Raw genomic sequence first — 230686 nt, forward strand, 5'->3', positions numbered from 1 at the left:
TTTTTTGTCACTTGGTCATTCAAGCGAAAAAGCTAATCCATCAAATAAGACTCGATTCGGATAAACTCCTTCAGACTTGTTAAAACCCGGTCTTTTGACCAATCCAGAAACTCGTGCTGCAGGTGAAATTGATTGAAACGAATGATGAGTTGATCCCATTGGTCACGATCCAATTCATAGCTTGCCATCAATTCCGTGCGGATTGAATCTGAGTCAATCACTTCCAAATAACCTTCTCTACGCTTGATCCACTCCAACTGTTGAGCATATCGTCTGAGCTGGGTGTTCCTTTTTGTAAAGTAACTAATCGCCCCATAAATGGCCACTCCGGGGCTGCCGTTTGAGGTTCCAATACCCATACTGACATTCTGTGAGAGGCTTTTTTCCTGATCGGGTTCATTTTCGGATAGATAGAGTTTTCCATCTTTAAATCTAAACCTGTACGGTTCCGCATCTACTTGAAAGGTTGGAAGTAATCTGGCGCGATCTTGAATCTGAAGCAGCATAAACCGATCAGATCCAAGAATCACCTGCTGATCATAAAATCCTGCGAAACTCAACACCAAGGTATCTCCCATCATCCCCTGAATTGAAAAATAACCTCTCGGGTTGGTCAAAACGGACTCTTTTCCCTTAATCGACACCGTCACTCCTTCCAGGTACTTTTTGTCAAAAGAGTCCAGGACATTTCCTGAATAGCTCGTCTGACAAATTGCCGAAGCTGTGAGCAAACCAAAACAAAGAAGGAGAATGAGACCTTTCATTAGTCCTGCAAATTACGACCTGATTTTTTAATGGAAAAAAGCTCCTCGTTAAAGTACCTAAAGTAATGACTTACTTCCGTGATTTGATCTCCAGCAACTGATCTATCCCGAGAAACTCAGACTTTCCTGTCCGATATCAATACCGATTTGCGGGAATTTTTATTCCTTGAAATTCGACCTCATCTTTAAGATCAATAATTTCTCCTTTTTGGTTGAGCTCATCCAGATAAAACTTAAACCCGCATAATGCATTAGGAACCGTAGTTAGAGGTTAAAATCAATGAAAATCAATTATTTAACGAATGAGGCAGAGCATCGCTTTGGTGAATGATTTAAATGCAGCGAAGCGATGGGTTTTGAAGCATTTTAGCCTCGCAATAGGAAGTCTAATGGATATTGGCGGGTTAAAGCAAACATCCGGTAATTTCCTGGATCGAAATCGAAGTATCAGATAGCTTTTTAATAGGGTACTCGGACTACCCGGTAGCTTGTTCTGTTCAGAGTTTCAGTCCTGACAGCGTCCTGGATCTGTTAATTCCATTGACCCATGGTTTTTAGGATCGTGGTATTCGATTGGCTTCAGAATAAAATCCCGACCTGTTATTTTATTGGTACTGCTTTTTCGGTCTGGCAGGAAAACAAACCCAAAAGAGCTCTGATCAGAAAAATCGGGATCCTGCTTTTTTCTTTTCAATCTAATTAATTTCGCTCTATGAATTTCAACCTGACACGCATCGCCCCTACTCCCAGTGGTTTTTTGCATTTAGGCAATGCCTATTCCTTTCTCAAAACAAAAGCACTGGCAGAAAAACACGGAGCCAAGATTTTACTTCGGATCGATGATCTGGATCGGGACAGATACCGACCCGAATATGTACAGGATATCTTCGACACCTTGGATTTCCTGGAAATTCCGATTGACCTTGGACCAAAAAATCTTCAGGAATTTGAAAACGAATGGTCACAAATTCATCGCATGAAAATGTATACGGAGGGAATGGATCGGCTGAGATCTACGGGAAAACTTTTTGCCTGTGACTGTTCAAGGAAAAAAATCCAGCAGCTTGATCCATCAGGGTATTATTTGGGACAATGTCTGGAGCGCAGACTTTCTCTCGACAAACCTGAAGTAGCATGGAGAATGGATACCTCAGAATCTGATGTGGTTCATTTCATCGAATATCCAGATCAAAAAAAAACCGCCTTCATTCCCCAGGATTCCTTGTTTTATGTAGCGCGGAAAAAAGATGGCATGCCCGCATACCAGCTTACCTCCCTGTTGGATGATCTTCATTTTGGGGTAGATTTAATCGTGAGGGGCAAGGATCTTTTTCCCTCAACCCTGGCACAGCTTGATCTGGCCCGAAATCTAGGTGAGGAAAAATTCAGGCAGATCACATTTCATCATCATTCGTTGATAAAAAGCCCGGAGCAGGTGAAGCTTTCCAAATCAGCTGGAGCTACTTCGATTCAATATTTGAGAAAAGAAGGGAAAAACCTTCAGGAAATTTTGGGAATCATTGGAAAATGGATCGGTCACGAAGTTCCAATTTCCACATTCGAGAATTTCAAATCAGTGCAAAAAAAATAGGTCCGCGCTTTTGCCCGGACCTAAATTCAAATCCCAAACTATAAATTTCAAATCCTTAATACTTTGCTGGCTTTCCAGGTGCTACAGTTGACTTTTGGATAAACTGCCGGATATCTTCATTGGAAGTCGCCAAATCCTCGGCACGTAGATACATCATGTGTCCGGATCGGTATCCTTTGAAATCAATCCTGTCCTTCATTCTTCCGGTAGGATCGATGTGCCATGTGCTGTATTTGGCATTGAAATAATCCGTCCCTCCATCAAAGTACCCCGATTGAACCATCAAGTGAAGGTATGGATTCTGCCGCATGGCAGTACCCAAATCGTATCCGGTGGTTTCATTGCTGCGATCCCAAGGATTCACCGGACCAAATAGGTTATAAGTCAAATCGGTGTCAAATTTCAGGACATTTTTTGCATAAATATTAAATGCAGGTGCAAAAGCATGATTCCAGCTCGTCAAAGCGGGATCAAAATCATAGCGCTCTCCGCCCTTCATCCGGTCAAAGCCTTTGTATCGACTATCCAATCGCCCAATGGTCATTCCATCCCGCTCTCGGAGAAGTTCCTTCCAAAAGAAACTGGTCGGCACCATCAGGTTATGCTCTAGAATTGATTCTTTACTTAAACCTGAGTAATAGGACATTTTGGTGGCAATAGCATCCCGCTCAGCGTCTGAGAGCAATCCGCCTTTGGTCATGGCCGGCAACACTTCATTCAATGCAAAAGGCTCCACAATTGCCAATAACTCATCCAAATCTTTATTTTGGAGATCATCAGGCAAGGCTTTGTGATACCATGCGGTAGCCGCATAATAGGGCCAATAATTTGCCATCTTCACAGGTCCACCCCGCTCGATTCCCATGTCTGTCGGGGACACCAAAATCACTCCGTTAAAAAACATCCAGTGAGCGTTTTGGAGTTGGGCTACCAAACCCGCTACCCGAGTGGTGCCATAGCTTTCTCCGATGAGGTATTTTGGGGAGGCCCATCGATTGACCCGAGTCACAAATGTATTTACCCAATCGGCGAGGTATTTGATATCCGAATTGATTCCAAAAAAAGTACTTCGTGGCGTATCTTCTTTCACAATTCGGGAATAACCGGAATTCACCGGATCCACGTAAACAATGTCTGCCACATCCAGAATGGAATGGGGATTTGCTTTGGTACCGTAAGGCTGCACCGGATAGCCTTCATCATCTATATTCAAGATCACGGGACCGGTGTAGGCTAGGTGCATCCAGATGGAAGCCGAACCCGGCCCTCCGTTGAAACTGATAACCAACGGCCTTGAGGCCTTATCAGAGACATCAGTTCGTTCATAGTAAGTGTAAAAAAGTGAAGCAATCGGTTCCCCGTTTTCATCCCAAACAGGCTGTGTACCAGCGGTGGCTTTGTAGGGGACTCGTTTGCCTTTTATAGTAACCTCTGCGGTTGATTCCACTTTAGATTCCAATTCTATTTTCCTGACAGACTGGCCAAACGCCGCCGACAAGCAAAGCAGGAATGCAAGGGTAAAGTATAATTTTCTCATAAGTTGAAGATGGTTTTTGAAGGAAATAACAAGTTTTCAAGTTAATCCGAGCTTAGAATTACAGGAATGGATCCAGCCTTGGAATTACTTTGATGTACCGTATCCTACTAATTTGGCAATCACGACTGCAGGATAAAGTATTCCCGTGGTGGACAGAAAAACAGAGAGCATTTTGGACATGATATTTATTGGCGTGTAATCACCGAATCCAACTGTAGTCAGGCAAACCAAACTAAAATAAATGTAAGTCGAAAAGTCCTCATCCAGCCCTTGGAGTTCTTTGACTTCTATAACCTCGGAGAATCCTGTAATAGAATCTCCCACTACGATGTGGATCACCTCAAAACCGAATGCTCCCAGAATTGCAACCAAGAGATAGACATTGATTGCTCCAATTATCCGATAAAGGTTGACCTCGCTATTCCTAAACAGCAACCGAATATTCACAAAGATAAAGACACCCATATTGATGAGTCCAAAAACCCGCTCAAGGAGGTAAAATTCAAAAGGCAAATCACTAAATCGAAGAATTCGTAAAGACAGCTGACAGAGGAATAACAAAAGCGTCAAGACAATAATAAACTTATTATCAGAGGACCAAATTCCGGTAAAAAACAGAAAAAGAAAGACTGAATTGACAAAAAACATATTAATGTGACCGTATTCAATCAAAACAGGCAAAACAAATACAGTAAAAATCAACGCAACCAACAAGGTCACGAAACTGACATCATTTAACCAATATTCATTGATGTGCTTGAAAACGCTCCGCACATTAGATTTTTTGGCGTCTTCTTTTTCCATCAATCTTTTAACTGAATAAAACCCTCTAAAACTCCTACAGCTTTTCCTTTGATCAACACCCGATCATCCTGCTTTTCCAGATAGAGCTCCCCTCCTCTTTTACTCGCCTGAAATGCCCTCAATTGAGTTTTTCCAGTCTTTTGATTCCAATAATCCATCAAAGCGCAGTGTGCAAATCCGGTAACAGGGTCTTCAGGAACACCCACGTTTGGTCCAAAAAAGCGACTTACAATATCATATTCGCCTGATCCTTCGGCGGTGACAATAAATCCCTCCTCGCTGTATTTTGCAATTTCCCCAAAATCAGGAGTCAGATTCCTTACCGCTTGGTCGTTTTCCAATTCGAAAATCCAATTCTTCTTCAATTGAGCAGCCTGAACTATTGGGAAGCCAAACAGCTCCTGACTGAAATGGGGATGAAAATCAATATAGGTAGGGATCAACGGAAAGTCCATAATCAGCCAATCCCCCTCTCTTTTCACCCTCAATTCACCACTTTTGGTGTCAAAATGCATCATCGATCCGGGTGTGGCCCAGCCTGATTGCAACATCCAAAAAGCCGAAGCCAAGGTCGCATGACCACAGAGATCAATCTCCAGTATAGGTGTAAACCACCTTAGTGAGAAAAAACCAGATGGTGCGGATTTTTGGACAAAGGCCGTTTCACTCAGGTTCATTTCCATGGCGATGGATTGCATTTGGTCTGAGGAAAGCGCTTGTTCCAGAAGGCAAACACCCGCCGGATTACCGGCGAATGCGCGATTGGTAAATGCATCGATAACTGCGATTGGAATATTCATGGATCAATAGCGTTCTTTGAGAATTTCAAAATGATGGATAAAATGTCCGGAAATAATCCAAAATAAAGCTCTGGGAGTGATTGGATTACCGTTGGCATTCCCGACCTGATCCAGTACACTTTCATCCAAGGTATTGATCAAAGTCAAAAGCGCGTTTCGTTGTGCTTCAAAATCCCGCAATAACAGTTCCGTTGAAACTGAGTTGAACTTTCCTGAAATCACATAGGGGTCCTGATCAAATCCCGGAAGTGAATTTTTCTCACCTCTGGAAAAACACAAGGCTCTGAAAGTCATAATTCGCTCTGTATCCAGCAAATGCCCTAAAACTTCTTTTGGCGACCATTTTCCTTCCTCGTAAGGCAAACTCTCCCAAACGGCATCTTTTGAAATAAAAAACTCCTTTAAGGCATTGACTTGCCTTAAGATTTGACCAGAATAATTTTCGTCAGGAATTTTAGAGATATAGGTCTCATAAAAAACGGGGTAATCACCTTTTTTGGGCAAGGAGAATGTGTTCATGTAAAATTTGGTTGGGTTAAATTCTTTAGGGATAAATTTAGCGTTTAGCATAAAAACCAAACTTACCATGTATAAAATTTTATTCACCCTTTTTATCGGACTAATTACCTCTGGACTATCCGCTCAAAACGCGGTAATCAGAAATCCCGAAATTGAACAACTCGTCAAGGAGGTATCGGCAGATTCACTTAAGAAATACATTTACGATTTGACAAGGTTTAGTACCCGGCATACACTTAGCCGGGACGAAAAGAACGGAATGCCGGCAGCTCAGCGCTATGTTTTATCCAAGTTCAATTCGTTCGCCAAAGCATCAAATGGTCGAATGTCCGCTGAAATCGAGCAATTCACCATACCATCTGATGGAAGACGAATCACAGCCGATGCACCGGGAGCCAATGTCATAGCCACACTAAAAGGTACAAATCCCGCGGATGATCGGATATTTATCATCTCTGGACATCTGGATTCCAGAAACAAGGACGTCATGGACGCCGAAGGCGGTGCACCTGGCGCAAATGACGATGGCAGCGGAGTGGCAGCCGTAATAGAGTTGGCCAGAGTAATGGCAAAAATGGAATTCTCCGCCACTATTCTATTCGTTGCATTTACCGGCGAAGAGCAAGGTCTTAAAGGAGCGACATACCTCGCTGAAAAGGCAGTAGCCGAAGGGTGGAACATCGCAGGGGTACTCAATAACGATATCATCGGCAACAGCAATTCATCGGATACCCATATCAATGACAACACAAAAATGCGGGTATTCTCCGAAACTATCCCTTTGGCAGAAGATGAGCGTCAGGCATCCATCCGTCGGTATACAAATGCGGATAATGACAGCAAATCCAGACAACTTGCTCGCTACATCAAGGAAGTTGGGGAGCGGTATGTCGATCAGATGGAAGTGAAACTGATCTATAGAAGTGATCGCTTTCTGAGAGGTGGAGACCAGACCCCCTTTCTCAGAAATGGATTCACCGCGGTCAGAATGTCGGAAATGAATGAAAACTTCTACCACCAACATGAAAATGTCCGGATCGAAAATGGAATTCAGTATGGAGACCTTCCGGAGTTTATGGATTTTGAATACCTAAGGAAAGTGTCTGCTGTAAATCTCGCAGCAGCAGCTTCACTTGCCAATTCTGCGGATATGCCGCAGGAAGTTCAGATTGATGTCAGGGGATTAAGCAATAAATCAATTTTACTTTGGAAGGCACCCGCTATCGGAACTCCAAAAGGATACTATGTATTGATGCGTGAGACATCCTCTCCTGTTTGGGAGAAAAAGTTTTTCACCACTGAGACGACCCTTACCCTCCCTTACTCCAAAGATAATTACTTCTTTGCCGTGCAGTCTGTTACCGAGAGCGGAGCCGAAAGCCTTGCTGTATTTCCATCTCCACTGACCCGATAAGGAATTAATTAAACCAATTCTAAATTCGGCCTGTAATTGGGTATCGTGGAACTTATAATCTTTCAATTAGTTAAGTTTATGTAATTAATACTAGAAACTATGAAACAGAAAGAAATTGTAACGCTACAGCGGTCACTGCTACCTGACACAGAAGCTTTGCTAAATAAACAAGTCGAAATGGAAGGTAAATCCTCTGCTTATTACCTGTCCATGGCTTCCTGGTGTCACATGATGGGTTATGCCAATGCTGCAAAATACCTCTACACCCATGCGGATGAGGAAAGAATGCACATGATGAAAATCTTTCAATACATCAACGAGGCAGGTGGACATGCGATTCAGCCTGAGATCACCGGGATCCGGCATCACTTCAATTCACTAAGAGAGGTTTTTGAATTGATTTTGGAGCATGAGATTAAGGTAACCAAATCAATCAACAGCATCGTAGATCACGCTTTCGCTGCAAAGGATTTTGCGACCTTCAGCTTTATGCAATGGTACGTGACGGAGCAAAGAGAAGAGGAAACCATGTCCAGAAGAGCGCTTGAACTCTTCGAAATAATCGGAGAAGGTGGAATTGGACTTTGGACCATTGATCAGGAGCTTGGTAAACTCCATGCTGCTGCCGCGGAATCGGGCGCATAAATTCCACATTCCTAACCCTTGAAAAAGCGACTTTTGTCGCTTTTTTTATTCCCCAGCATTCCTATTCAGTATTTTAATAAGCAGTTACAGCTGAAAGGCTACATTTTAATTTGTCAAAAACATAAAATTAAATCAGGCTACCTATCTGCTTTTGGTAAAAAATGAGACTTTTTAAAAGAAAACGGTATCCATTGATAAAATGAACTAAAAACAGGGATTAGGATAAGTAGACTCTATTCTTCATGGTGCTTTTGATGAAATAAATTCATTAAAAAAATCACCATGAAATCAACTGAAAAAAAGTACTCGCCCTCTCTTCTGTTTTCGTTTTTGAAAACAGGCCTGATCCTAACCGGAGTTTTTGCTTTAGCCATCCTCTTTAGAGGCACTCCAGGATATTTCATTTTCCTTTTCATAGGAGGCTGGATTTCCTGGACCTTTGTAGAGTACGCCGTACATCGCTTCATTCTACATGAATTGATCGTTCCTGGCAAAAAGGAATCTTTATTCCACCATCAGGAGCACCATATTAATCCACAGGATATTAAGGTGGGTTTCCTCCATCGAATCATCACCCTAGTTCTGGCAATCGGTATTTTCTGGTTGGCACTGAAGCTGAATAACACATTTACCATTTTTGCGGGCTTCTTCACGGGATTTCTTTTTTACAGTTTTCTTCATTATCTACTGCATCAGCCTTATTGCAAATTCATTTTACCAAAAATCCAAAGGGCTCACATCCATCACCACACGCGCTATCCCAACAAGGGGTTCAGTTTCAGCACTATCCTTTGGGACTGGCTATTTGACACTTTACCTCCGAAACACGCAGAGATTACTGAAAAAATGAAAGAAAACTATTTTAACTCCTTTAAAACACAAGTTCAAAAAAATGTAAAACTTAAATCCAATTTATAATAAAAAAATCGCTTAAGCCTCCTTTTTTCAGGGCAACCAACCATGCTTTTCACGCTACCTTTTACAAAAGAAAAACTGGAAGCCACAGTAGCACCAAAATACATCATTCCATTTTGTGAAGGTTGCGAAGGAAATTTCGCTACTAATTTTGGACTAGGATGCAGTTCCGATTTCAGAGCATGGGCATTGAGAGCGGAGTATGGGAGAATTTTTGAAGGTGACGGAATGGGTCAATTTAGCCTAGGCTTTTCCTTTAATGTCAATTCAAAAGAAAAGTAATACAGTGAACTAAATACTTGAAAGGGAGGCTGGTACCTCCCCTTTTTTATACCCATACTTATATTTTTTCTTCAATTCCTAATATTTTTTGATTAAATGATATTCAATTAAATTTTTTTCAAATACATATTAATATTTTGATTTATTAGTTATTTCAAAACAAATAAATCAAAATAAATCTGTATACAATAGAAAATTTTACCTACTTGTTGAATTGTATATTAACTTTCCCTACATTGAAATACACTTTTGTGAGCATAAACCTATTATTAAAAATTGTAGTATGACAATAACATCAACCAATCAGGCTCAATTTTTCGCCAGCCTTAAGTCCGCAATTCCTTCCTATGCCTCATTAGTTGACGAGGTAGCCGAAACACTAAATGTCAGTATGGACAGCGCCTATCGAAGGATAAGAGGCGAAAAACTTTTAGACTTCGAGGAGCTGAGAATTCTCTGTCAGCGATTTAATGTATCCCTCGATAAATTTTTCAGTCTAAATTCAAACTCTATCATGTTCCAAGGGAAAACCAACACCTACCAGGATGATAGTTTTATGATGTGGATGGAAGATGTCCTAGCCCAGCTCAATCTGGTCAATAGTTTTAGCCACAAGCACGTTTACTTTTTGGTCAAGGACATGCCTCCCTTCCACCATTATTATCACCCGGCATTAGCGGGTTTTAAGTTTTTCTTTTGGATGAAGTCGATTCTTTTATTCGAAAGTCTGAAATCGGTTAAGTTTTCAATCGCTGATAATCATTTTGAAAAATATCGGGAAATCACCCAAAAAACCATCAAAATCTACAACCGTGTTCCTACATCAGAAATCTGGAACGAAGAGGGTCTCAACACCACGCTGAGACAAATCGAGGTCTATCATGAAATGGGCCTGATCAAAAACCCGGAAGATACCATCACGCTGTACAATTGTGTCCTGGAAGTGATCGACCATTTGGAAAAAATGGCGGAAACGGGCAAAAAATCAATTTTGGGACATCCCCCTACAGAAGAGAGTGCTGAATACAAAATGTATTTGAATGAAATTGTCCTGGGTGACAACACCTTCATGGCTGAATTGGGAGAAACGAAGATTACCTACCTCAACCATAGTGTCATGTATTTCATTGGATCGACTGACCAGAAGTTCAATGAATCGATGTTTAAAAACCTGGAAAACTTAATGAAAAGATCCACACTAATCAGCGGAACGGGTGAAAAAAAACGAAAGCAGTTTTTCAATAAATTGAGAAAAAAAGTAGAAATAAAGCTATCAAGAGTAGATCTAAGAATTGATACTAATGATTAATCTTGGATAAAAAACACTTTTTGAATTAACTTAGGCTTATGAATCCATCCACGTTTAAGTTCATTTTCATCTTTGGGTTTCTCTCAGTGTCCTGCAATTCTCCCCAAGAATCAAAAGAGGAAAATCCGGCTGCTAGTTCTCAAATAATCTTTTCGAATCCTGAACCTCCCAAGAAGGAACCGGCAATGGTTTGGATCCCGGGGGGTAAATTTACCATGGGTACAAATGAAGCGGATGCCTATCCCGCAGAAAAACCTGCGGTCCAGGTTGAAGTCGATGGCTATTGGATCGATACCCATGAAGTGACTAATGAAGAATATTCAAAATTCGTTGAGGCGACAGGATACCTTACGCTTGCAGAACGAAAACCGGAATGGGAAGAACTTAAAAAGCAATTACCTCCAGGCACTCCTAAACCTGACGATTTGATTTTGACTCCAGGATCAATGGTCTTCGATCCCCCTTCCTACGCTGTACCAACCACTGATATTTCACTCTGGTGGAAGTGGGTAGATGGAGCAAGTTGGAAGCATCCCGAAGGCCCGGGAAGTACGATTGAGGGAAGGGAAAATCATCCCGTTGTACACATTGCCTTTGAAGATGCCGAAGCTTATGCCAAGTGGATTGGGAAACGACTTCCTACCGAGTTTGAATGGGAATTTGCTGCCCGCGGCGGAATGAACGGAAAACGATTTGCCTGGGGAGATGAACTTACGCCAAACGGTCAATACCTTGCCAACACATTTCAGGGAATTTTCCCCCACCAAAATGAAGGAAAAGACAGCTTCATAGGGACTTCACCGGTTGGTTCTTTCCCTCCCAATTCGTTTGGACTGTTTGATATGATCGGAAATGTTTGGGAGTTGACTGCTGACTGGTACGATGCACTGAAGTACGCCCGGCTGGCAGGACAAGCCCCAAAATTGGATGTGGGAATGAATCCTTGCTATAATCCGGACAATCCATTTGCCATGGAACGCGTCATGAAAGGAGGTTCTTACCTTTGCGCTGCAAATTATTGTGTCAATTATCGACCCTCTGCCAGACAGGGAACAGCTTATGATTCAGGTACTTCCAATGTTGGTTTTCGATTAGTCAAAGATCCTGATGTCAAAACGCTAAGTTTAAACCAATAAGGTTTTTTTGGTTTCACTTTGGTTATACTACTTCATCCGTTTTTTGGTTTTTGTTATGAAAAAAATCCGTTTACACCTTCTGACTCTCTTTTTTTTAAGCGCCAACCTAAGTCTTGCGCAGCTTAAACCCGGTTTTTCCCCCTCAGAATACAAAGATTTTCTCGGGATCACAGCGGGGAGTGTACAGGATTCCACCTATATCAGAGGAATACCTCAGAATCCCAAGCTCCAGCGGGTTTATGAATCTCCACTGGTAGGCTTGGAAAATAAATGGTACCTCTGGATCGATCAAACTCAAAAAATAGCCTGGATTACCATCCGTGGCACGGCAAACAATCCAACCTCCTGGCTGGCAAATTTTTATTCTGCCATGATTCCTGCACAGGGAAAAATGAAAATCACAGAAAATAACACCTTCGAATACGAGTTTAGCGATAACCCTAAAGCCGCTGTGCACGTCGGCTGGACGCTTTCCACTGGCGCACTTGCCGAGACTTTGGTTCCAAAAATGGATTCACTGTATAAATCAGGCTATCGGGATTTTATCGTGTCGGGTCACAGTCAAGGAGGGGCTATCTCCTATTTGATGACTGCCCATCTCTATCATTTAAAAGAGACCGGAAAATGGGAAGAGCCTATTCGGATAAAAACCTATGCCAGCGCAGCCCCAAAACCCGGAAATCTTTATTTCGCCTATCATTATGAATTCATCACCAGGGGTGGCTGGGCATTCAATGTGGTCAATGGAGCTGATTGGGTTCCCGAGACTCCATTTTCTGTGCAGACAGTCAATGATTTCAATGTAACCAATCCTTTTTCTGATGCGCGGAGTTTTATCAAGAAACAGAAATTCCCGAAAAATCTAGTCTTCAAAAAAGTCTACAATAACATTGACAATCCCACCCAACGGGCCAAAAACAAGTTTCAAAAGTACTTGGGAAATTATGCTGGCAAGGAAGTGATCAAAACGCTTCCTTTTTACCAATCACCCACATTTTTTGACAGTAACCATTTCACGCGGGCAGGAAATTTCATCATTTTATACCCTGATGACGCATACTATAGTCTCTATCCGAATGAAAAAGACAAAGTATTCAAACACCATGCGCTTCAGCCCTATCTCTACCTGTTAGAAAAAAACTATCCTGAATAGTTCTTTCCAAAACTCTTCGCCAGGCCCAATAATTAATATCCTTTGATCATTCTGGCGATATATTTTCCGACAATATCAAACTCAAGATTGACGCGATCACCGACTTGAAGTTGGTGAAAATTGGTGTGTTCGTAAGTGTATGGAATGATTGCTACAGAAAACCTCCCCGGCCCGGAATTGAAACAGGTTAGGCTCGTACCGTTGATGGTGATGGATCCTTTTTCTACCGTTACATTTCCAGAAGACTGGTCAAATTCAAAATCAAAAACCCAAGAACCCTCCTGATCAACGATTCTTTTCACAATTCCGGTTTGGTCCACATGCCCTTGTACAATATGTCCATCAAATCTGCCATTTGCAGGCATACATCGCTCTAGGTTTACTTTTTTTCCTACATCCCAACCGGACAAATTGGTCTTATTGATCGTCTCCTGGATTGCCGTGACCCGATAATTTGCCGGATCAACTTTCACCACAGTCAGACAAACCCCGTCATGGGCAAGAGATTGGTCTACTTTAAGCTCAGAGACAATAGGCGAATTCAGATCAAAATGAACATTGCTTCCTTCGTGTGTGATTTTTTCTATGGTACCAAAAGACTCTATGATTCCTGTAAACATGTCTAAATATTAAGCTTCAATGGATCAATTGGATAATCAAAAAATGCCTACCATGGTTCAAAGTAAGGCAAATATTCAATTATCTTCGATCAACAAACCACGACCAAATGCTAAAACTTGAAGATACTTACCTGCACAAAGGAAAACGTCGGGCGCTCGTCTCCGAACTCCGTGCAAAGGGTATCAAAAGCGAACGGGTTTTAGATGCAATTAACAGCCTTCCCCGTCATTTCTTTTTTGATTCTGCCTTGATCTCCCATGCTTACGAAGACAAGGCTTTTCCAATAGGTGAAGGGCAAACGATCTCGCAGCCCTATACAGTGGCTTTTCAGACCGAACTCTTGGATGTGAAGCATGGAGATAAAATCCTCGAAATCGGAACAGGTTCAGGGTATCAAGGGACAATTTTGCACCTCCTGGGAGCGGAAGTTTATACCATAGAATATCAAAAAAAACTATTTGAGGGTACTCAGCGATTTTTGAAACGGCTCGGAATTGACCTTCATCTATTCTATGGAGACGGAACGGGTGGACTTCCGCAACATGCTCCGTATGATAAAATCATTGTGACGGCAGGAGCCCCTGTAGTTCCCGAAGCATTAATACAGCAATTGAAAGTGGGCGGAATATTGGTGATTCCAGTAGGTGACCGAAGAAGACAGGCCATGGTCAAAATCACCAAAAAATCGGCTAAAGACCACATACGAGAGGAATATGAAGGTTTTTCTTTTGTTCCACTTTTGGGTAAAGAGGGATGGAAATAGCAGGTAAAGCAATTTATTCCATTTGGAAAAAGGGCCGCTTGAAATTCCAAACAGAACGGTGAAATCATTCCCTGTTTCATTTATGAAAAGATCAGTTAAAAAACTGAATTAAGGCAATCAAACACGGTATAAAGTTCTGAAAATCGATTTTTTATTTAGGCTGACAAAATTTTATTTCTATTTTTGTCGAAATTCAATGTTATGGTTAAGCAAAAGTCCGCGAAGGAATCCGTCACCATCATGACCGAAATGGTCCTACCCAACGATACTAACACCCTGAATAACCTCATGGGGGGTAGACTTATGCATTGGATGGATATCGTGGCTGCCATTGCCGCACAAAAACACTCCAATCGCATCGTGGTCACGGCTTCAGCGGATAGCATTTCCTTCAAACAGCCAATCAACCTCGGCAATGTCGTCACACTTCGTTCACAGGTTACCCGGGCTTTCAATTCCTCCATGGAAGTTTTTATTGAAGTGACAGCCGAGGATATCCCTGCCCGCAAGAAAATCATGACCCATCGAGCATTTTTCACTTTTGTGGCCGTAGACCAAAACGGAAGACCCATCGAAGTGCCAGAAGTAGTTGCCGAATCAGAAGAGGAAAAAGAACTCTTCGAAGGTGCTTTGAGAAGGAGACAACTAAGACTGGTGCTGGCAAAACGAATGAAACCCGAAGATGCAGTTGAATTGAAATCTATTTTCAATTTGCCTTAACCCGAAAAAGTCCCAACCCTTGGAATAATGGAATTGGCATGTAAGCTATTCGCTTTCAGGAGGTTCAACTCAAATTAAAAATCAAGCTGCTTTTATCTCTTCCAAACTTTGCCGTACGGCATTTTTTAGCCAATTTCCTCCCATGGAAAATGACAGTATCCAGGAACTTCAATACCTGATCACAGAGGAAATTTATTTACTACCGGAGGATCAGAAGGCGATTTTGAGTCAGTTGGAAGGAAATACGGCGAATACACCCGCGCTAGTCGCATCAGAACCCGAAGTGGAGCCAATTCCGGTAAATGGGAGTTTTTCCAAAGGGATTTTGATTCTCCATGAAGAAGCGGTGCTTCCCTCAGAGGTAATGGAGATGCTGGTCAATATGATCAAAGCTGTAGGACATTCGATGAGCGAAGTGGGAATGGCTTCTTCAGCAGTATTGGAGAATCGAAGTATGGAAGATTTTCAGGCGCTGAATGCCCATGTGGTTTTAAAATTCGGCAAAATCAAACATCCCGTCAACGCACTGTTTGATCAACCTTATGAAATCCACGCTGATGGGGAGACTGAATTTCTTTTTGCCGATTCTCTCAGTGCAATTTTCGAAGACAAAAAACTTAAAGTGAAACTTTGGAATTCACTTCAAATCTTATTCAACCTCAGGTCAGGAAAAAAATGAATTCAGAACAGACTAAATGGGCTAAACGATTCAAATGGATCAGCTTGATCGAAGGTGTTTCTTTTTTGGTATTGCTTTTTATTGCGATGCCTTTGAAATATATGTTTGATCAGCCACTTGCGGTCACCTATGTAGGGTGGGTTCATGGTGTTTTGTTTATCCTTTATATCTATATCGTGTTTCCCACTTCAACCAAATTGAAATGGGAGTTTGGAAGGACATTCTTTGCCCTGTTGGCATCGATTTTACCTTTTGGTCCGTTTATTTTTGACCGTAATCTGAAGAAAAGTCAGCACGTGGACCTTTGACCCATGGCTTTGATCAGCAAGAAAAAGCAAATTTATCCCATCAGTGCTGGACTCAGGCGCTATTTGATCAACTATGCCCGGGAAGTGGATATACCTATTCACTACCATGAGCTTTTGCGCTATACCAGCTCTATCGCGCTCTATGATTCCAAAGATCAGGACACCCTTTGGGAAACCGTTTTTTACGATCAAAGCGACCGCGAGGAAATTCACCTTAATGTCAAAAAAATCTATGCCTTGCTAAAAGCAGGCGGTGATATGAGCGTGATGAACCACCTCTATGTGGACCGGATTGACCTTTGTATCTATGGCAACACCCAGCCTTTTCGAGTACGAATCGTCAATCGAATCAATGATAATTTTGACTATTTCTACATCAAAAATGCCGACGCCTCCCGGGTTTACGGCCTGGAATTGGAGCATTTACTTTCTCCTAACCGCATCAGCTATCTCGTCCATCGCAATACCCTGATCGAGGAACATATTGCAGGAATCCCCGGAGATAAATTTATGAGGCAGATGATGGAAGACCCCAACCTCAACCCTATCCGTTTGTCAAAGGAATTTGTCAAATTCAATGAGCGATGCTTTGTCCGACTTTTGGGAGATATGCACAGCTCCAATTTTGTGGTAGATGTCACTCCGGACTTTGAGGAAACACACTACCGGATTCGGGCGATTGACTTTGACCAGCAGTCCTATGAGGGAAAAAAATCAATTTACCTGCCTCAATATTTCAAAGAAAACAACATCCTGATTGAGTTGGGCATGAAGTGTATCACCCCTGAGTCTATGCGGCAGTATCAGCGTGAGGAGCGTGCACTGATAGCGACTCGGTTTAAGTCATCGCACAAAGAAATCGAAGATGTCCTTCACGCTATGGAAAAAGACCGGATAGCACCTATCCAAAATGTGGAGCAACTGCGTGATGAACTAGCCAAACACTATAAAAATTTGGATTTCCTGAACTGTAAAAACATGGCGGAAATTTTACGGCTCAGTTTGGAGCAAATCATGCGATAATCGGCATTTATTTTTTTGCTTTAGCCAAAATCAGTGCCTTTTTGCTTATTTTGAGGCAAACCTTCTGAAAAATTTTTACTAACAAAAACACTTGATTTTATGGGTCAAACCCACAAAAATTGCGGCACATTTGAATGGCTCGATCTCGAAAAGCCAAAAAAGAAAGAACTCCTAGAACTGACCGCCCCCTTTCATATTGAGATCAAACTTCTGGAAGATTCCCTTCAGCACGGGCACTTACCAAAGATTGAAAAACAGGACGGGACTACTTTTGTCATTATTCGTGCTTATTCGGCTGATCCTAGCCATAATTACTCAGAAGTAACAAAACTTACCAATAAAATTGCATTTGTAGTCAGTTCAGACCGACTAATCACTATCCACCAAAAACCCTTTGAGTTTTTGGATGCGCTATTTCAGAAGGAATTTGATGATCCCGAAGACCTGATGCTGGGGATATTACAGCAGATGTTGTCGACTTACCAAGCACCGTTGGATTGGCTGAGTGATAAAATTGATGAATATGAAAAGGAAATCTTCGTAAACAGGCATGGTAAAATCTCAGTTCAGGCACTTTATTTCCAAAAATCCAAAGCGCGAATCAGTAAAAAAATACTTCAGCTCACGCAAAACGTACTGAATCAAATCCAGGTAAATGAAATTCATTTTTCGACTTTGCAGGATTTGAAAGAAACCTGTGTCAATCTGATTCTCCACTTTGATGAAGTCATTGAGGATGCTACTTCCATTTTAAACACCCACTTAAACCTTACCTCTCAGAAGAGTAACGAAGTAATGAAGCTTCTGACGATTTTTTCGGCATTCTTCCTCCCGCTTACTTTTATCGTTGGTGTCTATGGAATGAACTTCGAAAACATCCCAGAACTAAAATGGACGAACGGGTACTACCTGGCTCTGGGGCTGATGGCTCTTGTTTCAGTCCTGATTTTCATTTGGTTCAAAAGAAAGAAAATCATGTGATTACTAGGATTATGCCTGTTTTGCCACACTCATTTACCTTTCTGGGATCAGGTTATACAAAACATTTTCTTTAGGGTAAAAAACAATTTTTAATCAATCAACCTTAAATCAAACTTTTATTTCACGAAATTAACTTTATCCTAAATTTTATAAATAAAAACATATAATTTTGAAAGAAATTTTGGATTCATGAGTTTGTTTAAGGTAAAGGAAGTTTATTTGGTTGACGATGACGCAATCGTGAGAATGGTAGCCAGTAGAATCCTCAGAAGTATAGAATTTAAAAATACGATTTCAGCTTTTGAAAACGGGAAATTGGCTATTGACATGATTTCTAAAAAAATAGCCGAAAATGAGTATGATCATGTCGATGAGCATATTTTAATTCTTCTCGATATCAACATGCCAATCATGGATGCTTGGGGTTTTCTTGATGAATTCAAGAAATTCGATCAGAAAATTAAAAAACACTTTCTAATCTCCATAATTACCAGTTCAATCGATACCAGTGATAAAACCAAAGCCTTTTCCTATCCCGAAGTATCGGATTACATTACCAAGCCGCTGACTGGAAAACACATCCTGGACTTTCTGAAAAAGCACCACCTTTACGAAGATTAGTCTTTTTAAAGGCTAAAAGCGAATCTAGAATATCCTCCCAATTCTTTTTCGGTGTGCTATTCTGCCTTGATTTTTTTACCAAGAATTTGGTTACAATATACTTCTCCGGATTGAACTTGCCTTATTGAACCAACTTTCTCAAGTATCCTCCATAGCCACTTTTACCTAATTTATCCGCTGCTTTGAGCAGTTCTTCCTTGCCGATAAAACCGTTTCGAAAAGCGATTTCTTCGACACATCCAATCTTCAGACCCTGCCGCTCTTCGATCACTTCGACAAACTGAGCTGCCTGTAACAAGGACTGATGCGTGCCGGTATCAAGCCAAGCAGTACCCCGGTTCAAAATTGCCACTCTGAGCTTTCCTTTTCTCAAGTAGACATTGTTGATGTCCGTAATCTCGAGTTCACCCCGCGAACTTGGCTTGATGCTTTTTGCGATTTCAACTACCTCATTATCATAAAAATAGAGTCCGGGTACGGCATAATTTGATTTTGGATTGATGGGCTTTTCCTCGATTGAAATTGCATGCTGGTTTTCATCAAATTCCACTACCCCATAGCGCTCCGGGTCGTTGACATGATAGGCAAACACAACTCCCCCGGTAGGATCTGTATTCTCCTGAAGTGTTTGATGAAGACCGGATCCGTAGAAAATATTATCTCCCAGAACCAGAGCCACTTTGTCCTGACCGATGAACTCCTCTCCGATGATAAATGCCTGTGCCAAACCATCTGGGCTAGGTTGAATGGCATATTCAAAGCGACATCCCAACTGTGAACCATCTCCCAAGAGCCGCTGAAATGAGGCTGAGTCCTCTGGAGTGGTGATGATCAACACTTCCCTGATTCCCGCCATCATCAGCACTGAGAGCGGATAATAAATCATAGGTTTATCATAGACCGGCATCAATTGCTTGCTGACGGCGATCGTTAGAGGATAAAGTCGCGTACCGGAGCCACCGGCCAAAATAATTCCTTTCATATCTTGCTCGTTTGTTTGTTGGTAGTCAAATGAAATCTCCCGGGTTGGGTAGTTATTCCTCTTTGTGACTTTTTAGTCCAGCTCGATTCCATAATTTTTATTTTATCAAAAAAAGGTCGGGCAAAACTAAGATATATAAGTTAAAATTGACACTTATTTGTATTACACAAATCGCTCAGATACCAAAAACCCTCAAAAAAAATGTTCTTCAGACCTCGTTTATTCAGCTTTCTGATCCCTTTGGGCCTTCTGATTTGCTCCTGCAGCTCCAGACCTGAAGTTACCTTCTCTGAAACGGTAACAGAGCAATATCGCCCGGAATATCATTTTACCCCGCAAAAAGGCTGGATGAATGATCCAAATGGCATGTTTTACCTCGATGGAGAGTACCATCTTTTCTACCAATACTATCCCGATAGTACCGTTTGGGGCCCTATGCACTGGGGACATGCAGTATCCAAGGATCTTGTCCGCTGGGAGGAATTGCCAATTGCAATCTATCCAGACAGTCTTGGCTACATTTTTTCGGGAAGCGCAGTGTATGATCGTGAAAACACCTCAGGGTTGGGTACGGAAGAAACCCCTCCTATCGTTGCTGTTTTCACCTATCACGATATGGCTGGTGAAAAATCCGGAGCAACAGACTTTCAGAGTCAGGGTATTGCTTTTTCAGTAGACAAAGGAAGAACCTGGACAAAGTATGAAGGAAATCCTGTGCTTCCAAATCAAGGAATTCGCGATTTCCGTGATCCCAAAGTCACAGAGTTAATAAAAGAGGATGGTACCAAACGATGGAATATGACATTGGCTGCGCAGGATCGTATTCAGTTTTTTGAGTCAGAGGATTTGAAAACATGGAAGTTTACCGGGGAGTTTGGCCAAAGTATCGGAGCACATGGAGGTGTGTGGGAATGTCCGGACTTATTGTCCTTAACCGCACCTAATGGAGACCAAAAGTGGGTTTTGCTCGTGAGTATCAATCCCGGTGGTCCACAAAAGGGATCAGCTACTCAATATTTCATTGGGAATTTTGAAAATGGAACATTCACTCCCGATGACACCATGATCCGTTGGCTCGACTATGGGCCGGATAATTATGCCGGAGTCACCTGGTCCAATCTCCCTGAAGAAGAATCCCGAACGCTTTTTATAGGATGGATGAGTAATTGGCTATATGCTCAGGTCGTACCTACTACTTCTTGGCGATCAGCCATGACGGTAGCCCGAGAGCTCAGTTTAATTGAAATTAATGGCGTTTTGCTCCTCAAATCAGCTCCAGCCAAAGAATTGGAAAGCCTTCGAGGCGAGGAAATTACGATAGACAAGACCAGCAACCTTCCTTCCCAAGCTGTTGAAATCAAACTGGAATTGGACGGTTCGGATAATTTCGCTCTCGTATTTTCAAATGAGCTGAATGAAAAAGTAAGCATTACCAAGGAAATGGGATTGGTGTCAATCGACCGAACTTACGCAGGAAATGAAGCTTTTCACCCGGATTTTGCAGCGATGCATTCAGCACCGATGAGTTGGAAAGCGGAAGATTTGCGGATCTTTTTGGATGCCTGCTCAATCGAGGTTTTTGTAAACAATGGCGAACTGGTGATGACCTCGACATTATTTCCTTCCTCGCCATGGAAAAAAGCAGCGTTTATAAGTGGAATCGAAAATGCCTCATTTTTTGATTTGAAAAAATAGCCGTTGATCATTTGGATTTATCACCTGAATATCGACTACATTTGTCGATTAGTTGAAAGTCGAAAAAATGAAAAAAACGAAAATTGCCATGCTCTTGAGCCTCTTTTGGCTGGTAGGTTTGGCTGCTTCATTTTCATTTCCTCCTGATGCCAAAACCAGCAAGGCTTGGCAGGATAATCAATCCAGTCTAAGTGAATTATTTTCTCCTGAGCTTACCTTTCGTACTTCGGGAGAAAACCCCGGTGTTCCAGGCTTTAAAGCTGATCTGGGCTTTACTGCCTTTGTTAATTCAGGTAGCCGGATTGATTGGCTTCTACCTCATTCTCAATACCGCGCTCCGGCTTTTTTCCAAAAGTCGAGACCACTTTTTGATGTTTTGATCACCTTTTTTCACTTCTTCTACACTTGGTAGCAAAGTGTTTTAATCCTAAGCCTCAAGGCATTAAAACACATTTCTAACTTATCCTACCAAAAAATCATGTTTGATATTGATATCCCTACGCTTGTTGTGGCAAGTGTATTTATGGCCGCTGTGTCCGCCATTTTCTTTTATTATTCCCTAAAAAATAAAAAAAGCCGAAAGGAATTTTTGGACAAATTCAATGGCTTCATTTCCGAGCTCAAATTGAATCCAAACATCCGGGAAGACTGGCGAAATCGCTATATCCTGGGCATGGATGAGCAAAGCAAAACACTCGTCTATTGCAATTTTGGAGAAAAGGGTTCAAAAATAGCTGTGTCCCTACCTGAAGTAAAGAAAGCCGCTGTAACTGAAGACTTTCAGGAAAATGGAAACATCGCCGGCACCAAGAAAATTCTCGAAAACTTAGCGCTGAGAATCGAATTCAAAAGCCCTGCAAAGCCGGCTATCCAATTGCCAATTTATTCCGCAGAGGACTATTCCGATTTGCTCGGTGAGACAGTGATAGCCTCAAAATGGGCTCAACTTATTAATCAGCAATTAACAAATTAAGCAAAGAGGCTGTCTCATAAATGTCCTATGTCAAACGAAACGTAGTCGAAATGCTGTCATTTTCCCTAGAAATGGCCATTTCCTCCGCTCAGAATGATAACGGGAAACCTTGCTGAGATAGCCTCTTTTTTCTAACAATCCTATGACTACAAAAAATGAATCCTGGGGTTCACGCATCGGTCTGATCTTGGCAATGGCCGGCAATGCCGTGGGGCTTGGAAATTTCCTTCGATTCCCTGTTCAGGCTGTTCAAAATGGTGGGGGGGCTTTTATTATCCCTTATTTGATTTGCTTTCTTCTGATGGGAATTCCACTGTTATTCACCGAATGGTCCATCGGCCGCTTTGGAGGAAAGTTGGGCAATCACAGCACGCCCTACATCTTGGACTCGATGAGCAAAAAGCCCATCTGGAAATACATCGGTGTTTTTGGCATTTTCACGAATATCGCCGTAGTCGCTTATTACACCTACATCGAATCCTGGACTTTCATCTATGTGCTTCATTCTGTTTTTGGAACATTCACTGGAATGGGCAAGGAAGAGGTTAGCCTTTTCTTTGACCACTATGTAAACCTGACCGGATCGGATTTGGGAATTCCCTTTCTTCCAATCCTCGTTTACATCCTGATATTGGGAGTGAATGTATACATCCTATCCACAGGACTGGGAGGAATCGAAAAAGTAGCGAAAATCGGAATGCCACTTTTAGTAGTCTTCGGGATCATCCTGGCCTACCAAGGCTGGACCATGGGTTCCGATTTTGCAAGTGCAGAATTCCCGAATGCAAATGCCTGGGATGGGATCAATTTTCTCTGGACACCCCAATATGATTCACTGGCCGATCCCAAAGTCTGGCTGGCAGCAGCAGGACAGATTTTCTTTACACTATCGGTAGGCATGGGATCCATCCAATGCTATGCTTCCTATGTCAGAGAAAATGAAGATATCGCGCTCAACTCCCTTTCGGCAGGTTTTACCAATGAGTTTGTGGAAGTGTTGCTGGGAAGTGCCATCGTCATACCCATTGCAGCCGGTTTTCTTGGTTTGGATTGGGTCATGGAAAATGCCGGTTTTGGAATGGCTTTTCAGACTATGCCCTACTTGTTTCAGCAATGGGGAGCTGTATTTGGTGCGATAGCGGGGATTAGCTGGTTTGGACTCTTGTTTTTCGCAGGCATTACATCTTCACTCGCCATGGGTACTCCTTGGATGGGATTTATGAAAGATGAATTTGGTTGGAATAAAGTCAAGGGGGCGATTTCCTTTGGTTTAATAGCACTGGCTATGGGACTTCCTACGGTGTTATTTTATCAATATGGCTATTTCGACGAGTATGATTACTGGGCGGGCACAGTCAGTTTAGTGGTTTTTGCACTTCTGGAAATTATCCTTTTTGGTTGGGTTTTTGGGATTGATCGGGGTTGGGCAGAGCTTAACAGAGGGGCTGATATCCGGATCCCTTCCATTTATAAATTTATCATCAAGTATGTAACTCCCGTATTGCTAATCCTGGTTTTCATCGGGGCATTAGTTACACCACAGGGAAATGATTGGTCAGGAGCGCTAGCAACCCTGTTGGAAGGGAATGGATTTACTTTTGATTCCAGTTCCCTGATTTCGAAAATCACTCAAGAAGATGTCAAAGAGCAGCTTTTACTCAATCCGGATAAAGCTGATTTCTTTGAAAAGAAAATGCTGTTTACCAATTTGGCCAGAACTCAACTGCTCCTGCTTTTTCTGGGAATCACTGTGCTGGTTTGGTATTCTACACTCAATCGCAAAAGAAAAACACTATGAATACTTCTGCATTAATTCTCGCAATAATCACCCAAAGCTTGATTTTGGGGATCACTGTCTATTGCTTTTATCTGGTTTTAAGAAAGCCCAAATCGGAATAAAACGCCCTATTCAAAACTACCTGCCTTGAAATCCAAGGCAGGTTTTAATTTTTTGAGCCGAATAAGGAAATACAATCCCAATATTTTGGTATACTAGAGTTTACAAAACCTATTTTTCCATGAGCACTTCAACAAAAAAAGAATATGATAACGGGGAAGTTATCATCACTTGGCAACCGGAACGCTGTACCCATTCAGGGCGCTGTGTCCGAGGTCTTCCGGCAGTTTTTGACCCAAAGAAAAAGCCCTGGATTGCAATTGGAAACGCGACTTCCGAGGAATTGGTCAATCAAGTCAAACGATGTCCCTCCGGAGCCCTCGGTTATTATTACAAGGAAAAAGAACAAGGTTAAGCCCAAGATTTATGCGCAAAATCCTGGTACTTTTTGCCCATCCCAAATACGAACATTCAGAAGCCAATCAGGCACTTATTAATGCGGTAAGTGATTTGCAAAATTTACAAGTCAGAGACCTCTATGAACTGTACCCTGATTTCAATATAAACGTTCAGGAGGAACAGGAAGCTCTTTTTGAACATGATGTGATTATTTGGCAGCATCCGTTTTATTGGTATTCCTGCCCACCACTTTTGAAGCAGTGGATCGACTTGGTGCTGGAATTTGGGTGGGCTTATGGTCCCGGAGGGATTTTTCTGAAGAACAAGTACATATTCAATGCGATCACTTCAGGTGGTGCCTCAGAAGTCTATTCTAAGGAGGGAAGAAATAGATTTACGATTGAAGAATTTCTGCGACCTTTTGAGCAGACTGCCTATCTCTGCAATATGCGATACCTTCCTGCATTTCATGTTGGCGGAACACACAGGGTTACAGAGGCTGAGCTTGCCATAAAAGCGGCCCAATATAAAAGCCTAATCCTGGAATTGATGAATTCCGATCAGGTTACTCTGCCCTACATCCAAAAAGCATAACCTATGGATGGATTTCTTTTTAATGCTATCGTCTACATCCTGGCAGCTATCGTCTGTGTCCCAATAGCAAAACGTTTGGGAATGGGTTCGGTATTGGGCTATCTGGTTGCAGGAATTCTTGTCGGACCCTATGGATTTGAATTTATAAGAGATGAAACCCAAGGACAGGACATCATGCACAGCACCGAGTTTGGTGTAGTGATGATGCTGTTTTTGATCGGCTTGGAGCTTGAGCCTAAGAACTTATGGAAAATGCGCGACCTGATCTTAAATGTAGGTCTGACCCAAGTGATAGTAACCTCAGGATTGATTTTCGGTTTTGCTTTGGCTTTAGGAATTGACTGGAGAATCAGCCTTGCTGCAGGGCTATCCATGGCGCTGTCTTCCACTGCCATTGTACTGCAATCCCTCAAGGAAAAAAATCAAATGGACACTCCATCCGGCAAGATGTCTTTTGGGGTCTTGCTGCTTCAAGACATCGCGGTCATCCCGATTTTGGCAATTTTGCCTTTGCTGGCAGTTGCAAATGCGGATACTTTAGGCACTGACAATGGTGGGATTTTAGGGAATCAGCCGGGCTGGATTCAAACCCTAATGATAGTTGGGGCAATCGGTTTGGTAGTTTTACTGGGCCGTTTCGGATTTGGGCCCTTATTGAATTGGGTCTCCAAAACAAAGCTGCGAGAACTATTTACTGCTTCTGCCCTCTTGATCGTGGTCGGGATCGCATTTCTTATGGAACTGGTAGGTCTAAGTCCTGCTTTAGGCACATTCCTAGCCGGGGTTATTTTAGCCAACTCCCCTTATAAACATGCTCTGGAATCCGACCTTGACCCATTCAAAGGATTACTATTGGGCTTGTTTTTCATGGCCGTTGGGGCTACCATCAACTTTCAACTTATCTTTTCAGATGCATTAAGCATCCTTTCATTGACGCTTGGGGTGATTCTGGTCAAAGCTTTGGTTCTCGGAGCAATTGGGAAAGTAAAAAAATTGAGTCCCGGCGATAACCTGAGTTTTTCGATTGGGCTTGCCCAAGTCTCAGAATTTTCATTTGTGACTTATGCGTTTGCGCTTCAGTTGGGGATTTTGTCAACGACCTCCTCTGACCTTTTGATGGCAATTACGGCATTGAGCATGACCTTGACGCCCATATTCAGCCTTACTTTAGACAAAGTGATCCTTCCAAAACTTGAAAAATCAAAGGCAAAACCAAGGCAGGAAGCAGATCTAATTGATAAAAAAAACAAGGTTATTCTGGTAGGATTTTCACACTTTGGTTCGACCATGGGAAGGTTTTTAAGAGCCAATGGGATTGAAGCTACTGTTTTGGATTTCAATCCGGATCAAGTGGATTTACTGCGAAAAATGGGCTTCCGGGTTTATTTTGGAGATGCGACAAGACTCGATCTTCTCCATGCTGCCGGTGCGGAAGACGCCAAAATTCTCATATCAGCAATCAATTCTACAGAAACCAACAAGAAACTTGTTGAACTCTGTAAAGAGCATTTTCCCCATTTGGAGATTATGATTCGGACCAAAAATCGGTATGATGCGTTTGAATTTATGGAAATGGGCGTTGAAAATATTTACCGGGAGCACCTTGATACTTCCATCCGAATGGGACAGGAAGCGCTACAAAAGCTGGGCTTTCGGGCACACACTGTTCATCGATTGGCAGCTCAATTCAGAAAATACGATGAAGACTCACTTAAAGTTCTCGTCAACTACCGAAGTAATCAAGCTGAATACATCTCCAAAGTCAGAAAGCAAATCGAAATTCAGGAGGCGCTGCTTTCAGGTGAACTTTCCCGAAAGTTTTCAATGAACGACCAAGCCTGGGATAGTGACCAACTGAAAGAGGCAAAGGATTGAAATGAAAATATAACTTTTTTAAGTAGCTTAGGGTATAAAATCACCCAATACAAAGCCCGCCCGCTGGTTAAATGAACCTTGTAAAACTGATAGTTGGAGGCCCCATATCCAAATTGTCCTTATTGCTTTATCTATTTTTCAATATTTACTTAGTCAATGAAACTAATGGGCAAACCCAAAATTTTTATGATTCATTGAACTTTGCAAAGATTCAACTGAATCAAGGTAAAATAAATGAAGCTTTGCAACTTCTGGACATTCTCGAAGAATCCCATCCCGGGGATGAAAATGTAATCCGCGTCAAAGGGCAAGCCTTGTATTGGAGCAAGGATTTCCAAAGCACTAAATCATATTTCAAAAAATCAATTCAAACCTATCCTTCACTAGCATGGATCAAGCTGGACTTTGGCAGAATTCTTTATGAATTAAATGAATTTCCGGAGAGTGAAGAGCTAATCAAGGAATTTCTCACCCTCGAAGTGGACCATCCCGAAGCCCTTCAAATGCTGGCAGAGATGAATTATTGGACTGGAGGTAAGCCAAATGTATCCTATACCTACCTGGATAAAATTCTTGCTCCTTATCCTGACAACGAACCCGCCAATCGAATTAAAAAAGAAATCAAACAGAATACTGCTCCACGGATAGGATTTCAATCAGTATTCTATTCTGATACTCAGATCATGAAATACTTCGGGTTTCAGACAACGGCTGAGTTTTATCATTCTGCACTACTTCAGCCCGGGTTCCTTGCCGAATACCGAACCTATGAAAACGGTAAAACGGTTCAGATCGCACAGGCCTCACTGAAATCAGGATTTATCAAGTCGGGAACGGATCTTTACCTAAGAGCCGGAATGGCCAACTCATCCCAATGGGGAAATCAGGAATTAACCTATGGTGCAGAAGTACGCCAAAAACTACCCGCTAACCTCGTTTTAGCCGGCTCGCTTGATCAGGAATATTATTTATACACCTTGCCTAGCATTGCTCAACCGATCAGTCCAGTCACATTTAGAAGCTCTTTGGGAAGGGAAACCGGGAAAAACTGGATTGGTAAAGCACTCTACCAAAAAAGTCTTTTTGAAGATGACAACTGGGTGCAGACATTTGCTGCCTGGTTTTTGATTCCGATAGTTCAAGCCAATGCAATCCATCTTAGCCTGGGCTATTCTTTCAATTTTTCAGATTCCAAAGAAGTCCGGTTCTCCGAAAATCTACCTATCAAAAACCAAGTCGGGAATACCGGATTTGAAACCGTAATTCCCGGATCCTATACCCCCTATTTTACCCCAATCAATCAAGTAACAAACGGATTCTTAGGCAAAGTGAAATTTGATTTTACTCCGAAATTCAACCTTAGCTTAACCGGAAATGTGGGGGTTTATGCACGAATTGACAATCCAAATATGATTTATTTTGGCGCACCTCCAAGTCCGGGACCAGGGCAAAGTTCGGGATTAGGACAGGGACCAGGACTAGGACAGGGGCCTGGAAATCAACCTATTTCGCAAGAGGATATTTACCTCATTTTGATCGATCAGGAATTTTCACCTTTAGACTTTAAAGCATCCATTGATTGGAAAATCTCCCCAAAATCAACGCTAAACTCTTCTTATAACTATCAGGAAACCATTTTCTTCACTAGTCACCTTTTAAATCTTGGTTTAAAAATAAGTTTGTGGAATGAATAAAACCTCTCAGGACAACCTCTGGTCATTTCGCAGAGCGAAAAAGGATTCACGAATCCAAAAATTCTTTTTGATTTGCCTCATCATGGCCGGATCCATTTCGATCTTCCGTTTTGCAGACTGGTGGTTCAGAGCAGAGCACGTGGGAAATATATTCCTGTTCTTTCTTCTTTCCTTGATTCTCTGGTATGGGATGCTTCGGTTGATCATTATTTGGATCAATTACCTCGGAATCAAAAGACCGGTAAAAACAAATGCTCCGGCGGGTTTGAACGTGGCGATTTTCACCACAAGCTCTCCGGGAGAACCCCTGTCTATGTTTGAGAAAACACTAGAAGCTTGCTCTAAGATTACCTATCCGCACACCACGTACCTATTGGATGACACAAAGGATCCGAGGTTCAGGGAAGTGGCAGAAAAATATGGGGCAATATGGCTGGGATTGGTGGGAATCCCCGGTGCAAAAGCCGGAAAAATCAACGCTGCCCTCACCAAAACTTCAGAGGATTTCATCCTTGTCCTGGATCCGGATCACATTCCATTCCCCAACTTTTTGGATGAGGTTTTAGGTTTTTTTGAGGATCAAAAAGTTGGATTTGTGCAAGTTTCTCAGGGATATTACAATCAGTATCGCTCATTTACCGCACGGGCTGCTGCAGAGCAGACCTATACCTTCTACGGTCCCACCCAAATGGGAATGAACGGGTACAATTGCAGTGTGGCTATCGGAGCAAACTGTACGTTCCGTCGCAAAGCACTTGAGTCTGCCGGAGGACATGGGATTGGGCTTGCTGAAGACTTGGTAACTTCTATTCGCATTCATGCTGCAGGGTGGAAATCTGTCTATCATCCGGTGATGGTCGCAAGAGGACTGGTACCGGAAGATTTTGGGTCCTTCTGTAAGCAGCAGCTCAAATGGGCAAGGGGGGTACATGAAGTGCTTTTTGCAGAAGTGCCAACACTATTCAAGAAACTATCGTTTTGGCAAAAACTATCCTACATCACCATAGGAACCTATTACTTAGAGGGATTGGTCTCGCTTCTATATTTACTGATCCCTTTTCTGTTTTTTTGGACAGGACTTTTACCAGCACAGATGTATTTTATTGAATTTCTGTATTATGGTTTTCCTATTGTCTTTTTTTCGATCTGGATATACTTTCATGTCCAGCGATGGCTATGTGATCCAGCCTCCGAACAGGGCCTACATTGGCGGGGAATGATCATGAAATTCGCCTGTTGGCCGGTGTACCTGATGGGGTTTGTGCTTTCCCTGGTGGATAAGGAAATCCCTTACATTCCTACCGCTAAACAAGCAGTAATTGGGAAAATATCACCATTTGCAAAACCCCTTTTGGTACAGATTGTAGTCTTCGTTTTCACACTTGCATGGATTAGCTACGATCGATTCAATCTACTAACAGAAGTGGAGCTGATTGCAAGTTATGAAATCACCTACGGGATGCTGGCATTTGCATTTATCCCATTTCTATTGGCCTGTGCATCGATGTATGCTGTCTGGGAATCCAGTAAACTCACCTCCGAATCCCCTTGGGAGGAAGTGGATTTGAACCAAATTAAAACGGAACTTTCCCAAAAATCCGGAACTTGAAACAGGACCAGCATCATGTTTACAGGCATGAGAAAACGTCACCAATTGGTACAACATTAAATCAATTGCCTAAGCAGACCAGTGAAATCAGCTGATCTGATTACTGAGAAATAAAATACAAGACAATGAAAAAAGTAATTTATAGATTTTTGGTAGTAATCACCTCCCTTGCGGTCGGAGTGGGATTGGTCGCCAGTATTACCTATGTAGGTGATGAATCTTCAGGGCCTGTAGAGGACGCATTTTTCAAGATAGGTAGAGCTATTTCTGAGTTTGAAGAAAAACATATTCTAAAACAGCGATCCAAGAGTCGATCGGCAAAGCTTGCCTGGTTTGCGGAAGCCCAGTACAACAGAGAATCTTTGAGAGATCCAAAGAAAATATTTCTGGGTGCGTACGATAATGAAGCAACCACAAGCGTTCAACCAATCATAACGCTGGAGGATTCGCTGGATACAGAGTTTCCACTGATCCATATCTATGGAGCCTGGGGAAGCAAACGGGAACAACGGTTCCCGAAAGATCAAGTCCATTCGATTGCCACTTTAGGATCAGTACCGGTAATCACCTGGGAACCCTGGCTGAATGATTTTGGAGGTGGGGAATTTTCGGATTTGCCACCGGTGGAAGAAAGGAATAAAGAAGGAATGAAAGCCGTTGCCGAGGGAGTCTACGATTCCTATCTAATCCAGTGGGCAAAAGATGCAAAAGATGCAAAAGTGACACTGTTCTTGAGGCTCGGCCATGAAATGAATGACCCCTACCGCTATCCTTGGGGTCCCCAAAACAATGAACCGGAAGATTTTATCGCTGCTTGGCGCCATGTAGTAGATCTTTTCAAAAATGAAGAAGTCACGAATGTACTTTGGGTGTGGGCCCCTCACCTAGCCTATGGTCAATTCAAAGAATACTACCCTGGAGACACTTACGTTGATTGGGTGGCTACCGGTACGCTGAATTATGGAACGGTGGCTCCTTGGAGTCAATGGTGGTCGTTTGAGGAGATATTCTCCAAGTACTACGAAGAACTGGCTGAATTCAATAAGCCTATCATGATCGCCGAGTTTGGTTCCTTGGCTGTTGGGGGAAATCGGGCAAAATGGTATGCCGAAGCCCTGAAAGATTTTCCTATGAGATTTCCAACTGTAAGGGCGCTAATCTTTTTCCATAACAAAAGCGATGGCACCACGACCTACCAAAGTCTAAACTGGTACTTTGTGGAAGAAAACGAAATCACTGCGGCAATTAGATCGCAGATTAAAGGTTGGTTTATAGCGTCATAGAAATAAAAAAAGTAATCTAAAATTTGGATGGTTAAACAGTGTTTAAAACTGCAACAGGTAAAAGGTTTTTCTTTTCAATAAAATTGAGACTAATCTTTTTGCTGGCGACCTGCAAGACACTTGGATAGAACGATTACAGCAGTCTATATTTCAAAATAGGCCGAGAATATAAAACAAGGCAACAACCTTTTGCAGAATTTAACACGGTAATAATTGTCACCGTCTTCCTTTTCATTGCCGTGCTAATTTTGCTTTTCAAAACCTTCAAAAGCACCATTATCGTCCTGTCTGAAATCCCGCGAGGAATGGTGAGGCCTTGATAGCGATTTGGATTACAGGAAATTCACTTTCATTTGTAGCGATTATAGGATTGATAGCGTTGGCGGGTATAGAAGTAAAAACTTCCATTTCGTTAGTCGATTTCACTAATCAACTCCATTTGGAAGGAAAACCTTTGGATGCTGCAATTCGTGAAGCAGGAGAAATTCGGTTTTTGCCTATTATTTTGACAACTATTACAGCGATTGGAGGTTAAACTCCAAATGCATAGCGTACAAATCCTTTAATTTCACCGTTAGCCCTAGTATTGATTGGAGGTTTGATTAGCTCCACACCGTTATCCAGAATTGTCACTCCGGTGATGTATAAATTGTTACCTCCTAAAATTTGAAAACATGAACCAACATTTCGCACAACTCAAAAAAGCCATAGGGGTCTTTCATTCTTACGGCATCACATTGGCCGGTCCACGAAAAAACGATCATTTTATCCAGCAGCTCAACATGGATCCGGTTTTTATCAATGGGCTTATCTTCGAACTGGAATATAACCTTCAGATAGTTCTCCAAGACGAAATGCTGGGAAAGGCATGTACTCCCAAAGAAGTCATTCGGCTTTTGCTGACCATACCTCAGGATAATTAATGATGGGAATTTTGAAGCATGCAGCAAGATTATGAATGAGTTGGAATGCTGTATCTCACTACCTGAAAATTAAATTCCGAAAAACACTATCGGATAACCAGTGAAATCCAGGTATTCATTTCGAAGTTTAAAAAGTAAATCCATCCGGGGCTCATCCTCCGGATTTTTTTCTGTTGACCAAAAAGTCTACACCTTATGCCAATAATCAGCAAAATTCGGAATTCCAGAAAAGCACATCAATTTAGTCAGAAGGCATTGATTTACATTTCAAAGCAGTTTTTTTCGCTTCAAATATTCTCTTTTCATCTTTAAGGGATAATTCAATCACCCCATCGATTACCCAAACTTATTCATCGGAAATTGGAATATTTTTTTCTTCCATCAGGAAGATTGTACCAAACTGAGGGATAAACAACATGAAAAAAATGAATTTGGACTCTTCTATCCTATCAGCCCCTAGTGAACAAGCTACGACAAAAGAAATACTTCTTGAGCAATTTGAGCTGCTGACTCAATCCGGCACTTGGGAATATAACCTTACAACCAATCAGCTTATTTGGTCTGATGGAGTTTTCAGAATGTTGGGATTTCAGCCACAGGAATTTGAAGTCACTTTTGAATTGGCTTTCTCAATGATTCACCCCGAAGACCGGTCGCATGCGCATGCACAATTGGAGAAGTCGCTGGCCGGTAAAAAGAAATACGAAATCAAAAAACGGCTATTAACAAAAGATAAAAAGGTTATTTGGGTGATGTCCAAAGCCAACTTTATTCACGATAAGGTATCAGGTCACCAAAAACTCCTTGGCGTATTTCAAAACATACAGGATTTTGTTCAAACCAAAGAAAAACTTAAAAATGTTAAGCGAAAAAACCGTTCCCTGATTGAAAATCTTGATGGCATCTTTTGGGAGGCAGATGCTCAAACTTTTGAATTCACCTATATCAGTCCTCAGGTGGAGCAAATTACAGGCTACAGTGCGAAAGAATGGCTGGAAACTGCCGGTTTTTGGCAAAGCCACATCCATCCACAGGATCAAAAATATGCCTTGGATCTTTGTCACAATGAAACCCAAAAATTGAGTGATCACACATTTGATTACCGATTTTTCACCAAAACAGGAAAAACCATCTGGCTCAATGATCGGGTAAAAGTCATCTCCAAAAAAGGAAAACCCTACAAAATCCAGGGCATGATGGTAGACATTACCGCCCAAAAAGAAACCGAACAGGCCTTAAAAGATGAAATCAGTCTCAATCAGTCCATCTTGCATCAATTGCCCAGTGTTTTCTTTGTTTTTAATACCGAAGGAGAATTCCTACTCTGGAACAAGCAATTTGAAAAGATTTCAGGATACACTGCCCAAGAAATCTCCAACATGAAACCCCAGGATTTCTTTGGAAATGGGGATAAAAATTTCATTGAAGAACAAATCCAAAAGGTACTGACAGAAGGTAATACAGATCTTTATCTTGAGGTTGTTTCCAAAAGGAACCAGAAAATTCCGTTATTCCTTTCGGTGTCAAATCTTCGGTACAAAGGAAAATGTTGTCTATTTGGTACGGGTCAGGATATCACCGAATTGGTAGAAAGTCGACGGTCTACGATAGAACACATTGAGCGCTATCAGATGGTCACTCAAGCCACGAATGATGCGATTTGGGATTATGATGTTGAAAAAGACAATCTGTATTGGGGAGATGGATTTTTGACGCTATTCGGATACGATCCCAAGAAGATCAAAACCAATTTTAAATTTCTTTTGAGCCTGATTCATCCGGATGACCGAAAAAGAATCTATGGTCTGATCCAAAAATATTTTGATCCTTCCTGTACAAAAACCAAATGGCTCGAAGAATATCGATTTCTGAAAGGTGACGGTACCTTCACCCACGTGCAGGATAAGGCGCTTTTCATCCGAGATGAGAAAGGAAATATCACGAGAGTCGTCGGCGCAATGCAGGATATTTCCAAGCAAAAGGAATACGAAGAATCACTCAAATACCTAAATGAGAAACTGGAAAAGAACGTTCAGGATTTGGCATATTCAAATCACGAACTTCAGCAGTTTGCCTATGTGGTCTCTCATGATCTTCAGGAGCCGCTTCGAATGATTTCCAGTTTCATGGGCCGTTTGGAATCACGTTACAAGCATCTTTTGGATGAAAAAGCCTTGGAATACATATCGTTTGCAACCAATGGAGCAAAACAAATGCAAAGAATTATACTCGATCTGCTCGAATTGTCTCGGGTAGGAAGAGTATCCGAAGAAAAGGAAGAATTGAGGCTGGACGATATTTTGAATCAAGTTCAACAATATTTAAGAAAGCCAATTCGTGAGAAAAATGCTAAAATTTCTTATCAGGGTATTTCGATGATTAATTCCTTCAAAACCCCGCTGGTACAGATTTTCCAGAATCTCTTGGGAAATAGCATCAAATATTCCAAGCAAACCATCACCCCTGAAATTGCAATTCGCTCAAGGGAACTGGAAACTCATTATGAATTTACTGTGAAAGACAATGGGGTTGGTATCGACCCTGAGTACTTCAACAAGATCTTCGTGGTTTTTCAAAGGCTCCATTCACCGAAGGAGATAGAAGGTACGGGTATTGGATTGGCTATTGTCAAAAAGGCGGTGGAGTTCCTGGGTGGAGAAATTCAGGTAAAATCTGAGTTGGGAAAAGGTTCCGAATTCACCTTCACGATCAAAAAATAAAATCATTTCTCCCAGCTATTAAGCCTCTCAAGATAAAGCAGTTGGGGATTTTAAACCGAAAATTCGATTAAAATTCCTTGAAAAATCAGAAGCTTTAAAAAATAATTCGATTTTGATTTCGTCATAAAAGACAACCAATCGAATGCATGAAATCGAGCATGACTAAAAAGTCACACACTGGGATGATTATAATGCATGCGAGATTCTCCCGAAGAAAAATCGGGACAGGCTATCTGACCATTGAAAAATAACTTATAAACAGATGAAATCGAGCATGACGAAGATCGTCACACACTGGGATGATTATAAACCATGCGAGATTCTCCCGAAGAAAAATCGGGACAGGCTATCTGACCACTGAAAAACAAATTATAAACAGATGAAATCGAGCATGACGAAGATCGTCACACACTGGGATGATTATAATTTATGCGAGATTCCATCTGACCAATAAAAATCAAATTATAAACAGATGAAAAGAGTATTGATTTTGGGCTTTATCCTGATTTCCTGTTTTGCAAAAGCCCAATCTTGGACGAATGATTCCTATTCGCGGTACAACGAAGTCACATTTTACAAAGTTGAAGCTCTATACAATCTGATAGACTTTAAACGGGTGGATATTAAGCTCCTGCAGGCCGCCATCTTCTACGTTACGAATGAGGAGCGAAAAAAAGCCAAACTCAAGACATTTAATTACAATTCAAAAATCGAAAATATAGCCGCGGGACATGCACAGGACATGGTGAAGTATAACTTTTATTCTCATACGAGCCAAATCCGAATCAAACGAACCGTCCAGGATCGATTCCATTTGGAAGGGCTAAATCCCAAATTTTATGGGGAAAATATCTGCTCGACCTATGGACTCCAGTATCAAAATGGGAGAAAGGTAAATCCCCCCTATCGCCCAGGTGAGTTTACTTATGCGTTCACCTCAAAAAAAGAAGTGATTCCTCCGCATACGTACATTTCTTTTGCAAAGGAAGTCTTGAGGCTTTGGATGGAATCTCCCGGTCACCGTCAAAATATTCTTAATCCTAAGTTTACCTCTTTGGGATGTGGGGCTAGCATTTATTTTGACAAAAACTTCTACAATATGCCCTACCTCAAGGTGGTACAAAATTTTGGCAGTGATTGAGTAAAAGTAAAAACTACTTTTTCGATCACTACCCTACTATTTTATGAGGCTCAAAACCAGTTCAAAGGCCTACTTATACAATTTTTCGTGTGCTTTTCGCAACTCTTCCACAGCAATTTTGATTACCTGACGGTCATAGGTCATCAGCCCGTTGGTCTCCACTTCCACATCGGTAGTCTGGGTGTAAATGGCCGCGGCAAGTCCTTTCGGGATGAGTTCGACCAAATCTTCCAGCAAGATCATGTACCGAGCTTTTAGCTCTTCCTGCGTGGAAAAACTTTGATATCCCCAGTTGTCTTTTTGCTGCCAAGTATGCCCTTCAAGGGGCAATCCCAAACCCCCAAACTCACCTAAAACCAAAATATTGGCTTCTCCAAAAATCTTTGGGTCCGGCATCACCGGATCTGGATAATTGTGAAGGTCCATAATATCTCCTACCACTTTTGTCCCATCCATTTCAAAGTTTCCGCCACTTGCTGAATTTATCAGGCGGCTGGGATCCAGTTCACGGGTCATTTGAGTAATCTCGGCTGTCTTAAACTGCCCCCAAGCTTCATTGAAAGGTACCCAGGTGATGATGGAAGGAAAAAACCGGAATTCGTTGATGATTTCCTTCCACTCTGCTTTGAAAATAGCTTCCGATTCGGCTGTTCTATTTTTATACATTCCTTCTCGGATGACCCCAGGTCGTACTTCCCAACGATTTCCCATGTCCCCACTTGGCATATCCTGCCAAACTAGCATACCCAGCCGATCAGCATGATAGTACCAGCGTGCAGGTTCTATTTTTACATGCTTTCGGATCATATTGAATCCCATTTCTTTTGTCTTCTGGATGTCAAATAGCAAGGCTTCATCTGTCGGGGCAGTGTAAAGTCCATCAGGCCACCATCCTTGATCTAATGGGCCGTATTGGAAAAGAGGCTTTCCATTCAAAAACATCCGCTGATGGCCGTTTTGATCTTTTGCCATTCGGATATCACGGTAGGCAGCGTAAGACTTAACTTGATCCACTACTTTTTTTCCTTCGAAAATTTTGATGGAAACATCATACAGAAATGGATCATCAGGCGACCATGTTTTTGGGTTTTGCAGTCGGACAGGTAGCGGTTTGTTCGCTTGACCCCTGAAACTTCCGACCACAGTCCCCTTGTCCAGAATAGATACTTCTACTTCCTGCCCTTCTTTTGGACTGGTGACTTCAGGATAGAATACCTGCATGCCATTTTCCCAGTCTGTCATCGAGTAAGTAGACGAAATATATCCCGAGGGCACTTCCAACACATAGACACTTTGCCAGATTCCTGTCACCGGCGTGTACCAGATTCCTTTTGGATCTTTGACTTGTTTTCCCCTCGGCTGTGGTCCAGAGTCACTTGGATCCCAAACACGGACACGAATTTTTTGAGTTTTGCCTTTGACGAGGAAATCCGTGATATCAAAGCTGAATGAATCATATCCCCCTTGGTGTTTACCCACATTCTTGTCATTCACCCATACTTCGGCTTCCCAGTCCACCGCGCCAAACTTCAAGAGAATTCGCTTTCCTTTCGGGTTCAACTGTAAATCAAGGGACCGCTCGTACCAGAGTTCATTTTCCGGTCCAACAGGCTTTTGGACTCCTGACAGAAAAGATTCGACAGGAAAGGGAACGGTGATTTTACCGGCAAAGCCAGTTTCAGGACTACTCCCTTTTGGCAAGATGGCAAAATCCCATTGACCGTTGAGGCTTTGCCATTTTTCTCTCACCAATTGGGGTTCCGGGTATTCCGGATGGGGATTCGTGTGATCCACCATGTCAGACCAGGGTGTCTTAATTATTGTCTGGGAATAAACCCCCGAATTGATAATACAGAATAAAAGGAAAAAAAAGTTTCTCATGATTGAATAGAAAGGTGTGATTAAACTTATTGAAAATGAAACCAAAGTACAAGGGGATCAATGGACAAAAATGGTGTACCAGAGGAATGTACGGATGGAGATTGAGTGACTTTAGCTGGACTTAGGAAGGGTTGATTAAAGAGAAAAGCCAAATCAGAGGTTAATTGAGGAAGGGAGTTTTCGATGCGTTGATCTTTACCCAATCCCAAAAAAACGCCCGGGGTTTCGGTAGCAATGTCCAGTGTAATTGATTCAAATTCCAATTTTACAGTATGTATAGGTTGAAAGAAACCCTGCTGAAAATCGGACAACTCGACTTCCGGATCAGCCATCGGTAAGAAATCCGGGTTTTTCCACTGCCCAAAGCCAGTTCCGGAAGATTTCCATGAGATTTGACTTAAGGACTTATCCGGAAAGTTAAAACCAAGCCCAAGCCAAGTTGCATTTTGAAGACCTTCCGGGGTGCTCTTAGCTTCCATTTTTAACTGACCATTTTCATAGACGGTCCATACCAGGCTACTAGGCCAAGGATTGTAAGAGGATCGGATCTGAATGGAGCCATCCTTGAGTTTTTTCCAACTTACACTGGTAAAGGAATTTGGGTTAACTCCTGATTCAACATCTTGAGAAAAAGGCAATACATGCATTCCCACTTTCACCTTCTCCAAGGTTCCTTTTGCCTTGCCAAATACAAAGATCCGATCACCGACAGCGATTTGTAATTCGTGATTGGATTCTCTGACTGAAATTTTATCGGAATTATGGAAATCCGAATTTCCAATGGAAATTTCGGTGTGTGGAGAAGTGAAGAAAAGAAAGCTGAAGGGAAGAAATAGAACGAAAAGGCACGAAGCCTTTAAATTTAAAAACTGGAATGGCATACCTATCAAATCAAACAAATTGAGATTCTAAAGTAGGCTTTATCTTTTCTTTTTTGAAACCCGAGCGGGTTATTTCTGTTTTCCCGCACCCCAAGGAATAGGATTTAATCAATTTATCCCCAAAAGTGGCTTTTTTTGACATTTTATTTAACTTAGAGCCACACTGAAATTTTTAAAAAAATGAGTTCAATTGATCCGACAATCTTACGCAAAGCACAAAGCTGGCTGGATGGAAATGTGGATGCCGATACCAAGGCATCAATCAAGAAACTAATCGCTGATAATTCCACCGAACTGGTGGATTCCTTTTATCAAGACCTCGAGTTTGGTACGGGCGGATTAAGAGGCCTGATGGGTGTAGGTACGAACCGAATAAACATCTACACGATAGGAATGGCTACGCAAGGATTGGCAAATTACCTCCTGAAATCCTTCCCTGGTCAAGAAATCAAGGTGGCGATCACCCATGACTGCCGGATTAACAACACGCTTTTTGCAAAAACAACCGCTGATGTTTTTACGGCGAATGGCATAAAAGTATTGTATTTCAGAGAAATGCGTCCCACCCCCATGCTATCCTTCGCTGTCAGGCATTTTGGGTGCAAAAGTGGAGTCATGATCACCGCCTCACACAACCCCAAAGAATATAACGGTTACAAAGCCTATTGGGAAGACGGAGCCCAGGTCGTAGCACCTCATGACACCAATATCATAAAAGAGGTACAGAAGATCACCTCTTTTGATCAGGTCAACTGGAATAAAAACGATTCACTTTTTGAATACATCGAAGAAGACTTTGATGCGATTTACATGGATTTGGTAAAGGGATTGAGTTTGTCCCCCGATGCCATACGAGCACAGAAAGCTATGCCAATCGTATTTTCTCCTATTCATGGAGCCTCCGGCAAAATGGTGCCTGCAGCGCTTAAGGCCTATGGTTTTGAAAATGTACATATTGTCAAAGAACAAGGCGAGCCTGATGGTAATTTCCCAACGGTCATTTATCCTAATCCTGAAGAAGCGGAAGCGCTTACCATGGCGATCGAACTGGGTAGAAAGGTAAACGCAGAATTGGTTTTGGCCTGTGACCCGGACGGAGACCGATTTGCTGCGGTTGTGCCGGATGAAGCGGGCGAATTTGAGCTACTCAACGGGAATCAATCCGCGGCCATGCTCAGCTATTACTTGCTCAGCAAATGGAAAGAAGCCGGTAAACTGGACGGGAATCAATTTATGGTCAATACCATTGTAACCACCGAGTTGATCAATGAAATCGCCGCTGGCTTTGGGGTGAAATGTTTCAATGTTTTGACAGGATTCAAAAATATCGCTTCAGTAATACTACAGCTGGAAGGCAAGGAAACCTTCATTGGTGGCGGGGAGGAATCTTATGGTTATCTGGTTGGAGATTTTGTGAGAGACAAAGATGCAGTAAGTGCCGCAGCAATTTTTGCAGAATTGATAGCGTACTATAAAATTCAAGGTAAAAATGCATTTGATGTTTTGGCAGAGATCTACTCAAAGTTTGGTTTTTACAAGGAATCCCTAATCTCGGTAACCAAAAAAGGGAAAGACGGTGCTGAACAGATCCAAGCCTTGATGAATGATTTCAGAACAAATCCCCCTACCCAAATAAACGGGATAAAGGTGGATCGAATCGTGGATGTGAAAAATTCCACCATTACCCACCTCAAAACCGGTAAGGTAGAAAAACTGGACATGGAGAAATCCAATGTGATGCAGTTTTATCTGGCAGATGGCAGCAAAATCTCTGCAAGACCTTCAGGAACAGAACCAAAAATCAAATACTATTTCTCTGTCAGTGCGACTTTGTCTGATCCAAAGGATTACCGAAAAGTAGAAGCAGAATTGGTGTCTAGATTGGAAGGATTAAAGAATTATTTCAGCTAAAAAAACCGTAGTCAAATGTAAAAAAGCACCGGGAAATCGGTGCTTTTTTTTTGAAATCATCCCAATCGATGGAGCTGGTTTTGGCTGAAAAATTCTTGACTATTCTCTCCCGATATGAACAAGTGCATCCCCGACGTTCACTACAGGGTTATTGTTTAATCCGATGACATGACCATTGGAATTGGCCTTTACAGGCACAATCACCTGACCGTAAGGATCTGATATCCTGGCGATAATTTGACCTTTTTTTATTGATTCACCCAATTTCACGGAGGAGTAGAAAATCCCAGAAGCTTTGCCTCGTGTCCATTCGCTGTCTTTGAGTATCAAAGTAGCATGTGCAGTATGCGGGTAATCGATCATATTAAGATGATGAAGCAATCGCCTGGTTCCCAAAATCCCTTCATCAATCGCTAAATTATCCAAACGCATACTTTCCCCTCCCTCAAAAACCAAGAGATGTTTTCGGGCATTGAAGGCTGTTTTTCGGAAAGATTTTTCGATGTGTTTGGTGTTAACGACATAATAGGTCCCAAATGCCTTTGCCAGCTCCAATGCGATTTTGTCTTTGAAATCCACACGGATTTGAGGCTGGTTGGATAGCATTCGGCCGCCGGTATGAAAATCTATTCCGTAATCTATCTGGGGAATGATCTGTTCGCTCAGGATATAAGCAATACGGGAAGCAAGAGAACCTTTTTTATTTCCCGGGAAACTCCGGTTGAGATCACGCCCATCAGGAAAAGTCCGGCTATTGGATAAAAACCCATAGATATTAACCAGCGGAATCACAATCAGCGTTCCTTTGAGCAATTCCAAGCCGGAGTCAATTTCCTCCAATATCCGCTTGGCAGTAAATATCCCATTGATCTCATCTCCGTGAATTCCCCCACTGATCAGCACGACTGGTCCTTCCTCTTTTGCGGACCGGATGAAAATAGGAAGATCAATTAAGGTGTGCGTGGGAAGTTTGGCTATAGGTAATTCGATGTTGACTGATTGACCGGGGCGAATCCGGATGCCATTGATCAGAACTTCTTTCATTAAATGGTCAGGAAGATTGGTGGTTTTGTTTCACATTGGCTCAAAATCTTGCTTATTTCACACGACAAAACCAAGTGCATGAATATACAAGAAAACATTTCTCTGAGAGGTCTTAATACATTTGGTATTGCCAAAAACGCCAGATTTTTTACAGTAGTAGCCAGTATAAATGGCCTAAAGGAAGCCTTGGCTTGGGCGAAAAAACAAAATCAAAAGGTTCTGATCCTTGGAGGAGGCAGCAATATTTTATTGACGGCTGATTTTGACGGATTGGTCATCAAAATAGAAATCAAGGGAATAAAACTCATCGAGGAAAGTGAAGACTATTATTGGATTGAGGTGGGTGCAGGGGAGATTTGGCATGACTTGGTCATGTATGCCATCACTCAAAACTGGGCGGGGCTCGAAAACCTTTCCCTGATTCCGGGAACCGTAGGAGCCTCTCCCATGCAAAATATCGGAGCCTATGGAGTTGAAATTCAGGAGGTCTTTGAGAGTCTCCTTGCCTTGGATCGTGAGAAACTTACACTTAAAACCTTTTCTAAAGAGGAATGCAAATTCGGATATCGTGAAAGTGTATTCAAGCATGGGTTTAAAGATCAGTATGTCATTTGTTCCGTTCGCTTCAAACTCAGAAAAAAACCAGAGCTAAAAGTAGAATATGGAGCAATCCGGGATGTATTGAACGAAAATGGAATTCATAATCCCGGCATACGGGAAATCAGTGATGCCGTCATTGCTATTCGAAGCTCCAAACTTCCTGATCCAAAGGAAATTGGAAATGCAGGTTCATTTTTTAAAAATCCGACAATCGACCAGGCTAAATTCACTGAACTGAAGTCAAATTTCCCAGAAATACCCGGTTACCCAACCCAAGAAGGTATGAAAGTACCTGCAGGATGGCTGATCGAACAGGCAGGCTGGAAAGGAAAAAGAATCGGAGAAGTAGGAGTTCACGCCAAACAGGCCCTAGTCTTGGTTAATTATGGTGATGGTGACGGAATGGAAATCATCAGATTGTCGGAGCAAATTAGGTCTTCTGTGAAAGAAAAATTCGGGATTGAACTCCAGCCAGAAGTCAACTTCATTTAAATCAAGGGATCTGACACCGGAAGACTTTTACTGTATCGCTCCACTTCCACTCCGAATTTTTTGAGAAAATCCACTCCCTCATCTGAAGAAATCCCCTTGTACTCGGCATAGGAAAATAAGTAGATGACCTTTGAAATCCCCATGGAAAAAATAATTCTTGCACACGGCAAGCATGGCGCCAGGGTCACATAGAGTGTGGATCCTTCCACGGTTGTGTTGTTCTTCACAGCATATAGAATGGCATTTTGCTCGGCATGTAGCGCAAGAGAGCAACTCCCCTTACTGTCCCGAGCACAGCCATGCTCAGGAAATTCCAAGTCACAATTGTGGGTTCCAGCCGGCGGACCATTGTACCCGATAGAAATAATTCTCGTCTCTTTAGTCAGGACGGCACCTACATGCTTTTTGATGCAGTGGGATCTCTTGGCAAGGTTTACTGCCAATTCCATAAAAATATCGTCAAAATCAGGTCTGCTCATGAAAATTCGTTTGGCAAAAATAGTAAACCCACTCATTCTTGAGAAAAAGATTGTAAATAAAGGCTTGTGTTTTTTCGTTAAGGAAGAAAACCTAACTTTCAATATCAGCTCTCCAATATCCCAATACACAGATATGAAGTGGAAATTTCAGCATAGTATCTTATCCTTATTCCTTGTAGTCTTTTCTTCCTGCAGTTCGATTGAAGTGTTCAATGAAAACAATGAGCTGCCTCTGGTAAGACCCTATCAAACGTTCGTCATAATTAATAAGGAAGTCGGTATGAGAGGATTTTCATCTCAATTCATCGATGAATTGGTTCAAATTCAAATCCAGGAGACACTCGAGAATGCAGGAATGATCTACGATTCCAAGCAACCCGATGTAGTTATCCGCTACCATTCAAATGAAGACATAAGGCAGAGAGAGGTGATTAATAATCTAAATCCCTATCCATTTTGGGGTTACCGAGTCTATAATCCATGGATTTTCTACCCCTATCAAGACAACCGAATATCCACAAGTAATTATGAGCTTTTGCAGGTGATTGTTGATTTCATAGACCCTGTCCAGGATAAATTCCTCATGACTTTAACCGGGGTCACGGAGGTATCAAGCCCCAAGCAAAAGCAGAAACGAGTGGAAAAAACGCTGGATTCGGTATTAAGATTCTTTATAAGTCAAAACAATCAAACCCGAAATTGAAATGGAAAAAAAATATTCAACCCTTAAAGAATTCTATCCCTTTTACCTGGAAGAACACCAAAATCATACCTGTCGAATCCTTCACTTTGTAGGAACGGGCCTGGTCCTTTTGATTCTTGTAGGAGGAATTGTGTCGGGAAAGTATGGTTGGTTATTTACGATCCCGGTAGTGGGATATGGATTTGCCTGGGTAGGTCATTTTTTCTTTGAGAAAAATAAACCAGCCACCTTCAACTATCCACTCTACAGCCTTGCTTCTGACTTTCTTTTGTTTTTTGATTTATTAACTGGCAAGGAGCATTTCAAGAAAAATGCAAAAAATCTATGAATAGTGCCAAATTTTTCTGGCAAAGAATTTGTTAATATAAAAAAACGGCTGTATTTTTGTATGGTTATTAATGTATTTCAAAACCAAATTTTTGCACTTCGATGCTTACAATAGTTCTCATAGACGATGATCCGATCAGCACATTTGTGACTGAAAAATTGATCCTGAAAAATGTCAAGGAACCTTGTAAGTTCTACAAATATCAAAGTGCAAAAACTGCATTGAACGAGATTAATGAAATCAAACCCAATTACCTCTTTTTGGATCTCAATATGCCGGAAATGAATGGATGGGATTTTTTAGATCAATTTCACCCGGACAATGATGATGCCCAAATCTATATTTTGAGCAGTTCTGTAGACCAAAGGGACATCACCAAAGCCAGTCAATACCAAGTTGTAAAAGACTATTTGTCAAAGCCTCTGATAAAAAAATCGATCAAGTTGATTTTTAACTGATCGTTCATCCATCATTTTTTCAAGCCTACCCCATTTTTTCAAACCTACAATCACGTAATTGGTTATAGTAGGAAAAATTAAACTATGGCAAAGGCAAATCCTAAACTAATAAAAGCGATAGAAGATACGGCTTCCAAACTTTTGAACGGAGCCAATTACCAATGGGGACATATGGGTGCATGCAACTGCGGAAACCTTGCCCAAGAACTAACCCACCTGACCAAGGGAGAAATTCATCAATATGCTATGCAAAAACAGGGTGACTGGAATGAACAAGTCCTTGAATATTGCCCTAGCAGTGGCTATCCGATTGATCTGATGATTTCTAAAATGCTTGAGTTTGGACTCACTCTAGAAGATTTGGCAAATTTGGAAAAGCTTTCAGATCACTCCATTCTAAGTCGAATCCCAAAAGAAAGAAGAGACCAAATCAACAAAAATTCCAGAGAGGATGTAGTCTTATACATGGAAACTTGGGCCAAAATTTTAAGAGAAAATTGGATCTTAGATAATGAGACACCCATTGAACTGGAACTGAAAAAAAAATTAGAGTTACCCGTATTGGTGTAATTAAAAATTTGTCTTATTTCGCATCGGTTAAACATTAAAAGCCCTATAAAAACAGCTATGGAGGATTTTGAAGAAGATTTCGAAGAAATTGATGATTTCGAAGAAGATGATGAATTCGAAGACGATTTTGAAGACGAATATGACCTTGATGAGGAAACAGAATTCCTGGATGACAACATCGTAGATTTCGGAGAGGAGGAAGATGATTTTGAAGATGCAGATGAAATCGTAGAAGATGACTTCGAGGACGATTTGGATTAATTCTTAAATCGCAGCGGGAAAGGTTGTTTTGCTTTTGTAAAATCGGGTTCCGGCACTATCTTCGTGCATCCAAGTGAATTATAAAATTTAGCAAATGATACTATTAGACATTTTCAGTTCTCCAATCATGCCAGGTGCGCAATTATTTTTGTTGATTGTATGCATTTTAATAGGGCTTGGCGCAGGACTTTCTGCCATTGATGTTCGAAGTACTTTCAGCAAGAAAAAGAAAGCTGATCATTGATCTAAAACCAATTTAATTTTAGGAGGCTAAGCCTCCTTTTTTTTTACCCAAATTTCCAGAAAAATATTCCTTGACAAGGATTTGCGAAAGCGATCAGTATCAATCATCTTTTGCAGAAAGGCAGCCTATCTGTATTATATAAAATCAAAAACTATTCTTATGAAAGCTCAGAACTATAAAAATCACGCACGCTATTATCCATTCCATCATTTTATAATCACCCCGCTGACCTTGATCTATCTTGGAATTACGGTGTATCGATTAGATTTTACAGGCGAAGAAAATACTTACGCCAGCCTATATTCACTACTTGGAGCTATCATTCTTGTTTTACTTCCACTTCTAGCTAGAATTTATGCACTAAAAACCCAAAACAGAATAATCCTCCTAGAGATGCGTCAACGCTACTTTCATTTAACTGGTAATTCATTCTATCCTATTGAACGTCAGCTTAGACTAGGTCAAATTATTGCGTTAAGATTTGCAGGTGATGAAGAGTTGGCAAACTTAATCGAGCAAACTATCCTTAAAAAATTAAGCCCGAAGGAAATCAAACTTCAGATAAAAGACTGGCAGGGAGACTACCGAAGAGTTTAACTAAATTTTTCATCCAAAATTGCCATGCCAATTAGCCTGTCAAGATTTTGACGCGCTTTTTCTTTGTAATCTACAGATGAAAAATCCAAATCAGGAAGTTCTAATACCAAATCGAAACCAGCATTTCGTCCCCCTTGGCCAGAAGTAATCAAGGCAATCTTTTTCCCATAACTACGCGCCAAGCTTAGCAGTCCATAGCTTGCTTTTCCTTGATCACTTTGGAAATCATACTGCCCCTCACCCGTGATAATCCAGTCTGAATTGGCAATTTTTCTTTGAATCCCAACTAAGTCAAAAAAATAAGCCGCTCCAAATTTGATTTCTGTGGGAAAGAAAAAATCCAAGCCCAAAGCGATACCACCGGCGGCACCATAGCCTGAAGTATCAACCCATTCTTTCTTGGTTTTCATGATCAACAAATCAAGTACTTTTTTACAAGCTCGGTCATACCAATCAAGCTTGTCAATCGGAATACCTTTCTGAGGGCCAAAGACTTGAACAGCTCCAAACTCACCAAAAAAAGGATTGTTCACATCACAGAGACAGGTAAAATTAACTTCTGGAAGGTTGGGTGTCAGCTGAATATGTTTTATAGCTTCCAAAAATTTTGGAGAAAATACCGTCAACTCCCTTCCTTTTTCATCCAAAAACAAGACCCCCAATGCTCTTAAAATGCCGATACCAAGGTCAACGGTTGCACTCCCTCCCAGCCCAAGCACAACTTCTTTGGCTCCCCATTCAACAGCCTTTCTGATCAATAGCCCTGTTCCATAAGTTGAGGCGGAGAAAGGATCCCGTTGTGTAAACTCAAGCGATCCAATTCCCGATACGGTGGAAACGTCGATATAGGCTTTATGGAAGGCCGGAGCCCATCCAAAATAGCCCATCATTGGCTGCCCAATTGCATTTAAGGACGGGACAAAAACTTTTTCCAGGCCCAAAGAATCAATCAACAAGCTGCAAGTGCCATCTCCCCCGTCTGCAACCGGCTGGATTTGACACTCAGCGCCTTGAATCTGTTCTAATTGAGCTCCAATAATTTTCGCAGCATCAGTAGCTGAAATTGTTCCTTTAAATGCATTGGGCGCAATTAAAAACCTCATCACTAATTAGCTTTCATCCGTGCAAAATAATCTTTGGAAGCAGCCCGAACTTTAGGAGACAAATAAAGAGCGGCTATCATATTTGGAAAGGCCATCACAGCGTACATTCCATCCACCAGGCTTACCACGACCTCCAAGGAAGCTACCGCTCCTACCACGATCGTAGCCAAATAGAAATAGTTGTAATAATTCGCCTTCCCTGCCCCAAAAAGGTAATTGGTGCATTTGTGTCCATAGTACGAATAAGTAAACATGGTAGAAAGTGCGAAAACCAGGACTGAAAGCATCAGCAGGTATTTTCCGTAAACTGGAATTCCAACTTCGAAGGCTTCTAAGGTCAATCTCACTCCATCATTTTCTGAATTCTCCCAAACACCGGTAAGCAAAATCACCAGCGCCGTCAAGGTGCATACAACTATGGTGTCCACAAACGGACCCAACATAGCAATCAACCCCTCCCGGATAGGCTCGTTATTTTTAGAAGCCCCATGAACCATCGGGGCAGTACCTATACCTGCTTCATTTGAAAATGCGGCTCTTCTCGCTCCAATTACGATCACTGATCCTACAGCACCACCCATTACTGCATTTCCTGTGAAGGCATCTACTACAATCAATTTGAGCATTTCCGGTACCTGTCCCAAATATTGGAAAACGATAATCAGCACTGTGATCATGTATATTCCTACCATGAATGGGACCATTTTGGATGCAACTGATGCGATTCTTTTGATTCCGCCGAGAATCACCACAGCAGTCAAACCCATCATACCAAAACCAATGATCCAGCGGTTTCGGAGGGTTTCCTCCATGGAATCAGGTTGGATCAAAACAGCTTGAATAACAGCAGTAAGTTGATTTGCCTGAAAAATCGCCAATAGTCCGATTACACCGGCTACACAAAAAATCACGGAAAGAAACTTCCATTTTTTACCCATTCCCTCTTCGATCACATACATGGGACCACCCTGAATCTCTCCCGAACTGTCCCTTCCCCGATACATAATCGCCAAACTACAGGTGTAATATTTGGTAGCCATTCCTACAAATGCAGCTATCCACATCCAGAATAATGCACCAGGGCCACCCATATTGATAGCAATGGCTACACCTGAAATATTTCCGAGGCCCACTGTAGCTGCAATGGCAGCTGATAGCGCCTGTGCGGATGAAATTTGACCAGGAGCTGTGTCCTCATCATGCTTTCCTCTGAGTAATCTTATCGCATATCCGATTTTCAGTATGGGAACAAACCCGGAATGAATGAAAAAAAAGGTACCTCCCCCGAGCAATAAAACCAAAATCGGTGGTCCCCATATCCAGTTACTAAATTCAATGATAATGTCCCCCATGAATATTTTTTACATTAATGAAATGTCGGAATTGTATAATTGAATTCGATAATAGACCCATTTTACCCAAAATCAAAAAAGATTAAAGTTTAGAGCTAAAAAAAAAGCCTGAAACGCTAATCAGTATCAGGCCATAAAAGTGCAAAGATTTACCAAGTTATGGTTGGAGACTTATAGAAGCCTATCCCCTGAATCTCCCATTTTTTTCCATGAACAGGAATTCTTTTACTAAATCCTTCCCAATTTCTCCTGTCCTTGTGGGTCCATGCTACCTCAGCGATTGCCGCAATCCTTGGAAAGACCAAATAATCAATATCGGCCCGATTGGTCACGGTCTCGGTCCAAAGCGGAGCCTCTACCCCTAGAATATCCGCAGCAGTGATTCCTTCTGCATACTCGGATGGTTCCCATAGGTATGCAGAATCCAACTCAACATAAGCTGCCCAGTGAAGTCCAATTCTGGAAGTACTGTCGTATTGCATATCCAGATAGACTTTTTTGGCTGGAGACATCAGCACCTTATTGCCCTGGTCTTTAGCAAGTTTCGCGTTTTCCTCAAGCGCCCAGAATTGAGCGATATTACCGGGAAGTAATTTTGCCGTAGCCACTTCATCCCACCCAATGCTTGTTTTCCCATATTTGGAAACGATATCCTGTACGCGCTCCACAAAATAAACGTAGTCGTCTTTTTCTGTAACATGGGACTCATCGCCTCCTATGTGAAAGTATGGACCGGGTGTGATCGCTGTTATTTCTCTTACTACACTGTCCACAAATGCATAAGTAAGTTCCAAATCGGTGGCAAACGTACTCCAACCTACCTCAATACCGGTGTAGAGCTCTGAAGCTTGCGGATTTTTCAAAGGCATTTCAAAATCCAACGGTGCCTTATTCACTGAGTCCAGTTTCCCGTTTGGTAAATTCACTCCGGGGTTCAATTCTCCGTAAGACGCCAAAGCTGAATTGGTATGACCCGGCATATCGACTTCGGGTACTATAGTAATAAACCGATCCGCCGCATAAGCCACAATTTCTTTGTATTGCTCTTGGGTATAAAAACCGCCTTTTCCGCCTCCTACTTGAGTACTTCCACCGATTTCGGTAAGCTTGGGCCAGGATTTAATTTCAATGCGCCATCCTTGATCGTCGGTCAGATGAAGATGAAGGTGGTTTAACTTGTAGACTGCCATCTGATCGATGTAATATTTGACATCTTCAACTGAGATAAAATGCCTTGCCACATCAAGCATGGAACCACGATATTCAAATGTTGGAGAATCTTTGACCGAACCTGTTGGAATTTCCCATTCGATCGCCTGAACAGACCTATTGGCAATAAGGGGAGGAAATAGCTGTAGAAAGGTTTCCACCCCGTAAAATAGTCCCGCTTCACCTGATGAGCTGATCTTTACCTCTTCTTCCGAAATCAGAATCTCGTAACCTTCTGCACTAGCTTCTCCTGTCAATTCCAATATAATCACACCCGAATCAAAGGAAACCGGAATATCAAAACCTGTAGCTGGTCTAAGTTTCTCAGCAAGATGCTCCCCTATTTTCGATAGATAATTACCTGAGCCAACCAGCCTGATTCCTGCTTCAGGAGTCAATTCAAAGGACCCAGAACCATTGGTGATTTCTTGGGGAAGTGGAATGATGGATGAATCAGATAATTTTGCAGACTTTTCACAAGCCCCCATTGCCAATAAACCGACAAGAGCTGGGACCAAAAGATATTTTTTCATGCTGTATGATTTTGCCTAAACTTACCTGAATTTTTCGCAAATCTCTTTTTCTAAAATCAAAAAAATTTGAAATTGAAGGTTTTGGAACGAGAATTAGATTTATCAGGTAATCCTACCTAAAATTTCAACAAAACCCATACTTATCAAAAAGACAACGAGGAACTCTAATGTCTTTTTGATATTTTAGGATGTCTTAATTATAAACTCAATTACAGATTATATGAAAAATAAAGAGTCCAATCCTGAGCAGAATAGCAGGAGGAGTTTTATCAAAGGCTCTGCACTAGCTTTAGCGGGATTTTACATCGTACCCAGACATGTCCTGGGTGGTCCTGGCTTTGTTGCCCCAAGTGATCGATTGAGAGTTGCCAGTATCGGTGTTGGTGGAATGGGTGCAAATGATGTCAGTGGAGTCTTTAGAAGTGGAAAGGTGGACATTGTTGCGCTTTGTGACGTAGATGATACCCGGGCTAAAAGAAGCCGTGACGAGCACCCAAAAGCATCCTATTATAAGGATTACCGCATAATGCTCGAAAAAGAAGATAAAAACATCGATGCCGTAACAGTCTCTACTCCAGACCACATGCATGCGGTTCAAGCCATGATGGCTATGAAAATGGGAAAGCATGTCTACGTACAGAAACCCTTGTCGCACGACATATACGAGGCCAGAATGCTCACTGAAGCCGCTGAGAAATACAAAGTAGTCACCCAAATGGGAAATCAAGGCTCATCTGGAGATGGTGTGCGACAGATGGTAGAATGGTATAATGCCGGACTGATTGGTGAAGCCACGAAAGTTTACTCCTGGACAAACAGACCCGTTTGGCCTCAGGGAATAGAATGGCCCAAAACCCCAAAAACTCCTCCGACTGATTTGGATTGGGATCTCTGGCTGGGAACTGCACCATACAAAGATTACGTGGAAAATCTAGTTCCATTCAATTGGAGAGGGTGGTGGGACTATGGAACCGGAGCCTTAGGTGACATGGCCTGTCATATTATGGAGCCTCCATTCCGGGTCCTCGGCCTAGGCTATCCAAAATCCGCCGAATGTTCTGTTGGTTCTGTGTATGTCGGTGAATTCATCAGAGGCTATTTCCCTGAAAGCTGCCCTCCGTCATCTCATATCACCCTGCGATTTGATCAGCCAGGCAAACCGGATCTGGAATTCCACTGGATGGATGGAGGAATTCAGCCAACAAGACCCGAAGAGCTCGAACCAAACGAAATGATGGGAGATGGGGGTAATGGCGTAATCATCGAAGGAACAGCCGGAAAAATGATGTGCTCCACCTATGGTGCTAACCCAAAACTTCTTCCTACCAGTCGAACTTCTGAAGTAAGTGTTCCCCAGTCTGAATATAGAGTACCAGAAGGTGATCGTGGACATTATACTAACTGGGTGGAAGCCTGTATCAGTGGCCATGGTTCTGATGAATTCAAGAGATTGAGTTCTCCATTCTCCGTCGCCGGACCTTTGACTGAATCAGTTTTGATGGGAAACCTCGCTATACGAAGTTATGACTACCGAGTTCCCAGAGATGGTTCTGCCAATCAATTTGACTATCCTGGAAGAGGAATTAAGCTTTTGTGGGATGGTCCAAACATGAAAATCACCAATTTTGAACCTGCCAATCAGTTTGTCAAAAGGGAATACCGGGGAGATTATTCTCTTTGATATTAATAAGGTAAAAAAGGGCTTCCATTTATTTGAAAGCCCTTTTTTTAATTTTCAACAGCTAATTCTACTCTTCGATTCTTAGCCCTTCCAGCTTCTGTTGCATTGGAAGCAATTGGTCGGGTTCCTCCCCATCCGGAGATTCTGAGGTTTTCAAAATTTACCCCCATATCAATCAAAAAATCCCGGACACTACCTGCTCTTTCCAAGGAAAGCTGCTTGTTCAAACCAGGATCCCCTACATTATCCGTGTGCCCGTTAATTCTGATTTTGATTTGAGGATTTTCTTTAAGAAATAACGCCAGATCTGATAAGCTGGCCTCAGTAGTTTCACCTTCCAATTCGGCCGTACCTCTTTTAAAATTTACATCCTCTAATAGAACTATACTTCCGGCTTCTGCTTTGGTCAATAAGACTACCGTTTTGCCATTCGCATTCAGATTTTCCACAAAAATCTGCTTGGGAAAATATCCCGCCGAAGAAATCTTGACTTGTGTAATTCCCATTTCCTTCAACTTTGAAATCAGCGCAGTACCCTGGAAATCAACTGATTCAACACCTTTAATAAAAGTAAGTGTATAAGGTAACTCCAAGTTGTTTTTTGCATCTATTATCACCCAGGAAATCGGCTCTTCCGCTTTGACAATCTCCTCAAGGGGTGTAATAGGTGCCATAGGAAGATAAACATAGGTGGAGTCGGATAAGGGAATTGACCGAGTCTGTGTTTCGCTTTGATTAGGCAGAGAGACCCTTGTAGGTCTTCTGGGCGCTTCTATAATTGCCTCCGGAGTAACTGGAGCGACAAATTCCGAAGGTATCACTAAGGGAACCGGCGTTGAAAAAGTCATCAAATCTGCGAATCCATCACTGTTTTGAGTACTGGTCCATACTATTTCATCTTTGCTGATAAAAGTAATGGAAGCCTCAGAACCACGAGAACTGATCTGCTCCCATTTTTCAGGTTTACTCCAGCTGTCCCATGCTTCTCCCAATTTCTTGGCAATCAAAATATCTTTTCCATTTGCTCCTGGATAGGAATTGGAAGAAAAGTAAAGTTGGCTAGATTCCGGGTCATAAAAAGGACCCATTTCTTGACCAAAACCATTGATGGCAGGCCCGAGATTCTGCAATTCCGACCAATCAATCGTTCCTGTTTTTTCACTTAGATAGATATCCTCATTTCCATACCCACCGCTTCTTTTTCCGGCTAAAAAAAGCAACTTTCCCCCTGACGCTACTCTACCTGTCACCTGTCCTCCCAATGAATCCAAATCAGGAAAATTCACTTCCCTCAGGTAATTCCAGTCTTGGCCAAACTTCGAAAATTGATGCAAAGAGGTCTGATTTCCTTCTTTTCTGAGGACAAGCAATGTCAGCACATCTTCCAGTCCCAAGACTAAATCATATCCCGCTGTACTCAGATCAGGCCGATGAGTCGCAAGTCCCCATTCACCGGTTTCATCTTTTCGCGTCTCCCAAATATCACCCGGATCGGTGGGGCCGCCAAGATTTTGTGGATGAAAAGCTCGGGTAAATAGTAAGGTATTATTTCCTATCCAAACTGGATTGGTATCGTCATTTGGGCTATTGGCACCGGATAGAGAACGTAACTCCTGTGCTATGGATGGGAATTGAAAACAAAAAGCAAGTAGCACCAGGCTACTTGCTTTAGGAAAGAAATTTTTGCTGTTTTTCATAATTATTGATCCAACACGATGGCGAAAATCAGGGGCGCCACGATGGTTGCATCAGATTCGATGATGAATTTAGGGGTATCCTGGCCTAGTTTACCCCAAGTGATTTTTTCATTGGGTACTGCTCCTGAATAAGACCCGTACGAAGTAGTCGAGTCAGACACCTGACAGAAGTAGCCCCAAAGCGGTACATTAGTCCGTTGTAAGTCCTGATGCAACATCGGTACCACACAGATAGGGAAGTCTCCTGCAATTCCCCCGCCAATCTGGAAAAATCCGATTTTACTTTCTTCCGTGGCATTCTTCGTGTACCATTCGGCCAGAAACATCATGTACTCGATCCCAGTCCTGACGGTATGTACCTTTTTCACATCACCTGAAATCACGTGACCCGCAAACATATTTCCAAGAGTGGAATCTTCCCAGCCTGGCACAATAATCGGAAGGTTCTTCTTGGCTGCTTCAAGCAACCAACTATTCTTAGGGTCGATTTGAAAAGAGGCGTCTAACTTACCTGACAACAGGATTTTGTAAAAAAACTCATGCGGAAAATAGGCCTCATTTGCCTGATCAGCTTTGACCCATTCCTCCAAAATCACATTTTCAATACGACGCATGGCCTCCATTTCAGGAATACAGGTGTCAGTCACCCGATTCATATGACGCTCAAGGAGTGCTTGTTCATCAGCAGGGGTAAGCTCGCGGTAATTGGGAACACGCTCATAATAGTCGTGTGCAACAAGATTAAAAACGTCTTCTTCCAAATTTGCACCTGTGCAGGATATGATCTGAACCTTGTCCTGACGAATCATTTCCGCCAAAGAGATTCCCAACTCGGCAGTAGACATGGCACCGGCTAGGGTGACCATCATTTTGCCCCCATGGTCGAGATGAGCCTTGTATCCTTCAGCTGCATCGATTAAAGCTGCTGCATTGAAGTGGCGGTAGTTGTGTTTTAAAAATTCCGAGATTTTCATTTTGTTTTCTTTTCAATAGTGCCGCAAAAGTACCCAATTTTTAGCCACAAAAAAACCCGGACCAAGCCCGGGTTCCAAAGTTAAGATTAGCTAACTATTATTTTTTTGCTGTAGAATCGGCTGCTGCCGGAGTGGTCACGCCGGAGTTGGAAGCATATTTTTTATTTAATCCTTCCACCACTGAAGCGGTCACGTCGATTGCCTCATTGGCATACCACATCGCTCCACCGCGGGTATAGCTGAGGATGATGTCTATTCCGTTTTCGACTGCATACTCTTTAATATAAGACTGAACTTGCTCATAGATGTCGTTCATCATTTTAGCTTCATCAGCAGACAGTTCCTGCATCAGATTATTCCGATACGTCATGAGATTTTGTTCCTTTTGAACCAATTCATCCTGCTTAGCTCTTGCCTGATTGGGAGTCATATTTCCACCTGTTTGCTGAAATGTGGCAACTTCCTGTTCAAAACCTTTGGCTCTGGACTGCAGGTCCGTGTCGAATCTTTGGCCTTTGGCAGTGATCTCCTCAGACATTTTTTTGAAATAATCATACTTGTTGATTACTGAGTCGGTATATACGAAAGCCACTTTCATATCCGCAGCTTCCATTCCTTCTCCTGAGGTTTCTACTTCAGCAGTAGGGGTTGCTGTTTTTTGTTCACATGAATAAAATAGCACTGAAGCTATCGCAAGTACTCCTAAGATTCTCAATCCTTTTTTCACTTTAAATTTGTTATGGTTCACAGGCCGCAAATATATAGAAAGTATTCATTTTGCAAGAAATGCCAGCCATACGGAAAGTTAAAATCAGTTAACAGACTAGCTGTAAAGCTCTTGTGCCAAGCGAAAAACATGTGCATGTGCCTCGATAATCACCTTAATCTGCTTGGAATATCCGCCTCCCATACAGCACATGATTGGTATCTGTCGGTTTCTTGCATTTGACAAAACAAAATCATCCCGCAATTTCACCCCTTGTTGACTCAAACTTAATCTTCCCAGCTGATCACTGGAAAGTACATCCACCCCGCATTGATAGATGATAAAGTCCGGTGAAAACTTGTCTAAAACCAAGGATAAGTTGTGGTTTAATTTGTCCAAATACTCTTCATCTGCTGTGCCATCCGGAAGGCTGATGTCCAGGTGTGATTTTTCTTTTCGGTGGGGATAGTTTTTGGCTCCATGCATGCTAAAAGTAAAAACATCAGTGCTATGCTGAAAGATCTGAGCGGTTCCATTTCCCTGATGCACATCCAGATCCACCACCAATACTCGATTTGATAACTGATTTTCCAGCAGAAAATTTGCCGTGATCGCAATGTCGTTCAGCAGGCAAAACCCCTCTCCCCGATCAGTAAACGCATGATGTGTCCCACCTGCGATATTCATTCCAATGCCATGCTCCAAAGCGAATACTGCCGCCTGAACAGATCCCGACGCAATTTGGATTTCCCGTCTGACCAATCCTTCGGAAAGCGGAAAGCCCGTTGCCCGAATCTCAGATCGTGTCAGCTCAAGGTTTTTGAGTCTTTGAAAATAGTGAGCATCATGGGTATTTAGAATCCATTTTTCCTCCAGCAGATCCGGAATGAAAAAATTCTCTTGTGTCAGCGTTCCTTCATAGAGCAATTGTTCCGGCAAAAGCGAATATTTTTCCATCGGAAAGCGATGACCTTCCGGCAGAGAATGGGCGTACAAAGGGGAATGGGCAACTTTAAGCATAAAAAAAACGCTGATCATTAAACCAGCGCCGCAAAGGTATGTTTAGATTTTACCAGTCATTAGGACTCATCGTCTTCAGTTTGAAAGGAATACATCGTATCGTCCAAGACCAGCGTGTCTTCATTAAATTCCTGAACAAACTTGGAAATCACCTGCTCTGTAATTTCGTCAACGTTTAGAGCCGCATCCAAACCTATACCAAAATCATGGTGCGTATCGATATCTACAAATTCCTGGACTTTGACAGTTTCCTCCTCTTCAATTTCCATGATAATCTCGGTAATAAACCAACCGATTTCCTCCTCCTCACTGGAAAGCGGCTTCATGTTCCCATTCTCATCTTCTTCATAATTGATTCCTTTGAAGTTTGGAAACTTTTTTGCGGCTTCATGCTCTGCCAATTCATACACCTCACTGGCATGGTGAAGACGCAAAGTATAAAGGGCTGCGTCATAGATTGCTTCCTTTCCTTCGAACATTCCTAGGAAATAAAAATTTACAAATTCGTCGGAATTCTCCTCATCAGGTATAATCTTGAAGTTCTTACCTGACTTTTGAAGTTCAGACTTAAGGTTTTCAATATTCTTTGGTTCAAAACCCGGATTTTCAACTGGCATAGCTCAAAAATTGGTGTAACAAATTAAGGTTAATATTGGGGATGATGATCTATAAAAACGCTTCATCATTTAAGCGACAGAAAGTAAATGAATAAAATGAAATCAGCAAAATTTGACAATGAATTTATTAAGACTCTTTTGAAAGAAAAAGAAGGTTTAAACCTAGACTTCAAACAAAAAATAACCTCAAAAGAGAAAATCGCAAAAACACTTTCTGCCTTTGCCAATTCCGAAGGAGGATTCCTGGTCATCGGAATGTCAGATAATAAAAATATTACGGGAATTGACCCTGAGGAAGAGCGATACATGATCGAGTCTGCCAACGAAGATTTCTGTGTGCCTGGCGTGAAATTGATTTTTGATGAAGTAAAAGTATCAGACGATGAAGGGCCAGTCAGTGAAAATTCAAAGGAAAAGATCCTATTGCTGGTCAAAGTCCTAAAATCCCAAGGCACTTTGATTTATTGTAAAAATAAGGCAGGAGAACTGAAGGCATACCGCCGCTTCAATAACCAATCCTTAGCGATATGAATTCAGGCTGTTACCAAATACTCCGTTGATGAGGCTCAATACGAGGGAAAACCCAAGTGCCCACCAAAAATTCGCAACGGTAAAACCTGGAATAAAATACGCTGCCAATAAAATTACTCCCGCATTGATCACCAACAGGAAAAGGCCAAACGTTATCAATGTAATCGGCAGTGTGAGAATGATCATGATTGGCTTAAGCGTGAAATTTATCAATATGATTACTGCTGCCAAAAGGAACCCTGTTGTCCAAGTGTCAATAGTTACCCCACTCAATAAGAAATCAGCTATCAATACTGAAATTCCCCCCAAGAGTATCTTTGTCAAAACCGATCCTGCTTTATTTGTGTTTTCCATAGCTTTCAATTTAAAAATAAAATTAAAATTTGCTAAATACCGAAAATAATCCCCGTGTAAAACGTTTTGGATTTTAAGAAACCCGAAGATTGTTCTCTTCTCTACTTCAGATTTTCATAGTAATAAATGTAGCCTGCGTTATTGTCTTATTTCTCCTGCATTGGTATTTCTCCCTATTTTGCCAAAGTTTCTTTCTCCATCGCTACGCTGCCTAACAAATGTTCGTCTTGAACAAGTACTGGGAAAAGTTCCTCTACTTTTTCACTTGACTTTGGTAGGATAGCTCTAACCTCTCCCCCAGGGCCTATGCGATCCTTCACCGGATGCACCACGCCTACTCTGATACTCCGAAGGACCCACACAGTCCACATCAAAATGAAAATTATTCACGATGATGTAGAAAACTAAAAATATCTACATTGATTACTTCAGCTTCAAACTTAAGCCTGAAGCGCGTTTTTCAAAAGATATTCCTAATTGGAATAAGTAAGACATATTCGCTGACAACATGGTGGTGCGAATCGGATGAATTATCCTGTTTGTACTTATCTATATTTTGTCCATTTCAGTATTCAAACTGTCCGGAAGACACTGGTGGATGTATTTCTTATTGCCCCTTCATTTTTTAATGGGACCTGTTCATGGTGCAATTATGAATTGGAGTGGCCAAAAGTATGGCTACGCTAACTTTGACACTAATGATCAATCAAAAAAACTCGCTGGTCTCAGATGTTCTAATGCTGGGAGAGCTCTTTCCAAATAAGTACCACAAGCTTCCCAACCGTCCCAACTTTGCAGCAAAATGGTATGGATTTGATCCAAGATTCCCTATGGTGAAGCTTTTGCATGCATCAGGAATTAACCGAGTGCAATCCAATTAAGATGAAATTTCCAATTCGAAGAGCTCCCAAAGAGGGATTTTCCATTAAAGTATCTCTCTAAAAATCAACATTTTAGTAATTGTGTCAACTAAATAGTAAAAATATTTTAAAATTCTTTTGGAATTAAGAAACTAAACGAATAATTTTCTATCGAATTAAAACTTAACACCTTATGAAACCATTAACCAGAGCAGAAGAGGAGATCATGCAGATCCTCTGGGATATTGAACGAGGCTTCGTGAAAGATATCCTGACCCCTATGCCAGAGCAAAAGCCGGCATACAACACAGTTTCCACTATCGTAAGAATCCTGGAGCGAAAAGGATTTGTCAGCCACAAATCTTACGGTAAAAGTCACGAATACTTTCCAATTGTCTCCAAAGATGAATACCGAACCTTCATCATTAAGAGAATGCTGGAAGGCTATTTTGACAGCTCATTTGCTAAGCTTACTCAGTTCTTCAAAAACGATGAATCACTGAATACTAAGCAATACCAGTAAATACGCAAAGTGGATAAGCATAAAAAACCCGACCAAATGGCCGGGTTTTTTTGATTTTATTACTTGATGTCTTTTAGCAATTCCTCAACCGCCTTTTCCAATTGCTGATCGATCCCAGAGTCAATTTTTCCCGGCATATTTTTCACCTCGAATTGCGGCTTGGTTTCCTTGTTTTCCAACCATTCTCCCGCTTTGTTTTTGGCAGAGATCGGAACAGCTCCCCAGCGTGTGCCATCAGGAAGTCCTTCCCATCCGGCAAATGAACAAGTTCCCGGTGTCGGCATCCCTACTGTTTTTCCGATTTTCAAATCCGTATAACCACAGGCAAAACAATGCCCATCTGAATAATTGGCTTCATTAAAAATCGCCAAAGTCGGCTTAGTCCATCTCGCTGTAGGCTCACCCCCCACCACTTTATCCGCAGTAGCGTAGGTCAAAAATGGCTCACCGGTAAAGAACATGACCAAATCAGCGACCAAGTCTCCCCCGCCGTTGAATCGTGTGTCCACCACGACACCTTCTTTCTCGAAGTATTTTCCCATCATATCTTCATAGACATTTCGGTAAGGACCATCGCTCATGCCCGGGATATGTACGTAACCCAATTTACCACCGCTGAGCCTTTCTACCTCTTCTTGATTTCTCTTCACCCATCTCTTGTACAGCAATTGATTTTCAGCCCCCAGCGAAATCGGTTTTACAGTATATGACTTTCTGCTTTGATCCACTGGATTGATTACCTCTATCAATGTGAATTTGTCTGCTTTTCTGTTGAGAAGCTTCGCAAAATCCATCTCAGGGGTGATCATTTCTCCGTCAATTTTCTCGATGATCATCCCTACTTTCACCTCCATTTCAGCCTTGTCCAGCGGGCCTCCCTTAATGACTTCTGTTATTTTTACGCCATTTCCAGTATAGGAGTAATCGAAGAAGATCCCCAGCGAACTCGTTGCGTCAGCCAAAGGAATCGATCGGGAATATCTGGCTCCACCATGCGACACATTCAGTTCACCGATCATTTCAGAGATCATTTCTGCAAATTCATAACTGTTTCCAATATGCGGAAGGTATTTCTGATAGGCTGGTTTAATGACATTCCAGTCCACTCCATGCATATCTGGTGCGTAGAAAATGCCCTTTGTTCTCAACCAAACATGCTCAAAAAGATAGGCTGTCTCGGCTGTTTTGTCAAAAGTCATTTCTCCTGCGATTTTGATATTTTCCTTTTTCATTGTCTCAGGATTGATCTTGGAAATACTGCCACCTGATAGAAGGAAAAGGTTTTTTTGGTCTTTATCCCATTCCAACTGCCCGGAATTGGCATCCAAGGCCAATTCTTGCTTGGTGTCTTTGGTTCTCAAATTTGTGCTCCAAAGATTCATTCCTTTTTCGAAACGAGCCAGATAGAACAGCTTTTCACCATCCTTGGATAAGACCGCATCACCCATGATCGATGAATGAATCGTTAACCTTGCTTTTCGCTCCTCAAATCCATCCCAATTGAACGCAATGGGCTTCACTTCCTTAGACTCCGGTTTCTCGGTCTTTGACTTTTCAGTTGACTCAGCCGGTTTTTTGGCTTTCTCAATTTCTTTCATTAGGTCAAACTCCTCTTTGCTTAAGGAAAACTTATCCCAAGCTGCCTGATCAAAGAATAGCGCGTACACATCATTTTCATTTCTTCCACTGGTCGCATAGCTTCTCAAGCCGTCACGATTGGAAAACCAAATCATCTGCTTGCCTTCATTTACCCATTTTGCATTGGTGTCTGAATAACCACTCTGCGTCAGCTTTCGCATTTGTTCCTTTCCGGAAGCATCCAAAAGGACCACCTCTGAATTGGTCATCGTTGGCCTGTAGCTTGCCAAAAGCCATTTGCTATCCGGGCTCCAAGTATAATATTGATCACCATCCCTCATGTGAAATAATAAATCAGGCCCCATTAACGTCACAGAATTCTTGGAAGCCAAATCCAGTACTTTTAGACTCCTGCGCCCTTCGATGTAAGCCAGTTTTTTTCCATCCGGAGAAAACTTGGGCAGATAGGCATCAGCTTCAAGTGTTACCAAGGATTCTTCTTTGATCAAGGTGGAAGCAAAGAAAAAAGGCTCCTCGTCTCTAACTCTCGTACTTTGGTAAATCTGCCATTTACCCTCTCTTTCTGATGAATAGATGATGGATTTTCCGTCCGGAGCAAATTCCACAAATCGCTCCTGCTCCGGAGTATTGGTAATCCGCTTGGTCAGTGCACCGTCCACCGAAGTCACAAACACCTCTCCACGGGCGATAAAGGCAATTTCTTTTCCATCAGGAGAAAGGGACATTTCCTGTACTCCACCGTTAATCGTGATGAAATTATCAGGATTGGAGATAGACTGCGTGGCGATGGCAACTTCCAGTTTTTTCGGTTCCTCCCCCTTTTTCAAGGTGTAAAGCTCACCATCATAGCTGAAGCTCATCGTGCCATTGTCAGAAATGGAAAGAAAACGCACCGGAAATCCGGAGAAGGAAGTCAGGGCTGAAGTCTGAGCAGGATTTGCCACAGGCATGCTATGAACATTGAAAGTACCATTTGCCTCGCTCAGATAGTAGATTTCCGATTCGTCCGGAGAAAATACCGGATTACGGTCTTCGCCATAGAATTTAGTGAGCATGGTATGCTCATTTTTGGTTGCGTCATACATCCAAATATCCCTTGCGATGCCGGACTGATGATGCTTGCGCCATTCATTTTCACCGCCTTTCTTATCATGGTAAATCATTTTAGATCCATCCTTGCTCGTTTGAACATATTCTGCAGGGATTGTCCATATCTGATCGATCCGTCCGCCTGACTTTGAAACCTGATACAACTCCGGCTGCGATCCGGTCGGATATTGCCTATGGGCATCGGTATCCATTCTGGCTGCTCCAAAGATGACTTTCTGATTATCTGAACTGAAGTCAAAGGGCATTTCGTCAGCAGAATGGAACGTCAGTCGGGTGGCATTTCCTCCCGCGGCATTCATGATGAATACATCAAAGTTGCCATAGCGATCAGAAGCAAATGCAATCTGATTTCCGTCTGCACTCCATACTGGCTTAAAGTCGTGCGCTTCATGAAAGGTCAACTGAGTCGCCTTCCCTCCCACACTGGGGACGAGGTAGATATCTCCTTTATAGGTGAATGTAATTTGGCTTCCGTCAGGAGAAATTGCAGGATACCGAAGCCAATTGGGTGCTGTTTGTGCAAAAACGGAGGAAGCCAAAAGCGATCCTAAGCCTAGCATTAGAGTAAAGAATTGTTTTTTCATAGGGTGTGAAAAGATTTGACCGAAAGTAATGAAAAAATAAGTGTCACTATTCGCCATCAATGGAATAGTAATGCAACATCATTGCGTTAATTTATTTGGATGATGAATATTTTCCTTGGTTTTCATACTAGAGCCTTAGAACCTATATTTGCACGCAAATCAAACGACCCTTTTTCAAAATGATCTCATTTATCGAAGAACTCAGCTGGAGAGGTATGTTGCAAGACATGACTCCAGAAATCGAAGAACACCTCAGTAAGGGCATGGCTTCAGCTTATCTGGGTTTTGATCCGACAGCGGATTCGCTTCACATTGGTCATTTGGTGGGTGTGATGACTTTACTTCATTTTCAACGTGCGGGTCATAAGCCTTTTGCATTGGTCGGTGGGGCCACAGGCATGATTGGCGATCCCTCTTTCAAATCAGCCGAACGAAATTTACTCGACAAAGCTACTTTGGATCATAATGTCGCATGCATTCAAAGCCAGTTGTCCAAATTTTTGAATTTTTCAGGTGCCAGTTCAAACAAAGCCGAATTGGTAAACAACTACGATTGGATGTCGCAATTCTCCTTCCTGGACTTTATCCGGGATGTAGGTAAGCACATCACGGTGAACTACATGATGTCCAAAGACAGTGTAAAACGTCGCCTGGAGGATGGGAATGGACTTTCGTTTACTGAATTTACCTATCAGCTGATCCAAGGGTACGATTTCTTTCACCTTTGGAAAAATAAGAATTGCTCCATTCAGCTTGGGGGTTCGGACCAGTGGGGAAATATCGTTACCGGTACCGAACTCATTCGCAGAATGGGCGGAGGAAGTGCCTATGCACTGACTGTCCCACTCATTACCAAGGCAGACGGAACAAAATTTGGTAAAACCGAAGGGGGGTCAGTTTGGCTGGATCCTGAAAAGACCTCTCCCTATGCCTTCTACCAGTTCTGGCTGAATGTATCAGATGAAGACGCCTCGAAGTATATTCGGATTTTCACCGTGTTGGATCAGCCTACCATTGAAAATCTTGAAAAAGAACACACTCATGCCCCACACTTAAGATTACTCCAAAAGGAAATCGCGAAGCAAGTGACCACGATGGTTCATAGCGAAGCAGACTACCAAATGGCGGTGAAGGCTTCAGAGATTCTGTTTGGCAAGTCCTCAACCGAAGATTTGGCTTCCTTGGATGAGCGTACCTTTTTGGCTGTATTCGAAGGTGTCCCACAAGTACAATTGAGCAAAACTGAATATGAGTCAATTGAAAATGTCCTGGACCTTTTTGGAGAAAAAACTCAAGCCCAAATCTTCCCTTCCAAAGGGGAAGCCCGCAAAATGATCCAAGGCGGAGGAGTCAGTATCAATAAAGAAAAACTGGCTGATCCCAATGCATCCTTGAGTTTCAACTTGCTTCAAAACAAGTATCTCCTCATTCAGAAGGGAAAGAAAAACTATTACATCCTGGAAGTAAAATAATCAACTGACCACCAAGCTAAAAGGCCTCAAAAATTAATTTTCAGGCCTTTTTTATTCTCGGTGAGCTCAAATTTAACCTGAAATTTTGACCCTGATTTAATACCTTTGTCTTAGATTTTTAAATCTTGGTTTCAAAAATATGGCAGGAGAGAAAAACAAAGAAAAACTCATTTTAGATTCCGCAGTGGCTCTTTTTACCACCAAAGGCTATAATGCTACCCGAATGGAAGATATAGCCAAGCGTGTCGGAATCAGCAAAGGTCTCACTTATTTTTATTACAAAAACAAAGAAGATCTTTTCATGGCCTTGACCAAGAAGGCCTTTGATCAGTTTAAAGAAGAATTCAGAGAAGTCCTTCGGTCCAAAGGAAAAACCGGCTTGGAAATGCTGACCGATCTGACGGAAAAAATCATCAATTTCTCCAAAGAACAACCGATCTATTACTATGCTGTCGTGAATTTTTTGGAGGTGCTCAAAAAATACAATGACTCGATGAGCAGGCGCGAGATTGATCCCTTGATTTTGGATTCCATTCATTTTCACAAGCTTCTGGAAATCCACCATGAACCTGTAAAGCTTGGAATTCAAATGGTATCGCTGGGTATCAAAGATGGAAGCATACGTCCGGAGTTACAGCCTGAAATCACCTTTTACACAATTTGGAGTATGATTATCGGTTTTGAAAAAATGAGCGGACCGGTGGGATTTGAAGGAAAGGAGACCAAGGTAAGCGCTGAGGCATGGAAACTTGGCTACATCAAACTGATGCAGGAAATGCTTCGCGGAACAATTCAGGCAAGCCGGCCAGCTATAGTGCAGACCAGTCTTTTTTAAAGTATCAAGATATTAAACACAAGTATCAGGACAGGTGAAGTGAAGAACAAAGAAAAGAATACCTTAACCTAAATTCAGGACCTTAATTAAATGATTAATGTCTTTTGAATTAAAAATTCGATTTCAGAATAAAATTCTAAATAAATATTTATAACAAAATTAAATACAAGTTGTCATTGGAAGCGAAGTCAAAATGCCACTGAATTCGATGCAAATGGCCTTCGACTCCTGTCACCCTGAGCGGAGTCGAAGGGTCAGACTGACACGATCACGCCTTTTGAGACAGCAACTTGTTTCTTAATTCTTCTTTTCTTTGTCTTAATACTAACATCTAGATACTTTAACTACCTGCTTCTCCAGAGATCTTTCATTTGTTTGCCATTCATGACCAGCACAAAACGGGCAGGATTTGGGATCAAAACGATCCGTACATCGAGTTTTTCAAACTGATCTGAATCAATCGGAACCCCTACTTTCCCCTCAACTTCATAAGTCACGATTCCATTTGCATCAGGCAGCATTTCTTTGTAGATATTAGCCAAATAGGCGGAAGGAAGTAAAATATCGGTGTCCGATTTGAGTTTGGAATATATCTTTTCCAGATGAGGTTCAAGTACTTCCTCATAGGCCTCATTGAAATCATCCTCCAAGTCATGTAGTTCTTCCTCCAGGTCATCATAGCTCTCGTCGCTATAGTCCATCTGACTCAGCTGATTTCTTTTTAGTACGATTTCGGTGAGTTGCTTGTCCAGCTGTTCCCAATTCATGGAATAATCTTGTTTGGTTGAAAACACAAAGATGACCAATACTTCTTTTTTCCCCGAAAAATATCAGAGAAATTAACTCACAAGAAGTATTTTACCATTTCGACCGGGTGCATCATAGGCTTTAAACGCGTCCTTAAACTCTTCCAATTTGAATTTTCCGGCGATGTCAATTTCCGATTTATCATCCATCAAAAACCCAAATACAGATCGAAAAGCATTTGTCCGCTCAGCGGCAATCAATTCTTCCATCCAAGTCGAAAGCCAGAATCCTTCAATTTTCAAATCCTTAAAAATCAACAATCCGCTGTTCACTGGCATATTTTCCAAAGCTAAGGCTCCAAAAATCATCATTCTCCCTTTGGGTCTAAGGCATGAGAGGGCTTTTGCTCCAAGCAAACCTCCTACCGCATCAAAAATTACCTGAATGCCGCCGTCGGTTTTTTCCGGAATTACTTTCTGAATTTTCTCGGTATCGGAATTCACCACCAAATCTGCCCCCAATTTTTCCAAGACCGCTTTTTGTTCGTCATGTCGAACAGTTGCGGCTACCTTTATCCCTTTTGCTTTGGCCATTTGGATGGCAAACTTCCCAAAAGCAGATGCTCCTGCAGTGATCAAAAGCCACTCCCCTGCCTTTAGACCGGATTTTTCAATCATTCCATAGGCTGTCATGGGGTTGACAAATGCCTGACAGGCCACCTCATCCGGCATACCATCCGGTACGGGAATCGCTGTAGCAGCAGGCAGACACAGATATTCTTTCCAAGTTCCGATAGCAGTGAACATCACTCGTGTTCCGGATTTCACTTTTCCGTCTTCATCTCCTGTCTCCACTACTCCGCAGGCCTCGAATCCAGCGCTACTGGGTAGTTTAGGAGTAATTCCATACATGCCACGGACAAACATGATGTCGGAAGGATTAATATTTCGGGCAGTTATCCTTATCAGAACTTCATGTGATTTGGGTGTTGGAATTGGACTATCTACCAGTTGCAGGACCTCTTGGGGCTGGCCGGTTTTTTCAAAGCGTAATTCTTTCATTTGGGGCTTGGTAATTTGATTTAAATCAACTGTTCGAAAATGAGTCATTAAAGAGGGTTTTCTCTCCTGCAAATTTTCATATCTTAAGGTTCAATATAAACCTAAACATATGGATTTATCCACTGTTTTTTCTCTAGAGGGAAAAGTAGCCCTGATCACAGGGGCAAGTAAAGGAATCGGATTTGCTATTGCTGAAATATTTGCAGCAGCCGGGGCCAAAGTTGTCATCAGCAGCCGTAATCAAGAAGTGCTCGATGAAATGGCCAATCAACTCAAAAGCAAAGGGTATGAAGCAGCCGGGATCGCCTGCAATGTCGGAAACATGGAGGAGCTCCCACTTCTGGTCGAAAAAACCGTAGAAAAATACGGGACCATTGATATTCTGGTCAATAATGCAGCTTCAAATCCCGTGTTTGGACCTGTACACCAGACTACTTTGGAAGCTTTTGACAAAATATTGGCGGTCAATGTCAAAGCTCCATTTGAGCTTTGCCGACTTTGCTTCCCATACCTCAGAAAGTCTTCCGGAGCCTCGGTAATCAATATCAGTTCGATCGGAGGCCTTTCTCCCGAAACTGGCTTGGGCATATATTCCGTTTCCAAAGCGGCGTTGATTTCACTCACGAAGGTTTTTGCCAAAGAATGGGGTGAAGCTAAAATCCGGGTCAATGTGATTTGTCCGGGATTGATCCAAACAAAATTTTCAGAAGCCCTTTGGTCAAATGATAAAATTATGGCAATGGTCATGAAGCAACTGGCAATTAAGCGAGCCGGTACCTCGGAGGAAATTGGTGCTATGGCCCTTTTTCTTGCGGCTTCTGCTTCCTCCTACACCACGGGTGCTGTATTTACGGCTGATGGTGGCTTTACGATTTAAAATATTCTATGCATACTACCCAAAATTTTCCTGAAGAAGAGCTAAAACCACTTCTTGAGAAATACCGTGAATTTGTAAAACAGGAGCTTTTCCCGATCGATTTGAAAGTCGTCACAGGTCCATTTCGCTCCTACCTGTCTCAACTGGAATCACTCCGATCAAAGGCTAAAACTCTCGGCCTCTTTGCGCCACATCTCCCAAAAAATGAGGGAGGAGTCGGATTGAATCTTGTCCAGTTTGCGCAGGTTTCGGAGATTCTGGGGCAAAGTCCCATTGGTCATTATGTATTCAACTGCAATGCCCCAGATATTGGGAATATGGAATTGCTCCACCTCTTTGGTTCTGATGCTCAAAAAGAAACTTGGCTCAAACCCCTTCAGGAAGGAATAATTCGCAGCTGCTTTGCCATGACTGAACCTGAGCATGCCGGAAGTAATCCCATAACTATGAGTACTACTGCTGTGCGTGAAGGTGATCTTTACCGTATCAACGGGCACAAATGGTTTACCACAGCAGCAGATGGGGCCAACTTTACCATTGTGATGGCGGTGACAAATCCTGAAGCCGAGTCACCTTATCAGCGCGCCAGTATGATCATCGTACCGCTGGATAATCCAGGTTACAAGTTTATCCGAAATATTCCCATCATGGGCGAATCCGGAGAAGATTACCTATCTCATGCCGAAGTCAGATTTGAGAACTGCTTGGTTCCTGTCTCCAATCTGATCGGCTCAGAAGGTCAAGGGTTTACTTTGGCACAAGAAAGACTGGGCCCCGGGCGAATCCATCATTGCATGCGGTGGATCGGAATCTGTGAGCGGGTTTTCGACCTGATGTGCAAGCGCGCTATCTCTCGGGAATTGGATTTTGGTAAACCCCTGGCTGAGAAGCAAACTATCCAAAATTGGATAGCAGAAAGTCGGGCAGAGATCAAAGCCAGTCGCTTGATGGTACTGGATACAGCGGATAAAATGCAAAACTTGGGTGCCAAAGCTGTCCGGGAGGACATTTCCACAATCAAATTTTTTGTAGCCGATGTGCTGATGAAAGTGATTGACCGGGCCATTCAGGTGCATGGTGCACTCGGAATCACAGATGACACGATACTTTCATTTTGGTACCGGCACGAGCGCGGCGCGCGAATCTACGATGGTCCCGATGAAGTTCACAAGTCCGCTTTGGCCCGAAGTATCCTGAAAAACTACCAAACCAATGAATAAGTCTATCGATTTTTTCAATTTCAAAAACTACCTGTCCAAAACACTGGAATGTGATCCTGATAAAATAGAAATCACCCGGATATCCGGCGGATTTTCCAACCTGACTTTTCTGGTCCAAACTTCAATTGGAAAGTTTGCGATGAGAAGAGCGCCCTTTGGAGATAAAATAAGCAAAGCCCATGACATGGTCAGGGAAAGTCAGGTATTGACTGCCCTTCGAAAGGCCGGATATGAAAAAGCACCGAAACCGATCGCCCTTTATCAAGAAGATGGTGAAGAGAGCACCCCTCTTTTCGTTATGGAATACATTGACGGTCTAATCCTAAGAAATAAATCTATTCCTGAAGCTACTCTGAATGAAGACGAATTCAGGAAACTGTCAGAAAATACGCTGGACAGTTTGATTGAACTTCATTTACTGGAACTGGAGAGTTCAGGGTTAATTAATTTGGGAAAACCCGATGGCTATGTCAAGCGCCAGGTTATTGGCTGGACAGAACGGTACTTTCGATCCAAAACGAACGAACTTCCGGAGATGGAGCGTGTAGCAGTATGGCTAAAAGTCAATATGCCCCAAAAGGAAAATGTTGGCTTCATTCATAATGATTACAAATACGACAATCTTGTACTTGACCGGGAAATTAAGACTGAAATTAAAGCTGTATTGGATTGGGAAATGGCTACTGTAGGTGATCCGTTGATGGATTTGGGCACTTCGCTTGCCTATTGGGCTCAAGCTGATGATCCTGATATCCTGAAGATGTTTAACCTGACCCACCTCCCGGGAAATATGACCCGGAGTGAAGTCATTAGCTATTATGATTACAGAACTCCCTTTGATTTATCCAATATCCTGTTCTACTATGTCTTTGGATTATTTAAAGTTGGCGTCATTGCCCAGCAGATCTATAAGCGGTTTTCTCAAGGTTTTACCACCGATCCACGATTTGCAAATTTGATTCATGTGGTCGATGCAGCGGGAAATCAGGCCGAGATAAGCATTCTTAACGAAAAAATTTAAAACCATGAAGATCAAAAATATTTGCATCCTGGGGGCTGGCACCCTAGGTTCCCGAGTCGCACTACAGGCAGCAATCTCAGGCTATATCGTCACAGTCTACGATGTCGAGCAGAAATCCCTGGATTTTTCTTTGGCTACTATGCAAAAACTATTGGGTCAATTTCACAAATCCGGTCAACTGAGTAAAGGACAGGAGCGGGAAGTTCTCGGCCGAATAAAATTCACCCTTGATCCTATGGAAGCTGTGGACGATGCAGACTTTATCAACGAAAGTGTAACCGAAGAAGCGGATGTAAAAAAGAAAGTCTGGCGTCAGTTTGGGAAAATCGCTCCCAAAAAGACCATTTTCACTACCAATACTTCGTATATGTTGCCCTCTATGTTTGCGGAGGATTCCGGGCGACCGACACGGTTTTGTGCATTTCACTTTCATGATGTGTTCTATTCCCGAGTCGTAGATATCATGCCACACCCTGGCACTGACCCATCATTGATTCCACTTTTGGAGGATTTGGGCAGAAAATTAAATCAAGTTCCTGTCACTTTAAAAAAAGAGAATCCCGGCTATATTTTCAATACCATGCTCATGGCATTAATCGGTGCAGCAGGCAAATTACTGACCGGTGAAGTGGCTTCTATCGAAGATATAGATCGATCTTGGATGGTCAACTTTCATATGCCCATGGGCCCATTTGGCATTTTGGATTCAATCGGATTGGATACTGCCTGGCATGTCACCCACAAAATGCCCGACCGGGCCTCTGTAGCTTTTGCTGCTTTGCTCAAAACCTACCTTGATCAGGGAAAACTTGGAGAGAAAACCGGGGAAGGATTCTATTCCTATCCTAATCCAAAGTACAAAGCGCAGGATTTTGTAAAGTAAATCCAAAAACGGGCCTTTCACCGTAACTGAAGATGATATAGCTTCACCCTATGCTAAAAATCATCCCAACAATAGCTTTCCTCTATTGTTCTTGCTATGCTTTTTCTCAAACTGAGGAGGTAAATTCAATAGCGAGTTTCCCTCATTCCGTTCATGATCAAGCCGAAATCCTGGATATGGGACAGGATTTTATAGAACTTCAGGAAATCCAAAAAGACCCTGATTCTTTTGACTTCCGCCCCTTGGAAAATGCCAACACTAACCTAGGATTTACGGATCATCATTATTGGGTAAAATTCACTTTAAATAACGAGTCTTCAATTGAAAAAACGCTATTTCTGGAGACGGCAAGGCCTATCACTGATTTGGCCGACCTCTATTTTTTGAGTTCAGATCAACCTGTGGCAATTACAAGAAATGGGGACACTTATCCATTTCAACAGCGAAAGGTCTCCCATCGAAATTTACTTTTCCCAATTACACTCTCAGCGAATTCCACCAACACATTTTATTTGCATCTCAAAAGTGACGGTGAAGTGATCAATTTGCCTTTAACCATTCACGACAGCACATCACTCATCGAATCTACTTTTCAGGACCAGTTGGTTTTCGGTATTTTCTATGGGATTTTATTGTTGGCAGGTATCACGTATCTCTTTTTTTATTTTGGAATCAAAGAGAAAAGCTTTTTGCTGTATGTCGCTTATGTGGTCTCCATTGGACTGCTTCATTCCTCGCTGGATGGCTATTTTTTCCAGTATATACTTCAGTCTCCGGGATGGTTTGCAGACCGAAGTTTATTGATTTTTGCCACTCTTTCAGCTATACTTCTTAATCGTTACAATCAGGTATTTGTAGGAGTCCGGAGGTTTTCCAAAGGACTGGACTATGCATTCAATAGTATCAATATCAGTCTCCTGATCCTGCTCCTTTCTATTTTCATTATCGACCTAGGCAGACCTTTGTATTATCCTTTGGTGAATGGTCTGGGATTCTTGGGCGTACTTTTAATCATTACTTCCATAGCCCTGAGTTATATCAAAAGAAAACCGGTGGATATCTTCTTTGCTCTGGGTATTACCTCACTTACGATTGGGTTTATCACCTTCATTTTGAATAATTTTTCCCTGATCGAAAACTCCTTTATCACAGAAAATGCATCCAAGCTTGGGACAGGACTGGAAGTCATTTTCCTATCGCTCTCCATGGCAAACCGAATCCGGATTCTTCGCAATGAAAAGGAAAAAGCTCAAGGTCTTGCCCTTCAGCGATCCGAAGAAAGTAACGAAATCAAGTCGTTTTTCCTCGCCAATATGAGCCATGAACTTCGCACCCCATTGAATGCAATTCTGGGACTTTCCCAGTCAATCATGAAGGAAATCTCGGACGAAAGAATCAAAGAAAACCTGGAAGTGATCAAGTATTCATCCGTTTCGCTATTGTCTTCCATAGATGACATTCTGGATTATTCCAAAATCGAAAAAGGGGAGCTTAATCTGGAACAAAAACCATTTGATCTTCAAAAATCTCTTTCGGAAATAAAAGCCCTCACCTATCAGCAAGCCCGAGATAAAGGGCTCATTTTTAGCTATGAAGAAAATGTCGAGCTTCCAAAGCGGATTGTGGGAGATGCGGTCAGATTCCGCCAAATCCTAAATAATATCCTTCACAATGCCATCAAATTCACCCCTTCGGGTAAGGTGAAGCTACAGGTCAGCCAATTCGAAGAGATCGGTGAAAATCAGCAAGTGACATTCAAAATATCTGATACAGGTATCGGAATTAAGCCCGAAAAACTGGATCGCATTTTTGAATCGTTCATACAGGAACAGCTAGATGACAAACGTAAATTCGGTGGATTTGGATTGGGCCTTTGCATCGTGAAAGCGCTGACTGACTTGTATCAGGGAAGTGTTGCCATCGAGAGTAAACCGGGGGTAGGAACAACCGTAGACGTCAAACTTACTTTCCAAAAAGCACAGGAAGAACCATTTGAATCGATTAAAAAGAATGCGAAAACAATTCTGAAAGGGAAATCAATTTTGGTGGTTGAAGACAATCCTGTGAATCAACTGGTAATCAAATCCATCCTCAGAAAATGGGAAGGGATTACCTTTGACTTTGCAGGACATGGAATTGAGGCATTGGACAGGTTGAATTCCAAATCCTTTGACCTGATTCTCATGGATCTTCAAATGCCGGAAATGGACGGCTATGAAGCTACCGAAGCTATACGAAAAGGTCAGGGAGGTGACAGGCACACCAATATTCCGATCATTGCCGTCACTGCCGATACCACTGAAAAAAGCAAAATCCGGGCAAGCACCGTGGGCATGGATGACTATTTGACCAAACCGGTGGATGCGGAACTCCTGCTGGAGAAAGTGGTGAAAGCAATCTATCTCGATAAAATAGAGATCGATTTTACGAAGTCTTAAACCGAAACTTCAGGTATTTGATTTTTTCTCCCTTATCCGAAAAAAGCTTTTCGTATTTAGTCTTGATGCCATGATGGTCATCTTTCATGTCGCTCTGATAAAAATCCGAGGTGAAAGCGATTAGCTCGATGTCTTCACGGGATTGGAGTAGTTCCAAGGTATAGTTAAAAAGCCCGGTATTATCCGTCTTGAAATGTACGATTCCGGTCGATTTGATCATTGGCTTATACATGTCAAGAAATCTGGGCGAAGTCAATCGACGCTTTTCATCCCCATCTCTGGGAAAAGGATCAGGGAAAGTGATCCAAAGCTCGGAAATCTCTCCTTCTGCAAAAAACTGATCCAAATTTTGAATTTGAGTTCTGAGAAAAGCAACATTGGTAAGGCCCTCTGCAGTAGCTATGGAGCTTCCTTTCCAGATACGGCTTCCTTTTATATCTACTCCGATGAAATTCTGATCACGGTACTCCCGACCTAATCCGACAGTAAATTCCCCCCGACCGCAAGCCAATTCGACGACTATTGGATTCTCGTTTTCAAATTGCTTTTGATTCCAATGGCCTTTTATTTCTTGAAAAATTGGTTTTCCGGCCTGAATTACATTAGGGTTCACTTCGTTTTCTGCGAAGCGGACCATCTTTTTTCTACTCATTTAAAGTTCGTCGATTTCTGCGACCACAAAAGTACTACCTCCCACAAATATCAGGTCATCCACTCCTGCATTTTTCCGGGCAAAAGCTAAGGCTTCATTCACATTTGGGATGATTTCTCCCTGTAAACCAAAAAATGCTGCTTTCTCTGCCAAATGATTTGCTGCTAAAGCTCGTGGCAAATCTGCCTGGCAGAATACATAGCTCGCGTATTTGGGAAGCAAAGCCAATATTTTGGAAATATCCTTGTCCTGAACCATCCCTATCACCATCCAAAGATTCGTAAAAGAATACGTCTCAAGTTGGTCCAGGACTTCTCGAATTCCAGGCTCATTATGTCCCGTATCTGCAATAACGGTTGGCTTTTCACCTAATACCTGCCAGCGACCCTTTAAACCTGTCAAAGGCAAAACTTCAGCCAAGCCTTTGGTCCGTGCCATAGTGGAAATATCCCAGCCCTGATTACGCATTTGGTCGATCGCCATTAGGATGCCGGGAAGATTGTGACGCTGATAATTTCCAGTCAGTCCAAAATGAATGACTTCCGACTTTCCATTTTTGGTTACTTCGTACTCAGCAGCTACCGAAGGACCAAGTCGCTTTTCACCAAGTCTTTTGACGGAATAAACTGAATCAGCAAAAATGATCGAAGCATTCATTTCTTTCGCCTTCTGCTGAAAAACAGAAGTCGTCTCAGCCTGAGTTTGACTGATCACAACAGGGACACCGGATTTAATTATCCCCGCTTTTTCTCCGGCAATTTCAGGCAGGCTTTCACCCAAAAACTGCATGTGATCCATTCCAATATTTGTAATTAAGCTGAGTTCGGGAGTGATCACGTTGGTACTGTCCAGCCTACCTCCCATTCCTACTTCGATGATTGCAATATCAACTTTCTGCTGCGCGAAATACCAAAAGGCCATTGCCACTGTCATTTCAAAGAAACTGGGCTTGAGTCTGTCAAGAAGTAACTTGTTTTCTTCCACAAACAGCACGACGGATTCCTCGGTGATTTCTTTTCCATTGATCCGGATTCGCTCGGTAAAAGACTTAAGATGAGGCGATGTATAGAGCCCGGTTTTGTACCCGGCAGCCTGAAAAATGGCAGCTAGGGTATGAGAAGTACTTCCTTTTCCATTTGTCCCCGCAACGTGAATTGTTTTGAATTTTCGCTCAGGATTCCCTAAATGAGCGCATAAGGCGATGGTATTGCCAAGGTCCGCTTTGAAAGCCGATGCGCCCACCCGCTGAAACATGGGCAGCGAACTAAAAAGATACTCCAGCGTCTCCTGGTAAGTCATTTTAATCCACCTTGATGATAAAGGTGATTTTACCTGTAGAAAAATCTGCGGCTGCACCACTTTGCTTTTTGAAGCTAATCTGATTGACGACTTGACGATAATATGCCAAAACATCATTGGAAACATTGTACTCCAACGGAACGGCCTGGACTACTCTACCAGCGTCATCAATGGTGATTTTAAAAACGATCCGACCATTCCGGGTAGATACTCGGTCATTGATATTCGGTCTGGAAGCAAAATCCCAACCTGCAAGATCCAGACTATAGCCTGCCCCTGAGTTTGTTCCTTTCCCGGATCCTTCTCCCATTACCGCACGTCCATCGACTGTTCCGGTAGGTTTTCCTTCATCGCCTTTGGTGCTAGAGCTACCCTGTGCCCCACCTGATGCGGGTTGAGTCCCTTTGCCGGAAGTACCGCCTGCACCCATCACAGCACGCTGATCAATCTTTGGCTTTTCAGGAGCTTTTTGAGTAGTGGCTTCGGCTTCTGATTTAGCCGGAGTAGTTACGGTTTTTGTAGGTTCAGCTTTGGTAGGTTCCGGCTTTTTGGTTTCGGTTGCAGCTTTTTCTTCACCTTTGATCGGGGAAGGCTTGGTAGTCACCGCTTGATTTGCGGCAGGTTTTGCAGCTGCTTTTGGCTTTGCAGTTTCAGTCCGAGGACTTGGTGCCGGAGTGGCTGGTTTGGTGACGGCAGGAGCAATTTCTCCCGGTGCTGCAGCTTCAGTGACATTAGTTTGGACTTCTGAAGGTGCATTGGGACTATTTCGATCCCCGGAACCTGTCTCTGTGAAGCCAAGATTTAATTCCAGACCGAAGGTAGGAAGTGGAGGAATCGGTTGCTTCCATACCACGATAAAATAGAACGCCAGAAGCAAAAGAACATTCAATACGATCGTGATGATCGCAGATTTCCGTTTACTGTCCTTTTCGACTTCGTCTGTGTTCCAGCTTTGCATGATTAATACGGTTTAGTGGCGATAGAGACATTGGCCTCTAATCCCGCCGCAATTCCTCCGATCTCTACCAGGTATTCAACGGGAACTTCCTTGTCAATGTGCAATACCACCTGACCTTTTTTTCCTTGCAGTAACGAAGTCAATTCAGTTTTGATCTGATCTCGACCTACTATCCGGTCGTTGACAGAATATTTTAAATCCTTGGTTACAGTCACTGTCACTTCCTGCAACACGATATCCGAAGTCTCACTGGAAGGTAAATTCACCGGAAGGCCTGATGGAGTAATAAATGATGAAGTCAGCATGAAAAATATCAGCAACAGAAAGATAATATCTGTCATCGAAGACATGCTAAACGAAGCATCAACTTTATTTTTTGCCTGGAGTCCCATGATTATTTATCCTGAAGAAGATCAATAAATTCCACTGAAGTGTATTCCATATTGTGAACCAATTTGGAAACTTGAGTTACCAAATAGTTGTATCCCAAATAAGCAATAATACCTACCACCAGCCCCGCAGCGGTAGTAATCATCGCTTCATAGATACCCATGGAGAGCAATTTTGGTGAAACCATCCCCTCCTCTTGGGCAATGGCAATAAACGCCTGAATCATTCCGGTGACGGTTCCAAGAAAACCGATCATTGGCGCTGCGCCGGATACGGTAGCCAGAAGTCCAAGATTTTTTTCAAGTTTGTAAATCTCGATTTTCCCTACGTTTTCGATGGATACTTCGATATTTTTCAAAGGGGAACCGATTCGATCTACTCCTTTTGCAATCATGTTGGCAACGGGAGTATTCTCCCCCGCGCAAAGCATTTTTGCCTTTTCAGTTTGACCACTTTGCACCAGAATTTTCACCTGATCCATAAGATGGCTTGAAGTTTTAGAGGCTTTTTTTAGCGTTATCAGTTTTTCGAAGAAAATGAAAATCGCCAATACCAAAAGGATATAGAGCGGAATCATCATGTATCCCCCTTTGATCAAAAGATCCAGGAGACCGATATTTTCTTTGGTAGCATCGAGTGCCACTTCATTCAGATTGGCTAAACTGTCTGTAGAGAGGGTTTGGAGCAACATATTAATATTTCAGAATCCACAATTCTTCGGTGTATTGGGATTTGATTCGCTCGAGTTCATCAGCTGCAAGACGAAAACTTCCGAACTTTGAGAGTGCAAGACGATAATTCCTTGAACCTTCTTCTGGACTAATCAGGTAGATTTCCGGAGATTTTCCGAAATACTGATTTGCTTCTTCGATGGCCAACTTTTCATTTGGTAAACTCCCCACAATAATAAAATACTGAGGACGCTCCGCTTTGGACTCAATTCGAATCAAATTTCCTGAAGCTATATTGGCAATAGTTGTACCAGTTTCGGCAGGTTTGGAAATATTAGGATTTGAAATAGATTGATTTACTATAGAGTCGTGATTTTCAGTAATTTGATTTTGTTCAGTTGGGGTAGATTCAGGCTCAGTTGATGCAGTAGAAGTCCGCTCCTCCTCAGGTGATACTTTAGAATTTTCAGCCTGTTGGACATTTGTGGACGGAGTAGACTGAGATTGGATTTGCCAAATGATAAATCCAACAAGGGCCAAGCCCAAAACAAGAACTATCCACACCCAAGCAGCTGTCTTTTTATTTTCAGGTTTTGAAGTAGAAACAGTTTTTACAGTCTCTGCTTTATCTTCAACTGTAACCGGAGTATCGGTGGGAATCGGTTCAGGGTTTCCATCGGAAATGGCAGGAATCAAGGTTTCAACTTCCTGCTTAATTTCCATATTAACAATTGGAGAGACCTGTAATTCTTCAGCCGGAATTGACTTGGCGCGTATGGGAGTAATTTCCACAAAAGGAAGCCCATAATCCTTAGGATCAGTCCATTGTTTAATATCAGAATCTTTTGTCGCCATAGTCTTCAGAGAAAGCTACGAAACTAACCCAATTGAGTCGAAAGCCCAACCTTAAAACAAACTATCTCAGAATTTGAAACTCGCGCCACCGATCAGTTGAATACCTCGCACCGGATAATTGAGCCAACGGGTGTTTTTACCATTCAGAATGTTATTCCCTTCTGCAAAAACAGAAAAGCGGTCAGTGATCTTGAAATCAGCTTTAAGCTGGAGATCCGCGATGGTTTTCAGGTTTATCACCTCATATTCTGTTGGAAAGACAGCGGCAATACTTGGAGCCCCTCTCCCTTTCAATCCTCCCATAAAATTCACATTAGCCTGAACCAATAATTTCTCAAATGGAGTAAACTGGTTATTAACTCTCACTTCCCACAAAGGTCTGTGCCACGGTTCTGACTGCGCATTCAGATCGTATTGGTATAGGTCAAGTCTGGAACCGAGCGTATATACTTCATTAAATCTAAAACCCAATTCAGCGTTGATATTGAATACGGTGGATTTGTCATCATAGACAATTTCGAATCGTGCCGAATCGGCAAGAGAATTAACAAAGAAATGCAACTGATTGAATCTGGACACATTAATCCCTGCGCGATAATGAAACGCCTCCTGAAACTGACCTTCTATCCCACCTGCTATTTTATAATTGTTTACCGTATTTAGCAACTGCTCACTTGGACCGAGAAAAGGGTTTTCATTGACCAAACTGAAATAGGTATTTCGCTGTACATCACCGGAGAATTCACCATAAAACCCAAATTCATCAGCGAATTGATAGCTGGCTTTTAATACCGGAAAAATTCGGAAATCGCCGGTTTTACCGGCAATTGAGTCATTTTCTGAAACCAGATTCAAACCTGCAGTGAATTGAAATGCTTCATAATTATATGCTATTCGAGGTCGAATGGAAAAGTAGTTTCGGTCAACCGCGTAGCTTGCATCTTCAGGATTGGTATGAAAGTAATTCAAGTCGATCTTTCCTGACCAGTCTGAGTTGGTTCTGAATTTTAATCCGGTCTGTATCCCTATTTCATTTTCCTTGGCAACATAGCTGTCTTTGAAACTTCTGAAACTTAATTTCCCTTCGTAAGAGATCGGGCCGGTTTTTTCAATATCCCGAATACCAGCGTGAATCTGGAAGTGATTCAGGATATTGTTGGCAGTTTCGAAAGGAATATCCGGATTTTCAAACAAAGCCGGATCTACTCCATAAAATGAGTATTTGTCCTGTGCCCAATTAAATCCACCAAATACCTCAACCGGCTCAGTAAAATAGCTTCCATCCAATCCAAACACGGAATGGGATTCTGAACTTTGCGCTGCGCCTACAGGTCCTTCGCCAAAATTCTGATGCTTAAATTTCAATCCATAGTTAAATGGATCGGCCGTGGTGGACATATATCTTCCTTCCAAAAGCGGTGAGGCAAAATTGCCATACCCCACTCGGATAAATCCGTTGTACAGTTCCCTTCTGTCCTGCCGATATACTTTTTCCAATGCTGTCGGTTGTAGATTTAAGGCTGGAATAGTCAGGAAGAATGGTGTCACGGAATAATTAAACTCTCCGATTCCTTTCGGTTGAGGCAAAACGGGAAGTCGCTCAAACGATCTCGGCTGAGTCGGCACCGTCAATACTCGATCCTTTCGGATCACAAACTCTTGATCCTGCACTTCACCTCTCTGCTGAGTTTGGGCAAAAAGCGATGAATTTCCCAAGGAAAATGCACCGGCAAAAATTAGAATTACGGGTAGTTTTTGCATGGTTTAGTTCGGCGTTTTGAGTTTTGCCTCAGCTTCGGCTTTGATTTCAGCATTGGTTGATCGCTCTACGATGGATTCCAAAGTAGCTTTGGCCTGGAAGTCCTCTCCAGTCTTTTGGTAATTGTCAGCGAGTAAAAGAAACATTTTGCCATACCAATAATCATAATCTGCAAATGGTCCTGAATTATCAAAAATGGCATCATTGGATTTATTAAAGTCTCCTTTTTCCTGATGTGAAAGTGCCAATAAATACAAGCCCTCTGCCCCTTGGATAGTCTTATGATCGGCTACCAGGTTTTGTAGGGTCAGTTCTGCCTGTGATTTTTGATTTATTTCACGCTGCGCTTTTGCTTTAGTGAGCAGGGCTTTAGGAGTGGATTCCGGAATGATCCCATCCAAAGTCATCAATCGTTCTGCATTAGCGATGGCTTGCTGATAGTTCTTTGTCTCAAAATTGGCAATCATCAAGCCCTGTACTGCTTCCACTTCCTCCACCTTACTTCTTGCATTTTGCGAGGCTGATTCCAAATAGGGAATTGCGGCAGCATAATTTCCTCTTTCCAGTTCGATAATTCCAATTTTCTGCATTGCTCGCGCGCGCTGTGGCGAAGAAGGCTCTTTCTCCAATTGTCTGAAGAATCCCAAGCCTTTTTCGACATCTCCGGCCAAAACATAAGCATCTCCGGCAAAATAAAATGCATCCGCTCGCTGACCGGACTGAGGATAACTTCTTAAATAATTTTCAAAGGCTATTGCAGCCTGCGTGTAATTTTTATCGAAATACAAGCTCTTTGCAGCTTCAAACTCCAAAGATTGTACATTTCCTGTGCCTGGATTGGCACCTTTGTAACGGGCCAGGTAGTCGCCAAACTCAGCGGATCTGCCTTGCAATGCCAACGTCTCCTGTAGGCCTTTCAGCGCAGTCTCAGAATTTTCAGCATTGGGATGATTATCCAAAATCAACTTGTAATCTGCGATCGTCTGATCGTAGTTTTGCATGGAAAAATTAGCAACCGCTCTACTTTCTAAGGCATAGGGTATAAATGGAGAATTGGGACGGCTGGCGATCAAATCTGAAAAGGCTCGGGAAGCTTCACTGTAGCGTACTTCCTCCAGGAAAATCTGTCCTCGTTGAAACATGGCATCCTCAATGTAAAGGCTGCTCGGAAACCCGGAAATCAGCTTCTCCAGATTACTTAAAGCCTCGTTATTCTGAGACTGAAAGTTTTGGACTACTGCCAAGCGATAATAGGCATAATCTTTACCCGTAGTGGATTCTGAAATCGCTCGCTGAAAGGTGGATGCGGCCTCTCCAAACTTTTTCTGAACGTACTGGCAATCACCCAGTCTGAGCAGTGCGTCATCGAAATATTGTTTTTCCGATGCTTGGCTGAGCTTTTGGATATAGGTTCTAAACTGCTCTTCCGCTTTCGGATAATTTTGAGAATTGAAGTAGGCATAACCCAACCCATAGTGAGACTTGATCAAAAAAGGATGATTTGTTGCGGGATTGGTCGCGCGTAACGCCTCATAAGACCTGATCGCCTGAGGAAGATTGCCATCGGCAGTATAGATCTCTCCTTTCCAAAAATGTGTCTCCAAAAGCAAATCCCGATCCTCCGGAAAAGCTTGGGACTTATCAAGCAAGGCTAAAGCCTGCTTGTATTTTTGATCCCGATAATAGACCATAGCCTGATAAAAAGCCACTTTTTGATAAGCGGCACGGATCCGGGGAGACTTATTTTGAATCCGATCCATCTGCTCAATGGCTCGCAGGTAATCACTTGAATTGACTAAAGCCTCTGAAAGCAAGGTTTCAGCCTCTTGTCGGTTTTTTCCCGAAGGGTAAGTATCAATGTATTCATCCAAGGCAGCGATTGCTGTGGAAAAAGTGCCGCGCTGAAGATTGGTTTTCGCAAAGTTGAAAAGCGATTCTTCCTGAATCTGCTTATTAAAGCTGGATTTGGAAGCTGCCTGAAAGCTCGTTGCTGCAAACTGGTAGTTTTCTAATTTGAGATAGGCGTGTCCCAGATAGTAGCTGGAAGATTGGCCGATCTCATCTGTGGCCGAAGCCGAGACTTTCAGATAGTCGGTCGCTCGCTGGTAATTCCCGATTTCAAAAAATGAAATTCCTGCTTTGTAAACTTCCTCCCGGGAAAGCGTACCTTTTTTGGAATTGATAAATGCATCGTAGTTTTTGGAAGCATTGGCAAAATCCTTCTTGGCATAGTATGCCTCAGCGAGATAAAGATTGATGGTCTCTTTTCTGTCGAGGTTTTGACCCGAAGCCAAAAGCGGCTCTGCATAGCCGATCACCTGATCGTAATTTCCCTCCTGGTAATAGAGTGCAGTGAGCAAATAGGGAACTTTAGTCGCATAGAAAGAAGTCTTCCCGGCAGCTTGCAGATCTGTGATAGCTTTGGAGCTATTTCCATTTTGCATCGCAATAAAACCGCTGTAATAATAAGCGTCTGCGCTGATGGGCTGATTGAGGGTTTTGGCCTGATCAAAAAACGGAGCGGCAGCAGCATTGTTCTTCAGCTGAAAGTGTGAATAGCCCTGTTTGAACAGCACTTCTGCTTTATTCGTCTCAGCCAGTCCGTTTGTTTTCACCAAAGCATAGCCTTCGATGGCTTCGCTGTAATTCCTTTTGTAGAAAAAATGATCCCCCAAATACAACCCGGCGGTAGCTACTGTAGGATGATTGCCATTTTCAAAAATATATGACTTCATCAAACCGGGTCCATCGGGACTTTCAATTTCCAGCGCAGCCATCGCTTGGTGTAACGTTGCTGATTTTTGCTGTTCGCTGTTCAGATTTTGATTGAGTAGCCTACTGTTATCATAGAGCGAAGCTGAAAAAAGCTGCTTGTCAAAAAGCTCCAGATTGTAATCCAACGCTTGCTGTGAACTAGTCTGATAGAGTGTAGATTGCGAAAAAACATCCGTACTTATCACCAGTCCTGCAAGCAGCACGAGGTAGTTTTTCATGAGATAATAATTGGTTTGGGGTATTTCAGTGTAAAATCTTATACACCAGTTCGCGGAGGATTTCACCTTCATTCATACTTCCGGAGTCCACTCCTTTGAAACGAAGATCTGCCTCTTTAATGTATGCGAACACCTCAATTACCTTGCCTAATTTATAGTTTTTGGCTGCGGCAGCATATTCCCTCACCCCATATGGATGAACCCCAATAAGTCCTGCAAGCTGATTGTCGGGCATCTGACCTGCACGATGAACCAATGCAATCTTACTGAAGTAATTATAGAGCAGAGAAAAAATAGGAATTACCGGATGGGCTTTCGGATTTTGGATAAAATAGTGGATAATTTGGTTGGCTTTGACCGCGTCTTTGTATCCTATTGCTTTGCTCAACTCAAAGTTGTTGTACTCCTTGTTGATCCCGATATATTTGGAAATATGCTCCGATGTAAACTTGGTCGGCTCGGAAAAATTAATCAGCATTTTTCCTACCTCGTTGGAGATCACCTCCAGATTATTTCCGATGGAATCCGCCAACAATTGGGCGGCTTTGCTATCGATCTGATGACCCAACCCTTTAATATAACCTTCCACCCACTCTGTAAGCTTCCAATCTTTGACTTTTTCCGAATTGACAAATACTGACTTCTTGTCCAGTTCCTTTTTCAGTGCCCCCCTACCATCAAGCTTTTTATGCTTGTGCGCAAACACAAGAATCGTACTGGGCAAGGGATTATTGAGGTAGCTGATAAATAGCTTCTGCGCATCTTCTTTTCCCAAGTCGGGAATACTCTGTGCTTCCTTTACGATCACCACTTGGCGATCCGCCATCATAGGGAATTTGCGTGCGTTACTCAGGATCACATGGAGCGGAGAATCCTTTCCATACATGATCAGTTGATTAAAACCTTTTTCATGATCGGCAATGGCATGCTTCTCGATGTAGTCCGTGATCAGGTCAATAAAGTAGGGTTCATCACCCTCCAAAAAGTAAATTGGTGCAAACTTTTTAGCTTTCAGGTCTTTAAGTACAGCGTCTGGAGAATGGGCCATGGGTTGGAAAAACTATCAGCTTTAAAGATAACAGCCGAAATTCAACTGAGGTAAAAACCGGGAAAATATTCTTTGGTAAACTATTCTAGGCCTAATTTTGTATTTCTATTTAAAAAAGAAAAAATGAGCTTCGAAAAGGGATTGGCATTGTATAAGGAAGGAAAGTTTGAGGAGGCACTAATTTGCTTTGATCAACTGATCACTACCAATACAGGACAAGTAGAACTCCACCTCTACCGGGGAAGAATCCTGACAAGGTTGGGAAAGGGAAATGCGGCATTGGAAGATTTTGACTTGCTCGTAGCTCGCGAACCTTACAATACCGATTACATCAGCGACCGGGGTGTGGTCTTGCACCTCCTGGGCAGAAATGAAGAAGCACTCAGTGAACTGGATCGCGCGACCAATCTGGACCCAAAAAATCCCTACCGCTATAGCAGCAGAGCATTTTTGAAAGATCGACTCGGAGACTTCATGGGTGCCATTGCCGATTATGAAAAAGCAATCGAGCTGGACCCTGAAGATGCCATCGCCTACAATAACAAAGGCTTGGTCGAAGAAAAAATGGGAAATATTGCCCGCTCGAAAAAGAGCTTCGAAAAAGCAGATGATCTCATTGGATACAAGCCACAGACATCCGATTCCTTGCCTCCTATCGGTAAAGAATCCACAAAACCTACCTTTGAAATGCCGGATTTCGGAGCGTCAAACCCATCACAGCAAGTGAATTCAGCCCAATTCTGGCAAACACTCAAGGGAGTTTTCGGAAATCAACAGACCAGAAAGGAGTTTGTACAGTTTCTAAAGGACTTTTTTTCCGGAAAAAAGTCCTAAAATGACTTAATCACCCACAGCGGTTTGTTCAAGAAGTAGGACATCTTCTTGGAAAGGTTTTTCGAAAAAATCTGATCGAAAAAGCTTTTCTTTTTGCTCAAGGTCACCAGCATGTCACCTTTTGACACTTGGAGGTAATTTTCCAATCCAAGGGCCAAATCATCGCGAAACGACTTGAGGACATAATTTATTTTTTCATAGCGGACAAAAGGCTTAATCTCATCCACCATTGTCATATGCAGTGACTTTTCAATCGCTTTTTGGCTGGAGGAGATGTGAACCAAATCAATCTCTGAATCGAAAAAACTTGCCATTTCTACAACTTTTTGAATTGCCAACTTGTCTTCTTCGAGGTAATCAGACGCAAAAACAAACTTTCGGGGTCGCTTGAAGAAAACTTTTCTGGGAACAATGATGATATCCCGATCCGACTGTTCTACCATCCGACTTGCCCTGCTTCCAATGATATTCATTCTCAGCTCATTCATTCCCTCTGTACCTGCCACAATCAAGTCCGCGTTGATTTCCCTGGCATATTCCAGCGCTCCATTTACTATTTTCCCCTCCCGAATTGCTATTTCACATCCTTTCAAACCATTCATAAGACTCTCCTCCATCACTGCTTTTTGAAGGTTTTTTAGTTTTTCCTTCACAAAGTCCAACTGATGATTTCCGTTGGTATCCATTGGTGCCAGTTTCAGGTAATCCTCGCGGTTAAGGACATGAAAAAGCACCAGTACCGCATTGAATTTTTCGCCAAGCCGGGCAGCATATTCGATTGCATTCAGAGAGCACTCTGAAAAATCAGTGGGGCAGAGAATTTTAAAAGTATTTTCCATAATCTAAAAATTAATAACCTTTGTGACGGTCTACGAGATTCAGCAGCGGCTGGTTAGCCTTCAATCTACTAAAGTTTTCAATGATTTGCGGACTGGCAGCTTGTGGATTGGTCACACTGGCAATGTGTGGGGTGATCTGAATCCGCTCCTGTTCCCAAAATGGATGGTTTTCAGGAAGCGGTTCGGTTCGATATACATCCAAAAGCGCTCCCGAAAGAAAGCCCTCTTCTAAGGCGGGAATTAAGTCTTCTTCTACCAAATGCTTGCCTCTGGCTACGTTGATTAGGTAAGTACCCGGTTTACATTTTTTGAAAAAATCGGAATTAAGAATATTTTCTGTCGCCGGAGTCAAGGGAAGAAGGCATACTAGCACATTGATCTCCTTGAGAAATTCAGGAAGCTCATTTTTTGAAAAATAGGGGTAGGGAAAGTCCTTCTTTTCAGTAAAACCATAGCCAAAAACCGGAAATCCCATGTAATTCAATTTGTCCAAAACATCGCCACCGAGAGCCCCGACGCCCATTACTCCGACGTTGACTTGGATCTCGGGATTGGACATATCCCAAACTTTGCGCTTCTGGTCTGCTTGATACCTGGTAATCTGCCGATGAAAATTCAGCACTCCCATGATCACGTAATTAGTCATGGACCAAGTGAGCTTTTCATCCACGATCCGCACGATGGGCATCGACTCCGGCACAGCGGAATCCCTTAAGATATGATCCACTCCTGCTCCCAAAGAACTGATCAACTTCAGATTGGGCAAGGTACTGAGGTAACCCGGGGGATGCTGCCAAAGTAAGGCCATCTCGACATCCTGAGGTCGGTCAATATTTGGATACACTTGAATATCGATATCAGGCTGGTGGAAAGTTAAGGCATCGATCCATACTTTCGGATCACGTCCCGGGCTGATTATTGCTAAGCTCATCTTTGGTGCTTTTGGGTTGCAAAAGTAAAAATACCATGTTCAAATCTGCTACAAAGTCCATTAGTCAAAAAAGGTGAACTTATTTTGTAAAAAGAAGGAGAAAACAAAAGCCTTAGGTCCGCATAAGGCAGACTAAAATGACTTAAAATCTAACAAACAGGGTGGATTATATCTTTTGCAAGAAAAAATGAAGCCTTTAAAAAGACAAATTTTTATTCATGAAAACGAGCATGACGAAGATCGTCACACACTGGGATGATTATAAACCATGCGAGATTTTCCCGAAGAAAAATCGGGACAGGCTATCTGACCAATAAAAATCAAATTTTAAAAAGATGAAATTGCAACACAATTTGAACCTTCCGAATGATTCGCAAATTATACCTCCAAACATAAACTGATATCAATATGACAAACAAATTCACTCTTGCCCTGCTGACTTTTTTACTCGTCAGTTCTGCAGGCTTTGCACAGCAAATCCAAATGCCGCAGGCCAGTCCAAGTGCCAAAACCATTCAAAAAGTCGGTTTAACAGATGTCACAGTAGACTATAGCAGACCAAGTACCAAAGGAAGAAAAATCTTCGGAGAGCTTGTTCCTTTTGGCGAAGTGTGGAGAACAGGTGCAAATGGTGCAACCGTCTTGACTTTCTCAACTGATGTCACTGTGGGCGGACAGCATGTCCCTGCAGGATCTTACGCACTCTACACCATCCCGGGAAAAAATGATTGGACCATCATACTTAGCAAAAACACAAAGCTTTGGGGTTCAATTGGCTATCAACAAAGCGATGATCAAGTCCGATTCGAAGTGCCCGCATCCAAAACAAGTAAGAAATACGAGACATTTGACATCGCTTTCAACAACTTCACCGACAACAGTGCGGTGGTTTCAATGAAATGGGAAACCACCCGCGTGGATTTCAAGATCGAAACTGAAGTGGACCCCATCGTGATGGCTGAGATCCAAAAACTGGTCATCGATACAAAGTCCACTGATCCGGCTTTATTATTCCAGGCAGCGAGCTATTATTTCACCAACTCAAAAGATCTTAATCAAGCCTATGCGTGGGTTAAAACTTCTACTGACAGCGATCCTAAATACTGGACTGTTCACTTGAGAGCTAAGATCGAAGTAGCTTTGGGTATGAAAACCGAAGCGCTAGAGTCTGCCACCCAATCAAAGGCTATGGCTCAGGAAGCTAAAAACCCGGATTATATCGCATTGAATGAGCGATTGATCAAGTCGATAAGGTAATTCGATTTTAAATTCAAAAAGGCCTTCAGATAAAATTTTGAAGGCCTTTTTTGTTTCCGGGAACTGAAGAATTAAAAATAATCTGCCCCACTCTTTCAATATGTGACTTTAACTCCTCATTTGTAATTCTATTAAAATCAATTAAATCTATCCTGTAAAGCAAACCCAAATCCTCCAAGTCAGTATTTAAATCTAAAAACCTACGAAAACTTTTATCTTTTGAAAACAAAGCAAGATCGATATCAGAATTAAATTTGAAATTCCCCATGGCCCTAGATCCAAATAGAACCACCCGGTCTATTTCTGGATACCTTTGGAAAACATCTACGATTTCACTCCAAACTGAATTCTCTATTCCATACCTCATTGATCAAATAAGTTACCTGTTTTACCCATTCGCTCTTCCTCTAACTTTTTCTGAAGGAATGCAAAAAGAAAAATATACTCCGCTCTAATATCTATATGAATCTCTTTGGCCGTTTCGCTGTCATAAGTATGAAAGATTAATAGCTTCATTAGGTTTGGCAAAAGCTCTGTTAAAATTAACAAAGCACTACTCCCAACGAACATCATTTGGTATAGCTTTTTTCTTTATTCAATCTGAACAATCAGCATTTAAAACTTTGCCTTTTGCCTAACTAATGGTTGTAAAATCGCCGCAAAAAGCATTACGGCAATACAGCCGACAGCATTGTACCACAGGAATCCGATATCCCAAACGAATCCGAGTATTCCCGTCCCATTCCGAAAATGTATGAATAAAATCAAAGCCTGAGACAGCAATGCAGCGATGAAAACTGCTCTGCCTTTCACCCATTTCATAAAAAAACCTACGATAAAAATCCCAAGAATTGTCCCATAAAACAGGGAGCCCAGAAGATTAACCGCTTGAATCAGATTTTCAAAAAGTGAGGCATAGGTAGCAAATAGAATCGCTCCAAGTCCCCAAAAAGCAGTAAATGCTTTGGAGGAAATCACGTAATGGGCATCACTGGCATCCTTCTTAATCGAGCGCTTATACAAATCAATCGTGCTGGTAGACCCTAGGGCATTTAGCTCAGACGATGAGGATGACATCGCCGCGGAAAAAATCACGGCAAATAGCAAACCTACAAGGCCTTTTGGCAGATAATCCATCACGAAACGCATAAATACATAATCTGTATCCCGAGTCTCCGCCGCTGGATCATTTTCTACAATCAAAGCCTTCACCTCATCCCGAATCTCGTTTTGTTCGGTTTTAATAGCTCTAATCTGGCCCTGAATCAAATCGACTCGATCAGTTTCTTCAGATTCTATCGCTCCAAGCATATCCTGGTAGGCCAATTTTCCCGATTCAAAGTTTGCCTTATATTGGTTTTCCAAGGCTTCAAATTGTGATGCATAGGCACTGTTCTTCAGTTTTTCAGTCTGGACTTGGTTGAAAATCACCGGAGGCTGGATAAACTGGTAAAAAACAAATACCATCACTCCGATAAAAAGTATGACAAATTGCATTGGAATTTTCAGAAAACCATTCATGATCAAGCCCATTCGGCTTTGCGTCAGGGTCTGACCCGAAAGGTAGCGTTGTACCTGACTTTGATCCGAACCGAAATAACTCAGGAAAAGAAACACTGCAGCTGTCATGCCCGACCAGATATTGTACCGGTCTGCTAAGTCAAACTCGAAACTCACTACGTTGAGTTTGTCCATTTTCCCTGCGACGTGAAGTGCCTCCTGAAATGATATCGGAAGCAATTGAATTACTATAATTCCAGCAAGTACCATCCCTCCCATCATGACCGCCATTTGTTGTTTCTGCGTGATGGAAACAGCCTCTGTGCCACCGGAAACGGTGTATAGAATCACCAAACAACCGATAAAAATATTGGTAAAAGTCAGATTCCATCCTAGAAGAGTCGACAGAATAATGGCAGGCGCGTAGATCGTAATCCCTGCTGCCAATCCACGCTGAATGATAAAAAGAAGTGCTGTTAAGGTCCTGGTTTTGAGGTCAAATCGATTTTCAAGGTATTCGTAGGCGGTATAAACTTTCAGCTTGTAATAGATAGGAATAAAGCTCACCGAAATAATGATCATCGCCAGAGGTAATCCAAAATAAAACTGGATAAAGCGCATCCCATCTTCATAGGCTTGCCCGGGAGTACTCAGGAAGGTAATTGCAGAGGCTTGTGTAGCCATGATGGAAAGTCCGATGGTCCACCAATTGGAGTTTTTTCCTCTGAGGTAGGAGTTTAGGTCCTTTTTACCCCGGGTTTTATAGACCCCATAGACCGCTATGAACAGCAGGGTAAAAAATAGCACAATCCAATCCAGTGTACTCATGCGAATGCCACTGTTAACCAATAAAATAAGGCAATCATGACCAATAGACTAGCCATCAAACCGAGGTAGATTGCTCTCCATCTGATCCGCTTCTCCTCCATTTTACTGTTCGATTAGGTTGATGAATAATTTGATCGGTCCAGGAACACCCGCAGGCAACTGCCTGAAAAATGAGATCCCGGTATAGACAAACATACCCTTTCCAAATTTACCAACGATGAGCGAACCATTAGTTGCCGGTTCGTCAGGATCCTGCATGATAAGCGGTGTCGTATAAGCCGAATCAATTGCTGTGGCAAAGTACAATCCCCGTTCCTGCACCCAATCCTTAAGGTCTTGGTCATTCAGTTGATTTGGTGTGGATAATACCGGGCTAGACCAATCCGCTGTCACGGGTGAAGTTTGGACGGCGACCCGATCTCTTCCAATTGAAAACGGATATGGACCAATCTGACTGGTCAGAAGCGGTGAACTTGTATTGTACTGAACGATCAAATTACCCCCTGACCGCACATACCCCATTAATGCCTGTTGGTTTGCTGCCAATGCTTCATTGGTATTGAAGGCACGAATACCCACTACTATTGCTTTAAACTGACTTAAATAATCCAAATCATAGTCATCCAAACCAATCATAGTTACTTTATACCCAAGGGAAGTGAGTACACCGGGAATATCATCTCCTGCACCAGGAATGTATCCGACTTTAGCTCCTGAAATTTTCCAATCCGCCTGAATTAAATTGAAAGATGCCGGACTGAAATAGGTGATATTGGGAATGTGTTTATAAGAAATCAATTTGGTAAGCTGATTATAGCTTTTCCCATCTGCAGTTTTGAATCGGGCAGTTACTGTCTTTTTTCCTTCACCATTGGGAAGGAAAGAGACAGTATACACTCTCCGTTTCTGAAGGGTGATGTCTTCAATGCTCAAAATACGGAACTGATCACTGGCTAATCCCTCAAAATCAAGCTCACCCTCGAGGTATTGATCCCTGAAATTCACGGTAACAGTCAACGTGGGATCTGCTCCTGAAACCAGGAAAACATTTTCTTTTGAAACCGTCAAATCCACTTCCGGAACGATCACAAAGGGCTGCTTTACTTCGCCGTCTACAGGATCGTTGAATTTATAGTTCAACTGCACCGGGACTTTGAATTCTTGATTGGCTATACTAAAACTAAGATCTCCACCTATATGAGGATCATTAAAGGGTTTACCAATTTGTGTTTGATCTAAAACCCTGTAAAGTGAGCCATCAAAGGGTTCTTTGAGCCAATAAGGTTGCGAATAAGAACTGTTTTCCGGCAACGCTAATTCAATTGGCATATTGATAGTTTCATTTGCTTTTACAGTCTCTTCGCCTTTGGTACCTACTAAATAGGATTCGGCAACTTGAAAGTTAATAGCTGAAACTGGTGTCAGAGAAGGATTATTGAATACGAATTCAGCGTTGATTTTCTCCCCTGGAAAACCAATTTCTTTCCTCACATTAAATTCAAACTCCAATCCCATCGCTTTGAAAATCAGCTGATCGAGTTTCGAGACTTTTTCTTTAACCCAAGTCTCACCACTATTCAGGGCAAGCATCGAACTTCTCAAGTTCAAAAAGGAAGCAACATTTTTCTCAGGCTCTAAAAAGTTAAATTGGGTTAGCAATTGATCAATTTGAGATTTGATTTCTTTACCTCCCGAAATTGCCTCCCAACGGTCACTTATTCCATCAAACGGACCATTCACATATTGCTCTCCGTCAACTAATTCGATGTAGTCCTTAGACGCTCCAATACCGGCCGTTGAGCCAAATCCCTGTGACTTATGCATCGTGCGGCTATCGGCAGCTATCTGATTGTAGGTTTTACCAAGAAGTGGATTGTATCCCCCCACTTCGAACGCATAATAGTCCTTGCCCTCTTCGGGTTCAAAATCTCCCCGGAAGTTATATGCATTGAAGAAAATACGCTTGGGTTGCCAAGGCTTTACCCATTTCAACTGCTCCGGAAAAGCATCTGACTTACCGGCAAGCTGAAAAGCCTCTCCCGCCAAAATAGCCGAAGTCGTATGTTGTCCGTGTGTCGCACCCGGTATCGTGTTGAATCGAGTGATAAGGATGTCGGGCTGAAATTTTCGAATGGCCCAAACCACGTCAGCCAGTACTTTCCCCTTCTCCCAATTTTGAAGCGTTTCAGTGGGATTTTTACTGTAGCCAAAGTCCATGGCTCTGGTGAAAAATTGCCTCCCACCATCTGTCTCACGGGCTTTGATCAGTTCCTGCGTACGGATTTGACCAAGCTCTATTCCTAATTCTTTACCGATCAAATTTTGACCTCCATCACCTCGGGTTAGGCTAAGGTAAGCTACTTCCGCATGTTCGCCATTTACCAGATAGGCAATGAGTCTGGTATTTTCATCATCAGGATGCGCAGCAATATAAAGAACTCTTTTGGTCTCTTTAAGCTGTAGTAATTGATGGTAAATCTGAGAAGAGGGAATGGACTGTGCGAGGGTGTGTCCAAATAAGCCAAATAAAAAGAAAACAGACGCCTGAAATACCTTTGGTTTGAGCATAATGGGTTTTATTGAAGAGGTAAGCTATCGCAATCCTGATGCAATTAAAAATATTTTGTGATTAATGGATAAATTCCCAAGGAACACTATCACTTTTTCCCTGGAACAGTGTACCCTAAGGTGAATTCAAAAAAATCTGCTTTTGCCTTATGCGCTTTGATTTGCATCCCTGCTGATAAATGATTGCCAATCCGATATCTGGCGCCCACCCGCTCATAAAACCAGGTTATTTCCTGATTTAACTCGTTACGATACAAATAAGCACCCAAACCGATCGGGACAAAGAGCCGCTCTGTAAGCTGCCATTCCCAGGACCCTACGATCGCAAGGGAGGTTTGGTCTCTAAATGAAAAGTTTCTTTCGGGAAATCTCAAGTGCAGTCCCTGAGCCCAAAATAAATCGAGACCCAAGCCGACACGGTATTTAAAAGCGGGTTCCAAAAGATAATTAATTCCCAATCCACCTCTGAAATAGGAGGGTTCGCCTATTTCATAATTCTTTATACCTGTGTAGAGCGCAAAATTCCAAAATGTCTTTAGCCCTTTCGCCGGAATGACAGGTGGATTGGCTGGAGTTGGATAGATTTCACCTAGCTTCATTCGCATGGAGAAATTGATTGGGAAAAGATTTATTCCCGAATTTGGCTTTTTGGAAGCACCATTTGAATAGTGCTTCAAACCAAAACTTACCAAAAAATCAACCCGCTCGGAAATACTGATGGTGGTATTCAGTCCAAGATTGACGTAACCGTTGACCTTGGAGCCAATGTAACGGTTGCTTGGATTAGCTATGGAATCGTAAGGTCTGAGATTAAATCCTACGCCTAACTGCGTAAAATAACCAAAGCTGACGCTTCGGTCTATCCCCTTGATCGAAAAAGGGATTTCCATAAATCCATAAACTGATTGTGGTCTACCAATTTCCTCATAGGATTTCAAGGCAGAGTTAAAGCCTAAACCAAGCGTAGGGTATCGGTATAAATAATTGAAAGTCGTATTCGAGATTTTTCTCCAGCCAATCTTGAAATCTATTGCCCTATAGTCGACGGCATCTTTGATTTCATCTCCCCAATCAGTGCCGTTACTAAGCAAAGGACCTGTCTCATATCCAAGGCCAATAACTTTTTGGAATTTAGTGTCTTGCGCCAGGGTATAATTAAGCTGAAAAAAAAGACCTACTAAAATTCCTACCGTAATTGATTTACTCATTTCACTTTCCAATGACTAGTTTAACAAAAGTATCAAAAAATTGGAATAAAACTGTCTAATATTTAGTTGGTAAGCATCACTACTATGCTTGAAAAAAAGGGATAACCATAAAAAAGGTAGTTCGAAAAGACGTATAGAATAAAAGTAAGCTTATCGATATGAGATCACTTATTACGATCTTGCTTTCTTGAATCGAGAGATTTAACTTATCATTTAGTTTAGAATTTAGTTTTTAACTTAAAATTAAAACTCCCAATTAAAAATAAATAAATTTTTTAAACAAGTCTTTATAACCTAGAATATATCACCTAACTTAAACTCTACGATTCCAGGATCCCTATCCGTAGTTACACCAAAAATTCGTGTCATCTCATCATCGACAGCAATACTTTTAACAGAAACATCTAATTCGATTTCAGTAATTAACTCACCTGCCAAGGAATAAATAAGAACCCTGTTTGCGATCTTAGAAGATGATTGTATCTCTGCCTCGCTAGTACCCCCAAATAAAGCCAATATATAGTCATTACTAAATACTACATCCCTAAAAAAATACGGACTATTCAAATCCCAAAAAACTGACTGACCAGCAATGTCTGGTTTCAATTCAAATCCTGTATACTCTCTCATCTCGCCCGAAAAGACCATTGTTAACTTTTCTTTTTGTGCGTTAAAAATTTCTATTTTATTAGAAAATATACATGCAATTGCATAGTGACTACGATTTTTATTGGAACTAAACCATCCCATATTAATTTGAGACAAATTAAAGTCATCCAAATCATTCCTCCCAGTAAAATTCTCTAGAGATCCAAAGTATTTTTTTTGATTTCCATTCAAATCAAATTCAACCAATCTATGAGGTGAATCAACCATTAATGCTAAAAAAGTAGTATCAGAAAATCTCAGCACACTGTAAGCCTTATAGAAGTCTCCTACTTGTTTTAGTTGTGATAAAGCTAATTTACCTCTATCTTCTAGGGAAAATTCACTAATTTTCTTATCTATTGAACTGTAAACACTAATGGAGTTATCTGCTATTCCATAATCAACATTATTAGCATCTGATATTTCTCCAGGTCCAAATCCAATCTGACCCAAAGAAAATTGATATTTCATATTATTAGAATTGATGACATGAACAGGAGGATTTTCGGATGAAATATTAGCTCTTTCTAAAACAATTAATTTATCATTAATATATCTAACCTTTTCAGGATTTATCAACTCATCATATAAAAATTTAGTAGAATCTACCTTTGGTATTCCATTATCACTTTTATTTGAAATCGAACAGGAAATAAATATCCAGGAATATAAGACAAAATATGAAAATTTATTTATCATAAATAATAACTTACAAAATAAACCAACTCATAATAAATTTTACTTTTTTTTTTAAGTCTTAAGTCAAAAAAAATTAAAGAAAAGCAGTAATCTTAAAGGAAACATAGACACATATGTTCTAGAACATATATGTCTATGAAACCATACTTATTGAGACGGCGGACAACAATCGGGCAACCCTTTAATGTCGGTAGGATAGAAGGTTCCAAACCGGTCAAAACAACCAATTGAATTCGCCTGAATACAATCAGCAGCATTACTTTCAAAGGAAAAGGTTATTCCCATTGAAAATACAAAGGCGAAACATACAAGTAATAGACTTTTCTTTTTCATTTCTCTTTTGTTTTAAGTTGTTAAACATATTCAATACTACAAACTTTTAATTTATAGTCCAAATACATGTCAACTATCTGTTAAATACTTACATGAAAGTTTTTTTTTTAACTTAAAAGGTTATTTAATAATTTAGGACCTGCTTAAAAACTCAAGATTTCATATTCTCAAAACCAGTCCAGAATTTAATCTGAACTGGTTTTTTGATTCTAGAATCTTGTAAACCGCCTCTACAACGGCAATCAATGCATAGTTGAATGTTGCCCAGGCTGAAAAACTCAGGCATAACAGTACTTCCCCAGCCAATTTGACCATTTTGAGCAATAAGATGATTGCAGCGATCCACGATTGACTGGTATCCTTGAGTCCGGCCTTGATCCGGTTCATTCCGGATCCTGTCTTTGCCTGACCAAACTTGCCTTCTATCGGATTCCGCTCTCCCGGTCTTACGTGGTTTTCCACTGCCTCGGCCGACGGGCGACCCAAGGGCTTGGCCGCCAGTTTAATCCCGTTGTCCTTTAGCCATTTTCTGTTTTCCCGGCTACAGTAAATCTTATCGGCCAGAACTTTTGCCGGGTAAAACCCAAACCGTTGCCGGTAGTTTTCCACGTATGCTTTCAGGCAGCTCCCTTCATTGAACGCGTCCCAAGATATCGTGTCCAGAAACGAATACCCATCGACCAGACTCAGGTGGATTTTGGCTCCGAACTCTGTCTTGAACCTTGCTTTGCCCCTCACAATGGGACGTACATGAGGCTGTTGGATGCTCACTATCCGTTCATCCATCCTCATGGGTACGCTTGTTAAACATTTCCAGTTGTTGGGCACAGACGGTCTGAAGACCCAATACTTCCGCTGAAGGCTAGGATCCAGGGGATAGACTTCGAACTGGTCCACCTATTTTTCGACCGTCTTGAAGTTCCTTCGCAGGTATTGGAGCTGGGCTTTGATCCCGCTTCAAATGGTCTTTTTGGAGGTATTCCTTTTCTTGTAAGAACCTTGCCGTAGACATCTTTCAGATTGCACCTATCGATTAGCACCCTTGGTATAAACATTCCATATTGCTAAGCATATTTGGAAATTGTGCCTTTAAGATGTCAACTATGACGTTCACATATGAAAAAACCAGCCCAACATTCTGGCCTGGTTTTAAAAAGATTTGTATTTACAATCATTCACATTATATGGTTATGATGTGAAATTTTCACGGAAAGCATAATTTCTAACATTTCATTCTAAAATTGCAATTTAATTATCCATCCAATTAGGGCCGAGCTTTTCAACCAACTTCTTATTCATAGCTTCAGCTTGCTCAGTCATTTTGAGTTTGCTATAAATTTGAAATAGAATGGTCATGGGGTCAGTATTTTCTGGCTGGATTTTTAAAGCCTGCTCAAAGTAGGTACCTGCATCTTTGTATATTTCATCTGCTTTCTTACCAACTACTTCTGATTGTTTTTCCCACTCTGCATCACTAAGCTCGTTAAGAGCATTTAGCATTTTAGTAGCTTGTTCCAACAAAAGTGCACCAGTATAAAAGTTGCCTTGAAAGAAATTCGGATCTACTTCCACAGATTTTTTATAATCTACCAAAGCACCATCCAGATCACCTGCTTGTTCCTTCAAATAACCTGATCTAAGAAGAAGGCCAGTGTTGTTCGGATCATTTGCAAGAGCTTCATTGATTTGAGACATTGCCTCATCCATCTTGTTCAATTGAAGTAGCAACTGAATCTCATACTCTGCCAAAACTTTATCCATAGGATATTCTTCTTTAGCTTTGGTTACTAACTCGTAAGCAGCCTCGGGATTTTTTTCCTCAGTGCTTAGAATTTGCACCATGAAGTAATATGCATTCAACTTATTGTACTCAGGTACATCAAGTAGGTATCCAAAGTGTCGCTTAGCGTCTTCAAATTTACCCAGATCATTTGCCAGAAATCCGGCATTGTAGTGAATCGTGGTATCTGACAAATCAATCTCACCTGCCATGTTGAAGAACTCATAGGCCATTTCGAAATCATCATCAGAGTAGCGCTCGATGCCTTTGTCGAATGCAATATTCTTTAAGGTATAAATTGAATAAGGACGAAGATTGTCAGGAACTCCTGGAAGATCGTCTTCATAGATTTCCTTGCCTACTCCTGCAGCTTTGTCACCGCCGGCCATATCAAACGCCTTTTTGAAAGTTCCCAAAGCTGCTGAGCCCAGCTGGACAGTTTCCATCGTATTAGAGGAATCGGCGTAGAAAATTTTGGTTTCAATCTTAGCTTTTAACAGATGCGTAGCAGGATCTCCACTGGTTTCAGGGTTAGTGGATGCAGCATCAATGGCAGTTAAGGCAGTTTGCAGATCACCGGATTTAAATCCCTTCTCTGCTTCCCTTAATACTTTTTTTTGTCCAAAGGCAAGGGTGGTTGCCCCAATCAGGACCATAGAGAGAATCAGCTTTTTCATTTTCTTAATTCTTAATTGTTTGGTTATTCAGTTGTTTCTTCTGGCGATTCCGGTGTTTGATTTTCAAGATCAGGAGAAGTCGGATCTTCTAATTCTTCTTCTTCTTCTCTAGAAATCTTTTCTACCGAAGAAATTTCATCTCCTTCTCCTACTCTGATCAACTTCACACCCTGCGTCGCACGACCCATTACTCTTAACTGATCCATGGATATTCTGATTGTTATACCAGATTTATTAATGATCATAAGATCGTCGTAATCAGTCACTTGTTTAATTGCAACTAAAGCTCCGGTTTTTTCCGTAACATTCATTGCTTTCACTCCCTTTCCACCCCGATTGGTAATTCTGTACTCTTCAAGGTCAGAACGTTTTCCATAGCCCTTTTCTGAGACTACCAATAGCGTGGCGTTTTCCTCTGAGGCACAAACCATGCCAATGACATAATCTTTATCTTGATTTAACGTTATCGCTTTCACTCCCGTAGCAGTCCTTCCCATCGGGCGAACTGATGTTTCAGGGAAGTGAATTGCCCTACCTGATTTGACGGCGATTACGATATGCTGTCTTCCATTGGTCATATTGACATTGACCAACTGATCATCCTCTCTGATATTCAGCGCAATGATTCCATTGGTACGTGGTCGGCTGTATTGCTCAAGCGTGGTTTTCTTGATGATTCCCTTTTTGGTGATCATCACCAAGAAGTGATTGTTCAAGTAATCCTGATCATCCAGACTTTCCACCTGAATAATTGATCTGATTTTATCATCTAATTCAATATTGATCAGATTTTGAATCGGCCGCCCTTTCGAAGTCTTTGCGCCTTCAGGGATGGCATAGGTTTTCAACCAGAATAATTTTCCCTTGTCAGTGAAAATCAACAAATAGTTGTGTGTCGAAGCTGTAAACAAGTACTCGGTAAAATCATCCTCTTTGGTGCTGACACCTTTGGAACCAACTCCACCTCTGCCTTGTGTTCGGTATTCAGTCAAAGCAGTTCGCTTCACATAGCCTTGATGAGAAACCGTAATCACCACCTCTTCATTTGGAATCATGTCTTCGTAGCTGAAATCTTCCGCGTTGTGCTCGATTTCGGTACGACGGTCATCGGAATATCTGTCCCTTACTTCCTGAAGCTCGGCCTTGATGATTTCCATCCGTTTTTCTTCATTACCGAGAATCTCTTTCAATTCCTCGATCAACCCCATGATTTCTTTGTATTCCTGGATGATTTTTTCGCGCTCCATTCCGGTAAGCCGTTGCAATCTCATATCAAGAATCGCACGTGCTTGAATCTCGCTAAGCTCAAACCGTTCAATCAAGCCATTTCGGGCCGTTTCAGGATCCGAAGAATTTCTGATCAAAGAAATCACCTCATCCAGATGGTCTAAAGCGATCAGGTAACCCTGTAAAATATGGGCTCTTTTCTCCGCTTCTTTTAATTCAAATACTGTTCTCCTGACTACAACCTCGTGCCTGTGGTCGACATAGTGAACGATCAGGTCTTTAAGGTTCAGCGTATAGGGCCTTCCTTTGACCAAGGCTACATTATTGACCGAAAATGAAGTTTGTAAGGCAGTGTGTTTGTAAAGATTATTCAGTACCACACTTGAAATAGCATCCCGCTTCAGCTCATACACGATCCTCATCCCGGACCGATCAGACTCATCACGTATTGCGGAGATTCCTTCAATTTTCTTCTCATTGATCAAAGCAGCGGTCTTCTCAACCATATTGGCCTTGTTGACCATGTATGGAATTTCGGTGATCACAATCATCTCACGGTTGCCACCGTCCTTGATCTCAACATTAGCTTTGCCTCTGACTACTATTCGTCCTCTACCGGTCTCGAAAGCAGCTTTTACGCCGTTGTAGCCATAGATAATTCCTCCTGTAGGAAAATCCGGAGCAATGATAAATTTCATCAGCTCGGCAATGGTAATGTCTCGATTTTCGATATAGGCCACGATCCCGTCGATGACTTCTCCGAGATTGTGAGGAGCCATATTGGTTGCCATACCTACTGCAATACCTGATGCGCCATTCAGAAGCAAGGCCGGAACCTTGGCCGGAAGAACCGTCGGTTCTTTTAAGGAGTCGTCAAAGTTGAATTGAAAATCAACCGTTTCCTTATTGATATCCACCAGCAATTCCTCAGCGATGCGCTTAAGCCTCGCTTCGGTGTACCTCATCGCAGCCGGATTATCTCCATCGATGGATCCAAAGTTACCCTGACCGTCCACCATCGTGTATCGAAGGGACCAATCCTGAGCCATACGAACCATCGTTTCGTATACAGCCGAATCTCCGTGTGGGTGGTATTTACCCAAAACCTCACCTACGATTCTTGCGGATTTTTTATAGGGTTTGTTGTGCAATACTCCCAGTTCCTGCATTCCATACAGAATACGTCTGTGAACTGGCTTGAGTCCGTCTCGGACATCTGGAAGTGCTCGGGAAACAATGACCGACATCGAATAATCGATGTAGGCACCACGCATTTCCTCTTCAATATTAATTGGGATAATGTTCTCGTTTTCTCCTTGAGCCATATAATGCTAATTCAGGGGTCGATTTAGGCCGCAAGATAGTAAAAAAGGCAAGGTTTCGAAAGCCTCGATTCAAAGGTTATTTCAGCGGTTTTACATCAATACCACTGTCCTACTTTGCGATTTTGCATATTAAAAATCGAGCTTCCACGGTATTCTATACCATTATGCATGTGCTTCATCACTACACCACAGCCTTGAATTTTGCACCTTTTGGTACCGGGAATTTTGATGGCCAAACCCGCCTGAAGTCCGTAGACATCCTGATTAATGTTTTGAAATTCAGAATAATCAGAAGCTGCGTAAGTAAACTCTCTAAACTCCCCTCCACCTTTTAGAAATAACTTGGCATACTCCGAAAAGTCATATTCCACGCGCAATGAAACTCCAAAATATGGATCCTCAGACACGGCCAGTCTGGGAACATAAGGAACTGCACCCATCAAAAGTGAAGGATCAACCGAATTTTTAAGTTTCATCTTTCCAAACTCTCCCTCCAAAATAAATCTCCATGGGTAATTTTGCCGGGCCCGCTGTCTAAGCTCCGACTGCATGTAAATATTATTCGTACTGTATCTTCGATATTGCCATTTCAGAAATCCCTGACGTCGCTTAGCATCATACAATACCAGACCTACTGTACCATAGGTCTTGCTGATTTGATAGCTAGCACCTTCAAACGCAAATTCATGGTCATTACCTCTCATAGGAGCTAAATTTCCCCACTCTCTCCCAAAGCCACCACCGACAGTCAGGAGGTTAAACAAATTGATCCTGACTCCGCCATTGACGAGGGGAACTATCCACTCCTCGCCCGAGAGTGAAAGAGTATCCTGAATTGAAAAATCTGAATTTTCGAAGTTTTGATACTGGGTAATGGGATATAAACCAGGGTTTTCAGCATAAAATGCAGTGCCTATCTGATGGTAAGCCGCTCCGGTGGACACTTCCAAGGCAAACATCTCAATGACATTCCTGAAAACATTACCAACACCCGATTCACTTTTAGGATTTTTGGCTTTGCTACTGATTCCAAAAATGTCATCTTCCTGAGCCCAAGCAGTGATTTGGAAAAGAGTAAGAATTAGTGCGAGCGGGAAAGTTTTTTTGAAAGTCATGCTTTGGTAACGAAAAACCGGTTCAGTTGGTGTGAAAATAAAAAAAGAAGCTTCTTTTCCGGAAGCTCCTTCAAATCTTTTGCCAATCAAGGAATTAATTTATTTTTCTACGTCACCGTCGTCTTTCACTTTCATTTCGGCGACAAGCTGATCTAGTTTTTCTTTCATAGCCGGATCTTCTTTGATCGCTCCGTTTACTTTATTGTAAATAGATACTCCCAAAACCGTGTCATCTTTGATCAATTCGGTTTTGTAGTCTACCACCGATTGCTGAAGGGAATCCTGAAATTCTTTGATCGCTGCGTAAGCAGCTCTTTCTTCGTCAGTCAGGTTGATTTCGGCTTCCTTTGCAGCATCTCCCCAAGCGGCTTTGATTTCATTATATCTGGCTCCTCCGTCGATGACTTCGTTGTTAAGAATCATATTTTTCAATTCTTCCGTCTTTTTCTCCACAAACTCAGAAGTCATCACCTCCACTGTCGCAAACTTTTTTAGATCCTCATCTGTAACTGCTGCTGCTTCAGTAGCTTCCTGTGCAAATCCCGCTAAATTCAATCCTCCAAAAAGGAGCAAAAACATCCATGTCTTTTTCATATGTAGTGTAGTTTTAAAATGAACAAATCGCAATAAAAACCTCCAAAAGTAAGGATGCAAGAATTTAAAGTGTCTTTTAAGATATTTTATGATAAGCGGCATATCCTAAAAGACCTAAATTTAAATTGACTTGAGATTGGCAATGGTCTGTTGCGGATTTGTTGAGCTAAATACAAAACTTCCCGCCACCAAGATATCCGCACCTGAGGCAATGAGCTTTGGTGCATTGTTCAAGTTTACACCTCCATCAATTTCAATTTTGGCAGATGATCCCTTCTCCAAAATTAAATACCTGAGTCTTGAAACTTTAGAATAGGTATTTTCTATGAATTTCTGTCCACCAAAACCCGGATTGACCGACATCAGGCAAACCACATCAATATCAGCTATAATTTCCTCCAAAAGATTTACCGAAGTATGTGGATTTATCGCTATACCTGCTTTTGCTCCCAGGGAATGAATCGCTTGGACAGTTCTGTGCAAATGTGCACAGGCCTCATAGTGCACAGAAATAATTTCCGCCCCTGCCCTACGAAACGACTCCAAATAATTATCAGGATTGACAATCATTAAATGAACATCAAGTGGTTTTTTTGCATGGGAATGAATCGCTTCCGTTACCGGAATTCCAAAAGAAATGTTCGGCACAAAAACCCCATCCATGATGTCCACGTGGATATAGTCTGCCTCCGAAGAATTCAACATTTCTACCTCCTTCTGGAGGTTGGCAAAATCTGCAGCAAGGATAGAGGGGGAAATTAAAATAGACATAGCCAGTTTTTTGATTTATAAATAGGAGGACTATCCTCCAGAAGAGATTTCAGTTAGTAACGAATCAGTTTTATCTGCTTGAAATAAGCACCTTCTCGCATTCGAATCAGGTATAGCCCCGGTTTGATTCCGCTGAATTGAACCCGATAAGGGGTTTTGGAGTCCATTCGGGTCAATTCATTTTGAATCAAATATTTTCCCGTCATATCAATCAACTCAAATGTACTGCTCAAACCGTCGCCAAAATGAATGGAAAGTTCGTCAGTTGCCAAGGGATTCGGAAAAACTTTCCATTCGACCTCTTCATCCCCTTCCACTGATAAAATTTCACCATACAGTGCTTCGTAGAAGTTTGGAATTCCATACCCCAGAAGGTTATCCGGATTTTCAAATTGAGTGGCACTTTGCAATAGTTTTTCGATCAATTCATCCTTGGTCCATTCAGGTTTGGCTTGCCATAAACCCGCTGCCAAAGCTGCAACTTGAGGAGCAGAAAAAGAAGTGCCACTGGACGAACCTGGAGTTCCATTGGAACGAATTAAAACCGGAGTGCCACCGAAGGCCACCAATTCTGGCTTCAGTCTTCCGTCACCGGTTGGCCCCTGAGAACTGAAGCCCGATCTAGTCAAATCAGCATTGACCGAACCGACCGACACTATTCCTTCTGCATCGGCAGGTGCTACTAAACTAGACGTTCCTCTCCCACCATAGTTTCCGACACTGTTGACGATCAGGATTCCTTTTTGAGCGGCAATCGCAGCACCCTTGGTAATTGCAGCCGTCTTCCCATTCAAATCTTCAATAGTATAGTTCATGCTCGGATCATCAAAATCCCAATAACCAACCGAGCTGTTGATGATATCGACTCCAAGACTATCAGCAAATTCAGCCCCTCGCACCCAGTTGAATTCCTCTACACGGTATTCTGTGGCTACTTCCTCTGTGATCACCAGAATGTAATCTGAATCATAAGCTCCGGAGACTAGTTTTGCAGGTTCATTGGCAGCGATCAGCGATAGTACATTCGTCCCGTGCTGGTTGTCCATGAAAACCTCAGCATTCCATGGTCTGACAAAATCACGTTGACCTAGGATCTGATTGTTGGTAAACAAATGCGAAAACGCCGAGGCGGTATTAATTCCGGGAAATCCTGCATCAAATACCGCTACAGTAACCCCTTCGCCAGTAAAGCCCTCTTCATGCATTTTGTCAATACCAATCAGTTGATTTTGAAAATCATAAGTGTTGTTAGCCAATGCCAGCTCCCGAGTATTCAATTTGGGACTCTCCAGGCTCTGAAAGATATTTTTTTCGGGTTGAATTCGGGCTCCCGGATAAGCCAAAAAGCCTATACCCACTAATTCAACTTTCTCTACAAAAGGCAAAGCTTCAATTGCTGAAATTCCTGCCCCATCTGCAACCAAAACCGCAGCATTTATCCATTTACTGGCGAAGAGTACATATTCTGCAATTCCCCCTACTTCATCCAGGTATTTTGCCGAAACTGGTAGATCCAGACTGTCTGCCTGAATCCCTTCCCGATTTCTTCGCTGAATCGCCTTTTCCGTCAAAAATTCCTGTGGACTTTGAAGGGAAAAATCCGTCTGAGGCTTGAATTTGAAATACACTGCGTAGCGATCTTGGGCTTGAGCCTCCAATCCCAAAAACAGGGAGATCAAAAGTCCAACACCAAATTTAATCCTTCCCATACTCCACTAATTTCAAATGAGTTTTGCTGCCACCATCTATCAATTCCTGTCCTAAACAATCATTTCGGGAGCAATAGGTTATCACTTCATCGTATTTTTCCAATAGCCCCACTCCTTTACCGAATATTTCGTATCGAATATCCCGTGTCGTAATCTTATCATCCAAATTTTCCTGATTGACACGAACTAATTCAACTCCTTCAAAGCCGGAAATGACTCCAGGCTCTGCTTCAACCAGTTCGAAATCATCATTTCCTTCAGCCTGATATGCTTTTCCGTTCCAAATACGACCCATGGTAGGAGGAAAAACCAAAGGAATAATCGGGGTGTTATTTACGGTCCTCAGCAGAGATCTGTCCCGAAATAACAAGGTGTACTCCAATTCAGTCACCCAGTTTTGGCGATTTGGGGACTTTGATCTCTGAACGATATAGGTCATTTCATTCTCAGCATTCAGGAACGATGTTCGCACCCTGTCACGATAGAAGAATTGATCAGTTTCTGAATCATTTTCTCCAAAAAAAATTGTTTCGTCCACTTCATAAATCCAAAAATTACCGATCTCAAGAGGCTGATAATCTTGATCAACATCGAAATTCGGAGTCTCCTTTTCCTGATCACAGGATACAAATAGCACCAAAAAAGCTAACAGATATAGGGGTAAAGGTTTAATCATAACTCAATTTAAAAATTAAAAATACATGCAATTTTCGGCTAATGAGAAAAATGTGGATTTTTTTAGAACCCGCTCATTTCCTTTCCTGAGAAATTTGACCTGCTTACCTTAGCACTCTATTCAACTGACGCATGGCACTAAGTACTTTTGTAAAAATAAACAGCGTAACCAACCTCACCGACGCCAGATATGGAGCCGGAATGTATGTCGATTTACTAGGATTTGATTTGGATGATTCGTCCCAAAACTTCATGAGCCCGGAGCAGTTCAACGAAATCAGCGGATGGGTATCAGGAGTTGATTTTGTCGGTGAATTTTCACACGAATTCCATCCGGCTATTAGTGAGATTTTAAAAAAATATCCGGCAATCTCCTGGATAGAATATGATCGAATCGAAGCGCTGGAAGCGCTGGTAGGGAAAGGATACGGATTGATTTATAAAATGAATCTGGAAGAAGTGAGACGGATAGAACCTGATGTCGCCAAGACGCTTAACCAATCAGGTATAATTTTTCATGTTGTATCAATTGATGAAAACCTATCCGGGGAGGATCTTGGAGTAATTAAGAAACTGGCAGAAGACTGTCGTGTAATCCTTGGTTTTGGCATTACCGTAGAAAATGTTCAGTCACTTGTGGAGGAAACGGGGATTTATGGTATTTCGCTCAGTGGTGGCAAAGAACTCAAGCCTGGGCTGAAAGATTTGGACAAACTTGCAGAAATCCTTGAAAAGCTGGAAATCGAAGAATAAACAAAAACCCCGACTTAGCCGGGGTTTTTGTTTATTGATCCCATAGATCACTTAATATATAAGGACTCTGCGGTCCTGTGAAAAAACTTCCATCGATGAATCGATGGCTGACTCCGATATTGGCAAGCAAGTCCAAATCTCCAGAATCCAGCGTAATCTCGGCAGATTTGAAGTTTTCAATGATGCGATCCTGATTTACGGATTTAGGAATTACAGCAATGTCTCTTGAAATTGACCAGGCAATCAAAATTTGACCCACGCTTGCTCCATGTTTTTTTGCAATTTCCATTACCACGGAATTATCAAGTAGCCTGGGATCATTTTTGTGACGCTCAGCTCTGGAATCGGGGGAGCCAAGAGGAGAATAAGCTGTCATCAAAATTCCATGGGCAGTACAGAACTTAACCAGATTTTCCTGAGGCAAAAATGGATGCATTTCTACCTGATTCATTTCCGGTCCCTCTCCTCCCATGCTCAGAATCTCATTCAATTTTACTTGATTGAAGTTGGAAACACCAATATGCTTGGTCAATCCGGAGGCCTTTTGTTCCTGCATGGCTTCCCAAGTTTGGGTCAACGGCACATCCTGATAGGTGTAGAACTCCTCTCGATGCGTAGCAAATCCAACTCCCGGCTTAAATGCAATTGGCCAATGAACCAGGTAAAGATCCAAATTGTCCAATCTCAAATCACTCAATGTTTTTTCAAGTGCTGGTTTGACATCCTCATGTCTGTGACTGTCATTCCAAAGTTTGGAAGTGATGAAAAGGTCTTTACGTTTCACCAATCCATCTGCCAAAGCATCGGCTATTCCCTGACCTACCTCGCGCTCATTTTGGTAGATTGCCGCGCAATCGATATGTCTGTAACCGGCTTTTATGGCCCAATAAACTGCCTGTCTAACCTCACCAGGTTTGCTTTTCCAGGTACCGAGGCCTAGAATGGGAAGTTTGTCTCCATTTCTAAAAATCAAATTTTTCATCATACTCTAATTTCTCTATTTTTTTTGGGTTTTCACACTTGAACCGCTATCCTCTGACTGATCAATAGGATTTTTTCTCCAGGTATTTTTTAAATCGATTCATTACCCAAAGGTGCAACTTCGCTTGGGTATTTATATATACGATCCAAGGTAATCTTGGGACGAATTCATGAATGGCAGAAATGATGTATCGGCTGTCTAAAACTTCTCTGAACTCCAGCCAACCATAATCGAATCGCTTGACTAGCCAACCGCCCGAGATGTAAAATAGTTGCCTTTCAAAATCACTTCGGTCAGGAATCATGGTAAGCTGCAACATGGGTTTCTTTCCCCAGAGGAGATAGAATCCAAGATCCCCATTCTTGCCGACCTTTCCGTTGATCAAAAATCTAAAAAAAGTTGGCAGCCAAATATTGTAGCGATTTGCCACCCAAAGTGCGGAATGACGATTTTTGTTTGGCATTCGCTGTATGGATCTTACCGTATTTTTCACGCCTTTGGTTTTGAAAAAAGAAGGCATCAAAGGATAATCAGTTTCAGTCAAAGCCACTTCACAAGCTTTTTCAAAAGATTGATAATCGATCTCTTTTTCTTTAAAAGCAAGTTCGGGAGAAACTGTCAGCGTGTGCTTCAGACTTTCTACCAGTGGTGAAACCAGCTGAGGGGGACTGTCACCAAAAATACCAACCCAGAGTTTGGAAAGTCCAAGAGAAAAGACCGGAACGGAGAAAACAAGCCGTTTTTTACCCATCGCCCTGGCAGTCCGTTCGAGCATATTCCGATACGACATGACTTCAGGATTCCCTATCAATCGCCTTTCCGTAGACATTCGGGTTTCCGATACAGCAATCCATAATGGTCAGCGTATCTTTTAATGAAATGGGTTGAGTCAACGATTCTGTCCACTTGGGGCACATGAGCACAGGAAGTCTGCGGACCAGATTTTTGATCATATCAAAACTGGAGCCTCCGGGACCTACGATGATCGAGGCTCTCAAAGCGGTAAGCTTAGCCTTCCTCGATCCCAACGTTTTCTCCACTTCGAGTCGGCTTTTCAGGTGTCTGGAAAGCTTTTCTTCCGGTTCATCAGGCAATAATCCTCCCAGGTAAATAATCTGCTTCACCTCGTTGATTTCTGCCGCGCGGCTGAAATTATCCGCCAGCAACAAATCGGTGTCTTCAAAACTTCCTTGATTGAGCCTTGTGGAAGCATTCATCGAGTGAACCAAATAAATAGCCACATCCACCCCCTTCAGGGCTTCTACAGTAGAGGTGATGGAGTAAAGCTCGACTTGTCGCCATTCCACCTCCGGATAGGGATTCTGATCGACTTTCTGTCTGCTGAGGGCTACAAAGTTGAACTTGTGTCGATATTCCTTGATCAACCAGCGACCAATATATCCTCCTGCCCCGGCAATAGCCACGGTGAGTTTTTGATCTTCGTATTTAATTTTTGAATAGGGCATAAAAAATAGGGCTGAGTGTAAGATAACACAATCCACCCTACTCTGTTTATCTCCAACCCCTATTTTAAAGCAAAGGCTCTCGCCAAAATCGTGGTGTAATACTTCGTGATCATATTAGGGACTTCCCAAGCCGGCATATTACCATTTTGATAATATTCCAAAAACCGCTCCGTCACCTGTGCAAAATGCGCCTCATGCCCGTTGTGATACGAATCGGGAACCAGCACCTGATATTCACCTGAGGGCATTAGCTGAAGATCAATTCCCGGATATTTCTTCTGAAGCGTTTCCTTTACGGCCTTTTCCAAAGTCGAAGGGTCAGCTCCAATCAATTTTACATACAAGGCTGGTCTATAGTTTTCCTCTTTTCCTTGACGAATAATCAGGTTGGCCTTGGTGCCACGCATCAAACTGTAATGCGTATCGGCGCTTCCTTCAGGAGCTTGAAAATTCCAGATCACACTGACTTTGGCGTGCTTTCCTTTTAGGGTATAATTCATCTCTCCGTTGGAAAAAACCTCCAGGACATCCCCTTTGAGGGATTTTTGAAGAAAATCCGGGAATTCAGTCTTCCCGGTCACATTTTGAAATTCCTCCAAAGTCATAGTCGTAGCCCATCTTCTTGCAGAAAGCATCTGAACATCAGTGGTGTCTAAAATCACCTCCGGAAATGCCTCCCATTGGATCAAATCCACCAAATGCGTGGTCACATCAACGATACCATCCCCTTCCTTTTCCACATCAAAGAACCAGTCCGGACGGATCAAAGGAACGCCGGAAACGTATTTGAAGAAATGGTGAACCGACTCTTTGGTGATCGCGGGATTTTCGGGAGTACCGTCTTCGAGTTCACCAAAAACGTCCGAAATCATCGAAAGCTCCCGCTGAAGGAGAGTCGTGATTTCAAATCTTTCTGTCATAATATCGTAAAGAAGTAACTCTTTTTCTTCTGCGATTTGAAAAGCCTTTTTGAGCTTTTGGAACCCTTCAGGATTGATTACTAAAGGCTTGTCAGCATAGACGTGGATTCCATTTTCTACTGCCGCAAGGATGTAATCGATCTTTTGGTCATTCTTTCCGGCTACCATCATCACATTTCCGGGTTTCTGGGCAATCATCTTTTCGAGATAATCCGCACCCGTATAAACTTCCAAATTCCATGCAGTGGGATTTTCAGCCCTTTGATTATAACTCGCGATCCGATTGAGATGATCTTTCAATTCCGGACCTTCCGGAGCAAAAATATGAATGGTCGAATCCACGACTGGGTACATGGACTTATGAATCAATCCGGCATGAAAATGCCCCGGATCAAGCGTCATGATCCTTACTTTTGAATCTGATTCAGGAATTTCGGTCTTCATTTCTGACTTGGAACAGGAAACGAGAAAAAGGGCCAAAATGGCCCCCTTAAGCATTTTTGAAAATTTCATTTTAGATTATTTTAACCAAAGAGGGAAACAGAGAATTAGGTTTTTTAGAATACAACCAATTTTGGAACTTCAATACTGAATAGCCACAGAGAGATTTTTGAGAACACAGCACTTCAAAGCTTCGCTGTTGTGGACGATACAACTTACCACTCACTGTTCACTTCTTGCTTATAGCCTCCTACACCGGACACCCGACATCCGTCACATTAAACTTTCACATAATCTGTTCCCCAAGGCGCACGCTGTGGTCTGCTTAAATAAGAATTAGCCTCGGCATCATTGATAAATTCTTCCTTGACAGGGTCCCAAGCCAATTTTCTGCCCAACTTCATGGCAATATGGCTAACCAAGCAAACGGAACAAGATCGGTGGCCAATTTCGATTGGAGAAAGAAGTTCGCTCTTTCCTTGAATTGCTTCCAGCCAATTCCCGTGATGTTCGGTACTCCGGGTCAGTCTAATTTCATTTTCCCCAATAACAGACTGAAGAATCGTTGGATCAGAAGCATCCAAAGCTTTGGAACTTTTCCCCGCTACGACAGGATCCGAAGATGAAGCGACGTAATTTCCTCTGGAAACCCAAATCCAACCTTCGGTGCCTTCATATCGGATCCCGTTTGGATAGCCTCCGGATGTGAACATCATGATGCCGTTATCATATTCTGCTTTCACCATGAAGTCGCCGTGAACATTCCAGAAACCCGCACGTGGAAATTCGGCTACTGCCTCGATGTACCTAGGGCCGGTCAGTTCGGTGTCCATTCCCCAAGCTGCCGAATCAAAGTGATGCTGTCCCCAGCCTGTAATCATACCTGCTCCGTAATTCTCATGCCTCAACCATCCTGGTCTGCTGTAGTCATTCTGCGGGTGAACTCCAATCTCGGTGTACGGTATTTCAGGAGTAGAACCCAGCCACATGTCAAAATTTAAGTTGGAAGGTATCGGCATAGCAGGCGCATCGGGACCGGCTGGATCGCCCGGAAGACCAATACGTACCGTATGAAGCTTCCCTATTCGACCATTTCGAACCAATTCCGCAGCGATGCGAAATTGCTCACTGGAGCGCTGCTGGGTCCCAAGCTGTAGGACTACTCCAGTCTTTTTTACCACGTTTACCAATTGACGGCCTTCTCTAATCGTAAGGGAAGTGGGTTTTTGCACATAGATGTGCTTTCCTGCCAGAGCTGCTTCCATTGCCGGCTGAGAGTGCCAATGATCCGGAGTGGAAATAATTACAGCGTCGATATCTTTATTGAGCAGCATCTCGCGATAATCTCCATACTGCTTCACATCCATGTATTTCTCCCCTAGCTTAGTGGTGTAATACTCCTCCACCAGCTTCTTACCATCTGCCATCCGCTTACTGTCTACATCCGATACGGCTACGATTCGAGCGATATCATGTCTCCAGGTACCCGGTAAGTCATGGTCGCGTGCGATTCTACCACATCCGATCTGTCCGATGTTGATCTTATTGCTTGGTGCATTTTTTCCAAAAACCGATGCAGGCACAATCGTTGGGAATCCGAAAGCAGCTGTTGCTAGTGCTGACTTTTTCATAAAATCTCTTCTTTCCATAATTTTATAATCCGGTTAAATCGGGTTCAATTATTTCACAAATGCTCTCCAATAGGCTTCAGCCTCCTCGGCCGTCAAATCACCATCAAAAACAATCAGGCGATATTTTAAGCTGTAGCGCTCATTAGGTTGAATCTCCCAAGATTCATGGCGGATCGGGCAAAATTCGATAAACACATTTCCCTCGCCCTTATACTGTCCGATCGGCCAAACCCGCAAAGGTTCAGGATGGGACTTATTGGTGTTGTGGCTGAGAAACAAAATCCCGCTTTGGCCTGAGACATCTGCTGTTTTCCCTTTGACGATAATCCACTTGGCATTGGAGCCATCGGCATCCTTTCGATCTTTGCCCTCCGAAGTCAAAATACTGCTGTTGGCATCTCCCCAAAGCTCGGTGGCGCGGAAACCAATACCACCTCCATAGCGGTAATCATCCAAAAGAATCCCCCCGGGAATTTTTGTGAAAATCGTCGTGGTGTAGTCCACCATATAGCGCCCTTTGTCGGCTGGTTTTACTTTGATCCGCAGATCTTCTTCAATGGCCAGTCGCTCACTTTCAGGCGCTTTGAGATCCAGGTGATTTTGTCGGACAGTCAGCTCTGCAGCTCCTCCGGCTACCTTTTTGGATAGCACTTTTGCAAAATCGACCCGTCCTTTTCCATCTCCCAAATTCCAAAAATCCACCTCTCTCCCACTGATCGTGGCACGTGTCCAGGGACCCCAGATTCCATAGTGATGGTAGTGATCCGGAGGCTGGATTCTGCTTAATACCTGGCCACTCGGTGAGGTAATGGGATGGATGAAGCCTGATTTTTTGAAATCCTGCTTTACTCCCTCAGGCACATCAGCTGTGGCGGTTTGGTAAGTCAAAACGCGCTGATTGTCAATCAGGAAATCTATTCCTTTGGGAGTCTCCTTCAACTCCACTTTTTGCGAAAACGATGCCGTAGAAAAAAGGGAAAATATGAAAGACAGCAGGAATAATCTTTTGAAACACATAGAAAATTCAGGTTATTGGGACTTTAGATTTCAAGTTATTAAAATCTCCAATAAAGCATCAACTTACTGAACCCAATAACCTATGAAGCGGATTATTTTCTACGCAATCGTTTCCATCTTTTCCCTGCATTTAGCTTGTGCCCAAAGTCTCCCCGAAGTCACCCTAGACCAAGCTTGGAAGGATAAAATTCGAGCTTTGGCTCCTGAAAAAGCCACTTTCCCAGCTAAAAAGAAAAAGGTGTTGGTATTCTCACTACACACAGGATTTGATCATTGGGTGAGACCGCATACCGAGGAAATGGTCAAAATTCTTGGAGAAAAAAGCGGAGTATTTTCCGTGACCGGCAGCAAAGATATTGCAATGATGGAATTGAAAAACCTGCAGAAATTCGATGTGCTGGTCTTGAACAATACCAATTCCAAACCAGACCATCGTAATCTCTTTTGGGACAAACTTAAAGAATCGGGAACTGATTCTGCTTTAGTCATGCAACAGGCTTTGGCATTGGAGGCCAACTTGAGAAAATTTGTAGAAAACGGAGGTGGATTATTCGTCCTTCATGGAGCCAATACGATGCTGAACAATTCCTGGGAATTCAGCCGGCTCATTGGGGGGAGTTTTGACTACCACCCCAAACAACAAGCCATTCAAGTAAGGTTGGAAGATCCAAAACATCCACTGGTTCAGGCTTTTCCGGCAGAGGGTTTTAATCATGTGGATGAGCCCTATTTCTACAAAAATGCCTACGCCGAACGAGACTTCAAGCCTTTACTCTACTTCAATAATGCGGAGATCGAAGGCCAGCGCAAAGGTCAGGAACTCACAGAAGGCAAAACGTATGTTGCCTGGATCCGGACAGAAGGGAAAGGAAAAGTGATGTACATCTCTCCTTCGCACAATGCCCAAAGCTTCGAAAATCCGGATTTGCTACAATTCTACCTCGATGGAATGCAGTATGTGGCCGGTGATGTGGAGTGTGACGAAACGCCAATCAAGAAATAATTAAACTACCTAAAACTTTAACCACGGAGAACACGGAAGTAAAATGAGAGGGCACAAAGGATTTGATTTATCCTAACTCAAAGCATTTAGAACTTTATTAATTCAAAAAAAAAGCAGAAGCTTAAAACAAGCTCTTGCTTTTTTTGCATCTGTGCCCATCTGAGTCATCCAGGAGCTCGAATTTAAAAGAACTTAGTGCCTTTGGGGCTTTGTGGCAAAAAGAGGTCATAAAAATCAACAAGGGGCTTCACTCCAAAAGGTTGCGACTTTTGTAGGGACAGGGTAAGGTGCATATAGCCATTGACAGATTCTAGCAAAGTTTTTTTCATCCTCATTAGTATCAAAATCTCTTATTCTTACAAATCCAATTCTTGATTCTGGTATTGAAACTAAAGTGAAAATTCGAATCACATTTAAATATGAATTCCCGTCGTAATAGGTAATGGTTTCACCAAGTACATTAGAATTTTTGACGGAAACTAGCAATCCACCCCCACATCTATCAGGTCCGATCACCTCAATCTCATAACAATCAATAGGTTCCATATCAGACTGGCATCCAGACAGGAAAATACATGCGGTGGCAATGGCAAAAAGTAATGGTTTTAGGATAAGATTTGTACAAATCATACTTTAAAAACGAAAATCTGTTGTGGTTCGCTACTTGTCTCAAGGTGATTTTATAAATTTTCACTTCGCGCTTTCGGTGGTTCAAAACACGGATCGTGCCTTCAGCATTCGAGACAAAACATATTCATGAATCCCGGCGTTTCATATCGGCCTATTACGGGCCATGCCTTTGGCATTTACTTGATTCCACTTGAAAAGCTTCAGCTTTTCCTCTCCGTGGCCTTGAAAAAGGCAATAAGCCTACTAGGTTAAAAGTCCATTATAGGACTGATCCCTCAACCCCCTTTTCTCAGTGGCCTCTGTGGTAAAATTCCTTTACGCTCCTTCGCGTACTTTGTGGCAAAAACAAAAAGCTTTAGCTTTTTCCCTCTGTGAACTTGAAAAAGAACAAATTGAGCCCACTAGTTTAAAAGTCCTAAACAAGGTCTGATCTCTAAACTCTATTTTCTCCGTGCCCTCCTTGGTTAAAAATCAATGCGTCGGCATATAGCTATGAACCACAGCCTCGGCAGCCGTTCTTCCTGATGTCATTGCTGCATTGATCGAGCCATTGAGCAAGTAATCCCCCGCTAAGTAAACATGATCGGTGATCTTGCACTCCGTCATCGGAATGCTGTATTTCAGATCGTCCAGGTTTGGCAAGGCATACGTGATGTGATAGGCTTTCACAAACTTAAAATACTCTGCTTTGATCCCGGATATCCCTTCCAATTCCAGCTGAACTGCCTTAACCAATTCCTTTTCATTCAAATCAGAATACAATACAGATACCGAAAGTAAGGCCCTCCCATTATTCGAATATGCCTTTGACACATCATCCATAAAGACAATGTTGTTTACCAGGTGATCCCCGGGAATCAATCCGATCATCGGCCTGGCGAGAAATGATTTTTGGGTCGAAAAATACAAGTTGATCACTTGGTGGGCGGGTGCAAACTGACCTTGGAGTTGCTTCATCACCTTATCCGGTTGAACTGCAATCACAATCCGGTCAGCTGCCAAGGTTTCCCCATTTTTCAATTGAATGGTTTTTCCCTCCACTTTTTCGACTGGGGAATTAAAGTAAATCTGGGTTTTACTCAGTTGGCACCGAATCATTTCAGGAATTTCTATCATTCCCTTTTCGGGCACGGCAGCCTTGCCCAATGAAAACATCTTAAACACGAATTCAAACATTCGGGAAGATGTATTCAGGTGATTTTCCAGAAAAATTCCTCGAAAGAATGGTTTGAAGAAATTAGCAATAATCTGATCGGAGAATCCATATTCCTTCAAATACTGATGCGTGGGAATGGAAGGTCCACTGAAAATCGCCTCATTGGATTTCTTTTTCAGCTCTTGGGTCAGGGTAAACATTTTCACTTTGTCAATAAAAGTCCCCACTTTGGAAAATGCCATTCCGACGATTTTGAGCGGATTCCGCATCGGATCAGTGATGATGTAGGAATCTTTACCATCAAATATCACTGCCCCCGGATCAAACGTCTTGAGCTTTAATGCTTGAAAGTCCAAGTATTTTTTTGCCTCAGGATAAGCCGTATTTAGTACCTGGAATCCATGGTCCAATAGAAATCCGTCTACCTCATCGGTCTTCATTCGGCCCCCAATCCCATCGGTTGATTCAAGAATAATGGGAAAAAATCCAGCCTTTTCCAATTCCAAAGCAGCGATCAAACCCGACAAACCTGCCCCAACGATGTATATTTTTTCTTCTTCCATGGATAGACGTTTTAATAAAATTTGGATACCGATGAAAATTTAGGTTTTTCAAAGGCAAATTGAAAAGTATACTTAATCAACAGACGAATTACAATAAGTGTTTAGCTGTTGATTCTTTGAAATAAAGTTTTACAAATGGTTTAGCCGAAGGTCAGGAATTACTTAAAATCGTATTATAATCTCCCTATCATGAAAAAGTCACTGCTTCTGACAGTATTTTATTTCACCATACTTGGTCTTTCGTCCCAGACATATTTTCCTGAGAAAAATAACTGGCTGACAAAAACTCCATCTGAACTCGGTCTTAATGAAACTCTCCTCAGTCAGGCTATTGAGTTTGCCAAGACGCATGAAAGCAATCAAAATCCGAATTTAAAAATTGCTCATTATGAAAGTGCCTTTGGACGGGAGCCTTTCGGGTATCCGGTTGGTCCAATGAAATTGAGAGGTCCGGCGACCGGTTTGATCATTTACAAAGGCTACGTAGTGGGACAATGGGGCGAACCGGAGCGCGTTGACTTGACCTTTAGTGTGGCAAAAAGTTTTCTGTCTACTACGGCGGGCTTGGCGGTAGCCGAGGGATTAATCAAGGATGAAAAAGACCTGGTTTATCCTTACATGGCACCAATCTATCCCTATGACCCGGTGCACTCGATGATGAACAAAGCGGATCATCTGTACGAAGAGGATGTCTTTGATTTGTTTGGTACCGAACACAACCGCAAAATCCGATGGGATGACCTGCTTCGACAGACTTCAGATTGGGAAGGAAGTCTTTGGGGAAAACCTGATTGGGCAGACCGGCCAACCGGGGAAGCCAACCAATGGAGAACACGCCCTCGAAATGCCCCGGGATCAGTGTACGAATACAACGATACGCGAGTCAATGTCCTGGCTTTGGCATTGCTCAATGTATGGAGAAAGCCACTCCCGGTGATTATCAAGGAAAAGATCATGGATCCCATCGGTGCCTCTGACACCTGGAGATGGACAGGCTATGAAAACTCCTTCGTCATCCTGGATGGACAAATCATGCAATCCATCAGTGGGGGTTCACATTGGGGTGGTGGAATGATGCTTTCGGCTTGGGATCAGGCACGATTTGGCTACCTAACATTACGAAATGGAAATTGGGACGGTACACAATTGATTCCCGAATCCTGGATCGAAAAGTCCCGAACTCCAACTCCAGCCCAACCGGATTATGGATTGATGAATTATTTCTTAAACGAAGATCAAAAATTGGCACCGGCAGCTCCCAAGTCTGCTTTCATGCATATCGGTGCAGGCACCAACATGATTTATGTAGATCAAGAAAATGACTTGGTGATCGTAGCCCGCTGGATTCCCAATGGAGACAAAGCTGAACTGGTACGATTGGTCTTGGAAAGTCTGAAAAAATAAGGAATGAAGCAGGTCCAAGATCGACATCTTGGACCTGCTTAACTTTTTGGAGATTTTTTTACCATTTCGATGTGTTCAATCCCGTCTTCGTCATAGGTCTCTCCATCTGGCACAAAACCCAGGGAAGAATAAAAACCTAGTGCATAAGTTTGTGCGCCGATACGAATATCCCCGGGGCCGAACAGTTCCTGACAATATTGAATGGACAACCCCATCACTTTTCTCCCCATCCCCAACCCTCTCACAGCTCCTGCAGAAATCACTCTGCCGATTGCCATCTCTTCATACACCAATCCGGGTGGAACAAGTCGACTACAGGCAACCAGCTGATCGTTTCGGTATAACATCACATGATAACAAACCTGGTCCTTATCATCCAAATCCAAGTAAACGCAGTTCTGTTCCACCACAAACACCTCTGACCTCAGCTTTAGCAAAGCATATAATTCGTAAACTGTGAGATCCTGAAAAGCTTTTACACTATGGGTTACATTCATGTGTATTTGAATTGAAACTTTGGATGATAATGGGATTTTGAATTCAAATATGACAACCAAAATAAGCTTGTGCAAGTGACCTGATACTCCCAGGCGACTTATTTTACCATAAGTGGCCCTCAGGCCTATGCCCCCCATCTGTGAAGCAGGTGATGTAATGGAGCCCTGGCTTTCAGCTCCCGGAGCTTGATCCGATCGATGTACATCTGAGTCAATGCCTCAAAAGGATTTTTTTGTATTTGATTAGAGAGGCTAGTTAAGGAATAGTGAAAAATGCCACTTCCTGTAGGTTCTGAGAAAAGAAAACGTCCTTAGGAAGCAAAAATTCCGGATCATTTGATTTTGGGAAATTGCAAACCTGTGGTATGATGTTCAAAAAACCTGCACCTTAATCAGGTGCAGGCAGAAAATCTACTGAGCCAAGTAACCTCCATCCACAGGATAATAAGAACCTGTAACAAAGGAAGACTTGGAGGAGCTAAGCCAAAGGATGAGTTCGGCTACTTCTTCGGCTTCACCTAGTCGTCCGATTGGATGAAGTGCCTCCACCATTTTTAGCATTTCTTGATTAAGGTTAGTAGTAAGAAGTGGGGTCATGATATAGCCGGGTCCAATGGAGTTGACACGGATATTTTTGGGAGCATATTCCAGTGCTGTTGCCTTGGTTAAGCCTACTACCCCATGTTTTGCGGCTACATAGGCTGGAGAGAAACGTGTGCCCACCATCCCCAGGATCGATGCAATATTGACGATGACTCCTCCTCCATTCTTCTCCATTGCAGGAAGTTGATAATGCATGCCGTAAAACACCCCGGAAAGATTCACCTCTATGACTTTTTGCCATCCATCGATTGGATATTCTCCCGTCAAACCCATTGGGCCACCTATTCCTGCATTATTGACGGCAATGTCAAGTTTTCCAAAATTATCAATAGCTGCTTTTACCAGCGCCTCATTGTCGGCAGGCTGAGAAGTATCTGCTCTGAAAAATATCGCATTTCCTCCGTTAGATTTTATTTCTTCGGCAACTGCCCTTCCGTTTTCCTCCTGAATATCCGATACAATTACAGTTGCCCCTTCTTTTGCAAAGAGTAAGGCGGCAGCTTTTCCGATTCCGGATCCGGATCCTGTAATAATGGCTACTTTTTTATCAAGAGCTTTCATGATTTTTGGTGGGTTTAATAAATAAAACAGATAGAGATCCTTCGAACTCCACTTGGTTATTTTACGCAGAAAAATCAAGAAAAGACTTTATAATTCGGGTTATTCCGGAATTCCTGACCAAAGTCATATAACCAAAAAATTTCTTGGTCGATTTAGTTAAAATTTAAAAATCAACTAAAAATTAATCCATAACTTTTCTCCAAAAAAATCAATTTTCTTAAGTAAAGATTTAAAAAACAGGAAAGACCAGCGTTTGATTTTAGACTTTTAAACTTTGAAAGGCTGATTTCCAGGCTAGTAAAACGCCCAAAACCCGGTTTTTAAACTTTTTTATTCAATTTTTAGAAGAAAAATGATTGAAAATCAATTTTTTACTTTTAATCCAGTTAGTTTTGGATCGGCAATTAGCCATATCAACATATTAAATTTTCCAAATGAATACCGGAACAGTAAAATTCTTCAACGAAACCAAGGGATTTGGCTTCATCGTTGACAATGCCTCAGGAGAGGAAATTTTTGTACACGTAAGTGGTCTTGTAGACACCATCCGCGAAGGCGACAAGGTTACCTTTGACACAGAGCGAGGCAAAAAAGGAATGAATGCAATAAATGTAAAAGTCGCTTAAGCGATTTAGTTTTTTTGTATCATCACATTCCCGCTCGGATTTAATTCCGAGCGGGAATTTTCATTTTTAGATAATTTTAGTTTTTCTGAAGACCCCAAGGCCTCTGGGGTTGGTAAAATTTAGGATATCCACCCATTCACGATTTGAATAGAAGATGATTAACTTGGTGTAAAATTACCCCTCTGGTTTTATCTCAAATCCAATCCTGAAAACTATGAAAGCCAAGCTACTTAGCTCAACTCTAATCTTAATTGCTCTCCTCCAATCCTGCACGCTTAATTTCAGCCGCAAAACAGAGGAATCAATCAGTGATATTCGGGAAATAGAAGGGACAAAAAAATTAAAAGTCAGCGGCATATTCAATCTCTATCTTTCCCAAAGCGATAATCCCGCGCTTCGAATCGAAGGAGATGAAGATTTAGTCCAAAAATTGAAAGTAACCCAAAACGGAGAATGGCTGGAGCTGGATTTTGAAAAAGTGAATGAAAAATTTTTCAAAAAAAACTCCAGGGTAAATGTCTATTTGACGGTCAGTGAACTGGAGGAGTTTGTTTTTGACGGAGTAGGAAATATCAAAACAGAGAGTCCCATAGAACTGGATGAGGTCAATATCAAAGGGGATGGAGTGGGAAATCTTAATCTTGAGCTACAGGCGAATACCATCAATGCGGTGTTTTCCATGCTCGGCAATATCCACCTAAAGGGAAGTGTCGACGCTATCCGTTTGACCAATGATGGCATGGGTAATGTAGATGCGAGCGACTTGATTGCTCAGAATATGACCTTGAAAACCTCAGGAATTGGCCGGGTGGCTGTACACTGCGAGGGTGATCTATCCATCACGGTGGATGGTATTGGTGCTGTCAGCTACACGGGAAATCCGAATGTGATCAAAGAAGAAATAAATGGAATCGGAAAAGTGACCAGGAACTAATAAGTAGTAATTGGTTAGTGAGTTAGATTTAAAATAGCATGTCTTAGGCCAGGTGCTTATTCGGGGTAATTGAAATTATTTTCAAATGATTTCCACATTACTTCAAATTCGTCTATCGAATCAACCTCGATTCCTTCTGAACCTAAATTCTTTCAAACTCTTCAATTTTAAATTGCTCTTACTGAATACCCTGAATGAAGGGCAAACTACAAAAACCAGGACTCGCTGTTGGTGAATGGTTTTGGCTGTAGACAAGTCAGGTATCTGCTCCTATTGGGAGGAATTGCACCGAACTGGCTAGAAACTACAAAAAGTTAGATGCCACGCTAAGGCAAGCTATACCCTCCAGATTAATCGGAGAAATTTGGATTCAATCGCTTTTGAAAACCAATGATGTTTTGATTTGCCAAGAATTCGCCTGATTTTCGGGTGAATGTCCACCCCTAACCCTCTGGATTCAGTCCGACTGAATTTTTCCCAAAGTGATCTACTCCTGCTCAATCTCGCTTTGGCGCTGATTATGTATGGAGTTGCATTGGATTTGAAATGGGCAGACTTCCGTTACCTTATTAAAAACCCAAAAGGCTTTATTTTAGGTGTTTTCTCCCAGTTCCTGGTATTGCCTTTTTTTACTTGGGTTTTGATATCCATCGTCCAACCCCCTCCAAGTGTTGCATTGGGAATGTTTTTGGTGGCAGCTTGCCCCGGAGGAAATGTTTCAAACTTTCTCACCAGCCTTGCAAAAGGAAATACTGCGCTATCCGTGAGTTTGACTGCTTTTTCATCAGTCCTTTCCATTTTCAGCACCCCATTAAACTTTGCGATTTGGGCAGGTTTTTATACTCCTACTTCGCTCCTGCTTCGGGAAATCAGCTTGGACATCACAGACGTTTTTTTCACTGTGGGGATTATTTTGGGAGTTCCATTGATCCTTGGAATTGTTACGAGTCAGAAATTCCCCGGATTTGCTCGAAAAGCTTCCAAAATTCTCAAACCACTCAGTATTTTAATATTTGCGGCTTTTGTAGGATTAGCCTTTGCAGGTAATTTTGACATTTTTATCCAGTACATCGGCATGATTTTCTTTTGGGTTTTAGTCCATAATTTCATCGCCTTAAGTGCTGGTTTTCTGACAGGAAAGATGGGTAGGTTACCTATGCCGGATATCAAAACCCTAACCATCGAGACGGGAATTCAAAATTCAGGATTGGGGCTGGTATTGATTTTTACTTACTTTGAAGGGCTAGGGGGAATGGCAATCATCACTGCCTTGTGGGGAATTTGGCATCTTGTGTCTGGCATGATCATCGCCAGCTTTTGGAAATTACGTGCATGAAAAACCTTATAAATGCGGTTTTGAGATTCTTGGTGAAGATTGCCCTTCATGGATATTTTCGCAGGATCATCGTCGAAGGCAAAGAAAATCTCCCTAAAAACCGCCCTGTAATACTAGTTGCAAACCATCAAAACGCACTGATTGACCCCCTACTTTTAGCTACGCATACCCGACTCAATCCTTGGTTTTTGACTCGTGCAGCCGTATTTACCAATCCATTCGTATCCCGGCTGTTGCACTTTATCCGCATGCTCCCGGTGTATCGAGTACGGGATGGATTCTCCACGATCCAGCACAATCACCATACTTTTGATCAGACATTTGAAGTGCTTCGCAAAAATGGAGCAGTAGTCGTCTTTGCCGAAGGAAGTCATAGTTTGGTTAGAAATCTGAGGCCGCTGAGCAAGGGATTTACACGTATGGCTTTTGGCTTGAAAGAAAGATATCCTGAACTGGAACCGGTGATTTTGCCCGTTGGATTACAGTTTAGTGCCCACATGCGATCCGGAAGTAAGGTTAGAGTCACTTTTGGTAAAATTATCCCTGTGGACATGCCTGCCTCCAAATCCGGAAAATTGACAAAAAGCGTAGAAAATGCGCTGAAATCGTTGATCGTAACTATTCCGGATGAAGGGTATGAGGAAACACTTAAAAGGTTAATCGAAAAAAATGTGGATTTGACTTCCAAATCTGAAGTGGACACTTTTTTGGAGACTGGTAAGGTCCTCCATCCAGTTGCTGAGTCAGGCAGCATCAACAATAAAATGATGAAGATTTTCAACCTGCCTCTTTTTTGGCTTTGGCTTTGGAAAAAGAAAAGCGTAGAAGATGAGGTTTTTAGTTCCACTTGGAAGTTTCTGATCGGGTTTTTCTTGGCTATACCCTATTACTTTTTTTTGCTTTGGTTGACGATAGATACGTTTTTGGGAACATGGGCATTGACTTTTTTGATTTTAGCCTGGATCACACTATGGAGAAATCAGAATCCACAGGAATAAATAATCTATCTAAAATTGTTTTTTCACCATGCGTTCCGATGTAACGTTTTATCATCCAACCATTTTCAACTACTACCAAATATCCCTCTGGGATATTTTTAGAAATTATTTGAGTTTTGAGATTTAAGCTATTCTTTTAGATTAATTCAAAATTTCAATAGCAAGAAGGTTTTGGAGCATTTTCATAGTCAAAAAGTCAAGTACCCAGCGTAATTACCTATATCCAAAATCAAAAAAAGCACCACAGGAAAAAAACATTTATCCAAGAATATCGGGCATTTCTAAAATCATTTGAGGTCAACTGGGATGACAAATTCATTTTCAAGGAGTTGATTTCAAATCTTGGATTTGATACCAAAAAAAGAATTGAGGCAAACCAAATATTCTTTGGCATTGTTTTTACCTTTGGACTAGCATAACAACCCAAATCTAACCCCACGATGAATCAAGACTTTCTTCCCCTCAATGGCACCGACTATGTCGAGCTCTATGTTGGCAATGCCAAGCAGTCAGCCCTTTACTATCAATATGCCTTTGGATTCGAATTAATAGCCTACGCGGGTCCTGAAACAGGCGTTCGAGATCGAGCTTCTTATGTTTTGAAGCAAGACAAAATCCGGCTTGTCCTCACCTCCCCACTTGGACCAAACCATCCGATCGCAGAACATATTCACCGCCACGGAGACGGTGTCAAAGTCTTGGCACTTTGGGTAGATGATGCGGAGAAATCCTGGCTGGAAACCACCTCCCGAGGTGCGGAATCTGCCTCCGAACCTGAGGTCATCAAAGATCAGTTTGGTGAAGTGAAAGTCGCATCCATCCGCACTTATGGCGAAACAATCCACACCTTCGTGGAGCGGAAAAATTATAACGGCGTATTCCTTCCCGGCTATCGCCCTCGAAAAAGTACCTATCAGCAGACAAGCATTGGTCTGAAATACATCGACCATTGCGTGGGCAATGTGGAGTTGGGACAAATGAATAGATGGGTAGAATTTTACGAAAATGTCATGGGTTTCAAGCTTTTGTTGACATTTGATGACAAAGACATTTCTACCGAATATTCCGCACTCATGTCCAAGGTCGTATCCAACGGAAATGGCTACATCAAATTCCCAATCAACGAACCAGCGGCAGGCAAAAAGAAATCCCAGATCGAGGAGTATCTCGAATTCTACGGAGGCCCCGGCGTACAACACATGGCAATTGCTACTGATGATATCTGCCACACGGTAAGGGAGTTGAGAAGTCGAGGAGTGGAATTCCTGGAGGTGCCTTCTTCCTACTATGATGACTTGCTGGATCGCGTGGGAAAAATCGACGAGGACCTACAACCTCTTAAAGATCTCAATATTCTCGTAGATAGAGACGATGAAGGATATTTGCTTCAGATCTTCACCAAACCAGTACAGGATCGCCCAACCCTTTTCTTTGAAATCATTCAACGAAAAGGCGCTAAGTCCTTTGGAAAAGGAAACTTCAAGGCATTGTTTGAAGCCATTGAGCGAGAGCAGGAATTAAGGGGGAATTTATAACATTGACCCTCCGATAATTCAATCGATAAGCCGATCAGACTTGTATCTCGATCGGCTTTTTTTCAGGCGGTAGAAAAGCAACTTTTAGTACCAAATCAAAATTTAATTTTTCGAAATCCATTCAAAAAATGGATCGAAGAACTTTTCTAACCGGCTTGGCTGGAGTGATACTTTCCGAAATTTTACTTTCAGACCTAGACTTTAACGGAACACGCACTTTGAACCATACTTTCTATCCCGGACTTCCATATCATAAAACCCCGCCCGAATGGAAGGGCACGCCACGACTCAGCGATGGTACTTTTTAAAATCTTTATCATCCATTCGAAGCCAGTTTAGCAGCTGTGCTTAAATATCCCGATGCATTTTGGGACATTTGACCTTTCGGATGAACCGCTTTTAGAGCCTTTGGATTGGTTGAAAGCAAATCCGGAAGCTGTCAGTAATGCGCTAATCGAGCCTGTAGTCGGAAGAAATCTTTTTGCTGGCTAAAGAAATCGTAAAAATGCCTCAGGATTATTCAGGAAGTTTTTCATGATCGAAAAATGCTCCGTTTCCTCCACCTGAACTTGATGAACTGATTCGTCAAACTGTAAAATCTGGGCATCCGGCAAACTCATCAAAATCGGCGAGTGGGTAGCGATGATAAACTGGCAGTTTTCATTGACAGCCAGATTTTTGATCATGGAGAAAAGTGCAAGCTGACGCTGAGGTGAAAGTGCGGCTTCCGGTTCGTCAATCAGGTAAATGCCTTCAGGTTGAATTCGGTTTTGAAGCACTTTGAGAAATCCTTCCCCATGCGAAACCTGTGTCAAATCACCGTATTTGCGCTGCAGTGCTTCCTTTTGACTGTGAATGGCTCCTACTGCCACTTTGAGTCCATAGCCACTTAGATTTTTTTCAAAATCCACAATGTCTCCTTTCAATTCCTGATCAATGGATCTGAGCCTTTTGACAAAACCAAAGTAATCTTCGGCCCGAAAAAAGAATCCGCGATAGGTTTTGGTTTGCTCCCATCTCGTGATGATTCCTTCACTGAATTCCCGAAAACCAGTCAAGGTGTCGTCCTGCTCCAAATCTGTACTTCCGATAGCCGGAAGATTGATTTTCATGGCTAAAGCCTTCAGCAAAGTTGATTTCCCTGAGCCATTTTCTCCAACAAAAACTGTGATTGGATTCCTGAAATCCAGCGACTCCAAATCCTTAAAAGCAGGAATGCTAAAAGGAAATTGTCTTGAATTGCCGGTGGGAAGTGATATGTTTTGGAGGAAGATCATTATTTGTAAAGGAGTATTTCAAAGATAATGAATCTGGGTTTATGCAAACTTGGTTCAAGTTTTCGCACTTGGACTTAAACTATTTCAGTTCATCAGTTTATAAGTTGATAATTATTGGTCAGATAGCCTGTCCCGATTTTTCTTCGGGAGAATCTCGCATGGTTCATAATCATCCCCCTGTGTGACGATCTTCGTCATGCTCGATTTCATGATTGCTGATATTGTGTACCCAGATTAAAAAACACTTAAGCTTTGCGGTGAAAAGAAAGAACTAGTGAACATCGAACGCTGAATATCGAAGTATCCTTCACCACTTCTTCAGCTGCTGATAGACCAAGTGCAAAGGAAATCCCATCACGGTAAAATAGGACCCTTCGATCCCTGTGACTCCGACAAATCCGATCCATTCCTGTATACCATAAGCTCCAGCTTTGTCAAAAGGCTTGAAATTCCGGACATAGTACCAGATTTCATCTTCATCCAGAAACCTGAACGTCACCTTGGCTTCATCCTCCAAGGTAATCTGTCGTTTCGCATCTTTCATAGTGACGGCCGTAATCACCGTGTGGGTGGTACCCGAAAGACCTTTTAGCATCTCAAAAGCCTCTAAATCAGTGTTGGGTTTGCCCAATATCTTACCTCTTACGATCACGATGGTATCGGCTGTGATCAGGATTTCATTTTCAGCCAGAGAATAAGGGTAATTTTCAGCTTTAAGTTTAGACAAGTAGGCCGCTGCAAATTCTGCTGGCAGGCCAGTGGGAACCGTCTCATCAATGGGGTGAACTTTTACTTCAAAATCAACTCCCAGGGCTTTCAAAAGCTCTTGTCTTCTCGGTGAATTAGAAGCCAAAATGATTCGGTTAGCTGCTAGTTTGCTCAAAAAAGGCTCCATAGTCATAGTCAAATTCTTCCTGCTTTATGCTTCCAAACAGCATTCCTCCGAGTGCTTTTGGATAAAAATACGTCGATTTTTGGGGCATTACAGCGCCGGATTTACAAACTTCCAATACTTGCTCCAATTCAATTTCCCGTGTAATAATTGCAAAACTTGCCTCCTGACTTCTGACCTCCCGTACACATCTGGAGAAGTTTCGCTCAAAAGCCAGTTGATCTGATTTTCGTTGCTGTTCGGAATTTAGACCCAATATTTTTTCAAATAAAATATGGTGTAAAATGACCAAATCGAGATTCCTCAATACCTCTGGCAAATCAGGCCTGACTTGTTCAAACTTATCCTGCTTAAATTTGATCACATAAGCTTCGTCTGAAAACACCAATCCAAATGACCATTTTCGCTGAAAAGTATAATTGACCAATTCATCAGCATCACCAAAAACCCGCACATCAAACCATTCCTTGATCCGATCCATTAGCTCATTTTCTGGCAAATCCAATCCATAAAATAAGCGATGGGTCGGAAGAATTTTCAGGTGATTGCCATGTACATTGGTCAAATACATGAGATGATAATCTGAACCCTTCCACTTGGTTGCAGGAAATGAATTATGCTGAAGGTTTTTATAAGCAATGGCACCCTCAAGCCTGTGATGTCCGTCAGCTAAGATAACTTTCTTATCCGCCAACACGGCCAAAAACCTCGAGATGATTTTCGCGTCATGGATGACTCCCAATACCTCCCTCACTCCTTGATAATCCTCCAATTCACAAAGTGGTGCTGCTATCGCTGCATCCATGTATCCCTCCAGTTCATTGCTTTCATCTTCATATAATCCATGCGTTGGACTTGCCTGAATTTCAGTGGACTGAAGTAATTCTATTCGGTCGTTAACAGCTGAAATGATGGTGTTTTCATGCCTGAGAATTTCGTTTTCTTCCCAATCGTATGCCTTAATCTGTGCAATGAAGCCTTTTCGGCATCGTTCCTCATGGTCCCCAGGCAATCGAAAATATTGGTAATATACATAAATACCCGGAAGATGATCCTGAATGATTACTTTGGAAGACTTCCATTTGGAGAGTATCTCCTTTGCATTTTTTGCAGGATTTTCTCCTTGGGGTACCGAAAGATGAATGCTGTTTAGCGGATTTGAATAGAGCAATTCCCTTTGCCTTGGAGAAACCACATCAAAAAGTGGAGCGGTCAACTCTTCCAGGTTTTCAGAAAGCTTTTCATTGTATCTCCAAGCCCTTAGCGGTAAAATTTCTGCCATCAGAGGAGTCGATTTTTCCAGTTCGTGCTTGGAATTGAATTTGCCGGATGGGTTGGATTTATCCGGTTTTCTTCTTTCTCAAAAAACTCCACTGCCAATGCCGCTAGCAGCTCTCTTTCCTCTTCCGAAAATACCGGTTCCAACTTTTCAGGTGTGAAGTAATTTTCCACAAACTGGGTATCAAAATTACCGGAGACGAATGCTTCATGCTGCATAGCAAAGCGACAAAAGTCCAGCGTAGTCTGAATTCCTGTGATCCGATAATCATTGATGGCCCGAATCATTCGGCCGATCGCATCCTGTCGATTTTCGCCATGCGTGATCAGCTTGGCGATCAACGGATCGTAATAGATCGGAATATCCATTCCCTCTTCAAACCCATCATCCACACGAATTCCAGGACCTTGAGGTCTGCGGTAGGTTACCAACTTTCCGATATCGGGAAGGAAATTATTTTTAGGATCTTCTGCATAAACCCGAATTTCCACTGCATGACCGTGAATTTTAAGGTCTTCCTGAGCAAAAGAAAGTACATTACCTTCAGCAACTAAAATTTGCTCTCGAACAAGATCTTTACCTGTGATCATTTCTGTCACCGGATGCTCTACCTGGAGTCGGGTATTCATTTCCAGGAAATAGAAGTTCAGCTTGTCATCCACGATAAACTCCACCGTTCCCGCTCCATAATAATTACAGGCTTTAGCCACTCCTACGGCCGCCTCTCCCATAGCTTTTCGCATTTTGGGAGAAACTACTGCCGAAGGTGCCTCTTCGATCACTTTCTGATGTCGACGTTGGATCGAACATTCTCTTTCGAAAAGATAAACTGTATTGCCATGCTGATCACCGAGGATCTGAATCTCAATATGCCTGGGCGAGGTTATAAACTTTTCGATAAAAACTGCTCCGTCTCCAAAGGCAGATTGAGCCTCTGAAACAGCCCGATTCATTTGCTCTTCAAACTCTGATTCATCTTCTACTATCCGCATTCCTTTGCCTCCCCCTCCAGCTGAGGCTTTGATTAGGATAGGATAGCCGATCTCAGCGGCTCTTTCTTTGGCCTCCGTAATATCCGATATTGCTTCTTCGGTACCCGGAACCAAAGGAATATCATATTTGGCAACAGCCTGCTTTGCGGCAAGCTTGGAGCCCATGACCTCGATCGACTTGGGCGAAGGACCAACGAAAATCAAACCAGCATCTGAGACTTTACCGGCGAATTCAGCATTCTCAGAGAGAAAACCATAGCCCGGGTGAATCGCATCGACATTTAATTCTTTGCAAACCTCAATGATTTTGTTGCCTAAAAGGTAAGATTGATTGGAAGGCGGTGGACCAATGCACACTGCCTCATCGGCAAATTTAACATGTGGCGAAAGTCTGTCTGCCTCAGAATAGACAGCAACAGTGGATATGCCCATTTCCTGAGCCGTTCGCATGATTCTCAACGCGATTTCTCCCCTGTTTGCAACTAAAAGTTTTTTAATTTTTTGCATTTTCTCTTAATAATTATTTGGGTCAGGCTTTTGGCCTGAGGCGAAATAAGGAAATAAATTCGAGCTTTTTGAAGAATTGACAGTCAGGAAACTGGTTTTTTGCTTTGCAGCTTGTAAAAGTTTAATTTTGTTGAGTTGAGCTGAAACTCACTAAATAAGGAAACTTTAAATTCAAGACTGCTTTGGATCTATTTGCAAAATTAAAAACGAACATGGGCCCTTTGGGCAAACACTCTGAGTTTGCAGACGGTTATTTCTCTTTCCCTAAACTTGAAGGTGAAATTGCACCCAGAATGAAATTTCAGGGAAAGAAAGTACTCACCTGGAGCCTTAATAATTATCTGGGACTTGCCAATCACCCGGAGGTTCGTAAAGCAGACGCTGAAGCTGCTGCCAAATGGGGAGCAGCTTATCCAATGGGTGCCCGAATGATGTCAGGACAGACCAATCTTCATGAGCAGCTTGAAGATGAACTTGCAGATTTTGTAGGCAAGGAAAAATCCTACTTACTTAACTATGGCTATCAGGGCATCATGTCTGTGATCGATTCGATTTTGGATCGAAAAGATGTGGTTGTCTATGATTCTGAATGTCATGCCTGCATTATTGACGCATTGAGAATGCATTTAGGTAAACGGTACGTTTTTCCTCACAATGACATAGAAAGCTGCGAAAAACAATTGGAGCGTGCCACTAAACTTGCTTCAGAAACGGGCGGAGGAATTCTGGTAATTACCGAAGGAGTATTCGGCATGACAGGTGATCAGGGAAAGCTGAAGGAAATCGTTGAACTCAAAAAGAAATTCGAGTTCAGACTATTGGTAGATGATGCGCACGGATTCGGTACCATGGGTAAAACCGGTGCCGGTACTGGAGAAGAGCAGGGAGTTCAGGATGAAATTGACTTGTATTTCTCGACCTTCGCAAAATCCATGGCATCTATTGGTGCTTTTATCGCCGGTGATGCCAATGTCATCCTTTATTTAAGGTATAATATGCGTTCTCAAATTTTCGCCAAATCACTTCCTATGCTGTTGGTCGAGGGTGCATTGAAGCGTCTGGAACTCCTGAGATCACAGCCGGAATTGAAAGATAAGCTTTGGGAAATCGTAAAAGCCTTGCGAAAAGGACTCCATGAAAACGGATTTAGTACCGGAAGATCAAATTCTCCTGTCACCCCTGTAGTACTCAACGGCACAGTCGGTGAAGCCGCTGCTTTGACAAGAGATTTGAGAGAAAATTACGGCATCTTCTGCTCAGTTGTAATCTACCCTGTGATACCTAAAGGCATGATAATCTTGAGATTAATCCCTACAGCAGTACACACAGTAGAAGATGTCGAAGAGACCATTCGAGCTTTCGCGGCTATAAAGGATAAGCTTTTAGGTGAGCATTATAAAAATTCCGAATTGGCACTTTCCTTTACAGAATAAAAAAAAAAGTAAAAAAAATGGCCTCTGGATTGAATTAGTAAGTATTTGACCTATATTGAACCATCATAAACTTATCATCAACCTTAAAAATAAACTTTTACTATGAGCAGATTTAGTGAAGTCAAAGATCTCGTAATGGGCCTGGAAGGCGATTTTGAGAAATTCTACGAAAAAGGCAACCAAGCAGCCGGAACTAGAGTGAGAAAAGGAATGCAAGACCTTAAAAACCTGGCGCAAGAAATCCGTACAGAAGTACAGAACAAGAAAAACGCCGGTTGATCAAAACAAAAGGTGGCCCAAAGCCACCTTTTTTGGTATTCATCAAACTAAAGTGGAGCCTAAAACTCCACTTTATTATTTTCCTCTTGTACGTCAGCCATTCTTTTGCTTGGGTCGATTTCCACAGATTTAATCATGGAAAACTCTTTTGTCAGGACCAAAGTCTTTGTCAGATTGGTCCAAGGCCAAGCTTCCGTATGAATCCTTGAAGGCATCCCTTCTTCCTGAACTTTCTCACCACGCATAATCACCAAGGGCAAATAGATCATCTCGGAAGTACCATCCTTGTAGGTCACTACCAAGTCGATAGGCATGGGCATTAATCCAAGTCGCTCAAGGGTGATCTCAGTCGTATTCCCATTCGCTTTCACTTCTTTTATGCCGTAATCAATTTTTTTGGTCGAATAGACAAAGTATTCTTTGTACCAGTCCAACTCCATTCCCGATTCCTTCTCCATGATGCGAATCAGATCATTCACATTAGGATGTCTGAATTTCCAGGTATCAAAATAGCGGAGCATCGCTTTGTCCCTCACTTTATCTCCGATCACATAGCCCAGTTGGGCAAGAAAAACTGCCCCCTTGGAATAGGCAGCAGCTCCATAAGCAGAATTAGTGTGATAATGGTCAGCATGTGTGGAGAGCGGTTCCTCAAGACCTGATGCAGCAAGCCGAAAATAGCCGCCATACGATCCTCGTTGGGGATTAACATTTACTTGAAAAATATCTGCCATCGCCAAATTCGTAGCATAGCTAGTGAATCCCTCATCCATCCAGGGATATAAGGATTCGTTGGATGCCAACACCCCATGAAACCAACTATGGGCCAACTCGTGCACCATCACACCCACTAGGCTTTGTAGGGATCTTTCTCCGGTGATCAAGGTTGACATGGCATATTCCATTCCGCCATCGCCACCCTGAACTACCGAAAATTGCTTATAGGGATATTGTCCGAAGTTTTTGGAGAGGTAATTAATTGCCTTCGGCGTAAATTCTTTCAGTTTTTCCCAGTTTTCGCTGGTCTTTGGACCGGGAATGTAAAAGTGATGAACTGTGATTCCATTTTCCATCAGCACTTTATCATGCTTGTACTTTGGATCAGCTCCCCACATGAAATCGTGAACCATTGGAGCTTTAAAATGCCAGGTCAAGGTATTTCCGCTGGGTGCTGGCACTTTCACCCCTTCATCCTCATATCCATGTCCGATCTCGTTGGGATTCTGCAGATAGCCTGTTCCACCGAGTACATAACTTTTATCAAGGGTGATTTTCACATCATAATCACCCCAAATTCCATAAAACTCGCGTCCAATGTAAGGATTGGCATGCCAGCCTTGCTCGTCATAATTGGCCATTTTAGGATACCACTGCGCCATGGAGTATCGAACCCCTTCCTCATTGTCACGGCCTGATCTTCTGATTTGCACGGGAACCTGCCCCTCAAATTCCATCTCAAATGTCACACTGGAATTAGGCAGGATGGGCTCAGTCAAATCTACCTCCAGGATCGTTTCCACTTCGGTAAACTGCACAGCTTTTCCATTCATTTTAAGGTTTTTAGCATGCAAATAGCCCATTTCTTCCTGCTTAAGCTTCGAAATACGTGCCGCTACTCTTCGATCCGGATCAGCAATAGTTCTGGATCGTACGTCCATCATCGACCCCGGCTGGAAAGCATTGAAGTACAAGTGATAAAACACACGATTCAATGTGTCAGGCGAATTATTGGTGTACTTAAGCTCCTGTTTTCCAGTAAATTGATTGGTCTGCACATCCATATCAACTTCCATTTTGTACTGCACAGCTTGTTGAAAACGCCCATTCTGTGCGTTGACAGCTGAAAACCCGACAAAAAGAAAAAGCCCAAAAAAAGGCTTCATCAACTTATTAATCATATCGTTTTAATTTTTTCTAAAGAAAAAGAAAACTCCTGCATTGCCCAAACCAGCCGTAAAAATTTAAAAGCAGAAGATTAGAAACCGAATCTTTCCCATTTGAATAAAAATCAGACTGTTATTGCGCGATTTTAACTTATTTACCTTGGTAAAAGAAAACCACTCTAATAAATGAAAAAAATCTACATCTTGATTTTGGCAGTCTTGTGCAGCTTCGGAATTGAAGCCCAACAAGTCAACATGGATCTTTTCAAATCCATGAAAGCCAGAAGTATCGGACCGGGTGCTATGAGTGGCAGGATCACTGCCATCGATGCCATCCATGAAAACCCTAACATTATTTATGCAGGTTCAGCTTCAGGTGGACTTTGGAAGTCTACCTCAGGAGGCATCACCTGGGAGCCGATTTTTGACAATGAAAAAGTGCATTCCATCGGTGCTATTTCCATTTATCAGAAAAACCCAAACATAATTTGGGTGGGTACAGGTGAAGGAAATCCACGAAACTCACTCAACATGGGTTATGGAGTCTATCGATCTCTAGATGCCGGTAAAACTTGGCAATTGATGGGATTGGAAAAGACCAGAGCCATTCACAGAATCATTGTTCATCCAGATGATCCCAATACCGTCTTTGTTGGAGCTATCGGTTCGCCTTGGGGCGAGCAGGAAGACCGAGGCGTCTATAAAACTACCGACGGTGGCAAGACCTGGAACAAAATCCTCTATATCGACACCAAAACCGGTGTGGGTGAGATGATCATGGATCCCAACAATCCAAATAAAATCTTCGTCAACATGTGGCAGCACAGAAGGTATCCTTGGTTTTTTGAATCAGGTGGAGAGTCATCCGGCCTATATGTGACCCACGATGGAGGCGACAATTGGAAAAAACTTACAGCAGAAGAAAACGGACTTCCTAAAGGAAACTTAGGAAGAATGGGTTTGGCCATTTCAAAGGCTAACAGCAGCAAAGTGTATGCACTTATTGAGTCCTCCAAAAATGCTCTTTACGTCTCTGAAGACGGAGGAGGCAAGTTTGCCTTGGTAAACGATAAAGGAGAAATCGGAGACAGACCTTTTTATTATTTTGAAATCTACGCTGATCCTAAAAATGAAAATCGAATCTACACCCTCTATTCCCGGGTAGGAATAAGTGAGGATGGTGGTCGATCTTTCAGTCAACTTCTCCAATACGACGGAGTGCATCCCGACCATCATGCCTGGTACATCAATCCAATTGACCCCAACTTGCTGATAGATGGCAACGACGGGGGATTGAATATTTCCAGAGACATGGGCAAAACCTGGTATTTCGCCGAGGGAATTCCTGTAGGACAGTTTTACCATATCAATGTTGACAATGAAATCCCCTACAATGTCTATGGAGGAATGCAGGATAACGGTTCTTGGACTGGTCCGGCTTATCACTGGAGGGTCGACGGAATCCGAAACACCTACTGGCAGGAAGTTTCCTTTGGGGATGGTTTTGACGTAGTATCACACCCGGCAGACTCACGCTACGGCTACACGATGTCTCAGGGCGGAAATGTATCCCGGTTTGATAAGTTGACGGGTCACAACAGAACGATTCGTCCTACCCATCCGGATAAAGAGGTATTCCTCAGATTCAACTGGAATGCGGCCATCGCTCAAGACCCGCATGATGATAACACTGTTTATTATGCTTCTCAGTTTTTACACAAGTCCACAGATTCAGGTGAAACCTGGGAAATTATTTCTCCTGATTTGACTACGAATGATTCTACTAAACAGCGTCAGCAGTTTACAGGCGGATTGACTTACGATATCACCGGTGCAGAAAATCACACCACAATTATCGCCATAGCTCCAAGCCCGGTGGACAAAAACGTGATTTGGGTAGGTACAGATGACGGAAATCTACAAGTCACTCAAGATGGCGGAAAAACCTGGACCAACACAGCGGCCAAGCTTACCGGCTTGCCAAAGGCTTCTTGGATTCCACAGGTTCAGGCTTCCAAATACAATGCAGGTGAAGTATGGGTAGTGGCAAACAACTACCGAAACAACGACTTCTCTGCTTATGCTTACCACAGTTCGGATTATGGGAAAACCTTCACCCGAATCGCTGATGATAACAAAGTATGGGGTTACACGCTTTCCATCAAGCAGGATACCGAGGAGCCAAACTTGGTTTTCCTCGGAACTGAATTCGGTTTGTATGTTTCCTTTGACAAGGCTAAAACATGGAACAAATGGGAACACGGCTATCCAAAGGCAGTTTCTACCTATGACATGACGATTCAGGAAAGAGATGCTGACTTGGTGATCGGTACTTTTGGTCGTGCGATCTATGTATTGGACGATATAAGACCGTTGCGGGCTTTTGCAAAAAATAACGGAAGCGCTCCAGCCGATAAAATAACAGCTTTCCCGGCACCTGAGGCCTATCAGGCAGTGATCCAACGGGCACATGGAGAGCGATTTATGGCTGATGGAAAATATGCCGGTGAAAACCGGGAATTCGGAGGCAGAATGAGCTTTATGATCAATGACGACAAAGAAAAACTGGATTCAGTCACTGTGAAGATCTACAATGCAGCTGGTGAACAAGTCAGAACATTAAAGACTTTGCCCGAAAAGGGAGTCAACCGTATCATCTGGAATCTTGACAGAAAATCAACCGCAGAAATGACCGGTGGATTCGGTGGAGGCCAAGGTGGAGGTCGCAGATCAGGCTTCTTTGAGCCAAGCGGTGGAAATGTAGTCCCAGGAACTTATAAAGCGGTTTTTGTCTATGGAAGTGATTCTTCCGAGACATCCATTAAAGTCAACATGGATCCTAGAATCGATGTTCAGCTGGCAAATCTGCAGGCAAAAGAAACTTTCCTAAAAAGAACAGAGGCACTTTCTACCGAAGTAAGGGCTGCTACCAATCAATTGAACGAGGCCCAGAAAACGATAGACAAAGTCAATGCGATGATCAAGGATCTGGATACTCCGGAGGCTAAAGAATTGGCAGAGGCGACCAAAGAAATCAAAAAGAAACTGGACAAAACCAGAGAAGCTTTCAATGGGCCTACCCGAGAAGGACAAGGCATCGTAAGAAACCTCTTCCCTACTACCATGACCCGTCAGTTTGTTCCGAGAAGCTATGCCAGCTCCAGCTTTGGCGCACCGGGCGCTACCGAAGAACGACTGTTTAGCCAGGGAAAAGAATCCGCTGATGAAGCAATCGCCGAAGTCAATAAATTCATGGAAGGTGATTGGAAGGCATTCGAGGAGAAAGTGAAGGCCACCCCAATTGATTTGTTTGAGAAAGTGAAGAAATAAGACCGTTCTAAAATGGCCTAAAACAATAGCACTACTCGATTCTTTAAACTCAGCCGAGGGAGACTTTCTTCCTCGGCTTTTTTTTATTTGGATTGTCATGACCTTAGAATCCTTACAAGGCAAAAGCAGTCCATCAAACGGTATCAAAATGTCAATTATTAAAAAGTAAATTTATCTTCAGAAACAAGTATAAATCACTGAATTTGAAGCATTAATAACTATTTTTTGACTGCATGATTTAAAATTAGGTTAAATTATCAAAGCTTTTTTTCAAAATTCAATGGAGCACACAGAAACACAAATTGAAAAAGTAAGCCGATGGATTGAAAAAGTAACGCTCAATGACATTCCTGAGGAAGTCACCAAACTTGCTAAGTTTCAAAGTGTCGATTGCATCTCCGCAATTTGCGCCGGACACCGATCCCACATTGGACAAAAAATCTATCAAGGTTTTAAGAGAAAAAACGAAACAGGAGACATCTTAATCCTCTCAACAGGCGAATTATGGTGTCTTAAAGATTCCGTTTATTATCACTCAGCCATGATCAATGCATTGGAAATGGACAACTTTTCCTTCATGGGGCATCTCAGTCAGTCTGCCTTCAGCACTGCCTGGGCAATGGCTTACCGAAACAACATATCCTTTGAAAACTTTTTGTTGGCTTCCATTGTGGCACAGGAAGTCTCGGGTAGATTAAGCGCTTACCTTTCTTCAGGACCATTGCAGGGACATATGCGGTCCTTCATTCATCGTGTAGCAGGTGCTGTTGTGGTAACGAAGATTTATGGTTGCGAAGCCTCTGTCATAGCCAATGCTATTGCTATTGCCCTTTCCGGTCCGGAATTCTACATGATTCCGAGTTCTTTTTCAGCAGACACCAAAGTAACCAGTACCTCATCCGCTACAATTGAAGGAATAAATTCTGGATTTTTAGCTATGGAAGGTGCCACTGGTGCTTTGGACATTTTAGAGCATCCTGCTGGATTTGTAGCCATGTTCAGCTATTTGAATTTTGTTCCGGAGTTTTGGAGAAAAATTGGAAGTACATGGGTGATGGAAAGCATTTCTTTCAAATATTACGCATCATGTGGTTATGCGCAGGGACCTGTAAATGCCGCTCTTTCTTTGAAAAAACGATATCCTCGAATCGAATTGGATGAAATTGAAGAAATTGATGTCTATACTCCACTTCTCAGCGTGGTATTAGAAAATTTTTCCATTCCACATTACAGGTCAGGACTTACCCAAGTGAATGTGAATTTCAGTACAAAAAGGAGCCTGGCTCTGGCAATTTTGTATGGTGAACCAAATGGAGATTTTTTTGGACATCAAGAATTGGAAACACACTATGAGGCAATTGAAAAACTGGCCCAAAAAATTCGAATCCGCCATAGCTGGAAACTGACCATAGAAATGATAAAAGGATTTGATAAGTCCATCAACTATCCCGGATATCCCGGAGTCTTTGGAATGTCAGATTCTCAAAAAGCATTAAAAAGAACCAGACAAGTTTATCAGAATAGATCCCTTTTTGAATGGCATGACATAGTCCAGCTTGCAACCCTTCCAAAAGGGTATTTCAGTTATCTTTTTTTAAGATATTTCAATAGCCTAAAAGGAAAGTATATCTACAAAAACAAAAAATCTCATGAACAGGATTTATCTAAAATGGAATTTAAAATAGGTGCCGAAGTGATAATTAGGTTCAAAAATGGAACTGAGGCAAAAGATTCCTGTGATATTCCAAGAGGCTTTGCAGGTGACAAGGACAAGCTCCACGCTGTCATTGAAAAATTTGATAGGGAGACATTTGCAGTACTTGGAGAAGACAAGGCTTTAAAAATCAAAAATCTATTTCTATATACCGGTAATCAAAAATTTAAAGTCTTGATTGATGACATCTTCAAAATAATAAGAACAGAAACTTTCATAAAACACCATTAAAGAAACATACAAATGGATATGAATATTTGATTGGTAAATTCTAGTTTTTTCGAAAATTTATTTGGTAAAATCTCATTTTTCAATTTTTTAAATTTTTTTAATTTTAAAAGGAATTAGTGAAAATTTTCTTTAGTGATTTCTGAAATTTCAACCGGTGACCATATTTTCTAGCTAAAGTAAATTTCACCTACTAGTCTAGAAAGCGCCGATTTTTAAAACAGTAAAACCAAACATGCTGATTAGAAAATCAACATTTGAAGACAATGAAGGACTGCTGTCTTTGACCAAGGCATGTCCTATGGACGGTAAAATAAGGCTGAGGATTGATAGAAATCCTAACTACTTTTCATTGCTTAAACTAAAAGGAGACTATACCCTCTTCGTTGCTGTCGAAAACAATCAAATTATTGGTGCAGTTGCATTCACCGAAAAAATAGCCTATATCAATCGCGAACCAGAACCGACAGGATATATCTCTGACCTTAAAATCTTGCCACAATTCCGAAGTTCACTTGTGGCCTATCGTTTAATCAGACAAATCGAAGAAGTCATAAAATCAAAAGGAATTAAGTACACTTTTATCCTTGCTGCAAATGGGAATAAGGCTGTAAATAATCTTTTTAAAGGACGGGCAGGCACCTTAGGTACCAGGAAAGCCGCGGATTTCGATGTGTTTCAATTTCTCCCTAAAAAGAAACCTCCAAAGTCCAAATTGAATCTAGTTCCTTTCGAAAAAACGTATAAAAATGAAATTATTGAATTATTAAACGACTACAGCCGAGAATTTCAATTTGGAAATTATCTAAAACCAGGGACAGAAATAGATGGCGATCAAGCATGGATACTATTGAATGATGACAAAGCGGTAGCTTTTTTAAGTTTGATCAATATGGAGCCCTATAAACAGAATGTCGTTTTGAATATTCCAATGATGATCAAAATCTCGCTGACTTTAGTAAGTCTTTTTCTGCCATTTTTCAAAATTCCTAAAGAAAATCAGTCCATAAAAATGATGCATGTCCAGCATCTGGCTTTTGCAAAAAACCATCTCATGGATGCACTGGATTTAATTAAACTAGCGCGACATTATACCTTTCTTAAGGAAAAAACCTTTTTAAGTTTTGGCATAGATAGAAGGAACCCTCTTTCAAAAATGATGAAGCCTCTAGCCTCGGCACATTTTGAAAGTGAAGGTTTTGTGGTCGACAGTCAAGGCTCAGATACCGTAGATCTTAAAATGCTTTTTCACGATAATTTTCACTTAGTATAAACTCAACATCCCAACTCCCTAACTATGAAAAATCTAATTGAAATCCCGGAACTTGAAATTCAGCATCAGGATGTAGTGACCGACATCCTATCCCAATCCATCACGGGTGAATTAATAGGCATGTCAAATTTTGCCTCTTTGGCAGGAGTAATTGACGATGTACATGAAAAGATGGAAGCTGTGGAACACGCTAATTGCGAAAGACAGCATGCGGAAGGCTATTTGGCCTTATGCAAAAAATACAACCTGGAACCGGTGATTAATTTGAATGGTCACTACTGGAAGTCTGTGAGAGAATGTTTCCTAAAGTATGCTCAAAAAAAGGACTTTATCGCATGCCTCGTCATTCAGGAAGTGATGTTGGAGTGCTTTGCGGTAAGCATGTACCATGACGTGGGCACGGCGCTGAAAAACGAGATTGGAGAATTCTTCTTAACCATATCCAAGGAAGAAGAAGAACATATCGAGCATTCGATAGACATCCTCAAAGAAGAAATGGCCAAAGACCCTGAGGCATTCACCCGAAAGGTAGAAGAAATTCACAAGGACTGCATGTTTATCCTTGCGGAATGGACTGCCTCAACGGACCTGAAAGGGCATTGTGGAGTTTGCAAGGGAGATTGTATGAAAAATTCTTTGCCAATCATCAACTTATCGATCACCAGTCTCAGGGGAAATGCCATGAACCTTTACATGAGAACTTTGAACAAAATAGGGCTTCCCGGACAAAAAACACTGGAATGGGTAATCAACCTCCCCGCTTGAAATTTGGGGTGATCGGACATCAGGATAATTGGAAGAAAATTGTCGATTTCGTGAACAGTATCCGAATTACCGATGGTAATCCAGAACTTTCTCAGGCAAAAATCAAGGAGGTTTACGGCTATTTTCCTCCCACCAAATTATTTGATATTCAGATAAATTCTAAAGTATCAGGGTTTGTCGAAGGGTACTACATTGAATCCTTTTTATCTCCGGATGAGCTTGGTCATTCCCATATTTGGAACAACCTGAAAAAAACGAGAGAAGCCTGTGAAAAAGCGGCTCAGCTCGGTGTGGATGTAGTCGCATTGGGTGGTTTTACCTCCATTATCCTGGAATCCGGTGGTGCCAATCTTCAGGCAATCCAAGGGACAAAATTCACTACCGGAAATACGCTCACTGCAGCTTTGATTGCTGATAGCCTCGTAAAAGCCTGTCAGAAATGGAATCAACCATTAAAAGACTCCACTTTACTGATCATCGGTTCGACTGGTGACATTGGTTCTGCCTGTGTGAGGTATTTCTCCAATAAAGTCAAAAAAATACTCCTTACTGCCAGAAATCCAGCCCCACTCCACCAGCAAGAAGAACAACTAAAATCAGAAAAGGCCAACTGTCTGGCTAGTACCCATGTGTCAGAATTATTGCCGGCAGCAGATTTAATTATTTGTGTAGCAAGTTCTGTTCTGCCTGAAAATTATTTGGATCTGCTTCAATCTCATGCAATCATTTGTGACGCCGGCTATCCAAAAAATCTAAACTCAGAAAACGTAAAACCATCACAGAAAATCTATGCCGGTGGCATGTGCCTCGTCGAAGAAGGCTATTGTTTCTCCCCTGAACATTTCCAGAAAAACATCTATGAGTTTCCATTACCCAATATTTCCCATGGATGTACCATGGAGTCAGTAGTTTTGGCTTTGGAGGGTCAATCGTTGGCATTTTCTAAAGGAAGGGGCAATATCAACTTAGAAAACATGGCCTATATTCTAGCAGCAGCAGCAAAACATGGGATAGTCACTGCCCCATTTTTTAATTCAAAAGGACTTATAAACTAAAAAAATAATGGAAAAGCAAACCAAAGGTCAGGTACAGTTAAGCAAACTTATTTTCACCAACAATTGGGAAGATCCTTTAATTGATGAAAAGGTTTTGCAGATCAAAGAAGGACAGACGCTTTTTGCAATTACATCCGGCTGTTGTAATGCCTTGGGCTTTTTAAGATTCCAACCCAATATCATCTATTGTGTGGACATCAATCCGGCACAAAATCACCTAATGGAATTAAAACAAGCAACATTTAGGCGACTTGATTATCAGGGGATGCGCGCCTTTTTTGGGTTGAATCCCAGTACGGAAAGATTGAAGGTTTTCGAAAAACTGAAAAATGATTTATCGGAAGAAGCGGTCCAGTTTTGGAAAACACAAAAGGCTATCCTGAAAAAAGGTTTACTGATGAACGGCAGGTATGAAAAGTTTGTAAAACTAGCCGGGTTTATGATTCGGGTTGTCCAAGGTCATTCTAAGGCAAAAAGGCTTTTTGAGATGAATACTTTAAAAGAACAAACTGAATTCTACCAAAACGAGTGGAATAACAAGCGATGGCAGTGGATTTTTAAAACCATGTTCAATAAAAAAAGGCTAGCAAAAAAAGGCTTAAACGCAGATTACTTTCATTTTGACGATGGGAGCAGTTCTTTTTCCGAAAGTTTTCAAAAAAGAGCAGCCCATGCCATTTGTGACTTACCGACCAAGGAAAACTACTTTTTGATGCTTTATTTGCTTGGAAAATATCCCGAACAGGAGTTTTTGCCTCCTTATTTACAGGAGAAAAACTTTGACTTGATCAAGATCAACATTGACCGAATCAAACCTATATCAGCCGATAGCAAATATTGGCTGGAACAGCAGCCTGAAAATCTTTTCGATGGGATGGCACTGTCAAATATCTGTGAATTGATGGATGAAAACGACACCGAAAAGTTGTTTCAAGAAGTAATTAGAACTTCCAAGTCAGGCTCAAAAATCGTCTTTAGAAATTTAATGATTCCCAGGGACGTCCCCTCCAGCCTATCCTCCCAAATCCTCAAAGATTCAGAACTCAGCAAAAAAATCCAATTTGACGATCGTTCTTTTGTATACGGAAAAGTCGCTGCCTATTCGATAAATAAATAAAAAGCTATCCTAGAAAAATGATCAAAAACTGTTTGTTTTATCAAACGAATACTAGAGATAAACAAACTTTTATTTGATGGCGATTAATTCCAAAATCTCCTGGAAAACTGCCGCCGGACTGGTCATTGCCAATATGATCGGGACGGGTGTTTTTACCAGTTTGGGTTTCCAGTTGGCAGAAGTACAAAACACCTGGTCCATTCTCTTGCTCTGGATTATCGGCGGCTTGATGACATTGATAGGGGCTTTTACCTATGCTGAGTTGGGAACTCATTTTCGCAAGACAGGAGGAGATTACATTTTTCTCTCCGGAGTAATGGTTTATCTTTTTTGGGACAGACCCTTGGAAAGCTTGGCAGGACTGGGGATGGTAGGACTTGGCTTGCTTATTTTTCTCTTTGACAAAAGAACAAAGCCCGATTAATTTTTGGACAGTCGGAGTTGGCCCAAAATAATCATCGTTGCAAAAAAAGTCCAGGCAACAATCGGGAATATCAAATAGGAAAGATTGGATGAAAGTTCGGATACCGTCACTCCCACCCAGAGCGCTACCAAAATCACCAAAATGTTTCCAAACAAGCCAAATTTCAAAGCAGAGATTCCGGTAAGCTTCTCCAAACCAAGTGTGTAATAGGCATAACTTGCACAGACCACAGCGAGTACAATGGTCATTTTGGCAAGTTCATCCGCCTCGATTGATACAAGTTTATATCTGAGTATTGCCAATAAAAGGAATAGAAAAACCCAGACAACCGGGATTACATATCCGGGAGGTTCAAACCAAAGTCGTTTTTTAGGAGCATTTCCTTCAAACTTCAGCCCTAAAAAATAAGCAGGCACATTCGTCAGGAAAAGAATTCCATAAAAAAGGAGAATATTGCCTGCTAGGGTGCCCATTTTTTAAAAGTAGGCTAAAAAGTTGATTTTTTATCATTTTTTGAATTTTACTTTTACTATCAGTTTTTTTGTTTCCCACAGATTTTTTCACTGATAAAATCACAAATTGACACGGATATGGATATGGAATTGTATTCCTAAACAAAAGTCCACCTAAACCCTCCGGCTTCAGGGAAAGCAGGAAAACTAAAAAAATTTACCCGCAGATGAGCGCGGATTTTTTTGGAATTTAAGTCTGAAATTAAAAGTAAAACATCAGCGAAAATCTGCGCTACCAATCGGCGATCATCGGCGGGAAACTAATCCGAAACCTGTGCTGAGCTTGTCGAAGCATCGCACATCCGAAATCGGAAACCCTAACTCCCCAACAACCGCCTATGGTAATTTACCTGCCCCAAATGATAATTCAAATGACCATAAAGGTGCATCAGGAAAAACCCTATCGACATGGGATGCCCAAAAAATGCATGAAGCGATTTGTCCCCCAATCTGCTTGGGTTAAGATTCAGCAGCACCGTCTCTACGATCTTTTTCACCTCCTCCAATTCATCAAACAAAGCGGATTTAGGTTCTCCCTTTGCCCCAAACTCCCGTTCTCTATTTCGCTGATAGGGTATTCCACCAAAATCCAATCCGATAAAATGTCTCAGATTACCGAAAAGATGGAGGGCGAGATTTCCAGCCGAATTAGCAATTTGCTTATCCACTATCCAAAGCTTATCTTCTTCTGTATAGGCTTCCAACTCCTGTTTAAGTTTTTCTAAATCCCTCTGAAATAACTGATTAAGCTCTTTTAGATTCATGGACGGTTTAAGTACTTTTGATAGGCCTGAGCCATTTTAATATCATATTTATTCTGGGCATATCCCGGCCCGTTGTAGCATCTCGCAAATGAAGCCCAATTCAGAGTTCGTAGGTGATTGATACATCCAAAAGCAGTAATATACCTTCCAAAAGCCTCTAGCTGATTTCGTTCGTGAATATACATTTCATCAACGAAGGATTGAACGGAATCGTATCCCAACTTTTGGGCATGGAATCCCATAATCTGATAGCTTCCCCAAGAAGCCGATGCTAGGGCTGCTTCTTTTACGCGGGGATCCTGGAGCAATTTGGAAGCTTTTTCCATTCGATCATATTCCCTCGTACCTCCCAGGTAGTGGGACTTCGTCCATTTGGAATACAGTACATCTGCATTGGACGCAGTTGAAATGGTTTTTGGATCAATTCCCCGCTCTTTCAATTGACGCCAAAAAATGTGTCCTTCAAAGAGGATTTTTGGACGACCATCCACAAAAAAGCCTTTTCCACTGCTCTCTACCTCATTTACAGCCTTGACAGCAGCGAGGGGAAGCTTATGTTTTTGCCCAAAATCCCTTAAATCCTGCTCACCCAAAAACTTGTCACTCAGGGACTGAGCCGGTCTGGTTTTATCGATTAATACGGTCCAGGTTTTGATCCCTACTTCCCCGTCTTCGACCAACCCCTGTTTTCGTTGAAAATCCCGAACTGCAACATCGGTCATATTCCCAAAGTATCCCGTGGCGGGAATTTCATAACCTAATTTCCCCAAAAGCTCCTGGAGATACGAAACGTAAGTGCCTCGGGATCTGAATTTGATAGTTTGCATGGCGCGATGGTTAAAAATGAAAAGTACTTCAAGATACCTGAAGTACTTCATAAAAACCAATACAATGCCTTGAAAATCAGGAGTCGATCACATTCTTTCGCTGACCGTATTTACTTGGAATTTCTGATTTCGGAGCCGTCTGCAGCTCAGATTTAGGACTTTCCTGATTTGGGGTTTCCATTGCTTTAGCATAGGGAGCTTTTTGAAAATCAGCTCGTGGCTTAACCGCAGTCGGTTGATTCGATTTCTCACCCTTTAGCTTATTACCCGGCTTTTTCTTCTTTTTGTTTTTTGACTTTCCATCGCCTCCCGATGGGAAACTGAAGGATTTTGCCTTTTCTCCCAAGTATTCAGGTCCTCTTTCGAAACCTTCTGGCATGGGATTTCTTGTGATCTCCATTCCGATCAAACTCTCGATACGAACAAATTTGTGCTGATCTTTTGGATTGACAAAAGTGATGGCCTCGCCTTCCTTGTCAGCGCGTGCGGTACGACCTACGCGGTGCACATAATCTTCAGGATCACTCGGCGTATCAAAGTTGATCACCAGTTCGATACCGACCACGTCAATACCGCGGGAAATGATATCCGTTCCGATGAGAATTTTGACAGCCTTATTCTTGAAATTGGACATGATCTTCTCCCGCTCTGCCTGCTCCAGGTCTGAATGGAATGCCTCAATGTCAAATTCCTTCTTCAGAACCTTGTAGAGTGCTTTTACTTTGTCTTTGGTAGAGGCGAATATGATCACCGCCTCGTAAGGCTTCTGTGAAAGAATATGGCGAACCAACTCTTCTTTTTGACCATCATAAACCGAATACATGGACTGAGTTACCCCTTCTGGAGTTTTGCCGATGGAAAGGGAAATTTCTTCGGGATTACGAAGAAATTTCATGCTGAACTGTCTGATCTTCGGAGGCATAGTAGCCGAAAAAAGGACGGTTTGACGGTTTTGAGGAAGGTAATTGACAATTTTCAAGATATCATCCGAAAAACCCATATCCATCATTCGGTCGGCTTCGTCCAAGACCAAATGCTCCAGAGTGCTCAGATCCATCTTTCCACCCGCAAGCAGCGCAATCAATCGGCCGGGGGTAGCTACTACGATCTCAGCACCTGTTTCCAGGGCTTTCTTCTGCTGTTCCCAGACGATCCCATCTCCTCCTCCGTAAATCGGCACTGAGCTTACACCCAAAAAGTAGGAGAAGCCCTGAATCTGCTGATCAATCTGAATGGCAAGCTCACGAGTTGGAGCCAAAATCAGCGTATTCAGTTTATTGGAACCTGATTTAGATATCTTATTTAAAATAGGAAGTACAAAAGCTGCAGTTTTCCCAGTGCCGGTTTGTGCACATGCGATCAAGTCTTTTCCTTGCATGATAACCGGAATTGCCATTTCCTGAATAGGCGTAGGTCGATCAAAACCCATGGCATCGAGGCCCTCTTGTAGCGAGGACTCGAAATTAAAATTAATGAAACTCAAATTTGTGATGATTTAATGAACTATTACGGCTCTGCTTTTTCAGAACCCTTTCAAATATAGTTTCTTAAAACTTAGAAAGCCAACCCGAATCCTCTTATCGAGGTTTAAATCCGTCTATTTCAAATCATTTAGTATCAATTCCAAGTTTGACTTATATTACTTTATCATTCAATTGATTTAGGAAATGACCTTATTTAGAACTGGCTGGATTCTTACCATCCTTTGGACTATTCCTCAACTACTGCTAGGACAAAACTTCAGTCTGAGCGGTAGAGTCCTGGATTTTGACACCAAAGAGTATATCGAGGGCGCTTCGATCACCTTGCGAAACACCGCATTCGGTGATTTCAGTAACGGTGCCGGAAATTTTTCCATAACGAACATTCTGTCTGAAAAATACACCTTGGCCATTAAGCTACCTGGCTACAACACTTACGAGCAAGTGGTCAATCTAAAGGCTGATTTAAATCTTGGTAATATCTACCTGGTCAAATTTGGAAGTGAAGGAACCGGAGTGGCATTACAGAAAACTATCCGTGCTACTAACGTCAGCCGACTTTTGGTCGAAAGACCAAATTTTATAGGAAATACGGTCTATGGAATTCCTCCTGAGCCAAAAAAACTGGAGGGAAATTTCTACCTCGATACCAAATGGAATGTTGCTTCCATCTTACTTTATCGCGATCAGACCGTTTTGGAAGGTTTTCGGGTTCGCTACAATATCAACTCCAACATGTTTGAACTGATGGAACCGGAAAACAATCTGGTAACTACCATGCCTGGCATTCGCATTCAAAACATCGTCTGGATGGATAGTGCTTACAAGGTGCCCCGATACTTCGTCAATGGAATGGATTTCAAGGAGGACAACACCCCAATTTCAGGTTTTTTTGAAGTTTTGGTGGAAGGCAATTTGCCGCTTATGAGAAGAACAAAGGCTATTTTCAAAGAATCCAATTACAACACCGCGCTGATGGTGGGTAATCGAAATGATCAGATCATCAAACGAAATGTGTATTACTACCTCAAAGGAAAAGACCTTTTTGAAGTACCAAAAAAACGAAAAGACCTCTTCAAGATTTTCGGAGAAAAAGCAAAAGAAATGGAAGAATTTGTAGAAGAAAATGAAATGGACTTGAAAAAAAACGGTTCCATATTTCAGCTGTTCACCTATTACAACTCCCGGTTTCCTGACTTTGTGCCTATCATGGATCAGCTGCTGGATGAGGGGGATTGAGTGGATCTACGATTTGTCAACAGTCCATGGTCCACAGTCGACAGCAGATCCTCTTGGACTTCAATTATCATGGAGTTCAATTACTGATAAATCATTTCCATTATGAAACTAAAAATCGGAGAATCTTAACATCCAATAGTTGAATATATAATCTTGGTTCTAGTTTCTAGTTTCTTGTATCTTTTCATGCCACATCGGTCATCAATCATCCATCGACATAAAATATGAAAAACACCTACCTCCTCCTTATCCTCCTCCTACTCACCCACCCCTCCTTTTCACAAGGTCTGCCAGGACTAGGTGCAGGCACCACCCCAAATCAACGCCCCATCCTTCATGGCAAAAACTGGGTGGCAATTACGGGTAAACCACTCGGAGCAACTGCCGGAGCAGTGATTTTCCAGCAAGGAGGGAATGCCGTTGATGCGGCCTGTGCCATGATTGCCGCCACTTCCACCATGTGGGACGTACTGTCCTGGGGCGGTGAAACCCAAGCGTTGATCTATAATCCCAAAACCAAAAAAGTCATCGCCATCAATGCCCTCGGCTATGCGCCTACCGGTGCAACAGTGGAGTTTTTCAAATCCAAAGGAATGGATTATCCCCCACAGTTTGGACCCTTGGCAGCGACCACACCGGGAACGCCGGGCGGAATCATGACCATGTTGGCAGAGTACGGCACAATGAGTTTGGAGCAAATCCTCAAACCATCCATGGACTTGGCAAAAGGCTATCCGATCGAAGCACAAACTGCCAATGCCATCGAAGCACAAAAGGCCAGAATTAAAGAATGGCCTTATTCAAAAAAAGTATTCCTTCCACATTTGGGAGAAGAACGAGAAGCGCCATCTGCAGGGGAAATCTTCGTTCAGGAGGACTTATACCAAATGCTATCCAAGCTGGTAGAAGCGGAAAAGACTGCTTTGGCAGCCGGGAAAAGCCGAAAAGAAGCCATCTACGCTGCTTACGAGCGCTTCTACAAAGGCGATATCGCCAAGGAAATTGTACGGGGAACACGGGAACAAGGGGGACTTTTTACCGAAGCTGACTTAGCCAACTGGAAAGTAAAAATCGAAGAGCCGCTTCACGTCAACTACCGGGGCATCGACGTCTACAAGCTACAGGAATGGACCCAAGGCCCGGCTTTGCTTCAATCCCTGAATATTCTGGAAAACTTTGACCTCAAGTCAATGGGCTATAATTCTGCTAATTACATCAATACCGTCTATCAGGCGATGAGTTTGGCTTTCGCAGATCGGGACTTCTACTATGGTGATCCGGCTTTTGTCAAGTCGCCGATGAAAGGTTTGCTCTCCAAGGAATATGCAAAAGAACGAGCCAAACTGATCGGTCCGAACAATGACCCAAAGATTACCGCAGGTGATCCCTACCCTTTCCAAGGTGAGAGCAATCCTCACTTAGAACTATTAAACAAGAGTCAAAATGCAATAGCTGCACTGAATTCCTCTGATATCAACTCAACTGTAGATGCCAAATTCCTGAACGATTTCCAAAGCGGAACCACTTCCGTGGAAACTGCCGATGCCGAAGGTTGGGTCGTGTCCGTGACGCCTAGCGGTGGTTGGATTCCTGCAGTGATCGCCGGAAATACCGGCGTGGGACTCTCCCAGCGTATGCAAAGCTTTGTATTGGATGAAAACCTGAATCCCTACAACCTACCCGAACCCGGAAAAAGACCTCGTGTCACACTCACTCCAAGTATGGCTTTAAAAGATGGGAAACCGATGTTAGCTTTTGCGGTACAGGGAGGAGATTCGCAGGATCAAAACCTATTGCAGTTTTTCCTCAACGTGGTCGAATTTGATATGAATGTGCAGGAAGCTGTAGAAGCCGCCAACTTCAACAGCTATCAGATGCAAAGCAGCTTTGGGGATCATGAAATCAAGCCGGGAGCAATCACACTGCGGGACGACACACCGGATTGGGTTCGTAAGGACCTGCTCAAGCGAGGCTATGTGATGGACTTCTGGAGTAAAACTTCCGGCCCAATCACCGCCATTTGGCTGGATTGGAAGCACGGCACCCTTTGGGGCGGCGCGAGTAATTACGGGGATGATTACGGGATTGCTTGGTGAGATAACCTTTGAGGTTTTAAATACCTCGAAGGTTTGGATTTTTTTTACCACAAAGTCCACGATGGAACGCAAAGGGACATAATTTGAAATTTGAAAAAGGGATAGGCGGAAGCTTGTTCCTTTTTTTGTGGTTTTTGGTTCAGGTTTTCAAACTTGGACCCAAAATAATCCAGTCTTCGGATTTACCTCTCAGGAAGGAGGCTATTTTTTTTTATTTTTCACCACAGAGAGAAAGGAGATAAGTATTAAAGTTCAAGATGGACTTCAAGCCTTAATTCTTTTGCACTCCTTTCTGAAAAACAGAGAAAAGCTAAAGCTTTTAATTTAAAGCAGATTAAACGAATAGAATTAAGATTTAAAAGTCCTTGGGACCAGTCGGGATTTGCAATCTCGAACTAAAATCCAGCGAATTTGAAAAACTATTTTGCCCCACTAGTGACTAAATGGGGAACCGTAACTCAAAGTGGAAACTACAATTATTGTTGAGACTCCTATAAAAATTCCTGAGAGGATCAGAGTTAAAGGCAAATTTACCTTTTCAACTTTCACTTTCTCGATCCGCTCAATAGGGAATTTCACAAAATCCGATGTTTTAACTTTCTGAAGTTTGGCATTCAAGGTATCCTTGACAACATGATAGAATATCAGGTCATGGGTCGATTCATTGGTCATTGTTAGTGATATTTGATCTCCTTCATTCAAAGCATCCAATTGTTTGGCAAGGTTTTCACTTTTTGAGATTCGTGGATCGAGCGGAAAGGTTACCTTCTCAATAGGTCTATAAGTTTGGCAACTCCAAAAAATATAGGATAAAAGAAGTATTAGGCAGGCTTTTGGAATCTGGCTCATTTTGATGGAGGTTGTGGTGTTGATGAAAGTTAAAAAATCACCTTGGGATTGAGTTTTAGATTACACTAAAGATCCATTTGATTTTAGTGGCTTTTAATTATTCCAATCCTCGATCACCGATAGCTATCGGGAGCAATTTCGAAGTTCTGTCATAGGATTTTTAATCCGTCCTAAAATTCAAATCCAGTTCAACCCTATTCGGGGTTGTTCTTGTTTTTTGGATGTCATTTTCCCTTTGTTGCACCTAGGGCTATTGAAAAGTTCGATCCTTTCAGGATCTTTTTTAATAATCATGGTTATATGTTACGACCCCGAACGGGGTCAAACCTCTCAATAGCCACGGGTGAAACCCGTGGATTTGGAGAATAGAAATTGATTTTTCACGACCCCAAAGGGTGTCGAACTGTTCCAAACAATTTTATACCTTTCTTTAGCTTTTCAAGCTACACCCGCTTCAAATACACATTCCCAAACCGATCTTTGGCTTCAATGACCAAATTATCATTTGACTCCGGTTTAAAGAAGAACATGTGATCATTCAACTGTGGCTCCACCCACTTTCGTCTGGTAGGAAGGTCAGGTCCGGTATGCATTTCCATACTCAGCGGATCCAAAGCCAATCGCTTCTCAGGAGCACCCTTTTTGATTCCATTTTCAAACCAGCTGATTTCCCAAGCCGGATCATAATTCCAGCAGTTGAGTGACATGTGATCGGGAAAATCCTTGTGATAGCCAGTCGGATAAACCCGGAATTGCTCGTTGACATCCATTCCTATTCCCTTGTATTTCCACTGCAGTTCGGAGCCTTTGGTCTGATAAATCGCATAACCACCAGGTGTCCCGTCATAGCAGATTGGCCCTGACCACCAGGCCCCACAGACCGTCCCGTGGCAATGCTCATACACATGACCACGGATCATGTTGTCATTGAAGTGCGTGTGGCCGGACATCAAGTGCGCATTGTAGCCTTCCAGCATGCGATACAAGTGCTCCCGGTTGCTGACAGTGCCACCAAGCGTATCCCGGTCCGGATATCGTGTGACCGCTCCTGTGTAGCTTGGGATATGAAGGGAAACGACGACGGTTTTTCCTTTTTCTACCAGTTTCAAATCCTGCTCCAACCAAGCCAACTGCTCCTCTGGAATATGGCCGATGTATTTGGTGCCGACACCAAGATAAAACACGTCATCCAAGACAACATAGTGAACCTCTCCCCGATTCCAGGAATAATAGGTAGGCCCAAAATGACCTTTGAAAGTTTCAGTCGTAGTGGCATCTGATCGACCTCCAAAGTCCAGATCATGATTTCCAATCACCTGAAAAAATGGAATATCATACATTTGAATGGCCTGGTTGTATTCCTTGAAAAGTTCCAGTTTGTCAAAGACCAAGTCGCCACATCCAATTCCGAAGCTATTGGGATCGTTGAGGGAAGCAATGGTTTTCTGAACGTCCGGAGCCGCGACAGTCAGCAATTGATCCGCTTCATAATCATCCTGAATCTGGGTATCTGACAAAAGCAAAAAATGATGATTTTCGTCCGAATTTGCAGATTTCTTCAGATCAAAACTGATGTTTTGCTCGGACTTGGTCGGATCGATTCTCTGGAAAAATGAAGCTGAACCGTTTGCCTGTTTTTGAATTTCATAACCTGCAGGCAGCGAAACGAAAACAAAATCACGATCAGTTCCTGATATCAACTCAAACTCCCCGGAGGAATTGCTTTGGGCTACCATCCTCCCATCCGATACAGCTACGCCTTGGACCCCTTGACCGTTGGTCAAAACCCTACCTCTTATCCGTATCGGGGAAAAAATAGATGGTGTATTTCTGATTGGTAATTCTTTTTGGAGCTCGGCAAAAACCGAATCTCCAAAGCCTATCCATCCCACTGAGGTGAGGCCTAATCCTTTGATAAAATCTCTTCTGTTGAACATGTTGTTGGGGGTAGGGAGTTTGGAAGTCAGGAAGTTTGGAGGTTTGGAAGTGGAAAGTTAAGAGGTCGTAAGGTTAGGATGACCGTTATTTCTTTTTTCTTGTCTCTGGCTTCTTGCTTCTTGAAAATTGAGAATTGTTCATTGATCATTGAATATTGATTACTTGTGTCGCATACACAGCACCTTCTTCGCCTTTAATCTGGAAAGTCATCTCGCCTTTTTTCCAGTCAAATGTGGCCAATCCATAATTAAGCTTAGTGATCAGGTCACTCACGCGAAACTGGTTGGGCTCCTCAGCCGCACCACTCCAAGTATGAGTCAATCCACTGGCAGTAACTTCAAAAATTCCTTTTGGAAATCGTGCATCCGTCAATTTCATCACCTCAGCGATATGTCGGTCTCCGCTGACCAAAACCGGGTTTTTTACTCCTGAAGATGCTATTAAATCCAATAGTTTTTCCCGCTCACTTGGGAAATTAGCCCACTTTTCATAAGGGTGTTCGATTGGCAAAAACTGAATTCCTGATGCAATCAAATTGACTTTTGCTTTACTTTCCTTTAATTCCTTTTCAAGCCAAGACCACTGTTCTGATCCAAGAATTTCACCCTCCTCGTTTGGCACATAGACCTTATCCATTTTCTCAAGCGTATCACGGAAATATCTACCATCTAGCAAAATGATTTTAATCTGGTTGTTTCCTTCGCCAAAAAGGTGAGATGAATAGGCTCCTTCTCTTTTGCGCTCAGGCGCATCAGTCGGAACTCCCAAAAAGTCGAACAAAAGATCTCTGGATTCTTTCTTCTGGGCATAGAACTTTCCCGCATCATTTCTTCCATAATCGTGATCATCCCAGACTCCGATAATCGGCATGGCAGCTTTGAGCGCGATATAGTCGGACTTTTTATCCTGTCTGGCATATTTAGCCCGAAGCGTATCCATAATCGGAGAATCCCCATAGATATTATCCCCCATCCAAACCCATAGTTCGGGCTGATCAGCCAAAATAGGTTTCCAAAGTGGCTGAGGGGCATCTTGGCGATTACAGGAACCAAAAGCAATTCGGGTGATCTCAGTTTTGGATGCCAGCTGAGCTTTTGGCTTACAGGAGATACCGAATACAAAAAGGGAGCAAATAAGAAGATAAGTTTTCATAAAATTCAATTTGCTTGAAAGTTGCAAAAACTTGGATTCAATTTTCCTCCTTAAATAAAACTTATCAATTTCTTAACGCTAAGATTCAAGATTTAAGACGCTAGAGGAAAGGATCAAGACCTATAATCGTCTAATATCCTGCCTCTTGATACTTATGTCTTGATACTTGATACTATTCATTCTCCGCTCCAAAAATTTCCTTCACTACCCAGCCTTTTCCCCATTCTTCCATTTCATTTTCAGTCCACAGTTCAGGAAAAAAGATCACCTTCTGGAAGCGTGGAGGAAGATATTTCTGCCAGTTGGTGCCGCCTGTAGCAGCGATGTCCACTGGGTCGCGCTGAAGGTAACGCACAGCAGATTTGTAATGCGCCAAAGGCCATAACACATTGGCTTTCAAGTCAAATTGCTTCATCAGCTCAGTCATGGATACAGATGGATTTTCCAACTCCATGTACTTCTGCCAAAGATTCTTGCGGCGATAGGACTCAATTAATTCGATGAGTTTTTTGCCATATTTCTGTTCAAAATTCTTCAGCGTCAAGGTCTTCTCACCTGTAGCCAATTCGATCGCGCCTTGCTGCCAATACAGATGCTCAAACAAATCATCTGAGGGACTGTGGTAATCAAACTCTTTCCTTTTGCTAAGGGTAACCAAATGAAAGGCATCTGTCGCCATCAATTCGATCTCCCGAAACTGCACACTCTGAAAACCTGAAGAAGGCAAAAGCGACATCCGGAACTTTAGGAATTGCTCCCGCTCCATCCCCTTCCACATCATCGCAAACGAACTGATCAAATGATCAAAGTACATGAGGATTCGCTCCAATCTTGCCTTATAAAAGTCTTCGGAAATTTCAGACTGATCCGCAATCTGCTCCATTTCGGAGATAATCAGTTTGAAATACAACTCCGTAATCTGATGGTAAATGATAAAAATCTTCTCGTCTTTGAAGCTGGTTTTCGGCTGTTGCAAAGACAGCAATACGTCCAAATTGATGTATTCCCAGTAGGTTAGATAGTCTGCATAGAGCAAACCTTCGAGGTAGGAAAGCATATCCTGACCGGAAGCTTTAAACTTTTCTTGGAGTTGATGTATTTTATCCAGGATATTGGGATCAAACTCGGATTCGTGCATGGAATTTTTAGTCGAAAATGTAGTTAAATCAGCGCCTTTCTCCTTAATTTCGGGCAGCTGTTGGCTTTTCTTCCCGGCAAAAATGTCTGATTCCCAAAAATAAACCAAATATACCATGGAGGCTGTTGAAATTCAGAAATCTCTCAAGCAGGATCTTTTTGAAGGTGTGGATTTTCTAGATCTGGACGATTTGCTCACGGAAGAGCAGAAATTAATCCGATCCTCAATTCGGGATTTTGTCAAAAAAGAAATCTCTCCCTACATCGAGGATTGGGCTCAAAAGGCTTATTTCCCTTATGAAATCGTAAAAAAATTCGGTGACGTAGGTGCTTTTGGTCCGCAACTTCCCGAAGAATATGGAGGAGGAGGTTTGGATTACATTTCTTACGGTCTGATCATGCAGGAGATTGAGCGTGGTGATTCCGGAATGCGATCCACTGCTTCAGTTCAAGGCTCACTTGTCATGTACCCAATCTACAAGTTTGGAACAGAGGAACAACGGAGAAAATATCTTCCAAAACTTGCTTCAGGTGAATTTTTAGGTTGCTTCGGCTTGACCGAACCTGACCACGGTTCAAATCCAGGAGGAATGGTCACCAACTTCAAGGATATGGGCGATCACTACCTCCTCAATGGGGCCAAGATGTGGATTTCCAATTCTCCAAAAGCTGATATTGCTGTGGTTTGGGCAAAAAATGAAGAAGGCCGAATCCACGGCTTGATCGTCGAGCGAGGAATGGAAGGTTTTACCACTCCTGAAACTCATGGCAAATGGTCGCTTCGCGCTTCCTGCACGGGAGAGCTTGTTTTTGACAACGTAAAAGTGCCAAAGGAAAATTTACTTCCGGGCAAGTCAGGTTTGGGTGCACCGATGATGTGTTTGGACTCTGCCCGATTTGGCATTGCTTGGGGTGCGATCGGTGCTGCGATGGACTGCTACGAGTCCGCAAGAAGATATGCCGCGGAACGCATTCAATTTGGCAAGCCGATCGGAGGCTTTCAGCTGACGCAAAAGAAGCTTGCAGAAATGCTCACTGAGATCACCAAAGCCCAACTCTTAGCCTGGAAGGTGGGCAAGATGATGAATGAAGGCACAGCGCGCACAGTTCATATCTCCATGGCCAAACGGAACAATGTGGAAATGGCGCTTAACATTGCTCGCGAAGCCCGTCAGATCCACGGAGCCATGGGAATCACCAGTGAATATCCGATCATGCGACATATGATGAATCTGGAGTCTGTAGTGACCTACGAAGGAACGCATGACATCCATTTGCTGATACTAGGTCAGGAAATCACGGGATTGCAGGCGTTTAAGTGATGAAAATTTTAGGAGAAGATTGGAAGTTTTAAAGTTGAAAAGTGGTAAGGTTGGAAAGTTGGGGAATTCAACCCTGTGATTGTCTTCACGCAACGGAAATCAAAATAAGCCTAAATAAAGTTAGTGATGATTTTCAGTTGGCTCCAAAAAGAAAAAGAGGCTGTCTCAAAAGGTCTGATTGTGTCAGCCTGAGCACCTTACCAACGAGAGTTGGGCAGTACGAAGGCCATTTACAGCGGATAAAGCTACATTTCGACTTCGCTCAATGTGACAAACAGCAGTTATGAGACAGCCTCTTTATTTATTTCATTTTCCCTGGATTCTCCAATATTTCTCTCAAATCATCAGGACTGGTCTTTTGCTTCCCGGTAAGTAAGTATATGATCATTCCAGCATCTGAAGGATCAAACTCCTCTCCTTTTTGCGCAGCGACTAATCTGCCATATAACCAATCCCAAGAGCCTTTTTCAAAGGGTTTCTGATCTTTCCTTTCCGAATTTTTCAACCAGTCGTATTTGGTCAAATCAGTTTTCAAGCCCTCGTAATCAGATCCTCCATTTTGATCGGTGATGTGATCCAGTTGTAGCCCTTTTGGTTCAAATTTTTCCTCCAATTCTGCCCAAGTCCAACCCTCATGATTTTCCCATTCGTAGGGTTTGTCGGAATGCTCATCATTCCAAGTGGAGTGCGATATCAATCTTACATGTTTCAGTTTTGTCGAATCCGCTTCATTCAGTGCATCTCCCACGATGTCCATGGGTCCTGCAGCGATGATGGTAAGGGGATCCTTTGCCGAACTCTTGTTAATCTGCTTGGTCAACTCGATAACTGCAAAATTGGGAGCAGCAACAGCTTCGATGAATTTGGTCTTTTTGAAACCAAATTTACTTCCCCCGATAAATGCACTTTCCCGCATTTGGGCATCTGCCCCCGGTTTTTCTTTGTTGGATCCCCAAGTGTGATCACTGAATGTGTAAACCACCAGTTGATCCTGCAGACTTCGTGCTGCCAGTAGTGCCAAGCTCATGGGTGTTGCAGCCCAGTCATCCTCATCGTGTTCATTTCCATCCGAACTGATCGCTATTCTTCCTTTGGAAAAGGGGATGGTTTGGGCATTTGCCCCAATAAAAAGGCCTAGAAAAAGAACAGTAAAAACAGCTTTAATTTTCATTTCAAACAAGTTCAATTTAGAATTACAAGTTTAGCAAAATAAGTTTCTTGATTTTGGCCAATGACCCAAATGTGGTACGTACCGTTTGCCAATCGGTTCAAAAGAATTTCAACTTCAGTATCATTTATCAGTGAAATTCGGACCGCGCTCGTAACATTTTTTCCGTCAGAGGCATAGAGCGATAGCGAGGGGCTTGAGGCTAAAACTCCATCAGGAAACTCCAAGACAACCCGATCGGAAGCAGGATTCGGATAGATTTTCAAAGGTTTTGTTTCCTGCAAAGGTCTTCCAAGAATGCCTGAAATTGTCAAAGTGACCGGTTCAAGACTTGCTTTGCAACCTTCAGTCGAAGTAAGCTCAACGTAATATTGTCCCATTGATTCGGCTGTGAAAATTCTGGAAACCTCACCTTCCAGTTTTTCTCCGTCTCTAAACCACTGATAAGTAAACTCCCCCTCAGGAGCAATCAAAACATCGCCGTCAACTTCAATTTCTCCTGAAGGAAGCGGATTCACTTTGACTTCTAGATTTTCAGATTCCGAGAGACATCCACCTGTGTAGCGGAACACAGCATGGTAAATTCCAGATTCTGAAACTTCCAGAGTCTTTCCGGTTTGCCCAGGAATCTCCACTCCGTTTCTTCTCCATCTGACCACTTCGAAAGCGAAGGGTGAAGTAAGCTCAAGCACTCCCTTTTCTCCTGCACAGAATGAATCTGATCCGGCAAGGCCTACCGGCTCTGTTTCCAGTCTATTGACAGTAACGATCGAAACTGCCTCGGAGACGTTTCCTGAGTGGTCTTCTGCTCTGATTGCGACAGCGATTTCTTTACCGATATCCTCGCAGGTGAATTTATTCTTGTTGATCGTCAAGGATTTAATTCCACAATTGTCTCCAAACTCAGCCAATATTGTCTCCGGACTGATTTCCACGACTCCTTTGGTGACATCAAGTTCCAAACTGGCATTTTTTGGAGTTAAAAGAGGCGGGATTTTATCGAGGACTTTTACCAAAACAACCTTTACCCAATTATTTCCTTTGGAATCTGATACCTTAATTTGATTCTCGGTTCCTGAAATATCCGTACAAGTGTATTCAGGACTTCTGGAAAATTCCACTTCCCAGTCTTCAGACACTTCATTTTCCAGGTAATCCGAAATGGTGGTTACAGCTTTGCCTTCTTCATCCAATTCCACGGTAATTTCATCCTTGAAGACTGGTTCGATGATTTCTTCCCCCAGTTCCACCATAATTCTCAGCGGATCATTGTACACCCTTCGCTCGATACGCTGCAAAACATAATTCTGATCCAGTACAGGAAATATGTAAATGGGATCAAAATCAATCTGAGCAAAAGTTTTCATCCCGTCTTTCACTTTTTTCAGATTTATCTCCAGGTGACCATAGTGTTTTCCTCCATCGATGAGGATAGGATTGGCACCTGAGGTATCCCATTGCTCATTGGACTTTTGGTCTGCTGTCCACTGAGTATATTGATTGTAATTAAGTGTCTCCAGTGGATTGGAAAGCCAATTACGCTTTACCCCTCTCAAACCATCTCCCGCGACACCCACGTCATAGTAATGAACACCGCTCCCATCTCCGTCTTCATCCACAAATGATCGCTCAAAAAGTTCATCATGGCCAGCCAAAACAGCAATCACTCCATATTCTTCAAAAAGTGGGTGTAAAACACGCAATGGAGTCCCGCCTTGGCCAGTGGAAAGCTCATGATTCATCGGAACACCATGCTCCCCAGATCCATAGGGTACATGATGAAACTGCACAAAAATTAATTTTTTAGCCTCCTTTGCCATTTTAAGGTTGGCCTCTAACCATTCGTATTGGTCGGTTCCGGGACCAAAACCAGAAAGGTCTGTACCCCCAGCAGCATTATATTCTGACTGAGTGAAATTTTCTTGCGTATCGGTTCCAGGACCGGAGTATTCCTGATTTTTGATTTTTTGTGAATCAGAATAATCTGATCGCCTTTCATCCGGAGTTCCGTTTGAGGAGTCCAAGGTTAAAATTGTAATAGGACCATAATCCGTCCTATAATAACTCTGACGATGCTTTTGCAGTGGATCATCAATGTCTAGTTCAAAAAAAGAATGAAATCGGGATCTTCCAACCACAGGATTGAATTGACCTCTTTCATTCGTAGCGTAGCCATTGTTTACTCCTCCAAAGCTTTCCCAATTCCCAATTGCGGGAACGATAGCAAAAGTTGACAACCCCGTCCCAAACTGACCGGAATTGTGTCTCCAAAATTCATCCCATGCCGGCATGTATCCCCCTCCTTGCACCAAATCTCCCGGCATTACCAGAAAGTCCGGGTTCCGGTCAATAATAGTTTTCAGATTGGCTGAGTATCCCTCTGTTTCACTTAAGAAATAATTAGGTATCTCATACCCCTGCTCGATAGTAGTCCCAAATTTTTGTTTCCATAATTCAGGAATCGTAAATGGCCTGAATAAAGGTTGACCAGGGTACCAAGCTCTATTCGTAACCCTACCCCGTGGTTCGGTTTCCGAGTCTGACAGCGCTATAAATCGGATAGTTTCCCAGTCGGTTGGGTCAGGCACGGGTTTTAGGCTTTTGGTATAAGCCTGACCGTTTAGGAGTACTTCGTAGGTAATCCCCTCGTTGAAGGGGATTCGAAAAGAAAATTCATACCTGAAATACTTATCCCCCCCTATCCAATTCTGCCCTTCCAATCCAGCGATTGATTGGGATTTTTCATTGGAGGTGTAGTACAAATCTCCCATTTCCACACCCAGCACATCGGCTGAACCCATAACATTCCCTTCACTGTCCCGAAAAGAGATACTTGAAGCATAATTTTGATCCGAAAACCATCTGATTTGAATCAGATTTTGGTCAGCAACTTAAATATAGGGAAACATCCGAAAGCTTGACTGGGCAGATGAAAAATCAAGTGATATAAACCATCCCACAATGAGCAACAGCCAAAATTTTACGGAGTTCTTCATCCTAGTTTAATTCTAACATTACTGTAAAAAATATCCATTCTGAAGCCATCTCTACTCAATCCTACTCTTCATCACGATTAACTGAACCGGATTGACGGGATCATTGGAAAAGATATAAATATTCCGCTGATCAATGCCTTTTCTTCCCATAGGATCAAGTACTAAAGATAGCTCCATACTTTCACCCGGCTGGAGCTGGTCCTTAGGTGCCTCGATCACAAGGCACTCACAGTTACCCTGAATTTTCCTGATTTCCAGCACTTGGTGCCCCTTGTTTGTCAATGTGACGGATCTTCTGACTACAGACCTTGAACTTATTTCTTTTAAATCAATTTCTTTTTGGACAATGAAAAGTTGAGGAACTTCATTGAGGTCACTTCTTGGTATCGGCGGGAAATATTCGAAGAGATCTGCTATCAACTCAAGCTTGATTTGAGACCCGGCAACGTTTTCCCATTCTACAGGAATCAAGTCTTCAAAATACCCCAGGTCTTTTCTTAAAGCCCCGTCATAACGGATCATCAACAACCCTCTTTCCTTTGGTCTTACAAATTGTTGAACTTGGGAAATTTGAATATAAGGAGGCGTTTGGGATCGAAAAGTTTCTTGGTCAAGCAGATTCTCCCCTTTGTTGTAGAATTCCACATATTTTATTTTGGGTTCATTGTCAAAGACATCGCCCATGTTGACTTTTTTAAGTCTAAATCCTAAAACACCCTGTGTCACTGGATAAGCGCGATTTACATCACTGGGATAAGGAATCGAGATACCCTCCAGATACAGTGAATCCTCCGCCCCCAAAAGATTACCCTTCACTACGATCAGTTTCGAGAAATAACCGGCTGCGGAAGTTGGATCAAACGAGATTTTTATCACCCCGGAATCTCCGTTGACAAGGGAGTCTCTGGTAAAATCCACGGTCGTGCAGCCACATTCCTGCCATACATCTCTGATCACAAAAACTGAATCCTGGGTATTTGTAAATTCAAATTCAACAGTTTGAAGTCCCTGTTCTTCCAAAATGGTCCCCAGATCAATTCGGTTGACTTTCCAAATCACCTTTGGGACAGTATCTACCTGTCCCTGAGCGCCAATGGAAAAAATGAGCAAAAATAAGAATAGACAAAGGGGGAAAGCGAATCGAATCATACAGCAATTAACGCATAATTTCGCCTCGATTATAGCTTGATTTGCTTAATTTGCGCCAAAATAAAGTAGATGGCAAGAGTACTCACCGGCATTCAAAGCTCCGGTCGCCCACATTTGGGAAACATTTTGGGAGCAATTGTCCCCGCTATTGAACTGATCAATCAGAATAAAGAAGAGGCATTTATTTTTATTGCAGACTTTCACTCCCTTACCTCCAGCAAGGATGGTGAACTTCGCAAGCAAAACACACTTGCGGTTGCCGCAGCCTGGTTGGCCTTTGGTTTGGACATCAAAAAAACGACCTTTTACCGACAGTCTCATATCCCCGAAGTCGCCGAACTCGCCTGGTATCTCAATTGCTTCACGCCCTTTCCCATGCTTGCCAATGCGCATAGCTTCAAGGACAAAGCATCCCGACTTGCCGATGTCAATGCCGGATTATTTACCTATCCCGTGCTGATGGCAGCGGATATTTTGCTTTACTCGGCCGATCTTGTCCCCGTGGGAAAGGATCAGTTGCAACACCTTGAAATGACTCGGGACATAGCAACTACTTTTAACCGAATCATGGAAGAGGAAATTCTTACCATTCCCGAAGCCAGAATCAGTGAAGCCGTAAAAATCATCCCCGGTACTGACGGACAGAAGATGAGCAAATCCTACAATAATTACATTGACATTTTCCTGCCGGAAAAGGAACTGAAAAAAAACGTCAACAGTATCGTCACTGACAGTACTCCGCTCGAAGACCCCAAAGATCCGGATACCTGCAACGTGTTTAAGCTGTACAGTTTGATAGCCGATCAAAAGCAAACTGACGCCTTGCGAGCCAATTACCTGGGAGGAAATTATGGGTACGGACATGCCAAAAAAGAATTCATGGAATTAATTCTTAGCAAGTATTCGAAAGAACGGGAGGCCTTCAATTTCTTTATGAATAATCCCGATGAAATCGAAAAAAGACTGGCTGCCGGGGAAGTAAAAGCTAAATCGGTCGCAATGAATGTACTAAACCGCGTCCGCACCAAACTTGGTTTCAGATAACATAGACTACGGATTAAACGACCATAGGACTAAAGCTATATCAAACGAGCCTCTTTCCTTCAGGGAATTTCAATAATCCCGAAATATGCAATGGTAATTCTAGCCCGACAAGTAATTGCTTTAAAATCAGTCCACTGGGAACCTTAGACACTAGACTTCACTTGACTTCCCTGAAATATTCCCGATCAAAAACTCTTGAATAAATCCAGCCCGGAACTCGATCGTGCAGGGGCATCAAGTCTTTCAAGACAGCCTGTTGCGTTTGGTGGGCTTTCATTACTTCCAAAGTTCTTGGAAAATATTCCCGGGTACCTATCGAAAAATCAGGTTTGGGCAAACCCATGGCCGGATCTTCGGGATAGTTTCTCTGAAATCCGGTGGAAAGCTTCAAAGCAAGCTTTACTTGCTTTTTGCATAACGTCACTTGGTACATTTCTTTAGGTTCAAAACCAAGATTTCCGCGCTTTTCCAAAAAAACTTCCTCCACTGCTAAGCCTGTCAACCGATGATCCGGATGGCCGTATAATCCAACCCTGGAATCATAGCTGATAAGGACATCCGGTTTGATATCATCAATCAACTTCCCCACGATTTCTTTCAGGGAATCCAGGCCGATTTTTTCCAGACCATTGTCCGGGTAATTTTTCAAATGAAGCGCGTCAGCCCCTATTAACTCAGCAGCCTTTTGCATCTCTTTCGTCCGCAGATAGGCCAACTGCGCTTCATCCTCGATGCCGGAAGACTTTCCCTTCTCTCCCCGAGTGAGACAGACCATTTGTATTTCATGCCCCTCTTCTTTCAGTTTCATCAGCGTACCCGCCACGGTTACTTCATCGTCAGGATGTGGAAAAATGACCAAAATCCGCTGCTTTTGGTCATTTTCTACCAACTGTTCCTGCTTGGGAATATCATGATCATGCAGCTGATTTCTCCCAAAAAGGATCAAAATCCAGGGTGAAAGCAGCAAAATAAACCCTATAATCCCAAATGAAACAATCAGCAGCTTTTTCATGTGTTTATAATTTGATTTTCAATTGCCACATAGCCTGTCCCGATCTTTCATCGGGAGAATACCCCCAGATAATCATGCTCCTGTGTGTCGACCGTTCGACATGGGTATTTCATCTGAATCTGATTTGTAGTTGATTCTTAAAGGCCATGTAGCCTATCCCGATCTTGTCGCGGGAGATTCTTGCCCGGCTTATTGTGATCCAATGTATTTCGTTACTTGTCATGATTTATTTCATTCAAATCTTCTTCTTAGGTTACCGAGGTAAGTGACCAAATCCCGGATATCGCGCTTACTCAATTGATCTCCCATGGCCGGCATACTTGAAGGAGCCAATTGGGTAGATTTGATATCCTTCCGTGGAACTAATTTTTCTTCTGTTCCAACCTTGACAGTCACTCCCTCGGGAAGATCAGTCATCAAAGTCCCGGAAATACTTTCACCGGAATTCAGCTCCAACGTCACAAATCCATACCCCGGCGCTAATCTTTTGCTTGGTTCGACCAGGGCTATCAGCAGTTCCTCCTTGGAAAGTACATTTCCGATACCGTCTAGGGCAGGCCCTGCATTCCCTCCCATATCATTGTAAGCATGGCAGCGAATACACTGTGCGGTTTGATTTTCGAAAAATATATTTCTCCCTCTTCGACTGTTGCCCTCTGCCAATGCCCCTGCATATTTTTTCCAGGGTTCGTCTCCTGCCCTTTTATCCAAAAGGGAGGTAAACTCAGCTTTCAATTCGGATGATTCGGTTTGGGTTATGGCTTCTTCCAGTTCGATCCAAGTCCCTTCAGGCAGCTTTCCGTCATCAAAGTCTGCCAAAATTTGTTTCCAAACAGGCAAATCTTTGCTTCCTTCCAAAGAGGCTAAAGTAAGCAAGGCTGTTTGCTTCTCGGGAACTGTCCGATTCTGAATGATATCCGTCAATAGGATGACTTTTTGATCCTTAGGAAGGCTGGTCTCAGCCAATAATGCCAACCCTGCCACTCTTACCGATTGGGAATTATCACTCATGGCTTGGGAAATTGCTTCACCAAGATTCGAAGCATTTAGTGCCATTATTGAATTTAAAGCCTGAATCTTCACTTGATCAGAGGGATCAGATTTCAACTTTGACAGTAACAGACCAGCAACATCGACCATACCAAGTTTCCCGGCAGCTTTGACAGATTCCAATCTGAGCGACTCTTGTCTGCTATCCATTTGCGCAATCAAAACCGGCTTCACCTGATCACGGATCAATGCAGGATCTCGGGTGACTTCTCCCCGATACCTTCCATCCACACGATCAAGCAACGAAGGCTTTGCCCATGTTCCAATCGCAGCCAAAACTTCTGTTTTTAAGGCTTCAGGGGAATTTGTCTTACCTAAATAGGCGATGAGGTGATTTAGATTTTCCTCCTTTCCTACGCGCTGATTAGCGCTGATTGCTCTTCGGATAAGGGGTTCATTTTGGAATGGAGTTGTACTCAATAAAGCTCCTAATGCCGGTAAAGCAGCAGGAACAGAAAAATCATCGTGAATCGCTCTTGCGGCTTCTGTCACGATCAATTCCTCAGAATCTGAAAGAAAACGAACCAATTCAGGCGATTCCAATCTTCTCAAAGCCAGGACTGCTCCCATTCGCACTGCTTTGGAGGAATGGGTGGAAAGTCCAGCCAAAACATCCACTTTACCAATTCTGGAAAGTGCCAAACTTGCAGCGTGACGAAGGTAAGCGTCCTCATCCTTGTTTTCTTCCAAAAGTGTGATCAAAGGCTGAATAGCATCCGCATTCGCAGTCCTTCCCAAGGCTTCGGCTGAAAAAAAGCGAACCCTTGGATTTTGATCTTTCAATCCAGCGATCAACTCTGATCCGGCTTTCCCATATTTGATATCCCCAATCCACTTTGCAGCCTGAGCTTTGATCTCAGCATCTGAATCCTTCAATAAGGGAACAAGGGCATCGGCAAAGGACATGTCATCCATTCTGGCCAATTGACTCAAACCTACTATAGCATGAACACGAGCCAATTGATTACTCTTATCCTGAATGACTTCCTCGAAAATAGCGGCACCTTTTTTACCACGCTTGACGAGTTCAAATTGCGCTTTTCTTCGGATCCGCTGATCCACGAAATAAAGTTTTGGCTTAAGATCTGTTTCAGAAAGTGTCTGGTAATCAACCTGTAATTCAGCTTCAGTCAGTTTCTGGAGTTCCCATCCTGCGGCAGATTCATCCTTTAGAGTCCAAACTCTACCGTAGTTTTTATCATCCCAGCCGGTAATAAAATCGGCCATGTATAAGGTGCCATCGGGACCAAAATCCAAACCGGTAGCCAAAAGTCCACCTAGGATTTTTTCTGTTTTAGTTAATTCAAAAGAGGCTCCTTTTGGCTGAAGTTGAAAAGCATGTACACCGGAATTTGTCGGATTGCCAACAAACTCAGCGACGAAAAAGTGGTCTTTCCATCGCTCTCCCAGTCCGGTTCCCGGATTGAAAACCATCCCTGTGGGTCCATTGACGTAGTTTTGAATACATGGGGTGATATAGGCAGCCTGACCTTCCCAACGTGGCAGGTAAAGCTTTTCATCCATCCAGACCTTATAGGTGTTGTTATCCGGATCCCGATATTTCCCAAACTGCCAGTTGATTCTCCAACCCGAATCGGAACCATTGGTCAAATACACCAAGCGCTCCCGTTCCCCGGCATGATCGCCATCGTTGTCTACTGAAATCAGATTATTGAATTGGTCAAAAGTAAACTCATGGGTATTTCTCACGCCCATGGCAAAAATTTCAAAATCACTTCCATCAGGATTGGCCCGGGCTATTACCCCACGGTTGGGATATTTCCATTCTGTTCCGTCAGGACCTTTTCCGTTAAAGCCGATATCTCCGATTCCCCAGTAGATTCTACCGTCAGGGCCCATTTTGATCCCTGACATTCCATGGCCTCCGAAACCAATATGGATTCCATAGCCGGTGGACAGGGATGTTTTTTCATCCATGATCCCATCTCCATTGGTATCTAGTAGTTTCCATAGATCAGGACCTACCGCCACATACAGCGCATCATCGGTTTTCATAAGTCCACCGGCGACATCAGTCACCTCATCGTTGAAGTCTTGCATCATGATCTGAGACCAATCGGCATAGCCATCCCCATCGGTGTCTTTGAGCTTGACTACTTCATTTTTCTCCAAAGTCAAATCTCTCCAATCATGAGATCCGTCTCCGTTCAGATCAGCTAGCCAAGTGTTTTCGGAAGACCGTTCCGGCGAAAGTTCATCCCGAAGAAACGCCCGCTTATCCTCGATGGTCTGTAGCCCTATGGATCGGATCTCCCAACTTTGATGTCCGCGAATGTCAAATTCGGAATTATTTCTCCGGGGTGATCGGGAGTAAAATACCTCACCCTTTTCGTTGACTTGGATGGAAATGGGATCTTTTACTAAGGAATCCACTGCCCAAACTGACAGCGTCAGACCATCCATCACCAGGGGATTGATTGATTTCACTGCGGCTTCAGCCAAGGGGAAAATTTCTTCTTTGGTGAGTGTTTTGATCCGAAGATCAACAGGTTCTTGCTTCTTGCAGGAGCTAACCAAGGTTGAAACTCCCAGCACTATTGCCAGAGAAAAAGCGAATTGAATTTTGGGTTTGAGCATGGAGTAGGTTGATTCAAACCTCCAAAATAGAAAAAATGAAAATCGTTTGCCCGCCGTTGATATAAATGCTGCAAAAAACAAAAATCCCGATCAAGGACCGGGACTTTGTTCACTTTAACCACTAACAACCATAAAACAAAAATGACATTAACTGTAAGAATGTAGTTCTTAAAGTCAAGTAGTCGGTACGGGAATCGAACCCGTGTTTTATCCGTGAAAGGGATACGTCCTAACCCCTAGACGAACCGACCCTAATATTTAAAAATTTCAAGTATACTGATATAACTTATTGACAATCAGTAATTAAGTAGTCGGTACGGGAATCGAACCCGTGTTTTATCCGTGAAAGGGATACGTCCTAACCCCTAGACGAACCGACCGTGAAAATCCCCGAAAAACGTGCTTTTCCGAAAGGTTGTGCAAATATAGCTGGTCAGATTTACAAAGCCAAAATCACCACAAAAATTTCTTTGGGAATTGCCGTATAAACCTGAACCAAAGCCTTAAAATTTTGCTTTAAAAAGTCGAGAATACTAATTTAATTTCGGTTTTAGAATAACCTACCATGCTAAACCAAACGCCAATTACAAAAATTGCTATCAATGGATTCGGGCGGATCGGCAGATATACAGCCAAGCTTCTTTTTCAAAATCCCAAATTCCAACTGGTCGCAATTAATGATCTTGCCGAATCCACTGCAATTGCCCATTTATTAAAATACGATTCCGTTCATGGGAAATTTGAAGGGAAAGTCACGCTGGATCAAAACGTACTTTCTATAAATGATGAGCCAATTCAGCTTTTCTCCAAATCCAATCCGGAGGAGTTACCCTGGAAGGAACTGGGCATTGACCTGGTCATCGAATGTACCGGGAAGTTTACCAGCCGATCCGGAGCTGAAAAACACCTGAAGGCAGGAGCCAGGAAAGTAATCATTTCCGCTCCCGTTAAGGAAGATAGCATCCCTATGGTAGTCTTAGGGATAAATGACAACATCCTAAAAGGAACTGAAACGATTATTTCCAATGCTTCTTGCACGACCAACTGTCTGGCTCCGATGATTCAGGTGTTGGAGGATCGTTTTGGAGTGATCAAAGGCTTTGCCTCCACGGTGCATTCCTATACCAACGATCAAAATCTCCACGATGCCCCGCATCGGGACCTTCGTCGTGCCAGAGCAGCGGCCTATTCCATCATTCCCACCACAACCAACGCAGGAATTGCCCTGGACCGTATTTTACCAAAACTAGCCGGTAGAATAGAAGCATCTGCCATGCGTGTACCCGTACCGGATGGTTCGCTGACAGATTTAATTGTCGAGCTGAACCACGAAGTCACAGCTGAGCAAATCAACAATGCTTATAAAGAAGCGGAAAATGGGAAGCTGAAGGGTTTTTTGCAAGTAGAATCAGACCCGATTGTCTCTATGGATATTTTAGGGAATTCAAATTCCTGTATCATTGACGAAGCGCTAACTTCAGCCAAAGGAAATTTGGTAAAAGTGGTAGGCTGGTACGATAATGAATCCGGATATGCCCATCGCCTAATTAACTTGGCAGAGAAAATCTTCCAGTTTTGAACTATGCTTTCACCCGATTCAAAGCCAAGAGCCTGACCAAAAATTTTGGCAGGTTCTTTTTTGGGTCTCGTTTTTTAAGATTTAAGTAAAGATTCCATTTCTGTAGAATTGGCACCCGATGTGTCTCCACAAATTCAATCAAAGTCTGATCACAATCTTCCAGGTATCCAAAATGGCCTGATGCACTCCCCATGTCAAAACTATCCTGACTATCAACTGTAAATGGAAAGCCTGCTTCTGCTGCTTTTTTCTTCAGATTCTGCATGCCGTTCACATCCAGGCAGCAGTGAATAAAACCTAAATCTCCCCAAAGCCGATCCTTAAAAATAGGTCTTCCAGTTCGCTCTTTTACCTCGATCAATTCGATCTGAGCAGGACAAAGCAAAGCTCCAAAAGCCCCTGGATTGCATCCTTTGGGCATAGAAAGTAAGGCCCGCTTAAATGTCAGATTTTCCCCTGGAATTTCGGGATAGACTCCCTCTTCTTTATAGTTAAGCCTAGAAAACCCTAAAATATCCCGATACAGCGGAATGGATTTTTCCAAATCCGAGACACCGATCATTACTCCCAAAACACCTCCCGTGGGTGAGGAATTTTCCAAAAACCAATCGTTGGCCTCTACGACCTGGAACACATTATCAAAAGGATCTTTGAGAAAAAAGGCATTGACTCCATTTGGAGTTTTGGATATCGGTGAAAGCATTTCGGCACCAAGTTTTTCCAAATGATTAAAAGCTCTGTTGATGTCACGAACACGGATTTTGACTGCATAAATCCCTAAATCACCCGGCAAAATTTCAAAATCTGTGGAATTGGGAGTTCTACTGGTGAATTGCCAGATTTCAAAGCCCCCTCCACCTTGCATGTTTAGTGCCAGCACAGCATGCCTGCTTTCAGCTATTCCGTTGGTATATCGGGTCATCAGGTTGGCAGTAGCCTCATCCTCAAAAACCGGCACATCCATAGAAAAAGCCTTACGGTACCATGACCAAGCTTTGTGAACATCTTTTACACCTATTCCTATTTGTTGAATGCCATTGATCTGGTAATACTTATCAGGTGTTTGACCCATTTTGCAGTAGTAAAGTGTATGACTTTTTGAGCTTTTCCGGAGCAACTCCAAGGTGAAAGAGCGTAAACACGTATAGGTTGGCAAGCTGAACCCATAGCCAAGAATTTTTCCTATACTTCCTAGCTGACACTGTCATCGCCTTCGGAATGATATAAAACCTTGTTTTTCTTTTGATTCGTTTGACTAATTCAAAGTCCTCCATCAGACAAAATTTGGTGTCATATCCGCCTAAAGTATTGAAAAAATCACTGGTTATAAACAAGGTCTGATCCCCTCCTCCAGAAAAAGGCCCATTGAAGCGAGTAAACCACGAATTTAACTTTAATAAAAAAGTTTCAGAATCAAATCTGTACCGAAAACATCCTGCTTTGTATCCCTTGACCAGGGCGATTTGAAGATCCTCTGCAAATGACAAAACAGGTCTCGTATCCGCATGAACAAAAAATAAGGTATTGCCTTTAGCATGAGCTGCTCCCAGGTTCATTTGTACAGCGCGTGATTTGATTTCGGAATTAATCACTTGGGCTCCTAAACTGGCCGCTATCCGGCAGGTTTCATCATTACTCCCCCCATCGACCACAATCACTTCAGAGATAAACCCACCCCCTTGTTTCAGCAAATACGGAATCAACTCTCGGATATTTTCAGCTTCATTCAAGGTTGGAATGATCACTGACAACTTCATCATTTTCACTACTCCACTAATTTGATCACATAATTTTTAATCGGACTCTCCATTTCTGCCAGTACCATCACCCCGTTTTTGTAGTAATATTTGTTGGTATTCCCGTTGATGGTCACTTCATAGCCATTGTTTTCGATCTTTTTCACTTTAGAAACAAGCCCGTAAACTTCTGCCAAGGAATTCTCACCTCCTTTTGGCTCATGAAAGAAAAGCATGGAACCACTGAGGTAAAGAGGATCATTGATTGGCTTTTTATTTTCAAACTTATACGTCGCTGCATCTACGGTGTAAAACTGACCATTCCATTTCAACTCCGACCTGAAATCACCTTTATTGCTCGTAGAAAAGCTTCTAGACCAAACGATCTGATTGTTTAGAAGCCTGGTATCCACATTAAAGTCAACATTTACTTTTCCGAAAAACCAGAAGCTAACTGCACTTTTCACCTTGTAGACTGTACTATCTCCACTTTTGGATCTGTTAGCGGTCATTTCCCCGATCTTAAATCCCAGAACAGAAACCTCATAATCCCGCTCATTTGTAAGATTTTGAGCATTCCCAATTTGGAAAGTAAAAGCAAACAGTAACAGGGAAAGCACTAGTACCCGACTAGCAGCAACCCCCTCCGTCGTAGAAGAATGTAGATTCCGAAACATAAATATCATTTCTACCCAAGTTAGTAATAGCAGCGGCAGTTTTATCACAAATTGACAAAGGCTGATTATTCATCAAGATGTGACCTTTATGATCGTCAAAGTATTCTTCAGTTCCAAAATAAATGGCAGCCTTTCCGGTAAAAACGCAAGGTCCATCAGCTGGCATGGGATCTTTGATGGCACATACCTCCACCGAATCCAGAAAAATCATCTCTTCAGTATCGTATTGTCCGGGGGCCAGGATCCGGTAAGGACGTTTTGCACGGATCTCCACAGTTCCAAACCCAGCATCAGTAATCATCTTTAGGTAATCCTTCAGAGACAAAGAGCCGCTGAGACACAGTGCCCGTAGTCGGGAATCATTGCGAAGTGACTCAGGCATATGGTTTTCGGTAATCGGATCGCTTAAAACCAGTCTACCGTATGGCTTCAATACTCTGAACATCTCAGCCAAGGCTTGTTTCAAGTCTTCCTGTGTAAAAATATTGAACAGACAATTTTGAGCAGCTACATCGATGCTGCTGTCCTCCACAGGAAGGTGAAGTGCTGTTCCTTTTCTCAATTCCACATAATCACGCTGAAACCAGGGATTTTCATTCTCCGCAGTTGAAAGGTTTTCATCACAGGCAGCGAGCATTTCGTCCACAATGTCCACTCCAATGACACCTGCTTTTTGTCTGGAGAAGTAGGCAAACTGAAGCACTTCCATGCCTCCGCCTACACCCACGTACAAAATTTTTGGATTATTGACTAAGTCCCGAGGATGGACCGTACTTCCACAGCCATAGTTCATTTCCTGCATAATCTTCGGAATGCGAAGTTCCGGTAGTTGCCAAATCGGCGTAGTGGTACAGCATAGACCCACATCAGGTTTCAGTGCGGCTTGCTTGTAAACGTCCACAGTCGTATCGAGGTAATTATTCATCTGTTTATAATTTTTTTTTCAAAGGTCAGATGGAATCTCGCATGCATTATAATCATCCCAGTGTGTGACGATCTTCGTCATGCTCGATTTCATCTGTTTATAATTTGTTTTTCAGTTGTCAGATGGAATGCCCAAAATAATCATCCCCCTGTGTTAGAAGCCTTCTCATAGGCATTTCATGGGTGATTTTATGTTGAATATTAAATTGCTCCAAATCGGATAAAGTATCTATGTCTGATAATACTTTAAGAAATTCATATTCTAAGTTAAGCTTATCGGCTCGATCCAAGGTTGACTCAAGAACCTTCGAGGTGCTCCAGGAGATATCGTTAAACAATTCTGGAAAAAAGCTACTCATTCCCAAAAGGTAATAGCCACCGTCTCTGGCTGGACCGATTACCAAATCCACTTGTCCGAGGTTTAAAAACGCTTTTTCTATGTCATTTTTAGTCATTTCCGGACAATCTGTACCGATGATGACCACACTTTTATAACCACTTTCGAAAAGTTGGGAAAATGCGTTACGCATCCGATCGCCCAGATTTTCTCCTGACTGAACTCGAAATTGATAATTGGTATACTCCCCAACCGGGATTTCCGGGATGAAATCCGAGAAGAAAAGAAATTTGTCCACTTTGATGCCTCTTACCTGCTCATGAGTGTATGCTGTGAGCCATTGGTAAATTTCCAGTGCTTTTTCATTACCTATGGATGCAGCTAGCCGGGTTTTTACTTTTCCCAATTGGGCGTTTTTCTGAAAAATGATCAAAGCAACCTTGTTCATGAAGTCGCACCTCCACAGCTTGAACCTGCACCTGCTGTACACCCAAAGCAATGGTTATTAATCACAATCGATCGATCAGCAAGTGCCGATGAATCCCAGTTGGATAAGTGGGTGGAATGCGTTGTGTTCACTTTCAAATCCAACATTTGGTTGAAATCGCAATCATAAAGATACCCGTCCCACCCGATAGAAATTGTGTTTCGGCACATGACGCCTGTTGCAGCCACAGGGTTGAAAGATGACAGTAACTTTTCCATGTAGTTTTCGAAATTCTCCGAGCGAAGCAAATACTCCAAAAATCTGGATATCGGAATATTGGTAATGGTAAAAAGGGAATTAAACTCAACCTCAAATCGATCCCTGAGCTTCTTTCTGAATTCTCCTTCCAATTCACTCTGGGATCCGGGCAAAAATGCCCCGGACGGGTTGTATACCAAGTTCAAAACAAGTCCCGACCCCTCCATTCCATAGCCCACTTGATTTAATAATTTCAGCGCTTTGATGGATTTTTCAAATACACCATCTCCCCGTTGGGCATCGGTTTTCATCGCAGAGAAATAGGGAAGAGAGGATACAACCTCCACGCTGTTCTTTTTGAAAAAATCCGGAAGATCATTGAATTTCGGATTTGCCAAAATAATCGTCAGGTTACAACGGACGATAATCTTAATATCCGGTCGGATCAAACGGATGGAATCCACAAACCACCGGAAGTCCGGGTTCATTTCCGGCGCTCCTCCGGTGAGGTCTACGCAGTTTAGAAACGGCTCTTTTTTAATCACATCCAGGCACAGTTGCATGGTCTCTCGCGTCATGATCTCCTTGCGATCAGGACCTGCATCCACATGACAATGTTTGCAAACTTGATTGCACATTTTACCCATGTTGATCTGAAATATCTCAAGCTGAGTCGGCAGAAGTGGAAACAATCCAATACGATCCAGGTGATTTTTAAAATTGTTGTCAGCGCCTCCGGGATGTCTTTCTTCAAGTACTGCCAATTCCTCTTCGGGATCTGCTAAAGTGTGTAGTTGTGCCTTGAGTGACTTCATTTATAAATAATTTATTTTTTTATGGTCAAATGGAATCTCGAATGGTCTGTTAAACCACTGCATGAAAATCCAATTTTTGCCCAATTTCATTACATTGAAATTTCCTTGATTTTATTCATCATTTGAGTACTGTGTACTAAAGATGCTCCTCCGCGAATAGCCGCTGCCACATGCACTGCCTCCATCATTTGCTCTTCATCGCAGCCCTTTTCCAAGGTGTCTGTGGTGTAGGCATCGATGCAATAAGGACACTGCAAAGCATGTGCGACAGCAAGGGCAATCAGTGACTTTTCCCGCGCTGAGAGCGCTCCTTCCTTGAACACTTCCGCATAATATGCGAAAAATTTATCCGCCATGGATTTTTGAAGATCTCCGATGCTTCCAAACTTCTTAAGGTCTTCGGGATTATAATAGGTCTTCATCTTGTAGATTTTTTAGAATTACGATTAAAGGTTCAAGTTCGGATTGTTTTATCATAGAAATTATCAGACTGCAGACATTGTTTCATTTTTTCCAATAAAAGATTTTAAAAGCTAAAAAAGCTGAGGCTTCAATTTTGATCTGGAAAGTTTGAACTTTTTTGGTTATTTTTAGTCTATTAATCCTATAGACTACTAAAAAAAAATATTATGGCATTACGACTAGGGGACATTGCTCCCGACTTTTCAGCAGAGACTACAGAAGGTATCATCAATTTTCATGACTATTTAGGAAATAGCTGGGGGGTGTTGTTTTCACACCCGGCAGACTATACGCCGGTTTGTACCACGGAATTGGGCGCTGTGGCTAAGCTCAGGGATGAGTTTACAAAAAGAAATACAAAAGTGATTGCCTTAAGCGTAGATGGCTTGGAAAGTCATAAACTTTGAATTGGGGATATCAATGAAACACAGCATACCGTGGTCAACTTCCCCATCATTGCTGACCAAGACAGAAAAGTGTCGGAATTGTATGACATGATTCATCCCAATTCAAATGAAAACTTCACGGTACGCTCAGTCTTCGTCATCGGTCCGGACAAAAAAATAAAGCTGATCATCACGTATCCAGCGAGTACAGGAAGGAATTTCGATGAACTGCTTCGGGTGATTGACTCACTCCAACTAACTGCTAATTATTCCGTCGCCACTCCTGCAAACTGGAAACACGGGGAGGATGTGGTCATAGCTCCCGCTATAAAGACTGAAGATATTCCGGCTAAATTCCCAAAAGGTCACCAAGTGATCAAGCCCTATCTCAGAATGACACCGCAGCCGGATTTGTAAGTAAAGAAGGGAGTTGGAAGACAGAAGATTTGAAACATTTAAGGTTTTTAAACCAGTAATTATCGAAATTGAATATCTCCATCATTGCCCTCAATTGAATGAAATGGCTCCCAAAAAGTTTCTTAACTCCTATTTGGGGGCTTTTCCTAGCCATAAAGTCGATAAATTCAGGATTTACTGGCCCGGATCGACTCGATGATTCCCATGGCGTGTTGGACGGAATCTTTGATCTGGTCAAAAGCTCCTTTTGCGATCAAATCCTTTCGAAACAGCTGAGAACCCATTCCCACACAAAGGACCCCAACCTCAAACCATTTTTTAAGGCTTTCGGCGGTAGGCTCAACACCACCCGTGGGGATGATTTCCATCTTGGGTATTACCGCATGCACTGCGGGTACAAATTCAGGACTCAATACATTTGCAGGATAAATTTTCGAAAGCTGCGCCCCTAATTCCTGGGCAAAGAATATCTCTGATACCGTTCCGCAGCCGGGAATCCAAGGTACATCCACTTTGGAGCAATATTCCCCCAGTTTGGGATTCATCACCGGGGCTACTATAAATTCAGCCCCCATATCGATAAATTCCTCTGCTTCGAATGGATGGTAAATCGTTCCCGCACCCAGGTAAATGCCCGGAAGCCTTTCCGCTGCGGCCCGGATTTTTGGAAATATTGCTTTGGCCTCTTTTCCCCGGTTTACCATCTCAATGACACGAACTCCACCTTCATATGCCGCGTGAAGGAGATCCAGACAGACCTCGGCATCGGGATGGAAAAAGATCGGCATCATGCCACCTGCATGCATTTTCTTGATGAAAGGCGTTGGATTTCTCATTAGCGTTTGATTTTTCCGACTGCTTCACCGCTAGCCAGTTCTTGAATTTCTTGTAAAGAGCACAGCAATACATCGCCTGGCACACTATGTTTGATAGCCCCGGCCGCCATTGCAAATTCGATCGCTTCTTTAGGTTTGAAATGGAGCAAACCATAAATCAATCCTCCAGCGAATGCATCCCCGGTACCGACTCGGTCAACGATATGAGTAAGCTCATAAGATTTGGAAGAATGGATCCTCTTTTTTGCAAAAAGCATAGCAGAGATGGTATTATTTGACGAACTGTGGGATATCCGATCAGTTTTGACGATGTACTCCAAGTGAGGAAACCGATCAAATGCCATGTTTCGAACTTCAGTGAAACTTTTAAACTCTTCATTTAAGCACTGCTTAAAATCCCTTGAACCGGCAATCATCACATTGGTCAGTGCCATCAACTCAGGCATTACTTCATGAGGCTCTTTTCCAAATCGCCACAGATTACTTCGATAATTCAAATCACCACTGACGGTAATCCCCCTCTTTCGAGCTTCCTGAAGTGAACAAAGGGTAAGTTCGGCACATTTGGCGGATAAGGCAGGCGTAATTCCTGACCAGTGAAACCAACTGACCCCATGAAAAATCTCATCCCAATTATAGGCTTTGCCGTCAAAATTGGAAAAGGCTGAGTTTATCCGATCATAAATCACCTGAGAACTCCGCTGCATCGCCCCCTGCTCAAGGTAATAAACTCCCATCCTGCCAGGCAAATATGGAATGAATCGCGTATCAATTCCATTTTTTCGAAGCTGACCTGAGGCTGCCCAGCCTATCTCATTATCGGGAAAGGCTGTCAAATGTGACACATGCAATCCCCAAAAAGCTAAAGCTGCTCCTACGTTAGCTTCCGAACCGCCAAATTCAACATCAAAGGAATGAGTTTGGAAAAACCGTTGATTTCCGGGAGGTGAAAGTCTAAGCATCACCTCTCCTATCGTGACAATTTTCTTCATTGAAGAATATTTTTTTCTCTAATTTGAACAAGTTAAGGATAAAAACCATGAACAATACCACCCTACTTCTCGACCCAAGTGACAATGTTGGAGTAGCACTCTCAAACTTGGAGTCAGGTCAAAAAGTGAGTTTAAATAAACTAGAGCTTGAAATTCAGGAATTTGTGGCTGCCAAGCACAAGTTTGCGATTCAGGATTTGGCAGCCGGTGATGACATCTTGATGTATGGGACCATCGTGGGTGAAGCTACCCAAGCCATACCCAAAGGATACCCTATCACGCTGGGAAATATTCAACACAAAACCCGTCAGTATGATATTAATCTGGGTCATTTTACCTGGACCCCACCGGATATTTCTGAATGGAAAAACAAAACTTTCAACGGCTATATAAGACCTGATAATCAAGTAGGTACAGCTAATTATTGGTTGGTATTACCTTTGGTATTTTGTGAAAACACAAATATTAAACTACTGCAGGAAGCATTCGAAAATGCCTTGGGCTTCAGCAGTCCCAATCCCTATGAGCTACACATCAAAAAACTCATTTCTGGGCTCAAAAGTCAAAAATATACGGAAACGGTTGCGGAAAAATCTGTAAAAACCAGCTCCCGAATTTTTGAAAACATAGACGGAATCCGATTTCTCACCCATGACCTGGGATGCGGAGGCACGAGGCAAGATTCTGAAACACTATGTGTACTGCTAGCTGGCTACATCAATCATCCCAACGTAGCTGGAGCTACAGTGCTGAGTTTAGGTTGTCAAAACGCACAAGCCAGTATCTTGCTTGAAAAACTGTCACTCATCCAAAAAGGCCGCCCAAAACCTGTAATAATCTGTGACCAACAGCAGGAAGGCACTACCGACCAATTAATTAAAAAAGCTATCAATGAGACGTTTGATGGATTGGTAGAGGCAAATAAGGTAAGCAGGCAACCTGTACCCTTGGGAAAATTGGTCGTTGGACTGGAATGTGGCGGCTCCGACGGGTTTTCGGGGATTTCGGCAAACCCCACTTTGGGCAGGGTATCTGATTTGATCGTTGCCTTGGGTGGTATAGCGATTCTTTCTGAGTTTCCTGAGCTATGTGGTGCAGAGCAAAATCTCATCAACCGCTGTGAGACCAAAGCCTTGGCCGAGAAATTTGTCCATCTAATGGAGACCTACAATGCCGCTGCCAAGCGAGTGGGGAGTGGATTTGACATGAATCCAAGCCCCGGAAATATAAAAGACGGCTTGTTGACCGATGCAATCAAATCCTGCGGGGCAGCAAAAAAGGGAGGTACTGCGCCGATTTCTGACATTTTAGACTACACGGACTATGTGAAAACTCCCGGGCTAAACCTGCTATGCACTCCGGGAAATGACGTAGAAAGCACGACAGGCTTGGCTGGAAGTGGAGCAAACATCGTTCTCTTCACCACTGGACTGGGCACCCCTACCGGCAATCCAATCTGCCCTGTGATCAAAGTATCCACTAACCACAAATTAACTCAGCGGATGCCGGATATCATCGATTTCAATGCCGGAACTGTGATTTCAGGAGAGGATACAATAGAAACCTGCGGTGACAAACTACTGGATTTAATCATCCAAGTGGCAAGTGGTGAAGTCAAAACCAAGGCAGAGCAGAATAAAAATTTCGACTTTATCCCTTGGAAAAGAGGAGTTTCACTCTAAAAAAAAAAGCGGCGCTTGAAACTCAAGGCCGCTTTTTTGTTTTAAAAAGGGTGATCAATAATTTATTCTGGCCATCACTTTACTTTTTCCTTTTCCTGCATCTGGGCTGTTCAGATTGGGATTGAAATAGCCCTCCACAACACCTTCACCATAAGCTTTCGCAAATCTTCCATTTCCTCCCACAACCTTAATTGTAGCTTTGAAATCAATTCTATCATCATTAACAGGTGAAGTGATATTTTCAACGTTTTCAAACCAAATCGCATTTCCTTCTCCATCCGTCGTCACGGAGCTAACATTCGATGGAATATCCACCAAACCCATTTTCACTAAGTCGGCTCCAAAAATATCCGTAACAGGCGCTCCGGTTGTAATTAATTGGAAATTCTCGTTAAACTGCGCCAACTGATTGATAAAAGAATAAGATTTTTTTCCTTTTCCAAATCTTGTAGCAGAACCTTCTCCAGTGCCAGGATAAAGTCCTTCAGGAGCAGCAAGGCCGTCTAATACGATAAAGAAAATTTGGTTATCAAATTCCTCCATGTAGTTGTAGGCCCCTGGAATTGTTCTCAAATTCTCACTTCCGGAAACTACTTCAGCAGATTCTATGGCATTTTCCAGTTGATTGGCCTCCGGTGCTTCCACTTCTGACATACAAGAAGATAAAACAAGCGCACTGGTCAGGATCAATCCCGACCATTTCATCTGATTATAATTTTTTTTCAGCGGCCTTATGGAATCTTCGAATGCATTATAATCATCCCTCTGTGGGTCGCTTTGGGTCATGCTCGATTTCATGTAATACTTTTTCATTTAATTTTAGATTTAGGGTGATTGAATTTTTTTGACATTTATTTCACTTATTCAAGAGATAGGTTTTGCGTTGAATTATAGATGACTTTAAAACAAACCATAGTATTTGTATTTCATACCAATAAAAATGCCAAAAAAACTAACCCACAATAAAAAAGTTTGCAGAAGAGGCTTTTTCTCGAATTTTCTTAGCTTTTTGATATTCCTTAGAATTGTACCATTCCAAGGCAATTTCTTTGGATGGAAATTCCAATAATACCAAACGATCATAATTCCACGATCCCTCCATGACCTGAACCGGATTCCCTCGGATTACAAATTTACCCCCATAAGCTTCGACACTGCTGGGGGTTAGTTTTTTGTATTCTTCATAAACTAATGGATCTTGGATGTTGACTTCTACTAATACAAATGCTGGCATACGGTTGCTTTTTTTTCTCCTAAATAATTAAAAAACTTAGCACATGGCAAACACCGCTATTCAAATACTTCAATTCGGTACCGGAAATTTCTTGAGAGCCTTTTTCGGATCGATGGTTCAGGATCTAAATGAAACAGGCAATAACCTGAATATCTGTATCATACAGTCCACTTCAAGTGATAACCTTCTACGCTTGGCTGCTCAGGACTATTCGTTCAGTCTTTTGGTAGCCGGGTTCAAGGATGGAGAAAAGGTGGAACAAATCCGCCCTATCAACTGCATCAAGGATGGGCTAAAGCTTCCTCAGGAGCAGGACAAATTCATGGAATTCGCTTCCTCATCCCAACTAAAATGGATCATTTCCAATGTGACTGAGGCCGGAATGGTGATGAAAGAAGAAGGCCCTTTTGAAAAATTTGCGGAATCCTTTGCGGGAAGATTGACCCAATGGCTCTTTAGGAGATTTGAGACTATTCCAGAGATGAAAACCGTAGTTTTACCCTGCGAGCTTCTTCCTGACAATGGCACGCTTCTAAAAAGTTTTGTCCTGTCGCATGCAAAAAAATGGGAGCTCTCCCTAGAATTCCAGTCCTGGATTCAGGATAAGGTTTCTTTTCATAATTCTCTGGTTGACAGAATTGTACCTGGATTCCCCTCACATCTTAATTTAAAAGAAAAAGAATCCGATCCCTTCCTGGTTCAGGCTGAACCCTATGCCCTTTGGGCTATTGAAGGAGTCGAGAATGACCGCACACATTTACCCTTTCTTGACAGTTCGTCTGAAGTAATTCTGACCGGGGATATTTCAGGATATGCCTTACGCAAGGTCCGGATCCTCAATGCCTCTCACACCGCAATGACCGGGCATGGTTTACTCCATGGATTCGAAACTGTGGGAGAATGGATTGCGGCTCCTGAGTGCGAAAAACTTCTGTTTGAGATGATCGATCGTGAAATAATACCAACCATCAAGTCGGATAAAGAGGCGCTAAAAAAATATGCTAATGACGTTCTGGATCGATTTAGAAATCCATTTGTCTCACACAAATTGAGCGATATTTCTTTGAACAGTATAGCTAAACTTAAAAGCCGACTACTTCCGATTCTTATTGATTACCGCGAAATAACCGGGCATTATCCTCCAAAAACGAGCCTTTGTTTACTTGCTCTTCTCCTATTCTACCTCAGAAATCCCGGCAAAATAAAAGATAGCGAAGAAATAAAGACATGGTTTGAGCATGCATCCCAAAGTCATTCAGAAATCGAAAACCTAAAAACCAGCTTATCTCACTGGTTAAATTTGGAGTGGAATTTAGACTTCGAATTTGCTTACGATAAATTGATATAAGTTATTGATTCAGTGTAATCTATTAAAAACCCAACCCTGCTGCATAGCGTGTTTTAGCATAAGAGATTCTGAGTTTGGAGGCAAGGTCATTCAGCGTAACTCTGGAGTCAAACACGGCTACTTCCCGAGCATTGACCAAGAACAAACTTGACTCTCCCATTTGGAATCGTCGTGTTTCTCCTGTCAACAAGGCCTGAAGACTTTTCACATTTTCAGAAAAGGTCGCTACCTGTTGATTCAAGATTGTCCAATTGTTGAGTTCCGATTCGAGCTTCGTCCGAAGCTGTAATTCTTTCAGATCCCGGGAGTTTTGTTTGAAATCTATTTTCGCCCTAGCCAATCCGACTGCACCTCTGGTTTTTCTCAGAAATAGTGGTGTGTACACCGAAACACCCCACTTGTAATCATTTTCAAAAAAAGGAGACATCTCAAGCGGAGAAAGTGATTCGGTAAGAAAATTATACTTCACCTTCACCACAGGAAGGAGTTGCTGTTCCTTCAGTCTGCGATCTACGTCCAAACTTGCGAGTTCGAAATCTGTGATCAGAAGTTCAGGATGCCGTCCTACGATACTCCGCAATTCTTCAAAGTCCGGAATGGAAGTGAATTCATCGTACAGACCTTGGGGCAGCGTTTCCTCTGCTAAAAACATCGGATTCCCGTTCTCATCCCACAGGAAGGTATTCAGTTCCTGTGTTGTAGCAAAAAAGGTGTTTTCAGCCGATTGAAGTCGATACTGGCGGTTGAGCAATTGGGAAAAAGCTTCGACGGTATCAATGGCTGCAAGATCCCCTTGCTCAAAGCTGCTCTTGACATAATTGAATCGGGAGGAAGCCAATTCTACTCCTTCCTGAAGTACTTTCAGATTTTCGAAAGCTAGAGCCCATCTCCAATACATGTCTGTGGCATCGAGATTTAATTGGTTCAACAGCCTGATCCGTTCTACTTCACTTGATTCCTGAAAAATCTGTGCTTGGCGAAGTGCTGCCCTCCTTTCGTCCAAGATAAGTCCCTGACCAAGATTTACTGAAGCACCGGCGGAAAGTAACCCAGCAGAAGGCACAGTACCCTCCGGGTTAAGGTAAGTTCCCGCATTTTGCTCAAAATTCCCGTTTAACTCTACCCCCATCCCAGTAGGAATTTTCATTCCCAGGTCCCTTTTATTGTAATAAGTGGTCTCTTTGAACTCCTTTCTGTCCAAGTTGCCATAAATCAAGGGATCGAATGCGCCTCTTGCTTGCCGCAGTTCCATTTGCCCCAAGCGAAGATTCAAATCAGCCTGAGCAGAAACCGGATGATACAGTCGTACCCACTCCATATACTCCTCAAAGCCAAGCCGAAGCGTATCCTGAGCTTTTGAAAAAAAGGAACAAAAAATCAACAATAAAATCAGTGTCGCTTTTTTCATTTTTTGCCTGATTTGGCCTGATCTTTTTCTTCCTGAGTATAATAATCGGCTGGGAAACCATTCAGTTGACGCCAGATTTCATACCAAACCGGTACATCGTTGAGCAGGGCAATTCCGTCGGCACCTGAACCTATCCGTAATAAATCAGGCCAGGCTTCTTCTTCAGGATCTTGGATTACCAAAACACGGTATTGATTATTGGGACCTGCAAACTGATCGATGGCTACCACAACACCCCCGAAGGTACCATTGGAAATCTGGGGCCAGCCCGAAAATACGATGGCTGGCCAACCGTCAAAGATAAATCGGACCTTGTTCCCTACTTTGATCAGCGGGAAGTCTACCGGTTGAACATACATTTCCACTGCCAATTCAGCATCTGCAGGCACAATATTGACGATTTGATCTCCTTCTATTATAGTCTCTCCAATACCTACTTGAACGGCCTTTGCAATATATCCATTCTGCGGAGCTAGGATATGCCGGTAGCCTGATCTTCGTTCATAGTTGGAATATTGGTTTTCCAGCTTAGTCGTACTTGCCTCGGCATCAAACTGAGAAGACATGGCTGTATACATCTCCGATTCAGCTTTGGCTAATTTATCTTTAAAATCATTGTCGATTGCATCCAAATCTATTTTTGCAGAAATCAATTCATTTTTGCTGCTGAGCAACTTATTCTCTGAGGAGATCAACTTTGCCTGAACTTCCTGAAACTTCAATTTTCTGGTTTCGAAATCAGTAAGTGACCTCAAGCCTTCTTCATAAAGGTTTTCAGCACGATCCAACTGGTACTTTCCGATTTCAAAATTCACTTTTGCCTGAACCAGCTCGATACTATCCGACTGAACTTTAAGTTCGGCCATGCGGAGTTTGTTTTCTGCCTGTTGTAAGCGGAGAATATTATTTCGCTTTAAGGCAGCTATCTGTGCATTTAGCGCGTTTACTTTGTCCCTATAAGATCTGGCAGAGGATGCTTTTGCATTGACTTGCAACTGAGTACGCGGTAAAAGCAGGGTATCAAAATACTCGTCCTTGATCTCTGATATCTGTAAAATGGTGTCACCTTTGGATACATAGTCTCCTTCAGCTACATACCACTTCTCGATTCTCCCCGCCAAGATAGAATGAATCGTCTGTGGTCGCTGATCCGGTCGTAATGCCGTGACGTAGCCTTTGGATCGAATATTTTGGGTCCATGGCAGAAAAAGCATGATAAAGAAAGAAATTACAATCCCGGTGAGTAATCTTACTCTACGTTGACTCTCCTTTTGAGGCAGGGTCATCACCAGGCTTTTGGAGCCGCTGAACGGAATTGATTCCTGAATTTTATTTAAAGAAATGTTCAACATGGCCTTAGTTTTTTAAATTTTTGTATCCTTCATAATTTCCATGATAGAGGATTTGTCCTGAAGCCATCATGACCACCTCGTCAGCACGACTCAAGACATCCTCATCATAAGACACCATGAGCAGCGTCCAATTACCATTAAAGAGGTAATCAATGATTTTCGACTGGACTTCCGTTTCTACGTGTTGTAGGACGTTTTCCATGATCAGCGCTTTTGGCTTACCCACAAATCCCCTTGCTAGTAGAATTTTCTGCGCAAGTGATTTGGGTAAGCCGCGACCTTGGGGTTGCAACATAGCCTCCAATCCCTCCGGAAGCCTATAGAGGTATTCTTTTAGCCCGACGAGATCCAGGATATATTCCAGGTGGGATTGATCAAAATCCCTTCCCATCAGTATGTTTTCCCGAATGGAACCGTTGAAAATTTCCTGCAACTCCAAAAAGTCACCTACCATTCCTCGGTATTTTTCAAGATTAATGTACTCGAGAGACAGGTCATTTACCGAAACAGTCCCCTCGTATTCTTCATATAAGCCTGAGAATAGCGCCAACAAGGCACTTTTGCCACTGCCGCTCTTCCCAGTAACTACGACCTTCCTGCCGGGATGAATTGTAAGACTTACATTTTTTAAAATAGGATCTTCGGCATCCTGCGGATGAAAAACCACATCACTCATGCTGTATTTCAGCCCTTCGGGACTCGCCACTACAATTTTCTCCGAGGGGCTGTGGTGCTCAAGTTCCAAGTCCATAACATTACCGAGTTTTTCTACCGCAACCAACGTATCATAGACCGTTTCAAGCGAAAGAATGAGCTTTTCTACCGAGTTGACAACCAAAATGATGATCACCTCAGCGGCTACGAACTGCCCGATGGAAATCTGATCGTTGATCAGCAACAAGCTTCCCGCCACCAATAAACTGGTGACTATAAGAACCTTGAATATTACCATCACTTTATACTGAAAAATCAAAACAGAGAAGTGCTTGGATCGAAACTCCACATAGCGTTGAATCAATTTGTCCGCTCTCAGTATGGGTAATCTGGTACTACCCACCAGCTTGAAGGAATTCAGGGTTCTTCCTACTTCCTCCAGCCAATAGGCAGTCTGATACTTGTAGGAGGATTCATTTAGGGCTGTTTCCATTCCCCTAGGACCTGAGAAATAGAAAATCAAGGTCAAAATCCCAATCAGCACAAATCCAAAAAGAATGAAAGTCGGATGATAAATCGATAACAAAAGCAAACCGAAAATGACCTGAAGCAAAGCCGCTGAGAAATCGATTAAGATCTTTGCCAAGCCCTTTTGAAGATTGACTGTATCAAAAAAACGATTGACAATTTCCGGCGCATATTGGCCGTGCATGATTTCGGTTTTCACCTTAGGAAGGCGATAAGCAATCGAAAGCCCAGATTTGGAGAAGATCCGTTGCTGCAATTTCTCCATGATCTGCAATTGGGAAATCTGTAAAAATCCACTGAATGCTACACCAAGGGCCACAATGATGACCAAAATTATCCAAGAGGTGCTGATCCTACCTCCAAGGATGAAGTTCAATATCGCCTGAATACCCAATGGCAATGAAAGCGTGATCAAGCCATTCAGAATCGCATAAAAATAGATCGCATAGACTTGATTCTTTTCGTCCTTGAGTAGCCCAAATAGGCGCTTTAAGGGAGTAATCTCTGTATTGCTAAGCATTTGAAATCGCTTTTAGAACAAGTTGGTGGAAAAACTGGTAACGTTCCTTCCCTTCATGGCTGGCCTCAGTCATCCCGGGAAGGTGAAGTGAATTGAAGGATTGTAAGAGACTGGATTCCATAACTGTCGAAACCAATGTCTTGGGAAACTCATAAGAAGGATTGATCTCCTTGATTATTAAAGAAATTCGCTCACCAAATCTGTAAACTTGAGCGAAAATTCCTGACTCATGCTCCACATCTACTGATTTGGTAAGGTAACCTTTGATGGACTCGTTGATTACTAATTTTCTGAGTATTTTAGGGTTCAAAAATTCATTTTCCAGATAAATCGGGCCATCTACCATTAGTCTGACTGCAATGGCCAATCGCTCATAAGGATCCTTGATATTAGAATTGGCAAAAACCAAATTATGCTCCATCCATGCCCAATACCAGGCATTGAGATACAACAAAAGCATGTGCTTGTTTTCAAAGTACCGATAAATCGCTGCCTCTGTGCTTCCGATCTGCTGAGCTAATTTTTTGAATGTGAACACTTCTATACCCAATTCCTGGATCATTTTAGTGCCTTCACTGACAGTCAGAGTTCCTATTTCGGAACTAAATGGCTCTTTCAAGTACAGGTTTGGATTCACCTCTACCCGCATCTTTTTTAAAATTGAATCCATTCGCAAAAGAATTATGAAGGGTAAAACGGAGCGATACGGCAAAAAGTTTGTACTTCTTCTGTTTTTGTTAGTAAGATTAACAAATTGATAATTTTACTTAGCAACTTTCATCGCCTTTGAAATCAAAACATCCAAGGGAATTAGATTCAGGGTCTTTTCATTCGTAGCTTCTAAAATAACAAGTGGCGCGCATCCTGCTTTGTAAGCCTCAAGCCATCGCAGTGCACATAGACACCATCTATCGCCTGCTTTTAATCCGGGAAAATCATAGGCTGGAATCGGAGCCATGAGGTCATTACCCCTGCTTTTTGAAAAAACCAAAAACTCCTCGGTAAGAACAGCACAAACCGTATGTGTACCCGAATCCTCAGGCCCTGTCTCACAGCAACCATTTCTATAAAATCCTGTCATTGGATTCAAACTACAAGGAATCAGGTCTTGGCCGAAAACATTTTTAGACATAAAGCTTTGGATTTTTTGCCACCCAGGTGGCCCAGAAAATAAGTAAGGGATGAATGAGAATCAATCTAACCCAGCCTATCCATTCCGGAACACATAGACCGCCGTCCACGCAAGTATTAATTTGAATAAAATAAACATGTGCAGGAATGAATGCAAGCAACATCAGGACGATGCCCCATGAAGCCCTGACCCTGGTCGGAAAATAAAGAATTCCCAACCCCAACAATACTTCTGCAACCCCAGCCAGTAAATTGATCAAATCAGGATTAGAAAAGAACGGAGGAATCAGGGGTATGTAAAAATTGGGTGTTAAGAAATGATTCAACCCTGCAACTAGGTAAAAATACCCCAATCCACGTATTAATACTTTCTTTAAAAATGGAGAAGGCTTCATAAAACTTAACTAGTCGAAGGATTCAATGAAATTTTAAATTTATTTTTCCCTGATACGCTACCCATTGTATTTCAGTTTCCCCAAACCATATAGATACAATACTTTCGAATACCTGAGCATCAAAGGAAGCAAAATGATATTTAAGACCAAGACTAAGGTCAGATACATCCAAAGCTCGGGTTCCTCGACCAGCACATTAATCGCAGTCAGCGCAGTAATCACCAACGCTACGGAAAAGGCGTAACTGATATACATCGCTCCGTAGTAAAAGTCCGGTTCAGGATTGAGATTGGCCCCACAGATTTGGCAGGTTTTATTGATATCTGAAAGTTTTCGATAATTAAACACTCCTACTGAAAAAAGATTTCCTTCCCGGCATTTTGGGCATTTGCAACCTAGGATTGCAGCTCCTAAACTTTTTGACATATTCTATTTTTAGGCTAAAGTAAGTTGGACCTTTGCCAAAGACTGTGACCAAAGTTACTCCTTCCTCGGTTCGGATTAAAGTTTTTTTTAACAACTCAGTCCCAGACTGATCGTAATTTCGGACATGAGATAAGTTTTGACCGACTGGGCAAAGAAGAAGCATTTAGAGGGAATATTTTTAATCCTTCCCTTATAGCAGCAAAGTGCTGGGGGAGTAATTATCCCTCGCTGATCTATACCGGACCTGTACTAGAGAAAGCCCATGGAGGACGGGCAAATGTGGGTTTTGAAGTGAATTACCATTTGCACTACATGGTGTCCGGAACCCGCAATTTCATTGGCCCGGAGGTCAATCAGGAAATCCATGAGGGAAAATCCTTCGCCACCCTGAGACCATAAATGCGGGTGGCATTGGCTGAGAATCTTTTGATAGGTATTGTTTCAGTGATTCCGGTAGGCCAACCTGATGCAGGTTTAGGATCTTTCGTTCGGTTAATCTATGAGCCTGGGTTTAAGGCTATGCATTAATCAAAAACAGAAAAAAGGGGCTTTCTCATCAGGCTGACACCAAGAAGCCTGATGAGACAGACTCTTTTTTTTTTATCTGAATTCTTCCAACTCGTAATCTTTACCCTTTCCCCATTGGAGAAGCTCATGGATGGTGTAGTATTCCAAGGTATCTAGATCTTTGATCTTGAAATTGTCACCGGCAAGTCTGGCCATAATCTCAATGGTCCGGATTTCGCCCTGATTGACAAATCGATACACTCTACCAACCCGAAGGTTATCCAATGCGATGGGCATTTTTAAGCTTTGTCTTTGATGATTACTCCTGTTGCCTCAAAGGTAATTTCACGTTTTGGTGAAGTGATCGCGTCGATCTCTTCTTTGGATTTCCCCTGATCTTCCGCAAAATGCTTCAACGTCTCCACATCCGTTTCGGTCAGCGTAGCCACACCTTCCAGAATTATTGGAAATCCCTGAGAATTGGTTGGAATGAAAAATCCATAGTCTTTGAAAGTTACCCGCATGGGTTCGCCATTAGCAAGGTCCATGGTAAACCAGCAACCTTTTTTGGTACAGACTTCCTTGATTTCGCCTTCAATTTTCCCTGTAAAAGTTCCTGAAGCTTCCACTGCGGAAATCATTTCGGAAGTTCCCAAGACAGTATTCTCATCCAAATTTGCGCCATAGGATCCGGGCACAACTTCTGCTTCACCTACAGGTTCAGATTTTGCATTGGCTTCCACTTGTTCTTTTACAGATTCAGCCGGTTTTTGGCAAGAAAAAGAAAGTGCTGAAATAATTGCCGCGGAAAGTAGGATTGATTTTTTCATAACAGGTACGATTAACGCTCAAAAATACGCCAAATGCATCGATGTGAAAACCGCTTCAGACCCAAATCTGCAAATTTATTTTCTACCGAAGATTAGATGGGAATACCGGGTATTTTTAGAATTTTCAAACACATCAAAAGAAAAGAAACATTTTTTTCAATAAATCTTCCGATTCTTTAGCAATGCTGTAATTTTGTTCAAGATTAGAAATACGACCCTGCACTCATGCCTCAAACCAAAAAGTTCATCATTGATTTTGACAGTACCTTTACACAAGTAGAAGCCCTGGACATTCTCGGGGAAATCAGCCTGATCAACGACCCGGAAAAAGTCAAAAAACTCCAATCCATTAAGGACATCACGGACAAAGGAATGGAGGGATCCATCACGTTTCGTGAAAGTTTGGAACTAAGATTAGAGATCCTCAAAGCCAGCAAAACACAAATTACAGACCTGATTGCTGCGCTTAGGCAAAAAGTATCCAAATCCTTTGAACGAAATAAAGAATGGCTTCAGGAAAACGCCAAAGACATTTACATCATTTCCAACGGGTTTAAGGACTTCATACTTCCAATTGTTTCTGAGTATGGCATTCTGAAAGAAAATGTCTTTGCAAATGAGTTTGTCTATGACGAGGCGGGAAATATTGTCGATTTCAATCGTGAAAATCCGCTCTCCAAAAACAATGGCAAGACTGAAACGATCAAAAATGTAAATTTGGAAGGGGATATTTATGTCATTGGTGATGGCTACACTGATTATGAAATAAAGGCATCGGGACTTGCCAATAAATTCTATGCATTTACGGAAAATGTCTCCAGACCAAAAGTCGTGAGCCGAGCCGATCACATTGCCCCAAGTTTTGACGAAATCCTTTATATCAACAAGTTGAACACGAAATTTTCTTACCCAAAAAGCCGAATTAAGGTCCTCCTTCTGGAAAATGTACATCCCATTGGAATCCACCTCCTTCAAGAGGAAGGCTATGAAGTAGAGGTAATCTCCAGCGCATTAAGCGAAGAAGAACTTAGGGAAAAAATCAAGACTGTTTCCATTCTTGGAATCAGATCTAAAACAAACGTGACCAAAAAGGTTCTGGAAAACGCCAACCGGCTTTTGGCAATTGGTGCTTTCTGCATCGGAACCAACCAAATCGACTTGGAAGAATGCGAGCGAAAAGGAATTGCGGTTTTTAACGCACCCTTCTCAAATACGCGATCTGTAGTAGAGATGGCCATCGCTGAGATCATTTTCCTCATGCGAAGATTGCAGGACAAATCTGTCGGCATGCACGTGGGCATTTGGGATAAATCCGCTTCAGGGTCTTTTGAAATCCGAGGGAAAAAACTTGGAATCGTAGGATATGGAAATATCGGAGCTCAGCTTTCTGTATTGGCAGAAAACATGGGAATGAACGTATTCTATTACGATGTGATCGAAAAACTTGCCCTTGGAAATGCCACTAAAGTAGATTCCTTGGATGAATTGGTTTCGACTTGTGACATAATCTCACTTCATGTAGATGGGCGAAAAGAAAACAGACACCTGATGGATCGAGAGAGAATCGGAAAGATGAAACCGGGTGCTATTTTAATCAACCTCAGCCGAGGTCACGTGGTCGAGATTCCTGCACTTAGAGACGCCATACTTTCAGGACATTTGGGAGGTAGCGCGGTGGATGTGTTCCCCGAAGAACCAAAAAACAACAAGGAGTCGTTTGAGTCAGAATTAAAAGGTTTACCAAATACCATCCTGACTCCACATATTGGAGGCAGCACACTGGAGGCTCAGGAAAATATCGCAAGATTTGTTCCTGGCAAAATCATGGAATACATCAATACGGGCAACACGTACAATTCGGTCAACTTCCCAAATATCCAATTGCCATTCCTGCATGACGCCCATCGCTTGATTCACATTCACCACAACGAACCAGGTGTATTGGCAAAAATCAACCAAGTGCTTGCCAGCTTCAACATTAACATCGTAGGACAATACCTCAAAACCAATGAAAAGATCGGCTATGTGATCACGGATATCGATAAGGTCTATAAAGCAGAAGCCATTGAGGCATTGAAAACTATTCCGGGAACGATTCGCTTTAGGACGCTATATTGATTTTACCTTAGTCATAAAACAGCAAAAGCCCCGGATTTTCGGGGCTTTTTTGGTTAGTTACTCAATATCAGTCTGTGCGATATAGCTCCTTATAATACTCCTGATACGCTCCGGAGGTCACATGGTCCAGCCATTCTTCATTGGCTAAATACCAGTCAATCGTGATGTCGATTCCTTCGTCAAACTGTAAGCTTGGCTCCCAACCCAACTCTTTTTGGATCTTGCTCGCATCGATCGCATAGCGGTGGTCGTGGCCCGCACGATCTTGAACAAAGGTGATGAGTTTCTCTGAAGTACCTGCTTCCCGTCCCAGCTTTTCATCCATTTTCTGACAAAGCAATCGCACGATATCGATGTTTTTCCACTCGTTGAATCCTCCGATATTGTAGGTTTCACCAGCTTTACCCTTGTGAAAAACAATATCAATCGCTCTCGCGTGATCTTTGACAAACAACCAATCTCGCACATTTTCGCCTTTTCCATAGACTGGAAGCTGTTTCATGTTTTTGATATTGTTGATGCAAAGGGGAATCAGTTTTTCGGGAAATTGATTGGGGCCGTAATTGTTAGAGCAATTGGAGACCACTATTTTCATTTTGTAAGTATTTGCATAAGCCCTAACAAAATGATCCGAAGCGGCTTTGGAAGCGGAATAAGGAGACTGTGGATCGTATGCAGTTGTTTCTAAAAAGAAACCTCCGTCATGCAAGGAACCATAGACTTCATCTGTCGACACGTGGTAAAATAAATGTTGATCCAGCTCCCCTGCCCAAGCTTTCTTGGCTGCATTGAGCAGATTCACGGTACCAAAGACATTGGTTTTCACAAAAGCCAAGGGATCAGAAATAGAGCGATCCACATGAGATTCTGCGGCTAGGTGAATCACATCGGTGATTTGATGCTTGGCAAAAATCACGTCAAGCGCTTCTGCTTCCTGGATATCGGCCTTTTCAAAACTATAATTCTGAGCGCCCTCCACTGATTTTAGGTTCTCCAGATTTCCTGCATAGGTCAAGGCGTCTAAATTGACGATTTTGTACTCGGGATAGTTGGTGACAAAAAGTTGAATTACATGGCAACCGATAAATCCGGCACCACCTGTGATTAAAATAGACTTAGACATGGTTTTATTTTTTATAATACGCTAAATACCAATCAGTGAAAGCTTTTACCCCATCTTCAATAGGAGTTGCAGGTTTATAGCCAGTGTCCCGAACCAAATCGGTCACATCGGCATGCGATGCAGGGACATCCCCCATTTGCAATGGGAGAAGTTCCATTTTAGCCGATTTTCCCAGTCCCTTTTCCACAGCTTTAATATAATCCATCAACAATACTGGGTTTGAATTACCGATGTTGTACAACTTATAGGGAACCTTCGAGCTTCCCGGATCAGGGTTTTGAGAATCAAAATCAGGGTTGGGCTTTGCAGGTCTGTCGGCAACTTTCAACACGCCTGCTACGATATCATCTATGAAAGTAAAATCCCGCTTCATTTTGCCATAATTGAATACCTGGATCGGCTCTCCTTTTAGAATCGCTTCGGTGAAAAGGAACAAGGCCATATCCGGTCTTCCCCAAGGGCCATAAACGGTGAAAAACCGAAGGCCGGTTGTCGGTATCCCAAACAAGTGGCTGTAAGTATGTGCCATCAGTTCGTTGGATTTTTTGGAAGCGGCATATAACGAAATCGGGTGATCTACAGAATCCGAGGTGGAAAACGGCAATTTCTCATTTGCCCCATATACAGAACTTGAACTTGCATAGACCAAATGCTTCACAGGATGAAATCGGCAACATTCCAGAATATTGAGAAATGCCATAATATTGGATTCAATGTACACCTCCGGATGTGTCAGCGAATGCCTCACCCCGGCCTGTGCTGCCAAATGAATCACCACATCAAACTTCTCCTGCTCAAAAAGCGCCATCAAAGGCTCCTTCTCCGCCAACTCCAATTGGATAAAGCGATACCCTTTTTGGGTAGTTGATTGGACAATTTTTCCTTTTTGAATCTCTGATTTTGGAATCCCCCTGTACTCAAGCCGTGAATACTTGAGATTGATGTCGTAGTAGTCATTGATGATATCCAAACCGACAACTTCATCACCCCGATCGATCAGTTTTTGAGCAACATGAAATCCAATAAATCCGGCCGTGCCGGTCACGAGGTACTTCATCTGGTTATAATTTGTTTTTTATCGATCAGATGGAATCTCGTTTGGTTTAAAATCATCCCAGTGTGTGTCGTTTTCGACATGCTAGATTTCATAAGGAACTTTGACAATTAATTGGAAACTCTCAAATATAACCTATTCCATTGTTTTGGCTGCGCTAATTAGTCGCTGATAGTTGCTAAAAATTTCTTTTTGGACAAATTTCCGGTCATAATTTTGAACAATCAATTCATAGAGATTTGCAGCGTATTGCGCCATTTTATCGCGTTTCACAAAAGCAAATTCCAAAGCTTCCTTCAATACAACGGCATCTTTTACAGGAAAAATTAACCCGGTTTTTTGTTGGGTGATGATGTCTGTATTTCCAATTATATCCGAGCAAACGACAGGAACCTGCATGGCACCGGCTTCCAGAATTACATTGGGAAAGCCTTCACGGTGCGAAGGATGAACCAAAAGATCCGAAAGTGCCAGATAATGCGCCACATGATCAGACCAATCAATCTGAATGATCCGAGGGTGATCTTGGATCGTCTGCACCGTTTCGGGTGAAAGCGGATCCAAGTCATTTTCAAAAGCGCCCAACAAAACCAGTTTGGATTTATTGACAATTTTTGAATTCAAAAAAGCAGACACCAACTCTCCGATTCCTTTGTCCCTAACTAATCGACCCACACACAAAATGATGAAATCATCCTCACCTGGCATAATTCGCATAGTGGCTGCGACCAGGTGATTTTCCTTAAGCGAATCCCGGTTGAATTTTTCAAGATCGACCCCATTGGAAGAGCCCTTGCCGATCATTCGAAGCTTGAATTCGGAACAAAGTCCCTTTTTTACCACAAATTTCCAAAGTCCCTGCGAGTTTGGCCACACCTCAGTGGCATTGGAATAAGTCCACTTTTCCACTGATTCAAGCAGACTTTTTGTCTTTCCTTCAGCTGCCATCGCAGGAATACCCGCAAGCGTGTGAATTCGAATCTTTACTCCTGCCAGATTCGCAGCGATCATACCAAGCAATCCTGCTTTTGGGGTATGGGTATGTACAATATCAGGTTTTTCTCTTTTGAACAGTTGAATCAAAAGCCAGATGCATTTCAGATCAGTAAGCGGCGTTATTTTCCGGGTAAAAGGAATGGCCTCATGCCTGACTCCCTCATGTTTGGTCACCTGATCCACTTCTCTCCCGTCAGAACTGACCATGATCACCTCCCAGCCCTGGGCTTTGGCATAGTTCATTTGCCCGGCTAGCAAAAGTTTGAGTGATAAGGGTACGGTGGTGATTCGGATTAATTTCGGCATCAAAAAAGATTTCTAAGGGCGCAAAGGTAAGCTTTTAACGCATCATCGGCGCTAAAATTTCCAGACATAGTCTTAAAAACCGAGCCAAAAGGAATGTGTTTTGGTTACCTTTAATCAATCAAACCTATTTAAAAATAAATTTCTCATGATTTCTACCGTAAAAATCGCCATCATAGGTTGCGGCAACCTGGGTACTTCTATCGCCAACGGATTACTGATGCGAACCGATTTTGACCCAAAAAACCTCACGCTGACGAAACGAAATACGACTAGTCTAGCTGAATTTGAGTCAAAAGGTGTACATGTGCATACTGACAACACCGTTCCCGCCCACTATGCGGACATCATTCTTTTGGGTGTCAAACCTTACAATGTTGCCAAGATCTTAGCCGAAATTAAACCGGTATTGGATCCAAGTAAGCAACTCATCATCTCGCTGGCAACCGGAATCACCCTGAAGGAGATGTATGAAGTCATCGACCCAAAAACGGTCGCCTTCAGAGCAATGCCGAATATTGCTGCTGACATTCAGGAGTCAATCACCTGTGTGTGCCAAGAGCATGCAAATCCCAAGCAGGTCGAGCTGGTTCAGGAATTATTTGACTCGATTGGTTTCACGATCACGATTGACGAAAGCCTCATGGAGGCCGCAACCGTACTTGGAGCCTGCGGTATTGCTTATGTGCTTCGATTTATGCGGGCGATGATTCAGGGAGGGATCCAAATCGGTTTTGATTCCGTGACTGCAAGCAAAATCGTAAATCAAACGGTAAAAGGTGCCGCGGAACTTATGATTCAAAAAAATATTCACCCCGAAGCGGCAATCGATAAAGTAACTACTCCAAAGGGTTGTACCATCGTTGGACTCAATGAAATGGAGCATCAGGGATTTAGTTCCGCCATGGTACGCGGTGTCATTGCCAGCTATGAGAAAATAGAAAAGTAAGCAAAGCAGGTTGAAAATTCGAAACCGTCGCACTTACCGAGTGGCGATGGTTTTTTTTATTTTTTTCTGGCTTGGAATATTTCAAAATCCAGATTGAGAATAGCTGATTAGGGGAAATAGGCTTATTCCATACTTTGAAAATTCAATCATTTTATAAAAATATTACCATTACTTCAAAAAAGAATAATTTTAGGGTTGTTTTTCTTTTAAATGTTTTCATTAGCTTTGTCCCGGGTGATAAACAACTTTTGCTATTCCTTTTTAAGCGAAGCGATTTTTAAAGGAAGGTCTGTTTGGTACTTTTTCCTCCTTCCTTTTACATTTATTCCCAACTGGCCAATAAAAAAACCTTCAGAATTCTATCCTGAAGGTTTTTTTATTGATTTGATTTTGGTTTAATCAAAAAGCTCGGCGAGTTTCTTTTCAAGACTTGGACCCCGCAGATCTTTTGCTATGATTTTTCCATCCGGATCTATCATATACGTGGCCGGGATCGCCTGAATCTGATAAAGCTCGGCAGCAGCAGAATTGAAATATTTCAAATCTGAAACCTGGGTCCAGGTCAACTGATCATCGGCAATCGCTTTAACCCAATCTTCCTTGGTTCGGTCCAATGAAACTCCAAACACCTCAAATCCTTTGTCTTTGTATTGATTATAAAGTCTGACCACATTTGGATTTTCCTGTCGGCAAGGCTTACACCAAGCCGCCCAAAAGTCAATCAGAACGTATTTGCCCCGCAAGTCAGAAAGCTTCACCAACTCCCCACTCGGACTGGGCAACTCAATCTCAGGCGCCGGCTGGCCTACTGATAGGGCGCGCATCTCATCGAGCTGTTGTTTCATCTGGAGGATAGCCACCGTACCCGGATAGTTGTCATTTAGCCTGGAAACCAATTCATCGATGAACTGAAAATCGTTTTTGGGATTCAATAGTCCAACTGCTGCCAAAGGAGCAAAAGAATCCCCCATACTGGCGATCATTTCTTTCACGCGCTGGGATTGATTGGATTCCAGGGTCATTGCATCCGATTGAATTTTTTTGATGGCTTCCGTATCATTTTTACTCATGGCCTCATAGTACGCCTCATTCAGTTTATTGACATCAGCCTGATACGCCTCCATCAATTGCTCTATCTTCAGCATCTCCTTGGTATCCTTTGACCCTTCGATGGCAAGGCTTGCAGGATCGGAAAAGTCATAAGTCAATTCCACGTCCTCTTTATACAATGCCAATCGGACTGTTTTCTGACCGTAGAGATTCAATTCATAAAACGTCGGAGTATCTACCTCCAATTCATAAGAAAATTCACCTGATGCATTTACCTCCAAGGTATCTAAAACTTTTGGCCTGCTGTCTGTAAATTGAGAAAGTACAACCATTCCTTCCGGTGTATTTTCAATTTTTCCCGAAACCTGAACCTTGCCTTCTGTTTCAGTTTCATTACCACCGCAGGAGAAAAACACCATCACGGTAACTAGCCAAACTCCTATCATCGTATGCTTCATTTGATTATGATTGATTTTTTTATGGTCAACTTGACTGTATCTCTGTTGCGATATTTTTTACTGTGGGACTTTTGACAAGCTGGAATGCTACAGGTTATTTTCCCAATAGGTCTGTCAACAGTTTGGTAGCGACCTTTGGATCTGCTTTTCCATTTGACTTTTTCATCACCTGCCCCATAAACATGCCCATCAATCCCTTTTTCCCTGACCGATATTCTGCAACTTTTGCACCATTCTCGGCTAAAACAGCCTCAACGATGGGTTTCAGGGATCCTTCATCACTTTCCTGGATCAAATTCAGGCGTTGTGCTATTTCCAACGACGATTCTCCCTTTGCTTTTAGCAGCTCCGGAAAGATAGTTTGAGAAGCTGCTGTAAATGAAACCTTTCCCTCTTCTACCAATGCGATAAGATGGGATAAAGTTTCTGCTGTGATCGGGAAGTTTTCCATATTCTGGGCCATTTCATTCAAGTATGACTTGACCGGTCCCATCATCCAGTTGGATGCTGCTTTGTAATTATTCGTTTTGGTACAAAGCACATCAAACCAAAGTGCAATTTCTTTTGATTCGCTCAGAAAAGCCGCATCGTAGGCTGGTAAGCCATAGCTATCGACAAACTTCCTGTAAAGTTCCCGCGGCAAGGCCGGCATGGTCACTTTAATGGAATTTAACCACTCATCCGAGATCTCAATTGGGCTCAAATCAGGCTCAGGAAAATACCGGTAGTCATTCAGGTCCTCTTTGGTCCGCATGCTGGCCGTAGTTCCTGTGTCGGCATCGAAGGTCCGAGTCTCTGAGATAATTTCCTCCCCTGCCTCCAGCAAATGAATGATCCGCTCATGCTCATGCGCTATGGCGCGGGCCACATTGCGGAAAGAGTTCATATTTTTCACTTCCACTTTCTTCCCAAGTTCTGTGGCACCTTTTAGCATTACCGAAATATTGGCATCGCAGCGAAGTGACCCTTCCTCCATATTGCCGTCACAGACATCCAGGTATTTGACCAGTTTTTTGATCTCCGCCAAAAAAACATAGGCTTCTTCCGGGGTTCTCAAATCAGGCTCGGTCACAATCTCTATCAGAGGCGTACCGGCTCGGTTAAAATCAACCAAAGTATCCGTCTCTCCGGCCAAGTGCATGGACTTTCCGGCATCTTCTTCCATGTGGATCCTGTTGAGCTTGACCAATTTTTCTGTTCCATCAGCCAATTCAATAGGGACGGTACCGCCGACGCAGATCGGGCCCCTGTCCTGGGTGATTTGATAGCCCTTGGGAAGGTCAGGGTAGAAATAGTTTTTCCTGGAGAAAATATTGAATCGGGTAATCTCACAGTTGCAAGCCAAACCCATTTTGACGGCAAACTCCACGGCCTTTTTATTCACTTTTGGCAAAGTCCCCGGATGTCCGAGGGTAATTGCAGAGATCAGTGTATTGGGCAGATTTCCGTATTCGTTGGAGTCTGAGGAAAACATTTTACTTTCAGTCAGCAATTGGGCATGGACTTCCAGGCCGATCACCAACTGATATTTATTCCTGAGTTCTTCGCTTAGCATTTTTTTTTATTTCAGCGATTATAAAAACATTTCCTTAGCCTTGGCCACTACTTTTTCCAGACCTGCGAGATCTTTTCCTCCAGCGGTGGCAAAGAAGGGTTGTCCACCTCCTCCACCTTGAATTTCTTTGGCCAATTCCCGGACAATTTGTCCTGCATTGAGGCCTTTGGAGACAATGAGCGAATCTTGCAGGATCACCGCAACCTGAGGCTTATCTTCAATTTTCGCCGCTAAGACAATCAGTGAATTGCTCACCTCATTTTTGAGTTCATAGGCCAGCTTTTTCAGGGAGTCGGCATTTGGCAATTCTACCCGGGCGATGAGTATGTTTATTCCATCTCCCGGGACAAACTTCTTTAAAAGCTCATTTTTCACTCCGGAGGCTTTCTCCAGATGGAGCGATTCCACTTCTTTTCTAAGCTCATTCCGTTCCCGAAGTAATGATTCAAGTGCCTTCTTGACATCTTTTGGATGTTTCAACAGGTCCTGAATCTCTTTCAGCAATCCCTCCTGCTCTCGCAGATAGGCATCTGCTGCATTCGATGTAATCGCCTCAATTCTACGAACTCCCGCAGAAATCGAACTTTCGGAGATGATCTTGAACAGGCCGATCTGACCTGTAGAGGGAACGTGAGTTCCTCCGCAAAGTTCCACAGAGAAATTCTTGTCAAATGTGATCACACGCACAAAATCACCATATTTTTCTCCGAAGAGAGCTGTTGCACCCTGCTTTTTAGCCTCTTCGATCGGTACATTTCGCTGCTCCAACAGTGGGATATTTTCCCGGATCTTTGCATTGACAATCGCCTCAACTTTGGCGATCTCCTCTTCTGTCATTTTTCCAAAATGGGAAAAATCGAATCGCAATAGCCCCTCATTTACCAAGGAGCCTCGCTGCTGAATGTGGTCGCCCAATACTTCTTTCAAGGCAGATTGAAGTAAGTGGGTAGCGGAGTGATTGTTCATGGTCAAGGTTCGCTTCTCCTGATCCACTTCCGAAGAAAACCTTGCGTCAGGTTGCTGTGGCAGCTTTTCTACAAAGTGTACAATCAGATCGTTCTCCTTTTTGGTGTCGATCACTCGGATTTTTTCTGATGCAGAGATCAACCAACCCGTATCCCCTACCTGTCCGCCACTTTCTGCATAGAATGGTGTTTTATCCAACACCACCTGGAAACGGTCTCCTTTCTTATCGGTGATGGTGCGATACTTGATGATATGGGAATAGGATTCTGTAAAGTCATATCCTATAAATTCAACTCCGGTGTCTTCATGGACCAAGACCCAATCGCCTGTTTCCTGCTCGGAAGCGGCCCGTGAGCGGGTCTTTTGCTTTTCCATTTCATCTGCAAAGCCGTTTTCATCGACGGAAAAGCCATTTTCCCTCGCGATCAGGGAAGTCAAATCCAATGGAAACCCGAATGTGTCATAGAGATCAAAAGCCGTCTTACCGGAAATGATCTTCTCACCTTTTGCGCTTAAGTCCGATTTGATGGATTCCAGCATTTTCAACCCGTGATCCAAAGTCCTGAGAAATGAAGTTTCCTCCTCAAAGATCACTTTGGCGATGAATTCCTGCTGTTGCCGTACTTCCGGGAAAATGTCACCGAAGTATTCGGCAATCAATGGCGTCAATTCAAATAGAAACGGCTGCTGCAAGCCTAAGAAGGTGTAGCCATACCGAACTGCTCTTCTCAGGATTCTCCGAATCACATAACCGGCCTTGTTATTGGAAGGAATCTGACCATCTGCAATGGTAAAAGAAATCGCACGGATGTGATCCACAATGACACGAAATGCAATGTCTGTCTGCTCGTGGAGGCCATAGATCTTGCCGGATTTTTTTGAAATCGCATCCAAAAATGGGGTAAACAAATCCGTGTCATAGTTTGAGGACTTCATCTGAATGGCACGTACCAAGCGCTCAAAACCCATTCCGGTGTCGACATGCTTTGCCGGAAGTTCTTTCAGACTTCCATCCGCCAATCGGTTAAACTGCATGAAAACCAAATTCCAGATCTCGATGACTTGTGGATGATCGTTATTTACCAATTCCCTACCGGGAAAATGTGCTCTTTCGGAATCAGATCTAAGATCAACGTGAATTTCCGAACAAGGCCCACAGGGTCCTGTATCACCCATTTCCCAGAAGTTGTCTTTCTTTGAGCCAAGGATTATTCGGTCTTCAGGTACGATTTTACTCCAGAGTTCGGCTGCTTCAAAGTCTTTGTCCAGCTTATCACCTTCATCTCCCTGAAAAACAGAAACATACAAGCGATCCTTTGGAAGTTTATAGACCTCTGTCAGAAGCTCCCATGCCCACTCAATGGCCTCTTTTTTGAAATAATCACCAAAAGACCAATTTCCCAGCATCTCAAACATGGTGTGGTGATACGTATCTACTCCAACTTCCTCCAGGTCGTTGTGCTTTCCGCTTACGCGAAGGCACTTTTGAGAATTGGCCACACGCGAATATTTGGCGATTTCATTGCCGAGAAATGCGTCTTTAAATTGATTCATCCCGGCGTTGGTAAACATCAGCGTAGGGTCATTTTTAACGACAATCGGGGATGAGGGAACATACTGATGCTGTTTGGATTGGAAAAACTCGATAAAGGTGCTCCGGATTTTCTTTGCTTCCATGAAAGGGCTAAGTGCAGATAGTTCTAATTCTTATTTGAAGGACAAAAAGGCTCTTTTTATCGGGTGACAAAATTAACAGAAAAGGCGGGCTTCTGATGATGCGCACTAGGATTTTGAAATAATTCTGATCAATGATCAATTTTCAATGACCAATTTTCAAGGATCAATTTTCAAGGATCAATTTTCAAGGCTTGCCTTTCCTGTCATGCTTCTTGGCGGGTGACGATTGGATCTGAAAATTGAAAATTTATCAGACTTAACAGAAAATTGCTTTCCAAATCGAATTCATTGGTGAGTTGTTCTCCGAAAATCAAAATCCTCCTTACTTTTAGGGTAACTCAAGCACTTCCACCCATTTAATTCCCATGTCATACTTAGATCAGATTACTTCTCCTACCCTGTTAATCAATGAGCAGATTACCCGAGCCAATATCAAACGGATGGCACAAAAAGCCACTAAAAATGGTAAGAAACTCATTCCTCACTGGAAAACTGCCCAATCACACGAGATAGGCAATTGGGCCAAGGAATACGGAATCAAAGAAGTAACTGCCTCATCCATCAAACTGGCAGAATACCTCTGCGGACAAGGTTGGGAAAACATTCACATCGCATTTCCATTCAACATTTTGGAAATTCCCCGTTTGAATTACTTGGCTGCTAACAATTCACTCTCTATCCAGCTGGTGAATCCCGTGACTACCCAAAAGTTGGTCGAAGGGTTGACAAATTCAGTGGGCTTTTTTATCGAAATCGATGCGGGATATGGTAGAACAGGCGTTCACATTTCAGATTTTGGAACGATGGAGGAAATAATGCGGGTAGCCTCCTCTTCTGACAAATTGAAGTTTAAAGGGTTTTACCTTCATCCTGGTCACACCTATTACACTCCGGACAAGGCGGGCATCTACGAGCAAAGCCGTCAGGCACTTCACATGCTGAAAATCAAATACCAAAGTGAATTTCCCGAGTTGGTGACCCGGGTTGGAGATACTCCGGGCTGTGCAGTGACAGAGGACTTTGGTGATATTGATGAATTGGGCCCGGGAAATTTTGTCTTATTTGATCTGATGCAAGCCGAACTTGGCAGTTGTACAAAAGAAGATATTTCAGTTTGCCTGGCTGTCCCCGTGGTGGACATTAACACCGAGCGAAAAGAAATTCTCGTCCATGGAGGAGGAGTTCATTTGGCAAAAGATGTATTGATGGATGCCGAAGGAAATAAAAACTTTGGGGAAGTGGTATTCCTGAATGAAAAAGGCTGGACTATTCCGAGCGAGCGATCTTATGTCAAAAGTATTTCGCAGGAACACGGGCTGATCAAAGCATCTGATTCCCTCTTGGATTCGGCGAAAGTTGGCGATTTATTGGGTATTCTGCCTGTTCACTCCTGCATGACGGCAGATTGTATGGGCGAATATTTAAGTCTGGATGGAAAGAAAATCGATCATTGTGAAGGAGCAGCTTGGGAATAAATTATTGGGCAGACATTTCGGATAATATAGTTGAATCTAGAACAAAAACGACCTCATCTAAAAGTTTCCCCATTTATCCAATGACTTACCTGAGAATTGGCAGGAAAAATTATTTCAGGAAATTCGGGTAACTGGTAGTACCCAATAATGAATCCCGACCCAAAATTGGCTCAGCAGGATACAGAAAACATGGTCGTTTATATTATTTCCTCAGCGAAAAAATAGAGATCTAAATCAGCGGTTTATTCCGATTTTCACGGACAGGAAAATCCCACAATCCTACCAAAAATGTTAAAAATCTTTGCCCAACTCATTTCTGCATGCCTACTTATCAGCTTGGCTGGATCTACCAAGCAAGCTCCTACCCAAATCGAACTGGTAACCAACTACGGCACAATAATCCTTCAATTATCCGACGAAACACCCCTTCATCGGGATAATTTCATCAAACTGGTAGAAGCAGGAACCTACGACAGCTTGCTTTTTCATCGGGTAATCAAAGATTTTATGATACAGGGAGGTGATACGCAAAGCAAAACGGCTGATTCTGTAGCAAGACTTGGCAGCAGTGATCTTCCTTATCAGATTCCGGCCGAAATAGTGTCTGGGCTATTTCATAAAAAAGGTGCCTTGGCGGCAGCCCGAACCAATAATCCCGAACGCGCCTCTAGCAGTACACAGTTTTACATCGTACAGGGGAAAATCCAAAATGACAGCCTTCTGACCCACAATGAAGGCCGAATAAATAAAATGCTAGCCTATCATTATGGCATCAAAGATCCCGCAATTAAACCGCTCCTTGATTCCCTTGAGCGTGCACAAACTGAAAAAGACACAGCTTTGGTCAAAACCCTAACTTCAACCCTCAATACTGTGCTTGACAATTACCGGAATTTTGAAAAATACACCATTCCGGAAGCACATCGGCAGGTGTACAAAACCATCGGAGGCACTCCCCATTTGGATCAAAACTACACCGTCTTTGGTGAAGTCATCTCAGGCTTGGAGGTAGTGGATGCCATTGCTGCCGTGGAAACCAACCGACAGGACCGTCCGCTAGAAGATGTTCGAATTCTGAGTATGCGAGTCATTTTAAAAAAATAAAATAGCCTTCATTCAAAAGGGAATTGGCAATTGAGTACCTTCCTGAAAGTTAAAAAAACAATTAAACATCACTGATCATGGCAAAGCAACCTGAAGGCAAAAAGAAAGACGATAAGTCTAAAGCCACCAAAACGTTGAAAGAAAAGCGTGCCGACAAAGCCGCTAAAAAAGAAAGTAAAAAGCGCGATTGATCGATTTGTGCAGAAAATCAAACAGCGGAACTTCATTACAAAAGGCAGGTCATACTTGCCTTTTTTCAGTTTATAGCCAATCTGCAATTTCCAGTACTATTGAAAATTATTATTTTAGTTGAAATTTTATCCTATTCTTCCAATTCCGAAGTGGAACTCCTGATTATTTTATTGCTAGTCTTGCTTAATGGCGTATTTGCCATGTCCGAGCTTTCCTTGGTCTCGGTCCGTAAATTTAAACTCGAAAATGCCAAAAGACGGGGAAGCTCTACTGCCAAAGTAGCATTGGAACTGGCAGAAAACCCTACCAAGTTTCTCTCCACCGTGCAGATTGGAATTACGCTGATCGGTATTTTACTCGGGGTATATTCCGGAGAAAATCTCACTACCCTCTTAAAGGATTTCATTTCAAAAATTGAATTCCTGACGGAATATGCAAGTCCACTGGCAACCGGTATAACAGTCCTCGGAGTGACCTACCTTTCCATCGTCTTGGGTGAGTTATTTCCAAAACGTCTTGGCATGACCTTTCCGGAGCCCATTGCTATGTTTGTGGCAAAACCCATGCGGTTACTTTCAAGGATCACAGCACCTTTTGTATGGCTTTTATCCGTCTCCAATGATTTTCTACTGACCATCTTTGGCATCAAAAACATCTCTGAATCCAAAGTCTCAGAGGAAGAAATCAAAGCCATCATCAAAGAAAGTGCGGAAGGAGGAGAAATCACGGACATCGAGCAGGACATTGTCGAGCGCGTATTTGAATTGGGGGATCGGAGAATCAATACGCTTTTCACCCATCGCACAGAATTGGTCTATTTCAATGTCGATGATACCTGGGAGAAAATGAGCGAAAAAATCAATTCCGAAAAGCACGCTGCCTATCCGGTTTGTAAAGACAATGACCTCGATGATATCGTCGGGATGGTCTTATTGAAGGATCTTTTTGCCCCAGGAATTCAGCAGAACTTTGATATCCGTAAAGTCTACCGTAAGCCGCTTTTCATCAATGAAAACTCCTTTGCCTATCAGGTTCTTGAGCTTTTTAAGAAGGAGAAAATGCACTACGGGATTGTGATCGACGAATATGGAAGTACCATGGGTATCGTCTCCATGGATGATGTGATTGACGCCCTGGTCGGAGATGCCAGCGAATCTGATCATGAAGAATATCAGATCACCCAGCGGGATGAAAAGAGCTGGCTCGTGGATGGACAATTTGCAATCATTGATTTCGTAAAATATTTCGATCTGAATATTCTCTTAAAAACAAAGGGCTTTACCACGGTAGCTGGCTTAATGATCCATAAGTCAGCAAGCATTCCCGAAATAGGCGATAAAGTAATCGTCGAAAATCTTGAGCTCGAAGTCGTGGACAAAGACGGTCAGCGAATCGACAAAATCATGGTCAAGAGAATAGACGTGTAGGAAATTCATTTCGATTTGTGATAATCCCTAATTCAGAAAAAAATGGAAAATGGTGGAGGCTCCCTCCCATAGAAAATATGCATCAGCAATACTATTGCTGCCGGTATTCGCTTCAAAATCAGTCACTGCGTGGCTGTTTTCTCCCGATAGGTATCTGGACCCCCTAGTGGTGCTATGCCTCAGTCTCCAAACAGCCTGATTTTATTACACCTACCTTCCTTCCCGATATTCATTGAAACGGGCTAAAACGAAACCTAATGCATAGTTCCACCTAACTCCAAAGCGTTAGGTCAAGGACCTTACTTCCACCACGTCTTGGAATCCGCGATTAATCGAGTACTTGGCTCTTTTGGATAACATTGGGTATAAATCTATGCCTGAAAGTACAAAAATCCGGCATTTGATAACCGATGGAGGACGGAACTCGCGCGATTGAAGCTTAGAAAATCGAAATATAAAACGTCCGAATACTCAATAAAATAATTAAGATACCGACAGCAACCATGAGGTATTTTGGCTTGACCAACTTGCAGATATAAGCCGCAAAAGGCGCCGCAATGATTCCACCTAAAATCAACCCGAGCACAGGTGCCAGACTCAATTCTTTTACAAAGAACAAAAAAGTGGAAGCACTGGCCAGGGAAACGAAAAATTCAACAAAATTACCCGTTCCAATAGCATATCGGGCTATTTTTCCTTTACTCAGTAAGGTGCTGTTGACAATCGGCCCCCAACCCCCTCCACCGATCGCGTCTGCAAATCCTCCCGTAGTCGCCAATACGGGAAGGCTTCTGCTATCCCGGTTGAATTTTACCGTGTGATGACTTTTTCTGGCTTTTCTCAGGATCACGAATCCCATCACAAGCAAATAAACGGCAATGACAGGCTTGACAAGGTCCCCATCCACATTGGACAATAAGAAAGCCCCAAGCATCGAGCCGATTACTCCCGGAATCAGGAGTTTCTTAGCCAATTTCCAGTCTACATTTCCCATTTTCCAATGAGAAATACCCGAAGCCAAACTGGTAAAAACCTGCGCAAAATGAACCCAAGCCGAGGCTGCGGCCGGTGGAATACCAATACCCAAAAGAATCGAATTGCAACTCACCCCGTAAGCCATCCCAAGCGCACCATCAATGCTTTGTGCAACGAAACCCACCAGCAAGAACCAAAGGAACATCTCGGTATCCAATTCCCAGCTTTTGATCGATTGGGTTAGGGTCTGGGTGACCATCAGAAAAAAAATCATTCCTGCGAATGCAAAGAACATAGTCCAAAAAGGCTCATTTCTGAGTCGAAGGATGAGTTTCTCCATGGATTTAATAGGTTTGAAAGCGAATAAGAATCAAAAATAATACTTATTCCATATTCCCTACCATTTTTGTAGGATTATAATAAGAATTTTGAATTGGGTACCAACCCGGATTGATGAAGAACAGTGGATTTCTAAGAAAAGAGCAGAGACCTCAAATCACTCCCAAATAAAGCGAATCAGAAAACGTTCTTTTTTTGGAGTATGCGTTTTCTTGACTGAAGGCCAGATAAGCATGCCATGATTTATTCAAATAATGTGGATCCAATTTTAAAAGGTGTTCCCCTTTTTCTCTAGTATTTCCCAAATCCACCCATTCCACTGTCGTGTTATCCAAATCGTGAATCACAATAAATGCCCTATCCCATAGTTTTGCGCTTGATATATGGGAGTTGTTTCTCCAGGAAAACATTATTCCTTCAGCCACTTTTTCGGCCTTGGCATCTTCCGGAGGCATCAGTGAACCCCGACTTACTTTTATCAAAGCCGGATCGATTCGGTAATCTTTTCCATCGAGTGCAAAACAGTTTTTCCGGGTATAGGAAACACAGGCATGGTAGGGCAAACTCGCTCCAACGGTATATTCTTGGTAACCAAAGGCTATGGCTCTCCGAAGAGTTTTGAGATACTTTTGAACCATCGCAAACATTCCTTGCGACCGTTCATTCAGAGGAGATTTTCTCATCCGTTTTTTTGGACATTGGTTTGCTTATTGGGCCTTTTTCTGGTTATTCTAGGTCATATTTTTCAAGGTTATCAAAACCTGGTAAATAGATGCGAGTTTTTGATAGGCAGGGATTTGAAAAATTCAATGATGTCTTCAAAAAAAGTAAGGATTGAAGAGTGGCTCAAAGCTGCTTGTTTTAAAGAATATTTGGAGCTGACAGATGAATCGAGCATGACTAAAAAGTCACACACTGGCATGATTATAATCACTGGGAGATTCCATGTGGCCTAAAAGAAAAAATTATAAACACAATAAAAGAGTCAAAAGGACAATGTTGAAGTTGAAAAGTCAGGGAAAAATTTCAAAATCTCAATTTCAAATGCGGGCGGCAAACAAAGCCATTGGAAGGAATTTTATGATTTCAAAATTTGGTCTACCAATTTTCCCGGTAAAGAAAATGTGGATATTGAAAACTGGATTTTTTTAAACTATTAACTTGACCTTTAAGAGACACTGATTTTAGGCAGTTATTTCCTTCGCAAGTGCTTTACAAAATCATAAAAAGCCAAGACTGAAAACTTGCCACCCGCGATCTTGGCAAAGGCATTCAGGAGGAAATTGGTGGGTCAAGAAGTGAAGGAGTATTTGAGAGAGGAAGGGGAAGTGTTGATGGCAGCGGAGGAAATTGAAGCATATAAGATTAAATAGATTTTGATGAATGGCTTGATTAAATTAACCTATTGCTTAATTTTGACGTGAAAAGAAAGGCTGAACTGGTACAAATTTCAAAAGATGGAAAAAAGGCCCTTTACCTGGATGAAGAAAACTCCGGTGAAATCATGGCGTTTTTGAAATCGGATTCAGCAAACTTAAAAAAGTTCAACACAGCCGTCGAAATGATTTTAAACCATCAGGCTCCAAGAGATTTGTATGACAAGGAGAATTTTGAAAAAGGTTGTGAGAAAGTTACTGCTATTAAATTGTTTAAGGGAAAGAAAAATCCCAGAATATACTGTCAGCAGTTTACTGACGGAGACACGGAGCGATTTGTAATCATTGGGGTGGAACTTCTCGAAAAGAAGAAATCCCAAAAATTGACAGCAACAGAAAAAAGCATTATCAGACGAGTGTCCAAGTACGAGTACGACCTAAACCCTAAACCATGACAGATTCTATCAAAAAAGAATGGGAAAATCTCTTCAATGAGATTTCTCATGAGGACCGCGTTTCCTCATTGGCTGATGTATTGGCTTTACAGTTTTTGGGATTGGTAGATCGCAAGATGGAGCTTGAAAAAATCTCCAAAAAGGAGTTGGCCAAAAAAATCGGAACCTCTGCCTCCTTCATTACCCAGTTATTCCGTGGGGATAAAAAACCCAACTGGAACATTCTTGCAAAAATGTCCATGGAGTTAGGTCTGGAATTTAAAGTCATGACCGAGGAACTTCTCCAAGAGAAAGTACAGGAAGAGCTAATTGCCTACCATAAGCGATGGTCCAAGACCCAAGAATATTTAAAATTAAAAGAACAAGTCACCAATCCTCAACTGGTCATGGCAGTCAGCCAAACCGGAGAAGATGAATACGCTATGGCGGGATGAAAGCGAAATTTTCTCCATTACAACTATTGGATTTCAAGCTATTGGAATCCCATTACGAATTCATAGTTCCTAAAGACGAGGATGTCAATGTACCGGATCTTTTTCAATCCTATCCGGTGGATATTGATTTTGGGATAGGCAAAACAGAGGTAGAAGGTGAAATTCAGTTATTCACCAAAATAGAGGTGAATTTTGCCAAGAAAAAGCCTTTGGCAGGTTATAAGCTAATGGTGGAAGGAGGAGGAACTTTTAGAATCCAAGATCCCGAAAAAGTGGAAGAGAACTTAAGAAATAATCTAAGTCAGTTCTCCACTTTGAACATGATGATTAATAATCTTAGAAACATCATCTATCAGATCACCAACCTTGGTCCGATGGGTGGGTATTTATTGCCTCCGATCGATATTTCGCAGTTGTTGAGGGATAAGGCAGCAGAACAGGGTTAGGGATGAAACCCCATCAATACCTCCTTTTTCAATTTGTTTTAAAACACTTTGCCTTTACATGTCAGAATTTGATTTTAATGCTTTTGTAAAAACACTGTCTCAAGAAAAGTTGGCAGAGTTGGTGATTAGGTTTGCACCGGAATCGTATAAGGAGGAACTAAAAAACCAACACCTGTCGGATCGAGATGCTAAAGGAACCTTTGTCAGGATAGTGAAAAGTATTAAAGAACTTTTGGAAGATGAGGATTTGTGGGATGAGCCTTCGGAATTTGATTCCAATTTGACCGGATGGGCAGAGAAGCTTTCCGGACTTTGGGATAGATTCCGGGAAGAAACGGAGCAATTATTTGTTTTCTGCATCAAGCGAATCGAAGAAATCCAAGATGAAGGGAGACTATATCGGCATTGGCCTGAGGAATATTATGACGGTTGCGGCTTTTTGGCAGTGATCTAGCAGTATGCCAGGAGTTTACCTTTTAATCAAAAAATTGAGTTCGTCTCCAAACTTGAGAACATTCTCCAATCCTATGGGTATGACACTTTTTACAGCTATCCACGGGAGTTGGATCTGATATTTAAGGATTCCGATCAGGTCTTGTTGAAAGATTGGTTTTTGAAATCAGTGAAATCGGAGGAGAATTCCTTTCATAAACGCTACTATCATTTCCTTAAAGACACGCTTAGTCTAGCAGAAAGAGCCATAGTATTGGAGAAAATTTACCATCAGGAATCAAGCTTGTGTCTGGATTTGGTAGAAACATTAGTAACCTTAAAAATGCCTGGTACAGCCATAGTTTATCTAGAAGACCTGAGAAAGGTCAATCCAGATCCCTGGATTTTCACCCAAGAACTTTTCATCAAACTGGTCGAACTGAAAAAATCGGAAGGCTTGCCTTTTATCGAAGACTTGATTTCAGGATTAAAAAAATATAAAACCGATTCTCTACTTGAAAAATCCATTGAACTATGTCCCGAAAGAAGTTTGGAATTGGAGGCCTTGGTCAAATCAAACAGTCACTACTATTTTCTGAAATACCTGATCAAAAGAGAGAGAATTGAAGAAGCCCATCAACTTGTACTGACCAGCAAATCATTGGATGATCAGTCTGTCTTGAATTTTTTTAAAACCTACTGCGAAAAATATCCATCTGACTCAACGAACTATTTTACCAAACTTATAGACAAGGAGTTGGTCCACACCGGTGACCGACACTATGAATCGATTGTTAACTCACTCCAATACATTTTCAAAGTCAGTCCTTCAAAAGCTGTCGAGATTGCCAGTATGATCAAGCGAGATTACAAAAGAAGGAGGAATCTGGTTGCGATGTTGGAGCAAAAATTTTAAAAGGTGGCATTGGTGTGAATAAGTAGTTTAATTCACCTTTTAATCCGGGAGGAGATTTGGTTAACCAAATCCCAAATCCACCTCCGGATATTTTTCGAGAAGCTCAGGAAGGGTAATAACTGGTATTCCAAGAATGTCACAGATCGCTGGGATCTTTTTGAAAAGTTTTAAGTCATTGGCTGCGGGGGTTTCTTCCGTTACAAGATAGAATTCCTCCTCAGGGTTTTCTTTGAGCAATCGTTGGGCATACATAATCAGCTTGGCATCTGCCGAATCCAAAAATTCCTTTTTCTTTACCTCAAATTCCCCTTCAGTAAGTTTGCGGAATTGGAATGGGTTAGCAACAAACTGTTTTTTCAGCTGATTTAGGAACTTCGCGGGAGCTAGTGGGATTAAGTCTTCCGTTTTTACAATGATCCTATTTTCCTTTAAAAAGTCCTTGTCTTCCAGGTAGTCTAGCTTTTTCAAGATAGCCTTTTGCCCAACGTATTTGCATTCTTCAAACACCGCATCCAGAAGAATAATCTCTCTCGTTTCAAATTTCCGTTTTATTACCTCGAATAGAACACCTTTTTTATCAAACGGCAGATAATACCGAACCATACTCAACAAGGAACTGGTATCAATCAAGGCCCTCATCTCAGGTATTTTTCGAGTTGCTCGGGTTTGAGATGAAGGGTTTTGCAGAGTTCGTACTCATTGATCACTCCATCAAAAAATGCAGTTTGAATGGCAGAAACAAACAAAGGGGATTGGATGGGTTTTGCCTGGGCCCCCATGCTTGATTTCCCCATTTCCTTTTCCAATTCTCTTTTCTTTTTTTCCTGATCTTTTTTAGCCTGAATGGTATCCTCTAGCTCTTTTCTCATACGGCCATAGATCGCACCACTCATTTTCCCCTTGCGGACGAGGTAGGTTAGCATGGCTGTAAAGCTCAGATGGGTAGCTTGGGAAATAACTTTGATCTCCTCAAAGGAATAATCATTGGTCTTTCCAATTTCCGGCAATTGGTCCAGGACATCCAGTTTTTCCCCTGCTAAGAATGCAAAGGCGAAACTATTACACCAAGACTCAACCTTGGACGTAGTTCCTAAAGCAAAGTGATCGTAATCCATGGACTCGACCTCCTCCTGATTGAGCAGGTAGTGTCCTAGTTCATGTGCCAGTGTAAAAATTTCCCTCTTAAAATAATCCTGATTTCTCCGAAGTACGATGACGTTTGGCTGCAAGTAGAAGCCATCAATATTGACTTTTTGCTTCAAGTTAGGACTCTCTACAAATTCAAAAACCAGAATGTTGGAGGCTGCAAACTTATCAATCACGGCCTCGAGGAATTTCTTGGAGTCTTTTGGCACTTTCGGGTAAAGAGTTTCTCGGACTATTTTGGCAACTTTATTCGCATCTTCGTCAACTGAAAAAATGGGAAGTATCCGGTCCATCTTCAAATCTGACATCTTGGCCAAGCCAGACAAGGAAAGCTTCATCTCCTCGAATTGGGTGACGATCTTTTTTGAGGCGAGATTTAGGTCTGCCCCAAACTTTTCCTTTCTGAAAAAAATGCTGGATTCTTTGGATTGGATTGGTGGAGCAGGGTCCAAATAATAGGACAGCCCTTTACTGAAAATCTTATCTATTCTTTTCAGGTGATTGAGCTGAATTTCCGGTTGAAAAATATCCTCCCAATTCAATTTATTCTTTAACCCTTCACTCACTAAGTCCAAAAACTCATCCTTCTCCAGTCTGAACTGACGGATAAGCTGTTCTATTCGGGCAAAATTGTAAGGAGTAGTATTCAAAGCGTGGAGCTGATTTTATTGAAAGAACGCAAAAATAGGGGAATTAATCCGTTTTGGATTTAATCACTTCCCTATCAACTTCTCCAGCCTCGCCATCATCTCATCCTTTTCCTTAAGCATCCGCTCGTAAAGCGCGATTTTCTCCTCGTGGAGCTGGATGATTTTATCTATAGGATTAAACTGAAATTTGTACTGCTCAACATAAGCAGATGCTTCATCGTGAAAAGTATTCGCAATAATATTCACCGCCTGTTCTTCGTCAAAGTTCTTAAAAGCCTCTACGGGGAGTTTAAGCACTTCAGCAATCTGAGAGAGTAGGCTGGCTTCGATTTCTTCTTTTTGCTCGAGCAGGGAGATCTTTTTCTAGTTCCAGTCCTCCCCCAGTTCGAATGCTAAAGCTTCTTGCTTGATACCGAGCATTTCCCTGAAGCGTTTGAGGTTGCGGCCTTGGTGGATGGATTTGGATGGGGATTCGGTCATTGTATAGAAGGTATGATTTGCTATGTGGTTTTGAGTCTTATATTCGAGACTGATTTAATTAAGGTTTTAAATTCAGGTTAACCTGATCTTTTCCTTCGTTCTTTTGGCTTAACCCAAAAGAACCAAAATCCCGATAACTATCGGGACAAGATTTGCCAAAGCTCCCACCGCACGAGGCCAAACGCTGGCTCGCTGGCAAATCCTCCCAACGCGCCCTCCCGACCGATGTTTTGTTTACGAAGGCTATATCAAACGTAGTTTTACATTTTTGACTCATTTGGTGTGCAATTTACTGTCATTTACTTTTTTGTATGGTCCATGAATATTTAAGATTCGGACTGACAAACATTGGTGGCAATTGATTTTTTCGGTCTGTGAAAACACAGACCGCGGCGGAGGTTTTAGACTATATCAAATTTAAGAAAATCACCAAACGGAGGATAAAATGGGTATTTAATTCTTAGGTAAAATAGTTATATGGAAGGGATATTTTATCCAGAATGGATATCCGATATGACACAACCACAAGGATGATAAGTGAATTAGGTCTGAAAAGTCGTTAGTTCTACAAGAAATCAAATAGACTTCTTGTGTAGCTCTGAAAGAGCCTAACCATTCATGACCCTGTACGAAGTGCAGGGTTGATATTGAATCCACTTTCTTTGAGCCATGAAAGGGTGAAATCTCTAAGTATCACCCCTTTGGGGCTCTCTTTTTGATTGCAGTGGCTTTCCCCCGGCTACACCGGGGATTATGAATTATATCGATCCTTCGGATCTAAGACTTCCAAACTTTGACCTAAACTACTTTAATTAACCTACTGGAGTCATTGCGGACATTTATTTTATCCAAAATCGGAATAGCATAGTCGTGGGAATTTGAAAAAATTCGATCTACCATTTTTGAAACGATAATCAAACGCGATCATGGAAACCAAAAAACCAATTTCCCTTGAAGGTGTGATTAAAGAACTAATCCTTGCGGACCTTCGACACAGTCAGCTGATCTTCGGCTTGGAAGCACTCCAGCTGGCACCATTGGATTATCATTTTCTCAATTTATACCAGCTGGTTGCAAATTGGATAGGATTTAGGACGGATGAGGAAATGGATTCATTTATGGAAATCTATCAGTCTTTTATGTACAAGAGTACCTCCTATCCTGTTTCGCAGTATGGTTTGGATTTGAAACCTTTAGCTGATAAATGCTATGAAACTCTTCAATCAAGGGCTCAAAATCTAGGATTGAAATTTAATCCAAAGAAGCAGTTTTAAATCTTAACCTTGGGTAATCAATCCCCACAAATCGTCAAAACAAAGGCTGAAACTCGATCTCTTCCCGCTTCTTTTTGGTGAAATCCAGATTGTGGTATATTGCCAACCTGACCAAACCTCTGTTCACATAGTCAATTCCTGACGTGCGCTGCTGATAACTGAAGGTATATCCTCCCTGAAACTGTAGATTTTCATTCAGAATATATCCCAAACCCAAAAAGGTCCGATTCTCTTCAAATGGATTTCTGATGATTTTTTTTCCGGATTGAATAAAAATCTCATTGTTCAGTGAAGCGAAGATTGTTCCTTGCTGGAGTTTGTAATTATTCAGCGGGATGTAAGTCGCCAACTTATACCTCCAACGGAAAGAGAGTTCAAACGGAGAGCCTACCAGCCAATCCCGCTTCCAGCGCTGCTCGGTGCGGATTTGATGATAGACCTTTGCTTTGGACACAGATTGTACAAACAGCAACTGTTGCCAAAGGCGATACTGTGGCACTACCTTGTCAAAAGGTTCCTCCACATTGTCAAACTCGGGAGGAGCCCAGTAGAGCGGAGTCACAAAGCCTGCAGTCACCTCAAGACTTTTATCTATGATGTAGGACATTCCAAACCTGAGGTAAACTTGGGCAATATTCTGAACCAGTTGATCCCGGGTACGAAAGTGGTATTCGCCGTAGTAATACAACTTCTCCCCTACACGATATTTGGTATAAAGCCCCGTCCAAAGCTCACTTCGGCTGCTTGTGATTCGTTCTTCAGGATTATCCTCTTGCCCATAAGCAGGAAAAAAGCACATGGCAAACCCTAAAATCAATAGAAAGCGATGAAAAAAGTATTTGGTAACTATCTGAAACTTCATAGAGAAAGTAGTTTTTTAAGTTGGTTGATATTACCACCGGTTTTTACAAGTTCACGCTCAAGTTTTCGAGTATTTTTTTGTCGGAGTTTGGTCAGTTGAATCATGAGATTTTCAAGGTTGATCAAGTGTCCTTCGGCTACCTCATAGTCAGTGGTTTCCAAAAGCCCTTGGTATTCATACTTTGAAAGGGTGATGGCAGCCTGATAGAGATTTCGCTGTTCCAAAATCTCAAAGTCGGTTTCGAAAGTAAATGGATCAAACGTTTTCACAGTGAACATTTCGGTAATTTGATCATTCAGATTCACGACTTTTTCCAAATCCCCCATTCTATTGGTGGTAAACTGAAGCAGGTCCACAATTACATCACCTTGCGTGGCCTTCGACTCAAAGGACTCCAGTTGATTGTATTGATCCAGAAGTGCCTGATACTGACCGGAGGCCAGGTTGTTATAAAATGCCTCCACCAGTTCCCGGTGCTCCTGAGAGTCGAACTCCAAGCTGGAATAAAGGCTATCAACTTTACGTTTTCGATCCAAAATGGACTTCTCTATGCTTGCCAGGTTCTGATTTTGTCGGAATGCCTGTTGCTGTCTGTTGATGAATGCATCAAAGCCTCTAAACTTTTCCAGTTCGGCTTTCAAGTAGGTATTCAGATCGTCTGCCAAGCCCTTGGAGTTCTTGTATAGGTTGTAGGTCAGTGTCCTTTCGAGTGGTTTTGATTGAAACTCGTAAGAAATGGTTTCAACTTCCGGAAGCAAATCATCTACATTTTTTCTCAAATAAGCCTGATCGAAATAGTTGATTTCACCCGATTCGATGGTATTCAGGATAGGTTCCAGCTTTACCAGTTTTGCTTTTACATATTCCAAATAGGCCACGGTAAATGCCAGAGAATCGGATGAATTTTGATTTAGCTTCAAAAAATTGGAGTTGGAAGCCAAGTCCAGAAATGACTTCAATTGCCCATAGAGCTCCAACGATTCGTCAAAACTTTCCAGATCAGCTTCGGAAAGATCATACCTGAATCTTCGGGTCTGAATCGGTGATTTCACCAATTTTCCATCTTCCAAAAACCGGTCGTCTTCAAATTTCAGAATTCGAACCAATGCATCCTCCAGTAGCCTTGTCCCACTGAATTGTTGACGATATTCCTTACTTTGCTCTGCAAAACCATCGTTGAAAGTCAATCCAAAAAATTGTTCTGAAAGCGAATATTCGACCTCGAAGCCCTGATCAAGAGAATCCAATTTCTCAATCGCATCGAAAAAAACGACCTCTTCGAGCTTTTCACCCGTAACTTGATTGTTTTTTTGAAGGCCAATCAAAAATCCATTTTCATACCTTCTGATTTCTTTCATCCCCAACCCGTCTTCCAGGTATTCAAATTCCCAGGCACCATCCATCAGCCCTTCGGAATTGAGGTTTCCGGATATCTTGTAATATTCAGTCGGCCTGGAGTTTTCAAACAGTACCCTTCCTGTCAGGCGATCCTCTGAAAACATCAAATTACCGGTTCGGAATGTCTCTAAATAGGCTTCGTTCAACCAGGTTTTTTCCGAATAATTCAAAATGCCGTCGAGCCGGCCATCCGAATAATTAGAGTTCATCTCCGAAACTTTGCTGTCGAGATTCCCGACGATCTGCCTGTCTTTGACATCTTCCACCTGAATTCGATGCTCCTCCAGCCTATAGTTCCAGGCATTCACTTTTTTGTAGGCATCATAATCCCCCTTCACATCCAGCTTCACCAAATTATCCTTGGTGAGACTGTCCAGCTTTTTATAGGTGAATGAAAATGGTCCATCCAAAATGGGTTCATTTTCAGGAGTTAAATAGTAGGTAAATTTTGCTATTCCCCTGAGCTGATTAAATGTGTACCCACCTTGATAGGGCTTTAAATCCTGCGCTTGGCTATGCTGACCGAGTATAAAAAAAATGGTAAAAACCAATCCAAATTGAAATTTCATACGCTTTGGAAGTCAAATACTTTGCCAAATAAAATTCTGAAATCATTGACAAAATTAATGGAAAACGATTGAAATACGATCTTTTTATATAAAATACAATGAATCATTTGAAAATGTTATATTATTTAAAATAATATTTCGTGAAAACTGGAAAATTAATTGTTAGGAATAGCTATTTACTCCCGGTGAGTTATTATCAAGGAGAAAATTGGGTAAACTTGTAGATTTTATCAACAAATCTCCACACTTTATCAACGGACCTTTGCCAAAACCACGTAATCCAAGATTCTCAAGTGATTGTAACATCCTATATAAAATGGGTTGCAATAAGGCAACGTGGATTTGGGACCACCAAACAAGATTTTTTGGGTAAATTTACACCTCTTTCAATTTCCACCTCCCCTTCTTGAAGAAATACAGGGAAACCAAGGCATGAAAGGAATGACAAAATGCAATTGCGATAAAGATCCCCAGGTATTTCAATCCCATTGGAAATGCAAGAAAATAGGCTAAAGGCACTTCCATAGCCAAAAGAACTCCTGTATTGATCCAAGCTGGAGTGCGGGTATCCCCAGCCCCATTGAATGCCTGCGTGAGTACCATCCCAACCGCGAAAAACACATACCCAATTGAAATCACCCAAAGTCCCTGGGCAGCAATAGCTTGAACCTCAGGAATATCGGTAAAGAATCCAGCGAGTTGCTGGTTGAAAAGCAGGTAGATTCCAGTGACCGAAGCCATGAAGATTACATTATATCGGGTAGTCAACCAAACCGCCTTTTCGGCACGATCGACCTCTTTAGCACCTAGATTCTGGCCAACCAGTGTTGCCGCAGCACCGGAAAGTCCCCAGGCTGGCAAAATAGTGAAAATCAGTACCCGAAATGCAATCGTATACCCAGCCAAGGCCGCAGAGCCAAACTCGGCATTCATTCGCGTCAAGGCTACCCAGGAAATCGAATCAATCAGAAACTGACCCATTCCACCCAAAGAGAGATCAATGATTTTTTTGATGGTTTCCCATTTGACAACTAGATTTTGGCGAAGAATTTTGAGTTTATGTTTTCCGTTGAATAAATGATAAAACTGATAGACCACACCGATGCTTCTTCCGAAAGTCGTTGCAATGGCTGCTCCGTCCAAACCAAAACCCGCCCAACTTCCGATTCCGAATATCAAAAGCGGATCAAGGACAATGTTCAAACCATTGGCAATCCAAAGCGAACGCATCGCCAAGTGGGCCTGACCAGCTCCCCGGAAAGCACCATTGATCAGGAATAACAGCATGATCGCTGTATTCCCTGCGAAAACTATTCGGGCATAGTTGGTACCTGACTTCACCACGGCTTCCTCAGCACCCATTACCCGGAGTAGGTCCTCGGCAAAAAACCATCCACCCAAGCCAAGAAAAATGGAAATGATCATTCCCACCACTAGCAGTTGAAAAGTCGCCGTTCCGGCTTCCTTGTATTCCTTTTCACCAAATCGTCTTGAAATCAGTGCTGTTCCAGCCATACTAATCCCAAATCCAATGGCGTAAGTCAACACGATAACCGACTCGGTCAATCCGACGGTGGCAATCGCATGCTCACCAAGCTTGGCTACAAAGAAGATATCCACCACCGCAAAGGCCGATTCCATCATCATCTCCAAGATCATGGGAATCGCCAAAACGAAAATGGCCGTCTTAAGCGGCAGACTGGTAAAATCCTGCTCTTTACCGAGAATTGCATCTTTGATCAGTTGCCAGGTCATGTGAATTGAAAAATTAGAAGATTCTAAAATTGAAAGATTGGAAAATTTACTGTGTTGAGCGATCCCAGGACTTCATTTTCAAAATTACCGAGGGGCAAAAAAACAAAAAAAACCGCGATTTGCGGTTTTTTTAGAATTATGATTTTATTCGATTTTGTATTTCTGCCAATTTGAAAAATAGAGCGGTTTATTGGAGGAAGTGAGACTAGTATCTAATTTTCAAGACTTCTTCCGTTTGCGGTCTGCGGTCTTCAATCTCTTGATTCATTACTTGCCAGCAGAATTGTATTACCTTCTTATATAGTCGATTTTTCCGTTTTAATTCCCAATTTTTCCATGTGCGCTTCTTTAATCTTCCGACGAAGGATTTTGCCCACGTTTGATTTTGGAAGCTCATCGATAAAGTAAACCTCTTTCGGTACTTTATAACTGGTCAGGGAATTTTTGCAATGATCTATTACTTTTTCTGACGTGACCGAACTCTCCTTTTTGACTACGTATGCGACTACTTTCTCGGTTGACTTTGGATCCGGCATGCCGATTACTCCTACCTCAATTACCCCCGGACATGAAGCAATCACATCTTCGACCTCGTTGGGATAGACATTGAATCCGGATACCAGAATCATTTCTTTCTTTCGGTCTACGATTTTGAAAAATCCGTCGGCATCCATCACACCGATATCTCCTGACTTGAACCATTCGCCATGCATCACAATTTCAGTTTCCTCCGGGCGGTTCCAATAGCCTTTCATCACCTGAGGGCCTTTGATGAGAATCTCTCCCCGCTCTCCCAGAGGAAGCGGAGTACCTGCATCATCTGCGATCATCATTTCAGTATTTGGCAACGGAACTCCAATGGTTCCGATTCGCTCGGTCCCATCGATGGGATTACAGGAAGCAACAGGAGAAGTTTCGGTAAGACCATATCCTTCTGCCAAAGGGACACCGGTCACAGCTTTCCACTTTTCTGCGGTCGCTTTTTGCACCGCCATACCCCCACCGACTGCAATTTTCAATCCTGAAAAATCAAGTGACTTAAACGCTTCCTGATTGAGCAGACCATTGAAAAGCGTATTCACTCCTGTCATGACGGTAAACTTCTTTTTGGCTAACTCTCCAATAAAGCCCTTCATGTCTCGCGGATTGGTAATCAAGACATTATGAGCACCTATTTTAAACATCGCAAGACAGTTGACCGTCAACGCAAAGATATGATACAGCGGCAAGGCTGTAATGACAATCTCTTCACGCTCCTTTAGCTTTGGTTTCATCCAAGCGGAGATTTGCTGCATGTTAGCTACAATATTTCCATGCGTCAACTCGGCTCCCTTTGATACTCCTGTGGTCCCGCCGGTGTACTGAAGGAAGGCCGGATCGGACAAGCTCATCTTAGTGGGCTTGAAAGTAAATCCTGCACCTTTGGATAGCGTGGACTTAAAAGAAACCGAACCCGGCAGGGAAAAGGCAGGAACCATCTTTTTCACATGCTTTACCACCACATTGACTATAAATCCCTTTAAGCCACCCAAAAGATCCCCCAGCTCTGTAGTGATGATATGTTTTGCTTGAATTTCGGGTCTGATTTTCTCAAGATTTGACGCGAAATTTTCTACAATTACAATCACTTCTGCTCCAGAATCATTGAATTGATGCTTCATCTCAGCAGGGGTGTAGAGCGGATTGGTATTGACTACCACCATCCCGGCACGCAGCGCACCAAACATAGCCACCGGATATTGTAGAATATTCGGCATCTGAATGGCCACGCGGGATCCCTTTTCAAGCTTCAAAACATGAGTCAGGTAGTTGGCAAACCGTTCGCTTAGCTTATCCAATTCAGAGAACGATATGGTTTTTCCCATGCATTCAAAGGCCACCGCTGATCCAAACTTCTTTACACTCTCGTCAAAAAGATCAACAATGCTGGAGTACGCTTTGTAGTCCACTTCCTTGTCAACTGAAGCAGGATACTGTTTGTGCCATGAAAAATCGGTCATATCAGTGGTCTTTTGGGTGATTTATTAGATCCTCCAATTACTAAAATTAATCGAGCTTAGCCAAAATATTTCTGTCTATTGAAGAATTTTTCGGGCAATCAATTCCTTCATGATTTCATTCGTTCCTGCATAGATTCGTTGGACCCGGGCATCGGCATAGGCCCGGGCCACCCCATACTCCCACATGTAGCCATATCCCCCGTGAAGCTGCACACACTCATCCGCTACTTTGCATTGCAGCTCGGTCATGTTGTATTTGGCTGCAGAAGCCATGGCAGAGTCAAGTTTCCTGTCATTATGCAGCAAAACCAAATAATCACAATAAATACGTCCCTGTTCCAATGCAGCAGTCATTTCGGCCAGTTTGAATCGGGTATTTTGAAAATCGGAAATGCTTTTCCCAAAGGCTTTTCGCTCCTTGACATAGTCAATCGTCGCCATCAGCATGTATTCTCCCAAGGCCACCGCAGCCAAGGCCACCACCAAACGCTCCTGTGCAAGTTCGGTCATGAGGTATTTGAAGCCTTCGCCTGCTTTTCCGAGCAGGTTTTCCTTTGGCACCTTGACATCTTCAAAAAACAATTCACAGGTATCCTGCGCATGCAGCCCGACTTTTTCGAAAGGAATCCCCTTGGTAAACCCCGGCATGTCTTTATCAATCACCAACAAGCTGATTCCTTTGGCTCCTTTGCCTGGATCAGTTTTGACAGCCACTACCACTACATCCGAAAGCCAACCATTGGTGATAAACGTTTTGGAACCATTGACCAAATAATGATCCCCCTGATCGATTGCGCTGGTGCGCATGCCCTGAAGATCGGATCCCGCACCCGGTTCAGTCATTGCCACAGCTCCGATATATTCACCTGTAACCATTTTTGGAATATAGTTCTTCTTCATTTCCTCGGTTCCGTAATGAAGCATATAGGGCATGACGATGTCAGAATGAAGCGGAAATCCGATGGCCGGTCCGGAACAACCACTCAATCCCAACTCCTCGATAAGGATGGCATTGTATCGGAAATCCTGAATATTCATCCCACCGAGATTTTCGGGCGCTTGCATCCCCAGAAATCCATTCTCTCCCAGCTTGAGCCAGGCTTCCCGGGAAACCATTTTTTGTTTTTCCCATTCGGCATTGAATGGAGAAATTTCTTTAGCAATAAATGCTTTAACACTCTCACGAAAGAGATCATGCTCCTCATTAAAAAGTGATCTGTGAAGTCCGAACATATTTGGGTTTAGTTTTAGTATTTCTACAAAACTAGGCAAATAGAATGATTTCTATTTTGCCATTCATAAGACTAAACCAGAGGGGTTCTTGTATTTTATCTTTTTTTACTTTTTTCTGACTCACTTTGATCAAAAAACCTGCATAAACCCGGATTATGCATCAGCAATTCTATTGCCTCCAATAATTGCTTCAAAATAAGTTAATAGGTTGCTGTTATCTCCCGATAGGTATCGGGATCACCCTAGCGGTGCTGTGCCTCAGTCGCCAAACAGCCTGATTTTATTACCATTACTGTCCTTCCCAGTATTCATCGGGACAGGCTGTAACGAAGCCTAAAAAAAATCCGGATTAAATGACCGAACTCAGCGAAAATAGCCTGCTCGTATGATACTAGATCTTCGTAAAAAAGAACTATCAATGGAAACGGGGAGCAATCGGGTTTTAACCTAAAAAGCAAGAGCTCCGAACCTTACGATCCGGAGCTCTTCTACAACAGGCTGGTTTTGATTACTCAAAGTATAGCGTCTTGCTTCTGCCGTTGGCGTCCTTTACATAAATGTAAACATCTTCAGGCGAAACTCCCTGCAACTTATAATTTTTACGGAAGCCCTCAGGCGTGGTGATTTCTTCCTGATGAATCAGCTTTTTGGTGCCTTCATGGCGGATTTCTACTTCGACACCGGGCTCACTTAGCCCAATCACGGCTAGGTTGACAGTATGCTCATCCACCATTTTTCCATAGGCCATCAGCGGCAGTTCAGAAATCGGAGTAGGCTTTTCAAAAGTGGCAACCGTATAGACCACTTCCTCTTCTTCAGTTGCTATCTTAATTTTATACTCACCACAAGGCATGTCGTTCAGGTTGTAAGGGATGATCATATCTCCGTTTCTTACGTTTACTTTACGCTGGTGTAGTTTTTTTCCTGATTGATCGAATAGCGAAACTTTTGCTTCGCCCACCCCTCCTTTAAGCAGGATGTTTACTTTTTTGAAATTTGCCTTTACGTTTGACAAGGCCATCAAATCGTCGGCGACATTTGCTGCAAGGCTGCTAAAAGACAAGGCGCCTGCCAGTGCGAAAGTGAATAAGGTTTTCATAAATGTGTTGGTTTAGTGTTGTGCTAGACCTTATGCGAAGCACATACCAACCCAGCTTTGGCACACACCAAGAGCTCAAATCACGTCCTATCGAATTAAATAAAATAAAGAAAGGAGACCATAGATCGTTTTGTTTTGGACACAATTTGATAACCTGACTTCGGTCGAATTTGGGATTTTTGGATTTTTCTGTCACATGAGCGGACAGATTTTCAAAAAATTGATTAAATCCCGGGTTACACTTTATTGTAACTTGTTAAGGAAATTTAATTTTAAAAATAATATAAGTACCTGAAAACAAATTGTTTGAAAACAAAAAATCTGTACGCTTCCGTACAGGTTTTGTCCGAAAAGACACAGAATTTTTGATGTAAATCAATTCAGTTTTTAAAAAGAACCAGCCGGATTAAAACGCCTATCCAAAACCGACTCCTGCAAAAAGCGGTCAGAAGCCGATGTTGGTGAAAACATGATAACCTCAAAAGTGCAGGTAGGTGCTAGTAGTTTAAAATTGGTTTTTTTTTGCGAACGCAAAAGCACGGTAGAAACAGGTTTAATTCTTACTTTTAAACATGATTTCGATGAATTTTTTACGGAAAATCAATTTCAAAAAAATCTCCCTAACTGCAGGTCTCTGCGTCGGGTACCTTTTGATCTTGATGACTTCTGCCTGCATTGACAGCGAAGATACGGGAATTCTGGAAGGCTGTCCAAGGCCGAAAGAGGCAGATGCGACAGGCCTAAAGCAGGTATTTTTTAGTCCCTATCAGAACAATCGCTATTCAACCTCCTCTGATACAGTGCTTTTATCCCAGTTTGGATTCAATTTTGAATTGGAAATTCAGGAAAAAGAAAATCAAAATTCGGGGTCATTACCCGGTCAAGCTTTGGCACTAAGCTGTATACAGACCTATACGATTAGAAATATTTCAAACATTACTGTGGTACTTACTGAACCTTTTGCAGGCTTGCCAACCGGAACCGACATTGCTTATTTACTGATCACCCCTGATAAAAAACGAATTTCAGAGCTTAGGGAATTTGAAAATGTATCCGTTTACTTTGGCTCAAATCTGGAAATTACCCCTCCAAATTATTCTCGATTGAAGACCCGAACTTTTCTCTTTTTGAAAAACGGAACCCGAACGTTCATCGATACTACATCCCCCTACCTCAAAACCAACTAACCGCTATGCTTCGAAAAATTTTTCTGGGAGTCTTTGCCACAGCCATGGTGCTGGTGATTGTCTATATGCTTGGTCCCAAAGTCAAAAGACAGGATTTGGTTATCCAATTTCCCGAGGTGCCGACAAGGTTATCCGAACTGAGTAACTATGTCAAAAACCGCGAAGATAGTGTCATCGGCTTGAAACCGGGCAATGAAGCCTATATCCAGTGGGCAGACAGCAGTAACAAGGCCAAAACTCCCTATTCCATTGTTTACATCCATGGATTTGGAGCCAGTCCAATGGAAGGTGACCCTGTGCATCGGTTTTTGGCCAGCCACTTTGGTGCAAACCTGTTTGTCACACGGCTTCCCGAACATGGTATCAGTCGGGCTAATGGAATGGAATATATGACTGCACAGAAACTTGCTGATGCAGCCGGGGAAGCCTATCAGATCGGAAAAAGCCTGGGGGACTCAGTGATCGTAGTCGGCACCTCAATGGGTGGAGCATTGACCCTATTATTGGCCAGTCAGCAGCCGGAGATTAAGTCGGTGATACTCTATTCACCGGCTATTCGGGATAGAGGAGAAAGACTTGAGGCTTTTTTCAAACCGTGGATGAAGTTTTTGATGGAAAAAACTGCGATGAAAAACAAAGTAATCCAACAAAATAGAGAAGGCGAAAAGAAAGCTTATTGGTCGGAAGAGTACCACATCAATGGCTATGAAAGTATCGCAACATTGATCTATAGCGAAATGAAGGCTGAGACTTTTGCTAAAATCAAGCAACCCCTTTTCATGGGCTACTACTATGAAAGCGATTCGGTTCAGGATTTTGTCGTGTCAGTACCTGAAATGCTGAAAATGTACAATCAGCTAGGTACGCCTGAAGGATTGAAAAAGGAGCAGGCATTTCCAAAATCCGGTGACCATGTCATCGCGTCAGCTATTACATCCGATGATTGGCAAGGGGTTTTGTTTGCCACAATTGATTTCTTGGAAAAAGTAGCAAAAGTCCCTCCCAAAGTGGAGTACCAAAATCAGATTGATGAATTGATCCAAGCAAAGGGAGTGATGGATGGGAATCGGTGATTTTTTTATGTGTAGCCGCAATGATGCACGTGCTCTAGATTTGGGGTATTTTGAAAGCGGATACACGTCCACAGATGACTGTCAACAGCACATACAATTGGAACTCAATCCTACCATTTTTTGCGTACGTGCAGCTAAACGAATACACATATCACATATATTTTGTCTTCTACCTGTTGTCGCTTATATAGATTCGAAGTTGGGAGACCAAATACGGGAATAATTCGCACTTTAGCCTTCCGTCTCCGGTCTCTCGTGCTAAGCGAAGTCGAAGCATCCCTCTCTTACAAATCCGCCTTAAAAGGCACGGCAGGAAGGTTCAGCTCATTCACTAAATTTACCTCCGGATTATCTGCCCAAGCGTAGCGAATTCCAATTGGAACAATGCCTTCCGGAATGGTGATTTTCACTTCATCCTCTCCGGAAATCACACCAGTCACCACCTCAAATTGTCCTTCCGCGTCTTCCAGAATAAAACCTTTTACCTCATCCCCAGCGCTAAGCTTCAGTCCTTCTCCCACTTCAGCATACGTCAACGTCAACACATTTCCATCCTGCTTCACTTCCTGAAATACCGGGCCTGAAGCCAAAATCTTCTCCCCAAAAGCCACTTTCTTGGCTTGAAGCCACAGCCGCTCTCCCACATCTTTTTTATTTCGGGGGTGAATGTCTTCTGCCTCACCGATATCAATAATTGTGGCCATTCCCGTGGCAGGAAGCTCCAAGGTCTGTCGCTGAGCCTCTCTCAAAAATGCCCAGTTACTTTCAGGCTGGGGTTCTTTCCGCTCCATGAAGTTTGCCAATTGGACGAACAAAAAGGGAAAATCACCAATATTCCATCTTACTCTCCAGTTGGTAATCATTGCACTGAATAGTTCCCGGTATTCTTCATGCCTACCCGCATTGCCTTCTCCCTGATACCAAATAGCACCCTTGATCGCATAGTTAGTCAGAGGAGCAATCATCGCGTTAAACATGAATCCAGGTTTCATATTGTGAAATTCGACGAGCGGCAATTGAGGTTCTACTATGTCATTGGAATAAGTCCAGGTCCCTTCCAAACTGATCTTTTTGCCATTCTGAGTCAAATACATCTGATCTTTTCGCCCGATAGCAGGGCGATTGTTCCAGGTATTTATCGCTCTGATTGTCAACACATTTTGACCTTTTCTCAAGATATCTGCTGGAATCGTCAAGTCAGGCACCGGTTCTCCCCAGTTTTTATAATGAACTTGAATTCCATTGACATAGATATAGGCCATCTGATCGATAAATGGAAAAGTAAGCGTGGCTTCCCCTACGGAAGTCAAATTGAATTTTTTCCGCACCCAGGCGATATGCTCCAGCGGATTTCCGTCAGGAAGGGAAACAGATCTCCAATTGCTGTCATTGTATCCGGTGGAGGATACTTCCCCAGCCAGCAGGGAATCGGGACGGATGACCAGCTGATCCCGTTTTTCCCGTCTGATTTCATTTTCGGCGAGGATTTCCATCCATTTGACAGAGTCTGCAATCACTTTCTTGGACTCTTCGGTATAGGATCTGTCATCGATATCTGCCAGTACTTTAGCCTCAGTCCAACCTTCAGCAGGGGTTCCACCCCAGTTGGATTCGATGATTCCCACGGGCACATTCTTTTCCAGATGATTTTGCTTCGCAAAAAACCAGGCGACGGCCGAGAAATCAGGCAAATTATCGCTGTTTGCCACCTTCCAACTTCCGTTACGGACATCCTTTTTTTCGATGACACTGTAGTCTTTTTCCACCTTAAAAAATCGAATCATGGGAAAGTCCGCATTTGCAAACTCCGCTTCCGCACCGATTACCCCTTGCTTAAGGGGCCATTCCATATTGGATTGCCCTCCTGCAAGCCAAACATCGCCTACGTAGACATCTTTGATCGTTTGTAGGTTCACCTGAAGTTCAAATGGTCCTCCCGCCAACAACGGCGGCAATGAAACTGACCAGGTACTGTCCGGCAGCACTTTGGAGCTTCCCACTGCCCCTGCAATACTTGCCCGGATTTTTTCATTTGGAATTCCCCTCCCCCAGATTTTAATCGGCATCTCCCGCTGTACGACCATCCCTTCAGAGATCAGCTTTGGAAATACCACTTCCGAGTCCGGCTTGTCAAATTCGCAAGCGAGAAATAGAGGAAATAAGAGCAGAATAAGAAGGTTACTTTTCAAGGGTTGTTGGCTGTTTAGTTGGGCAATTTCCTGAAAAAAAATGATTTATCAGCACCGTTTATAATCGTATCCAACCGAAAAGCTCAAATTATTTCCCATTTTTCTCAATAGCCTGAATTGCATTTACTAAAAAAGCAAAAGGGGCATTCCAGTTGATAGCGATTTCGTTTGAAGCATAGCTGCAGTCCAGATCGGTAAATGACTCATCTGGAACATCACTCGGATAGTCACAGTTGTCTTGTTGTGAAGGATTTGGCCCACCTACTAAAAATCCTGGTAAAGCAGGTAAATCAGGTCTGGAAATCGCAAGTCTATGGTGGGGGTGCATTGGCGTCTTCCTTCCAAACCCGGTCACATAACTAAATCCAGTGGCATTTCTGCCTAAAATGTAATCTAGATTTGATTTTGCACTTTGCAGATAATCTGTCTTTCCAGACAATCTATAGGCTTCCAAAAGTAAAATTCCCTGATTGGATGCCACAGCATTACTCCCCCAGATAAAGTCCTTGGGATTACCCCCCATCGGGGAAGAATAAGCCTGAGAAAGTCCAGCTTGGTGATAGGAATCTGCAGCTGCAATCAGGTTTACCTTCAGCATCGAAAGCCACTCCCGGGGGATTTGATCAAGAGAATCCTCATTTCGAAGCAAGGAATAATAACCCATCCACTTTACCTGAGACCAAGAAGGGAGTTGGTAATCTTGGTTGGCTGACGCTAAAATATCCCAATATTCCAAGTTTTGAGTAACGATATACAGTTCAGAAGCCGCCCAAATCCATTCATCGGTAAGGTTTTGATCACCATAAGCTCCAGTGAGGACCTCGGGTTTAAAGGTTTTATTCAAATCATTTTGACGATAATAGACTTCTGGATTTTGAATAGCCCAATTCCATGCTTTCTCAGCTGCTTTCAGATAAACGACAGCACCCTCAGGAGAGAAAGGTTTAAAAATCCTGGCAGCCTGGGCCATCACAGCCGCAAAATCCAAAGTGGCTGCAGTTCCTTTACTGACAAAATAGCGTTGGTTGACTGCCTTGTGAGGTTCCACCATTCCCTCAAAACGGGCTGTGGTCAATTTGTGGTAGACCCCGCCATCCGCAGGATCTTGCATCGTCAGCATCCATTCCAGGTTCCATAAGACCTCGTCCAAGATATCAGGCACGGCATTCCCGGATTCAGGAATAGAGAGATTTTGCTCAGCAAAATAATTGGGATAAACCTCATACAAAGACATGAGCGTCCCCATGGTTATTCCGCTGTTGACAATGTATTTGTTATAATCTCCTGCATCGTACCACCCTTTGGGAGCCGATAGAATCGTGCCTTCCGGTCTCAAGTCACTGGCAGCTGAGGGATGAATGGCAACCTGATCATCCGGATGGCCAGCTTTTCTTGCCCAGATTCCAGCAAATTCCTCCGGTAAATCGGTGGAGGCACGTTGAAAATAAAAAGCTTTTAGAGATGCCTTACCCAATTCCTCATACACCTGAGAATGAATCGCAAATGGATAGGATTTACCTATTTCAGGAATCCCTATTTCATAATTGCCCGTAGTGGAAAAGTCACTGAAATCAAGTTTCCACGCTGATTTACCTGAAAGAGTTTTTGCATCACTTTTCTCTGCGATGCCTTCAAAAACGATCTTTTCATTCTCGATGTCCCACAAAAAAAACGATCCTACCTGATCTTCTGAAAGTACAATCGCAACTTTATGCTGCTCCGGAAAAAAACCAAGCTGGTTTATCCGAATGGCTTCATTTAGCTCAAGTGAATTTGTGAGTTGATTTGTGGCACATCCAGTCCAAAGCGAACCTATTATAAAAACTAGCAGCAACTTAATTGACATAGTATTGTAATCTGATTTCCAATGATTTGAATTCTATTTGAGGAAAGTTTTATTCAATTATTTGAAAAGAATGTAATCCTACATTTCTGATTCCCAGCCAGATGGTTTGACCAATTTTTTTCGATTGCGTGATCTCTTTATCCAGTTTTAGGCCTGATTCTGTCTGGAGGACAGACTTCCATTTTCCTGACTCCTTTTCCAGCAAAAACCCTTGATTCCCTGCTATTTTTCCGATTTTCAGCCTCGGACTATCCAAGTTTCCAAACAGCAACAGCTCCATTTTCCCCTCTTTCCCGAGGATGGAAATCGCAGCGTTTATCGGCGAATACTGCGTGGAAAAGGGGATTTCCACGGGTTCAAACGTTCCATTTTTAAGTGTGAAAAGGTGTGTTTCCAGCGTTTCTGCTGTAATAATTTCTGCTTTAGAAAGTTCCTGCTCGGTAAGAATCCCGGAAATCTCAGCGGTGGAGAAACTCCCGTAATCTGAAAAAAGTGCC

The 230686-nt window shown here is 42.4% G+C and carries 201 protein-coding genes, 2 tRNA genes and 5 pseudogenes (2 of these 208 only partly in view); 91 read left to right on the forward strand and 117 right to left on the reverse strand.

Annotated features, from left to right (window positions below; genetic code table 11):
* Positions 1–36 carry the end of a DUF4442 domain-containing protein gene (locus tag C4S61_RS03955; protein WP_103923503.1) on the forward strand. The gene continues 471 nt to the left of window position 1, outside the view, so 36 of the gene's 507 nt are visible here — the last part of the coding sequence; its start codon lies beyond the left edge, outside the window; its stop codon occupies positions 34–36.
* Here C4S61_RS03955 and C4S61_RS03960 read toward each other — a convergent pair.
* Positions 33–764 (reverse strand): peptidase associated/transthyretin-like domain-containing protein, encoded by a 732-nt coding sequence (locus C4S61_RS03960; protein WP_103923504.1) that lies wholly within the window; start codon positions 762–764, stop codon positions 33–35. The two genes, C4S61_RS03955 and C4S61_RS03960, sit on opposite strands and share 4 nt — an antisense overlap.
* Before the next feature lie 712 nt (positions 765–1476).
* On the opposite strand from C4S61_RS03960, the gene C4S61_RS03965 reads away from it, so the two are divergent.
* Complete coding sequence (locus tag C4S61_RS03965) at positions 1477–2355, forward strand: glutamate--tRNA ligase family protein (protein ID WP_103923505.1); 879 nt, start codon at positions 1477–1479, stop codon at positions 2353–2355.
* A 55-nt stretch (positions 2356–2410) separates the two neighbouring features.
* Here C4S61_RS03965 and C4S61_RS03970 read toward each other — a convergent pair whose 3' ends face one another.
* From C4S61_RS03970 to C4S61_RS03985, 4 genes are all read right to left on the reverse strand, one after another.
* Complete coding sequence (locus C4S61_RS03970) at positions 2411–3892, reverse strand: S10 family peptidase (RefSeq protein ID WP_103923506.1); 1482 nt, start codon at positions 3890–3892, stop codon at positions 2411–2413.
* A gap of 84 nt (positions 3893–3976) precedes the next feature.
* The gene (locus tag C4S61_RS03975; protein WP_103923507.1) at positions 3977–4696 is read right to left on the reverse strand and encodes a potassium channel family protein; all 720 of its coding nucleotides are present in this window, start codon (positions 4694–4696) and stop codon (positions 3977–3979) included.
* Entirely contained in the window at positions 4696–5496 is an 801-nt protein-coding gene (locus tag C4S61_RS03980; protein ID WP_103923508.1) for a PhzF family phenazine biosynthesis protein, read from the reverse strand. The genes C4S61_RS03975 and C4S61_RS03980 overlap by 1 nt, the downstream gene beginning before the upstream one ends.
* A gap of 3 nt (positions 5497–5499) precedes the next feature.
* Positions 5500–6015, reverse strand: a complete 516-nt coding sequence (locus C4S61_RS03985; protein WP_103923713.1) for a DinB family protein — start codon at positions 6013–6015, stop codon at positions 5500–5502.
* A gap of 67 nt (positions 6016–6082) precedes the next feature.
* Between C4S61_RS03985 and C4S61_RS03990 the strand changes: the two genes are divergently transcribed.
* The 7 genes from C4S61_RS03990 to C4S61_RS04020 all read left to right on the forward strand — a co-directional run bounded on the left by C4S61_RS03990 (position 6083) and on the right by C4S61_RS04020 (position 12869).
* On the forward strand, positions 6083–7429 hold the full coding sequence (locus C4S61_RS03990; protein ID WP_103923509.1) for a M20/M25/M40 family metallo-hydrolase: 1347 nt from the start codon (positions 6083–6085) through the stop codon (positions 7427–7429).
* A gap of 99 nt (positions 7430–7528) precedes the next feature.
* Positions 7529–8074 (forward strand): ferritin, encoded by a 546-nt coding sequence (locus C4S61_RS03995; protein ID WP_103923510.1) that lies wholly within the window; start codon positions 7529–7531, stop codon positions 8072–8074.
* Between the two features lie 282 nt (positions 8075–8356).
* Positions 8357–8992 carry a sterol desaturase family protein gene (locus C4S61_RS04000; protein WP_103923511.1) on the forward strand — a complete coding sequence of 212 codons (636 nt, stop codon included), beginning with the start codon at positions 8357–8359 and terminating at the stop codon, positions 8990–8992.
* A gap of 42 nt (positions 8993–9034) precedes the next feature.
* Entirely contained in the window at positions 9035–9271 is a 237-nt protein-coding gene (locus tag C4S61_RS04005; protein WP_103923512.1) for a hypothetical protein, read from the forward strand.
* A gap of 283 nt (positions 9272–9554) precedes the next feature.
* Positions 9555–10580 carry a hypothetical protein gene (locus C4S61_RS04010; protein WP_103923513.1) on the forward strand — a complete coding sequence of 342 codons (1026 nt, stop codon included), beginning with the start codon at positions 9555–9557 and terminating at the stop codon, positions 10578–10580.
* A 185-nt stretch (positions 10581–10765) separates the two neighbouring features.
* Positions 10766–11716, forward strand: a complete 951-nt coding sequence (locus tag C4S61_RS04015; protein ID WP_235009808.1) for a formylglycine-generating enzyme family protein — start codon at positions 10766–10768, stop codon at positions 11714–11716.
* Between the two features lie 55 nt (positions 11717–11771).
* Positions 11772–12869 carry a lipase family protein gene (locus C4S61_RS04020; RefSeq protein ID WP_103923714.1) on the forward strand — a complete coding sequence of 366 codons (1098 nt, stop codon included), beginning with the start codon at positions 11772–11774 and terminating at the stop codon, positions 12867–12869.
* Positions 12870–12901: 32 nt separating this feature from the next.
* On the opposite strand, the gene C4S61_RS04025 is transcribed toward C4S61_RS04020, so the two are convergent.
* The gene (locus C4S61_RS04025) at positions 12902–13489 is read right to left on the reverse strand and encodes a riboflavin synthase (RefSeq protein ID WP_103923515.1); all 588 of its coding nucleotides are present in this window, start codon (positions 13487–13489) and stop codon (positions 12902–12904) included.
* Positions 13490–13596: 107 nt separating this feature from the next.
* On the opposite strand from C4S61_RS04025, the gene C4S61_RS04030 reads away from it, so the two are divergent.
* From C4S61_RS04030 to C4S61_RS04060, 7 genes are all read left to right on the forward strand, one after another.
* The gene (locus C4S61_RS04030) at positions 13597–14253 is read left to right on the forward strand and encodes a protein-L-isoaspartate(D-aspartate) O-methyltransferase (protein ID WP_103923516.1); all 657 of its coding nucleotides are present in this window, start codon (positions 13597–13599) and stop codon (positions 14251–14253) included.
* A 201-nt stretch (positions 14254–14454) separates the two neighbouring features.
* Positions 14455–14973: an acyl-CoA thioesterase gene (locus C4S61_RS04035; RefSeq protein WP_103923517.1), complete on the forward strand. Its 519-nt coding sequence runs from the start codon at positions 14455–14457 to the stop codon at positions 14971–14973.
* 142 nt (positions 14974–15115) lie between these two features.
* Positions 15116–15652 carry a hypothetical protein gene (locus C4S61_RS04040; RefSeq protein ID WP_103923518.1) on the forward strand — a complete coding sequence of 179 codons (537 nt, stop codon included), beginning with the start codon at positions 15116–15118 and terminating at the stop codon, positions 15650–15652.
* Positions 15649–15960 carry a DUF3817 domain-containing protein gene (locus tag C4S61_RS04045; RefSeq protein ID WP_103923519.1) on the forward strand — a complete coding sequence of 104 codons (312 nt, stop codon included), beginning with the start codon at positions 15649–15651 and terminating at the stop codon, positions 15958–15960. The genes C4S61_RS04040 and C4S61_RS04045 overlap by 4 nt, the downstream gene beginning before the upstream one ends.
* 3 nt (positions 15961–15963) lie before the next feature.
* Positions 15964–16983 carry a hypothetical protein gene (locus C4S61_RS04050; protein ID WP_103923520.1) on the forward strand — a complete coding sequence of 340 codons (1020 nt, stop codon included), beginning with the start codon at positions 15964–15966 and terminating at the stop codon, positions 16981–16983.
* A gap of 99 nt (positions 16984–17082) precedes the next feature.
* Complete coding sequence (locus C4S61_RS04055) at positions 17083–17964, forward strand: CorA family divalent cation transporter (protein ID WP_103923521.1); 882 nt, start codon at positions 17083–17085, stop codon at positions 17962–17964.
* 189 nt (positions 17965–18153) lie between these two features.
* Positions 18154–18585 carry a response regulator gene (locus C4S61_RS04060; protein WP_103923522.1) on the forward strand — a complete coding sequence of 144 codons (432 nt, stop codon included), beginning with the start codon at positions 18154–18156 and terminating at the stop codon, positions 18583–18585.
* 121 nt (positions 18586–18706) lie between these two features.
* Here the strand turns inward: C4S61_RS04060 and rfbA are convergent, their stop codons facing one another.
* Positions 18707–19567, reverse strand: coding sequence for a glucose-1-phosphate thymidylyltransferase RfbA (gene rfbA / locus C4S61_RS04065; protein WP_103923523.1), 861 nt, complete (start codon positions 19565–19567; stop codon positions 18707–18709).
* A gap of 201 nt (positions 19568–19768) precedes the next feature.
* Here rfbA and C4S61_RS04070 point away from each other — a divergent pair, with 201 nt between their 5' ends.
* The 14 genes and pseudogenes from C4S61_RS04070 (at position 19769) to C4S61_RS04135 (ending at position 36310) form a co-directional block, all read left to right on the forward strand.
* On the forward strand, positions 19769–21262 hold the full coding sequence (locus C4S61_RS04070; RefSeq protein WP_103923524.1) for a glycoside hydrolase family 32 protein: 1494 nt from the start codon (positions 19769–19771) through the stop codon (positions 21260–21262).
* A 67-nt stretch (positions 21263–21329) separates the two neighbouring features.
* Positions 21330–21674: a hypothetical protein gene (locus C4S61_RS04075; protein ID WP_103923525.1), complete on the forward strand. Its 345-nt coding sequence runs from the start codon at positions 21330–21332 to the stop codon at positions 21672–21674.
* 66 nt (positions 21675–21740) lie between these two features.
* On the forward strand, positions 21741–22235 hold the full coding sequence (locus tag C4S61_RS04080) for a hypothetical protein (RefSeq protein WP_103923526.1): 495 nt from the start codon (positions 21741–21743) through the stop codon (positions 22233–22235).
* 142 nt (positions 22236–22377) lie between these two features.
* A complete protein-coding gene (locus C4S61_RS04085; RefSeq protein ID WP_103923527.1) occupies positions 22378–24033 on the forward strand; it encodes an SLC5/6 family protein in 1656 nt (551 codons plus the stop codon).
* 220 nt (positions 24034–24253) lie between these two features.
* Positions 24254–24487 carry a (4Fe-4S)-binding protein gene (locus tag C4S61_RS04090; protein WP_103923528.1) on the forward strand — a complete coding sequence of 78 codons (234 nt, stop codon included), beginning with the start codon at positions 24254–24256 and terminating at the stop codon, positions 24485–24487.
* Between the two features lie 11 nt (positions 24488–24498).
* On the forward strand, positions 24499–25065 hold the full coding sequence (locus tag C4S61_RS04095) for an NAD(P)H-dependent oxidoreductase (RefSeq protein WP_103923529.1): 567 nt from the start codon (positions 24499–24501) through the stop codon (positions 25063–25065).
* Between the two features lie 3 nt (positions 25066–25068).
* Complete coding sequence (locus C4S61_RS04100; RefSeq protein WP_103923530.1) at positions 25069–26940, forward strand: monovalent cation:proton antiporter-2 (CPA2) family protein; 1872 nt, start codon at positions 25069–25071, stop codon at positions 26938–26940.
* Positions 26941–27011: 71 nt separating this feature from the next.
* Positions 27012–28634 carry a tetratricopeptide repeat protein gene (locus C4S61_RS04105; RefSeq protein WP_103923531.1) on the forward strand — a complete coding sequence of 541 codons (1623 nt, stop codon included), beginning with the start codon at positions 27012–27014 and terminating at the stop codon, positions 28632–28634.
* Complete coding sequence (locus C4S61_RS04110; RefSeq protein WP_103923532.1) at positions 28627–30243, forward strand: glycosyltransferase family 2 protein; 1617 nt, start codon at positions 28627–28629, stop codon at positions 30241–30243. The genes C4S61_RS04105 and C4S61_RS04110 overlap by 8 nt, the downstream gene beginning before the upstream one ends.
* Positions 30244–30368: 125 nt before the next feature.
* On the forward strand, positions 30369–31526 hold the full coding sequence (locus C4S61_RS04115) for a glycoside hydrolase family 26 protein (protein ID WP_103923533.1): 1158 nt from the start codon (positions 30369–30371) through the stop codon (positions 31524–31526).
* 203 nt (positions 31527–31729) lie between these two features.
* Positions 31730–32196, forward strand: a pseudogene (locus C4S61_RS04120) (efflux RND transporter permease subunit); the annotation flags it as partial.
* Between the two features lie 4 nt (positions 32197–32200).
* Complete coding sequence (locus tag C4S61_RS04125) at positions 32201–32449, forward strand: acyl carrier protein (protein ID WP_103923534.1); 249 nt, start codon at positions 32201–32203, stop codon at positions 32447–32449.
* A gap of 416 nt (positions 32450–32865) precedes the next feature.
* Positions 32866–35169, forward strand: coding sequence for a PAS domain-containing protein (locus tag C4S61_RS04130; RefSeq protein WP_103923535.1), 2304 nt, complete (start codon positions 32866–32868; stop codon positions 35167–35169).
* 472 nt (positions 35170–35641) lie between these two features.
* The gene (locus tag C4S61_RS04135; protein WP_103923536.1) at positions 35642–36310 is read left to right on the forward strand and encodes a CAP domain-containing protein; all 669 of its coding nucleotides are present in this window, start codon (positions 35642–35644) and stop codon (positions 36308–36310) included.
* A 69-nt stretch (positions 36311–36379) separates the two neighbouring features.
* Here C4S61_RS04135 and C4S61_RS04140 read toward each other — a convergent pair whose 3' ends face one another.
* Both C4S61_RS04140 and C4S61_RS04145 read right to left on the reverse strand, forming a co-directional pair.
* The gene (locus C4S61_RS04140; RefSeq protein ID WP_103923537.1) at positions 36380–38191 is read right to left on the reverse strand and encodes a glycoside hydrolase family 2 protein; all 1812 of its coding nucleotides are present in this window, start codon (positions 38189–38191) and stop codon (positions 36380–36382) included.
* A gap of 26 nt (positions 38192–38217) precedes the next feature.
* Positions 38218–39072, reverse strand: coding sequence for a hypothetical protein (locus C4S61_RS04145; RefSeq protein WP_146064340.1), 855 nt, complete (start codon positions 39070–39072; stop codon positions 38218–38220).
* Positions 39073–39252: 180 nt separating this feature from the next.
* On the opposite strand from C4S61_RS04145, the gene C4S61_RS04150 reads away from it, so the two are divergent.
* Positions 39253–40983, forward strand: a complete 1731-nt coding sequence (locus C4S61_RS04150) for a phospho-sugar mutase (protein WP_103923539.1) — start codon at positions 39253–39255, stop codon at positions 40981–40983.
* A 99-nt stretch (positions 40984–41082) separates the two neighbouring features.
* On the opposite strand, the gene C4S61_RS04155 is transcribed toward C4S61_RS04150, so the two are convergent.
* Positions 41083–42027: a succinylglutamate desuccinylase/aspartoacylase family protein gene (locus tag C4S61_RS04155; RefSeq protein ID WP_103923540.1), complete on the reverse strand. Its 945-nt coding sequence runs from the start codon at positions 42025–42027 to the stop codon at positions 41083–41085.
* A 3-nt stretch (positions 42028–42030) separates the two neighbouring features.
* On the opposite strand from C4S61_RS04155, the gene murB reads away from it, so the two are divergent.
* Complete coding sequence (gene murB, locus C4S61_RS04160) at positions 42031–43119, forward strand: UDP-N-acetylmuramate dehydrogenase (protein ID WP_262495002.1); 1089 nt, start codon at positions 42031–42033, stop codon at positions 43117–43119.
* Here murB and C4S61_RS04165 read toward each other — a convergent pair.
* A complete protein-coding gene (locus C4S61_RS04165; RefSeq protein ID WP_103923542.1) occupies positions 43116–43598 on the reverse strand; it encodes a deoxycytidylate deaminase in 483 nt (160 codons plus the stop codon). The genes murB and C4S61_RS04165 overlap by 4 nt on opposite strands.
* Between C4S61_RS04165 and C4S61_RS04170 the strand changes: the two genes are divergently transcribed.
* The 6 genes from C4S61_RS04170 (at position 43597) to C4S61_RS04195 (ending at position 46759) form a co-directional block, all read left to right on the forward strand.
* The gene (locus C4S61_RS04170) at positions 43597–44301 is read left to right on the forward strand and encodes a DUF4136 domain-containing protein (protein WP_235009792.1); all 705 of its coding nucleotides are present in this window, start codon (positions 43597–43599) and stop codon (positions 44299–44301) included. The genes C4S61_RS04165 and C4S61_RS04170 overlap by 2 nt on opposite strands.
* A gap of 1 nt (position 44302) precedes the next feature.
* Positions 44303–44629, forward strand: coding sequence for a DUF962 domain-containing protein (locus C4S61_RS04175; protein ID WP_103923543.1), 327 nt, complete (start codon positions 44303–44305; stop codon positions 44627–44629).
* 101 nt (positions 44630–44730) lie between these two features.
* A complete protein-coding gene (locus C4S61_RS04180; protein ID WP_103923544.1) occupies positions 44731–45087 on the forward strand; it encodes a response regulator in 357 nt (118 codons plus the stop codon).
* Positions 45088–45171: 84 nt separating this feature from the next.
* Positions 45172–45657: a hypothetical protein gene (locus tag C4S61_RS04185; RefSeq protein WP_103923545.1), complete on the forward strand. Its 486-nt coding sequence runs from the start codon at positions 45172–45174 to the stop codon at positions 45655–45657.
* A 57-nt stretch (positions 45658–45714) separates the two neighbouring features.
* Positions 45715–45918 carry a hypothetical protein gene (locus C4S61_RS04190; RefSeq protein ID WP_103923546.1) on the forward strand — a complete coding sequence of 68 codons (204 nt, stop codon included), beginning with the start codon at positions 45715–45717 and terminating at the stop codon, positions 45916–45918.
* A gap of 403 nt (positions 45919–46321) precedes the next feature.
* Positions 46322–46759, forward strand: coding sequence for a DUF6526 family protein (locus C4S61_RS04195; RefSeq protein WP_103923547.1), 438 nt, complete (start codon positions 46322–46324; stop codon positions 46757–46759).
* On the opposite strand, the gene C4S61_RS04200 is transcribed toward C4S61_RS04195, so the two are convergent.
* From C4S61_RS04200 to C4S61_RS04210, 3 genes are all read right to left on the reverse strand, one after another.
* Positions 46756–47862, reverse strand: a complete 1107-nt coding sequence (locus tag C4S61_RS04200; protein ID WP_103923548.1) for a glycerate kinase — start codon at positions 47860–47862, stop codon at positions 46756–46758. The two genes, C4S61_RS04195 and C4S61_RS04200, sit on opposite strands and share 4 nt — an antisense overlap.
* Before the next feature lie 2 nt (positions 47863–47864).
* Positions 47865–49214 carry an alanine/glycine:cation symporter family protein gene (locus tag C4S61_RS04205; RefSeq protein ID WP_103923549.1) on the reverse strand — a complete coding sequence of 450 codons (1350 nt, stop codon included), beginning with the start codon at positions 49212–49214 and terminating at the stop codon, positions 47865–47867.
* 149 nt (positions 49215–49363) lie between these two features.
* On the reverse strand, positions 49364–50956 hold the full coding sequence (locus tag C4S61_RS04210; protein ID WP_103923550.1) for a family 20 glycosylhydrolase: 1593 nt from the start codon (positions 50954–50956) through the stop codon (positions 49364–49366).
* Between the two features lie 220 nt (positions 50957–51176).
* Between C4S61_RS04210 and C4S61_RS04215 the strand changes: the two genes are divergently transcribed.
* Positions 51177–52637 (forward strand): Gfo/Idh/MocA family protein, encoded by a 1461-nt coding sequence (locus C4S61_RS04215; protein WP_103923551.1) that lies wholly within the window; start codon positions 51177–51179, stop codon positions 52635–52637.
* Positions 52638–52684: 47 nt separating this feature from the next.
* On the opposite strand, the gene C4S61_RS04220 is transcribed toward C4S61_RS04215, so the two are convergent.
* The 5 genes from C4S61_RS04220 to C4S61_RS04240 form a co-directional block, all read right to left on the reverse strand.
* A complete protein-coding gene (locus C4S61_RS04220; protein ID WP_103923552.1) occupies positions 52685–54334 on the reverse strand; it encodes an OmpA family protein in 1650 nt (549 codons plus the stop codon).
* Positions 54335–54336: 2 nt separating this feature from the next.
* On the reverse strand, positions 54337–55308 hold the full coding sequence (locus C4S61_RS04225) for a deoxyhypusine synthase family protein (protein ID WP_103923553.1): 972 nt from the start codon (positions 55306–55308) through the stop codon (positions 54337–54339).
* Positions 55309–55405: 97 nt separating this feature from the next.
* A complete protein-coding gene (locus C4S61_RS04230; protein ID WP_235009794.1) occupies positions 55406–56056 on the reverse strand; it encodes an OmpH family outer membrane protein in 651 nt (216 codons plus the stop codon).
* A 75-nt stretch (positions 56057–56131) separates the two neighbouring features.
* Entirely contained in the window at positions 56132–57034 is a 903-nt protein-coding gene (locus C4S61_RS04235; RefSeq protein ID WP_103923717.1) for a histone deacetylase family protein, read from the reverse strand.
* A 59-nt stretch (positions 57035–57093) separates the two neighbouring features.
* Positions 57094–57651, reverse strand: a complete 558-nt coding sequence (locus C4S61_RS04240) for a hypothetical protein (RefSeq protein ID WP_103923554.1) — start codon at positions 57649–57651, stop codon at positions 57094–57096.
* A 96-nt stretch (positions 57652–57747) separates the two neighbouring features.
* Between C4S61_RS04240 and C4S61_RS04245 the strand changes: the two genes are divergently transcribed.
* A complete protein-coding gene (locus C4S61_RS04245; RefSeq protein WP_160111201.1) occupies positions 57748–58182 on the forward strand; it encodes an AlbA family DNA-binding domain-containing protein in 435 nt (144 codons plus the stop codon).
* Here C4S61_RS04245 and C4S61_RS04250 read toward each other — a convergent pair.
* The gene (locus tag C4S61_RS04250) at positions 58171–58536 is read right to left on the reverse strand and encodes a phage holin family protein (protein ID WP_103923556.1); all 366 of its coding nucleotides are present in this window, start codon (positions 58534–58536) and stop codon (positions 58171–58173) included. The genes C4S61_RS04245 and C4S61_RS04250 overlap by 12 nt on opposite strands.
* A 122-nt stretch (positions 58537–58658) precedes the next feature.
* Here C4S61_RS04250 and C4S61_RS04255 point away from each other — a divergent pair.
* Positions 58659–59417: pseudogene (locus C4S61_RS04255) on the forward strand (fatty acid desaturase).
* A 172-nt stretch (positions 59418–59589) separates the two neighbouring features.
* The gene (locus tag C4S61_RS04260) at positions 59590–59919 is read left to right on the forward strand and encodes a BlaI/MecI/CopY family transcriptional regulator (RefSeq protein WP_103923557.1); all 330 of its coding nucleotides are present in this window, start codon (positions 59590–59592) and stop codon (positions 59917–59919) included.
* Positions 59920–59978: 59 nt separating this feature from the next.
* Here C4S61_RS04260 and C4S61_RS04265 read toward each other — a convergent pair whose 3' ends face one another.
* Positions 59979–63188 carry a S41 family peptidase gene (locus C4S61_RS04265; protein ID WP_407640570.1) on the reverse strand — a complete coding sequence of 1070 codons (3210 nt, stop codon included), beginning with the start codon at positions 63186–63188 and terminating at the stop codon, positions 59979–59981.
* A 203-nt stretch (positions 63189–63391) separates the two neighbouring features.
* Here C4S61_RS04265 and tyrS point away from each other — a divergent pair, with 203 nt between their 5' ends.
* Positions 63392–64684 carry a tyrosine--tRNA ligase gene (gene tyrS / locus C4S61_RS04270; RefSeq protein WP_103923559.1) on the forward strand — a complete coding sequence of 431 codons (1293 nt, stop codon included), beginning with the start codon at positions 63392–63394 and terminating at the stop codon, positions 64682–64684.
* Between the two features lie 139 nt (positions 64685–64823).
* Positions 64824–65519 (forward strand): TetR/AcrR family transcriptional regulator, encoded by a 696-nt coding sequence (locus C4S61_RS04275; protein WP_103923560.1) that lies wholly within the window; start codon positions 64824–64826, stop codon positions 65517–65519.
* A 344-nt stretch (positions 65520–65863) separates the two neighbouring features.
* On the opposite strand, the gene C4S61_RS04280 is transcribed toward C4S61_RS04275, so the two are convergent.
* Positions 65864–66286 carry a hypothetical protein gene (locus tag C4S61_RS04280; protein WP_103923561.1) on the reverse strand — a complete coding sequence of 141 codons (423 nt, stop codon included), beginning with the start codon at positions 66284–66286 and terminating at the stop codon, positions 65864–65866.
* A gap of 72 nt (positions 66287–66358) precedes the next feature.
* Entirely contained in the window at positions 66359–67327 is a 969-nt protein-coding gene (locus C4S61_RS04285; RefSeq protein ID WP_103923718.1) for a zinc-dependent alcohol dehydrogenase family protein, read from the reverse strand.
* Positions 67328–67436: 109 nt separating this feature from the next.
* Here C4S61_RS04285 and C4S61_RS04290 point away from each other — a divergent pair, with 109 nt between their 5' ends.
* Genes C4S61_RS04290 through C4S61_RS04310 form a run of 5 tightly spaced genes read left to right on the forward strand, consistent with a single transcriptional unit; the run spans position 67437 to position 73766 of the window.
* The gene (locus tag C4S61_RS04290; RefSeq protein ID WP_103923562.1) at positions 67437–68204 is read left to right on the forward strand and encodes an SDR family NAD(P)-dependent oxidoreductase; all 768 of its coding nucleotides are present in this window, start codon (positions 67437–67439) and stop codon (positions 68202–68204) included.
* Positions 68205–68212: 8 nt separating this feature from the next.
* Complete coding sequence (locus C4S61_RS04295; protein WP_103923563.1) at positions 68213–69424, forward strand: acyl-CoA dehydrogenase family protein; 1212 nt, start codon at positions 68213–68215, stop codon at positions 69422–69424.
* On the forward strand, positions 69417–70445 hold the full coding sequence (locus C4S61_RS04300; RefSeq protein ID WP_103923564.1) for a phosphotransferase family protein: 1029 nt from the start codon (positions 69417–69419) through the stop codon (positions 70443–70445). Before C4S61_RS04295 ends, C4S61_RS04300 begins: the two co-directional genes overlap by 8 nt.
* Before the next feature lie 4 nt (positions 70446–70449).
* Complete coding sequence (locus tag C4S61_RS04305; RefSeq protein ID WP_103923565.1) at positions 70450–71328, forward strand: 3-hydroxyacyl-CoA dehydrogenase; 879 nt, start codon at positions 70450–70452, stop codon at positions 71326–71328.
* A gap of 50 nt (positions 71329–71378) precedes the next feature.
* Positions 71379–73766, forward strand: a complete 2388-nt coding sequence (locus C4S61_RS04310; protein ID WP_103923566.1) for a hybrid sensor histidine kinase/response regulator — start codon at positions 71379–71381, stop codon at positions 73764–73766.
* Here the strand turns inward: C4S61_RS04310 and trmB are convergent.
* From trmB to holA, 9 genes are all read right to left on the reverse strand, one after another.
* Complete coding sequence (gene trmB, locus C4S61_RS04315) at positions 73753–74418, reverse strand: tRNA (guanosine(46)-N7)-methyltransferase TrmB (RefSeq protein WP_103923567.1); 666 nt, start codon at positions 74416–74418, stop codon at positions 73753–73755. The genes C4S61_RS04310 and trmB overlap by 14 nt on opposite strands.
* On the reverse strand, positions 74419–75717 hold the full coding sequence (locus tag C4S61_RS04320; protein WP_103923568.1) for a bifunctional folylpolyglutamate synthase/dihydrofolate synthase: 1299 nt from the start codon (positions 75715–75717) through the stop codon (positions 74419–74421). It abuts the gene before it with no gap.
* A 1-nt stretch (position 75718) separates the two neighbouring features.
* Positions 75719–76675, reverse strand: a complete 957-nt coding sequence (locus C4S61_RS04325) for an energy transducer TonB (RefSeq protein ID WP_103923569.1) — start codon at positions 76673–76675, stop codon at positions 75719–75721.
* A 2-nt stretch (positions 76676–76677) separates the two neighbouring features.
* Positions 76678–77067, reverse strand: coding sequence for an ExbD/TolR family protein (locus C4S61_RS04330; protein ID WP_103923570.1), 390 nt, complete (start codon positions 77065–77067; stop codon positions 76678–76680).
* Between the two features lie 2 nt (positions 77068–77069).
* Positions 77070–77756: a MotA/TolQ/ExbB proton channel family protein gene (locus C4S61_RS04335; protein WP_103923571.1), complete on the reverse strand. Its 687-nt coding sequence runs from the start codon at positions 77754–77756 to the stop codon at positions 77070–77072.
* 1 nt (position 77757) lies between these two features.
* Positions 77758–78591, reverse strand: coding sequence for an SPOR domain-containing protein (locus C4S61_RS04340; protein ID WP_103923572.1), 834 nt, complete (start codon positions 78589–78591; stop codon positions 77758–77760).
* A gap of 66 nt (positions 78592–78657) precedes the next feature.
* Positions 78658–80352, reverse strand: a complete 1695-nt coding sequence (locus tag C4S61_RS04345; protein WP_103923573.1) for a TonB-dependent receptor — start codon at positions 80350–80352, stop codon at positions 78658–78660.
* 3 nt (positions 80353–80355) lie between these two features.
* Positions 80356–83343, reverse strand: a complete 2988-nt coding sequence (locus C4S61_RS04350) for a tetratricopeptide repeat protein (RefSeq protein WP_103923574.1) — start codon at positions 83341–83343, stop codon at positions 80356–80358.
* 25 nt (positions 83344–83368) lie between these two features.
* The gene (holA, locus tag C4S61_RS04355) at positions 83369–84391 is read right to left on the reverse strand and encodes a DNA polymerase III subunit delta (RefSeq protein WP_103923575.1); all 1023 of its coding nucleotides are present in this window, start codon (positions 84389–84391) and stop codon (positions 83369–83371) included.
* 123 nt (positions 84392–84514) lie between these two features.
* Between holA and C4S61_RS04360 the strand changes: the two genes are divergently transcribed.
* Complete coding sequence (locus tag C4S61_RS04360) at positions 84515–85225, forward strand: tetratricopeptide repeat protein (RefSeq protein WP_103923576.1); 711 nt, start codon at positions 84515–84517, stop codon at positions 85223–85225.
* On the opposite strand, the gene C4S61_RS04365 is transcribed toward C4S61_RS04360, so the two are convergent.
* Complete coding sequence (locus C4S61_RS04365) at positions 85222–86064, reverse strand: universal stress protein (protein WP_103923577.1); 843 nt, start codon at positions 86062–86064, stop codon at positions 85222–85224. The genes C4S61_RS04360 and C4S61_RS04365 overlap by 4 nt on opposite strands.
* Before the next feature lie 10 nt (positions 86065–86074).
* Positions 86075–86995, reverse strand: a complete 921-nt coding sequence (locus tag C4S61_RS04370; RefSeq protein WP_103923578.1) for a 2-hydroxyacid dehydrogenase — start codon at positions 86993–86995, stop codon at positions 86075–86077.
* A gap of 408 nt (positions 86996–87403) precedes the next feature.
* Here C4S61_RS04370 and C4S61_RS04375 point away from each other — a divergent pair, with 408 nt between their 5' ends.
* The gene (locus C4S61_RS04375; RefSeq protein WP_103923579.1) at positions 87404–88252 is read left to right on the forward strand and encodes a DUF2911 domain-containing protein; all 849 of its coding nucleotides are present in this window, start codon (positions 87404–87406) and stop codon (positions 88250–88252) included.
* Between the two features lie 25 nt (positions 88253–88277).
* On the opposite strand, the gene C4S61_RS04380 is transcribed toward C4S61_RS04375, so the two are convergent.
* From C4S61_RS04380 to C4S61_RS04445, 14 genes are all read right to left on the reverse strand, one after another.
* Positions 88278–88619, reverse strand: coding sequence for a nucleotidyltransferase domain-containing protein (locus C4S61_RS04380; protein ID WP_103923580.1), 342 nt, complete (start codon positions 88617–88619; stop codon positions 88278–88280).
* On the reverse strand, positions 88616–88768 hold the full coding sequence (locus C4S61_RS21785; RefSeq protein WP_160111202.1) for a hypothetical protein: 153 nt from the start codon (positions 88766–88768) through the stop codon (positions 88616–88618). The genes C4S61_RS04380 and C4S61_RS21785 overlap by 4 nt, the downstream gene beginning before the upstream one ends.
* A 99-nt stretch (positions 88769–88867) precedes the next feature.
* Positions 88868–90580: a sodium:solute symporter gene (locus C4S61_RS04390; protein ID WP_103923582.1), complete on the reverse strand. Its 1713-nt coding sequence runs from the start codon at positions 90578–90580 to the stop codon at positions 88868–88870.
* A gap of 102 nt (positions 90581–90682) precedes the next feature.
* Positions 90683–93148 (reverse strand): PIG-L family deacetylase, encoded by a 2466-nt coding sequence (locus C4S61_RS04395; protein ID WP_103923583.1) that lies wholly within the window; start codon positions 93146–93148, stop codon positions 90683–90685.
* Positions 93149–93237: 89 nt separating this feature from the next.
* Positions 93238–94356 (reverse strand): acyloxyacyl hydrolase, encoded by a 1119-nt coding sequence (locus C4S61_RS04400; RefSeq protein ID WP_103923584.1) that lies wholly within the window; start codon positions 94354–94356, stop codon positions 93238–93240.
* A 294-nt stretch (positions 94357–94650) separates the two neighbouring features.
* A complete protein-coding gene (locus C4S61_RS04405; protein WP_103923585.1) occupies positions 94651–95703 on the reverse strand; it encodes a BF3164 family lipoprotein in 1053 nt (350 codons plus the stop codon).
* Between the two features lie 492 nt (positions 95704–96195).
* Positions 96196–96933 carry a transposase gene (locus tag C4S61_RS04410; RefSeq protein ID WP_235009796.1) on the reverse strand — a complete coding sequence of 246 codons (738 nt, stop codon included), beginning with the start codon at positions 96931–96933 and terminating at the stop codon, positions 96196–96198.
* A 351-nt stretch (positions 96934–97284) separates the two neighbouring features.
* Entirely contained in the window at positions 97285–98493 is a 1209-nt protein-coding gene (locus C4S61_RS04415) for a tetratricopeptide repeat protein (RefSeq protein ID WP_103923586.1), read from the reverse strand.
* A 23-nt stretch (positions 98494–98516) separates the two neighbouring features.
* A complete protein-coding gene (gyrA, locus tag C4S61_RS04420) occupies positions 98517–101045 on the reverse strand; it encodes a DNA gyrase subunit A (protein WP_103923587.1) in 2529 nt (842 codons plus the stop codon).
* A 95-nt stretch (positions 101046–101140) separates the two neighbouring features.
* Positions 101141–102160: a hypothetical protein gene (locus C4S61_RS04425; protein WP_103923719.1), complete on the reverse strand. Its 1020-nt coding sequence runs from the start codon at positions 102158–102160 to the stop codon at positions 101141–101143.
* Between the two features lie 99 nt (positions 102161–102259).
* Positions 102260–102754, reverse strand: a complete 495-nt coding sequence (locus C4S61_RS04430) for a hypothetical protein (protein WP_103923588.1) — start codon at positions 102752–102754, stop codon at positions 102260–102262.
* A 120-nt stretch (positions 102755–102874) separates the two neighbouring features.
* A complete protein-coding gene (rpe, locus tag C4S61_RS04435; RefSeq protein ID WP_103923589.1) occupies positions 102875–103525 on the reverse strand; it encodes a ribulose-phosphate 3-epimerase in 651 nt (216 codons plus the stop codon).
* Positions 103526–103578: 53 nt separating this feature from the next.
* Positions 103579–105234 carry a S8 family serine peptidase gene (locus C4S61_RS04440; protein ID WP_103923590.1) on the reverse strand — a complete coding sequence of 552 codons (1656 nt, stop codon included), beginning with the start codon at positions 105232–105234 and terminating at the stop codon, positions 103579–103581.
* Positions 105221–105910, reverse strand: coding sequence for a hypothetical protein (locus C4S61_RS04445; RefSeq protein WP_103923591.1), 690 nt, complete (start codon positions 105908–105910; stop codon positions 105221–105223). Before C4S61_RS04445 ends, C4S61_RS04440 begins: the two co-directional genes overlap by 14 nt.
* A gap of 131 nt (positions 105911–106041) precedes the next feature.
* Here C4S61_RS04445 and trpF point away from each other — a divergent pair, with 131 nt between their 5' ends.
* Positions 106042–106662 carry a phosphoribosylanthranilate isomerase gene (gene trpF, locus C4S61_RS04450; RefSeq protein ID WP_103923592.1) on the forward strand — a complete coding sequence of 207 codons (621 nt, stop codon included), beginning with the start codon at positions 106042–106044 and terminating at the stop codon, positions 106660–106662.
* 31 nt (positions 106663–106693) lie between these two features.
* Here trpF and C4S61_RS04455 read toward each other — a convergent pair whose 3' ends face one another.
* The 5 genes and pseudogenes from C4S61_RS04455 to C4S61_RS04475 form a co-directional block, all read right to left on the reverse strand.
* Entirely contained in the window at positions 106694–107644 is a 951-nt protein-coding gene (locus C4S61_RS04455) for an aldo/keto reductase (RefSeq protein WP_103923720.1), read from the reverse strand.
* A gap of 61 nt (positions 107645–107705) precedes the next feature.
* Positions 107706–109110, reverse strand: a pseudogene (locus C4S61_RS22610) (epimerase).
* A 59-nt stretch (positions 109111–109169) separates the two neighbouring features.
* Positions 109170–110543, reverse strand: coding sequence for a putative oxidoreductase C-terminal domain-containing protein (locus C4S61_RS04465; protein WP_103923593.1), 1374 nt, complete (start codon positions 110541–110543; stop codon positions 109170–109172).
* Between the two features lie 206 nt (positions 110544–110749).
* Positions 110750–112120, reverse strand: coding sequence for a Gfo/Idh/MocA family protein (locus C4S61_RS04470; protein ID WP_103923594.1), 1371 nt, complete (start codon positions 112118–112120; stop codon positions 110750–110752).
* A 30-nt stretch (positions 112121–112150) separates the two neighbouring features.
* On the reverse strand, positions 112151–113119 hold the full coding sequence (locus tag C4S61_RS04475) for a DUF6807 domain-containing protein (RefSeq protein WP_103923595.1): 969 nt from the start codon (positions 113117–113119) through the stop codon (positions 112151–112153).
* Between the two features lie 82 nt (positions 113120–113201).
* On the opposite strand from C4S61_RS04475, the gene C4S61_RS04480 reads away from it, so the two are divergent.
* Positions 113202–114122, forward strand: a complete 921-nt coding sequence (locus tag C4S61_RS04480) for a ThuA domain-containing protein (RefSeq protein WP_103923596.1) — start codon at positions 113202–113204, stop codon at positions 114120–114122.
* Between the two features lie 234 nt (positions 114123–114356).
* Here C4S61_RS04480 and C4S61_RS04485 read toward each other — a convergent pair whose 3' ends face one another.
* Together C4S61_RS04485 and C4S61_RS04490 are read right to left on the reverse strand one after the other, a co-directional pair.
* Complete coding sequence (locus C4S61_RS04485) at positions 114357–114752, reverse strand: hypothetical protein (RefSeq protein WP_103923597.1); 396 nt, start codon at positions 114750–114752, stop codon at positions 114357–114359.
* A 471-nt stretch (positions 114753–115223) separates the two neighbouring features.
* A complete protein-coding gene (locus C4S61_RS04490) occupies positions 115224–116471 on the reverse strand; it encodes an NAD(P)/FAD-dependent oxidoreductase (protein ID WP_103923598.1) in 1248 nt (415 codons plus the stop codon).
* A gap of 189 nt (positions 116472–116660) precedes the next feature.
* Here C4S61_RS04490 and C4S61_RS04495 point away from each other — a divergent pair, with 189 nt between their 5' ends.
* Positions 116661–117875: a serine hydrolase domain-containing protein gene (locus C4S61_RS04495; protein WP_103923599.1), complete on the forward strand. Its 1215-nt coding sequence runs from the start codon at positions 116661–116663 to the stop codon at positions 117873–117875.
* A gap of 38 nt (positions 117876–117913) precedes the next feature.
* On the opposite strand, the gene C4S61_RS04500 is transcribed toward C4S61_RS04495, so the two are convergent.
* Positions 117914–118372, reverse strand: a complete 459-nt coding sequence (locus tag C4S61_RS04500) for a GNAT family N-acetyltransferase (protein ID WP_103923721.1) — start codon at positions 118370–118372, stop codon at positions 117914–117916.
* A 411-nt stretch (positions 118373–118783) separates the two neighbouring features.
* Positions 118784–119536, reverse strand: a complete 753-nt coding sequence (locus tag C4S61_RS04505) for an SDR family NAD(P)-dependent oxidoreductase (protein WP_103923600.1) — start codon at positions 119534–119536, stop codon at positions 118784–118786.
* Between the two features lie 434 nt (positions 119537–119970).
* Here C4S61_RS04505 and C4S61_RS04510 point away from each other — a divergent pair, with 434 nt between their 5' ends.
* The 7 genes from C4S61_RS04510 to C4S61_RS22480 all read left to right on the forward strand — a co-directional run bounded on the left by C4S61_RS04510 (position 119971) and on the right by C4S61_RS22480 (position 125457).
* Positions 119971–120162, forward strand: a complete 192-nt coding sequence (locus C4S61_RS04510) for a cold-shock protein (protein ID WP_103923601.1) — start codon at positions 119971–119973, stop codon at positions 120160–120162.
* A 214-nt stretch (positions 120163–120376) separates the two neighbouring features.
* Positions 120377–121096: a head GIN domain-containing protein gene (locus C4S61_RS04515; protein ID WP_103923602.1), complete on the forward strand. Its 720-nt coding sequence runs from the start codon at positions 120377–120379 to the stop codon at positions 121094–121096.
* A 433-nt stretch (positions 121097–121529) separates the two neighbouring features.
* Positions 121530–122432, forward strand: a complete 903-nt coding sequence (locus C4S61_RS04520; protein WP_103923603.1) for a bile acid:sodium symporter family protein — start codon at positions 121530–121532, stop codon at positions 122430–122432.
* Positions 122429–123430: a 1-acyl-sn-glycerol-3-phosphate acyltransferase gene (locus tag C4S61_RS04525; RefSeq protein WP_103923604.1), complete on the forward strand. Its 1002-nt coding sequence runs from the start codon at positions 122429–122431 to the stop codon at positions 123428–123430. The genes C4S61_RS04520 and C4S61_RS04525 overlap by 4 nt, the downstream gene beginning before the upstream one ends.
* Before the next feature lie 440 nt (positions 123431–123870).
* Positions 123871–124965 carry a 4-hydroxyphenylpyruvate dioxygenase gene (gene hppD / locus C4S61_RS04530; protein WP_103923605.1) on the forward strand — a complete coding sequence of 365 codons (1095 nt, stop codon included), beginning with the start codon at positions 123871–123873 and terminating at the stop codon, positions 124963–124965.
* A 128-nt stretch (positions 124966–125093) separates the two neighbouring features.
* Positions 125094–125273 carry a hypothetical protein gene (locus C4S61_RS04535; protein WP_103923606.1) on the forward strand — a complete coding sequence of 60 codons (180 nt, stop codon included), beginning with the start codon at positions 125094–125096 and terminating at the stop codon, positions 125271–125273.
* A gap of 52 nt (positions 125274–125325) precedes the next feature.
* A complete protein-coding gene (locus C4S61_RS22480; protein WP_262495003.1) occupies positions 125326–125457 on the forward strand; it encodes a hypothetical protein in 132 nt (43 codons plus the stop codon).
* On the opposite strand, the gene C4S61_RS04540 is transcribed toward C4S61_RS22480, so the two are convergent.
* The 4 genes from C4S61_RS04540 to C4S61_RS04555 form a co-directional block, all read right to left on the reverse strand.
* Positions 125454–126242: an AAA family ATPase gene (locus tag C4S61_RS04540; RefSeq protein ID WP_103923607.1), complete on the reverse strand. Its 789-nt coding sequence runs from the start codon at positions 126240–126242 to the stop codon at positions 125454–125456. The genes C4S61_RS22480 and C4S61_RS04540 overlap by 4 nt on opposite strands.
* 307 nt (positions 126243–126549) lie before the next feature.
* Positions 126550–127137, reverse strand: a complete 588-nt coding sequence (locus C4S61_RS04545) for a Maf family nucleotide pyrophosphatase (RefSeq protein WP_103923608.1) — start codon at positions 127135–127137, stop codon at positions 126550–126552.
* Positions 127106–128416, reverse strand: coding sequence for a DUF1015 domain-containing protein (locus C4S61_RS04550; RefSeq protein ID WP_103923609.1), 1311 nt, complete (start codon positions 128414–128416; stop codon positions 127106–127108). The genes C4S61_RS04545 and C4S61_RS04550 overlap by 32 nt, the downstream gene beginning before the upstream one ends.
* The gene (locus C4S61_RS04555; RefSeq protein ID WP_103923610.1) at positions 128416–129912 is read right to left on the reverse strand and encodes an acetyl-CoA carboxylase biotin carboxylase subunit; all 1497 of its coding nucleotides are present in this window, start codon (positions 129910–129912) and stop codon (positions 128416–128418) included. The genes C4S61_RS04550 and C4S61_RS04555 overlap by 1 nt, the downstream gene beginning before the upstream one ends.
* Positions 129913–130094: 182 nt before the next feature.
* On the opposite strand from C4S61_RS04555, the gene C4S61_RS04560 reads away from it, so the two are divergent.
* Both C4S61_RS04560 and C4S61_RS04565 read left to right on the forward strand, forming a co-directional pair.
* Complete coding sequence (locus tag C4S61_RS04560) at positions 130095–131345, forward strand: aminotransferase class I/II-fold pyridoxal phosphate-dependent enzyme (RefSeq protein ID WP_103923611.1); 1251 nt, start codon at positions 130095–130097, stop codon at positions 131343–131345.
* Positions 131346–131447: 102 nt separating this feature from the next.
* The gene (locus C4S61_RS04565) at positions 131448–131624 is read left to right on the forward strand and encodes a histone H1 (protein ID WP_103923612.1); all 177 of its coding nucleotides are present in this window, start codon (positions 131448–131450) and stop codon (positions 131622–131624) included.
* Positions 131625–131683: 59 nt separating this feature from the next.
* Here the strand turns inward: C4S61_RS04565 and C4S61_RS04570 are convergent, their stop codons facing one another.
* The gene (locus C4S61_RS04570) at positions 131684–133522 is read right to left on the reverse strand and encodes a M1 family metallopeptidase (RefSeq protein ID WP_103923613.1); all 1839 of its coding nucleotides are present in this window, start codon (positions 133520–133522) and stop codon (positions 131684–131686) included.
* A 171-nt stretch (positions 133523–133693) separates the two neighbouring features.
* Between C4S61_RS04570 and C4S61_RS04575 the strand changes: the two genes are divergently transcribed.
* From C4S61_RS04575 to C4S61_RS04605, 7 genes are all read left to right on the forward strand, one after another.
* Entirely contained in the window at positions 133694–136837 is a 3144-nt protein-coding gene (locus C4S61_RS04575) for a VPS10 domain-containing protein (protein ID WP_103923614.1), read from the forward strand.
* Positions 136838–137117: 280 nt separating this feature from the next.
* Positions 137118–138782, forward strand: a complete 1665-nt coding sequence (locus C4S61_RS04580; RefSeq protein WP_103923615.1) for an MmgE/PrpD family protein — start codon at positions 137118–137120, stop codon at positions 138780–138782.
* 232 nt (positions 138783–139014) lie between these two features.
* Positions 139015–140052, forward strand: a complete 1038-nt coding sequence (locus C4S61_RS04585; protein WP_103923616.1) for a GNAT family N-acetyltransferase — start codon at positions 139015–139017, stop codon at positions 140050–140052.
* A gap of 24 nt (positions 140053–140076) precedes the next feature.
* Positions 140077–140817 (forward strand): long-chain fatty aldehyde decarbonylase, encoded by a 741-nt coding sequence (locus C4S61_RS04590; protein WP_103923617.1) that lies wholly within the window; start codon positions 140077–140079, stop codon positions 140815–140817.
* Entirely contained in the window at positions 140793–141872 is a 1080-nt protein-coding gene (locus C4S61_RS04595) for a hypothetical protein (protein WP_103923618.1), read from the forward strand. Before C4S61_RS04590 ends, C4S61_RS04595 begins: the two co-directional genes overlap by 25 nt.
* A gap of 7 nt (positions 141873–141879) precedes the next feature.
* Entirely contained in the window at positions 141880–142989 is a 1110-nt protein-coding gene (locus C4S61_RS04600) for a DUF3419 family protein (RefSeq protein WP_103923619.1), read from the forward strand.
* 76 nt (positions 142990–143065) lie between these two features.
* Positions 143066–143413 (forward strand): amino acid permease, encoded by a 348-nt coding sequence (locus C4S61_RS04605; RefSeq protein ID WP_146064341.1) that lies wholly within the window; start codon positions 143066–143068, stop codon positions 143411–143413.
* Here C4S61_RS04605 and C4S61_RS04610 read toward each other — a convergent pair.
* The 4 genes from C4S61_RS04610 to C4S61_RS04625 all read right to left on the reverse strand — a co-directional run bounded on the left by C4S61_RS04610 (position 143410) and on the right by C4S61_RS04625 (position 146999).
* A complete protein-coding gene (locus tag C4S61_RS04610; protein WP_103923620.1) occupies positions 143410–143886 on the reverse strand; it encodes a TspO/MBR family protein in 477 nt (158 codons plus the stop codon). The two genes, C4S61_RS04605 and C4S61_RS04610, sit on opposite strands and share 4 nt — an antisense overlap.
* Before the next feature lie 356 nt (positions 143887–144242).
* Positions 144243–144689, reverse strand: coding sequence for a DinB family protein (locus C4S61_RS04615; RefSeq protein ID WP_103923621.1), 447 nt, complete (start codon positions 144687–144689; stop codon positions 144243–144245).
* Complete coding sequence (locus tag C4S61_RS04620) at positions 144686–145516, reverse strand: N-acetylmuramidase domain-containing protein (RefSeq protein WP_103923622.1); 831 nt, start codon at positions 145514–145516, stop codon at positions 144686–144688. The genes C4S61_RS04615 and C4S61_RS04620 overlap by 4 nt, the downstream gene beginning before the upstream one ends.
* 76 nt (positions 145517–145592) lie before the next feature.
* Complete coding sequence (locus C4S61_RS04625) at positions 145593–146999, reverse strand: DEAD/DEAH box helicase (protein ID WP_103923623.1); 1407 nt, start codon at positions 146997–146999, stop codon at positions 145593–145595.
* A gap of 184 nt (positions 147000–147183) precedes the next feature.
* Here C4S61_RS04625 and C4S61_RS04630 point away from each other — a divergent pair, with 184 nt between their 5' ends.
* Together C4S61_RS04630 and C4S61_RS04635 are read left to right on the forward strand one after the other, a co-directional pair.
* Positions 147184–148236: a carboxypeptidase-like regulatory domain-containing protein gene (locus C4S61_RS04630; RefSeq protein ID WP_103923624.1), complete on the forward strand. Its 1053-nt coding sequence runs from the start codon at positions 147184–147186 to the stop codon at positions 148234–148236.
* A 224-nt stretch (positions 148237–148460) separates the two neighbouring features.
* Entirely contained in the window at positions 148461–150332 is a 1872-nt protein-coding gene (locus tag C4S61_RS04635; RefSeq protein ID WP_103923625.1) for a gamma-glutamyltransferase family protein, read from the forward strand.
* Positions 150333–150764: 432 nt separating this feature from the next.
* Here C4S61_RS04635 and C4S61_RS04645 read toward each other — a convergent pair whose 3' ends face one another.
* From C4S61_RS04645 to C4S61_RS04660, 4 genes are all read right to left on the reverse strand, one after another.
* Positions 150765–151181, reverse strand: coding sequence for a hypothetical protein (locus C4S61_RS04645; RefSeq protein WP_103923627.1), 417 nt, complete (start codon positions 151179–151181; stop codon positions 150765–150767).
* A gap of 443 nt (positions 151182–151624) precedes the next feature.
* Complete coding sequence (locus tag C4S61_RS04650; protein WP_103923628.1) at positions 151625–153118, reverse strand: calcineurin-like phosphoesterase C-terminal domain-containing protein; 1494 nt, start codon at positions 153116–153118, stop codon at positions 151625–151627.
* A gap of 145 nt (positions 153119–153263) precedes the next feature.
* Positions 153264–154271 (reverse strand): alkaline phosphatase D family protein, encoded by a 1008-nt coding sequence (locus tag C4S61_RS04655; protein ID WP_200820536.1) that lies wholly within the window; start codon positions 154269–154271, stop codon positions 153264–153266.
* Between the two features lie 172 nt (positions 154272–154443).
* The gene (locus tag C4S61_RS04660; RefSeq protein WP_103923723.1) at positions 154444–155409 is read right to left on the reverse strand and encodes a tryptophan 2,3-dioxygenase family protein; all 966 of its coding nucleotides are present in this window, start codon (positions 155407–155409) and stop codon (positions 154444–154446) included.
* 115 nt (positions 155410–155524) lie between these two features.
* On the opposite strand from C4S61_RS04660, the gene C4S61_RS04665 reads away from it, so the two are divergent.
* Positions 155525–156730 (forward strand): acyl-CoA dehydrogenase family protein, encoded by a 1206-nt coding sequence (locus C4S61_RS04665; RefSeq protein WP_103923629.1) that lies wholly within the window; start codon positions 155525–155527, stop codon positions 156728–156730.
* Between the two features lie 301 nt (positions 156731–157031).
* On the opposite strand, the gene C4S61_RS04670 is transcribed toward C4S61_RS04665, so the two are convergent.
* The 3 genes from C4S61_RS04670 to C4S61_RS04680 all read right to left on the reverse strand — a co-directional run bounded on the left by C4S61_RS04670 (position 157032) and on the right by C4S61_RS04680 (position 162004).
* Positions 157032–157901 carry a hypothetical protein gene (locus C4S61_RS04670; RefSeq protein WP_146064342.1) on the reverse strand — a complete coding sequence of 290 codons (870 nt, stop codon included), beginning with the start codon at positions 157899–157901 and terminating at the stop codon, positions 157032–157034.
* A gap of 11 nt (positions 157902–157912) precedes the next feature.
* On the reverse strand, positions 157913–160699 hold the full coding sequence (locus C4S61_RS04675) for a T9SS type A sorting domain-containing protein (RefSeq protein ID WP_103923631.1): 2787 nt from the start codon (positions 160697–160699) through the stop codon (positions 157913–157915).
* 246 nt (positions 160700–160945) lie between these two features.
* A complete protein-coding gene (locus C4S61_RS04680) occupies positions 160946–162004 on the reverse strand; it encodes a DUF1573 domain-containing protein (RefSeq protein ID WP_160111203.1) in 1059 nt (352 codons plus the stop codon).
* Positions 162005–162112: 108 nt separating this feature from the next.
* Here C4S61_RS04680 and trpS point away from each other — a divergent pair, with 108 nt between their 5' ends.
* Positions 162113–163087, forward strand: a complete 975-nt coding sequence (gene trpS, locus C4S61_RS04685) for a tryptophan--tRNA ligase (RefSeq protein WP_103923633.1) — start codon at positions 162113–162115, stop codon at positions 163085–163087.
* Positions 163088–163244: 157 nt separating this feature from the next.
* Here the strand turns inward: trpS and C4S61_RS04690 are convergent, their stop codons facing one another.
* The 4 genes from C4S61_RS04690 to C4S61_RS04705 all read right to left on the reverse strand — a co-directional run bounded on the left by C4S61_RS04690 (position 163245) and on the right by C4S61_RS04705 (position 168127).
* Positions 163245–164099 (reverse strand): PIG-L deacetylase family protein, encoded by an 855-nt coding sequence (locus C4S61_RS04690; protein WP_103923634.1) that lies wholly within the window; start codon positions 164097–164099, stop codon positions 163245–163247.
* A gap of 231 nt (positions 164100–164330) precedes the next feature.
* Positions 164331–167747: a HEAT repeat domain-containing protein gene (locus C4S61_RS04695; RefSeq protein WP_103923635.1), complete on the reverse strand. Its 3417-nt coding sequence runs from the start codon at positions 167745–167747 to the stop codon at positions 164331–164333.
* A gap of 179 nt (positions 167748–167926) precedes the next feature.
* Positions 167927–167998: transfer RNA gene (locus tag C4S61_RS04700), tRNA-Glu, on the reverse strand.
* A gap of 57 nt (positions 167999–168055) precedes the next feature.
* Positions 168056–168127, reverse strand: a tRNA-Glu gene (locus C4S61_RS04705).
* A gap of 185 nt (positions 168128–168312) precedes the next feature.
* On the opposite strand from C4S61_RS04705, the gene gap reads away from it, so the two are divergent.
* Positions 168313–169326, forward strand: coding sequence for a type I glyceraldehyde-3-phosphate dehydrogenase (gene gap, locus C4S61_RS04710; protein WP_103923636.1), 1014 nt, complete (start codon positions 168313–168315; stop codon positions 169324–169326).
* 1 nt (position 169327) lies between these two features.
* Here the strand turns inward: gap and C4S61_RS04715 are convergent, their stop codons facing one another.
* From C4S61_RS04715 to C4S61_RS04745, 7 genes are all read right to left on the reverse strand, one after another.
* Positions 169328–170398, reverse strand: a complete 1071-nt coding sequence (locus C4S61_RS04715) for a VOC family protein (RefSeq protein ID WP_103923637.1) — start codon at positions 170396–170398, stop codon at positions 169328–169330.
* Complete coding sequence (locus tag C4S61_RS04720) at positions 170382–171086, reverse strand: TIGR04283 family arsenosugar biosynthesis glycosyltransferase (RefSeq protein WP_235009798.1); 705 nt, start codon at positions 171084–171086, stop codon at positions 170382–170384. The genes C4S61_RS04715 and C4S61_RS04720 overlap by 17 nt, the downstream gene beginning before the upstream one ends.
* A gap of 5 nt (positions 171087–171091) precedes the next feature.
* A complete protein-coding gene (locus C4S61_RS04725; protein WP_146064343.1) occupies positions 171092–171739 on the reverse strand; it encodes a DUF6134 family protein in 648 nt (215 codons plus the stop codon).
* On the reverse strand, positions 171693–172664 hold the full coding sequence (gene arsM, locus C4S61_RS04730) for an arsenosugar biosynthesis arsenite methyltransferase ArsM (protein WP_103923639.1): 972 nt from the start codon (positions 172662–172664) through the stop codon (positions 171693–171695). The genes C4S61_RS04725 and arsM overlap by 47 nt, the downstream gene beginning before the upstream one ends.
* Positions 172665–172782: 118 nt before the next feature.
* Positions 172783–173448 (reverse strand): TIGR04282 family arsenosugar biosynthesis glycosyltransferase, encoded by a 666-nt coding sequence (locus C4S61_RS04735; protein WP_103923640.1) that lies wholly within the window; start codon positions 173446–173448, stop codon positions 172783–172785.
* Entirely contained in the window at positions 173445–174500 is a 1056-nt protein-coding gene (arsS, locus tag C4S61_RS04740) for an arsenosugar biosynthesis radical SAM (seleno)protein ArsS (RefSeq protein ID WP_103923641.1), read from the reverse strand. The genes C4S61_RS04735 and arsS overlap by 4 nt, the downstream gene beginning before the upstream one ends.
* Before the next feature lie 89 nt (positions 174501–174589).
* Positions 174590–174922: an arsenosugar biosynthesis-associated peroxidase-like protein gene (locus C4S61_RS04745; RefSeq protein WP_103923642.1), complete on the reverse strand. Its 333-nt coding sequence runs from the start codon at positions 174920–174922 to the stop codon at positions 174590–174592.
* Between the two features lie 207 nt (positions 174923–175129).
* Between C4S61_RS04745 and C4S61_RS04750 the strand changes: the two are divergent.
* Positions 175130–175765, forward strand: a pseudogene (locus tag C4S61_RS04750) (peroxiredoxin).
* Between the two features lie 167 nt (positions 175766–175932).
* On the opposite strand, the gene C4S61_RS04755 reads toward C4S61_RS04750, so the two are convergent.
* Positions 175933–176601 carry a beta/alpha barrel domain-containing protein gene (locus C4S61_RS04755; RefSeq protein WP_103923643.1) on the reverse strand — a complete coding sequence of 223 codons (669 nt, stop codon included), beginning with the start codon at positions 176599–176601 and terminating at the stop codon, positions 175933–175935.
* Complete coding sequence (locus C4S61_RS04760; RefSeq protein ID WP_103923644.1) at positions 176601–177593, reverse strand: sugar kinase; 993 nt, start codon at positions 177591–177593, stop codon at positions 176601–176603. The genes C4S61_RS04755 and C4S61_RS04760 overlap by 1 nt, the downstream gene beginning before the upstream one ends.
* Before the next feature lie 47 nt (positions 177594–177640).
* On the opposite strand from C4S61_RS04760, the gene C4S61_RS04765 reads away from it, so the two are divergent.
* The gene (locus C4S61_RS04765) at positions 177641–179275 is read left to right on the forward strand and encodes a UxaA family hydrolase (RefSeq protein ID WP_103923645.1); all 1635 of its coding nucleotides are present in this window, start codon (positions 177641–177643) and stop codon (positions 179273–179275) included.
* Between the two features lie 54 nt (positions 179276–179329).
* Here C4S61_RS04765 and C4S61_RS04770 read toward each other — a convergent pair whose 3' ends face one another.
* Positions 179330–180088 (reverse strand): hypothetical protein, encoded by a 759-nt coding sequence (locus tag C4S61_RS04770; RefSeq protein WP_103923646.1) that lies wholly within the window; start codon positions 180086–180088, stop codon positions 179330–179332.
* A 139-nt stretch (positions 180089–180227) separates the two neighbouring features.
* A complete protein-coding gene (locus tag C4S61_RS04775) occupies positions 180228–180509 on the reverse strand; it encodes a DUF1330 domain-containing protein (RefSeq protein WP_103923647.1) in 282 nt (93 codons plus the stop codon).
* A gap of 43 nt (positions 180510–180552) precedes the next feature.
* Here C4S61_RS04775 and C4S61_RS04780 point away from each other — a divergent pair, with 43 nt between their 5' ends.
* Positions 180553–181857: a tagaturonate reductase gene (locus tag C4S61_RS04780; protein WP_103923648.1), complete on the forward strand. Its 1305-nt coding sequence runs from the start codon at positions 180553–180555 to the stop codon at positions 181855–181857.
* Between the two features lie 22 nt (positions 181858–181879).
* Here C4S61_RS04780 and C4S61_RS04785 read toward each other — a convergent pair whose 3' ends face one another.
* From C4S61_RS04785 to C4S61_RS04825, 9 genes are all read right to left on the reverse strand, one after another.
* The gene (locus C4S61_RS04785; protein ID WP_103923649.1) at positions 181880–183265 is read right to left on the reverse strand and encodes a TolC family protein; all 1386 of its coding nucleotides are present in this window, start codon (positions 183263–183265) and stop codon (positions 181880–181882) included.
* Positions 183262–184617 (reverse strand): HlyD family secretion protein, encoded by a 1356-nt coding sequence (locus C4S61_RS04790; RefSeq protein ID WP_103923650.1) that lies wholly within the window; start codon positions 184615–184617, stop codon positions 183262–183264. The genes C4S61_RS04785 and C4S61_RS04790 overlap by 4 nt, the downstream gene beginning before the upstream one ends.
* A 4-nt stretch (positions 184618–184621) precedes the next feature.
* Entirely contained in the window at positions 184622–186319 is a 1698-nt protein-coding gene (locus C4S61_RS04795) for a peptidase domain-containing ABC transporter (protein ID WP_103923651.1), read from the reverse strand.
* Positions 186312–186989, reverse strand: coding sequence for a TetR/AcrR family transcriptional regulator (locus C4S61_RS04800; protein ID WP_103923652.1), 678 nt, complete (start codon positions 186987–186989; stop codon positions 186312–186314). The genes C4S61_RS04795 and C4S61_RS04800 overlap by 8 nt, the downstream gene beginning before the upstream one ends.
* A gap of 93 nt (positions 186990–187082) precedes the next feature.
* On the reverse strand, positions 187083–187451 hold the full coding sequence (locus C4S61_RS04805) for a DUF2237 family protein (protein WP_103923653.1): 369 nt from the start codon (positions 187449–187451) through the stop codon (positions 187083–187085).
* Positions 187444–187710, reverse strand: coding sequence for a hypothetical protein (locus C4S61_RS04810; protein ID WP_235009800.1), 267 nt, complete (start codon positions 187708–187710; stop codon positions 187444–187446). The genes C4S61_RS04805 and C4S61_RS04810 overlap by 8 nt, the downstream gene beginning before the upstream one ends.
* Positions 187711–187902: 192 nt before the next feature.
* Complete coding sequence (locus C4S61_RS04815) at positions 187903–188271, reverse strand: DUF983 domain-containing protein (protein WP_103923655.1); 369 nt, start codon at positions 188269–188271, stop codon at positions 187903–187905.
* A 600-nt stretch (positions 188272–188871) separates the two neighbouring features.
* The gene (locus tag C4S61_RS04820) at positions 188872–189075 is read right to left on the reverse strand and encodes a hypothetical protein (protein WP_103923656.1); all 204 of its coding nucleotides are present in this window, start codon (positions 189073–189075) and stop codon (positions 188872–188874) included.
* A 2-nt stretch (positions 189076–189077) separates the two neighbouring features.
* Positions 189078–189608, reverse strand: coding sequence for a DUF4920 domain-containing protein (locus C4S61_RS04825; protein WP_103923657.1), 531 nt, complete (start codon positions 189606–189608; stop codon positions 189078–189080).
* Between the two features lie 225 nt (positions 189609–189833).
* On the opposite strand from C4S61_RS04825, the gene serA reads away from it, so the two are divergent.
* On the forward strand, positions 189834–191726 hold the full coding sequence (serA, locus tag C4S61_RS04830; RefSeq protein ID WP_103923658.1) for a phosphoglycerate dehydrogenase: 1893 nt from the start codon (positions 189834–189836) through the stop codon (positions 191724–191726).
* Between the two features lie 67 nt (positions 191727–191793).
* Here serA and rfbB read toward each other — a convergent pair whose 3' ends face one another.
* The 3 genes from rfbB to C4S61_RS04845 all read right to left on the reverse strand — a co-directional run bounded on the left by rfbB (position 191794) and on the right by C4S61_RS04845 (position 195205).
* The gene (gene rfbB / locus C4S61_RS04835) at positions 191794–192849 is read right to left on the reverse strand and encodes a dTDP-glucose 4,6-dehydratase (protein WP_103923659.1); all 1056 of its coding nucleotides are present in this window, start codon (positions 192847–192849) and stop codon (positions 191794–191796) included.
* A 4-nt stretch (positions 192850–192853) separates the two neighbouring features.
* Positions 192854–193906: an NAD-dependent epimerase gene (locus C4S61_RS04840; protein WP_103923660.1), complete on the reverse strand. Its 1053-nt coding sequence runs from the start codon at positions 193904–193906 to the stop codon at positions 192854–192856.
* 132 nt (positions 193907–194038) lie between these two features.
* Positions 194039–195205, reverse strand: coding sequence for a glycosyltransferase family 4 protein (locus tag C4S61_RS04845; protein ID WP_103923661.1), 1167 nt, complete (start codon positions 195203–195205; stop codon positions 194039–194041).
* Between the two features lie 145 nt (positions 195206–195350).
* Here C4S61_RS04845 and proC point away from each other — a divergent pair, with 145 nt between their 5' ends.
* A complete protein-coding gene (gene proC / locus C4S61_RS04850) occupies positions 195351–196151 on the forward strand; it encodes a pyrroline-5-carboxylate reductase (RefSeq protein WP_103923662.1) in 801 nt (266 codons plus the stop codon).
* Between the two features lie 395 nt (positions 196152–196546).
* Here the strand turns inward: proC and C4S61_RS04860 are convergent, their stop codons facing one another.
* From C4S61_RS04860 to alaS, 3 genes are all read right to left on the reverse strand, one after another.
* Positions 196547–197659 carry a TlpA disulfide reductase family protein gene (locus C4S61_RS04860; RefSeq protein ID WP_103923664.1) on the reverse strand — a complete coding sequence of 371 codons (1113 nt, stop codon included), beginning with the start codon at positions 197657–197659 and terminating at the stop codon, positions 196547–196549.
* A gap of 94 nt (positions 197660–197753) precedes the next feature.
* A complete protein-coding gene (gatB, locus tag C4S61_RS04865; protein WP_103923665.1) occupies positions 197754–199214 on the reverse strand; it encodes an Asp-tRNA(Asn)/Glu-tRNA(Gln) amidotransferase subunit GatB in 1461 nt (486 codons plus the stop codon).
* Positions 199215–199232: 18 nt separating this feature from the next.
* On the reverse strand, positions 199233–201857 hold the full coding sequence (alaS, locus tag C4S61_RS04870; protein WP_103923666.1) for an alanine--tRNA ligase: 2625 nt from the start codon (positions 201855–201857) through the stop codon (positions 199233–199235).
* A 365-nt stretch (positions 201858–202222) separates the two neighbouring features.
* Between alaS and C4S61_RS04875 the strand changes: the two genes are divergently transcribed.
* The 3 genes from C4S61_RS04875 (at position 202223) to C4S61_RS04885 (ending at position 206055) form a co-directional block, all read left to right on the forward strand.
* On the forward strand, positions 202223–203332 hold the full coding sequence (locus C4S61_RS04875) for an alanine racemase (protein ID WP_103923667.1): 1110 nt from the start codon (positions 202223–202225) through the stop codon (positions 203330–203332).
* 288 nt (positions 203333–203620) lie between these two features.
* Entirely contained in the window at positions 203621–204436 is an 816-nt protein-coding gene (locus C4S61_RS04880) for a peptidylprolyl isomerase (protein WP_103923668.1), read from the forward strand.
* A gap of 290 nt (positions 204437–204726) precedes the next feature.
* Positions 204727–206055: a hemolysin family protein gene (locus C4S61_RS04885; protein WP_235009802.1), complete on the forward strand. Its 1329-nt coding sequence runs from the start codon at positions 204727–204729 to the stop codon at positions 206053–206055.
* A 439-nt stretch (positions 206056–206494) separates the two neighbouring features.
* Here C4S61_RS04885 and C4S61_RS04890 read toward each other — a convergent pair whose 3' ends face one another.
* Positions 206495–207370: a sulfite exporter TauE/SafE family protein gene (locus C4S61_RS04890; RefSeq protein ID WP_103923669.1), complete on the reverse strand. Its 876-nt coding sequence runs from the start codon at positions 207368–207370 to the stop codon at positions 206495–206497.
* Between the two features lie 151 nt (positions 207371–207521).
* Positions 207522–208052 carry a DUF6266 family protein gene (locus C4S61_RS04895; RefSeq protein WP_103923670.1) on the reverse strand — a complete coding sequence of 177 codons (531 nt, stop codon included), beginning with the start codon at positions 208050–208052 and terminating at the stop codon, positions 207522–207524.
* Between the two features lie 722 nt (positions 208053–208774).
* On the opposite strand from C4S61_RS04895, the gene C4S61_RS04900 reads away from it, so the two are divergent.
* The 5 genes from C4S61_RS04900 (at position 208775) to C4S61_RS04920 (ending at position 211428) form a co-directional block, all read left to right on the forward strand.
* Positions 208775–209200, forward strand: a complete 426-nt coding sequence (locus C4S61_RS04900; RefSeq protein ID WP_103923671.1) for a hypothetical protein — start codon at positions 208775–208777, stop codon at positions 209198–209200.
* Positions 209197–209634, forward strand: coding sequence for a helix-turn-helix domain-containing protein (locus C4S61_RS04905; protein ID WP_103923672.1), 438 nt, complete (start codon positions 209197–209199; stop codon positions 209632–209634). Before C4S61_RS04900 ends, C4S61_RS04905 begins: the two co-directional genes overlap by 4 nt.
* On the forward strand, positions 209631–210080 hold the full coding sequence (locus C4S61_RS04910; protein WP_103923673.1) for a preprotein translocase subunit SecB: 450 nt from the start codon (positions 209631–209633) through the stop codon (positions 210078–210080). The genes C4S61_RS04905 and C4S61_RS04910 overlap by 4 nt, the downstream gene beginning before the upstream one ends.
* 58 nt (positions 210081–210138) lie before the next feature.
* The gene (locus tag C4S61_RS04915) at positions 210139–210534 is read left to right on the forward strand and encodes a hypothetical protein (protein ID WP_103923674.1); all 396 of its coding nucleotides are present in this window, start codon (positions 210139–210141) and stop codon (positions 210532–210534) included.
* Between the two features lie 108 nt (positions 210535–210642).
* A complete protein-coding gene (locus C4S61_RS04920; RefSeq protein ID WP_160111204.1) occupies positions 210643–211428 on the forward strand; it encodes a hypothetical protein in 786 nt (261 codons plus the stop codon).
* 60 nt (positions 211429–211488) lie between these two features.
* Here the strand turns inward: C4S61_RS04920 and C4S61_RS04925 are convergent, their stop codons facing one another.
* The 3 genes and pseudogenes from C4S61_RS04925 to C4S61_RS04935 form a co-directional block, all read right to left on the reverse strand.
* A complete protein-coding gene (locus C4S61_RS04925; RefSeq protein ID WP_103923676.1) occupies positions 211489–212067 on the reverse strand; it encodes a DUF4411 family protein in 579 nt (192 codons plus the stop codon).
* Positions 212064–213224, reverse strand: a complete 1161-nt coding sequence (locus C4S61_RS04930; RefSeq protein ID WP_103923677.1) for an ImmA/IrrE family metallo-endopeptidase — start codon at positions 213222–213224, stop codon at positions 212064–212066. The genes C4S61_RS04925 and C4S61_RS04930 overlap by 4 nt, the downstream gene beginning before the upstream one ends.
* 63 nt (positions 213225–213287) lie before the next feature.
* Positions 213288–213704, reverse strand: a pseudogene (locus C4S61_RS04935) (XRE family transcriptional regulator).
* Positions 213705–214630: 926 nt separating this feature from the next.
* On the opposite strand from C4S61_RS04935, the gene C4S61_RS04945 reads away from it, so the two are divergent.
* The gene (locus C4S61_RS04945) at positions 214631–214978 is read left to right on the forward strand and encodes a hypothetical protein (RefSeq protein ID WP_103923679.1); all 348 of its coding nucleotides are present in this window, start codon (positions 214631–214633) and stop codon (positions 214976–214978) included.
* Between the two features lie 34 nt (positions 214979–215012).
* Here the strand turns inward: C4S61_RS04945 and C4S61_RS04950 are convergent, their stop codons facing one another.
* The 6 genes from C4S61_RS04950 to C4S61_RS04975 form a co-directional block, all read right to left on the reverse strand.
* Positions 215013–215840 (reverse strand): DUF2490 domain-containing protein, encoded by an 828-nt coding sequence (locus C4S61_RS04950; RefSeq protein ID WP_103923680.1) that lies wholly within the window; start codon positions 215838–215840, stop codon positions 215013–215015.
* Positions 215837–217807 carry a hypothetical protein gene (locus tag C4S61_RS04955; RefSeq protein ID WP_103923681.1) on the reverse strand — a complete coding sequence of 657 codons (1971 nt, stop codon included), beginning with the start codon at positions 217805–217807 and terminating at the stop codon, positions 215837–215839. The genes C4S61_RS04950 and C4S61_RS04955 overlap by 4 nt, the downstream gene beginning before the upstream one ends.
* Positions 217808–218182: 375 nt before the next feature.
* Positions 218183–219562, reverse strand: coding sequence for an MATE family efflux transporter (locus C4S61_RS04960; RefSeq protein ID WP_103923682.1), 1380 nt, complete (start codon positions 219560–219562; stop codon positions 218183–218185).
* A gap of 296 nt (positions 219563–219858) precedes the next feature.
* Positions 219859–221562, reverse strand: coding sequence for an AMP-binding protein (locus C4S61_RS04965; RefSeq protein WP_103923683.1), 1704 nt, complete (start codon positions 221560–221562; stop codon positions 219859–219861).
* Positions 221563–221637: 75 nt separating this feature from the next.
* Complete coding sequence (locus C4S61_RS04970) at positions 221638–222795, reverse strand: acyl-CoA dehydrogenase family protein (protein WP_103923684.1); 1158 nt, start codon at positions 222793–222795, stop codon at positions 221638–221640.
* A gap of 508 nt (positions 222796–223303) precedes the next feature.
* Entirely contained in the window at positions 223304–223894 is a 591-nt protein-coding gene (locus C4S61_RS04975) for a hypothetical protein (RefSeq protein ID WP_103923685.1), read from the reverse strand.
* 581 nt (positions 223895–224475) lie between these two features.
* Here C4S61_RS04975 and C4S61_RS04980 point away from each other — a divergent pair.
* Entirely contained in the window at positions 224476–225081 is a 606-nt protein-coding gene (locus tag C4S61_RS04980) for a hypothetical protein (RefSeq protein ID WP_103923686.1), read from the forward strand.
* A 5-nt stretch (positions 225082–225086) separates the two neighbouring features.
* Positions 225087–226154 carry an alpha/beta hydrolase gene (locus C4S61_RS04985; protein ID WP_103923687.1) on the forward strand — a complete coding sequence of 356 codons (1068 nt, stop codon included), beginning with the start codon at positions 225087–225089 and terminating at the stop codon, positions 226152–226154.
* A 284-nt stretch (positions 226155–226438) separates the two neighbouring features.
* Here the strand turns inward: C4S61_RS04985 and C4S61_RS04990 are convergent, their stop codons facing one another.
* The 3 genes from C4S61_RS04990 to C4S61_RS05000 form a co-directional block, all read right to left on the reverse strand.
* The gene (locus C4S61_RS04990) at positions 226439–228343 is read right to left on the reverse strand and encodes a sialate O-acetylesterase (RefSeq protein ID WP_103923688.1); all 1905 of its coding nucleotides are present in this window, start codon (positions 228341–228343) and stop codon (positions 226439–226441) included.
* Between the two features lie 88 nt (positions 228344–228431).
* Positions 228432–230189 carry a glycoside hydrolase family 9 protein gene (locus C4S61_RS04995; RefSeq protein WP_103923689.1) on the reverse strand — a complete coding sequence of 586 codons (1758 nt, stop codon included), beginning with the start codon at positions 230187–230189 and terminating at the stop codon, positions 228432–228434.
* Between the two features lie 49 nt (positions 230190–230238).
* Positions 230239–230686 carry the end of a VCBS repeat-containing protein gene (locus C4S61_RS05000; protein ID WP_103923690.1) on the reverse strand. It continues 2831 nt past the right edge of the window, so only the last 448 of its 3279 coding nucleotides appear in the window; the start codon falls outside the window, past its right edge; its stop codon occupies positions 230239–230241.

Source organism: Algoriphagus boritolerans DSM 17298 = JCM 18970, assembly GCF_900108085.1.
In the GTDB taxonomy this organism is placed as follows: domain Bacteria; phylum Bacteroidota; class Bacteroidia; order Cytophagales; family Cyclobacteriaceae; genus Algoriphagus; species Algoriphagus boritolerans.

Bases quoted from the DNA above. Each gene is read 5' to 3' on its own strand.
- arsM (WP_103923639.1), bottom strand. From the start codon at position 172,664: ATGAATAATTACCTCGATACGACTGTGGACGTTTACAAGCAAGCCGCA.
- C4S61_RS04300 (WP_103923564.1), top strand. From the start codon at position 69,417: ATGAATAAGTCTATCGATTTTTTCAATTTCAAAAACTACCTGTCCAAA.
- C4S61_RS04595 (WP_103923618.1), top strand. From the start codon at position 140,793: ATGGGTAATCAACCTCCCCGCTTGAAATTTGGGGTGATCGGACATCAG.
- C4S61_RS04105 (WP_103923531.1), top strand. From the start codon at position 27,012: ATGAACCTTGTAAAACTGATAGTTGGAGGCCCCATATCCAAATTGTCC.
- C4S61_RS04795 (WP_103923651.1), bottom strand. From the start codon at position 186,319: ATGCTTAGCAATACAGAGATTACTCCCTTAAAGCGCCTATTTGGGCTA.
- C4S61_RS04490 (WP_103923598.1), bottom strand. From the start codon at position 116,471: ATGGAAGAAGAAAAAATATACATCGTTGGGGCAGGTTTGTCGGGTTTG.
- C4S61_RS04075 (WP_103923525.1), top strand. From the start codon at position 21,330: ATGAAAAAAACGAAAATTGCCATGCTCTTGAGCCTCTTTTGGCTGGTA.
- C4S61_RS04285 (WP_103923718.1), bottom strand. From the start codon at position 67,327: ATGAAAGAATTACGCTTTGAAAAAACCGGCCAGCCCCAAGAGGTCCTG.
- C4S61_RS04130 (WP_103923535.1), top strand. From the start codon at position 32,866: ATGAAAAAAATGAATTTGGACTCTTCTATCCTATCAGCCCCTAGTGAA.
- C4S61_RS04555 (WP_103923610.1), bottom strand. From the start codon at position 129,912: ATGCAAAAAATTAAAAAACTTTTAGTTGCAAACAGGGGAGAAATCGCG.
- C4S61_RS04510 (WP_103923601.1), top strand. From the start codon at position 119,971: ATGAATACCGGAACAGTAAAATTCTTCAACGAAACCAAGGGATTTGGC.
- C4S61_RS21785 (WP_160111202.1), bottom strand. From the start codon at position 88,768: ATGAAGCTATTAATCTTTCATACTTATGACAGCGAAACGGCCAAAGAG.
- C4S61_RS04085 (WP_103923527.1), top strand. From the start codon at position 22,378: ATGACTACAAAAAATGAATCCTGGGGTTCACGCATCGGTCTGATCTTG.
- C4S61_RS04955 (WP_103923681.1), bottom strand. From the start codon at position 217,807: ATGAAATTTCAATTTGGATTGGTTTTTACCATTTTTTTTATACTCGGT.
- C4S61_RS04215 (WP_103923551.1), top strand. From the start codon at position 51,177: ATGAAAAATAAAGAGTCCAATCCTGAGCAGAATAGCAGGAGGAGTTTT.
- C4S61_RS04890 (WP_103923669.1), bottom strand. From the start codon at position 207,370: ATGGAGAAACTCATCCTTCGACTCAGAAATGAGCCTTTTTGGACTATG.
- C4S61_RS04765 (WP_103923645.1), top strand. From the start codon at position 177,641: ATGAACAATACCACCCTACTTCTCGACCCAAGTGACAATGTTGGAGTA.
- C4S61_RS04140 (WP_103923537.1), bottom strand. From the start codon at position 38,191: ATGAGAAACTTTTTTTTCCTTTTATTCTGTATTATCAATTCGGGGGTT.
- C4S61_RS04880 (WP_103923668.1), top strand. From the start codon at position 203,621: ATGTTAAAAATCTTTGCCCAACTCATTTCTGCATGCCTACTTATCAGC.
- C4S61_RS04415 (WP_103923586.1), bottom strand. From the start codon at position 98,493: ATGAAAAAGCTGATTCTCTCTATGGTCCTGATTGGGGCAACCACCCTT.
- C4S61_RS04635 (WP_103923625.1), top strand. From the start codon at position 148,461: ATGAAAAACACCTACCTCCTCCTTATCCTCCTCCTACTCACCCACCCC.
- C4S61_RS04235 (WP_103923717.1), bottom strand. From the start codon at position 57,034: ATGCTTAAAGTTGCCCATTCCCCTTTGTACGCCCATTCTCTGCCGGAA.
- C4S61_RS04590 (WP_103923617.1), top strand. From the start codon at position 140,077: ATGAAAAATCTAATTGAAATCCCGGAACTTGAAATTCAGCATCAGGAT.
- C4S61_RS04125 (WP_103923534.1), top strand. From the start codon at position 32,201: ATGAACCAACATTTCGCACAACTCAAAAAAGCCATAGGGGTCTTTCAT.
- C4S61_RS04610 (WP_103923620.1), bottom strand. From the start codon at position 143,886: ATGGGCACCCTAGCAGGCAATATTCTCCTTTTTTATGGAATTCTTTTC.
- trmB (WP_103923567.1), bottom strand. From the start codon at position 74,418: ATGAGTAGAAAAAAGATGGTCCGCTTCGCAGAAAACGAAGTGAACCCT.
- C4S61_RS04760 (WP_103923644.1), bottom strand. From the start codon at position 177,593: ATGAAGAAAATTGTCACGATAGGAGAGGTGATGCTTAGACTTTCACCT.
- C4S61_RS04525 (WP_103923604.1), top strand. From the start codon at position 122,429: ATGAAAAACCTTATAAATGCGGTTTTGAGATTCTTGGTGAAGATTGCC.
- C4S61_RS04965 (WP_103923683.1), bottom strand. From the start codon at position 221,562: ATGACCGATTTTTCATGGCACAAACAGTATCCTGCTTCAGTTGACAAG.
- C4S61_RS04260 (WP_103923557.1), top strand. From the start codon at position 59,590: ATGAAACCATTAACCAGAGCAGAAGAGGAGATCATGCAGATCCTCTGG.
- C4S61_RS04295 (WP_103923563.1), top strand. From the start codon at position 68,213: ATGCATACTACCCAAAATTTTCCTGAAGAAGAGCTAAAACCACTTCTT.
- C4S61_RS04945 (WP_103923679.1), top strand. From the start codon at position 214,631: ATGGAAACCAAAAAACCAATTTCCCTTGAAGGTGTGATTAAAGAACTA.
- C4S61_RS04585 (WP_103923616.1), top strand. From the start codon at position 139,015: ATGCTGATTAGAAAATCAACATTTGAAGACAATGAAGGACTGCTGTCT.
- C4S61_RS04395 (WP_103923583.1), bottom strand. From the start codon at position 93,148: ATGCTCAAACCAAAGGTATTTCAGGCGTCTGTTTTCTTTTTATTTGGC.
- arsS (WP_103923641.1), bottom strand. From the start codon at position 174,500: ATGAAGTCACTCAAGGCACAACTACACACTTTAGCAGATCCCGAAGAG.
- C4S61_RS04265 (WP_407640570.1), bottom strand. From the start codon at position 63,188: ATGCTAGGCTTAGGATCGCTTTTGGCTTCCTCCGTTTTTGCACAAACA.
- C4S61_RS04055 (WP_103923521.1), top strand. From the start codon at position 17,083: ATGGGTCAAACCCACAAAAATTGCGGCACATTTGAATGGCTCGATCTC.
- C4S61_RS04580 (WP_103923615.1), top strand. From the start codon at position 137,118: ATGGAGCACACAGAAACACAAATTGAAAAAGTAAGCCGATGGATTGAA.
- C4S61_RS04305 (WP_103923565.1), top strand. From the start codon at position 70,450: ATGAAGATCAAAAATATTTGCATCCTGGGGGCTGGCACCCTAGGTTCC.
- gatB (WP_103923665.1), bottom strand. From the start codon at position 199,214: ATGCTAAGCGAAGAACTCAGGAATAAATATCAGTTGGTGATCGGCCTG.
- C4S61_RS04915 (WP_103923674.1), top strand. From the start codon at position 210,139: ATGTCAGAATTTGATTTTAATGCTTTTGTAAAAACACTGTCTCAAGAA.
- C4S61_RS04565 (WP_103923612.1), top strand. From the start codon at position 131,448: ATGAGCAGATTTAGTGAAGTCAAAGATCTCGTAATGGGCCTGGAAGGC.
- C4S61_RS04035 (WP_103923517.1), top strand. From the start codon at position 14,455: ATGGTTAAGCAAAAGTCCGCGAAGGAATCCGTCACCATCATGACCGAA.
- C4S61_RS04175 (WP_103923543.1), top strand. From the start codon at position 44,303: ATGGAAAAAAAATATTCAACCCTTAAAGAATTCTATCCCTTTTACCTG.
- C4S61_RS04090 (WP_103923528.1), top strand. From the start codon at position 24,254: ATGAGCACTTCAACAAAAAAAGAATATGATAACGGGGAAGTTATCATC.
- C4S61_RS04790 (WP_103923650.1), bottom strand. From the start codon at position 184,617: ATGTTGAACATTTCTTTAAATAAAATTCAGGAATCAATTCCGTTCAGC.
- C4S61_RS04905 (WP_103923672.1), top strand. From the start codon at position 209,197: ATGACAGATTCTATCAAAAAAGAATGGGAAAATCTCTTCAATGAGATT.
- C4S61_RS04025 (WP_103923515.1), bottom strand. From the start codon at position 13,489: ATGTTTACAGGAATCATAGAGTCTTTTGGTACCATAGAAAAAATCACA.
- trpF (WP_103923592.1), top strand. From the start codon at position 106,042: ATGGCACTAAGTACTTTTGTAAAAATAAACAGCGTAACCAACCTCACC.
- gyrA (WP_103923587.1), bottom strand. From the start codon at position 101,045: ATGGCTCAAGGAGAAAACGAGAACATTATCCCAATTAATATTGAAGAG.
- C4S61_RS04290 (WP_103923562.1), top strand. From the start codon at position 67,437: ATGGATTTATCCACTGTTTTTTCTCTAGAGGGAAAAGTAGCCCTGATC.
- C4S61_RS04875 (WP_103923667.1), top strand. From the start codon at position 202,223: ATGTCATACTTAGATCAGATTACTTCTCCTACCCTGTTAATCAATGAG.
- C4S61_RS04755 (WP_103923643.1), bottom strand. From the start codon at position 176,601: ATGAGAAATCCAACGCCTTTCATCAAGAAAATGCATGCAGGTGGCATG.
- C4S61_RS04925 (WP_103923676.1), bottom strand. From the start codon at position 212,067: ATGAGGGCCTTGATTGATACCAGTTCCTTGTTGAGTATGGTTCGGTAT.
- C4S61_RS04360 (WP_103923576.1), top strand. From the start codon at position 84,515: ATGAGCTTCGAAAAGGGATTGGCATTGTATAAGGAAGGAAAGTTTGAG.
- C4S61_RS04695 (WP_103923635.1), bottom strand. From the start codon at position 167,747: ATGCTCAAACCCAAAATTCAATTCGCTTTTTCTCTGGCAATAGTGCTG.
- C4S61_RS04250 (WP_103923556.1), bottom strand. From the start codon at position 58,536: ATGGAAAACACAAATAAAGCAGGATCGGTTTTGACAAAGATACTCTTG.
- C4S61_RS04015 (WP_235009808.1), top strand. From the start codon at position 10,766: ATGGTTTGGATCCCGGGGGGTAAATTTACCATGGGTACAAATGAAGCG.
- C4S61_RS04845 (WP_103923661.1), bottom strand. From the start codon at position 195,205: ATGCCGAAATTAATCCGAATCACCACCGTACCCTTATCACTCAAACTT.
- C4S61_RS04205 (WP_103923549.1), bottom strand. From the start codon at position 49,214: ATGGGGGACATTATCATTGAATTTAGTAACTGGATATGGGGACCACCG.
- C4S61_RS04495 (WP_103923599.1), top strand. From the start codon at position 116,661: ATGAAAAAGTCACTGCTTCTGACAGTATTTTATTTCACCATACTTGGT.
- C4S61_RS04675 (WP_103923631.1), bottom strand. From the start codon at position 160,699: ATGGGTTCAGCCGATGTGCTGGGTGTGGAAATGGGAGATTTGTACTAC.
- C4S61_RS04195 (WP_103923547.1), top strand. From the start codon at position 46,322: ATGAAAGCTCAGAACTATAAAAATCACGCACGCTATTATCCATTCCAT.
- proC (WP_103923662.1), top strand. From the start codon at position 195,351: ATGATTTCTACCGTAAAAATCGCCATCATAGGTTGCGGCAACCTGGGT.
- C4S61_RS04445 (WP_103923591.1), bottom strand. From the start codon at position 105,910: ATGATTAAACCTTTACCCCTATATCTGTTAGCTTTTTTGGTGCTATTT.
- gap (WP_103923636.1), top strand. From the start codon at position 168,313: ATGCTAAACCAAACGCCAATTACAAAAATTGCTATCAATGGATTCGGG.
- C4S61_RS04980 (WP_103923686.1), top strand. From the start codon at position 224,476: ATGAATTTTTTACGGAAAATCAATTTCAAAAAAATCTCCCTAACTGCA.
- C4S61_RS04630 (WP_103923624.1), top strand. From the start codon at position 147,184: ATGACCTTATTTAGAACTGGCTGGATTCTTACCATCCTTTGGACTATT.
- C4S61_RS04080 (WP_103923526.1), top strand. From the start codon at position 21,741: ATGTTTGATATTGATATCCCTACGCTTGTTGTGGCAAGTGTATTTATG.
- C4S61_RS04720 (WP_235009798.1), bottom strand. From the start codon at position 171,086: ATGATGAAGTTGTCAGTGATCATTCCAACCTTGAATGAAGCTGAAAAT.
- C4S61_RS04455 (WP_103923720.1), bottom strand. From the start codon at position 107,644: ATGAAAAATTTGATTTTTAGAAATGGAGACAAACTTCCCATTCTAGGC.
- C4S61_RS04775 (WP_103923647.1), bottom strand. From the start codon at position 180,509: ATGCCAGCATTTGTATTAGTAGAAGTCAACATCCAAGATCCATTAGTT.
- C4S61_RS04010 (WP_103923513.1), top strand. From the start codon at position 9,555: ATGACAATAACATCAACCAATCAGGCTCAATTTTTCGCCAGCCTTAAG.
- C4S61_RS04330 (WP_103923570.1), bottom strand. From the start codon at position 77,067: ATGGGACTCCAGGCAAAAAATAAAGTTGATGCTTCGTTTAGCATGTCT.
- C4S61_RS04670 (WP_146064342.1), bottom strand. From the start codon at position 157,901: ATGAAAATTAAAGCTGTTTTTACTGTTCTTTTTCTAGGCCTTTTTATT.
- rfbA (WP_103923523.1), bottom strand. From the start codon at position 19,567: ATGAAAGGAATTATTTTGGCCGGTGGCTCCGGTACGCGACTTTATCCT.
- C4S61_RS04390 (WP_103923582.1), bottom strand. From the start codon at position 90,580: ATGAGTACACTGGATTGGATTGTGCTATTTTTTACCCTGCTGTTCATA.
- C4S61_RS04100 (WP_103923530.1), top strand. From the start codon at position 25,069: ATGGATGGATTTCTTTTTAATGCTATCGTCTACATCCTGGCAGCTATC.
- C4S61_RS04245 (WP_160111201.1), top strand. From the start codon at position 57,748: ATGAAATCAGCAAAATTTGACAATGAATTTATTAAGACTCTTTTGAAA.
- C4S61_RS04370 (WP_103923578.1), bottom strand. From the start codon at position 86,995: ATGAGCTTAGCAATAATCAGCCCGGGACGTGATCCGAAAGTATGGATC.
- C4S61_RS04185 (WP_103923545.1), top strand. From the start codon at position 45,172: ATGGCAAAGGCAAATCCTAAACTAATAAAAGCGATAGAAGATACGGCT.
- C4S61_RS04020 (WP_103923714.1), top strand. From the start codon at position 11,772: ATGAAAAAAATCCGTTTACACCTTCTGACTCTCTTTTTTTTAAGCGCC.
- C4S61_RS04600 (WP_103923619.1), top strand. From the start codon at position 141,880: ATGGAAAAGCAAACCAAAGGTCAGGTACAGTTAAGCAAACTTATTTTC.
- C4S61_RS04325 (WP_103923569.1), bottom strand. From the start codon at position 76,675: ATGCAAAGCTGGAACACAGACGAAGTCGAAAAGGACAGTAAACGGAAA.
- C4S61_RS04950 (WP_103923680.1), bottom strand. From the start codon at position 215,840: ATGAAGTTTCAGATAGTTACCAAATACTTTTTTCATCGCTTTCTATTG.
- C4S61_RS04335 (WP_103923571.1), bottom strand. From the start codon at position 77,756: ATGTTGCTCCAAACCCTCTCTACAGACAGTTTAGCCAATCTGAATGAA.
- C4S61_RS03960 (WP_103923504.1), bottom strand. From the start codon at position 764: ATGAAAGGTCTCATTCTCCTTCTTTGTTTTGGTTTGCTCACAGCTTCG.
- C4S61_RS04000 (WP_103923511.1), top strand. From the start codon at position 8,357: ATGAAATCAACTGAAAAAAAGTACTCGCCCTCTCTTCTGTTTTCGTTT.
- C4S61_RS04040 (WP_103923518.1), top strand. From the start codon at position 15,116: ATGGAAAATGACAGTATCCAGGAACTTCAATACCTGATCACAGAGGAA.
- C4S61_RS04405 (WP_103923585.1), bottom strand. From the start codon at position 95,703: ATGATAAATAAATTTTCATATTTTGTCTTATATTCCTGGATATTTATT.
- C4S61_RS04310 (WP_103923566.1), top strand. From the start codon at position 71,379: ATGCTAAAAATCATCCCAACAATAGCTTTCCTCTATTGTTCTTGCTAT.
- C4S61_RS04470 (WP_103923594.1), bottom strand. From the start codon at position 112,120: ATGGAAAGAAGAGATTTTATGAAAAAGTCAGCACTAGCAACAGCTGCT.
- C4S61_RS04480 (WP_103923596.1), top strand. From the start codon at position 113,202: ATGAAGCGGATTATTTTCTACGCAATCGTTTCCATCTTTTCCCTGCAT.
- C4S61_RS04200 (WP_103923548.1), bottom strand. From the start codon at position 47,862: ATGAGGTTTTTAATTGCGCCCAATGCATTTAAAGGAACAATTTCAGCT.
- C4S61_RS03985 (WP_103923713.1), bottom strand. From the start codon at position 6,015: ATGAACACATTCTCCTTGCCCAAAAAAGGTGATTACCCCGTTTTTTAT.
- rpe (WP_103923589.1), bottom strand. From the start codon at position 103,525: ATGTCTATTTTAATTTCCCCCTCTATCCTTGCTGCAGATTTTGCCAAC.
- C4S61_RS04485 (WP_103923597.1), bottom strand. From the start codon at position 114,752: ATGATTTGTACAAATCTTATCCTAAAACCATTACTTTTTGCCATTGCC.
- C4S61_RS04985 (WP_103923687.1), top strand. From the start codon at position 225,087: ATGCTTCGAAAAATTTTTCTGGGAGTCTTTGCCACAGCCATGGTGCTG.
- C4S61_RS04425 (WP_103923719.1), bottom strand. From the start codon at position 102,160: ATGACTTTCAAAAAAACTTTCCCGCTCGCACTAATTCTTACTCTTTTC.
- C4S61_RS04280 (WP_103923561.1), bottom strand. From the start codon at position 66,286: ATGAATTGGGAACAGCTGGACAAGCAACTCACCGAAATCGTACTAAAA.
- C4S61_RS04660 (WP_103923723.1), bottom strand. From the start codon at position 155,409: ATGCACGAATCCGAGTTTGATCCCAATATCCTGGATAAAATACATCAA.
- C4S61_RS04070 (WP_103923524.1), top strand. From the start codon at position 19,769: ATGTTCTTCAGACCTCGTTTATTCAGCTTTCTGATCCCTTTGGGCCTT.
- C4S61_RS04380 (WP_103923580.1), bottom strand. From the start codon at position 88,619: ATGAGGTATGGAATAGAGAATTCAGTTTGGAGTGAAATCGTAGATGTT.
- C4S61_RS04860 (WP_103923664.1), bottom strand. From the start codon at position 197,659: ATGAAGCATACGATGATAGGAGTTTGGCTAGTTACCGTGATGGTGTTT.
- C4S61_RS03975 (WP_103923507.1), bottom strand. From the start codon at position 4,696: ATGGAAAAAGAAGACGCCAAAAAATCTAATGTGCGGAGCGTTTTCAAG.
- C4S61_RS04050 (WP_103923520.1), top strand. From the start codon at position 15,964: ATGGCTTTGATCAGCAAGAAAAAGCAAATTTATCCCATCAGTGCTGGA.
- C4S61_RS04340 (WP_103923572.1), bottom strand. From the start codon at position 78,591: ATGGCGACAAAAGATTCTGATATTAAACAATGGACTGATCCTAAGGAT.
- C4S61_RS04745 (WP_103923642.1), bottom strand. From the start codon at position 174,922: ATGAAGACCTATTATAATCCCGAAGACCTTAAGAAGTTTGGAAGCATC.
- C4S61_RS04825 (WP_103923657.1), bottom strand. From the start codon at position 189,608: ATGAAAAAATCAATCCTACTTTCCGCGGCAATTATTTCAGCACTTTCT.
- C4S61_RS04320 (WP_103923568.1), bottom strand. From the start codon at position 75,717: ATGACTTACCAGGAGACGCTGGAGTATCTTTTTAGTTCGCTGCCCATG.
- holA (WP_103923575.1), bottom strand. From the start codon at position 84,391: ATGGCCCATTCTCCAGACGCTGTACTTAAAGACCTGAAAGCTAAAAAG.
- C4S61_RS04715 (WP_103923637.1), bottom strand. From the start codon at position 170,398: ATGGGTCAAACACCTGATAAGTATTACCAGATCAATGGCATTCAACAA.
- C4S61_RS04960 (WP_103923682.1), bottom strand. From the start codon at position 219,562: ATGACCTGGCAACTGATCAAAGATGCAATTCTCGGTAAAGAGCAGGAT.
- C4S61_RS04620 (WP_103923622.1), bottom strand. From the start codon at position 145,516: ATGCAAACTATCAAATTCAGATCCCGAGGCACTTACGTTTCGTATCTC.
- C4S61_RS04735 (WP_103923640.1), bottom strand. From the start codon at position 173,448: ATGAACAAGGTTGCTTTGATCATTTTTCAGAAAAACGCCCAATTGGGA.
- C4S61_RS04540 (WP_103923607.1), bottom strand. From the start codon at position 126,242: ATGATCTTCCTCCAAAACATATCACTTCCCACCGGCAATTCAAGACAA.
- rfbB (WP_103923659.1), bottom strand. From the start codon at position 192,849: ATGTCTAAGTCTATTTTAATCACAGGTGGTGCCGGATTTATCGGTTGC.
- C4S61_RS04725 (WP_146064343.1), bottom strand. From the start codon at position 171,739: ATGTTTCGGAATCTACATTCTTCTACGACGGAGGGGGTTGCTGCTAGT.
- C4S61_RS04165 (WP_103923542.1), bottom strand. From the start codon at position 43,598: ATGAGCAGACCTGATTTTGACGATATTTTTATGGAATTGGCAGTAAAC.
- C4S61_RS04550 (WP_103923609.1), bottom strand. From the start codon at position 128,416: ATGGCAGAAATTTTACCGCTAAGGGCTTGGAGATACAATGAAAAGCTT.
- C4S61_RS04895 (WP_103923670.1), bottom strand. From the start codon at position 208,052: ATGAGAAAATCTCCTCTGAATGAACGGTCGCAAGGAATGTTTGCGATG.
- C4S61_RS04005 (WP_103923512.1), top strand. From the start codon at position 9,035: ATGCTTTTCACGCTACCTTTTACAAAAGAAAAACTGGAAGCCACAGTA.
- C4S61_RS04665 (WP_103923629.1), top strand. From the start codon at position 155,525: ATGGAGGCTGTTGAAATTCAGAAATCTCTCAAGCAGGATCTTTTTGAA.
- C4S61_RS04535 (WP_103923606.1), top strand. From the start codon at position 125,094: ATGGATCGAAGAACTTTTCTAACCGGCTTGGCTGGAGTGATACTTTCC.
- murB (WP_262495002.1), top strand. From the start codon at position 42,031: ATGGTCAGGAAGATTGGTGGTTTTGTTTCACATTGGCTCAAAATCTTG.
- C4S61_RS04615 (WP_103923621.1), bottom strand. From the start codon at position 144,689: ATGAATCTAAAAGAGCTTAATCAGTTATTTCAGAGGGATTTAGAAAAA.
- C4S61_RS04500 (WP_103923721.1), bottom strand. From the start codon at position 118,372: ATGAATGTAACCCATAGTGTAAAAGCTTTTCAGGATCTCACAGTTTAC.
- C4S61_RS04375 (WP_103923579.1), top strand. From the start codon at position 87,404: ATGACAAACAAATTCACTCTTGCCCTGCTGACTTTTTTACTCGTCAGT.
- C4S61_RS04345 (WP_103923573.1), bottom strand. From the start codon at position 80,352: ATGCAAAAACTACCCGTAATTCTAATTTTTGCCGGTGCATTTTCCTTG.
- C4S61_RS04975 (WP_103923685.1), bottom strand. From the start codon at position 223,894: ATGAAAACCTTATTCACTTTCGCACTGGCAGGCGCCTTGTCTTTTAGC.
- C4S61_RS22480 (WP_262495003.1), top strand. From the start codon at position 125,326: ATGCATTTTGGGACATTTGACCTTTCGGATGAACCGCTTTTAGAGCCT.
- C4S61_RS04240 (WP_103923554.1), bottom strand. From the start codon at position 57,651: ATGCCAGTTGAAAATCCGGGTTTTGAACCAAAGAATATTGAAAACCTT.
- C4S61_RS04180 (WP_103923544.1), top strand. From the start codon at position 44,731: ATGCTTACAATAGTTCTCATAGACGATGATCCGATCAGCACATTTGTG.
- C4S61_RS04210 (WP_103923550.1), bottom strand. From the start codon at position 50,956: ATGAAAAAATATCTTTTGGTCCCAGCTCTTGTCGGTTTATTGGCAATG.
- C4S61_RS04505 (WP_103923600.1), bottom strand. From the start codon at position 119,536: ATGAAAGCTCTTGATAAAAAAGTAGCCATTATTACAGGATCCGGATCC.
- C4S61_RS04645 (WP_103923627.1), bottom strand. From the start codon at position 151,181: ATGAGCCAGATTCCAAAAGCCTGCCTAATACTTCTTTTATCCTATATT.
- C4S61_RS04910 (WP_103923673.1), top strand. From the start codon at position 209,631: ATGAAAGCGAAATTTTCTCCATTACAACTATTGGATTTCAAGCTATTG.
- C4S61_RS04030 (WP_103923516.1), top strand. From the start codon at position 13,597: ATGCTAAAACTTGAAGATACTTACCTGCACAAAGGAAAACGTCGGGCG.
- C4S61_RS04570 (WP_103923613.1), bottom strand. From the start codon at position 133,522: ATGATTAATAAGTTGATGAAGCCTTTTTTTGGGCTTTTTCTTTTTGTC.
- C4S61_RS04170 (WP_235009792.1), top strand. From the start codon at position 43,597: ATGAAAATTCGTTTGGCAAAAATAGTAAACCCACTCATTCTTGAGAAA.
- C4S61_RS04150 (WP_103923539.1), top strand. From the start codon at position 39,253: ATGAGTTCAATTGATCCGACAATCTTACGCAAAGCACAAAGCTGGCTG.
- C4S61_RS04465 (WP_103923593.1), bottom strand. From the start codon at position 110,543: ATGAAATTTTCAAAAATGCTTAAGGGGGCCATTTTGGCCCTTTTTCTC.
- C4S61_RS04145 (WP_146064340.1), bottom strand. From the start codon at position 39,072: ATGCCATTCCAGTTTTTAAATTTAAAGGCTTCGTGCCTTTTCGTTCTA.
- C4S61_RS03980 (WP_103923508.1), bottom strand. From the start codon at position 5,496: ATGAATATTCCAATCGCAGTTATCGATGCATTTACCAATCGCGCATTC.
- C4S61_RS04805 (WP_103923653.1), bottom strand. From the start codon at position 187,451: ATGTCTAAAAATGTTTTCGGCCAAGACCTGATTCCTTGTAGTTTGAAT.
- C4S61_RS04135 (WP_103923536.1), top strand. From the start codon at position 35,642: ATGAAAAGAGTATTGATTTTGGGCTTTATCCTGATTTCCTGTTTTGCA.
- hppD (WP_103923605.1), top strand. From the start codon at position 123,871: ATGAATCAAGACTTTCTTCCCCTCAATGGCACCGACTATGTCGAGCTC.
- C4S61_RS04350 (WP_103923574.1), bottom strand. From the start codon at position 83,343: ATGAAAAACTACCTCGTGCTGCTTGCAGGACTGGTGATAAGTACGGAT.
- C4S61_RS04225 (WP_103923553.1), bottom strand. From the start codon at position 55,308: ATGAAAATCTCGGAATTTTTAAAACACAACTACCGCCACTTCAATGCA.
- C4S61_RS04800 (WP_103923652.1), bottom strand. From the start codon at position 186,989: ATGGATTCAATTTTAAAAAAGATGCGGGTAGAGGTGAATCCAAACCTG.
- C4S61_RS03970 (WP_103923506.1), bottom strand. From the start codon at position 3,892: ATGAGAAAATTATACTTTACCCTTGCATTCCTGCTTTGCTTGTCGGCG.
- C4S61_RS04780 (WP_103923648.1), top strand. From the start codon at position 180,553: ATGGCAAACACCGCTATTCAAATACTTCAATTCGGTACCGGAAATTTC.
- C4S61_RS04545 (WP_103923608.1), bottom strand. From the start codon at position 127,137: ATGGAGCCTTTTTTGAGCAAACTAGCAGCTAACCGAATCATTTTGGCT.
- C4S61_RS04520 (WP_103923603.1), top strand. From the start codon at position 121,530: ATGTCCACCCCTAACCCTCTGGATTCAGTCCGACTGAATTTTTCCCAA.
- C4S61_RS03965 (WP_103923505.1), top strand. From the start codon at position 1,477: ATGAATTTCAACCTGACACGCATCGCCCCTACTCCCAGTGGTTTTTTG.
- C4S61_RS04690 (WP_103923634.1), bottom strand. From the start codon at position 164,099: ATGAAAAAGCTGCTGATTGTTTCATTTGGGATTATAGGGTTTATTTTG.
- C4S61_RS04110 (WP_103923532.1), top strand. From the start codon at position 28,627: ATGAATAAAACCTCTCAGGACAACCTCTGGTCATTTCGCAGAGCGAAA.
- C4S61_RS04190 (WP_103923546.1), top strand. From the start codon at position 45,715: ATGGAGGATTTTGAAGAAGATTTCGAAGAAATTGATGATTTCGAAGAA.
- C4S61_RS04515 (WP_103923602.1), top strand. From the start codon at position 120,377: ATGAAAGCCAAGCTACTTAGCTCAACTCTAATCTTAATTGCTCTCCTC.
- trpS (WP_103923633.1), top strand. From the start codon at position 162,113: ATGGCAAGAGTACTCACCGGCATTCAAAGCTCCGGTCGCCCACATTTG.
- C4S61_RS04820 (WP_103923656.1), bottom strand. From the start codon at position 189,075: ATGCCCATCGCATTGGATAACCTTCGGGTTGGTAGAGTGTATCGATTT.
- C4S61_RS04785 (WP_103923649.1), bottom strand. From the start codon at position 183,265: ATGAAAAAAGCGACACTGATTTTATTGTTGATTTTTTGTTCCTTTTTT.
- C4S61_RS04275 (WP_103923560.1), top strand. From the start codon at position 64,824: ATGGCAGGAGAGAAAAACAAAGAAAAACTCATTTTAGATTCCGCAGTG.
- C4S61_RS04650 (WP_103923628.1), bottom strand. From the start codon at position 153,118: ATGTTCAACAGAAGAGATTTTATCAAAGGATTAGGCCTCACCTCAGTG.
- tyrS (WP_103923559.1), top strand. From the start codon at position 63,392: ATGATCTCATTTATCGAAGAACTCAGCTGGAGAGGTATGTTGCAAGAC.
- C4S61_RS04575 (WP_103923614.1), top strand. From the start codon at position 133,694: ATGAAAAAAATCTACATCTTGATTTTGGCAGTCTTGTGCAGCTTCGGA.
- serA (WP_103923658.1), top strand. From the start codon at position 189,834: ATGCCTCAAACCAAAAAGTTCATCATTGATTTTGACAGTACCTTTACA.
- C4S61_RS04770 (WP_103923646.1), bottom strand. From the start codon at position 180,088: ATGAAAAAGTATTACATGAAATCGAGCATGACCCAAAGCGACCCACAG.
- C4S61_RS04365 (WP_103923577.1), bottom strand. From the start codon at position 86,064: ATGGAAAATACTTTTAAAATTCTCTGCCCCACTGATTTTTCAGAGTGC.
- C4S61_RS03995 (WP_103923510.1), top strand. From the start codon at position 7,529: ATGAAACAGAAAGAAATTGTAACGCTACAGCGGTCACTGCTACCTGAC.
- C4S61_RS04060 (WP_103923522.1), top strand. From the start codon at position 18,154: ATGAGTTTGTTTAAGGTAAAGGAAGTTTATTTGGTTGACGATGACGCA.
- C4S61_RS04220 (WP_103923552.1), bottom strand. From the start codon at position 54,334: ATGAAAAACAGCAAAAATTTCTTTCCTAAAGCAAGTAGCCTGGTGCTA.
- C4S61_RS04045 (WP_103923519.1), top strand. From the start codon at position 15,649: ATGAATTCAGAACAGACTAAATGGGCTAAACGATTCAAATGGATCAGC.
- C4S61_RS04655 (WP_200820536.1), bottom strand. From the start codon at position 154,271: ATGAAAACTTATCTTCTTATTTGCTCCCTTTTTGTATTCGGTATCTCC.
- C4S61_RS04605 (WP_146064341.1), top strand. From the start codon at position 143,066: ATGGCGATTAATTCCAAAATCTCCTGGAAAACTGCCGCCGGACTGGTC.
- C4S61_RS04155 (WP_103923540.1), bottom strand. From the start codon at position 42,027: ATGAAAGAAGTTCTGATCAATGGCATCCGGATTCGCCCCGGTCAATCA.
- C4S61_RS04970 (WP_103923684.1), bottom strand. From the start codon at position 222,795: ATGTTCGGACTTCACAGATCACTTTTTAATGAGGAGCATGATCTCTTT.
- C4S61_RS04815 (WP_103923655.1), bottom strand. From the start codon at position 188,271: ATGTCAAAAAGTTTAGGAGCTGCAATCCTAGGTTGCAAATGCCCAAAA.
- alaS (WP_103923666.1), bottom strand. From the start codon at position 201,857: ATGGAAGCAAAGAAAATCCGGAGCACCTTTATCGAGTTTTTCCAATCC.
- C4S61_RS04115 (WP_103923533.1), top strand. From the start codon at position 30,369: ATGAAAAAAGTAATTTATAGATTTTTGGTAGTAATCACCTCCCTTGCG.
- C4S61_RS04475 (WP_103923595.1), bottom strand. From the start codon at position 113,119: ATGTGTTTCAAAAGATTATTCCTGCTGTCTTTCATATTTTCCCTTTTT.
- C4S61_RS04095 (WP_103923529.1), top strand. From the start codon at position 24,499: ATGCGCAAAATCCTGGTACTTTTTGCCCATCCCAAATACGAACATTCA.
- C4S61_RS04995 (WP_103923689.1), bottom strand. From the start codon at position 230,189: ATGTCAATTAAGTTGCTGCTAGTTTTTATAATAGGTTCGCTTTGGACT.
- C4S61_RS04400 (WP_103923584.1), bottom strand. From the start codon at position 94,356: ATGAGTAAATCAATTACGGTAGGAATTTTAGTAGGTCTTTTTTTTCAG.
- C4S61_RS03990 (WP_103923509.1), top strand. From the start codon at position 6,083: ATGTATAAAATTTTATTCACCCTTTTTATCGGACTAATTACCTCTGGA.
- C4S61_RS04430 (WP_103923588.1), bottom strand. From the start codon at position 102,754: ATGAAAAAGACATGGATGTTTTTGCTCCTTTTTGGAGGATTGAATTTA.
- C4S61_RS04440 (WP_103923590.1), bottom strand. From the start codon at position 105,234: ATGGGAAGGATTAAATTTGGTGTTGGACTTTTGATCTCCCTGTTTTTG.
- C4S61_RS04840 (WP_103923660.1), bottom strand. From the start codon at position 193,906: ATGAAGTACCTCGTGACCGGCACGGCCGGATTTATTGGATTTCATGTT.